The 230686-nt window shown below is 43.2% G+C and carries 185 protein-coding genes and 1 tRNA gene (1 of these 186 only partly in view); 113 read left to right on the forward strand and 73 right to left on the reverse strand.

Annotated features, from left to right (window positions below; all coding sequences use genetic code 11):
• Positions 1-13 precede the first annotated feature (13 nt).
• Positions 14-733: a hypothetical protein gene (locus CKK33_RS10070; protein ID WP_095703984.1), complete on the reverse strand. Its 720-nt coding sequence runs from the start codon at positions 731-733 to the stop codon at positions 14-16.
• Between the two features lie 288 nt (positions 734-1021).
• Between CKK33_RS10070 and CKK33_RS10075 the strand changes: the two genes are divergently transcribed.
• The 17 genes from CKK33_RS10075 to CKK33_RS10155 all read left to right on the forward strand — a co-directional run bounded on the left by CKK33_RS10075 (position 1022) and on the right by CKK33_RS10155 (position 19398).
• Complete coding sequence (locus CKK33_RS10075) at positions 1022-2104, forward strand: fatty acid desaturase (protein ID WP_095705813.1); 1083 nt, start codon at positions 1022-1024, stop codon at positions 2102-2104.
• Positions 2105-2424: 320 nt separating this feature from the next.
• A complete protein-coding gene (locus CKK33_RS10080; protein WP_095703985.1) occupies positions 2425-3339 on the forward strand; it encodes a TIM barrel protein in 915 nt (304 codons plus the stop codon).
• Positions 3340-3415: 76 nt separating this feature from the next.
• Positions 3416-3970, forward strand: coding sequence for a gluconate 2-dehydrogenase subunit 3 family protein (locus tag CKK33_RS10085; protein ID WP_095703986.1), 555 nt, complete (start codon positions 3416-3418; stop codon positions 3968-3970).
• Between the two features lie 2 nt (positions 3971-3972).
• Complete coding sequence (locus tag CKK33_RS10090) at positions 3973-5688, forward strand: GMC oxidoreductase (RefSeq protein WP_095703987.1); 1716 nt, start codon at positions 3973-3975, stop codon at positions 5686-5688.
• Positions 5689-5865: 177 nt separating this feature from the next.
• On the forward strand, positions 5866-7545 hold the full coding sequence (locus CKK33_RS10095) for a GMC oxidoreductase (protein WP_095703988.1): 1680 nt from the start codon (positions 5866-5868) through the stop codon (positions 7543-7545).
• Positions 7546-7571: 26 nt separating this feature from the next.
• Positions 7572-9002, forward strand: a complete 1431-nt coding sequence (locus tag CKK33_RS10100; protein ID WP_095703989.1) for a Gfo/Idh/MocA family protein — start codon at positions 7572-7574, stop codon at positions 9000-9002.
• Positions 9003-9045: 43 nt separating this feature from the next.
• Complete coding sequence (locus CKK33_RS10105; protein ID WP_095703990.1) at positions 9046-9618, forward strand: gluconate 2-dehydrogenase subunit 3 family protein; 573 nt, start codon at positions 9046-9048, stop codon at positions 9616-9618.
• A gap of 111 nt (positions 9619-9729) precedes the next feature.
• Positions 9730-10896: a Gfo/Idh/MocA family protein gene (locus CKK33_RS10110; protein WP_198952454.1), complete on the forward strand. Its 1167-nt coding sequence runs from the start codon at positions 9730-9732 to the stop codon at positions 10894-10896.
• Positions 10897-10900: 4 nt separating this feature from the next.
• On the forward strand, positions 10901-11953 hold the full coding sequence (locus CKK33_RS10115; protein ID WP_095703991.1) for a sugar phosphate isomerase/epimerase: 1053 nt from the start codon (positions 10901-10903) through the stop codon (positions 11951-11953).
• A 44-nt stretch (positions 11954-11997) separates the two neighbouring features.
• The gene (locus CKK33_RS10120) at positions 11998-12450 is read left to right on the forward strand and encodes a c-type cytochrome (RefSeq protein WP_095703992.1); all 453 of its coding nucleotides are present in this window, start codon (positions 11998-12000) and stop codon (positions 12448-12450) included.
• Positions 12451-12492: 42 nt separating this feature from the next.
• A complete protein-coding gene (locus tag CKK33_RS10125; RefSeq protein WP_095703993.1) occupies positions 12493-13746 on the forward strand; it encodes a nucleoside permease in 1254 nt (417 codons plus the stop codon).
• Between the two features lie 4 nt (positions 13747-13750).
• Positions 13751-14635, forward strand: coding sequence for a hydroxypyruvate isomerase family protein (locus tag CKK33_RS10130; RefSeq protein ID WP_095703994.1), 885 nt, complete (start codon positions 13751-13753; stop codon positions 14633-14635).
• 51 nt (positions 14636-14686) lie between these two features.
• A complete protein-coding gene (locus CKK33_RS10135; protein WP_095703995.1) occupies positions 14687-15565 on the forward strand; it encodes a sugar phosphate isomerase/epimerase in 879 nt (292 codons plus the stop codon).
• Positions 15566-15590: 25 nt separating this feature from the next.
• Complete coding sequence (locus CKK33_RS10140) at positions 15591-16364, forward strand: DUF1080 domain-containing protein (protein WP_095703996.1); 774 nt, start codon at positions 15591-15593, stop codon at positions 16362-16364.
• A 116-nt stretch (positions 16365-16480) separates the two neighbouring features.
• Complete coding sequence (locus CKK33_RS10145; protein ID WP_095703997.1) at positions 16481-17278, forward strand: NIPSNAP family protein; 798 nt, start codon at positions 16481-16483, stop codon at positions 17276-17278.
• A 16-nt stretch (positions 17279-17294) separates the two neighbouring features.
• Entirely contained in the window at positions 17295-18746 is a 1452-nt protein-coding gene (locus CKK33_RS10150) for an NAD(P)/FAD-dependent oxidoreductase (protein ID WP_095703998.1), read from the forward strand.
• A 58-nt stretch (positions 18747-18804) separates the two neighbouring features.
• Complete coding sequence (locus CKK33_RS10155; RefSeq protein ID WP_095703999.1) at positions 18805-19398, forward strand: TMEM175 family protein; 594 nt, start codon at positions 18805-18807, stop codon at positions 19396-19398.
• Here CKK33_RS10155 and CKK33_RS10160 read toward each other — a convergent pair.
• A complete protein-coding gene (locus CKK33_RS10160; protein ID WP_095704000.1) occupies positions 19395-20042 on the reverse strand; it encodes a YceH family protein in 648 nt (215 codons plus the stop codon). The genes CKK33_RS10155 and CKK33_RS10160 overlap by 4 nt on opposite strands.
• A 42-nt stretch (positions 20043-20084) precedes the next feature.
• Here CKK33_RS10160 and CKK33_RS10165 point away from each other — a divergent pair, with 42 nt between their 5' ends.
• Both CKK33_RS10165 and CKK33_RS10170 read left to right on the forward strand, forming a co-directional pair.
• Positions 20085-20903, forward strand: a complete 819-nt coding sequence (locus tag CKK33_RS10165; protein ID WP_095704001.1) for an SDR family oxidoreductase — start codon at positions 20085-20087, stop codon at positions 20901-20903.
• 27 nt (positions 20904-20930) lie between these two features.
• Entirely contained in the window at positions 20931-21320 is a 390-nt protein-coding gene (locus CKK33_RS10170) for a hypothetical protein (RefSeq protein ID WP_198952455.1), read from the forward strand.
• 77 nt (positions 21321-21397) lie between these two features.
• Here the strand turns inward: CKK33_RS10170 and CKK33_RS10175 are convergent, their stop codons facing one another.
• From CKK33_RS10175 to CKK33_RS10205, 7 genes are all read right to left on the reverse strand, one after another.
• Positions 21398-21790: a group III truncated hemoglobin gene (locus CKK33_RS10175; protein WP_095704002.1), complete on the reverse strand. Its 393-nt coding sequence runs from the start codon at positions 21788-21790 to the stop codon at positions 21398-21400.
• An 88-nt stretch (positions 21791-21878) separates the two neighbouring features.
• Positions 21879-24536, reverse strand: a complete 2658-nt coding sequence (locus CKK33_RS10180) for an alpha-L-rhamnosidase (RefSeq protein WP_095704003.1) — start codon at positions 24534-24536, stop codon at positions 21879-21881.
• Positions 24537-24552: 16 nt separating this feature from the next.
• On the reverse strand, positions 24553-26274 hold the full coding sequence (locus CKK33_RS10185) for a GMC oxidoreductase (protein ID WP_095704004.1): 1722 nt from the start codon (positions 26272-26274) through the stop codon (positions 24553-24555).
• Between the two features lie 8 nt (positions 26275-26282).
• Positions 26283-26627 (reverse strand): hypothetical protein, encoded by a 345-nt coding sequence (locus tag CKK33_RS10190; RefSeq protein WP_095704005.1) that lies wholly within the window; start codon positions 26625-26627, stop codon positions 26283-26285.
• Positions 26628-26633: 6 nt separating this feature from the next.
• On the reverse strand, positions 26634-27365 hold the full coding sequence (locus CKK33_RS10195) for a 6-phosphogluconolactonase (protein WP_095704006.1): 732 nt from the start codon (positions 27363-27365) through the stop codon (positions 26634-26636).
• 3 nt (positions 27366-27368) lie between these two features.
• A complete protein-coding gene (locus tag CKK33_RS10200) occupies positions 27369-28460 on the reverse strand; it encodes a Gfo/Idh/MocA family protein (RefSeq protein ID WP_095704007.1) in 1092 nt (363 codons plus the stop codon).
• A 12-nt stretch (positions 28461-28472) separates the two neighbouring features.
• Positions 28473-29159 (reverse strand): GDSL-type esterase/lipase family protein, encoded by a 687-nt coding sequence (locus tag CKK33_RS10205; protein WP_095704008.1) that lies wholly within the window; start codon positions 29157-29159, stop codon positions 28473-28475.
• Between the two features lie 54 nt (positions 29160-29213).
• On the opposite strand from CKK33_RS10205, the gene CKK33_RS10210 reads away from it, so the two are divergent.
• From CKK33_RS10210 to CKK33_RS10255, 10 genes are all read left to right on the forward strand, one after another.
• Positions 29214-29522, forward strand: a complete 309-nt coding sequence (locus CKK33_RS10210) for a hypothetical protein (protein ID WP_233138185.1) — start codon at positions 29214-29216, stop codon at positions 29520-29522.
• Between the two features lies 1 nt (position 29523).
• A complete protein-coding gene (locus CKK33_RS10215) occupies positions 29524-29997 on the forward strand; it encodes an inorganic diphosphatase (protein ID WP_095704009.1) in 474 nt (157 codons plus the stop codon).
• Positions 29998-30063: 66 nt separating this feature from the next.
• On the forward strand, positions 30064-30501 hold the full coding sequence (locus CKK33_RS10220; protein ID WP_095704010.1) for a MerC domain-containing protein: 438 nt from the start codon (positions 30064-30066) through the stop codon (positions 30499-30501).
• Positions 30502-30526: 25 nt separating this feature from the next.
• The gene (locus CKK33_RS10225; protein WP_095704011.1) at positions 30527-30976 is read left to right on the forward strand and encodes a Fur family transcriptional regulator; all 450 of its coding nucleotides are present in this window, start codon (positions 30527-30529) and stop codon (positions 30974-30976) included.
• A gap of 128 nt (positions 30977-31104) precedes the next feature.
• Positions 31105-31923, forward strand: coding sequence for an N-acetylmuramoyl-L-alanine amidase (locus tag CKK33_RS10230; RefSeq protein WP_095704012.1), 819 nt, complete (start codon positions 31105-31107; stop codon positions 31921-31923).
• Between the two features lie 107 nt (positions 31924-32030).
• A complete protein-coding gene (locus tag CKK33_RS10235; RefSeq protein WP_095704013.1) occupies positions 32031-32870 on the forward strand; it encodes a DUF475 domain-containing protein in 840 nt (279 codons plus the stop codon).
• Complete coding sequence (locus CKK33_RS10240) at positions 32867-33328, forward strand: phosphatidylglycerophosphatase A (protein ID WP_095704014.1); 462 nt, start codon at positions 32867-32869, stop codon at positions 33326-33328. The genes CKK33_RS10235 and CKK33_RS10240 overlap by 4 nt, the downstream gene beginning before the upstream one ends.
• 74 nt (positions 33329-33402) lie before the next feature.
• Positions 33403-34734 (forward strand): sensor histidine kinase, encoded by a 1332-nt coding sequence (locus CKK33_RS10245; RefSeq protein WP_095704015.1) that lies wholly within the window; start codon positions 33403-33405, stop codon positions 34732-34734.
• 57 nt (positions 34735-34791) lie between these two features.
• Positions 34792-35172 (forward strand): response regulator, encoded by a 381-nt coding sequence (locus CKK33_RS10250; RefSeq protein WP_095704016.1) that lies wholly within the window; start codon positions 34792-34794, stop codon positions 35170-35172.
• On the forward strand, positions 35172-36218 hold the full coding sequence (locus tag CKK33_RS10255) for an adenylate/guanylate cyclase domain-containing protein (RefSeq protein WP_095704017.1): 1047 nt from the start codon (positions 35172-35174) through the stop codon (positions 36216-36218). The genes CKK33_RS10250 and CKK33_RS10255 overlap by 1 nt, the downstream gene beginning before the upstream one ends.
• A 159-nt stretch (positions 36219-36377) precedes the next feature.
• Here CKK33_RS10255 and CKK33_RS10260 read toward each other — a convergent pair whose 3' ends face one another.
• Positions 36378-37253: a YitT family protein gene (locus tag CKK33_RS10260; RefSeq protein ID WP_095704018.1), complete on the reverse strand. Its 876-nt coding sequence runs from the start codon at positions 37251-37253 to the stop codon at positions 36378-36380.
• Positions 37250-37837: an HD domain-containing protein gene (locus CKK33_RS10265; RefSeq protein ID WP_095704019.1), complete on the reverse strand. Its 588-nt coding sequence runs from the start codon at positions 37835-37837 to the stop codon at positions 37250-37252. The genes CKK33_RS10260 and CKK33_RS10265 overlap by 4 nt, the downstream gene beginning before the upstream one ends.
• Before the next feature lie 232 nt (positions 37838-38069).
• On the opposite strand from CKK33_RS10265, the gene CKK33_RS10270 reads away from it, so the two are divergent.
• From CKK33_RS10270 to CKK33_RS10305, 8 genes are all read left to right on the forward strand, one after another.
• A complete protein-coding gene (locus CKK33_RS10270) occupies positions 38070-39098 on the forward strand; it encodes an LLM class flavin-dependent oxidoreductase (RefSeq protein ID WP_095704020.1) in 1029 nt (342 codons plus the stop codon).
• Between the two features lie 156 nt (positions 39099-39254).
• Entirely contained in the window at positions 39255-40631 is a 1377-nt protein-coding gene (locus CKK33_RS10275; RefSeq protein WP_095704021.1) for a serine/threonine-protein kinase, read from the forward strand.
• 103 nt (positions 40632-40734) lie between these two features.
• Positions 40735-41697, forward strand: a complete 963-nt coding sequence (locus CKK33_RS10280; RefSeq protein WP_095704022.1) for a hypothetical protein — start codon at positions 40735-40737, stop codon at positions 41695-41697.
• A gap of 94 nt (positions 41698-41791) precedes the next feature.
• Entirely contained in the window at positions 41792-43249 is a 1458-nt protein-coding gene (locus CKK33_RS10285) for a PP2C family serine/threonine-protein phosphatase (RefSeq protein WP_095704023.1), read from the forward strand.
• Positions 43236-47306, forward strand: coding sequence for an FtsW/RodA/SpoVE family cell cycle protein (locus CKK33_RS10290; protein ID WP_095704024.1), 4071 nt, complete (start codon positions 43236-43238; stop codon positions 47304-47306). The genes CKK33_RS10285 and CKK33_RS10290 overlap by 14 nt, the downstream gene beginning before the upstream one ends.
• Before the next feature lie 151 nt (positions 47307-47457).
• Positions 47458-48249: an FHA domain-containing protein gene (locus CKK33_RS10295; protein WP_095704025.1), complete on the forward strand. Its 792-nt coding sequence runs from the start codon at positions 47458-47460 to the stop codon at positions 48247-48249.
• Entirely contained in the window at positions 48242-49645 is a 1404-nt protein-coding gene (locus tag CKK33_RS10300; protein ID WP_095704026.1) for a serine/threonine-protein kinase, read from the forward strand. Before CKK33_RS10295 ends, CKK33_RS10300 begins: the two co-directional genes overlap by 8 nt.
• A 15-nt stretch (positions 49646-49660) precedes the next feature.
• Entirely contained in the window at positions 49661-50416 is a 756-nt protein-coding gene (locus CKK33_RS10305; protein WP_095704027.1) for a ThuA domain-containing protein, read from the forward strand.
• Positions 50417-50495: 79 nt separating this feature from the next.
• On the opposite strand, the gene CKK33_RS10310 is transcribed toward CKK33_RS10305, so the two are convergent.
• Positions 50496-51650, reverse strand: a complete 1155-nt coding sequence (locus CKK33_RS10310) for a hypothetical protein (RefSeq protein ID WP_095704028.1) — start codon at positions 51648-51650, stop codon at positions 50496-50498.
• A gap of 349 nt (positions 51651-51999) precedes the next feature.
• On the opposite strand from CKK33_RS10310, the gene CKK33_RS19420 reads away from it, so the two are divergent.
• Complete coding sequence (locus CKK33_RS19420) at positions 52000-52443, forward strand: hypothetical protein (RefSeq protein WP_143822941.1); 444 nt, start codon at positions 52000-52002, stop codon at positions 52441-52443.
• 84 nt (positions 52444-52527) lie between these two features.
• Here the strand turns inward: CKK33_RS19420 and CKK33_RS10315 are convergent, their stop codons facing one another.
• From CKK33_RS10315 to CKK33_RS10330, 4 genes are read right to left on the reverse strand one after another with little or no spacing between them, the layout of a single operon-like run.
• A complete protein-coding gene (locus CKK33_RS10315; RefSeq protein WP_095704029.1) occupies positions 52528-53823 on the reverse strand; it encodes an MFS transporter in 1296 nt (431 codons plus the stop codon).
• Positions 53824-53838: 15 nt separating this feature from the next.
• Positions 53839-54501, reverse strand: coding sequence for a bifunctional 4-hydroxy-2-oxoglutarate aldolase/2-dehydro-3-deoxy-phosphogluconate aldolase (locus CKK33_RS10320; protein ID WP_095704030.1), 663 nt, complete (start codon positions 54499-54501; stop codon positions 53839-53841).
• A complete protein-coding gene (locus CKK33_RS10325; RefSeq protein ID WP_095704031.1) occupies positions 54491-55510 on the reverse strand; it encodes a sugar kinase in 1020 nt (339 codons plus the stop codon). The genes CKK33_RS10320 and CKK33_RS10325 overlap by 11 nt, the downstream gene beginning before the upstream one ends.
• A gap of 14 nt (positions 55511-55524) precedes the next feature.
• Positions 55525-56340 (reverse strand): SDR family oxidoreductase, encoded by an 816-nt coding sequence (locus CKK33_RS10330; RefSeq protein WP_095704032.1) that lies wholly within the window; start codon positions 56338-56340, stop codon positions 55525-55527.
• A 213-nt stretch (positions 56341-56553) separates the two neighbouring features.
• Here CKK33_RS10330 and uxuA point away from each other — a divergent pair, with 213 nt between their 5' ends.
• Positions 56554-57741: a mannonate dehydratase gene (gene uxuA, locus CKK33_RS10335; RefSeq protein WP_095704033.1), complete on the forward strand. Its 1188-nt coding sequence runs from the start codon at positions 56554-56556 to the stop codon at positions 57739-57741.
• Positions 57742-57754: 13 nt separating this feature from the next.
• Here the strand turns inward: uxuA and CKK33_RS10340 are convergent, their stop codons facing one another.
• On the reverse strand, positions 57755-57943 hold the full coding sequence (locus tag CKK33_RS10340) for a hypothetical protein (protein WP_143822942.1): 189 nt from the start codon (positions 57941-57943) through the stop codon (positions 57755-57757).
• Positions 57944-58046: 103 nt separating this feature from the next.
• Between CKK33_RS10340 and CKK33_RS10345 the strand changes: the two genes are divergently transcribed.
• Positions 58047-58928, forward strand: coding sequence for a glycoside hydrolase family 25 protein (locus tag CKK33_RS10345; protein ID WP_095704035.1), 882 nt, complete (start codon positions 58047-58049; stop codon positions 58926-58928).
• 6 nt (positions 58929-58934) lie between these two features.
• Here CKK33_RS10345 and CKK33_RS10350 read toward each other — a convergent pair whose 3' ends face one another.
• Positions 58935-59192, reverse strand: coding sequence for a CHC2 zinc finger domain-containing protein (locus CKK33_RS10350; protein WP_095704036.1), 258 nt, complete (start codon positions 59190-59192; stop codon positions 58935-58937).
• 488 nt (positions 59193-59680) lie between these two features.
• Here CKK33_RS10350 and CKK33_RS10355 point away from each other — a divergent pair, with 488 nt between their 5' ends.
• From CKK33_RS10355 to CKK33_RS10370, 4 genes are read left to right on the forward strand one after another with little or no spacing between them, the layout of a single operon-like run.
• A complete protein-coding gene (locus CKK33_RS10355; protein WP_095704037.1) occupies positions 59681-60655 on the forward strand; it encodes a glycosyltransferase family 4 protein in 975 nt (324 codons plus the stop codon).
• Positions 60652-61926 carry a glycosyltransferase family 1 protein gene (locus tag CKK33_RS10360; protein ID WP_095704038.1) on the forward strand — a complete coding sequence of 425 codons (1275 nt, stop codon included), beginning with the start codon at positions 60652-60654 and terminating at the stop codon, positions 61924-61926. The genes CKK33_RS10355 and CKK33_RS10360 overlap by 4 nt, the downstream gene beginning before the upstream one ends.
• A complete protein-coding gene (locus tag CKK33_RS10365; RefSeq protein ID WP_095704039.1) occupies positions 61926-62507 on the forward strand; it encodes an HAD-IIIA family hydrolase in 582 nt (193 codons plus the stop codon). Before CKK33_RS10360 ends, CKK33_RS10365 begins: the two co-directional genes overlap by 1 nt.
• Positions 62488-63618, forward strand: coding sequence for a glycosyltransferase family 9 protein (locus tag CKK33_RS10370; RefSeq protein ID WP_095704040.1), 1131 nt, complete (start codon positions 62488-62490; stop codon positions 63616-63618). The genes CKK33_RS10365 and CKK33_RS10370 overlap by 20 nt, the downstream gene beginning before the upstream one ends.
• Here CKK33_RS10370 and CKK33_RS10375 read toward each other — a convergent pair.
• From CKK33_RS10375 to CKK33_RS10385, 3 genes are read right to left on the reverse strand one after another with little or no spacing between them, the layout of a single operon-like run.
• A complete protein-coding gene (locus tag CKK33_RS10375; RefSeq protein ID WP_095704041.1) occupies positions 63545-64537 on the reverse strand; it encodes a glycosyltransferase family 9 protein in 993 nt (330 codons plus the stop codon). The genes CKK33_RS10370 and CKK33_RS10375 overlap by 74 nt on opposite strands.
• A 5-nt stretch (positions 64538-64542) precedes the next feature.
• A complete protein-coding gene (locus tag CKK33_RS10380) occupies positions 64543-65511 on the reverse strand; it encodes a glycosyltransferase family 2 protein (protein WP_095704042.1) in 969 nt (322 codons plus the stop codon).
• The gene (locus CKK33_RS10385; protein ID WP_095704043.1) at positions 65456-67231 is read right to left on the reverse strand and encodes a carbamoyltransferase C-terminal domain-containing protein; all 1776 of its coding nucleotides are present in this window, start codon (positions 67229-67231) and stop codon (positions 65456-65458) included. Before CKK33_RS10385 ends, CKK33_RS10380 begins: the two co-directional genes overlap by 56 nt.
• Positions 67232-67421: 190 nt before the next feature.
• Between CKK33_RS10385 and CKK33_RS10390 the strand changes: the two genes are divergently transcribed.
• Together CKK33_RS10390 and CKK33_RS10395 are read left to right on the forward strand one after the other, a co-directional pair.
• Positions 67422-68588, forward strand: coding sequence for a zinc-dependent alcohol dehydrogenase (locus CKK33_RS10390; protein ID WP_095704044.1), 1167 nt, complete (start codon positions 67422-67424; stop codon positions 68586-68588).
• A gap of 279 nt (positions 68589-68867) precedes the next feature.
• Positions 68868-69758 (forward strand): SDR family oxidoreductase, encoded by an 891-nt coding sequence (locus CKK33_RS10395; protein WP_233138186.1) that lies wholly within the window; start codon positions 68868-68870, stop codon positions 69756-69758.
• 29 nt (positions 69759-69787) lie between these two features.
• Here the strand turns inward: CKK33_RS10395 and CKK33_RS10400 are convergent, their stop codons facing one another.
• Positions 69788-70279 carry a DUF421 domain-containing protein gene (locus CKK33_RS10400; RefSeq protein WP_095704046.1) on the reverse strand — a complete coding sequence of 164 codons (492 nt, stop codon included), beginning with the start codon at positions 70277-70279 and terminating at the stop codon, positions 69788-69790.
• A 4-nt stretch (positions 70280-70283) separates the two neighbouring features.
• Positions 70284-70763 (reverse strand): CinA family protein, encoded by a 480-nt coding sequence (locus CKK33_RS10405; protein WP_095704047.1) that lies wholly within the window; start codon positions 70761-70763, stop codon positions 70284-70286.
• A 165-nt stretch (positions 70764-70928) separates the two neighbouring features.
• Between CKK33_RS10405 and CKK33_RS10410 the strand changes: the two genes are divergently transcribed.
• Positions 70929-72059, forward strand: a complete 1131-nt coding sequence (locus CKK33_RS10410) for a PepSY domain-containing protein (RefSeq protein ID WP_095704048.1) — start codon at positions 70929-70931, stop codon at positions 72057-72059.
• A 102-nt stretch (positions 72060-72161) separates the two neighbouring features.
• On the opposite strand, the gene CKK33_RS10415 is transcribed toward CKK33_RS10410, so the two are convergent.
• Positions 72162-74600: an SLBB domain-containing protein gene (locus CKK33_RS10415; protein WP_233138187.1), complete on the reverse strand. Its 2439-nt coding sequence runs from the start codon at positions 74598-74600 to the stop codon at positions 72162-72164.
• Between the two features lie 643 nt (positions 74601-75243).
• Here CKK33_RS10415 and CKK33_RS10420 point away from each other — a divergent pair.
• From CKK33_RS10420 to CKK33_RS10430, 3 genes are read left to right on the forward strand one after another with little or no spacing between them, the layout of a single operon-like run.
• On the forward strand, positions 75244-81942 hold the full coding sequence (locus tag CKK33_RS10420) for a polyketide synthase (RefSeq protein ID WP_233138188.1): 6699 nt from the start codon (positions 75244-75246) through the stop codon (positions 81940-81942).
• The gene (locus tag CKK33_RS10425) at positions 81942-85982 is read left to right on the forward strand and encodes an amino acid adenylation domain-containing protein (RefSeq protein ID WP_095704050.1); all 4041 of its coding nucleotides are present in this window, start codon (positions 81942-81944) and stop codon (positions 85980-85982) included. Before CKK33_RS10420 ends, CKK33_RS10425 begins: the two co-directional genes overlap by 1 nt.
• Before the next feature lie 6 nt (positions 85983-85988).
• Positions 85989-86729, forward strand: a complete 741-nt coding sequence (locus CKK33_RS10430) for a 4'-phosphopantetheinyl transferase superfamily protein (RefSeq protein ID WP_095704051.1) — start codon at positions 85989-85991, stop codon at positions 86727-86729.
• Here CKK33_RS10430 and CKK33_RS10435 read toward each other — a convergent pair.
• Complete coding sequence (locus tag CKK33_RS10435) at positions 86721-88010, reverse strand: zinc dependent phospholipase C family protein (protein ID WP_095704052.1); 1290 nt, start codon at positions 88008-88010, stop codon at positions 86721-86723. The two genes, CKK33_RS10430 and CKK33_RS10435, sit on opposite strands and share 9 nt — an antisense overlap.
• A 54-nt stretch (positions 88011-88064) precedes the next feature.
• Between CKK33_RS10435 and CKK33_RS10440 the strand changes: the two genes are divergently transcribed.
• The 16 genes from CKK33_RS10440 (at position 88065) to CKK33_RS10515 (ending at position 111605) form a co-directional block, all read left to right on the forward strand.
• Positions 88065-89078 carry a hypothetical protein gene (locus tag CKK33_RS10440; protein ID WP_095704053.1) on the forward strand — a complete coding sequence of 338 codons (1014 nt, stop codon included), beginning with the start codon at positions 88065-88067 and terminating at the stop codon, positions 89076-89078.
• Between the two features lie 7 nt (positions 89079-89085).
• On the forward strand, positions 89086-90657 hold the full coding sequence (locus CKK33_RS10445; RefSeq protein WP_095704054.1) for a SusD/RagB family nutrient-binding outer membrane lipoprotein: 1572 nt from the start codon (positions 89086-89088) through the stop codon (positions 90655-90657).
• Between the two features lie 117 nt (positions 90658-90774).
• On the forward strand, positions 90775-94005 hold the full coding sequence (locus CKK33_RS10450; RefSeq protein WP_198952456.1) for a VCBS repeat-containing protein: 3231 nt from the start codon (positions 90775-90777) through the stop codon (positions 94003-94005).
• Entirely contained in the window at positions 94002-95342 is a 1341-nt protein-coding gene (locus tag CKK33_RS10455) for a vanadium-dependent haloperoxidase (protein ID WP_198952457.1), read from the forward strand. The genes CKK33_RS10450 and CKK33_RS10455 overlap by 4 nt, the downstream gene beginning before the upstream one ends.
• A gap of 61 nt (positions 95343-95403) precedes the next feature.
• On the forward strand, positions 95404-96843 hold the full coding sequence (locus tag CKK33_RS10460) for an alpha-L-fucosidase (RefSeq protein WP_095704055.1): 1440 nt from the start codon (positions 95404-95406) through the stop codon (positions 96841-96843).
• A 28-nt stretch (positions 96844-96871) separates the two neighbouring features.
• Positions 96872-99544 carry a glycoside hydrolase family 2 TIM barrel-domain containing protein gene (locus CKK33_RS10465; protein WP_095704056.1) on the forward strand — a complete coding sequence of 891 codons (2673 nt, stop codon included), beginning with the start codon at positions 96872-96874 and terminating at the stop codon, positions 99542-99544.
• The gene (locus tag CKK33_RS10470; RefSeq protein WP_095704057.1) at positions 99544-101832 is read left to right on the forward strand and encodes a family 20 glycosylhydrolase; all 2289 of its coding nucleotides are present in this window, start codon (positions 99544-99546) and stop codon (positions 101830-101832) included. Before CKK33_RS10465 ends, CKK33_RS10470 begins: the two co-directional genes overlap by 1 nt.
• Positions 101833-101857: 25 nt before the next feature.
• Positions 101858-104113 (forward strand): GH92 family glycosyl hydrolase, encoded by a 2256-nt coding sequence (locus CKK33_RS10475; RefSeq protein WP_095704058.1) that lies wholly within the window; start codon positions 101858-101860, stop codon positions 104111-104113.
• A 126-nt stretch (positions 104114-104239) separates the two neighbouring features.
• A complete protein-coding gene (locus CKK33_RS10480) occupies positions 104240-105106 on the forward strand; it encodes an AraC family transcriptional regulator (protein ID WP_095704059.1) in 867 nt (288 codons plus the stop codon).
• A 92-nt stretch (positions 105107-105198) separates the two neighbouring features.
• Positions 105199-106071, forward strand: coding sequence for a glycerophosphodiester phosphodiesterase family protein (locus tag CKK33_RS10485; RefSeq protein ID WP_095704060.1), 873 nt, complete (start codon positions 105199-105201; stop codon positions 106069-106071).
• Between the two features lie 195 nt (positions 106072-106266).
• Positions 106267-107922 (forward strand): UxaA family hydrolase, encoded by a 1656-nt coding sequence (locus CKK33_RS10490; RefSeq protein ID WP_095704061.1) that lies wholly within the window; start codon positions 106267-106269, stop codon positions 107920-107922.
• 12 nt (positions 107923-107934) lie between these two features.
• Positions 107935-108699 carry an SDR family NAD(P)-dependent oxidoreductase gene (locus CKK33_RS10495; protein ID WP_095704062.1) on the forward strand — a complete coding sequence of 255 codons (765 nt, stop codon included), beginning with the start codon at positions 107935-107937 and terminating at the stop codon, positions 108697-108699.
• A gap of 6 nt (positions 108700-108705) precedes the next feature.
• Positions 108706-109560 carry a fumarylacetoacetate hydrolase family protein gene (locus CKK33_RS10500; protein WP_095704063.1) on the forward strand — a complete coding sequence of 285 codons (855 nt, stop codon included), beginning with the start codon at positions 108706-108708 and terminating at the stop codon, positions 109558-109560.
• A 22-nt stretch (positions 109561-109582) separates the two neighbouring features.
• Positions 109583-110371, forward strand: a complete 789-nt coding sequence (locus tag CKK33_RS10505; RefSeq protein WP_095704064.1) for an SDR family oxidoreductase — start codon at positions 109583-109585, stop codon at positions 110369-110371.
• A 70-nt stretch (positions 110372-110441) separates the two neighbouring features.
• Positions 110442-111101, forward strand: a complete 660-nt coding sequence (locus CKK33_RS10510; protein WP_095704065.1) for a peptidylprolyl isomerase — start codon at positions 110442-110444, stop codon at positions 111099-111101.
• Positions 111102-111134: 33 nt separating this feature from the next.
• Positions 111135-111605: a nucleoside triphosphate pyrophosphohydrolase family protein gene (locus tag CKK33_RS10515; protein ID WP_095704066.1), complete on the forward strand. Its 471-nt coding sequence runs from the start codon at positions 111135-111137 to the stop codon at positions 111603-111605.
• 9 nt (positions 111606-111614) lie between these two features.
• Here CKK33_RS10515 and CKK33_RS10520 read toward each other — a convergent pair whose 3' ends face one another.
• Positions 111615-112208, reverse strand: a complete 594-nt coding sequence (locus CKK33_RS10520) for a DUF1543 domain-containing protein (protein ID WP_198952458.1) — start codon at positions 112206-112208, stop codon at positions 111615-111617.
• Entirely contained in the window at positions 112186-113913 is a 1728-nt protein-coding gene (locus CKK33_RS10525) for an FAD/NAD(P)-binding protein (RefSeq protein ID WP_198952459.1), read from the reverse strand. Before CKK33_RS10525 ends, CKK33_RS10520 begins: the two co-directional genes overlap by 23 nt.
• 435 nt (positions 113914-114348) lie before the next feature.
• On the opposite strand from CKK33_RS10525, the gene CKK33_RS10530 reads away from it, so the two are divergent.
• Together CKK33_RS10530 and CKK33_RS10535 are read left to right on the forward strand one after the other, a co-directional pair.
• Positions 114349-114422 (forward strand) — tRNA-Pro (locus tag CKK33_RS10530).
• 308 nt (positions 114423-114730) lie between these two features.
• Positions 114731-115957, forward strand: a complete 1227-nt coding sequence (locus CKK33_RS10535) for a site-specific integrase (protein ID WP_095704068.1) — start codon at positions 114731-114733, stop codon at positions 115955-115957.
• A 94-nt stretch (positions 115958-116051) separates the two neighbouring features.
• On the opposite strand, the gene CKK33_RS10540 is transcribed toward CKK33_RS10535, so the two are convergent.
• Genes CKK33_RS10540 through CKK33_RS10555 form a run of 4 tightly spaced genes read right to left on the reverse strand, consistent with a single transcriptional unit; the run spans position 116052 to position 119309 of the window.
• A complete protein-coding gene (locus CKK33_RS10540; protein WP_095704069.1) occupies positions 116052-116888 on the reverse strand; it encodes a DUF6602 domain-containing protein in 837 nt (278 codons plus the stop codon).
• Between the two features lie 2 nt (positions 116889-116890).
• Positions 116891-117826, reverse strand: a complete 936-nt coding sequence (locus tag CKK33_RS10545) for an AAA family ATPase (RefSeq protein WP_095704070.1) — start codon at positions 117824-117826, stop codon at positions 116891-116893.
• Positions 117827-117828: 2 nt separating this feature from the next.
• On the reverse strand, positions 117829-118338 hold the full coding sequence (locus CKK33_RS10550) for a hypothetical protein (protein ID WP_095704071.1): 510 nt from the start codon (positions 118336-118338) through the stop codon (positions 117829-117831).
• A 5-nt stretch (positions 118339-118343) separates the two neighbouring features.
• Complete coding sequence (locus CKK33_RS10555) at positions 118344-119309, reverse strand: CBASS oligonucleotide cyclase (RefSeq protein ID WP_095704072.1); 966 nt, start codon at positions 119307-119309, stop codon at positions 118344-118346.
• 167 nt (positions 119310-119476) lie between these two features.
• On the opposite strand from CKK33_RS10555, the gene CKK33_RS10560 reads away from it, so the two are divergent.
• The 8 genes from CKK33_RS10560 to CKK33_RS10595 all read left to right on the forward strand — a co-directional run bounded on the left by CKK33_RS10560 (position 119477) and on the right by CKK33_RS10595 (position 125194).
• On the forward strand, positions 119477-120811 hold the full coding sequence (locus CKK33_RS10560; RefSeq protein WP_158223424.1) for an ATP/GTP-binding protein: 1335 nt from the start codon (positions 119477-119479) through the stop codon (positions 120809-120811).
• Positions 120798-121400 (forward strand): RloB family protein, encoded by a 603-nt coding sequence (locus CKK33_RS10565; RefSeq protein ID WP_095704074.1) that lies wholly within the window; start codon positions 120798-120800, stop codon positions 121398-121400. The genes CKK33_RS10560 and CKK33_RS10565 overlap by 14 nt, the downstream gene beginning before the upstream one ends.
• A gap of 125 nt (positions 121401-121525) precedes the next feature.
• Positions 121526-122287, forward strand: coding sequence for a hypothetical protein (locus CKK33_RS10570; protein WP_095704075.1), 762 nt, complete (start codon positions 121526-121528; stop codon positions 122285-122287).
• 164 nt (positions 122288-122451) lie between these two features.
• Positions 122452-122718 carry an AlpA family transcriptional regulator gene (locus tag CKK33_RS10575; protein WP_095704076.1) on the forward strand — a complete coding sequence of 89 codons (267 nt, stop codon included), beginning with the start codon at positions 122452-122454 and terminating at the stop codon, positions 122716-122718.
• Positions 122719-122730: 12 nt separating this feature from the next.
• Entirely contained in the window at positions 122731-122991 is a 261-nt protein-coding gene (locus CKK33_RS10580; protein WP_095704077.1) for a helix-turn-helix domain-containing protein, read from the forward strand.
• Positions 122992-123237: 246 nt separating this feature from the next.
• Positions 123238-123621 (forward strand): plasmid mobilization relaxosome protein MobC, encoded by a 384-nt coding sequence (gene mobC / locus CKK33_RS10585; protein WP_095704078.1) that lies wholly within the window; start codon positions 123238-123240, stop codon positions 123619-123621.
• Entirely contained in the window at positions 123611-124567 is a 957-nt protein-coding gene (locus CKK33_RS10590; RefSeq protein ID WP_095704079.1) for a relaxase/mobilization nuclease domain-containing protein, read from the forward strand. The genes mobC and CKK33_RS10590 overlap by 11 nt, the downstream gene beginning before the upstream one ends.
• A 12-nt stretch (positions 124568-124579) precedes the next feature.
• Entirely contained in the window at positions 124580-125194 is a 615-nt protein-coding gene (locus CKK33_RS10595) for a hypothetical protein (RefSeq protein WP_095704080.1), read from the forward strand.
• A gap of 143 nt (positions 125195-125337) precedes the next feature.
• Here CKK33_RS10595 and CKK33_RS10600 read toward each other — a convergent pair whose 3' ends face one another.
• Positions 125338-125736: a helix-turn-helix domain-containing protein gene (locus CKK33_RS10600; protein WP_095704081.1), complete on the reverse strand. Its 399-nt coding sequence runs from the start codon at positions 125734-125736 to the stop codon at positions 125338-125340.
• Between the two features lie 130 nt (positions 125737-125866).
• Between CKK33_RS10600 and CKK33_RS10605 the strand changes: the two genes are divergently transcribed.
• Both CKK33_RS10605 and CKK33_RS10610 read left to right on the forward strand, forming a co-directional pair.
• Positions 125867-126952 (forward strand): HEPN domain-containing protein, encoded by a 1086-nt coding sequence (locus CKK33_RS10605; RefSeq protein ID WP_095704082.1) that lies wholly within the window; start codon positions 125867-125869, stop codon positions 126950-126952.
• Positions 126953-126957: 5 nt separating this feature from the next.
• Positions 126958-128280, forward strand: a complete 1323-nt coding sequence (locus CKK33_RS10610; RefSeq protein ID WP_143822943.1) for a hypothetical protein — start codon at positions 126958-126960, stop codon at positions 128278-128280.
• Positions 128281-128567: 287 nt separating this feature from the next.
• Here CKK33_RS10610 and CKK33_RS10615 read toward each other — a convergent pair whose 3' ends face one another.
• A complete protein-coding gene (locus CKK33_RS10615) occupies positions 128568-129494 on the reverse strand; it encodes a site-specific integrase (RefSeq protein ID WP_095704084.1) in 927 nt (308 codons plus the stop codon).
• 93 nt (positions 129495-129587) lie between these two features.
• On the opposite strand from CKK33_RS10615, the gene CKK33_RS10620 reads away from it, so the two are divergent.
• The 3 genes from CKK33_RS10620 to CKK33_RS10630 all read left to right on the forward strand — a co-directional run bounded on the left by CKK33_RS10620 (position 129588) and on the right by CKK33_RS10630 (position 131355).
• Positions 129588-130208 carry a restriction endonuclease subunit S gene (locus CKK33_RS10620; RefSeq protein ID WP_095704085.1) on the forward strand — a complete coding sequence of 207 codons (621 nt, stop codon included), beginning with the start codon at positions 129588-129590 and terminating at the stop codon, positions 130206-130208.
• 2 nt (positions 130209-130210) lie between these two features.
• Entirely contained in the window at positions 130211-130699 is a 489-nt protein-coding gene (locus tag CKK33_RS10625; protein WP_198952460.1) for a hypothetical protein, read from the forward strand.
• A gap of 200 nt (positions 130700-130899) precedes the next feature.
• Positions 130900-131355, forward strand: coding sequence for a restriction endonuclease subunit S (locus tag CKK33_RS10630; protein WP_095704086.1), 456 nt, complete (start codon positions 130900-130902; stop codon positions 131353-131355).
• Here the strand turns inward: CKK33_RS10630 and CKK33_RS19615 are convergent.
• From CKK33_RS19615 to istA, 6 genes are all read right to left on the reverse strand, one after another.
• On the reverse strand, positions 131348-132544 hold the full coding sequence (locus CKK33_RS19615) for a restriction endonuclease subunit S (RefSeq protein ID WP_198952461.1): 1197 nt from the start codon (positions 132542-132544) through the stop codon (positions 131348-131350). The two genes, CKK33_RS10630 and CKK33_RS19615, sit on opposite strands and share 8 nt — an antisense overlap.
• A gap of 31 nt (positions 132545-132575) precedes the next feature.
• The gene (locus CKK33_RS10640) at positions 132576-134120 is read right to left on the reverse strand and encodes a type I restriction-modification system subunit M (RefSeq protein WP_095704087.1); all 1545 of its coding nucleotides are present in this window, start codon (positions 134118-134120) and stop codon (positions 132576-132578) included.
• 2 nt (positions 134121-134122) lie between these two features.
• Positions 134123-136951, reverse strand: coding sequence for a type I restriction endonuclease subunit R (locus tag CKK33_RS10645; RefSeq protein WP_095704088.1), 2829 nt, complete (start codon positions 136949-136951; stop codon positions 134123-134125).
• 318 nt (positions 136952-137269) lie between these two features.
• Entirely contained in the window at positions 137270-138382 is a 1113-nt protein-coding gene (locus tag CKK33_RS10650) for a Fic family protein (RefSeq protein WP_095704089.1), read from the reverse strand.
• Positions 138383-138703: 321 nt separating this feature from the next.
• The gene (istB, locus tag CKK33_RS10655; protein WP_095704090.1) at positions 138704-139450 is read right to left on the reverse strand and encodes an IS21-like element helper ATPase IstB; all 747 of its coding nucleotides are present in this window, start codon (positions 139448-139450) and stop codon (positions 138704-138706) included.
• A 19-nt stretch (positions 139451-139469) separates the two neighbouring features.
• On the reverse strand, positions 139470-140999 hold the full coding sequence (gene istA / locus CKK33_RS10660; protein ID WP_233138189.1) for an IS21 family transposase: 1530 nt from the start codon (positions 140997-140999) through the stop codon (positions 139470-139472).
• A gap of 792 nt (positions 141000-141791) precedes the next feature.
• Between istA and CKK33_RS10665 the strand changes: the two genes are divergently transcribed.
• The 4 genes from CKK33_RS10665 to CKK33_RS10680 all read left to right on the forward strand — a co-directional run bounded on the left by CKK33_RS10665 (position 141792) and on the right by CKK33_RS10680 (position 147961).
• Complete coding sequence (locus CKK33_RS10665) at positions 141792-142163, forward strand: hypothetical protein (RefSeq protein ID WP_095704092.1); 372 nt, start codon at positions 141792-141794, stop codon at positions 142161-142163.
• Between the two features lie 80 nt (positions 142164-142243).
• Entirely contained in the window at positions 142244-143629 is a 1386-nt protein-coding gene (locus CKK33_RS10670) for a TolC family protein (protein WP_095704093.1), read from the forward strand.
• Positions 143630-143637: 8 nt separating this feature from the next.
• Positions 143638-146871, forward strand: coding sequence for an efflux RND transporter permease subunit (locus tag CKK33_RS10675; protein WP_095704094.1), 3234 nt, complete (start codon positions 143638-143640; stop codon positions 146869-146871).
• A 4-nt stretch (positions 146872-146875) separates the two neighbouring features.
• Positions 146876-147961, forward strand: a complete 1086-nt coding sequence (locus CKK33_RS10680; RefSeq protein ID WP_095704095.1) for an efflux RND transporter periplasmic adaptor subunit — start codon at positions 146876-146878, stop codon at positions 147959-147961.
• Positions 147962-148051: 90 nt separating this feature from the next.
• Here the strand turns inward: CKK33_RS10680 and CKK33_RS10685 are convergent, their stop codons facing one another.
• The 3 genes from CKK33_RS10685 to CKK33_RS10695 all read right to left on the reverse strand — a co-directional run bounded on the left by CKK33_RS10685 (position 148052) and on the right by CKK33_RS10695 (position 153132).
• Positions 148052-151078, reverse strand: a complete 3027-nt coding sequence (locus tag CKK33_RS10685; RefSeq protein ID WP_095704096.1) for a GH92 family glycosyl hydrolase — start codon at positions 151076-151078, stop codon at positions 148052-148054.
• Positions 151079-151154: 76 nt separating this feature from the next.
• Complete coding sequence (locus tag CKK33_RS10690) at positions 151155-151934, reverse strand: amidohydrolase (protein WP_095704097.1); 780 nt, start codon at positions 151932-151934, stop codon at positions 151155-151157.
• 52 nt (positions 151935-151986) lie between these two features.
• Complete coding sequence (locus tag CKK33_RS10695; RefSeq protein WP_095704098.1) at positions 151987-153132, reverse strand: methionine aminotransferase; 1146 nt, start codon at positions 153130-153132, stop codon at positions 151987-151989.
• Positions 153133-153362: 230 nt separating this feature from the next.
• Here CKK33_RS10695 and CKK33_RS10700 point away from each other — a divergent pair, with 230 nt between their 5' ends.
• The 4 genes from CKK33_RS10700 to CKK33_RS10715 all read left to right on the forward strand — a co-directional run bounded on the left by CKK33_RS10700 (position 153363) and on the right by CKK33_RS10715 (position 156223).
• Complete coding sequence (locus tag CKK33_RS10700) at positions 153363-154334, forward strand: ABC transporter substrate-binding protein (RefSeq protein WP_095704099.1); 972 nt, start codon at positions 153363-153365, stop codon at positions 154332-154334.
• Positions 154335-154405: 71 nt separating this feature from the next.
• Positions 154406-155200 (forward strand): ABC transporter permease, encoded by a 795-nt coding sequence (locus CKK33_RS10705; protein ID WP_233138190.1) that lies wholly within the window; start codon positions 154406-154408, stop codon positions 155198-155200.
• Positions 155197-155946 (forward strand): ABC transporter ATP-binding protein, encoded by a 750-nt coding sequence (locus CKK33_RS10710; protein WP_095704101.1) that lies wholly within the window; start codon positions 155197-155199, stop codon positions 155944-155946. Before CKK33_RS10705 ends, CKK33_RS10710 begins: the two co-directional genes overlap by 4 nt.
• A gap of 34 nt (positions 155947-155980) precedes the next feature.
• On the forward strand, positions 155981-156223 hold the full coding sequence (locus CKK33_RS10715; protein WP_143822944.1) for a hypothetical protein: 243 nt from the start codon (positions 155981-155983) through the stop codon (positions 156221-156223).
• Positions 156224-156369: 146 nt separating this feature from the next.
• Here the strand turns inward: CKK33_RS10715 and CKK33_RS10720 are convergent, their stop codons facing one another.
• Positions 156370-157674, reverse strand: a complete 1305-nt coding sequence (locus CKK33_RS10720; protein WP_095704103.1) for a sorbosone dehydrogenase family protein — start codon at positions 157672-157674, stop codon at positions 156370-156372.
• Positions 157675-157932: 258 nt separating this feature from the next.
• Here CKK33_RS10720 and CKK33_RS10725 point away from each other — a divergent pair, with 258 nt between their 5' ends.
• A complete protein-coding gene (locus CKK33_RS10725; protein WP_095704104.1) occupies positions 157933-158673 on the forward strand; it encodes a hypothetical protein in 741 nt (246 codons plus the stop codon).
• A 52-nt stretch (positions 158674-158725) separates the two neighbouring features.
• Here the strand turns inward: CKK33_RS10725 and CKK33_RS10730 are convergent, their stop codons facing one another.
• From CKK33_RS10730 to CKK33_RS10745, 4 genes are all read right to left on the reverse strand, one after another.
• Positions 158726-159676, reverse strand: coding sequence for an aldo/keto reductase (locus tag CKK33_RS10730; RefSeq protein WP_095704105.1), 951 nt, complete (start codon positions 159674-159676; stop codon positions 158726-158728).
• Positions 159676-159909 carry a hypothetical protein gene (locus CKK33_RS10735; protein WP_095704106.1) on the reverse strand — a complete coding sequence of 78 codons (234 nt, stop codon included), beginning with the start codon at positions 159907-159909 and terminating at the stop codon, positions 159676-159678. Before CKK33_RS10735 ends, CKK33_RS10730 begins: the two co-directional genes overlap by 1 nt.
• Positions 159910-160019: 110 nt before the next feature.
• Positions 160020-163241, reverse strand: coding sequence for a DPP IV N-terminal domain-containing protein (locus CKK33_RS10740; protein WP_095704107.1), 3222 nt, complete (start codon positions 163239-163241; stop codon positions 160020-160022).
• A gap of 61 nt (positions 163242-163302) precedes the next feature.
• Positions 163303-165627 (reverse strand): penicillin-binding protein 1A, encoded by a 2325-nt coding sequence (locus CKK33_RS10745; RefSeq protein ID WP_095704108.1) that lies wholly within the window; start codon positions 165625-165627, stop codon positions 163303-163305.
• A gap of 367 nt (positions 165628-165994) precedes the next feature.
• On the opposite strand from CKK33_RS10745, the gene CKK33_RS10750 reads away from it, so the two are divergent.
• Together CKK33_RS10750 and CKK33_RS10755 are read left to right on the forward strand one after the other, a co-directional pair.
• On the forward strand, positions 165995-167704 hold the full coding sequence (locus CKK33_RS10750) for a GMC oxidoreductase (RefSeq protein ID WP_095704109.1): 1710 nt from the start codon (positions 165995-165997) through the stop codon (positions 167702-167704).
• A 49-nt stretch (positions 167705-167753) separates the two neighbouring features.
• Complete coding sequence (locus CKK33_RS10755; RefSeq protein ID WP_095704110.1) at positions 167754-168476, forward strand: ThuA domain-containing protein; 723 nt, start codon at positions 167754-167756, stop codon at positions 168474-168476.
• Between the two features lie 70 nt (positions 168477-168546).
• On the opposite strand, the gene CKK33_RS10760 is transcribed toward CKK33_RS10755, so the two are convergent.
• Positions 168547-170097, reverse strand: a complete 1551-nt coding sequence (locus tag CKK33_RS10760) for a M20/M25/M40 family metallo-hydrolase (protein WP_095704111.1) — start codon at positions 170095-170097, stop codon at positions 168547-168549.
• Between the two features lie 115 nt (positions 170098-170212).
• Positions 170213-171154 carry an ion channel gene (locus tag CKK33_RS10765; RefSeq protein WP_095704112.1) on the reverse strand — a complete coding sequence of 314 codons (942 nt, stop codon included), beginning with the start codon at positions 171152-171154 and terminating at the stop codon, positions 170213-170215.
• Positions 171155-171415: 261 nt separating this feature from the next.
• On the opposite strand from CKK33_RS10765, the gene trpD reads away from it, so the two are divergent.
• The 10 genes from trpD (at position 171416) to CKK33_RS10815 (ending at position 187448) form a co-directional block, all read left to right on the forward strand.
• Complete coding sequence (gene trpD / locus CKK33_RS10770) at positions 171416-172405, forward strand: anthranilate phosphoribosyltransferase (RefSeq protein ID WP_095704113.1); 990 nt, start codon at positions 171416-171418, stop codon at positions 172403-172405.
• Position 172406: 1 nt separating this feature from the next.
• Positions 172407-173024: a phosphoribosylanthranilate isomerase gene (locus CKK33_RS10775; protein ID WP_095704114.1), complete on the forward strand. Its 618-nt coding sequence runs from the start codon at positions 172407-172409 to the stop codon at positions 173022-173024.
• A 35-nt stretch (positions 173025-173059) separates the two neighbouring features.
• The gene (gene trpB, locus CKK33_RS10780; RefSeq protein ID WP_095704115.1) at positions 173060-174241 is read left to right on the forward strand and encodes a tryptophan synthase subunit beta; all 1182 of its coding nucleotides are present in this window, start codon (positions 173060-173062) and stop codon (positions 174239-174241) included.
• Between the two features lie 270 nt (positions 174242-174511).
• On the forward strand, positions 174512-176938 hold the full coding sequence (locus tag CKK33_RS10785; protein WP_095704116.1) for an ABC transporter permease: 2427 nt from the start codon (positions 174512-174514) through the stop codon (positions 176936-176938).
• 74 nt (positions 176939-177012) lie between these two features.
• Positions 177013-179397, forward strand: coding sequence for an ABC transporter permease (locus tag CKK33_RS10790; protein ID WP_095704117.1), 2385 nt, complete (start codon positions 177013-177015; stop codon positions 179395-179397).
• Between the two features lie 18 nt (positions 179398-179415).
• Positions 179416-181827 carry an ABC transporter permease gene (locus tag CKK33_RS10795; protein ID WP_095704118.1) on the forward strand — a complete coding sequence of 804 codons (2412 nt, stop codon included), beginning with the start codon at positions 179416-179418 and terminating at the stop codon, positions 181825-181827.
• Positions 181828-181848: 21 nt separating this feature from the next.
• Positions 181849-184305: an ABC transporter permease gene (locus CKK33_RS10800; protein ID WP_095704119.1), complete on the forward strand. Its 2457-nt coding sequence runs from the start codon at positions 181849-181851 to the stop codon at positions 184303-184305.
• A gap of 273 nt (positions 184306-184578) precedes the next feature.
• Positions 184579-185256 carry an ABC transporter ATP-binding protein gene (locus CKK33_RS10805; protein ID WP_095704120.1) on the forward strand — a complete coding sequence of 226 codons (678 nt, stop codon included), beginning with the start codon at positions 184579-184581 and terminating at the stop codon, positions 185254-185256.
• A gap of 14 nt (positions 185257-185270) precedes the next feature.
• Complete coding sequence (locus tag CKK33_RS10810) at positions 185271-186704, forward strand: TolC family protein (protein WP_095704121.1); 1434 nt, start codon at positions 185271-185273, stop codon at positions 186702-186704.
• Positions 186705-186845: 141 nt separating this feature from the next.
• On the forward strand, positions 186846-187448 hold the full coding sequence (locus tag CKK33_RS10815; protein ID WP_095704122.1) for a porin family protein: 603 nt from the start codon (positions 186846-186848) through the stop codon (positions 187446-187448).
• Positions 187449-187512: 64 nt separating this feature from the next.
• On the opposite strand, the gene CKK33_RS10820 is transcribed toward CKK33_RS10815, so the two are convergent.
• The 4 genes from CKK33_RS10820 to CKK33_RS10835 form a co-directional block, all read right to left on the reverse strand.
• Positions 187513-188772 (reverse strand): nucleoside permease, encoded by a 1260-nt coding sequence (locus tag CKK33_RS10820; protein WP_095704123.1) that lies wholly within the window; start codon positions 188770-188772, stop codon positions 187513-187515.
• A 134-nt stretch (positions 188773-188906) separates the two neighbouring features.
• Positions 188907-189509 (reverse strand): bifunctional nuclease family protein, encoded by a 603-nt coding sequence (locus tag CKK33_RS10825; protein ID WP_095705822.1) that lies wholly within the window; start codon positions 189507-189509, stop codon positions 188907-188909.
• A gap of 29 nt (positions 189510-189538) precedes the next feature.
• Positions 189539-190516 carry an electron transfer flavoprotein subunit alpha/FixB family protein gene (locus tag CKK33_RS10830; RefSeq protein WP_095704124.1) on the reverse strand — a complete coding sequence of 326 codons (978 nt, stop codon included), beginning with the start codon at positions 190514-190516 and terminating at the stop codon, positions 189539-189541.
• Between the two features lie 33 nt (positions 190517-190549).
• A complete protein-coding gene (locus CKK33_RS10835; RefSeq protein ID WP_095704125.1) occupies positions 190550-191287 on the reverse strand; it encodes an electron transfer flavoprotein subunit beta/FixA family protein in 738 nt (245 codons plus the stop codon).
• A gap of 70 nt (positions 191288-191357) precedes the next feature.
• Between CKK33_RS10835 and CKK33_RS10840 the strand changes: the two genes are divergently transcribed.
• Complete coding sequence (locus CKK33_RS10840) at positions 191358-191699, forward strand: tetratricopeptide repeat protein (protein ID WP_095704126.1); 342 nt, start codon at positions 191358-191360, stop codon at positions 191697-191699.
• A gap of 92 nt (positions 191700-191791) precedes the next feature.
• Here the strand turns inward: CKK33_RS10840 and CKK33_RS10845 are convergent, their stop codons facing one another.
• Positions 191792-192826 (reverse strand): MAC/perforin domain-containing protein, encoded by a 1035-nt coding sequence (locus CKK33_RS10845; RefSeq protein ID WP_233138191.1) that lies wholly within the window; start codon positions 192824-192826, stop codon positions 191792-191794.
• Positions 192827-192953: 127 nt separating this feature from the next.
• A complete protein-coding gene (dnaB, locus tag CKK33_RS10850) occupies positions 192954-194510 on the reverse strand; it encodes a replicative DNA helicase (RefSeq protein ID WP_095704128.1) in 1557 nt (518 codons plus the stop codon).
• A 279-nt stretch (positions 194511-194789) separates the two neighbouring features.
• Between dnaB and rlmB the strand changes: the two genes are divergently transcribed.
• Positions 194790-195557 (forward strand): 23S rRNA (guanosine(2251)-2'-O)-methyltransferase RlmB, encoded by a 768-nt coding sequence (gene rlmB, locus CKK33_RS10855; RefSeq protein WP_095704129.1) that lies wholly within the window; start codon positions 194790-194792, stop codon positions 195555-195557.
• Positions 195558-195889: 332 nt separating this feature from the next.
• On the opposite strand, the gene CKK33_RS10860 is transcribed toward rlmB, so the two are convergent.
• Positions 195890-196975: a mannose-1-phosphate guanylyltransferase gene (locus tag CKK33_RS10860; protein WP_095704130.1), complete on the reverse strand. Its 1086-nt coding sequence runs from the start codon at positions 196973-196975 to the stop codon at positions 195890-195892.
• Between the two features lie 239 nt (positions 196976-197214).
• Here CKK33_RS10860 and recQ point away from each other — a divergent pair, with 239 nt between their 5' ends.
• Positions 197215-199407, forward strand: coding sequence for a DNA helicase RecQ (recQ, locus tag CKK33_RS10865; protein ID WP_095705823.1), 2193 nt, complete (start codon positions 197215-197217; stop codon positions 199405-199407).
• A gap of 104 nt (positions 199408-199511) precedes the next feature.
• On the opposite strand, the gene CKK33_RS10870 is transcribed toward recQ, so the two are convergent.
• Positions 199512-201413, reverse strand: a complete 1902-nt coding sequence (locus tag CKK33_RS10870) for an OmpA family protein (protein WP_095704131.1) — start codon at positions 201411-201413, stop codon at positions 199512-199514.
• 43 nt (positions 201414-201456) lie between these two features.
• The gene (locus CKK33_RS10875) at positions 201457-202080 is read right to left on the reverse strand and encodes a 7-carboxy-7-deazaguanine synthase QueE (protein ID WP_095704132.1); all 624 of its coding nucleotides are present in this window, start codon (positions 202078-202080) and stop codon (positions 201457-201459) included.
• A 150-nt stretch (positions 202081-202230) separates the two neighbouring features.
• Between CKK33_RS10875 and CKK33_RS10880 the strand changes: the two genes are divergently transcribed.
• Together CKK33_RS10880 and CKK33_RS10885 are read left to right on the forward strand one after the other, a co-directional pair.
• Entirely contained in the window at positions 202231-203013 is a 783-nt protein-coding gene (locus CKK33_RS10880; RefSeq protein ID WP_095704133.1) for a hypothetical protein, read from the forward strand.
• A gap of 6 nt (positions 203014-203019) precedes the next feature.
• On the forward strand, positions 203020-203352 hold the full coding sequence (locus CKK33_RS10885; RefSeq protein ID WP_095704134.1) for a Rieske 2Fe-2S domain-containing protein: 333 nt from the start codon (positions 203020-203022) through the stop codon (positions 203350-203352).
• A 54-nt stretch (positions 203353-203406) separates the two neighbouring features.
• Here the strand turns inward: CKK33_RS10885 and CKK33_RS10890 are convergent, their stop codons facing one another.
• Positions 203407-204288, reverse strand: a complete 882-nt coding sequence (locus CKK33_RS10890; protein ID WP_095704135.1) for a bifunctional 5,10-methylenetetrahydrofolate dehydrogenase/5,10-methenyltetrahydrofolate cyclohydrolase — start codon at positions 204286-204288, stop codon at positions 203407-203409.
• 86 nt (positions 204289-204374) lie between these two features.
• Positions 204375-206162, reverse strand: a complete 1788-nt coding sequence (lepA, locus tag CKK33_RS10895; RefSeq protein WP_095704136.1) for a translation elongation factor 4 — start codon at positions 206160-206162, stop codon at positions 204375-204377.
• Between the two features lie 60 nt (positions 206163-206222).
• On the opposite strand from lepA, the gene CKK33_RS10900 reads away from it, so the two are divergent.
• A complete protein-coding gene (locus CKK33_RS10900) occupies positions 206223-207398 on the forward strand; it encodes a toxin-antitoxin system YwqK family antitoxin (protein WP_143822945.1) in 1176 nt (391 codons plus the stop codon).
• Between the two features lie 7 nt (positions 207399-207405).
• Here the strand turns inward: CKK33_RS10900 and CKK33_RS10905 are convergent, their stop codons facing one another.
• The 8 genes from CKK33_RS10905 to CKK33_RS10940 all read right to left on the reverse strand — a co-directional run bounded on the left by CKK33_RS10905 (position 207406) and on the right by CKK33_RS10940 (position 218166).
• Entirely contained in the window at positions 207406-209040 is a 1635-nt protein-coding gene (locus CKK33_RS10905; RefSeq protein ID WP_095704138.1) for a hypothetical protein, read from the reverse strand.
• A 72-nt stretch (positions 209041-209112) separates the two neighbouring features.
• Positions 209113-210387, reverse strand: coding sequence for a DNA polymerase IV (locus tag CKK33_RS10910; RefSeq protein WP_233138192.1), 1275 nt, complete (start codon positions 210385-210387; stop codon positions 209113-209115).
• 81 nt (positions 210388-210468) lie between these two features.
• Positions 210469-210993 carry a DinB family protein gene (locus tag CKK33_RS10915; protein WP_095704139.1) on the reverse strand — a complete coding sequence of 175 codons (525 nt, stop codon included), beginning with the start codon at positions 210991-210993 and terminating at the stop codon, positions 210469-210471.
• A gap of 59 nt (positions 210994-211052) precedes the next feature.
• On the reverse strand, positions 211053-212489 hold the full coding sequence (locus tag CKK33_RS10920; RefSeq protein ID WP_095704140.1) for a nicotinate-nucleotide adenylyltransferase: 1437 nt from the start codon (positions 212487-212489) through the stop codon (positions 211053-211055).
• A gap of 83 nt (positions 212490-212572) precedes the next feature.
• Positions 212573-213958 carry a sigma-54 dependent transcriptional regulator gene (locus CKK33_RS10925; RefSeq protein ID WP_095704141.1) on the reverse strand — a complete coding sequence of 462 codons (1386 nt, stop codon included), beginning with the start codon at positions 213956-213958 and terminating at the stop codon, positions 212573-212575.
• 119 nt (positions 213959-214077) lie between these two features.
• Positions 214078-215472 carry an arginine decarboxylase gene (locus tag CKK33_RS10930; RefSeq protein ID WP_095704142.1) on the reverse strand — a complete coding sequence of 465 codons (1395 nt, stop codon included), beginning with the start codon at positions 215470-215472 and terminating at the stop codon, positions 214078-214080.
• 244 nt (positions 215473-215716) lie between these two features.
• Positions 215717-216655: a citrulline utilization hydrolase CtlX gene (ctlX, locus tag CKK33_RS10935; RefSeq protein ID WP_233138193.1), complete on the reverse strand. Its 939-nt coding sequence runs from the start codon at positions 216653-216655 to the stop codon at positions 215717-215719.
• A gap of 68 nt (positions 216656-216723) precedes the next feature.
• A complete protein-coding gene (locus tag CKK33_RS10940) occupies positions 216724-218166 on the reverse strand; it encodes an arginine deiminase family protein (RefSeq protein ID WP_095704143.1) in 1443 nt (480 codons plus the stop codon).
• A gap of 168 nt (positions 218167-218334) precedes the next feature.
• Between CKK33_RS10940 and argS the strand changes: the two genes are divergently transcribed.
• Positions 218335-220101 (forward strand): arginine--tRNA ligase, encoded by a 1767-nt coding sequence (gene argS, locus CKK33_RS10945; RefSeq protein WP_095704144.1) that lies wholly within the window; start codon positions 218335-218337, stop codon positions 220099-220101.
• Positions 220102-220217: 116 nt separating this feature from the next.
• Here argS and CKK33_RS10950 read toward each other — a convergent pair whose 3' ends face one another.
• Positions 220218-220511 carry a hypothetical protein gene (locus CKK33_RS10950; RefSeq protein ID WP_233138194.1) on the reverse strand — a complete coding sequence of 98 codons (294 nt, stop codon included), beginning with the start codon at positions 220509-220511 and terminating at the stop codon, positions 220218-220220.
• 221 nt (positions 220512-220732) lie between these two features.
• Here CKK33_RS10950 and CKK33_RS10955 point away from each other — a divergent pair, with 221 nt between their 5' ends.
• A complete protein-coding gene (locus tag CKK33_RS10955; RefSeq protein ID WP_233138195.1) occupies positions 220733-221293 on the forward strand; it encodes a C40 family peptidase in 561 nt (186 codons plus the stop codon).
• 132 nt (positions 221294-221425) lie between these two features.
• Positions 221426-221722 (forward strand): hypothetical protein, encoded by a 297-nt coding sequence (locus tag CKK33_RS10960; RefSeq protein ID WP_095704147.1) that lies wholly within the window; start codon positions 221426-221428, stop codon positions 221720-221722.
• Between the two features lie 2 nt (positions 221723-221724).
• On the opposite strand, the gene CKK33_RS10965 is transcribed toward CKK33_RS10960, so the two are convergent.
• Genes CKK33_RS10965 through CKK33_RS10980 form a run of 4 tightly spaced genes read right to left on the reverse strand, consistent with a single transcriptional unit; the run spans position 221725 to position 224401 of the window.
• A complete protein-coding gene (locus CKK33_RS10965; protein WP_095704148.1) occupies positions 221725-222378 on the reverse strand; it encodes a response regulator transcription factor in 654 nt (217 codons plus the stop codon).
• A 4-nt stretch (positions 222379-222382) separates the two neighbouring features.
• Positions 222383-223171, reverse strand: a complete 789-nt coding sequence (locus CKK33_RS10970) for a sensor histidine kinase (RefSeq protein WP_095704149.1) — start codon at positions 223169-223171, stop codon at positions 222383-222385.
• The gene (locus tag CKK33_RS10975) at positions 223147-223794 is read right to left on the reverse strand and encodes a hypothetical protein (RefSeq protein ID WP_143822946.1); all 648 of its coding nucleotides are present in this window, start codon (positions 223792-223794) and stop codon (positions 223147-223149) included. Before CKK33_RS10975 ends, CKK33_RS10970 begins: the two co-directional genes overlap by 25 nt.
• A gap of 13 nt (positions 223795-223807) precedes the next feature.
• Positions 223808-224401 (reverse strand): hypothetical protein, encoded by a 594-nt coding sequence (locus CKK33_RS10980; protein ID WP_095704151.1) that lies wholly within the window; start codon positions 224399-224401, stop codon positions 223808-223810.
• A gap of 277 nt (positions 224402-224678) precedes the next feature.
• On the opposite strand from CKK33_RS10980, the gene CKK33_RS10985 reads away from it, so the two are divergent.
• Positions 224679-225218 (forward strand): phage tail protein, encoded by a 540-nt coding sequence (locus tag CKK33_RS10985; protein WP_095704152.1) that lies wholly within the window; start codon positions 224679-224681, stop codon positions 225216-225218.
• Between the two features lie 209 nt (positions 225219-225427).
• Positions 225428-230686: the 5' portion of an S-layer family protein gene (locus CKK33_RS10990; RefSeq protein WP_095704153.1), read on the forward strand. The gene runs 630 nt beyond the window's last position; the window shows 5259 of its 5889 coding nt (coding positions 1-5259); the start codon lies at positions 225428-225430; its stop codon lies off the right edge, out of view.

Genomic DNA, 230686 nt, shown 5'->3' on the forward strand with positions numbered 1-230686 from the left:
CTTTTTTATTTGTTTACCGTGCAAAGTCGAGTGTTCCGTTTTTATTTATAATACATTCTATCATTACCCTGCATGCAATGGGTTCGCCATTGAAGGTGGCCGGTACAAAAACCAGGTCGTCGGGGTTTGGGAGTTTCAGATTCATGGTTATATCATCAACAGCGTAGGCGGTTGGTACATATATTAAATGTACAGTATAATCGGCCAGCCGGCCACCGGGGCTTACCAAAAGCTCAACTACAGCTTTCATATTACTGTAATCAAAGTCAGATTCTGAAATCCTTTTAGGCATCCTGAATAGCGCTACATAAGGTACATAGCCATAATACCTGCCGCCTATGCGTACAGGTTTAGTGATTTTTTGCACAGCAGTTTTGGCGGTATCGAGTGTGCGGTCAATAAAATAATGCAGGTTGGAGGTAGTGTCTTCCGGAGCTTCATATAATAACAGTTGCTTGTCAAAATTAAAGCTTTGCACCACCGTTCCATTACTGTCGTAAAAATGCCATATGCCAACCCGTTTACCGCCCAGGTAAGAGCCGCTGGCAATAGCTGTTTTCTTTTTATATAAAGCCTGGTAAATCCCCTGCCGGGTAATGCCATCGTTTGCTAATACATGGTAGGTTTCGCTGATGTTATTGGTGAGTTTCCTCGATACGGTACTTAGCTCCTGAGCAAAACCTGTAACAGATATGTATAAGCAAAATAATAAGATGATGTAACGATAACGCATGTAGAGTGATGGAGTTTAAAGGTTATAAAATATTGGAGTTACATAGCACATTTGAATCCTTTGAAGGTATAATTTATATTGAGAACACCTATTATCTCAATGGTGTTTTAGCAAATCTAATACGAACTAACATGAAATTTTAAGTGTTTGATTTTTATATATCTATGATGATATTATAGCTATATAGCTTATTTGTTTACTAAAAATGATGTTAATCTGACAAATAAGGCTTACCTTACAACTATTATTCTATATAACCCTCCTCAAATACAAATAATCCCTTATTTAATGGCATTTATACACGATGTGCTCGAAGCACCATCTTATGGCTGGAAAAACGCTGAAGGCGAATTATCAAAACCCATGCCCAAACAAATTCTAAAAGAGTTTTTATCAAGGCTTAATGTATTCAGTAACAAAAAGAACTGGCTTTCTTTTACCAGTTGGTTAATGATACTTTGTCTTGCGCCTTTTTTAGCATTGTTCCTTTTTAAGTATTTTACAGTTTATGGCCTTATTACTGCCTTTGTGTATAGCATGGTAGTAATGGGAACGCATGGTACTATATGGTATCACCGTTATTGCACTCACCGGGCATACAAGTTTAAAAATAACTTCTGGCGTTTTATCACCCAAAATCTTACCCTTAAAATAATTCCCGAGGAAATATACGCGATATCCCACCACGTGCACCATGCTTTATCAGATACACCCGGTGATCCTTACAACGCGCAAGGTGGTTTTCTCTATTGTTTCCTGGCCGATGCCAACCATCAGCCGGTTAACCGCAATTTAAGCGAAAAGCATTTTAACCGCTGTGTTACCTTAATGAAACATACCGGCGTTACCACTAATACTTATGCGCAGTATCAAAAATGGGGCTCTATTGCTAATCCTTTTTACATGATAGCAGGGGTTATTGTTAACTGGGCATTTTGGTTTGCTGTATTTTATTTAATTGGCGGTATGGCCCTTGCCTGTGCAATTTTCGGCGCTGCCGGTATATGGGCGGTTGGCGTGCGTACATTTAATTATGAAGGCCACGGTAAAGGAAAAGATAAACGCCGTAATGGTGTTGATCATAATCGCAACGATATGTCAATAAACCAGATATGGCCGGGCCTAGTAGCAGGTGAGTGGCATAACAACCATCACCTGTATCCTAAAAGTGCCCGTTCGGGTTTCAAGCCTTACCAGATTGATAGTGCCTGGTATTACATAAAATTTATGAGTCTGATAGGCGCGGTAAGTTGTTATAATGATGCTAAAAAACAGTTTTATGCCAATTATATGAGTACAACCAAAAAAACCGAAACAGAGCCTCAGCTTTGCCCGGTTGTTCTTAACAAAGTAGTACCAGCAAAAATATAACAGCTTGTCTCCTGTATAAAACAATAGCCGCATGATCAACATCATGTGGCTATTGTTTTAATAAGCTGAAGCTACTTTATAAATTTTAAGCCTTTTTATTGGCTTTTTACAAACGAATATATAACTTAGTGAGCCAGTTAACTAACCAGTATACCACTACCATTTAACGCATCCCCTAAGTGTGAATATGTAGTTTAATTGTGGGATACATTACATGCCGTTCTGTTATAACCGCTTTTTAGCCCCCTCATTTTAGGTGCCGGTAATAATTGGTTATGTGTTTTTCGTAGCTAAGCAAACTAACTAAACTCAATAATAACATGACATCGTCCAGAAGAACTTTTCTTAAAAGCGGCGCTGTGGCCGTAACGGCTGCCGCCTTAATGCCCAGGCATCTTTTTGCTGCGCCGGCCAAGATCCAAAGGGTTGGCCTTCAACTGTACTCTGTACGTGATGCTATGGCCAAAGATCCGGCAGGTACATTAAAGATGCTTTCAGATATGGGCTACAAGTATGTGGAACATGCTAATTATATCGACAGGAAGTTTTACGGTTGGGATGCTAAAGAATTTAAAAAACGCTTAACCGATCTTGATTTGCAAATGCCCAGCGGCCATACGGTTATGCGCCCCGAGCATTGGGACGCGGCTAAGAACGATTTTACCGACGCCTGGAAGGCTACCGTGGAAGATGCCGCATACATGGGGCAAAAATTTGTGATCAGCCCTTGGATGGACGAGCGTGTAAGGCATGATACAGACCTGTTAAAACGTACTATGGAACAATTTAACAAAAGCGGTGAGTTGTGCCAGAAATATAAGATGAAGTTTGGCTACCATAACCATGATTTTGAGTTTACTACCATGGTAGGCGATATGCGCCTGTTCGATTACATTATGCAGAATACTGACCCCGATAAAGTGGCGCAGCAGTTGGATATTGGTAATATGTACGGTAGAGAAAATAACCCTATTTCGCTTATTGAGAAATACCCGGGGCGTTTTGTATCCATGCACGTAAAAGATGAGATAAAAAGCGCTACCAATACCGAAGGTACAGGGTACGAAAGTACTATCCTGGGCAGGGGAGTGCTCAACGTGAGCAATGTGCTTAAGGCTGCTAAAAAAACCGGTGGTACTGTGTACTTGATCATCGAGCAGGAATCATACCAGGGAATAGACCCGCTTGAGTGTGTAAAAATTGATTTACAAACCATGAAAAAGTGGGGATATTAATAAGTAAAGGTTACCTTAATGCCCTTAAACCTATATTAATTATAAACTTTTAACTGTTGATCAATTGAATTTGAACATGAACAGGCGCGCCGCGCTTCGCAACATGGCGCTCATTATGGGAGGTGCAATCATATTGCCCTCATGCCTGCATGATGATAAAGGTAAGGCGGTAGTAAAGCTCAATAACCTTACTGTTGACGCTGAGCAGGAGAAGATAGTGAACAGCCTTACCGAAACCATTCTGCCAAAAACGGATACCCCCGGCGCCGCTGAATTGGGTATAAATCTCTTTGTTTTTAAAATGATCGATGACTGCGCTGGCAAAGAACAGCAGGCCGATTTCATAACCGGCCTGAATAAGTTTGCCGATGCGGCTAAGCAAAAAATGGGAAAACCATTTGTTGATAGCACTGATAAAGAGCGGGCAGCCTTTGTTTCATCGGTTGAAAAGCTCGGCAAAGACAAAAATTATAAAGACGACAGCAAACTGATGGCATTTTATCAAATGGTAAAAGGGCAAACGGTTTTTGGCTATACCACCTCAAAATATTTTATGACCAAACAAGTAGTTTACGAACTGGTACCCGGCAGATATAATGCTATGTTCCCCGCAAGTAAGGCAACAGTGTAATTATGGCAAATCTTAATATTGATAGTATAAAGGACCGCACGTTTGATGCCATAGTTATAGGTTCGGGTATCAGCGGCGGCTGGGCGGCTAAAGAGTTTACCGGTAAAGGCCTTAAAACGCTCGTACTTGAGCGGGGTAGGGATGTTAAGCACCTTAAAGATTACCCTACCACTAATTTATATCCCTGGGAATTTCCGCACCATGGCGTAGTACCTGACGGCATACAGAAAGCTAACCCCATAGTTAATCGTTGCTACGCCTTTGGTGAAGATGCCATGCACTTTTTTGTGAAGGATGCCGAGCATCCTTATGTACAGGAAAAACCTTTCGACTGGATACGCGGATATCAAACAGGAGGCAAATCATTACTTTGGGCGCGCCAAACACAGCGCTGGAGTAATTTTGATTTTGAAGGCCCCGCGCGTGATGGCTTTGCTGTTGACTGGCCTATCCGTTATGAGGACATAGCTCCCTGGTACAGTTACGTAGAGAAATTTGCAGGTATATCGGGTAACCGCGACGGGCTGGCCGAATTGCCTGATGGTGAGTTTCTGCCGCCCTTTCCACTCAACGCGGTTGAAACCTATTTCAGCAACCACGTTAAAAAGAATTACAAGAACAGGCACGTGATCAGCGCGCGTTGCGCCCATTTGTCAAAACCCAATCAAATACATCTTGACCAGGGCAGGGGGCAGTGCCAGGAGCGTACCCTGTGCCAGCGTGGGTGCCCATTTGGAGGCTACTTCAGTTCTAATTCATCTACCATACCTTGGGCCTTAAAAACAGGCTTGTGTAGTTTAAGGCCACATTCTGTTGTTGAGTCCATTATTTACGATGATAAAAAAGGTAAAGCAACAGGTGTGCGGGTAATAGATGCCAATACCAAAGAGGCTATAGAATACTATGCGCCGGTGATATTTGTTAACGCGGCGGCCTTAAACAGTAACCTCATATTGCTTAACTCCAAATCGCAGCGCTTCCCAAATGGTTTAGGTAACGATAGCGGCACCCTGGGTAAATACATTGCTTTCCATAATTATTCGGCACATATGAACGCCGAATATGATGGCGCTAAAGAATGGACCACAGATGGCCGTAACCCGGCGGGTGGCGGTTATATACCACGGTTCAGGAACGTGTATAAACAGGAAACAAATTTCCTGCGAGGTTACGCGGCGGGGCTTTACGCTTACAGGGGGCATATACAAAGCAGCGATGGTATAGGCCAGGAGCTGAAAGATAACCTGGCCAGGAAAGAACTGGGCGGCTGGAGTGTAGGTTCGCATATGATGGGCGAAACCATCCCGAAGGAAAGCAACTTTGTTACACTTGATAACAGCCTGAAAGACCCGTGGGGAATACCGCAACTGAGAATTTCTGTTGATTATGATGATAACGATGAGAAGATGAAGAAGGATTATATTGAGCAGATGACCGAGATGTTTACGTCAGCCGGCTTTACCAATATACAAACCTTTACCGATCATCGCGCTCCGGGGCTTGATATTCATGAGATGGGTGGCGTGCGTATGGGTAAAGACCCTAAAACATCCATGCTTGATAAATGGCATCGTTTGCATGCCTGCCCCAATGTATATGTTACAGATGGCGCCAGCATGACATCAACATCATGCCAGAACCCTTCACTTACTTACATGGCTTTTACCGCCCGCGCTGTTGACCATGCCGTAAGTGAATTAAAGAAAGGAAACGTATAGTTTTTGTTATCGGCAGTAGGCTAATTATTAGGCTATTGTGCTGGTAATCATTAACTGTTTAATAAAAAGGATAGTGTGTGAAAAAAACACAATGAAAAGTATTTGCAAGATAAATTTTATTCATACATTAGGCCATATAACCAATTGCTAAGTAAACTATTTTAACGCTACACTTTTATGTCTACAAACACTTATGACGCCATCGTCATTGGTTCAGGTATCTCCGGCGGCTGGGCTGCAAAAGAGCTAACCGAAAAAGGTTTAAAAACCATTATGTTGGAGCGCGGTAAAAACATCGAGCACATTAAAGATTATGTTAATGCCAACAAAGCACCGTGGGAGTTTGAACACCGTGGTGGCCGCACGCAAAAAATGATAGAGGATTATCCCGTGCTTAAACGTGATTATCCGCTTAACGAAACCAACCTTGATTACTGGACCAATGAAAAGGAAAGCCCTTATGTTGAAATTAAACGTTTCGACTGGTTTAGGGGTTACCATGTTGGTGGTCGTTCTTTAATGTGGGGAAGGCAATCATACCGCTGGCATGATACCGACTTTGAAGCCAACCTTAAAGATGGTATAGGTACCGACTGGCCTATCCGTTACAAGGACCTGCACGACTGGTATGGTTATGCAGAGCGTTTTGCCGGTATCTCCGGTAACCGCGACGGCGTACCAATTTTACCTGATGGCGATTTTATGCCGCCAATGGAAATGAACGTTATTGAGAAAGATGTTCAAAAACGTTTTAAAGAATTTTATAAAGATGCAAGGCACTTTATTATTGGCCGTACCGCTAATATTACTGTACCGCATAATAACCGTACAAACTGCCAGTACCGTAACAAATGCTGGTTAGGTTGTCCGTTCGGTGCTTATTTTAGCACACAGTCTGCCACGTTACCTGCTGCAATGGCAACCGGTAACTTAACCGTTCGTCCATGGTCAATCGTAACCAAAATATTATACGATAAAGACACCAAGAAGGCAAAAGGCGTTGAGATACTGGACGCGGAAACCAACAAAACTTACCAATATTTCGCCAAGATCGTTTTCGTTAACGCTTCAGCTCTTAACAGTGCTTGGGTGTTAATGAACTCAGCTACCGATGTTTGGGAAGGTGGCTTAGGAAGCAGCAGCGGCCAGTTGGGCCATAACCTGATGGACCACCACTTAGGTGTTGGTGCTGGTGGCCGTATCGAGGGCCATGAAGATAAATACTACTTCGGCCGTCGTGCTAATGGTATCTATATTCCACGTTACCGGAACCTTAACGGCGAGAAACGCGATTATATCCGCGGTTTTGGTTATCAGGGAGGCGGTAGCCGCGAAAACTGGAGCCGTGATATTGCTGAGCTTAACATTGGTGGTGCATTTAAAGATGCATTATCTGAACCGGGCACATGGACATTTGGTATGGGTGGTTTCGGTGAAACACTACCATATCATGAAAACCGCGTTTACCTGGATAAAGAGAAAAAAGATAAGTGGGGCTTACCGGTGTTAGCTATTGACGCGGAATGTAAAGATAACGAGCGTAAAATGCGTATCGATATGATGAACGACGCGAAAGAAATGCTTGAGAACGCCGGTGTTAAAGATGTACAGGGTTACACCACAGAGCCGGTATTGGGCCGTGGTATACATGAGATGGGTACTGCCCGTATGGGTCGCGATCCTAAATCATCTGTACTAAACGAGTGGAACCAGGTTTGGGATGCGAAAAACGTATTTGTTACCGATGGCGCGGCCATGGCATCGGCTGCCTGCCAAAACCCTTCACTTACCTACATGGCATTAACTGCCCGCGCAGCTAACCATGCGGTTGAAGAGCTTAAAAAAGGTAATTTATAACATACAGTATTGAAATTCGACTACCAATGACTGAGAAAAAAGAAACCACAAACAACGGCACATCAAGGCGTGATTTTATTAAATCGGCCTCAATGGTAGCCGCCGGATTCATGATCGTACCACGCCACGTTTTGGGTGGCAGGGGCTTTACAGCTCCCAGCGATATGCTTAACGTAGCCGGTATTGGCGCGGGCGGTAAAGGAGAGAGCGATATCGCTAATTTTGCAAAAAGCGGAAAGGCAAACATTGCTTTCCTGTGTGACGTCGACGACCGTCAGGCTGCAAGATCACGGGCATCGTTCCCTAAAGCCAAATATGTTAAGGACTGGCGCGAGTTGTTAGAAAAGGATCATAAAAATTTCGACGCGGTATCCGTATCTACTCCGGATCATAACCATGCAATCATCGCTTACCATGCTATGCAGTTAGGCAAGCACGTTTATGTGCAAAAACCCCTTACGCATGATATTTGGGAGGCACGCTTACTAACCGATGCGGCCAAAAAATTCAAAGTAGTTACCCAAATGGGTAACCAGGGTGCATCAAACGATGGTACCCGCTTAATGGCAGAGTGGTATGATGCAGGCCTTATAGGCGATGTAGATACTATTTACTGCTGGACAAACCGCCCGGTATGGCCGCAGGGTATCAAATGGCCAGATCCAAGCACCAATATCCCTAAAGAGCTTGACTGGGATCTTTGGTTGGGTACCGCTCCCCGTAAAGATTACGTGGAAAAACTGGTGCCATTTAACTGGCGCGGCTGGTGGGATTACGGTACAGGCGCCTTAGGCGATATGGGTTGCCACTTGGTTGAGGCACCATTCCGCGTGTTGGGCTTGCAATATGTTAAAGATGTACAGGCCAGTGTAGGCAGTGTTTATGTTGATTCTTTCAGAAAAGGTAACTTCCCTGAAAGCTGCCCGCCATCAAGCCATATCACTTTAACTTTCCCTAAAACTGCTAAAACTAAAGGTGATATTACCCTTCACTGGATGGATGGTGGCATACAGCCTGAACGCCCTGAAGAGCTTGGCCCTAACGAGAAGTGGGGTGGAGAAGAAGGTAACGGTACCTTATTCATTGGTAGCAAAGGTAAAATGTACGCCAGCACCTATTCTGATGCGGCTACTTTATTACCAAAAGAGCGTACTAGAGATGCCAAAGCGCCGCAGAAATACAAACGTGTTCCGGGTGGTGCTAATGGCCACTACGCGCAATGGGTTGAAGCATGTATTGCCGGTTATGGTAAAATGGAAGTAAGTTCTCCGTTTGAAGTTGCCGGTCCGCTTACCGAGGCGTTATTGATGGCTAACCTGGCTGTTCGTGGTCATGACCTTAAAGGCGGTGCATTCAAATACACATGGGATAACAAAGCCATGAAAGTGACCAACTTTGATGATGTTAACCAATATGTTAAGCGCCAATACCCTGCAGGGTTTGAGCTAAAAGCATAACAACAATAAAAACTAAAAAATTAACTCATAATTCTATAAAAAGATGAATAGAAGAGATGCTATAAGCAGAGTGGGTTTGATACTGGGCGGTGCTGTAATTGGTGCCGAGTTCTTCGTGTCAGGCTGTAAGTCGGGCGGCTCGGTAAATACCGATGACCTTTTTAGTAAGGAAACTACCGCCTACATGAATGAGATTGGCGAAACCATTTTGCCCGCGACCTCAACACCCGGCGCTAAGGCGGCAAACGTTGGTGGTTTTATGGCCATAATGGTACGCGACTGCTATACCGATGCCGATCAAAAGGTGTTTAAAAAAGGTTTGGCCCAGTTAGATGAAGCTTCTGACAAGAAGTTCAACAAAAAATTTATGGATGCCGATGCCAAGCAACGTACCGAACTGCTTACGCAGTTGGATAAGGAAGCTAAGGATTACGCTAAAACCAAGAAGCCGGAAGATCCGAACCATTACTTTACTATGATAAAGCAACTTACCTTGTTAGGTTACTTTACCTCGGAGGTTGGCGCAACAAAGGCATTAAGGTATGTGCCGGTACCGGGAAAATACATAGGCGATTATCCTTACAAAAAAGGAGATAAAGCCTGGGCATTATCATAAGAAACCCTTAAAATTGCACCGCTCCGTAACCCGGAGCGGTTTTTATACATTTATCTAAATTAAAACAAAGGCATTTCCGGGTTTGTTCCTGGTAATGCTTGCTTATCTATTATGAGTAACAGAAAATTACGCATGGGCATGATAGGCGGTGGCAAGGATGCCTTCATCGGCGCTATTCACCGCATTGCTGCCAATATGGACGGACAGATAGAACTGGTTTGCGGTGCCTTAAGTATGCACCCTGAAGTTGCCCAGGAAAGCGGCCGCATGCTTTTTTTATCGCCCGATCGTATTTACAATAACTATGAAGACATGTTTAAGGCTGAGGCGCAACGCCCTGCCGATGAACGCATGGATTTTGTAACCATTGTTACCCCCAATTTCGCTCACTTTGCCCCGGCAATGATGGCATTGGAAAACGGTTTTAACGTAGTGATCGAAAAACCGATCACTTTTACGCTTGAAGAAGCGCAACAACTTAAAGCTAAAGTAGAAGAAACCGGGCTGATGTTACTGCTAACGCATACCTACTCTGGTTACCCAATGGTAAAAGAGGCACGCGAAATTGTAAAAAGCGGAGCTTTAGGCAAAGTGCGTAAAATCTATGTTGAATACTTACAAGGCTGGTTAAGCCGCCTTTCTGAGCGTGAGGGTAATGCCCAGGCTTCATGGCGTACCGATCCTTCCAAATCAGGCAAGGCTGGCTGCATGGGTGATATTGGTACCCACGCGGCACACCTGGCCGAATACATTTCCGGTTTAAAGATCACGGAGCTTAACGCCTCATTAAACGTTGTGGTTGATGGCCGCATGTTAGATGATGACGGCGTAGTACTGTTACGTTTTGAAGAAGGCGTGACCGGTACACTTACCGCATCGCAAATAGCGGCGGGTGAAGAGAATGCGCTTAAAATACGTGTTTACGGCGAAAATGGTGGCCTCGAGTGGAACCAAATGGAGCCTAACACACTTACCATTAAATGGCTGGATAAACCTGCTGAAACGCTGCGGGCTGGTAGCGGCTATACCGATCGTTTATCGGCTTATGCTACCTCAAACTGCCGTACACCTGGCGGGCATCCTGAAGGTTATCTGGAAGCATTTGGTAACCTTTACCGCAACTTTGCCATTGCATTAAGCGCCAAAATAGAGGGAAGCGAGATCCCTGACTGGGTTGATTTCCCGTCTGTTGATGATGGTATACGCGGTATGGCATTTATCAACAATGTGGTGGCATCCAGCCAGAGTAACGAGAAGTGGACAAAATATACCATTTAAAGGCATGAATACCATAAAAGGACCTGCTATATTTTTAGCACAGTTTGTTGGCGATACAGCGCCTTTTAATGATCTTAAATCCATTTCGCAATGGGCGGCAGGGTTAGGTTATAAAGGTATACAACTGCCTACTAATGACCTGCGTTTTATTGACCTGCAAAAAGCAGCCGACAGTAAAACCTATGCCGATGAGATAAAAGGTATTGTGAACGAAGCCGGCCTTGAGATAACAGAATTATCAACTCACCTGCAAGGGCAGTTGGTGGCAGTTAATCCTGCTTATGATAGTCTTTTTGACGCTTTTGCACCCGAGGCTTACAAAAATAACCCGGCTGAACGCCAAAAATGGGCTGTATCACAGCTGAAGGCTGCTGCAAAGGCCTCTCAAAACCTTGGGCTCAACGCGCACGTAACTTTTAGCGGCGCGTTAATTTGGCACATGGTATACCCATGGCCGCAGCGCCCTGCCGGCTTAGTAGATACCGCTTTTGATGAGCTGGCAAAGCGCTGGGAACCTATCTTAAATGTTTTTGATGAGCATGGGGTAGACCTTTGCTACGAGATACATCCTGGTGAAGACTTGCACGATGGCGTAAGCTATGAACGTTTCCTCGAAAAAGTGAACAACCACAAACGCGCGTGCCTGTTATATGACCCATCGCACTTTGTATTGCAGGCGATGGACTACCTGGAATATATTGATATCTATCATGAACGCATCAAAATGTTCCATGTAAAGGATGCCGAGTTTAACCCTACCGGCAGGCAGGGTGTTTATGGAGGTTATTCGGGCTGGGTTGAACGCGCCGGCAGGTTCCGCTCGCTGGGCGATGGACAGGTAGACTTTAAATCCGTGTTCAGCAAATTAACCCAATATGATTACAAGGGTTGGGCGGTGCTGGAATGGGAATGCGCGTTAAAGAATTCTGAAGATGGCGCGCGCGAAGGTGCACAGTTTATCAAAGACCATATCATCAGGGTAACAGATAAGGCTTTCGATGATTTTGCCGCATCGGGCAGTAACGAAGCCTTTAACAGATCATTGATAGGACTATAATAGATTAGAATTAAATAAAATACAATACAACAGAATAACACATCATGAAAAAACTATTCGTAATATTAGGGATAAGCCTTGCGTTAGCAGCTTGTGGGGGAAATAAAGATAAATCAGCTACATCAGCAGGAAACAGTGAAGCAGATAGCGCCAAAGCAACAGACCAGGCAGCAGTTGCCCACAATTCTGACGCGGCAAATGATACTGCCGTAAATAACATTGGCACCACTAAAGCAGCCGGTACACCTGATAATAAAGGAGAGGCGCTGATGGCTAATAACGACTGTAATACCTGCCACAACGCGCAAAGCAAAGTAATCGGCCCTGCGCTGGTTGATATCGCAAAAAAATACAAAGAAAGCGATGTAGACATGCTGGCCAAGAAGGTAATAGCTGGTGGTAGCGGTAACTGGGGCACTGTACCTATGACTGCTCACCCCGACCTATCGATGGATGATGCCAAAGCAATGGTAAAATACATCCTTACTATAAAATAAGTACTAACTAACCAACCTGACTAATTTAAACCAATACCAATTATGACCTTAACTACACGCGTTAAGTTATCAACCATGATGTTCCTGGAGTTTTTTATCTGGGGTGCATGGTTTGTAACTATGGGAACGTACTTAGGCAAAACGTTGAACGCTACCGGCGTACAAAACGGTAATGCCTACGCAACACAATCATGGGGTGCTATTATAGCGCCATTTGTTATCGGGCTTATTGCCGACAGATTTTTTTCGGCACAAAAAGTACTGGGTATACTGCATTTAACCGGTGCGGCTTTGCTCTACTACATCACCACCCAAACAAATTTTGAAGGTTTCTTCCCGATCATCTTCGCATACATGATTGTTTATATGCCTACCCTTGCGTTGGTTAACTCAGTGTCATTCAGGCAAATGCAGAATCCAAGCAAGGAGTTTCCGCCTATACGCGTATTCGGTACCTTAGGCTGGATCATTGCCGGCCTGGTAATTGGCTGGTTAGGCTGGGAGCAAAGCAACTCGCTTGTCCTAACCTTTAAAATGGCTGCAGGTGCATCCCTTATTTTAGGTTTGTTAAGTTTTACCTTGCCTGCTACGCCTCCTGCCAAAAAAGGCCAGAAAGCAAGCTTAGGAGATATATTAGGTCTGGATTCTATAGGTTTGTTAAAAAACAGGTCGTACCTGGTGTTTTTCCTGGCTTCTGTAGCTATTTGCGTGCCTTTGGCATTCTATTACAATTTTACCAATCCGTTCCTGAACGAGGTAGGTATGAAAGCCGCGGCAGGTGTACAATCATTGGGCCAAGTGTCTGAGTTCTTGTTTATGGCACTAATGCCGCTGTTCTTTGTGCGCTTAGGCGTTAAAAAGATGCTTGCGGTGGGTATGCTGGCTTGGGTGATCCGCTACATTTTCTTTGCTTATGGTAATGTTGGCGGTAATTACTGGATGCTGATTGCCGGTATAGTGATGCACGGTATCTGTTATGACTTCTTCTTCGTAACCGGGCAGATCTATACAGACAACCTTGCAGGTGAGAAATTCAAAAGTGCGGCTCAGGGCTTTATTACGTTGGCTACTTACGGTGTAGGTATGCTGATGGGGTCATACATTTCAGGCCCTGTAGTAGATAAGTTCAAGCTATCAGAAACAGCCCATAACTGGACAAATATCTGGCTGATACCGGCAGGTATCGCAGGCTTTGTATTCCTGGTTTTCGTTATCTTCTTTAAAGATACCAACCAGATACAAACCAAGCCAGGATTAGACATAGAAGAGCCCGGAACCGGCAGAGCAGACATATAATACAATGGCAACAACAAACAGAAGAACGGCTATAAAAGGCATACTTGCCGGTACAGCCGCTATAGGTGCAGGGAGTGTGCTGTCTGCATACAAGTGTAATGACCATGAACAAATGAGCGGAAAACTCAAAGGCAATATTAACCACGCGGTTTGCCGCTGGTGCTATGGTGACCTATCGGTTGAGGAACTTTGTAAAGCCGCAAAAGAAATAGGCATAAAAGGGATCGATCTGGTTGGCCCTAATGACTGGCCTACCCTTAAAAAGTATGGTCTTACCTCATCTATGTGCAATGGCGCTGAAATTAACCTTACCGATGGTTTCGGCGATACCCGTTTCCATGCGCAACTGCACAAACAGTACAGCGAGATGATACCCAAAGTAGCTGCTGCCGGTTACAAAAACCTGATTTGTTTTAGCGGCAGCCGTCGTGGTAAAACCGATGAAGAGGGGTGGAAGAACTGCGTGGAAGGCCTTAAACCGATGGTGGAGCTGGCCGAAAAGCATAACGTGGTATTGGTAATGGAATTGCTAAACAGTAAAATTGACCATAAGGATTACCAATGCGACCACACCGCCTGGGGAGCCGAACTGTGTAAAAGATTAGGTTCTGAAAACTTTAAGCTACTGTATGATATTTATCATATGCAGATAGATGAAGGCGACGTGATCCGTAACATACGTGATCATCATCAATACATAGCGCATTACCATACCGGCGGTGTTCCGGGCCGTCATGAGATTGACGATACCCAGGAACTGTTTTACCCGGCCATTATGCGTGCCATTGTTGAAGTAGGGCATAAAGGCTTTGTAGCGCAGGAATTTATACCTACAGCTAAAGACAAACTTGCATCGCTGCGTAAGGCGATACAGATTTGTGATGTTTAAACCATTACTGTTATGGCGGGTCTGTAACAGTAATACCAATTTAACTAATACATGACTACTACCAGAAGAACTTTCTTAGCGCAGGCCGGTATGGCTGCGGCAGGCATTATGCTTGCACCCCAATTAGCATCGGCTAAAAGCCTTAATGGCATCGGTCTGCAACTATATTCATTGCGCGATGAACTACCCAAAGATGTAAAGGGTGTTATTGCTAAAGTGTCTAAAGCCGGTTACAAAGAGGTAGAAACCTTTGGCTACTCTAAACAGAACGGTTTTTGGGGCTTAAGTGCTAAAGAATTTGCCGCCCTGTTAAAGGCTAATGGCTTAAAAAGCCCAAGCGGGCATTACGGCCTGGATGAATATTTTGGTACCGGTAATATGGACGAGTTTAACAGCTATATCGAAGCTGCTAAGATACTCGGCCAAACATACATTGTTGTGCCAAGCCTCAACCACGACCTTATAAAAACTGCTGCGGATTTTAGATCCATCGCCGAAAAAATGAATAAAGCCGCTAAGATCTGTAAAGCACACGGTTTAAAGTTAGGTTACCATAACCACAATTTTGAGTGGAAAGAAACGGAGGGTACTACTTTTTACGATACCATACTTAACCATACCGATCCTAAACTGGTAGCTATGGAAATGGATATTTACTGGGTGGTACGCGCCGGTAAAGACCCTATAGAGATATTTAAAAAGCACCCGGGCCGTTTTGCCATGGTGCATATAAAAGATATGGATAAGGCTAACCACGAGTTAAATACCGAGATTGGTAGCGGCGCTATTGATTACAAAGATATATTGGCTAAAGCTAAACTGGCAGGCATAAAGCATTACATTGTTGAGCAGGAGAATTTTACTAATATTGATCCTTTTGTGAGTATTGCCAAAAGCGCTAAATATCTTAAAACCAAGCTCTATTTATAATCGGCACCAATTAACTAACTGAAATATGAAACATAAATTAATTTTAACAGCTTTACTTTGCGGAAGCTTTCATATGGCGAATGCACAGCAGGCTGCAAAACCCGAAGATACCGAGAAATGGGAACCCGTACCACCGGTTGTTACTCCGGGCAAGGCTATTGGCGATGCTCCGTCTGATGCCATTATACTCTTTAACGGTAAAACAGGCCTTTCTGAATGGGTAGATGTTGCCAGTGGCGATGCCGCCAAATGGGATGTGAAAGGCGATGTGTTAACCGTTAATAAGCAATACGGTAACATCGAAACCAAAAAGAAATTTGGTAACTACCAATTACACATTGAATGGAAAGTGCCTGCAAATATAACAGGTACAGGTCAGGCTCGCGGCAATAGTGGTGTTTTCCTGGCATCAATAGGTAAAGGCGATGATGGTTATGAGCTGCAGGTATTAGATTCATACAACAACAAAACTTACGTGAACGGTATGGCCGGCAGTATTTACAAACAGTTTATACCCTTGGCCAACCCAACCCGCCCTCCGGGCAGCTGGAATGTTTACGATGTTATCTGGACCGCTCCAACCTTTGATGGCGACCAGTTAAAAACCCCGGCCCGCGTAACCGTTATATTTAATGGTGTATTGGTTGAGAATAATGTGGAACTGCTTGGCCCAACCCAGTACATTGGCAAACCCGGCTACAGAAAAGCTCACGGTGACAGCCCTATTAAATTACAGGCCCACGGAGATAAAAGCGAACCGCTTAGCTTCCGTAATATTTGGGTGAGAGAACTTAAATAATGATTTTAAGCATACAAAAAAGCTTGCCTTAGTGCAGGCTTTTTTTGTTTAAGATCAAGCTCTTTTTATAGCTTTTTAAGGATCAATTCAATCAATCAATATAAATCAAAATAACAATGTCTACCATTTCAATAATAACAAGGCGTTTGTGTGGAGCTTTTCTACTGGCAGCTTTTATCCTTTTTAATCATGTATCAATCGCGCAAACTATCAAAGGCGATTATTATCAGATAAAGATATATCACTACAAAACACCGCGGCAAGGAGCGGTGCTGGATGCCTATCTGCAAAAAAGTTTTATACCGGTATTGCACAAGAAAGGCATTAAAAGCATTGGTGTTTTTAAGCCTGTGGAAACGGATACCGCAGACAGGAAGATCTATGTACTGGTGCCTTATGCTTCATGGAAAGATGTTGAACCTGATAATGTTTCAGCAATTAAACCTGCAACTTCAACGGCTGATAACAAAACATATAATGATGCTGCTTACAATGATGCGCCTTACACACGCATCGAAACTATTTTACTAAGCCCGTTTGTTACCCGCCCGCATTTGATGCTGCCTAAGCTAAGCGGAGATCGCTCAAAACGTGTTTATGAATTACGTAGCTACGAAAGCCCTACAGAGGCTTACCACCACAACAAAGTGAAGATGTTTAATAGCGGCGAAACCGATATTTTTGAGCGCTTAGGTTTTAACCCGGTTTTTTATGGCAGCGTTATTGCAGGCAATAGAATGCCTAACCTGATGTATTTGACTACTTTTAATGACAAACAAAGCAGGGATGACCATTGGAAAGCTTTTGACGCGGACGCGCAATGGAAGGGATTGATAGGCGATGCGCAATATAAAAACAACGTATCAAAAGCGGATATTATATTTCTTTATCCAACTGATTACTCTGACTATTGATAACAATATATAGCCTATGGCGCTCGAAAAACGCGATTACGATGCCATTGTAGTGGGCAGTGGCCCAAACGGCCTGGCAGCTGCCATCCTGATGCAGCAGCATGGCTTGTCTGTACTCTTGCTTGAGGCTAAAGATACCATCGGCGGTGGCCTGCGCACAAAAGAACTTACATTACCGGGCTTTAAGCACGATGTGTGCTCGGCAATTCATCCGCTTGGAGTGGCATCACCGTTTTTTAAAACGCTGCCCCTGGCTGATCATGGCCTGGAATATATTTATCCCGAAATAGATGCCGCGCATCCATTAGAACATCATAACTCTGCCGTACTGTGCCGTAATATGGAATTGACGGCTAAACATTTGGGCGATGATGAAAACGCGTATCTAAAGCTGGTGCGAACCGTTACCCAAAACTGGCCTTTGATAGATGCTGATGTACTTGGTCCGTTGCATATCCCTAAGCATCCTTTGGCATTAGCGTCTTTTGGTTTGGATGCGCTGAAGCCGGTTACCATGCTGGCAAAGCAGTTTAAAACCAAACAGGCTAAGGCCTTACTGGCAGGTATGGCTGCACATAGTATGCAACCGCTTACCAACGCGGCTACATCGGCCATAGCATTGGTTTTAATGGCTGCCGGGCACTTGAAAGGCTGGCCACTCCCTAAAGGCGGCTCACAAAGTATTACGGATGCCTTGGCAGGATACTTTACCTCAATTGGTGGTAAGATCGAGACCAATACCTACGTCAGATCTTTGAAAAAACTGCCATCAGCACACGCCATACTGTTTGATGTAACACCGAAGCAGTTAATGGATATAGCGGGGCAAAAGTTTTCTGCCTTGTACAAATGGCAGCTTAATAGGTACCGCTATGGGATGGGTGCATTTAAGGTTGATTTTGCCTTGAGCGAACAAATTCCGTTTATACCGGAAGCTTGCCGTAAAGCAGGTACCGTACATCTCGGTAACACCCTCAACGAGATACGCGATGCTGAGCAGCAAACCTGGAATGGCAAGCACCCTGATAAACCCTTTGTGCTACTGGCACAACAAAGCTTGTTTGATAGTACCCGCGCACCGGAGAAAAAGCACACCGCATGGGCCTACTGCCATGTACCCAACGGTTCAACCAAAAACATGACCGATGCCATTGAAAGGCAAATAGAACGCTATGCACCCGGCTTCAGGGATACCATTCTTGCTAAACACACCTTTAATACCGCAGAATTGGAAGAGTACAACCCAAATTACATCGGTGGTGATATTAACGGAGGTGTTATTGATCTTGGGCAATTATTCACACGCCCGGCCTTGCGCTTGTCGCCATACAAAACGTCAGAGAAAGGTTTATACATCTGTTCTGCGTCCACGCCGCCAGGCGGTGGTGTGCATGGTATGTGTGGTTACAATGCCGCCAAAAGAGCGCTTAAAGATGTGTTTGGCATCGGCGTAAAACTAAAACTATAACTATTGCCATTGCAAAGCACTGGGCCGTATTGTATCTTTAACTCAAATTGATCACAATATGGGTAAAGGTCGTTTAGAGGCTTTTAGCGATGGCGTTATTGCCATTATTATTACGATTATGGTACTTGAACTTAAGGTACCGCACCATGCCGGCTGGAACGAGTTAAAGCAGCTCTCACCCGTATTTTTAAGCTATGTGCTGAGTTTTATTTACGTAGGTATTTATTGGAACAACCACCACCATATGCTGCATGCCGTAAAATCTATTAATGGTGGTGTACTATGGGCCAACCTGTTTCTTTTATTCTGGCTATCTTTAGTACCCTTTGTTACCGGTTGGATGGGGGAGAACCACTTTGCACAGGTGCCGGTGATATGTTACGGTATTGTGCTGATTATGTGCGCGCTGGCTTATAGCATACTCGCCCATTTGTTGATTAAACACCATGGCGAAAATTCATTACTTGCAAGTGCATTAGGGAATGATACTAAGGGAAAGCTATCGCTGATGATATATGCTTCGGCTATTGCTATTTCTTTCATACACTCCTGGCTTGCAGTAGGTTTGTATGTGCTGGTAGCCTGTATTTGGTTTCTCCCGGACAGGCGTATAGAACGTAAAATGGTACAGCACGGAGACGAAGCCGTTTAAGACAGCTCCTTCATCAATTTATCAAACGCTTCCTTCAATTGAGCAAAATCAGTTTCCAGTTTGCTTAAACGTTCTTCAAGATCGTTGTTTGACGGGCGGTGTTGAGGCTCATCATAGGCATCATCTTCCGGGACTGTTCCGCCCAGCAGGTGGCGGTAACGCACTTCTTTCTGACCGGGTCTTTTAGGCATTTGCTCAATAAAAGGGAGGTCGCCACCGGACAGTTTCTCGAGCATCTCCGTTACCTCGTCCAGGTTTTCAAATTCATACAAACGGCCCGAGTTGGTATTGATCTCGCCGGGTGTTTGCGGGCCGCGCAGAATAAGTAAACAGATAACCGCCACCTCTGATGGCACTACCGGGAATACGATGCCAAAGTTGTGTTTGTATTTTGTCGCGCGACTGGAGCCTCCCGTAGCTGTTGATACCAAGCCTTTGCGTTTTAAAGTGTCCAACGCCAGCGCGACAGTCTGCTCATCGTACTCCACTACGGGCTTGCGGGCAGTTTTTTGGTTGCAGGCCGCGGTTAGGCCGTTGATGGTCATGGGGTAATAATCAGGCGTTATTTTGCTTTTCTCCATCAGCGAGCCTAACACTCTTAATTCGGTATCGGTTAAAACAGGTAAAGTTTGCGGCGTATCCATAGGGCAAATATATTACTTGCTTTTATATTATCTTTAAGCCGGATGACAACGATAAGTATTTTGGGATGCGGCTGGTACGGGCTGCCATTGGCAAAGGCATTAGTAAGTGATGGGTATAAAGTAAAGGGCAGCACCACATCGGGGAGTAAGGTTGAGCAACTGGCTGGTGCAGGGATTGAGCCATTTATTTTAGACCTTTCTGCTGATCGATCTACTTTTCCTGATGATTTTTTTGATACTGATGTTTTGGTAATTGCTATCCCGCCTAAAACCCGTTCGGGCGAGGGGGAGGAGTACCTCTCTAAAATGGAGAAGGTAGTAGCAAGCGTAAATAAGCATCAAGTCAGCAAAGTTATCCTGATTAGTTCTACAGGAGTTTACGCTGATATGAACAAGGTGGTAGATGAAGATACGCCGCCTGTACCCGATACCGCATCCGGAAAAATATTATTACAAGCTGAAACGCTGTTTCAACAACAAATCGAATTTAAAACAGCTATCATTCGTTTTGGAGGACTGGTAGGGCCGGGCAGGCACCCGGGTAGGTTTTTTACCGGCAAACAAGGTATCACCAACGGACTGGCACCTGTAAATTTGATCCATCTGAATGATTGTATAGGCATTACTAAAGCGATAATTCATAAAAACGCTTATGGGCATATTTTTAATGCCGTAGCGCAACATCATCCAACACGTGCGGATTTTTACACCCAAGCTGCAGAAAAAGGAGAATTGGCTTTACCGGGCTTTATTTTAAAGCTGGATAACTGGAAGATAGTAGAAAGCAAAAACGTGCCGCGAATATTAGCGTACGAGTACCAAACAGATGACTGGTACAGAGCCCTTGATCACAAATTTTGAAACCTCAAAACTGTTAATTACATAAGCATGTCACAATATGTTATCCCGCTCAAGTATCGCAAGATGGAGAACCTCCACATTGTATTCTGGCTTTTTAAGGATATTGGCTGGTGTATGATATGGAAACCGCTGGGTATTGTGATGATCATCCCTACTTTGGTGATATCGGTAGTGATCGCTTACCGAACAAGACAATTAATGTCTGAACTTTGCCATAACCTGGCGATTACCTTCTGGATCAGTGCAAATTCGTATTGGATGATCAGCGAGTTTATGGGGTTTGACCATATCACTATTAGCGGATGGTTCACGTATAAACATTTGGCATTGATACCCTTCTTACTGGGTGTATTTTGCCTGGCGTTTTACTATGCCATCTGGCAGCCACGCCGTCCGGATGAGATTGAAACGATGTAATAAGCTACAGGCCTATCATCCGTTAAGTAATTTTAAAAACCATTGTAATTTCGAATTAGGCTAATGAAGTTTTCGCCTCATACAATATTAAAAAGATTGTTTCTCATATAAGCCAGCTTACTCTGAAACATGGTAGCCATTTTATTGGCGCGCCATTTAGCTTCCGTTGCTTTATCGCCGGTAAACAGCTCATCAACCGTTTTGGTGAATAAAGCCAGCCATTGGTCAAAGTGCTGCTCATCAATAGGCATTTGAGCATGGGGCGGGAAGGGACGGCCGCCATAAGTATATTCTTCCAGCAAAACGGTTTGCCAAAAGCGGTACATTTTATCCAGATGCTCGGGCCAGTTATCTTTTATACGTTCGTTAAAGATCGGGCCTAATAGCTCATTTTTTTGAATACGCTCATAAAAGGTATCTACCAAAAGTTTAATATCTGTAAGCGATAAAATATCGTTTTGTGCCTGCATAGAGCAAAATTAATGATACTGCAAGCCATTAAAACTATCCATACGTCAAAAAAATACGTGACTTAGATCATCTATAGAGTTTAGCCTTTCATTGGATCATAAATACATAGCTTCCAGCAGTTATGTGGTACCTGTTTGCTACGGGTTTACCGTTCAAACTGGCTGTTTTACCATTGGGGATAATTACCTCTGCGGTAGAATTGGCTGGTATGGTTACCTGGTATGTTATTACCTTACCATTGCGTTTCCATGCCGCGCTGATCTTTCCATAGGGGCCAATGTGGCTCGATGCATAGCTATACAGCCCGGTTACAAAATTTGGCTGTAAAATAACATTACTAAAACCAGGATGCTGCCCATCCGGCCTGATGCCGCCAATACCTTTATACAACCATGCGCCAATTTCTCCAAACATGATATGGTTGAGTGATATGTCGCTTTTAGCGTTAATATCCCAATTTTCGTAAAGTGTAGTAGCGCCATTCACTATCCACCATCCCCATGAAGGGTAGGTTTCCTGTGAGGCAATGCGGTAAGCTACATCGGCATAACCGTTATCGCTCAAAGCGGTAAGGATAGCTTTAGCGCCAAGGATACCCACATCCAAATGATAATTATCCGCTTTTACTCTTTGAGCCAATAAAGTGGCTGTGCGCGCTTTATAATTTTCAGGCACCATACCCCAGTACAGCGGTACGGCCAGTTCCGTTTGCAACCCGGTGTTGTAGCTACCTGTGTTTGGGTTAAGATACTTATGGTTAAATGCGTTCTTGATTTTATCCGCCAGCGCGGCGTATAGTACCTGTTCATCTTTTTTGCCTAATATAGCCGCTATCTTGGCAGCAATGGTTACGTCGGCAAAATAATAGGCCGTTGAGGTCATCTCTACCGGAGATTTGGATTTTACCGGTACCCAGTCACCCAAGCCCCAGGTGGTTAACCCGGTTGGATACAAATCATTTATATGGTTCACATAGCGCTTAATACGCTCATAATTGTCGCTTAATATTTTAGTGTCACCATAAAAGAGATAAGTGTTCCATGGGATAAGGGCGATGGTGCTGGTCCAATCCGGTCCGTTAGCCCAATCGTAACCCCATCCCGGCGTAGGAATAATAGCAGGCAGCGTTCCATTAGGCTGCTGCTCATCGCGATGGTCAGCCATCCATTTTTCATAAACGGTAATGCCATCAAAACTATACAGTCCGGTTTCAATGGCTATGTGCGCGTCACCCGTCCACCCGTTTTTCTCCCGCTGAGGGCAGTCGGTAGGATAGCCAAACAAGTTGCTCAGGTAAGAATTGTTGGTGGCGGCCCATATTTTATTGATAACAGGATTTGATGTGTGGAGATAACCTACCTGTTTAACATCGCTATGCATAAAATAGCCGGTAAGGCTATTCTGGCTCAGTTCAATGGGTTCGCTGCTGGTTACTTCCACATACTGGAAACCCTTATAGTTAAAACGAGGCATAAAGGTTTCGCTACCGCTGCCTTTAAGTATAAATATATCTACCTGGAATGGGTCTTTATCATCAGTAGGGCGGTAATGCATGTCAATGTTTGATTGGTCCACATGCCCATCCTTCTGCAGCCGTTCGCCGTGTTTGAGGCGTATAATGGTACCCTCTTTGCCGATCACCGTAAGTTTGCTTACGCCCGCGATGTTCCTTCCCAGGTTAAACACATAATCCTTGTGGTTAAATTTGTTTAAGGCGACCGTTTGTATCTCTTGTACATTTTTAATTGGCACCATTGCCTGGGCAACGACATTTTGTGAGGGCGCCTGGCGGTTAACGGCCGGTTTCCATTTGGTGTCATTAAAATTTATAGTGTTCCAACCGGGTTGTTCTTCGCGTGCATCGTAGTGTTCGCCGGTGTAGATGTTGTTTTTGACAACAGGGCTCAAGTCTGTTTTCCAGTGATCGTTAGAACTGATGGTTTCAACCGTACCATCACTGTACGTAATGCGAAGATCGAGGCAGAAAGCGGGTCGCTGGCGCCATGGGGCGAGGTGATAATCCCAAACGGCTGTACTTTGATGGTTGTACCAGCCGTTTCCTAAAAGCACACCTATGGCGTTTTTGCCGGGCTGTATTTGCGAGGTAATATCATAGGTAACGTACAGGTTGCGCCTGTCAAAACGGGTATACATGGGATCAAGCCGGTGGTCGCCAATGCGCGAACCGTTGATGTATACCTCATATAGCCCCGCTACGGCAATGTACGCCCGGGCCATTTTTACTTTTTTACCGGTGCCAAATGTGGTGCGGAAATACGGTGCAGGCCCTGTATTGCGGCTTTCACCATCGCTTATCCACATGCCTTTCCAATTGGTCATGTTCATCATGCCCATTTCAAAGCTATTTACCGCCGATGGCAGAGTAGGCTGCCCTTTAGTATTCCAAAGCTGTATACGCCAGTAATATCTGCCGAAGGGTTGTAATGCCTTGCCGTTGTATACTGCCTGAATGTTCCGCGAATTGATTTTGCCGGTAGACCAAACATCAGCTTTCCCTTGGCTCACGCCTATAGAGTCTGTGCCTACAATGATCTGGTAGGCTGCTTGTGCGGCTCCGGCGCCGTTATCATCCATCATCCAGGTAAAGCGAGGATGGGTATTATCCAGGCCAATTGGATTAGTAAGGTATTCGGTTTTTAAATTAACCGGCCTTGCCGCGAATAAAATCGAAGGTAAAATTGCTCCTGCGGTTAATAAGATACTGTAAAGTAAACGTGACTTCATGATAGGTTTAGCAATACTATAACCGGCCCGCTTTCACCTGTTCCGCAGCGTAATTGGCTGCCCTGGCGGTTAAGGCCATGTATAAAATTGATGGACTTTGATTACCCGTGCTGGTCATGCAGGCCCCATCCGTAACAAAAACGTTTTGGCAAAGGTGCAGCTGGTTCCACTGGTTAAGCAGTGAGTTCTTGGGGTCTTTACCCATACGAACGCCACCCATTTCGTGGATATCCAATCCGGGTGCCTGCATACTGTTGTGTTTGCTGATGTTTTTTACACCGGCTTTTTCAAACATAGCGGCCGTTTCGTTCAGGAAGTCCTCGGTCATTTTATCATCGTTAGGATGATAGGCAACGGAGGTTACCAGCAAAGGTATTCCCCACTGATCTTTTTCTGTATCACTCAAACGAACCTGGTTTTCTTTTACCGGAACGGTTTCGCCCTGCAGGTAGGCAAACACATTCCAGCCGCCGGGTTCAGACAAGTTGTCTTTATAAACAGCGCCGACCTGCCCATCAGCGGTATCTTCCGGGTGTTGCGGACGGTAGGCATTTAGGAAAGTAGTATAACCGCCAAAATAATCGGTTTCGCGTTTATGCAGGTTTTTGTAGTTCACCAATATCAGGTCGGTAGGGTTGCGGCCAAAGTAGTATTTATCTTCATAGCCATCGAGTGTGCCGCTTACCGAAGCGCGATAATTATGAAAGGCGATGTATTTGCCTAATAAGCCATTATCATTACCTAAGCCGTTAGGAAAACGTTTGGATTTGGAATTGAGCAGGATTAGATTGGTATTCAACGCCGAGGCGTTCATGAAGATCACCTTCGCCTTAAAATCAATGGTTTCTTTGGTTTGCGCATCTATTACCCTTACGCCTGATGCTTTGCCCGTTTGCTCATCGTAAATGATGGAATGTACCACAGAATGGGGGCGAATGGTTAAATTGCCTGTTTTTTCCGCCCAGGGCAGGGTAGAACTTACTGAACTAAAATAACCGCCAAAGGGGCAACCACGCATACACATGTTGCGCGCCTGGCACTTACCACGGCCCTGATCAAGGTGGATCTGTTGAGGTTCAGTAAGATGCGCCCATCGCGCGTGCACCAAATGCCTTCCGAAATTTTGCTTTATGTTATCGCGCATAAACTTGAGTGGCGCGCTCATTTCAAAAGGTGGCAGAAATTCGCCATCGGGCATGGCTTCCAAACCATCTTTATTTCCGCAGATACCGATGAATTTTTCTACATGCGAATACCAGGGCGCAACATCGTTATACCCGATGGGCCACTCAATGCCATAGCCAAAACGATGAGGGGCGGTAAATTCAAAATCGCTCCAGCGTTGTGTGGCGCGCCCCCACGTGAGTGATTTACCTCCAACCTGGTAACCGCGTATCCAGTCGAACGGCTTTTCCTGTACATAAGGATGGTCGGCATCCTTGATAAAAAAGTGGTCGCAATCGTCGCCATAGCCGGCTGCTTTAGTGATAAGCGGGTTTTCCTGCATCTGTTTCAGGCTCACACGGCCACGATAGGGAAATTCCCAGGGCGCTTTTGTAGCGGTAGGATAATCCTTGATGTGCTTAACATCACGGCCGCGCTCTAAAACCAGTGTTTTAAGGCCTTTTTCGCAAAGCTCTTTTGCGGCCCATCCTCCACTAATTCCGGATCCTATCACTATGGCATCGTATGTTTGCGCGGCATAAGCCGCAATATTCTCAGGCGTATCAGTAAGCATGTTTTAGTTTATAATTGGTTACTAAATATGCGATTAAAGTGTGGTAAATCCACATTCCTATGTGTTTTTATAAAAAAAAGCATCGTAACGATGAATACTGCAAAACCTATCCAAACTGTGTAACGGCTTAACAGCATATATAAATAAAATTTTTTTGCTGTATCATGTAATGCAGTTCCTTTAGTTTGGTCACGTATTGCTTTTGCCATAATCCATTTTTGCTGATTTGATATAGGCCAAACAAAGGATGCGGTTTGCTCAAGTTTAGCAAATAGCTGACTTGATCTTAAAGCAAACCAGGCGTACAATATAAACATCACTATTGTGATCACAGCAAAAGGATTAAACAGCATTGGTTATTAGTTTTTCTTCAATTTTACCGCCACGTCCTCATCCAGCAAAACCACTGCATTATCCAGCGTTTGCAGGATGGATGCTGGTACGTTAGTACTAACTTCTCCTTGCAGGCTTTTCGCAATAATATCAGTCTTTTTCGTGCCAGAGGCTATGAGTACTGCTTTCCCGGCCTCTGCCAGGTGTTGTAACCCAAGGGTGATGCCCTCTGTAAGTGGCGTAGCTTTATCAAAATATTTCTGCCCAACTTCAACGGTCACCGGGTCAAGTGCTGATCGGTGGGCGTAAAGATCAAACGGTGTACCCGGCTCGTTCAAGCCAAGGTGGCCGTTCATGCCAATCCCTACCATCATCACATCAATGCCGCCCTTTGAAGCGATGAATGCGTTCATGCGCTCACACTCCGCTTCCAGGTTATCCGCTTTAGCGTTAAACAGTGTTACGTTGGTAAGCTTGGTATTAAGCTTATCAAAAAAGGTGTTTTTAAGATAGTATTTGCAACTGCCTTTGTCGTTCTCATCCATGCCTACCCATTCGTCAAGGCCAATGATGAAAGCTTTTGTCAAATCTATACGGCCATCGTTAGCCCAGTTAACCAGGTAATTAATGGTACCCGTTGGAGAATCGCCGGATGGGAAAACCAGTACCGAATCAGGCTTTTCAGCTAATTGACGGGCCACAAGCTCTGCTGCCGCTTTTGACATTTCGTCGTAGTCGTGATATATTTTTACTTCCATGTTTTAGTCTTTTTGGGGATTCAACCAAAGGTCAACAGGTTTCTCTATTTTAGCATAATAGGGCAGGGCTATCTTTTTGCCCAGGCCTGCAGAAGCATAAGCGGCATAGATCATCTCTAACACTACACGGCCGTCTTCGCCGGTAACAATAGGGGTTTTATCTTCCCGTACACATTCAATAAAATGCTTTAGTTCCTGCGGGTAACCCTGGTTAAAGGCCTCCTCAAAAATAGTGAAGGTCCAGCCGGCAGAGCTATCTACCTTTTCCATCGCATAGCCATAACCATTTTTACTATAAGTAAGCGCGGAGTTGCCCATAAACAGATCAGCGTAAACCACACCACCAGTACCGTAAATTTCGCAACGGTCATCCATGCCGCCGTGCTTAGCCCAGCTGCTTTCTGCAACGCAGGTAACACCATTCTCAAACTCCACCACAACCACGGCATTATCTTCGCCTTTGGTGCGGCCTTTATGCAATACGGTACTCATGGTAGCGTATACGTCCTTTACTTTAGCGTGTTTAAGCACCCAGCGGAACCAGCCCAGGGCATGGCAGCCCATATCCATCAACACGCCACCACCGGCCAGGTTAATATCATAAAACCAATCGGTATGCGGGCCAGAGTGTTTTTCCGCTTGTTTAAGCATATACACCTCACCAACGGCGCCTTCGTCAACCAAGCTGCGCGCACGCTCGTATTTGGGCGCGAAACAAAGCTCCTCGGCGTACATTAGTTTCACATTGTTCTCTTTGCAAACCGCGATCATTTCATCAGCCTCTTCAATGGTAACGGCTAATGGTTTTTCTATAATGATGTGCTTTTTGGCTTTGGCGGCTTTTATACAAACTTCGGCGTGCAGGTAATTGGGCACGCAAATATCTATTACCTCGGCATCGGTTTTGGCAAGCAGTTGGTCTACATCGTTAAACCAGGTTGCTATGTGATATTTTTCGGCAAAGGCTTTGGCTTTATCCGGGTTACGGGCGTAAACGGCTACCACTTCGGCCTCAGGTACAAACCGGTGATACGATTCCAGGTGAATGTCTGATATAAAGCCCGCGCCTATAATAGCTACTTTAGTTCTGTTCATGTTTTTAAGGTATTATAAATAGTTCATTTTTTTTAGATAAGCCACCCATATTTTGTAGGCATCTTTATTAAGGTGCAGGCCTTCAAGGGTATATCGGTTATCCAGCAGGCAGCGTTTATCAGTAAAGAGCGGGGCCAGGTTCACCCAGGTGAAATTCAGCTCATTTGCTTTAGCTTTTAGTAGCTTGTTTACGACCGGGACATGCGCCCCTTTATCATAATGTTGCGGAAATTTCAGGTGCGTAGGGTCTACAGGCAATATGCTTTGTACGTAGACACGGGTCTGCGGACTTTGAGCGTGTACACGTTTAATGATCTTGAAATAATTGTCGGCAATTACCGCGTCGGGGATATCTTTCCCAATGTCGTTTATGCCAAATAGCATGAATAGCTTGTTAGGTTGGCGAGCAATGATATCATCCAGGCGTTTTAAGGCACCAAAGGTGATGTCGCCGCCTATGCCACGGTTAATAACCGTAGTATCACCGGTAAGGCTTCCCCAGTCGCCCATTTCAGTAATACTATCGCCAAAAAAGATAACGTTGGCTTTCTTAACCGGCTGTGCAGCAAATACCTTTAATTTTTCGACGGTATGGTCGGGAATAAAAGGGATGGTATCAAATAAATTTTGATTAGTTGGCCGTTGTTGCGCCTGTGCTAAAGCCGGTAAGGCTAAAAGCAGCAATAAAAACTTCTTCATAAATAAATAATTGGCAGCTAAATGTACAAAATACACTGGTGATTTTCTGTCTTCATGACAGAGATTATACTCATGCTAAAACCAGCGGCTCTAAACGGGGTTAGTATTAATATGACACTTGGAGACGAGATATTAAAGATCGTAAACAAAATTTACACGCCGGATAGTTTCATAGAAACCAGTTTTAAACGATACGATCTGGCGTTTAAGACTGACGAAGCAGGCAGGCCAATACTGCTATTCTTAGGCAAGGCCGACGGGGAAGGGCGCATCAAGGGCGAACGTTTTGCACGCCGGCTGGTGTTTGATGATAGCGGTAATGTATTGAAAGACCATTGGGATAACAAAGGAAAAGTGAGTTAATATGGAACTGATTTCTGTAATTATTGAGAGCCCGAAGGGTAGTGGTGCAAAGTTTGATTACGAGCCAGCTACAAAAGATTTCAAATTAAAAAAGATCCTTCCGGCCGGAATGGTGTTTCCGTTCGATTTTGGTTTTATACCCGATACTAAAGGCGGCGATGGCGACCCGCTGGATGTGATCGTTTTATCTGAAATAGGTACATTTACCGGCTGCCGTATGGATTGCCGGGTAATAGGCGCCATTAAAGCCAAACAAACAGAACGCAATGGCGATGAGATGCGTAATGACCGATTTGTGGTGGTACCAGAGGTTTCACATCTGTATTCAGACGTTACAACTTTGCTGCAATTACCGGATAGTATTTTGAAGGAACTGGAAGCTTTCTTTAAAAATTATAATACGCTGGCAGGTAAAATTTTCGATGTAATTGAGCTGATAAATGCCCGGGAAGCGCTTGAAATGATAAATGGCTAAGCAAACCTGACAAAAACTAAACAAATGTAAATGTAATTATGTTGCATTTATAACTATCTTTGTAACATGTTACCTCAACGAAAAGCCATAAAGCTTGATAATATCGGTATGACCGCCTCGGCGCTATGTGCCATACATTGTGCCGCGGTGCCTGTATTTTTTACAAGCTTACCCTTATTAGGCCTTGGTTTTTTAGCTAACCCCTGGGTGGAGTGGACAATGATCCTGTTTGCATTGGTAATAGGGGTATGGTCTATCGGTAGCGCTTACCATCAATACCGTAAAACTTTGCCTTTAATTGTGCTCGGTGCGGGATTTGCCCTAATTATTGGCGGCCATGTTTTTATTCATAACTGGGTGGAAGCGGTGATCGTACCCATTGGTGGATTAACGATAGCAATAGCACATTATCTTAATTATAAACTGGCCGGTGCCTGCGATGCAGGCGATAACTTTTTGCACATTAAGCACTCCCACAAACACGATAATAAACAGGCTGCTTAACTGAATTTTGCTTAAATTTGGGCGAATGGCACAAACAAAGAATTTCCGTTTTGAAGAACTGCTGGATAAGCACCATTTAAAGAAAACCGGTGCCCGGCTGCGCGTTCTTTCCATGATGTATTCAAAAAATACGGCTACCTCACAGCCCGATCTGGAGAGTGTGATGAGTGATATTGACAGGGTTACCTTATACCGTATCCTTAACGTGTTTGAGGAAAAAGGTATTATCCATAAGGTGTTTGATCTGAACGGCACGGCCAACTACGCGGTTTGCCATGCTGATTGCGGCGAAAATCATCACCACGATGAGCACCTGCATTTTAATTGTACCAACTGCAAAAACGTTTACTGCCTTGATGACCTGCATATGCCGCGTTTAAATTTACCCGAAGGTTTTAAAGCGGATAGCTTTACGCTTTACGCATCGGGTTTATGCCCTAAGTGCAGCAAGAAGAATGCATCTTCTATTAACTAAACACTACTTGGCCATTAGTACGTTAATCCATTGCAAAATATCATCGTCAAATTCAACAATAGCAAACCTTTATTTACGTTTGCAGTTTGATAGTGTGGCTGATAAATTTGTGTCCTCTGATTAATTCAATGCAACAAAAATACGCAAGGCTGATCTGTAGCATCAGCATTTTATCTTTATATATTCTCTTCTGTTCTTTCACCCCGGCTGATACCATTGTTACTACCGGGTATAAAATAAAGAATGTAATTATTGATGCCGGCCATGGTGGTAAGGATGCCGGCGCACGCGGTCAGTATTCTTTTGAGAAGAATGTTACGCTTGCCATTGCTAAGAAACTGGATGCCGCTATCCACGCCCAAATCCCTGATCTGAATACGGTATTAACGCGTAATGATGATACCTTTATTGAGTTACGCAGGCGGTCGGCCATTGCTAATCAATCAAAAGGCAATTTGTTTATTTCTATTCACTGTAACTCGTCTGCCGAGGGAACGGCCTACAGGGCGCATAAGCAAAGCGGTGTAATGGTGCTGGTTTATGGTTTGCATCGTGTACGTGAGCAGGAGGAAGCCATGCGTGAGAATGCTTCTATTTTTGAGGAAAAAAACTATCAGCAAAACTACCAGGCGCTTGATGAATCAGACCCTGCTAATGCCATCATACTCGATGCTTTTACCAAAAAATACCGTAAGCAAAGCATCAAATTTGGCGATCTGTTAATGAACGAGTTTACAGATACCGATGGCCGGGTATCATTGGGTGTGCGTGAGCAGGGAGTATATGTACTGGCTAACAGCGCCATGCCATCAGTACTTATTGAAACCGGGTTCATCAATAACCCCGATGAAGAAGAATATCTCAATTCAGAAGAAGGGCAAAATGCAATTGTACAATCCATTATAAGGGCTGTTGTAGCTTATCGTAATGTACTTAATGCACAATAGTACTTTTGGCAGTCCTGCAGATATGCATAGTTTTTTTATTTTAGCATCCGCATAAAACCGTTGCTTTTATTAATAGTTAGCTAAAAGTAGGTACCAAACCATTATTAATGGATATTTTACACACGCTGCTTGGCGAAGACATAAAAGCCGGATTACTTATCATTCTCAATCTAATTGTTATCGAGAGCCTCTTATCAGTAGATAATGCCGCGGTGCTGGCTACCATGGTGCTCGATCTGCCGAAGGAACAGCGTGCGAGAGCATTACGCTACGGTATTATTGGCGCTTATGTTTTACGTGGCTTATGTTTGCTTTTAGCCACATGGCTGGTAAAGATCTGGTGGTTAAAACCTTTGGGTGGCTTGTATCTGCTATATCTGGCCTTTGATTATTTTAAAGGTAAAGCCTCAAAAAAGAAAAAAGAAGCGGAAGAGGATGCAGAAGAGTCTGTTGATAAGAAAAAGAACTGGTTTTACCGCTCAACCGTTGGTTTAATCGGCACCTTTTGGGCAACCGTTGCTTTGGTAGAGCTGATGGATTTAGCCTTTTCGATAGATAACGTGTTTGCAGCCGTAGCCTTTACTGATCATGTATTTCTTATATACACAGGCGTGTTCATTGGCATACTGGCTATGCGTTTTGTGGCGCAGGCTTTTGTCAAGTTGATGGAAAAATTCAGTTTCCTGGAAACGATCGCTTTTATTGTCATCGGTGTTTTGGGGGTTAAATTAACGGCATCATTGTTTGTGCATTTCTACCCCGACTCAGAGGTTGGTAAGTTTCTTGAAAGTGAAGTGGCCGACGCGGCGGTGTCCATTTTTACGGTAGCCATTTTTATTATTCCGGTGCTTACATCTGTATTTTTTAATTTCCCCAAAAAGACTACGAAAGAGCCGGAGTTTGCTGAAGAAGCTGATAAAATTACAGGCAAAAATAATACACCGTGAACAAATTAATCGCGTCTATTTTCGGTATTGGTTATGTAAAGGGTGGCGGCACATTGGCTGCTTTGGTAACCTGTCCGTTCATTTACTTGCTTTGGCTGCAGCCATGGGCGGCTAATCCTTTGTACCTGGTTTTGGCTACTGTTATTGTTACGTTGTTGGGTATTTACGTTGGTAATAAAGTTGAACCTTTCTGGGGAAAGGATAGCTACCGGGTGGTGATAGATGAAGTAGCCGGTATGATGGTGACCATGTTATTTATCCCGGCAAACATTTACTACCTTTTAATGGGCTTTGTGCTGTTCCGCTTCTTTGATATCTTGAAACCGCTTGGTGTCCGTAAAATGGAGTCGCTGCCCGGCGGGACCGGCGTAATGATGGACGATGTGCTGGCGGGAGTATATGGAAATGTTGTTCTCCAGGTAATCGTCTATTTCTTGCATCTGCACGTAATTGCTTAGTTAGATTTAAACATTAAGTAAAGGTTCAGTTTAAATAACTAACTTAGGTGTTAATTTAAACCCTAAGCATAAGTATGCATTTTTTCCCTTTTTTAGCAGCTTTTCTGCTTGCTTTAAGGCTTAACAAAGCAATTAAATTTACTGCTCTTCGCGCTAAGTGGCGTTGGCCATTATGGGGCATTGCAGCTCTGGCAATTGGCGGCTTTATATTGTGTGATGACAATTTCGAGGATCGTGTTTCTTGCATTATTGCCGCGGCTTATCTTTTAGGAACAATAGAATATCTAAAGCGTCAGGATGACTTTAAGTCTTTTTCAATTTTACTTACTGCGCACTTGCCTTTGGTTGCTGCTGCCTTAATAAATGGTTTAGCCGAATTGTTCGTCAAGAATTTTTATAATAACTACGGAAGCTTTTTTGTTTCGGCTGAGGTTGCCGCTTTTGTCTGGATATTTATACGTGTAGCCACCTCTAAAAAGCAGCAACAGGTTATCAAACGCATCAGCGAGCGTAAGGACGAATTGGAAGCGATGGTTGCCGCCCGCACGGCCGAACTAACCAACCAGCGTAACGCGCTTGAAGAAACGGTTAAAGAGCTTAAGGCAACACAAGCACAATTGATACAGCAGGAAAAATTGGCCTCATTAGGAGAACTTACCGCCGGTATTGCCCATGAGATACAGAATCCGTTAAATTTTGTAAACAATTTCTCTGAGGTGAGTATGGAACTGATCGACGAGATGGAGGCCGAAATTGCAAAAGGTGATATGGAAGAAGCTAATGCGATAGCGGCAGATATTAAACAAAACCTGGAGAAAATACGCCACCACGGTAAGCGTGCGGATGGTATTGTAAAGGGGATGCTGCAGCATAGCCGCGCTAGCAGCAATGTTAAGGAGCCTACTAACCTTAACACCATTGCCGATGAGTATTTCCGCCTGGCTTACCACGGTTTGCGGGCAAAGGACAAGTCCTTTAACGCTGAATTGGTGAGCAACTTTGATGAGCATTTGCCTTTGGTAAATATGGTATCGCAGGATGTGGGCCGTGTGTTACTCAACATGTTTACCAACGCGTTTTACGCGGTGCATCAAAAGCAAAAAACAATCGGTGGCGACTTTAAACCAAAGGTTGAGGTATCCACCAGGAAAATTCCTGCTCCCCCTTCAGGGGGGCGGGGGGCGTCGGTTGAAGTAATCGTTCGCGATAATGGTACCGGTATACCTGATGCTATAAAAGACAAGATCATGCAGCCATTCTTTACTACCAAACCGGCAGGCGAGGGTACAGGACTTGGCCTTTCGCTAAGTTATGATATCATTGTAAAAGCGCATAAAGGTACCATCAACATTAACAGTAAGGAAGGTGAGGGCTCAGAGTTTATCATCACGCTTCCGGTTAGTTAGTTTGTGTGGTATTTATAATTCATTAATCAACATTTTTAAATCAATAATTATTTTCGCATGAAAATATTGGTAGTAGACGACGAGGAGGATGTGCAGCCCTTATTTTTACAACGTTTTAGAAAAGAGATACGCAATAACGAGGTAGAACTCGACTTCGCACATTCTGGTGAGGAAGCTTTGGAATATTTGAAAGAAAAACATTCTGAAGTGGTTCTTATCCTTTCGGATATCAATATGCCGGGTATGAGCGGTATTGAGCTGTTAGGGCATATCCGCGAAGATTTTCCTACGCCGCCACCGCCGGTTGTAATGATGGTTACGGCCTACGGCGACGAAGAAAACTATAAGCAGGCGATGGAAAAAGGAGCGAATGATTTCCTGACAAAACCGCTTGACTTTAACCTATTAAAAGAAAAACTTAAAACAATTAGCGAGTAATGGCTAAGATACTGGTAGTAGACGACGAGGCGGACCTGGAAGTACTGGTGAAACAGAAATTCAGGCGCAAGATAAGGGAGAACGAGTACGAGTTTATCTTTGCGCAAAACGGGGCAGAGGCGCTCGAGCGTATAAAAGAACACCCTGATCTGGACATCATTTTGTCTGATATTAATATGCCCGTGATGGATGGCCTCACGTTGCTATCGCGACTGCCGGAAGCCAACCCTACATTGAAAGCGGTTGTAGTATCAGCCTACGGCGATATGCAGAACATCCGCACGGCCATGAACCGTGGCGCGTTTGATTTTATCATGAAGCCGGTGGATTTTGATGATCTGGACCTTACTATGCAAAAGACCATCACCCATGTAAGGCAGTTGCAGGAAACCCTTAAAGCCATCAAGGAAAATAACATCCTTAAAATGTATGTGGACGAGAATGTGCTTAACTTCATGACCCATAAAGAGGCTGAGCACAGCCTCATGAAAAATGAGCTGCTTGAGGCTACTGTAATGTTTGTGGATGTTTGTGGCTTCACTGCCATTACCGAACATGTGGCAGCTAATACCGTGGTTAATTTGTTGAATGGACTGTTTGATAAAATTGTTAAAGAAATTATAGCCCAGGGTGGCCACGTAGATAAGTTTATGGGTGATGCTATTATGGCTGTGTTCCGCGGGGAGTATCACCTGGATAGGGCCATTGATGCCGCGTTGGCTGTTAAACAACAATTAGCCAATGAGCCTGAAATAGATGCCGGCAACGGTAAAATATTTAAGCCGGAGATCTCGGTAGGCATCAATTCCGGCGAAATGGTATCGGGCAACATTGGCTCGGCATCTTTAAAACGATTAGATTACACTGTAATAGGCGACTCTGTGAATTTGGCTCAGAGGTTACAAGGTATAGCCAAAGCCGGCCAGATCATTATCACCGAAGCTGTTTACGAAAAAGCTAAAGAGTCTTTCCATTGCAAAGAGAATGGGCAGTTTACACTGAAGAACAAGGCCCTGCCGGTAAATACTTACGAGGTGGTGGAGTAAGTCAAAATTCAAAAGTTAAAAGTTATATCATTGCGAGCGTAGCGCGGCAACCTCATGGGAGGATATTCAGCTTATGAGATTGCCGCGTCGTTCCTCCTCGCAATGACACTTTTATTCATAAGCTTACTTTTAGAGTTTAGCTTTTAGAATTTCTCCACCCTAATGTCTCGCTCTTCTCTTTAAAACGCCACCGGCAGCTTCCTTGATAATACTGGTGAAGATAAACGCCTTAGGGTCTATCTCATGTACCATATCCTTCAGGCGGCGTAACTCCAGGCGGGTTACAACAGTAAACACAATATCAACCGGGTGATGGACATCAAAGGTTTCCTTTAAAAAGCCACGCTCGCCTTTGTAAATGGTAATTCCGCGGCCTAACTGCATCACCAGCATTTCTTTAATAGCCTGGTTTTGGCCCGATATAATGGTAACCCCTGTGTATTCCTCCAAACCTTCTATTACAAAGTTGATCATGCGCGATGCGGTGAAATAGGTGATTATGGAATATAAAGAAGTGGTAAAACCAACCTCAAACGCAGCGATCAGGAAGATAACGATATTGATACCTAAAATGATCTCGCTGATGGTGAAACTGATACGCTTACCGGTATAAAGTGCCAAAACTTCAATGCCATCCAGGGCACAACCACCGCGTATAGCCAAGCCGATACCCGTACCCATAAAAACCCCGCCAAATATGGAAACCAGCAGCTTGTCGGAGGTTATTTTATCCGGATAAGGAATATAAAGCAGGCAAAGCGCTAAGCCGATAATAGCCAAAAGTGTGCGTAAAGCAAAGGTCTTATTCACCTGGAACATTCCCATAACAATGAACGGAATATTAGCCAGGATGATAACATAGGCAATATTAACGTGGTACAGCTCATGTATCAATAGCGAGATACCGGTTACACCGCCATCAAAAAACGCGTTGGGTATCAAAAAACTTTTTAAAGCAAAGCCACAGAACAAGATACCTGCAATGGTGTAAATGGTATCGGTAATGATTGATTTTGCAGTTGGCGCTGTACTCATTTCGGCAGTAGGTGTTTGTTTTGTAAAGCTCTTAAATTTTCTTGTTTTTTTGGCTCCTTGTTTTCAACAGCCGTTTTTGTGCAATAGCGATGCTGTGTAAGAAAAGAAATTTGCAGCGCATCCCATGCTTTTTTATCGGTTATATTACCCAGGGCTTTCATCTCCTGGTAAAGCTTGTCACCCGTGCTGATAAAATCTGCGCGACCTAAATAATCCAGATCGGCATCACAGATAATCTCCTCTAATTGATTTTTGGGCTGTTGAGGAAGTTGGGTTGCCATAATAATGGCGCAAATATGATCGATCTGTTCTCCCGTGTAGCCAAAGTCCGGTAGGGCTTCCCGCGCGATATCACAGGATGCTTTTTCGTGATCTTTAATTTGGTTGAGATAACCGCTGTCGTGGTAAAGTGCAGCAACTAATAACAAGCGCTTATCAAATTCATTAATATTTTCTTTTTCGGCAATGCTTGCGGCGGCGTGGTATACATCCAGCGTATGGTCAACATTATGATAATAAAAATGCTCCGGTAGCTCAGTTTTGAGCCGATTTAAAATATACTGTCCTTCCGGGGTATTGATCATGTTGCTAAGATATTAAATACCCGATAAAGTTGGTATCAGGCAGATCGAACCCTTCACAATTAAAACCTCTCCTTTGGAGAGGGGGTAGGTGAGGCGCCTCACACGCTACTTTGTCACCCCTATGTCCCAGTGTATGTGCAGCGTCATATAACATCAAAGTCGTTCGCAGGGCACCGTATTCGCCGTAAATTTGTGTTACACCTGTTTGAAAATATCCCTTTGGGCATTAATTATGAGCACAAAAAAATTATCTGATATAAAATATTCCATTCTCGACCTGGCACCTGTTGTGCAGGGCGGCACACCCGGCACCAGTTTCAAATTGAGCCTGGAGATTGCCCAGTTAGCCGAAAGGGTTGGCTATACCCGCTACTGGTTTGCCGAGCACCATAACATGATCAGTGTGGCCAGTTCTGCTACAGCAGTACTCATTGGCTATGTTGCCGGCGGTACATCTAAGATCCGTGTAGGCTCTGGTGGCATCATGCTGCCTAACCACGCGCCATTGATCATAGCAGAACAGTTTGGCACTTTGGAATCGCTTTACCCCGGCAGGATAGACCTCGGCCTTGGTCGTGCGCCGGGCACGGACCAGCTTACCGCTTTGGCTATCCGTGGTGAAAACTTCAACGCCGTTCAAAACTTTCCGAAGGATATACTAAGGCTGCAAACTTTCTTCTCTGCCGAAAATGCGGATAGTAAGGTAAGAGCCATCCCCGGCGAAGGTTTGGATATACCTATCTGGGTGCTGGGTTCAAGTACCGATAGTGCAAAGGTTGCCGCGGCTATGGGCTTACCCTATGCTTTTGCCAGCCATTTTGCGCCGACGTACTTCAGGGAAGCGATAAAGATCTACCGGGATAATTTTCGGCCGTCAGATCAGTTAAAGGAGCCTTATGTAATGGCATGTGTTAACGTTGTTGCAGCGGATACTGATGCCGAGGCGGAGCGCCTGGCCACATCAATGAAACAGATGTTTTTAGGCGTAGTGACCGGCCGTCGCCGCTTATTGCCACCACCAGTAAAAGATATGAGCGGAATATGGACGCCGTATGAAGAGGAGGCAGTTATGCAAATGCTGGCTTATTCTTTTGTTGGCGGTGCCGAAACCATAAAAAATAAGCTGAACAGCTTTATAGAAGAAACAGGCGTTGATGAAATAATGGCTACTTCGCCCATATTTGACCAGCAGTCGCGCATGTATTCAGTAAAGCTGCTTGCCGATGTTATTCGTAAATCGGCATATGCGCCTTTGAGTTAAGAGGTTTTAAGAAAGTATAACGGCCCGTTGCTTGTTTAGTAACGGGCTTTTTGATGCAATTTGTTTCCATACTTTAAAAATTATCACAACAAAATGGTGTGGTAAATGTAGATTAGTCTGTAAATTGCCGTCACCTGTAACGGAAAATATCTACTAATGAGCAAAGTTTTTACTATAACCGAAGGACTTGAAAATTTAGGTGCCATGAGCACGGGCGGGCAGGGTTCCGTTTATAAAGGCCGCCGCATGGGGCCGGTGCTTACAGCCATTAAGTTGATGCCCACACCCATACTCAACGAGAGCGATGACGACCGTAACTACCGTAATTTTAAAAACGAGGTTACCAAACTGCAAAAGGTAAATGAGGAGCCCAACCCTAATGTGGTGAAGATATTGAGCTGGGGGCTTACCGATAGTGGCTCTTTCCCATTTATCGAGATGGAATACATTGAAGGCCCCGACCTTTGTGAGCTGTTAAAAGAGCCTCATGAAAAAATATTTATGCTTAAGGAGGCCATCCGCGTGGCCGACCAGCTTTCCAGCGCGCTTGCGCACTGCCACAAGGTAGGTGTAAAGCATGGCGATGTTAAAAGTAATAACGTAAAATATAACGTACATACCGGCAACTACGTACTTCTGGATTTTGGCCTTGCCGTGATGACGGAGGAGCAGCGCCGCACCAGCATCAGGCATGCGGGTGCAGTAGAGTTTATGGCTCCGGAACAGCATGAAGGTAAAATGCTGCTGGAAACCGATATTTACAGCTATGGCATTATCCTTTATGAGTTACTGACCGGTGAAGTGCCTTTTCCATTAAAAGGACAGGGCGACAGCGCACGTAACCAGGTAATGCTGGCGCATATAGAGGCGCCGGTGCCCGATCTGCTTAACGCCCGTCGCGCTGCCTTGCCTGCATCGTGGAGTGATGAAAAGAAAGCGCAGGAAATGCAGGTACCGCAATGGTTGCTGAAAATTATTGATAAGTGCCTGCAAAAAGATCCAGATAAAAGGTTCAGAAATGGTACCGAACTGCACGATGCCATCGTCCGCGGTAGTATGGCTGCTGTCGACAGTCATGATTTTAACGGGGGGTTAAGCAATGCGGCCCTGCGCAGCGAGAACGAGCGTTTACATAACCTGCTGCTACAGTACCAGCAAAGCGGCCCGCCGCCGGCGCCTGCTCAAACTGACGCTGTTGAGGATGAATCGCGTGTGTCGCTTTCCAAGCCTTACTACTATACCATAATGGTGCTGCTGGTGCTTTTTATGGGCTTCTCGGTTTACGCCACTTTCCTTAAAAAGCACGGGCAGGATAAACAGGTAAATCAGGACAGTTTACAAAATAAACCTGATACTACCGGAGTTAACTACGGTTCAAAGTACCCGCAAGATCAGAATAGTCAGCCGGATAGTATCCCTGTTAAGCGTGATACGCCGGTTGTAAAGAAGCCTGTGGCAGAGCCGCAAAGGCCGGTACAAGATAGCGTTAACAATCAGCAACCGGATACCACTGGTGGGCAGCAGGAACAATAAAACATCTGTTCGCTAAATGTGTTCAATGAGACTACCACAAACATTTAAGGTTGGCAAGATTTTCAAAAACTTGCTTTTGAATTTTAACTTTTGAATTTACCCGATGGCATCTACACCTAATTTTTGGCAACGCATTGGTTTGCAGGATTGGTTTCTCACTAACGAAACTACCGAAAAGGCTAAAGCAAACGCCCTAACACCCGATACTGTTTACAGCTACATCGTCGGAAAATTCAGGGAATCTATTAAGCAATTATCGTTTGCCGATAGGGTGGTTTTCTATCATGAATTCATCATCAGCTTTAACCCGGATGATTACAAGGAATTCATCGCCGATAAACAAGGCATCTTCGGATTGATCGTCCAGGAAACGGTAGAGAAGTTTTACGAGATACTGAAGGAGTACCGCGATGCTGGTAAAACGGTAAAACCATCGGGTTCTAAATGGGTTTTCAGGCTGGTATCCCACCCGGATTATGCTCGTGGCGACAAAGGTTTTATCGGGAAGTTATTGCCTGATAATAACGAACCGCTAAAAGAGCAAAACCTGCGGGTAACTTTTATACCGCGCCAAACCGGTATCGCGCAAACCTTTGATGTGAGCCAGGATGTGTTAAAAGGATTTAATTACTACAGCGAAGGGTATTTTGAAATACCTTACGAAGATAATCTGCAGGCTGCGGAAGAAGAGAAAAAAGCATCTGCAAAGCCGCCAAAAGATAGCCTTGCCAAACTGGAAACCATCATTCCCGACCAGCAGTTTGCCGGTAAAAAGGTGGAGTACCTGATGAAAGACGATGAGATCATCGTATCAGGCAGTGAGGAAACGCGCGAAGATTCCAACATATTTACCATACCTTCAGATTGGGTTAACGCGCCGCATTTGCAGATCAAGTATAACCGTTCTGATGGTAAATTCTATCTGGCATCTTTCGGTGAGATGACCACATTGAACGAAGTTAAATTAGAGCGCAGCGATATCAACTCGCCTAAATGGGTGGAATTGCCTGTAAACTCGCGCATGCTGCTTAACGGTATTATAGGTTTAAACCTGTTTAAAGCATAATTAATGTCACAAATATTATCTATAGGCTTATTGGTAATTGGCGGGCTAATGTTGCTCACCCACTTTGCTGATATAAAAAGATCAGGTAAACGCAATGGCTGAAAACTATTTTGGACAAACCGATACCGGCAGGGTACGCAGCAACAATGAAGATACTTTTGTTGCCCGCAGAATAATGCATGACAAGTTGGTGCTTGCCGCCGTAATTGATGGTGTCGGCGGATATAATGGCGGAGAGGTAGCTGCCGAAATTGCGCAGACTGTTTTTACGGAGCAGCTCAGTAGGCCCCAAACCAATATCATTGAGGGGATGATTGAAGCTTTTAAGCAAGCCAGCCGGGATATAGCCGCGAAAAAAGCGGAAGATAAAGAGCTGGAAAGCATGGCCTGCGTAGCCACCATGGCCATTGCCGATATTGAGAATAACCGCTTTTATTACGCTCACGTAGGTGATACGCGTTTATACCTGCTGCGCGATCAGTCTTTAGTCAAAATATCCAAAGACCACTCTTTTGTTGGCTTTTTGGAGGATAGCGGACGCTTGACAGAAGATGCCGCCATGAACCACCCTAAGCGTAACGAAATAAACAAAGCCTTAGGCTTCAGCAACCAGATAGAAACAGACGATAGCTTTGTTGAAACCGGTGAATCACCTTTCCTGCCCGGAGATATGCTGTTGCTTTGCAGTGATGGCCTTACCGATCTGGTTGATAAAGAAGGCATCTTATCCATACTTACCTTAAACGCTTCGTTACAGGAAAAAGCACGCGAGCTGATAGCCGCTGCTAACAATAACGGTGGTCGGGATAACGTGACCGTTGTGCTGGTATATAACGATAAACCCCGGCATCAGCCTCAGGTGGTTGCGCCCATAACTAACCAGGTAAAGAAAGAAGAACCCGAGGAAAGCAAAGAAATAACCAACCAGGAAGATATAAAACCATCTACAACAAAACCCGAACCCGAGATGCGTAAAAGCGGAAACAGCGGTTTAACCGTGATATTAGGGCTGCTATGCCTGTTGTTTTTAGGAAGTACCGTTTGGCTGTTCATGAAAGGGCAGCCTGCTGTAAAAGTGACAAAACCGGTTGCTGATACGGCAAAGCTGCGCAATAGCAACGAAGTTAAACTACAGGACGCTATAGATGCTTTTAAAGGAGACACCCTCGTTTTAACAGATACGGCTTTTAAGCAGCCGGTATTGTTAACCGATACTTTGCACATCGATCAGGATACGCTGTACCTTAAAACCAAAGGAAACTTTGTTTTACAGCGCGATACCGCCTATCATGGCCCTGCGCTGGCTTTGGGTGGCAAGGCAAAGGTTATTGTAATTGAAAACCTCAAGTTTAAAGATTTTGACGTGGCGGTTGAATTCGCCAATAATGGACTCTCGTTAGTCAACGTACAGTTCAGCAATTGCCGTTTGCCGGTGCGTAATAACTATGTGTTTGCTCAGGATAAAAACATAACGGCCAGCTTCCCTATGATCATTACTAACACCAATACTGCTAAACCTAAAACCACTGTAAAAGTAAATGGAAGCAGATAAAGTGCAACAACCCGGCCGGTGGACCGAGCGCATTTTCATTGTACTGTTAACGGCATTGTTTATATGCCTTTTCCTGCGTTTACATACCGTATTGCAAACCCGTTTTACTGATGTGGATAAGCGTTTGCAGGATGGCACCATGATCAATCTTAACGCAGGTGACCCGGCAGGCCAGCTTAAGCGATTGCTTACAAAAGGCTATTATTTTGAGGATAAAAAAGACATCGACCTCATCACCTCAACAGTTGCCAACGCTACTGATAATCACTTGCAGATTGATAACATCGGCGAGTTGAATAAACGCAAGTATTTTATTATTGCGGATGATGCTTTTGCTCAGGGCGGCAAATCTTTCAAAAGCAGGGTAGAAGCTTCCCGGGCTTTACTGGGCTACACAGGTGCGGATTCATCGTTGTTTGTGAGCGAGAAAAGTAACCCCAAACAGGTGCCTCAAAGTACTGATCTCAACATGGGCAACGGAGTTGTCGCTGTAAATATCTTAAATAAACAGCAACCAGTTGGAGGCGTGTTGGTACGCCTGCAAATGGTACTGCCCCAGGATAGCATTTACAATGATGAGGAGATAGAAGAGGTTAAACGGACGCGTGAGAACGGCAACGGCTTTACCAAGGCATTTACGCCTGATAGTGCCGGCCGGCCGCATCTGCAGGAACTAATTGCCTATGCCCGCACTAATGAGCAGGGTTTGGCGCAGTTTACGCATTTGCCAAACGGCAAGGCGTTTAAAGTGTTACCCCTGCAGCCCGGTTACCAGTTTGGTACATCGCAAGGGATACAGGAACTGGATGACGATGCCACTTTTACTTTTAACCAGCAGCCACATACAATACGCTTATTCTCCACCCGCGACTTCAACATCCTTAAAAAGGAAAAATCGCTCAACATACGCACCGTTGATGATTTTAACCACTGGTTTTATATTATAGTCGGCAGCTTTTTGGGAGCTTTTCTGTTAGTACACATTGTATTGTCGATAGGTTTCAGAAACGCCGATCAACTGATCCTGCCGGTGATCATGACGTTAACCGGGTTATCATTTATTACCTTACTCAGCTTACAAGATCCGCTCCGCGACCGCTTCCTGGCTAAGGATATGCTCTTTTATTTAGGCATTGGTTTGGTTGCCATGCTGGTGATGCTGTTTTTTAATCTTCGCCGTTTTACACCGGATTCATGGGTGTACCGGATGCTGGTGTTTAAACAGAACCGCGCGGCAGCAAACGGTTGGCCCTGGGTTGCTTTAGCAGCAACCTTACTGGCGCTTACCATCAAGTTTGGTACAGGGCCAGAGGGTAGCGGTGTAAAGGTTAACTTATTCGGGTTCCAACCCAGCGAGATCGTGAAATATCTTATCATTTTGTTCTTGGCTGGTTTCTTTGCGGCTAACGAGAAACTCATTAGCGAATACACCAGTTGGAACAAACGCTGGCAGTTCTTCTCCTTCGCGCTGATAGCCATACTGATTACCTTGTTTCTATTTCTTATCCTGGGCGATCTTGGGCCGGCAATGGTGGTACTTTTTACCTTCATCGTTTTGTTTTCCTTTTCGCGCGGCGATTTCATGTTCATGGCGATAGCCGTTGTGCTGTATGTGCTGGTAAGCTGGTTTGTAAAAAATGTTTGGCTTGCCGCGCTTATTACAGCTGCTGCGGTTTCGTTAATGATGCTTTTCAACCGCCGCTCGTTAAGCGAATCGGCCATTATGGTGCTGGTTATCATGGCGGCGTTTGTAACTATAGACCAGGTGCCTTTGTTAGGTAAGTTATTCCCTGGTCCGGTACAACGTCTGGTAGACCGTAAAGCCATTTGGCAGGATGCCTGGAATAACGAGGTTTATGGCGGCGACCAGGTAGCGAACGGGCTCTGGGCCATGTCCAGCGGTGGCGTTGCGGGGCAAGGCGTAGGTGAAGGCTTTGCCAAAACTATCCCGGAAGCGCATACCGACATGATACTGCCTTCCATGAGTGAAGAGTTCGGATGGGCGGGTATGACCTGTATTTTCATCCTCTTTCTGCTTTATTTGCACCGTTCCATCATCATAGGGCGGCGAACGGGCACGCCGTTCCTGTTTTATTTATGTGCAGGTATCGGTGTATCAACCTTTGTGCAGTTTTTGCTTATTGCGGGTGGCTCAACAGGGGCATTACCGTTATCCGGGGTGTCACTGCCGTTTGAAAGTTATGGCGGCTCATCTTTAGTGGCCAATTTACTGGCTTCAGGATTTTTGTTATCCGCGTCAAAAGTGAGGGGTACGCCTGTGCAAATGAATTACATTTCGCAGCAGCAGGACAAAAATCTGGTTCCGGCACTCATGGCCGCCTTAAGTGGTGTGGTGCTGCTTTCGGTGAGCGTTTCAAGATATTCATTCAATAATAAAAAATGGGTGGTGAAGCCATCACTGGTGGCCGATAAAAGCGGCGCCCGGATGTTTAGTTACAACCCGCGTATCGCCATATTAATGAACCGCCTGGAGGCCGGTAACCTTTACGATCGCGATGGTGTGTTATTAGCAACAAGCGATCCTAATTTGGTGAAGCAACAACACCGTAAACTGGTGCTTGCCGGCGCGGCTGATTACAATATCGATTCGGCTATGCATAAGCGTTTGGACCGATATTATCCTTTTGATGATAAAATGTTCTTTTGGATAGGCGATGCAAATACCGGCGTTTTCAACGGCAGCCCAAATGGTTATTTTGCGGAATATGAACATGCTGCTGAACTGCGCGGTTTCCAGATGCCTACCGAGAAATTCAACGTAACCGCGAACCGATACCGGGAAGACAGGTTCCTGGCAAGAGGCGTTAAGGAAATGACGGTTGTAAAGCGCGATTACAGCGCTATTGCGCCTTTATTGCTTGCAGGTATAAACAGCAAGGAAGTGGAAGATTTCAAAAAACGAAACCGCGATGTTAGGCTTACCATGGATGCACAACTGCAAACCGAGATACAAAACTCGATAGCGCAGGATACATCTTTGTTGGATAACCGTGTATCGGTAGTGGTAATGGAATCCAATACAGGGGATGTGCTTACATCGGCTACTTATCCGCTGCCGCCGGTGCATGATTGGGAAAAGCTGACCATGAGTTACGCCGACCAAAATCAACTTAGTGGATGGATGACCACACAGGATCTTGGTTTTACCCTGGCTACGCAACCCGGCTCAACGGCTAAACTCGCAACTTCTATTGCATCGTTCAATAAATTGGGTATAGCTGCCGCTAACCGCAAGTTTAACGTGGCCAGCTATGAGCGTATCCGTACCAAAGGTTTGGAGCCTGACGAAACCGGTTTAATAACACTGGAGCGTGCCGTCGCAAAATCAAATAACGTATACTTCATCAAACTGGCTAACGAGGAACATCTGCAGGAGGATATGGCAACGGTTTATTTAAAAACCGGTATGTTCTTACATGGCGTTGGTGGTTATTACTACGGTCGCGACAAAGAGAATGCGCAGCAGGAAGAAAAATGGCGCGAGCTTTGGCGCAAAACGGAGTTCAATACCAAGCCGCGTTATAATCCTAACAATATTCGGAAAACAAGGGCCAAAGGTATCTCCGGTATGGCATGGGGCCAGGGCGAGTTAATTGCTACGCCTGCCGCTGTTGCACGCATGGCGGCCGGTGTTGCCAATAATGGCACTATGCCGCAAAACCGTTATGTGCTTAAGGTAAGCGATTCTGCAACGCAGGTAAAACCGGGCATTAAGCTGATGAATGATCCCCGTTACGCAGGGCTAATGCGACATTATATGATAGAGCAAAGTGCGCCGAAACAATATACACTGGGACTTGCAGTTGCCGGTAAAACCGGTACGCCGGAGCGTATCTGGAAAGGCGAACAAATAAACGATGGTTGGTATGTGTTTTTCGCGCCCAAAGGAAACGGAGCTGGTAACATGGTAGTTTGCGTAAGGATAGAATCTACCAAAGGATCGTCTGACGCGGTAAGGCTGGCAGGGCGTCATGTTATACCTTTTCTAAAGGAAAAAGGCTACATTAAAAGCATTACAGACCAAACAACTGAATAATGCGTTGGTTTATGGTATAGTGCTATACCGTATGCCAGTGCGGGGCTTAAGAACGTTATAAACAACATTAAGTCATAATTATTTGAGAGATACTTTTTAGATTAGGGTCAGTTAAGCACTAAAATTTAGGTAGAATACTTTACTGGATAGGATGTTCAATTTTTTTAAAAACGATAAGGCGGATAGACCGTCTGATGTTAAGGGTATACGATATGAACTGCTGCAATTCATTAAACAGGAATTGCAAAAAGCGGAAGGTGGTGAAGGTGGCAACATCCGCGGCCTTAACCTGTATATTAATGCCCCAGCGGCAGATAAATCGCTTTACGAAGCCGCGGTGCATACCGAAGAACCGGAAGTTTTTAAAGACGAGGTACAGCGTATTGCTGATGATTATGCAGTAAACCTGCCTCAAAACTGGCAGTTGGACGTAATATTTGACGAGGAATTACCGGCAGAAGCGGTGCCCGCGAGGAACATTGATGCCGCATTTTTTATAAAAACCGGCAGTAATTTTATTAAGCAATCTGCCTCGGCATATATCCGGGTTTTGGGTGGGGAAACTGAACAGAAAGAATATCATATACAATCCGGTAAAGACAAGATCAATATCGGCAGGGATAAAAAAGCGCAGGCCGATGACGGCTTTTTTCGTACCAACCACATCGCTTTCCCGAGTGATGGTGCCGATGAGGCAAACAAATATGTAAGTCGCCAGCATGCTCACATAGAATGGAGCGATGAGGCAGGCAAATTCTATATCTACGCGGATGAAGGTGGTATCCCGCCGAGAAATAAGATAAAGATCCGTTCAGAAAAAAGTGAGGATGTGATCAAACTAAGCTCTACCCACATTGGGCATCAATTGCAGGAAGGCGACCAGATCATTTTAGGGCAGTCGGCGGTTTTGGAGTTCAGCTATCAACCAACAGGCCATGAGTAAAGTATTTACCATAACCGAAGGATTAGAGAACCTGGGTGCATTGCGCACAGGCGGACAGGGATCGGTATACAAAGGCCGGCGCATGGGGCCTATGATCACCGCCGTAAAGATATTGCCTACACCCGTTTACGCCGAAAACACTGAGGATCGCAACTATCGCAACTTTATTAACGAAGTGGGCAAACTGCAGAAGGTAAACGAGGTGCCTAATCCCAATGTGGTAAAGATATTAAGTTCGGGTATTACCGAGAGTGGATCGCTGCCATACATTGAGATGGAGTACATTGATGGCCCTGATCTGTGCGACCTGCTCCAACCACCTAATGATCGTGTTTTTACCATTAAAGAAACGATAAGGCTGGCATACCAGTTGGCAGGCGCTTTGGCCCATTGCCATAAAATAGGTATCAAACACGGCGATGTTAAAAGCAATAACGTTAAGTACAATGCCCAAACAGGTAATTATGTACTGATAGATTTTGGCTTAGCCATCCTTACCGATGAGGAGCGCCGTACCAGCATAAGGCATGCCGGGGCTATAGAATTTATGGCACCGGAGCAAACTGATGGCCAGATGCTGCCGCAATCTGATGTGTATGCTTACGGTATCATCTTGTACGAAATGCTTACCGGCAGCGTTCCATTTCCGCTTACAGGCAATAGTGAAACCGCCCGTAATAATGTGCGGATGGCGCACCTGGAATCACCGGTACCCGACCTGCGCATTATGCGCCAGAACAACCTGCCCCGCACCTGGACCGAAGAAAAGCGCGACCAGGAAATGCAGTTGCCTCACTGGTTGTTAACCATCATAAACAAATGCTTGCAAAAAGACCCTGCACAACGCTACACAAGTGGAGTTGAATTGCTGGACGCTGTTATTGAGGCTAATTTTTCCGGTGACAATAAAAGTAGTAACGCTGCTGTACTTGCCGAAAATGAACGCCTAAGAAAACTGGTTGAGCAGTTTGAAAAAGAAGATGCCGAAAAGAACCGGCAACTGGCCGCTCTACAAACACTTGCGAAAGAAACAGGCGCGCATTTCAATGGCAATAAAGGCGTATATGAGCGTAATAGGGCTACTATCATTATGCCTAAGAATACACTTGGTGCCATCATAACTGTGGGGCTAATATTTGTTGCTATATCCCTGTACGCTTTCTTTAGAAGCCCTGCAAGTACTGGTAATGTAGTTTATGTACCCGCCACTAACTACTTGCGGCCGCCTTATATACCCAGGCAATATAATTACGATAGCGTGGCCCGTGCCAAACATGCCGCGCTGCTTGCTGCCAAAAAAAGGGTTTGGAAACCTAAAAAGGTATTGGCCGATTCGGTTAGTGTAGCGCCACCGGTTAAGAAGAAAAAGCGCAAAAAATTCCTGGGGATATTCTAACATATTCACTTGAAGATGAGAACGCTGTTTTTGTCATGTTTGCTTTTGGTTGGTTTCAGTTGCTTTGCGCAGCGTAACCCTTTCAAGGTGCTGGCTATTTATGAGAACGGCGGTCACCATGTCGAGTATTCCAAAAGAGCAAAGACCTGGTTGAATGGGCTTGCTGCAAAGAGAGGCTTTACCGTTGATTATATCCAAAACACCGATATCATTGATTCCGCATATCTCAGCAATTACCAATTATTTATCCAGTTAGACTATCCGCCTTATGGCTGGAAGGATAAAGCGGTAAAGGCCTTTGAAGAGTATATCAGCAACGGCAGGGGAGGATGGATAGGCTTTCACCACGCGACGCTGCTGGGTGAGTTTGACGGCTTCCCGATGTGGGATTGGTTTTACCACTTTATGGGCGATATTCGGTTTAAAGATTACATCGCTACTTTTGCCTCCGGCGAAGTAAAGGTGGAGGACAGGCAACACCCGGTAATGCGCGGCATCCCCGGCAAATTTCTGATCAAACAGGAGGAATGGTATACGTACGATAAAAGCCCGCGTCCAAATGTAAGGGTGTTGGCCAGTGTTGATGAAAACACCTACCAGCCCAACGGTAATATCAAAATGGGCGACCACCCGGTGGTATGGACAAACCCAAAGTATAAAGCCCGAAACGTTTACATTTTTATGGGGCACTCACCGAAGCTGTTTGATAATCCGGCTTACACCAAATTGTTCACCAATGCGATATTTTGGGCAGCCGGTGTTAAGCAGTAATTATTAAGTGCAAAGCCTTTCCTTAACGATGGTTTAAGTATATCTTCAGACTTTCCGTCTATAGACTTTGGACCTATATTTATTTTTCTGTAACCGATGTATTTAAACTTTTAAACAGAGTGGCAACGGGTTGTTTATCGGTTGTGCCGTAGCCACCTTGCAGAATACTTTGGCCGGTTACGCCGGGGTTGTTGCCATGACCCATAAACCACTTGCCTTCCGTATTACTGATACTGATACCTGCCATGCCTGCCGCCTGTAATGAAAAATCGGTGCAGTTGTTATAGCTGAGGTGGTAGTCCACATCATTATATTCTTTGGTAAGTTTGAGTATCTTATCAAAGCTTTTCTTAGAAATAAACTTGCCAATGATCTCATCCCATTTGTGGCCGGCATCATTTTTAAATTGCGACGAAGTTGACGGGAACCAGGGGGTCGCAGAAAATATATGATCTTTTTTAGGGTAGAAGCCAAATGAGCAGGAAACGTAGGTAGAATCCGTATTATATTTGATCAGGGTGATGTACGTATGCCCGGTATAAGCCAACACATGGACTTTCTTTTTACCGGGTGAAGGTTGTTTCACATGGAAAAGCAATGCGTAGGCCACGGCCTGTTTTCCATCATTAAAAGTACCCGAAATATTTTCATAAGTGGTTCTAACGGATTTTTCGCTTCGTACCTGTAAACTCTGGACGTAAGCTAACGAATCATCTTTGGTATTGATGGGCAGGTCGGGGCTTAGGCTGTCATCAACGTCCATGTTGTCTGATACTGCCGCTTCCCGGTTATCATGTTTCTGTTTATCTTTTTGCAAGGTTTTAAAGAAACACTTCATGGCCAACGGATAAAGCTTTAGACGGGCAAAAAGATTGGCAAATTTGAAAAGCGTTTTATTCCTGGCTTCATTACCTGCAGATCCGTTGTCGCTTACCTCAAGCTGTTTGAGATAATTCATCAACTGCTTGCGGTCACCTGAGTTATTAAGACTTATCGATACCTTTTTCTGGAGGTCAGTCTCACTCACATTATCAAAAATGCTGACAGCGGGTTTTGTCTTGACTGAGGTAAAATCCTTTTCCTCAATATACTCACTATTAATGGCTGATGTATCGGCAGCATCCTGTTTGTAGGGCAGCGAAGCAGACATTTGCGCAGAGGCGGTGAGCGTGCCAAATGTTAAAACAACTGCGGAGAAGATTTTAAAAAACGGTAAATGTATACGGTTAATCATACTTAATTGCAATTGATCAGGTAACGCGTTTTTTTGGGCGATGGGGGATCCCTATCAGTAACAATAACAAAACGCGCTACATCGTACTTCGCGGTTCGTTGAGATAAATATAGCAACTAACCATTGTTAAATACACCAATGTGGAATATTTCACATCTTTTAACATTTCTACGACGATAACGAGTATTGAGATTTTCAAACGTGATCCCTGATTTAGTATCTATAGGTTTCTCTAAGATTAAATAATTGAATAGAAATGTTTTTTAAATTAAATTTATTCTATAACTTTATTTAATTACCGTCAAGTAAGTTCTACTACTCTCATTTTTAATCAATTAAACCAAATTTTATGAAAAGGAATTTTATGTTATCAACGCTGGTAGCTGTTTTGCTATTCGCGTTACCATCTTTTATACCGGTTGATACAAAACCTCCGGTAAAGAAAACTACCAAGAAAAATGCAGTTATGGCACCGCAAAATTTCCCTTCGTGTGGCGCGGTCATCAACATACATGTTACTTCTTTTTCAGCTTATTCAATAACCATAGAGTGGAACCCGAGTTCGGCCAGTTCATATGGCATAGGTGGGTATTGGAATACTACGGGTGCATCGCTTCCGCCGCCAAGTGGCAGCACATCAGCAAATAGCCTTACGCTCGCCATTCCTTCTTCGGCCACCGGGGGGCGTGTGGCCATCCTGGCGAAATGCGCGGACGGCAGTACTTCTACTGCTCCCGATTTTTCGCATGGTGTACTATTTGATAAAAACTCACTTACCTGGAGTACTTTCTAATGAGTTTTGATTATGACGGTAACCAACAATGCCCGCGAAAGCGGGCATTGTTGGTTAATACCAAGCGTAGATGTATTAGTTGAATCACAAATTTACAGCCTTACGCTTGGGCATTAGCAAATGCATTAACAACCAGGCTGCCACATATGCGCAGGCGCAAATGGTGAACAGTATATTATAACCAGCCGTTACATTACCCGCTGCCCTGGCCGAATCAAGCACCCAGCCGATAAAGAACGGGAATAAAATGGCGCCTACCGAGCCTGCCATACCAGCAATGCCTATTATGGAGCTTACAGCTTTTTTAGGAAAAATATCTGATGCTGTGGTATAAATATTGGCGCTCCAGGCCTGGTGCGCAGCTGCGGCTAAACCAATGAGTGCCACTGATTGCCAGATATTGGTTGCGTACCTTGCCGTAAAAATCGGCACCACACAAAGCGCGAAAATAAACATGGCTGTTTTCCGGGCCTTAAACACCGGCATCCCGCGCTTAATAAACCACGATGACAAATAGCCGCCGCCAATACTACCGATAGTGGTAGCCGTGTAAATAAGTATCAACGGCAGCGTAGGCTTTTTAAGATCAAGGTTAAAGGTGCTGGAGAAATAGGAAGGTAGCCAAAACAGGAAAAAGTACCACATAGGGTCTGTTAAAAACTTACCTACCACTAATGCCCATGTTTGCCTTACCGTAAATAAGCGGCTCCAGGCAATTTTTTCTGTAGCCAGTTTACTTTCGGCTGCTTCTTCTTCGGCATCGCTATTGATGTATTCTAACTCATCACTGTTGATTTTTTTGTGGCGGGAAGGGATTTCGTAATAGATCCACCAGAATATCAGCCATATAAAACCTATGGCGCCGGTGATGATGAACGCCATTTGCCAATCGTAAACACCTAATATCCACGGCACCAGTATAGGCGCCACAACCGCGCCAATGTTGGCTCCCGAATTAAAGATACCGGTTGCAAAAGCACGCTCTTTTTTAGGGAACCATTCCGCTATCGCCTTTATAGCTGCTGGAAAATTTCCGCCCTCGCCAACACCTAAAATCATTCTTACTACCAAAAATCCGAAGGTGTTATTTACAACACCGTTCAATACCCCAGCTAAACTCCAGACAATAATTGAGATAGTGTAGCCTTGCTTAGTATTCAAACGGTCTATAAAAGCTCCAAATAATAATAAACCAAAAGCGTAAGCTGCCTGAAAGGCTATAACTATAAACCCGTAATCGCTTTCAGACCAGTGGAATTCTTTCTGTAAGTCAGGTTTTAAAAAACCTATTACTTGTCTGTCGAGGTAATTAATGGTGGTGGCAAAAAATAGCAGCACAACCACCGTCCAGCGGTAGTTGGTTCTTTGTGTTTGGCTCATGATGTAAGGTTGCCGCTACCGCGCCCCTTTGACCAGTTCTAAAGCGAGCAGGGTATTGGTATATAATTGGTTATAATTTTTATCTTTCAGTACATCAGAGGTGATCAGCTTGCTGCCCATACCAACAGCTACTACACCCGCTTTAAACCAGGCGTTAATGTTTTCCGCGCTCATATCTACACCGCCTGTAGGCATCATCTTAACACCCGGGAACAACTCTTTTATTGCCGAAACAAAACCCGGCACCAAAACATTTGCAGGAAATAACTTCACAAAAGAAACATCAAAATACCTGGCAGCCTTGTCAATCTCTGTAGGGGTCATACATCCCGGTATCCATAAATAGTTATTGGTTACAGCTAAATGGCCTACTTCTTCTGCCAGTATGGGCGATATGAAAAAATCAGCGCCGGCTAAGGCATAGTTATCAAAGTCCTGCGGCGTTTTGATGGTGCCTATTCCTAATATCAGGTCGGGAAATTCGTTTTGTTGAAGCTCTTTTAACGCTTTAAAATTTTCAAGTGCCGCCTCGCCGCGGTTGGTGTATTCTATTACACGGATGCCTGCTTTGTAAAGCGTTCGGGTTACGTCTAAACTAACCTGTTTATCGGCATGGTAAAAAAGTGGCAGCATGCCTTGGGAAATAATAGCATCCGTGATTTGCTGTTTAGTTTTCATACCGAATGGTTTTTAAAACATCATCCACTTTACTTGTGGTTGCATCGCCTTCAATAAAAAGTTTCGCGAATGCCGCCGCGGTAGCAAAGTCTAAAGTTTCCTTGTAGGATAATTGATTGTACAAGCCATATATCAGGCCGGCCATAAAGCAATCGCCGCTGCCTACTTTATCCACTACATTATCGGCGTGGTACTCGGCAGAATGGTGAAATTCATTGTCAGCGTATATCGTCGTATAATAATCAATACCATCGCGCGAGTCAAACCGGAAGGTATTAGCCACTACCTTACATTTTGTAAACGCTTTTTGAATATCTTCTGATGAACGTTGAGCCTGTTTAAGATAAATACTTTTTTGTCCCGATTCATGAATATCGCCCAAAACTGGAATACCCAATAGTTTCTCAGCAGCCCAGATGTTACCCATAATAAGGTCGCAATAATGTGCGAGGCGCGGCATCACTTCAAAGGGTTGCTTGCCATATTGCCAAAGTTTAGCGCGGTAATTCAGATCAACAGAAATAAAAATGCCTCTGTCAGATGCAGCTTTAAGTACTTCTTCGCAAAGTTCGGCAGCCTCCGGGCTTAGTGCCGGGCAAATAGCGCTGAAATGAAACCAGCTTACATCCTGCAAAACCTCGTCCCAATTAACGGTACCGGTTTTTAATTTGGCAAATGACGATTCTGCACGGTCGTAAATCACCGCATCGTGCTTCATATCTTTACCCTTAGTTAAATAAAAGGTGCCCAAACGGCCGTCGCTTTTCACAATAGCCGATGTGTCGATCTTCCTTTTTTGCAGATAATTGATCAACTGTTCGGTGAGGCCGTTATCGGGTAAGGCGGTAAAGTATTTTACAGGTACATTCCAATGAGCAAGCGCGGTAGCTACATTGAGCTCGGCGCCGCCAACGTGGAAAGGCATGGCATTATTATTTAGCCAATGGCTATCCGCGTCAGGGCAAAACCTGAGCAGTAATTCGCCGAATGTTAAAACTTTGCCTGCCATAGCTGCTAATGTAGTTAAACCCCGCTGAATACGGAAAAACCACCATCAACGCATATCATGGAACCGGTTACAAATGCCGAAGCATCGCTAAGCAGCCATACTAGTGCGCCGATCAATTCGTCAGGGTGCCCAAATCGTTTAAATGGCGTTTTACGAATCACAGACTCTCCGCGACTGGTGTAGCCACCATCAGGTGTGGTCAATAAATTGCGGTTCTGCTCAGTTAGGAAAAAGCCGGGAGCAAGTGCATTCATGCGGATGGCATCGCCATAACGGTTAGCCAACTCAACCGCGAACCATTCGGTATAGCAATCAACGGCGGCCTTGCCCATATTGTACCCTAACACCTTGGTAACGGCCTGTTTAGAGTTCATGGATGATATGTTAACGATACTTCCTTTGCCGGTTTGCGCTATGGCCTCTCCAAACACCTGTGTAGGCAGTATAGTACCCCAAAGGTTTACATCCAGTACCTTTTTCATGCCCTCTATATTGATCTTAAAAATATCCTCATCGGGCTGTATAACGCCTGCAGGCATATTGCCGCCGGCACCGTTCACCAGGCCATCAATACGACCAAATTTATCTAAAATCTGGGTTTTAGCTTCTATAAGGGCCGCTTCGTCAAGCGCGTCGGCGATGAGGGCAATGGCTTTACCGCCTTTTGCGTTAATGACCTGGGCGCGTTCATCTGCAACCTGTTTGTTGCGGCCAAGTATGCCCACGGTACCGCCTGCTTCAACAATACCGTTAATAAACGCGTTGCCTAATATACCGGTGCCACCGGTAACTATGATAACTTTCCCTTCGAGCGAAAATGAGTTGTTCATGAGTAGTGTTTATGTATTTTGCAGTTTAATTTTAGATAGATAATGCTTTAAATGCTTGGCAATGTAATACAATGCAAGTTGAAAAAGTAATAAATTATGCATGTTTTGCAAGATTTATGTGAAATACTGCTAAATACATGTCAAAATAACGGTTTTGTAATTTTGTCACCGGTAGCATAAGGTTATGCTAAATTATTTTTGTTATTTACGGCTATGAGTTTAGAACAAACCTGGCGCTGGTTTGGGCCATCTGACCAGGTATCACTGAGTGATATTAAGCAGGCAGGGGCTACCGGCATAGTTACTGCGCTGCACCATATTGCCAATGGCGCTGTATGGCCTGTTGAAGAGATCATGAAACGTAAGCAGCTTGTTGAAGCTGCCGGTTTAAAATGGTCTGTGGTAGAAAGCGTGCCTGTGCATGAAGATATCAAGAAGCGCAGCGGCAATTTTGAGCATTATATTGATAACTATCGCCAAACGTTAAGTAACCTTGGCCAGTGCGGTATACATACCGTTTGTTACAATTTTATGCCGGTGCTTGATTGGACCCGCACCGATCTGGATTACCCCATGCCTGATGGTTCAACAGCCCTGCATTTTAATATGGTACATTTTGCCGCTTTTGATATGCATATCCTCAGGCGCCCAAAAGCGGAGCAGGATTATCCGGAGCATATCCGGCAGCTCGCGGCAGAATATGCCCATGCCCTTGATGCGGAAGGCAAAAAAAAGCTCACCGCAAACATTATAGTCGGCTTACCCGGAGCCGAAGAAGGTTATACGCTTGATGAGTTTTTAGCGGTACTGGCTTCCTATAAAAATATTAATGCGACTATCTTAAAGGCTAATCTCGCGCATTTTTTGCGGCAGGTGATACCGGCGGCAGAACAGGCCGGGGTGATGATGTGCATACATCCGGACGACCCTCCTTATGATATACTGGGTTTGCCGCGAGTGGTAAGCAATGAGCAGGATATATGTGATATTTATAATGCTGTTGATAGCCACAATAATGGTTTAACTTTTTGTACAGGTTCCTTTGGCGTTATTCCGGGTAATAACCTCCCGGAGATGGTAAAAAACCTTGGTCACCGCATACATTTTGTGCATTTACGCAGTACTAAAAGAGATAATCTGGGCAGTTTTTACGAAGCCGACCACCTGGCCGGTGATGTAGATATGTATGAAGTAATGAAGGCGTTGCTTGAGGAGCAGCAAAGGCGGATTGCTTCGGGCAGAAAAGATACCCAAATACCTTTCAGGCCCGATCATGGGCATAAAATGCTCGACGATCTCAAGAAGAAAACCAATCCAGGCTATTCCGCCATAGGCCGTTTGCGTGGACTTGCGGAATTAAGAGGGCTTGAACTGGGCATTAAAAAAGCCTTTAATTATTAACAGAATATCTTAGCTAACCCGGGTGTACAACGCCCTCATCGGGCTTAGGCGTATCAGGTGTAATTTCAGGTGGCTGGTTGTCCGGCGCTTCAGTAGGTATCTCCCTGATATTAGGGTCTGTGGGTTGTTTAATTTCCGGCCCTTCTATGTGCACAGGCATTTCTTCCGGCTCAGTAGGTATGGTTTTGTGTTGCTTGCTCATGTATATATTAATCATATATCCTGATAATTGTTTGAAAGCAGGAAGGTAACCCTCGTTTATTAATAGCCAATGATTTGCAGTTGTAGCTAATTATATTTGCATTGTGCCTGTTCCTAAAAAGAAAACGACCATTACGGCAAGGAGAAAGCCTACAGGTCGTAAAAAGAAACTCCAAAGCCAGTATCCTTACTTAAGATGGTATCTCATTACGCTTGGCTTTGCCGTGCTTTTTTCTCCTTTCTATTACGGATATGTATTTAAGACCTTTTCCTCGGCCTGGCGCTGGATAGAGGACATTGGCACACCTGCTTCGGGCCGCATTTACAAGAGCTTCGGCATCAGCATACCTGAGGGTTATAGCGTACATGGCATAGACGTTTCTTATGCCCAGGGTAAGATCTACTGGCAAAAGGTGCGCCGCATGCATGAAGATAGCGTCCGTATCTCATTCGCCTATATTAAAGCAACGGAGGGCCTGCTCAAGGTTGATCCCTATTTCAAGAGAAACTGGCGCGAAGCCGCTAAAGTGGGAATAAAATGCGGGGCTTACCATTTTTTTAGGCCTAAGAAGAATGGTTTGTGGCAGGCCCGGTTTTTCTTGCAGAATGTGGAGATAGAAAATGGCGACCTGCCTCCGGTGGTAGATATTGAACGGCTTGATGGAAAATCACCAGCAGCCATGCGCAAAGAATTAAAGGAATTTATACGGCATGTGGAGTCGAAAACAGGAGTAAAGCCGGTTATTTACACCGGCATCAGTTTTTATAACGACTACCTGCGGGGCTTTTTTGATGGTTATCCCTTATGGATAGCCCATTACGACCAGCCAAAGCTTAATTTACAAAAGGGCACCGACTGGAGGTTCTGGCAACACTCAGAAAGGGGCCATATCAACGGTATTGGCCACACTGTAGACTTTGATGTTTTCAAAGGTGACAGCACCGACCTGGAACGGATAACGATCAGCAGATACAGTAACCGTTAGAGCTTATCACACGGAAGCCTTCTCTTTAGGGAAATTTTTATTAGCCAGTTTGGCAATGATCTCATTACGGCTTTTACCTTCAAGAGCCATCAAAAACTCGATGGGGCCGCCTTCAATTCCGCAGCCAAAGCATTTAAATACATTGCTTGACGGGTTCACCATCAGCGAAGTGGTTTCATCTTTGTGAAACGGGCAACGCCCTTTTAATGCTTTGCGGCTTTGTTGTAAAAGTACATGCTTTGAAACGATGTCAACCAGATTCATACTCACAATATATTATCAAAAAAATCGGGCCTCAAATATACTAAAGCCCGTTTTTACCGGCAATGAGCTTGGTTAAAAAGCGTCACTCAGAAAGGCTAACAGGGTGCTTATCAGTACCATATTTTTTATCGGTCGTATGAAAATATTTACAGATGCTCTTTTTATTAAGTGTGGCGATTATATGTGCGGGTTAATTAGAAATTAAGTTAGGGTAATTGTAACTGGCATTGGTAACAGGTTTATTGGTGGTAGATTTTATCATTGAGAATTGTAGTGTTTTGATGATGGAATGTTAAGAGAAGTATACAACATGTAGTTTTATCATACAGTTTTAGATGGTGCCAGTAAGTATTTACAATATTAAATTAATTATAATTAATATTGATTTATAGGTAAATAATTGACTATTATTGATATATAATTTTATTTAGTAGTTAAATTTTTGTTTGGCGTTTCGTTTGGTTACTTCTTGGCACAAACAACCGCACATGCAAAACCAACTAAAGATATTTACGTGGCATATCCACGGTAGCTATCTGTTCTATCTATCTCAGGGAAACTACGACATTTATATTCCAACTAAGCCGGAAAAAACCGAAGGATACTATGGCAGGGGAGAAACCTTTCCTTTCGGAGCCAATGTTATCGAGATTCCTGCTGAAGAAGTTAAAGATCATTCGTTTGATTGTATCGTATATCAAACCAATAACAATTATTTAACCGACCAGTACGAGATACTTTCAGAAGAGCAGCGTAAACTGCCGCGTATCTACATTGAGCATGACCCGCCACGCCAGCATCCAACTGATACAAAACACGTAGTTGATGATCCGGAGGTTACGCTGGTGCATGTTACCCATTTTAACCGCCTGATGTGGGACAGCAACAACACGCCAACCCGTGTTATTGAACATGGCGTAACTGATAGCGGTGTTGTTTACAAAGGTGATTTAGACAAAGGCATTGTAGTAATTAATAACCTGCCGGCGCGTGGCCGCCTGCTGGGTTACGATATATTTATGAACGTTCGTAAACATGTACCGCTTGATTTGGTGGGCATGGGTACAGGAGACCTTGGACTTGGTGAGGTGTTGCATCCGCAGCTACCAGAATTTCAAAGCCGTTACCGTTTCTTTTTTAATCCAATCAGATATACCAGCCTCGGACTTGCCATTTGTGAAGCCATGATGATGGGGATTCCTGTTGTTGGTTTAGCCACAACAGAGCTATCAGCAGTGATCGAAAATGGCGTATCAGGTTTTATCCATACTGATGTGGATTACCTGGTAGAAAAAATGAAGCTTTTAATTAACGAGCCGCAACTGGCTCTTGAAATAGGTAATAACGGCAGAAAGGTAGCTATGCAGCGCTTTAACATCCAGCGCTTTGCCAATGATTGGGAACAACTTTTTAGCGAAGTGACCAACAGGCAGGTACCCGAATCCCTAATAACAGCATCATGAAATATCAAACGAAAAGGATCGCAATGATCAGCGACCATGCATCGCCGCTTGCAAACCTTGGCGGCGTTGATACCGGCGGGCAAAACGTATATGTTGCCCAATTAGCCAAGCAACTGGCAACACAAGGTTACCTGGTTGATGTGTTTACCCGGAAAGATGATTCTTCTTTGCCCAGTGTGGTCAACTGGGTAAGCGGTGTGCGCGTCATTAATATAGAAGCTGGTCCGGTGGCTAATGTTCCTAAAGAGGAACTATTACCTCATATGAAAGCGTTTAAAGCAAACATGCTTAAATTTATAAGACATGAAGAGATCGAATACACCTTGGTGCATGCCAATTTCTTCATGTCGGCGTTGGTGGCTATGGGCATAAAAGAGCAGTTAGGCATACCTTTCGTGGTTACCTTCCACGCACTCGGTCATGTAAGGCGCAATCATCAGAACGATGCGGATAAATTTCCTGTTGAGCGCCTGGATATTGAAGAAAATGCTGTTAAGATGGCTGACCATATTATAGCAGAGTGCCCTCAGGATAAGGAAGACCTGATCAAATATTACAACGCTAACGAAGACAAAATTTCTGTAGTACCTTGCGGCTTTAGTCACCACGAATTTTCGCCGATGGATAAGCAGTGTGCGCGAAGGATATTAGGCTTACCGCAAGATGAGCACATTATTTTGCAGTTGGGCCGTATGGTGCCACGCAAGGGCGTTGATAATGTGATTGAAGCATTGGCCGGAGTTAAAACCAAAACCAAACAGGTGAGGCTGCTGATTGTTGGCGGCGAGTGCGAAGAACAGGAAGAAGAAACCTGCCCCGAATATGCAAGGCTACTTAATATTGCACGCAAAAATGAAGTTATTGAGCAGGTGATATTTGCGGGGCGCAAAAACCGCGATAAGCTCAAATATTATTACGCCGCAGCCGATATTTTTATCACCACTCCCTGGTATGAGCCTTTTGGGATTACACCATTAGAAGCCATGGCCTGCGGAACACCGGTAATAGGTTCAAATGTAGGCGGAATTAAATACAGTGTAAAAGACGGAGAAACGGGTATATTGATTGAACCTCACAACCCGAAGCAATTAGCGCAAGCTATTAACGATTTACTTAGCGATGAAATGCTGCTAAGCGATATGGGTGAGAATGCTATTGAACGCGTTAACCGTTATTTTACCTGGGCAAATGTAGCCAATATGATTAAGGCAGTTTACCGGAATATTGCACCGGTTACGAGATTAGTTCAAAAGCAATCGCAGGCTGCTTAATGAAGAACAGGGCAGTTTTCCTGGATAAAGATGGCACACTGATACCCGACATTCCTTACAATGTCGATCCGCAGTTAATAACCCTTCAGGCTGATGCCATTGAGGGGCTAAAGCGCTTACAAGTTGCTGGTTATCTTTTTGTCATCGTGTCTAATCAATCGGGCGTGGCGCGTGGCTTTTTTGAGGAGAAGATGTTAGTAGGAGTAGAGCAACGTATTAGTCAGCTATTGCAGGAGCGTGGGATCGAACTCTCCGGGTTTTATTATTGTCCGCATCATCCTGATGGTATTGTAACGGGTTTCAATAAAGATTGTAATTGCCGCAAGCCTGCACCGGGTATGCTGTTAACAGCAGCAGTGGCGCATAATATCGATTTGGGATTATCCTGGATGATTGGCGATATCCTTAACGATGTGGAAGCAGGTAACCGTGCCGGTTGCAGTACAGTTTTAATAGATAACGGCAACGAAACCGAATGGGTACCCGGTCATCACAGAGTACCAACAATTACCGCTAAATCAATCGACGAAGCTGCGACGCTGATGTTAAAATCAAACCAACATGAATTGGCAGGGCTGTAAAAATATCCTCTGCATACGCCCGGATAACATGGGCGACCTGATCATGTCGGGGCCGGCCATTAGTGCGCTTAAGGAAAGTTTTGGTGCCCGTATAACGTTGCTTACCTCAACAATGGCTAAAGGCATTACACCGATGATGCCGGAGATTGACGAAGTAATGATCTATGATGTGCCCTGGGTGAAGACCGCGGAAGCCGGAGTAACGGAGGCGTTATATGAGATAATTGCCAATATTAAAAGCAAAGCCTTTGATGCCGCGGTAATATTTACGGTTTACAGTCAAAACCCACAATCAACGGCCATGCTGGCTTACCTGGCAGGAATACCCAATATACTGGCTTACTGCCGCGAGAATCCGTATCATTTAATTAACAACTGGGTGCCCGATAAGGAGCCATATGATCTTATAAAGCACCAGGTTCAGCGCGATCTCGATTTGGTTGCTGCCGTAGGTGCTTATACCAATAATGATAATTTAAGTCTGGAAGTTGATGATCATTTATGGCCGGGAATATCCACCAAGCTTAACGTGATTGGTGTGGATTTAACAAAGCCCTGGTTGCTGATCCACCCCGGTGTAAGCGAACCAAAGAGAGAATATCCATTTAAGCTTTGGGTTGAGGCAGGTAAAAGATTAGTAAATGATGGTTATCAACTCGTGGTTACGGGAGCTTCAAGCGAAAAAGAACGCGCAGATTGTTTGGCAACTGAAATAGGAGCAGGCTGCTTTTCAAGTGCAGGACTTTTTCCACTTCAGGAATTTGTTTGCCTGGTTAAGCATTCACCGCTGCTGGTATCTGTTAACACCGGTACCATACATATCGCAGCCGCGGTTAACACTCCTGTGGTTGTGCTGTATGCGCAAACCAATCCACAACATACGCCGTGGAAGGTACCCCATGTAGTTTTGCCATTTGCAGTGCCTGCGAACCTGCGCAGCCGTAATGAGGTGATACAATATGTAAACCGAACGTTATACAGCGAGCCGGTAGCAATGCCGGATGCAGAAGCCATTTCAACAGCAGTTAAGAGCCTGCTTAACCCGCCAGGCTCACCAATTCAACTGTCTCCCGGAATACCAGATGAAAATCCGGCGATTGCAGCCAGTTAATGGTACGATGAACGCGCGTATCTAAAGGCCCCCATCTTTGTGGTTCTCCATCCATACTGATCACGATGCTTGGCGTTTTAAACGCGGACGCTATATGCGAAACGCCCGTGCAATTTGAAATTAGTATAGCTGCATTCTGTATCAGCACACCAACAGCACCCATAGATGTTTTGCCAGCGGTATTAATGGGCTCATGCCTCATGTGGCTTATTACAGCTTCAATAATGTCACTTTCTTCCTTGGTGCCGGTAAGCACGGCTTTGTACCCTTCGTCAAAACAGTAATCTGCCAGAGCAGCGAAATATTTTACCGGCCATTGGCGGTAGCTGCCTCTCGATCCGGGGTGAATGCAAACATATTTTTTCGGTTCTATATCTAACTGTAAAGCATCTAACGCATCATAATCCGCGGTTGTTAATGGATACTCCAACTCATTACCCTGAGACTCGACGCCCAAAAAATCCATCAGGCGGATATGCCGTTCAATTTCGTGACCTTCATCGGGGTAAGTCATGAATAAGCCATTATCCGGTGCGTAATGTCCATCAATTTTATACCCGGCTGTATTCTTAGCGCCCAATAGTTCAACCATGGGGTTTACTACAGAACCATTACCCTGCATTTGTATGGCAAGATCAAAATGTTCATCCTGTACCTGTTTCAAAAAGCTGGTAAATGCGGCTTTATCCAATTGCTGTTCGGGCAGGCCCGGGTAGCCCGGGAAATGGATAAAATTATCGAAGTATTGTCCAAATCTTTCAGTGAACGATTTACCCCATGGCAAGCCAAGTAAGGTGATCTGCGCGTTGGGGTAAGCATGCCGCAACGCCCTTATGGCCGGTATTATACAAAGCATATCACCTAGTTGCAGTGCGCGGAATATGGCGATCTTCTTTATTTCGGAGGGAGGGATCTTCATAATTATCAGATAAATAAAACGCGGTATTTAATGGCTCCATACCATTGCCAAAACACCGAGGCAAATGGGATAATAATTGACGTATAGATCATTTCTAAAACATGGCTTGGGGCAAGGCTGGTATGTTGCAATCTTTTATAAATAAACCATGTGGTTAGCCCGGCCCATCCGGCAAAGCCGACTGTTGCGAGCGCCGGATAATGGCTTATCCACCCAGCCAGCATCATGATAAAAGCCGCGATAATGCAATAGTAAAACACTGGTGTTTTCTGGCAAATGAGCCTGTTATACAAGTCGGGGTGCTTTTTATAGAGCAATGCATTATACATGGTCTTCTTCTGGTCCTTAATGCTCACACCCCATGAAGATGGCCGTACCGGATGTACAACAACCGCACTTTCTACTCTGGTAATAGGCACGTTATTGTGAATGAATTTAAAATGCAGGTCACTGTCTTCGCGCCAGGCCATCTCAAATTCCTCATCAAATCCGCCTGCCTTTATCAGTGCTTTCTTTGTACAGGCGCAGTTCGCTGTAATAAAATCTGCCGTTTGCAAATGCGCCGTGTTCTGCTCATGATCAGTAGGGCGGCCGCTGATGGGCACTATAACCTTGCCGGTTATAGCGATTTCTTTTTCGGGGTCACAATGGGCAACTATCTGCTGCAGCCAATGTGCATCAGGCAGGCAATCATCGTCGGTAAAAGCAATAATGCTGCCCTTTGCATTTAGCCAGCCATAGTTACGTGCGCCTGCAGGTCCCTTTTTTTGGGAGAGCGGCAGATACTTTATCTGCGGATGATCGTAAAGCGACCACTTGCTAATGGCAGCTTTAGTTTGTTCATCAGGCCCATCGCTCACCACAATAATTTCGTACTGATGTTTGTCAAACTTTTGCTGAAGCAGCGCCTTTAAACAATTAGCTAATAGCTTCGGCCGCTGATACGTCGGTATCACTATAGATACGGTTATCATTTTCTTTTTCTATTACAAATGAACCAATGATCAATGCATCAAAAGGCGACGACCAAAAACATTCTACCGCATCGCGTGGTGTACAAACTATTGGTTTGCCCAGGGTATTAAAGGATGTGTTGACTAATACCGGCACGCCTGTTTTGCGTTCAAATGCTTTCAATAAGTCATAGTAATCTTTATGTTGTTGTTCGTTTATAGTTTGGATTCGGGCAGTACCGTCAGTATGCCTTACAGCAGGTATCTGATCGGCCTTGTCTTCCTTTACATCATAAATGAACAGCATAAACGGAGAGTATTCCGCATTGTTAAACCACTCACCTGCTTTTTCCTGTAATACAACAGGTGCTACCGGGCGAAAGTCTTCCCGGTCTTTTACCTCGTTTAACCTTGCCTGCATGGCCGGGTTAATAGGGGATGCCAGTATGGAGCGGCTGCCCAAAGCCCTTGGGCCAAATTCCATGCGTCCTTGGTACCAGCCAATAATTTTATCTTGCGCAAGAATGTCCGCTGTTTCTTCGGCAATATTTTCAAGCTTCCTATAGGGTACTTTCCAAAGCTTTAGTTGCTTTTCAATTTCAGCGTCACTGTATTGCGGTCCCCAGTAGCAATGGTCCATTACAAAAGTCTTCTCATCGCTTTTCCGTTGCTGCGCGTCTAACCAAAGGGCGGCACCAAGCGCGGTACCATCATCGCCGGATGCAGGTTGTATCCAAATGTTTTTAAAGAAGCCTTTGTCGCGAATACGTGCATTGGCCACACAGTTAAGCGCTACACCACCCGCAAGGCATAGGTTATCTTCTTTAGTTTCTTCGTGTAACCAGCCGGTAAGTTCCAGCATGGCTTCTTCTAAAACTAATTGCAGGGAGTGTGCTACGTTAAAATGGTGTTTAGTAAATTCTTCGTGGCGTAAGCGTTTAGGGCCAAAACGCTCCGTTAGGTTTTGGTTGTTGATGGTATATTGCCCATTAGCGCCAATTTGTACTATCTCGCGAAAATCGTTCACAAACTCCGGCTTGCCGTACGATGCTAAGGCCATTACCTTGTATTCGTCGCTTGAATGGAGGAACCCTAAATGTGTAGTAACATCCTCATACAATAACCCTAAGGAATGCGGCATGTTTACCTGGCCTATACGGTCTAATTGCTGGCCGTGCCCAATATTGTAGGTGGTAGTCGCTTGCTCACCACGGCCATCAACCGTCATTACCGCTGCATTGCGGAACGGAGAGCAATTGAAAGCGCTTGCGGAATGCGAAATATGGTGCTCAACAAAATGCCACTTTTCGCGGCCAATGTGGCAGCCTATAAACCGCTGCTGCAGATGATGCGGCCAACCATCTCTCAACTGGCCGGGTGCGTTTAAAATAGATGACAGGAATAGGGGCTCCCAGGGATTACCAAATTCTTCATTCAAATGCGAACGTCCTTCCTCAAAAGGAATTTCTATCGTTTCCTTGCCTCGATACTTTTCACCAATAAGTAAATAGGGGTCAAACGAATAAGCCACATGGTCTATATCGTTGATATGGATGCCGGCCACTTTAAGGCAATAATCAATTGCATGGAAAGGAAGCTCCCAAGTGGAGAATGGCACCGGCCGCTTGCCGTGTTTGTAATGGGTAAAACGCTCTTCCTCTGTAGCGGCAAGCAAAATACCGTCTTTTACGATACAGGCCGCGGAGTCATGGAAAGCGGCATTTATTCCAAGTGTATACATTCTGGTGGTTTTTAAGGTAGATGTAAGTGCTTTTGAAGCTCCCAAAGTAATAGTGTATTTGGTACGCAGCCCTTTAACAACAGAGTGAAATGTGTTAAGTTTTAAATAAATTAATTTTCTTAAAATGATAATAATTAAAACTATGGAGAATTGTAAAGTGTTGTAGTTGAATAAAAAACAATAGATAATTATGAAAGCAGCCGTATTTCACAAACCTGGCGATATTAGATACGATACCGTTGAAGATCCGAGAATTGAAGACTCACGCGATGTGATTCTCCGCGTTACATCTACAGCCATATGCGGCTCAGACCTGCATATTCTGAGTGGCGGCGTGCCACAGAAAGAGCCAATGGTAATGGGGCATGAGTTTATGGGCATTGTTGAGGAAGTTGGTAGTTCTATTACCAATCTTAAACGCGGAGATAGGGTAGTAGTGCCGTTCCCGATAGCCTGCGGCCATTGCTTTTTTTGCCAGCATGGTGCATCTCCCGCTTGCGAAAATTCAAACTACAAACACTACGGTCCTGATGGCGATATGCTCGATCAAAAAGGTGCTGCCTTATTCGGTTATACCGACCTTTACGGCGGCTATTCAGGCGGTCAGGCAGAGTATGTACGTGTACCTTATGCAGACATCAGCCCAAGGGTAGTGCCCGATAATCTGACCGACGAACAAGTGCTTTTCTTGACCGATATTTTTCCTACCGGATGGTCAGCAATCGACTGGGCCGGGCTAAAAGGCGGTGAGGTTGTAGCCATATTTGGTTCGGGACCGGTTGGCCTGATGGCTCAAAAGGCAGCATGGATTAATGGTGCAAGCAGGGTGATCGCTATTGATCCGCTTGATTACCGTTTAGAGCGTGCGCGTGTCGTTAACAAGGTTGAAACCCTAAATCCGCACAATGTTGATGTAGTTGAAGCTATTCGCGAAATGACAGGCGGTCGAGGTGCTGATGTATGTGTGGATGCCGTAGGGTTTGAACCCGAACGAAGCATTATAGACAAAGCAAAAGCCCTTATCAACTTTGAAGTTGGCAGCATGAAGGTTTTAGATATGGCCTTTAAAGCCGTACGCCGTATGGGCACTGTTTCTATAATGGGTGTGTATGGCTCTACATACGATAACTTCCCTTTCCATCGCTTATTTGATAAAGGTATCACCCTTAAAATGGGGCAGGCACCGGTTATCAACTATGTTGATCATCTGATCGATCTGGTTAAACAGGAGAAAGTTGTGCTGGATGATATCATCTCACACACAATGCCTTTGAGCGAGGTTACAAAAGGTTATGATATGTTCCAGAACAAAGAGGACGACTGTGTTAAAGTAGTTTTAAAACCATGGGAACAATAAAATAGAACTATCAAATAAATGAAAACAGTTGTGAATTATGAGAGCAAAGGCGTGATAACAACCAGCGCAATAAACGGTAGAAGGTATGAGTCGAGTAAACTTTTTGCCGGGGATATGGCGAGATGCAAAAGCCTTTAGAGGAAAAGTAATTAAAGCTATATACAAAAAAACATGTCTGAAGATAAAAAAATGACCCGGCGACAAGCGGTTGCCGGCTTAGGAACTACGTTAGCCGCGGTTGTTGCAGCCCCGGCATTAGCTAATATAACAAATAATACAATGGAAGCAAAACCACTTGAAGACCCGACAACCAAGTATCCTAAACCGCCCTTTATGGAGCAAAGCCAGCCTTGGCCTGGCTTAGCCAGCAAAATGAACCCAAGACCCGATCATGGCGAAACGAGCTACAAAGGATCGGGCAGATTAAAAGGCCGTAAGGCTTTAATAACCGGCGGTGACTCTGGTATGGGTCGTGCCGCGGCCATTGCTTATGCCCGTGAAGGTGCAGATGTAGCCATCAATTACCTGCCTGCCGAAGAACAGGATGCGCAGGAAGTAATTACCCTGATGAAAAAAGAGGGGGTAAAAGCAGTCGCCATTCCCGGCGATCTTCGGGACGAAAGTTTTTGCAAGAGAATGGTTGATGAGGCGGTAAAACAATTAGGCGGACTGGATATACTGGTAAACAACGCCGCCCGCCAGCAAACCCGCAAAACCATTATGGATGTAAGCAGCGATGATTTTGATGCCACAATGAAGACGAACATTTACGCGCCATTCTGGACTATCAAAGCTGCAATGCCGCATCTAAAGCCGGGTTCAGCTATAATTGGTACCACATCAGAGCAGGCGTATGATCCGTCGCCAGATCTTTATGATTATGCGCAGACCAAAGCCGCTACCATGAACTATGTAAAATCTCTGGCAAAACAATTAGCGCCGAAGGGCATCCGTGTGAATGGCGTAGCGCCGGGCCCTATATGGACTCCGCTGCAGGTAAGCGGTGGGGCCACCATGGAAAAGTTAAAACAGTTTGGCGGCCAAACACCAATGGGCAGGCCGGGCCAACCGGCAGAGCTGGCCTCCATATATGTGCAATTGGCTGCGGCCGATGCCAGTTATGCAACCGGGCAGGTATACGGCTCAGCAGGTGGTAGTGGACAACCATGAGAAACAATAAAGGCGGCCATTGGCCGCCTTTATTGTTTCTTAACTATAGTGATCTCTCCATTGTTTTCCATATAAACTTTTTCTATCAGCTCCAGGTTTTCTGTGAGAGCCGACTTGCGAATACTTTGTAAAACATCATCGCGACAAACCTGCATAGCATTCATGTTAGGTTCATCGAACTTGCCGTTCTCGAATAGTACCAATGTGTTGCCTATAAAGGTTTTACGTATAAACTTACTTTTTACGGTAAGCCAGCCTATAAAGCGGTGTAAAAACACAATCACTAAACAGGTTATTACAACAGGGGCAAAGGCAGAGGCTCCTACAACGCTTCGGCTGAGGATAGCTCCCAATAATACAGCCACAATATTATCAACGGGTGCGCGTAAACCGAATGAGCGCCTGCCCGAAATTCTTATCATCATCAGCGCCAGGAAAAAAACCACAATACCCCGCAAACTCATTTGCAATGCATCGAGGTTTTTGCCTTCACCAAAAATATCGATCAATATATCTTTCATAGCATCAATCAGTATCTAAAATATGGGTAAGCATATCTGCGGTAGCCTGTATGGTTTGCGCGATAATTGATTCGCAATCTCCGGAAAAGTTAAATCTTTGATGATGTAATTCATGCCTTATTGTTATAGAAATGAACATGGTACCAACCGGCTTTTCCTGTGTTTCGCTGCCACCGGGTGTGGTAAGCCCGGTTACGCCGACACAAATGTCAGCAGGTATCAATGCTGGCAAACGCTTGGCCAACTCGTCCGTTACTTCCATTGATTCGGGAATGTATCGTTCTATGATTTCATGTGGTACTTTTAACAGACTTTCTTTCAAAGCCGCATCGTAGCACACAATACCCCCTTTGAGTACGCTACCAGAAAACTCGGATAAGGCAAATTCAGAACATAACCACCCTGCTGTGGCACTTTCAGCGAATGCTATGGTTAATCCTTTGTCGGCAATTAACTTGCTACATTCATTTATCTTTTGCTCCATAATTAAAATAATTACTTATTTAACAACTATTGGTTGTGTTTTGTTGCAAATGAATAAGTGTTGTACTTCTTTTAAGTATTTATTTGTAATTAATCTAAATAAAGATATTTTTGCAGTGATCGATATGGGGCTATGTGAGTAGCTATTAATTAATGATGATCAACAATGCGTTTTAAAAAATTAGTTGGCAAACTACACCTCATTCTTGGACTTGTTAGCGGGCTTGTTGTTTTTATTGTAGCGGTTGCTGCTGCAATTTTGGTTTTTGAAGAAGAAGGGCGGGAGCTTTTTCAGCGCGAATTTTACCATGTAGAAAGAATAGGTGAGCACAAGGCTACTTTTAAGCAGATGGCAGATACCATTAAGCTGCACCATCCCGATTTTAAGTTCAGTAGTATACGTTTTAAAGAAAAAGCCGATGCCGCGGTTATTTTTTACAGTAAAAAGGATCGCGCTATTAGCGTTGACCCTTATACCAGCAAAATTATTTCCGTGCGAAACCTTAAAACCGATTTTTTCACGGTAGTATTAAAACTACATACGCATTTGTTAATGGGAGAGGTAGGGGGCGCTATAGTGAAAGCCAACGTACTCATATTTTTTATAATGTGCCTGAGCGGCCTTGTATTATGGTTGCCAAAGCAGTTAAGGCACTTGAAACAGGCATTGCGCATTAAAATTAAGGCTGGTAAATGGAAACGCCTCAATTATGACCTTCATAGTGTACTTGGCTTTTATGCGGCCATTCCCCTAATTATTATTGCTTTTACCGGGATGTTCTTTGTTTATGACTCGGTTAAAAGCAGCGTAGCCGTTGTAACCAATAGCCCTAAGCCTAAAAAAGATAAGATAAAAGTTAAAGCAGGTAACAAAAAGGTTTATGGTATGGATGAGGCTTACCAATATATGCTGCATAATTACCCGGGTGCTATAGAAACATTTATGGCCCCGCCAGCGGGCAAAGACGGAGCCATCCGGGTGCAGATGCGGTACTCTTATACTATTGTAAGGCAACAAAATACTTTATATTTTGACCCATATACCGGGCGGATTATCAAAGCTGATCTGTTCAAAAATTATAATGCTTATGATAAGGTAGCTGCCAGCAACTATAACCTGCATACCGGCCGTTTTACGTTAATTGGTATCTGGGGTAAGATCATTTATTTTCTTGTTTCGCTCATAGCGGCATCATTACCCGTAACCGGGCTGATCATATGGCTTAACAAACAGAAAAAATCATCTAAAAAGGTCAAGCCAGCAGTATCTTTAAAAAGGGAATTGGTCGTAACTTAGTATAATTTAGTCAAAGGTCTAAACGAATAAAGGCTCCCCAAAGGGAGCCTTTATTCGTTTAGAGAACTATCTTTGCCACAAGTATTTAATTATTTAAGCTAATTATTTCCTGAGTAGTACGGTTACTATTGCCGCTAAAGAGGCCAACGCTGTGGCAATACTTATGAGGCCTTGTATCCCAACCTTTTCTCTTGGAGCGTGTTGTGGTACAAATATTTCCGCGCCGGGTTTAACAGACGGATGACTGCGGAAGAAGAGGAATTTTTTAGTGCCTTTAACTGAGCCGTTTGCATATTCAACGTATACCGCCCTTTTATCGGCGCTTGATGCATATCCACCTGCGCGATTGATGTACTCGCTAAGGCTCATACCTTTTTCATAAACTACGTTTATTGGTTTTAACACCTCACCGGATACTTTTACCGTTTGCAGTTCTGTAGGAATGTTAAGAATATCACCATCCTGTAGTATAAGGTCTGATTTTCCACCAGGATGTTTCATGATATCATTAAGGTCAATGCCTACCATATCGCTCCTGATTATTTCATTACCTAAAGCTGTTTTAGACGTGTCAGTTACACCATTCTGTACCTGTAACCTCTTTAAATTCAGGAGTTTTAAACGCTCATTTTTTTGGCTAAGCGTATCATTTTTGTCATTAGGGTTGTTGCCCAAGACAGTGCCGGGACGCTTTAATGAAGCACCTTCAGGGAAAGCCTGGATTGTTAAACCGCCAGCCCGTAAAAGCACATCAGAAATACGCTCGTTTTTCTTTTTAAGCGAGTAGTTGCCCGGATATTTAACTTCGCCTTTTATCAGCACGTTAAGTTGAGGGCGGTTTCTGTCAGCAAGTCGTACCGATATCACATCAAAGGGCTGTAAAATAAAAGGCTGTCCATGATAAGTAAGGTCAGAGTCTACCGCGATAGTGAAAAGATCTGCCGTACGCAGCGACCTGCCGGAAGTATCTGCATTATTTATCCTCCGCGAAACTTCCACACGGGTAAAAGCTGCATCGGGTTTAAGCCCACCCGCCATTTGTATGGCCGTTTCAACACTCATGTTATCGGCATATTTGTAAGTGCCCGGAAGCCTTACTTCACCTTTAACCTCAAAAGTATATTCATCGCGCAGGTCAAGTAATGAATTGATGCTTACTTTATCCTCACGCTGTAAAAGGGGATCAGTGGTTCTGCCGGCTAATACATCGTTCAGATCAACAGACAAAACCGTGGATGAGTTGTCCTTGTTTAACCGCAGCACATAAACCCTGTTAGTAAAGGCATCCTCTTTTAAGCCACCTGCACGGGTAATTAACTTACTTAAAGTTAAACCGTTGCTTAGTTCATAATCGCCGGGCCTGAAAACCGCGCCGCGTATTTGTACACGGTTTGCAAAGCGGTTGAGTATGGTTTCAACCGTAAATTTATCGCCATTATTAGGTCGGTAGGTGCCAAATTCAGCAGCCGGTATATCGGCTATTTGCCTTTCACGGGAAGTATTTTGTACTACTTTTACAGATGCTGTATAGGCGGTTGAAGAAAAGCCGCCGCTGAAGTTAATAAGATCAGTTAACGATTCGCCATCCTTCATTTCATAAATGCCGGGGCGTTTAACATCGCCAGTCATCTCTACCCGTTTTTTGTAAACAGGCACACTAATTACATCCTGATCCTGCAGGCGTATATTGCTGTTTTGCAAGCCTTTTAGTAAAAAGTCATAAATATCAACGGTTTGTATAACCCTATTGTTCCTGACTACGTGAATATCCCTGAATGAGCCGTTCTCATTTGGCCCTCCTGAAAGGTAAAGAGCATTAAATACCGATGACAAGGAAGATACAGTATAGGACCCGGGTTTTCTTACCTCTCCAACCAGGGTTACCCTAATACTTCTAATGTTACCTATATTAACATTAACCGTGGTGCGGCCTGTTCTAAGCGCAGGATAGGTTTTAGATAGCGCCGCTTTTATTTTCGTTTCGGCACGCTCAATGGTTAAGCCTCCAACGGCTATCACACCGGCATATTGCACTCTTATAGTACCTTCCGGGCTTACTTTGAGCCGGTAACTGGCTTCGTTATCACCTGTAAGGTCCAGCAATATCTCATCATCAGGCCCTATTACGTAATTTTTGGGAGTAGCTATCCTAAGGTTGGGCTCAAAAGTTTGAGTACCATCTCTGAATAAATTTTCACCGAATATTTTAGGCGACAGATTGGCAAACGCGTCAGCCATGCTCTTTTGTTTGCTTCGTGAGCTACTGTCAGCAGCCATACCGTTTATCTTTCTTCCCGAGGGTATGGTGTCCGTATCGGTTGATTGGTTGTTATTGTTGTTATTGCCTTTATTACGAAGATTACTTATCCTCACACGTAGTTTAGCAATTTCTTCGGGAGGCATACCTCTTGAAGCGGCAAGCTGGGCGGCCTGGTCGTCACTGTAGCCAAGTGAGTTCGCTTTTTTTACCAGTTCCAGTACTTGCTGGTCATTCAGGTCATCAACTTTAATATTTTGTAAATTTTGGCCATAGCTATTCATGCATAAAAAAACAAGAAACATGACCAAAATGGTATAAAGTGATTTTTTAAAGATCATATGTGATGTGTAGAGACAGAAAAATGATGTTTAGATATTTGCACTATAACCTACGGTTGACACCGTTTATTGCGGCACCTTAATAATTAACTTTTAAGCTGATGCTCAATTTACAATCAAGTAAAATTTTTGTTTGTTAAAAGTTTAGAAAATATAATGCAGACATAATTTTTAATAGAGAATTTTTCATAGTGTTGACGGGTACAAATATGAAAATAATAATCGGATTTAGCTTTGTAAATGTATGCATGCAACTTTGTCAGTATGTGTAATACCTACTCTACGGGCTAAATGCACTTGTTGTAACACTATAGCTAAAATTTAAATAATAGTTATTATTCTTCTGGTTACAAATTGAAAGGTTTTTCAATAATGGTTTAACGGTTACCAGATTTAGGATAATAAAGAATTTTCTGAGATAAGTAAAAATGTTCATAAGACGTTTTAAACCAATAAAAACAGTATAAAGGCTTAAATATTTTTAATATTTGAATGTCATAAACGCCTAATTTCCTATATTAATGCCGATTTCAATCTAAACAATAAACTAAAACGCAAGGTTGTAAAATCTTGTGCGTATTACTTAATGAGTATCCTTGCCGATCAGAAATATTATGGAAGTGCTGAAGGTGAAATGCTGCTACACCATTTGTTTGAGCAACAAGCAAAGCAGCATCCTGATGTAGTAGCCGTGCAATTTGGAGATGAGCGCATCACCTATGCTGAAATGAATAGGAGGGCCACTCAAGTGTCCGAAGTAATTTCCGCAACCAGTCCCGAAGCGCTTGTAATAGGAGTAAGCGCTACACGCTCTATAGCTACCATGGTAAGCCTGTTTGCCATATTAAAAGCAGGTAAAGCGTATTTACCCTTAGACCCCACTTTTCCCGCCGAACGCCTTCAGGATATTATTCTCGATAGCGGAATGGATACCTGCCTTGCCCCGGCGGCAGATGTGGATGTTTTTGGAAAACTCGTTAAAAACGTTATCATTTCAGACGGAGATATACAGGCTCCAGAGGAATTGCCGATAAGGGTTGCCAAAACCGGTATAGCTTATATCATTTACACATCAGGCTCTACAGGTAAACCAAAAGGCGTTTGCGTGGCCCATGCCGGGCCCATCAATTTGATTAAATGGAACCAACGCATAGCGCCATACCTGGGCATTGGGCATCGTACGCTTCAGTTTTCGCCACTGATATTTGATGCCTCTGTGATGGAGATACTCTGTACCTTATGTACAGGCGGTACCATGGTGCTGGTGCAGGAGGAGGTGCGTATTGACCCAATAAGGCTACTTAAGTATATTAACGACCAACAGGTAAACCGCATCATTGTCACTTTTGTGGCACTACAGTATTTAACTGAGGCTGCCGATGCCGAACAATTCTTTCCCGCGTCATTGCAGGATGTGATCAGCGCGGGAGAGCAGTTAAAGGTTACGCCGCAGATACTCCGCTTTTTTAAGGCTTTGCCCGGCTGTATTTTTTATAACATGTATGGCCCTACAGAGGCCAGCGTTTGCAGCACCGCCTTAAAACTGGAAGGTTCGCCTGATGCCTGGCCACTGCTGCCCAATATTGGCAAGCCTATTGATGGTGTTAATATTGTTGTGTTGGATGAACAACTACAGCAGGTACCTGATGGCGAACAGGGAGAATTATGCATTAGCGGCATTAGTTTGGCCGAGGGTTACCTTAACCGTGCCGACCTTACCGCGGAAAAATTTGTAGACTGGCAAGACGGCGATGGCAATGCCCGTAAAGTATACCGCAGCGGCGACCTTTGCCTTTACCTGCCTGATGGGAACATCGAGTATTTGGGCCGCAAGGATACCCAGGTAAAAATACGTGGTAACCGGGTTGAGATAGGGGAAATTGAGGTATTACTTAACCAGATGGATGGCATTCAGCAATCTGTTGTGGCGGCACGGGAAGATGTGCCGGGCCAGAAACGGTTGGTAGCTTATTTAAAGGCCGGGGGCGACAAAAAAGATATTTCTTACCTGCGCGATAGCCTGGAGAAGCACCTCCCCGAATACATGATCCCGTCCGCTTTTGTATGGGTTGATGGCTTTGTGGAAACTACCAGTGGTAAGATCGACCGCAATAAACTCCCCGCGCCTCATATGCAGCGCCCTGAATTATCGGTGCTGTATAAAGCGCCCGCTAACCCAACAGAAAAACGAATAGCAGATTACTGGGCCGGGTTGCTGCAAATAGACAGGGTAGGCGTTTACGACAATTTTTTTGAGCTGGGTGGTAATTCCATACTGGCACTTAAAACAGTTGCCGCTTTAAAAAAGCAGTACAATTATACTTTACCTATTACTAAAGTATACCAATACCCAACGGTAAATGGCATAGCATCCTACATCGATGGCAACAAAACAGTAGCCAGGGTAAATGCTGCAAAGCCGAGAAATAACGGTAACCAGGATATAGCTGTGGTAGGCATGGCGGTGCGTTTTCCCGGTGCTAATAATGTAGATGAGTTATGGAAGCTGCTTACCGAAGGACGGGAAAGTACCTCTTTCTTCAGCGACGAAGAATTGGATAAAAGCATTCCTATCGAAATACGCAATGCGCCTAATTATGTAAAAGCGCGCGGTATTGTTGAAGGTGCTCAAGGCTTTGATGCCGCTTTTTTTGGCATTAACCCTAAAGTGGCGGAGTTGATGGATCCTCAACAGCGTATTTTCTTGGAGCTGGCCTGGGAGGCGCTTGAAACCAGCGGGCATTTACCCGAACATTACAATGGGGTAATTGGGGTTTACGGCGGTGTAGGTAACAATACCTATTATATTAATAATGTATTAGCGCATCCTGATAAAATAGAGAATATAGGGCGGTTCTTAACCGCTACCATAAACGAGAAAGATTATATAGCTACCCGCACAGCTTATGAGCTAAACCTTACCGGCCCCGCTGTAAGCGTACACGCGGCCTGTTCTACCTCTTTGCTGGCTATTGCGCAGGCGGCCGATGCCATTCGGAACGGCCAATGTACGGTAGCGCTTGCCGGAGGGGCATCCATCAGTACACCTATCAACAGTGGGCATCTTTATCAACAAGGAACCATGCTCAGCGCCGATGGGCATTGCCGCCCGTTTGATGCCGAGAGTGATGGTACCGTATTTAGCGATGGAGCCGGTATAGTAGTGCTCAAAAATATGGATGATGCCATAAAAGATGGCGATACCATTTATGCCGTTTTAAAAGGAGTAGGGTTGAATAACGACGGTGGCGGAAAAGGTAGCTTCACTGCGCCAAGCGCTGACGGGCAGGCAGGGGCTATTGCTATGGCTATCGCCGACGCAGGTGTAGAGGCTGCTAACATTTCCTACATTGAGGCTCATGGCACAGCCACTGCTTTAGGCGACCCTATAGAGATAGAAGGCTTAAACCTGGCTTTTGGCAAGCAGGAACATAACCAGTATTGCGCCATAGGCTCTATCAAGAGTAACATGGGGCATTTAGTAGCAGCGGCGGGTGTGGCAGGGTTCATTAAAACTACGCTGGCACTGTATCACCGGCAAATACCGCCTTCATTGCATTACACAAGGCCGAACCCTAATATCGACTTCACTGAAAGTCCATTCTTTGTCAACACATCCTTACGTAACTGGGGGGCTGTAGGCAAACGAATAGCAGGTGTAAGCTCATTTGGAGTAGGCGGGACCAATGTACACACGATACTGGAAGAATATCAGCAAAATGAAGATAATGAAACCATTGAGCAACGCCCGTTTGAGCTGATCAGTTGGTCGTCTAAAACCGCTACCAGCGCTTCAAAGTACGCGGATAGATTGTACTATTATATACAGGATCATCCCGAAGCCAGCTTAAGCGATATAGCTTATACGTTGCATACCACACGTGCGGATATGCGCGAGTGTAATTTCATCATAGCCGCCGACAGGCAGGACCTGATGGAAAAGCTCATGAATTACAAAAGGGATGTAACCAATTCAAAGGTGCTTAACCAGCAGGCAACAGAAGTAGTATTTATGTTCCCTGGCCAGGGTGCGCAATACCTCAATATGGGCTATGATTTGTACAAACATGAGCCCGTATTTGCCGCTGCGGTAAGTGAGTGCGTGGCCATTCTGCAAGGTACGGCTCATGCCGGCATCCTTGATGTAATATATGCTGAGGAAACCGCTGAAGCCGCGGAAAAACTGAAAAATACTTTTTATACCCAGCCGGCTATCTTCATCACTTCTTACGCCATGGCCAGGCTATGGATCAGCTGGGGCATTGAGCCGGCCATACTGATGGGGCATAGCATTGGCGAATTTGTTGCAGCGCACCTGGCGGGGATATTCAGTTTGGAAGATGCCCTTAAACTGATCACTGAACGTGCCCGCCTGGTAAGCGAAGTGGCCGAAGGTGATATGCTATCCGTACGGGTAGCGCCGGATGAACTGGAAAAAATACTACCTGCTGATTTGTCGATAGCGGCGGTCAACAGCAACAAACTATCTGTAGTAGCAGGCACAAAAGCAGCCGTCGCCGCATTTGCCGTGCAACTGGAGGCGAAAGGTATACCCGGCCGTATGTTGCAAACCAGCCATGCCTTTCACTCGGCCATGATGGATGGTATCGTAGCACCGTTTGAAAGCGTTGTGCGCACGGTACAGCTTAACCGCCCGGTGAAACCGGTATTATCTACCGTTACCGGCGATTGGCTTACCGAGGCCGAAGCGACCGATCCGGCTTATTGGGCTAACCATTTACGTAAAACGGTACATTTTGCCCGTGCTGTAGACCGTGTGTGTGAAGAAAAAGGCCGCGTATTATTAGAGGTAGGTCCGGGCCGCACCCTGGCCACCCTTGCCGCCCAGCAGGCACCTGTAGATGTGGTAACTACCATTGCCGGGATAGATAACAATAAGCAGCCCGAGTATGTGTCTGCCCTAAAAGCCATGGGGCAGCTTTGGTTAAACGGTATTACACCCAACTGGAATAAGTTTTACGGGGATGGGCATAAACGTTTAACTCTACCTGCCTACGCTTTTGATCATAAGATATATTGGGTAGAACCAGCGCTGGCAACCCCTGCATTAACAGTAAATTACCAGCCGGGAGAAATAGTGCCCGATTCGCTATCTTTAACTATACAAGAGAATATCATACAAAATACCATGACGAGAAAAGATTTTCTGGCCGGTAAACTCCAGGGCATATTCGCTGATGCAGCGGGTATAGACATTGATAATGCCTCTGCTGATGTCAGCTTCCCTGAGATCGGGTTCGATTCGCTTTTGCTTACCCAGATAGCCACCAATCTTAAAAAAACGTTCAATGTAAATATCACCTTCAGGAAACTGTTTGAAGATTACAACTCTATCAACCTGCTGGCAGATTTCCTGGACAAAACCATACCGGCAGGGCAGTTTGAACCGGCTCCAGCCACGAACACCGCAACGCCGGCAGCCAACAAACAGGCAGTTTATACCCAGGCGGCTCCGATGCCGCGAGCCATGCCACTAACGGGTAATGGAAGCGAGGTTGCTCTTAACATGATTAGCCAGCAACTGCAATTATTGGCCGGCCAGATAGCGCAGTTACAGGGTTATGAAGCCAAAACGGCCAACCATACCCCCACCAACCACCAACCAATCCCCAACGGGCTGCAAAGCGAACCTGTGGCGCCCTTACTGCTCGACCAGGAGCCGGAGGTAACCGAGGAGGAGATGGTAGAGATAAAAAAACCGTTTGGGGCCACTGCACGCATTGAACGAAAAGTGCAGGAGCTTGACGATAAGCAAATGGCCTGGCTTGCTGACCTTACCAAAAGGTACAACGATAAAACACGTAAGAGCAAAGAACAAACACAACAGCACAGGGCCTACATGGCCGATCCACGGGTAGTGAGCGGGTTTCGCCCGTTAACCAAAGAGGTGGTATATCCTATAGTTATCAATAAGTCAAAAGGTAACCGCTTGTGGGATGTTGACGGCAACGAATACATTGACGCACTAAATGGCTTTGGTTCAAATATGTTAGGTTATCAGCCTGATGTATTAAAAAAGGCCATACATGAGCAGATAGACCTTGGCTATGAAATAGGCCCGCAGCATGAACTCGCTGGTGAGGTATGTAAGCTGATGTGTGAATTTACAGGCCATGATCGCGCGGCATTATGCAATACAGGTTCTGAAGCTGTACTTGGGGCAATGCGTATAGCGCGCACGGTAAGCGGAAGGTCACTCATTGTGGCCTTTAGCGGTTCGTATCATGGTATTATGGATGAGGTGATTGTACGTGGTACCAAAAAGTTAAAAACGTTCCCTGCCGCATCAGGTATTTTGCCGGAAAACGTTCAAAATATGCTCATCCTCGATTATGGTACGGACGAAGCCTTACGTATAATCAGCGAGCGTGCCGATGACATAGCGGCGGTATTGGTAGAGCCAGTACAAAGCAGGCGCCCTGAATTTCAACCGGTTGAGTTTCTTAAGAATCTGAGGACACTTACTGCCGAAAAGCAGATATGCCTTGTGTTTGACGAGGTGATCAGCGGTTTCCGTTTTCATCCCGGTGGTACGCAGGCTTTGTTTGGTATCAAAGCGGATTTGGGTACTTACGGCAAGGTAATAGGCGGAGGCATGCCGGTTGGCGCAATATGCGGTAAAGCAGCATATATGGACGCGCTTGATGGTGGCTACTGGCAATATGGCGATGATTCGGTACCGGAAGTGGGTGTGACGTATTTCGCCGGAACTTTTGTACGCCATCCCTTAGCTCTCGCTGCAGCTAAAGCGTCATTATTATACATGAAAGAACGTGGGCCTGCTTTGCAGGAAAAACTTACAGGCCTGGCCACACGTTTAAGAGAGGGAATGGAAGTTACCTGCCGTAAGCTGGATATTCCTGTTTCTACCGTAGGTTTTGGTTCGCTATGGCGTATTAAATTTTTCGAAGAGATACCGTACAGCGAATTGCTGTTTACACTTATGCGGCTGAAGGGCATACACATACTCGACGGTTTTCCGTGCTTTATGACTGATGCCCACTCAGAGCAGGACGTAGACTTTATGATAGCGCAATTTAGCGCGAGCATACAGGAGATGGTTGATGTTGGCTTTTTTAAACAAAGTCAGCCTGGAAATACCTCGGCTGATCATGAGGTTAAAACGGTTAATCTCGCAGCAATGAATACCCCACCAGTTGCCGGAGCAAGGCTGGGACGCGATAAAGAAGGAAACCCCGCCTGGTTTATAGAGGATAAGGCCAACCCGGGAAAGTATTTGCAATACAACATCAGTAATAATTAATGCCCGAACAGACAGCTACATATAATCCCCAGGTTAGCACTGAAGCGTTTAACCCGTTTACCGGGCCCGAAATTTTACTAATTGCCCCTGCTACCGAACCCCAGATGGAGATCTGGACATCGTGCCTTATCGGCGGAAACGATGCCAATTGCGCATATAATGATTTTGCTACCATCACGCTTACCGGACACGCGTTTGATAAGGAAGCCATGTTTGCCGCCATACAAGCACTTAGCGACAGGCACGAAGCTTTACGCACCGTATTTAGCGCCAGTGGCGAGCATATCATTATTTATAATAATCCATCGGTAAAGGTTGACTATTATGACCTTTCAGGACAGGATGACGCGCAAAACAAATTGTTTATTGAAAATTATAATAAGCAACTGGCAATAACACCATTAGATCTGGTTAACGGGCCGCTTTTTAAGACGGCCTTAATAAAACTCAGCGCAGATGAGCACATGGTCATATTGCTTACCCATCATATTGTTTGCGATGGCTGGTCAATGGGGATCATTATGCAGGAACTTGGAAAGCTTTATTCTGCCTTTGCACAAGGCTTCGAAGTTGATTTGCCGCCTACACCAAGATTTAGCCAATATGCTGAAGAGGAGGCCAACACATGTAACAATGCCGAGCACCTGGAAACCGAGCAATACTGGATAGAGCAATTTAAGGGTAGCGATCACCTGTTAGACATACCTACAGACAACCCACGGCCCGTACCACGTACCTTTAAAAGCACACGGGCCGATTACGGGCTGGATACTTTACTGGTAAACGATTTAAAAGCTTTCGCACGTAAAACAGGGGTAAGTTTGGTAACTACTATACTGGCATCTTTTGAAGTGCTTTTGCATCAGATTACCGGGCAGGATGAAGTTATTGTAGGTTTACCCGCCGCAGGGCAGTCGGCCACGGGCAACTTTAGCCTTGTAGGGCATTGCGTTAACCTGTTACCGCTGCGAAGTTTTCCGCATGGAAACCAAACTTTTGCCAACTATCTCAAAGAACGAAAAGATACGGTTCTGGACGCGTACGATCATCAGCAGTATACCTTTGGCAGCTTACTTAAGCGATTGGCTATTCCTCGCGATCCATCACGGTTACCGCTGGTGCCGGTCATATTCAATATTGACATTGGTATGGATGATGGTATCGCTTTTCACGAGCTTAAACATCGCTACATCAATAACCCGCGTGAGTACGAAACCTTTGAGATATTCTTAAATATTACCGATAATAAAGGCACGCTTACCTTTGAATGGTCGTATAATACTCAGTTATTCCAGCCGGCAACCATTTCGCGTTTCATGCAGGAGTTTGAACACCTGCTGCGGTATGTGATCAAAAATCCGGATGCATTGATAGGTAAAATACCGCTCATGAACGCGGAGCAGGTAAAAGAACTGTTAACCAAGTGGAATAACACACAAGTGGCATACCCTAAGGATAAGCCGCTGCATCATATCATCAGCGAAACCGCGTCGCAATATCCTGATAGAATATCGTTAAAATTTAACGGGCAGGAATTGACTTATAATCAGCTTAACAAAAAAGCCAACCAGTTAGCTGCTGTTTTGATTGAAAAAGGTGTTAAGCCGGGTGATAAGGTAGCTATCTCCATGGATAGGAACGCTGACCTGGTTGTGGCACTACTGGCCATCATGAAAGCTGGGGCTACTTACTTACCGCTCGACCCGATATTTCCCATCAACCGCATTAATTACATGCTGGAGGATTCGGGTGCGGTTGTTTTGATCACCACTAAGATTTACAGTCAGCGTTACGTATCTAACGCCAAAGAACTATTGCTTGAAGAGGTAATACCAAGCCTTGGAAATTATCCGGAAACAGATCCTTTGGTAGAAGTAAATGGCGATGACCTCTTGTATATCCTGTACACATCCGGGTCAACAGGGCAGCCTAAAGGAGTACAGATCAAACATCACAACGTGGTGAATTTTTTGTACAGCATGCAAAAGCAGCCCGGGCTTACCAATACCGATAAACTGCTGGCGGTTACCACCATCAGCTTTGATATTGCGGGGCTGGAGTTATGGCTGCCGCTCATTACAGGCGCTCAAATTGTACTGGCTGACGCAGGTACTGCCAAAGATGGGAATGTATTGCTGGATATCATCCGCAAGGAGTATATTACGGTTATGCAGGCAACGCCATATACATGGCGTATCATGCTCGAATCCGGCTGGAAAAACGAGCGGATAAAAGTAATACGCGGAGGAGAGGCCTTACCTATGGACCTTGCCACCCGTATTTTGGAGAGGGCAACATCTTTATGGAATGTTTACGGGCCTACCGAAACAACAATATGGTCTACCTTAAAAGAAATAAAAGCTACAGACGAATCCATTAATATTGGAAGACCCATTGATAATACTTATATATATGTTTTAGATAAGTTTTATAACATGCTGGCACCCGGGGCCGCGGGCGAAATATTTATTGGTGGGGAAGGTGTTGCTAAAGGATACCTTAACCGGCCCGAGCTTACAGCCGAAAAGTTTGTTGCCGACCCGTTTGACAACACGCCTGGCGCCATGATGTATGGCACGGGTGATTTGGGAACCTTTACGCCTGATGGCGAACTTGTTTATCTTTCGCGTATAGATGCCCAGGTAAAAATAAGGGGTTACCGCATTGAAACGGGAGAAATAGAATACAATCTTTCCAAAGAAGAGGCGATAAAGCAGGCTGTTGTAATTGCACGTAACGATAAAAACGGGGTGGCTAAACTGGTAGCCTACATAGTGCTCAACGAGCAGTATAAGAAAATAGAGGATTATACCGATCTGATACATCAATGGCGTGTGGCATTGCGAAATGCCGTACCCGATTATATGGTACCGGATAATTTTGTGGTGACGGACGAAATGCCGCTTACACCCAATGGGAAAGTAGATAAGAAAGCACTCGCCGCGCAGGATGTGGAAGCCGTTGAAACGGTTCGTTATGTTGCACCCACAACCGAAAATGAGCAACTGCTGGCAAAAATATGGGCCGAAATGCTGGGCATTGAACAGGTGGGTATACACGATAACTTTTTTGAGTTAGGCGGGCACTCCTTAATAGCAGTTAAAGTAATGGCCCGCATAGAAAAGGAAACAGGGGAGCGGTTACCTTTAGCCATACTGTTTGAAAACTCGACCATTGAGAAGCTGGCATCGGTACTGGATAACGACAGTAATGCTATCTCATGGGACTCATTAGTGCCTATTAAACCAACAGGTACCAAAGTACCTATTTACATTGTACATGGTGCAGGGCTTAACGTGTTGTTATTTAATACGCTTGCCAAACACCTTGATGCCGACCAGCCTGTATATGGCTTGCAGGCCAAGGGCCTCAATGGGGTAGACGAACCGCTTAACCGTATTGAAGATATGGCTGCTCATTACATAGCCTCCATACTGGCGAAAAATCCTGACGGGCCGTATGCGCTGGCGGGCTTTTCTTTTGGTGGGCTCATTGCTTTTGAAATGGCCAGGCAAATGAAAGCCTTGAACAAGGATGTACGGATGCTGGGTATGTTTGATACTTATGCTTATCGCACACCGCATTATGACCCGCTTACCACTCAGTTGTTAAAACGTGGTTTATACTTTGGACGAAAGATCTGGCATTCCGTCACCTTTAAGGATGGTTTCATCAAAACCATTAATAAACGATCAACGGCTGTAAAGCGTGGTTTGACCCGCCTGTTTTGGAAACTGCGCTATGGTAAAGAACAAAATCAGGCCGGCTTTTTCGGGTATTCTCACCGGATAGATGAAATGAATGATATAGCGCAAAAGTATTATCGTATACAACCATCAGACCTGGAAATAGAGCTCTTTAGGGCTGAAACCCGTTCTTATTACCTGGACGATTATGTTTATATGGGTTGGAAACCTTACGCGTTAAAGGGCATTAATATCCATAACGTACCGGGTGAGCATAACACCATGTTTAAAGAGCCTAATGATAAAGTTTTTGCACGGGTACTGCAGGACTGTTTGGATAAAATTAACTATTAATACAAATTGGCTACGCTTACAAACCTGCCGCTGGCTCATATTGATTTTATGCCGGGCAATATGGCCAGCTATCAATTATCTGCTGACGAAGTACATGTTTGGTGTACGAGTATAAGTGAGGGCTTTGAAATGTTACCGGTTTACGGGGCGCCTCTTAACGCTGATGAATTGGCCCGGGCCGGAAAGTATTTTCAGCTAAAAGACCAGCACCGCTTTGTGATAAGCCGGGGTATGCAGCGTATGGTTTTGGGCAGGTATATGAATACGGCATCAGATAAGCTTGAATTTGTTACGGGAGAAAACAAGAAGCCGAAAATTGCAAATAATAATAATGAAGAACTGTGTTATAATCTCTCGCATGCAGGTGATCGGATATTATTAGCTATAGCCAATTCGCCCGTAGGGGTTGATGTGGAATATCTTGACCCCGATTTTGACTTTAAAGATATTCTGCCGGACAATTTCAGTGGGCAAGAGATAGACTGGATTAACGAAACAAACAGCTTGGAACGTTTTTACCAGTTATGGACACGGAAAGAGAGTTTCCTAAAAGCCACAGGCAAAGGGCTGGGGGATCATTTATCTGTTACACCAGCACTTGATGGCTCACATAACTTATCCCAAACTTTGTTAAAAGATGATATGGCATGGGTTCAACAAAGTTTCAAAATAAATACTGCACATATTGCCGCTGTGGCTTACGCAGGTAACCGGCAGCTAAAGGCTTATCAATTCAACTTAATTTAAAGCTCTTAAAGTATCGGCTTGTATGGCCGGTTTAATGGCCATAATTTCCTTTATCCTAAATTCAGTTTCTTTCCATTTCTTTTTATTTTTTGTAGCTAAGGCTGCGGTGTCTGCTTTTGCATAGTAATCAGAAATGTTTCTTTGCAGATCAGCATCTACTGTTTGATAATGCTGTTTTTGTAATTCTTTCAGTAATTTGGCGTATGTATCGTCGGCAAGTACATATTGGCCGGGCAAGGTGGGTGTGCCTGTATCAAAATTAATATCAGGCAATGTAAGCGACTCGCTTTTTACTTGTTCAACAGCTTCCTTGTAATTTTTTAAAATAGACTCAAAGCTTACGGCAAATAGTTTCTGTCCTTCTTCTCCGGGCGATTGATATTTCAAGGTCTTAAGCGGGCCGATCTTTGGTAATATCCTTATCAGGAATACGGTAAGTTTAGCAAAAAATTTACTCTCTTTTTGCTCTTTGCCAAACTCGAGATTAAAAGCACGCCGGCTCATTTTGTACTGAAATTTTTTAGCAGTAATGCCGGGATGCATACGCTCGATTTCGGCTTGGTTGGCTTTGTAGGCAGATCTTGTTAAGTTAGGAAACAAATTACGTACACCCCAGCGCATGGTATTAATATCCGCGTTAATGTTGCCAAATATGGTATTCAAATGCTTTCCATAAGTTTTAAAAAAAGCCCGTTCAAGTACCGGAACGGATATGTTAAATCCAATAAAATCATGGTAACCTTCCGAAGTGTAGCCGTTTTGGCCTATCTGTAGCACATCATAAGCAAATTCCATACGGCTATGCGAAAGGTGGTTATCTTCATAAGTAACCACATCGCCATATTTTTTCCGGAGCTTAGGATATACGATAGGCACGTTTAAATTGGTTGACATGGAATGACCATACTTATCGGCCATGTAATGCGACATTGCACCCAACGCGAAAGCGTACTCATTTAAATTCTGCGCATCATTGATGAGGTTAATGATAAAATCTCCGCTGCGTACGTAATGCAAAAGATCTGTAAAGAAACCGTTTCCGAAGGGCATATAGCCCATATCGGCCACTATACTGCCACCATAAGCGTAAGAATGTGCTACCAGGAGTTCTTCGCGGGTAGCCGTAGGAAACTTTTCTTTCAACAAGGGTAACAGCGACGGCTTCCATGAAGCATCAATTATTGCTTCATGCGCAAGTACCGAATAGGCTTTTACACTTTGCCCGAGTAAGGCAACAAGTACAAGCGCTAAGAACGATTTTAAAGCAGATCTGAAAAGCATCTTCAATTACACGCAATTTGGATAGAGAACCACAAATAAGCGTAACAGTTTTTATTGAATGCGGTTAAAGATGCAATTGTTACCGGTTTAGAAATGAAGTTCTGGGGCGATAGGTTGGGTTTCGACCTTACCTTATTTTCTCGTAAAACAAGCAACGAGATTGTTAATGGAAACTTAGACTGGTCTACAGGTTACACAAACAGGTATATTGGTACAGGTTCTACCCAAAATAAGGGTATTGAGTTAGAGATTCATGGTACACCCGTAAGAACATCATCAGGCTTTAGCTGGACCCCGTCATTTAACTTTACCTATGTTAAAAACAAGATCTTGCAAACAGATGGTGTAACTAACGATAACTTCAACTTCGGTAGGTTCCGTCCTTCTGCAGCTAACGGTTTAGCTATTACAGCACTTGTTGCTGGTTTACCTGGTCCGCAGATACTTGCTGCAGATTATAAACGAGATGCATCTGGTAACATCGTGTTTGACAGTAATGGTTTGCCACAAACCGGAAATTTAATTCCTATGGGTTCTACGATCCCTAAAATCTATGGTGGTTTAAATAACACATTCAATTACAAACAGTTTAACTTAAGCTTCCTGGTTGATTACCGCTTTGGTAACAAAGTATTGTCTGCTACTGAGCAAGCCAGTATCCTTAGAGGATTAAATAAACTTACATTAAATGGTCGTGAAACCGGTGTTGTTGGTGTAGGTGTTACAGAAAGCGGTACACCAAACACAGTTAATGTACCTGCACAAACATATTACCAGGCGTTAGCACGTAACGTTTACACGATTGATGTATTAGACGGTAGCTTTATCAAACTACGTCAAATTACTCTTGGCTATACCTTCAATGCTGCATTCTTGAGAGGAACACCGTTCAGCAGCATTGGCGTATCAGCAGTTGGACGTAACCTTTGGACTATCATGAAACACACTAAAAATATTGACCCAGAGTCAGGTTTTTCAAACGATGTTAGATATGCAGGTATCGAAGGTGGTAGTTTACCTTTCGCCAGGACTTATGGTTTAAATGTGAACTTTAAATTCAAAAACTAAACAGAATATGAAAAAACGATATATTTTCAGTTGCCTCGTAGCGGGTGCTACATTGATGGCCAGCTGTACTAAGAATTTTGAGGCTATAAACACTGATCCTAACAGAACCACCGGTAATTTAATTAACCCAAATTATTTTTTATCGCAGTCGCAGATCACGTTTTCACAAACCGGTTATGACCAGCTGCTTTTCCAAAGCGAGTGGATGCAATCTTTGGCCTCAACCTTTAGCTACTATTACAACGGTGACAAGTACGTTTTTGGCGGTGCCGGTTCTGGTTACTTTAGCTACCCTTGGAACAGGACTTATAGCGCATTAACGCTACTTGTTGAAATGCAAGCTCTTATTAAGGACAAGCCTGAGTACACCAATCTTAATGCTTGTGCTACAATTTTGCGTGTAATGGAAGTACAGCGTCTTACAGATTTGTACGGCGATGTGCCTTACTCAGAAGCAGGGTTAGCCAAATCAGGTAATTTTACGCCTAAATACGATGCACAGCAAGCCATTTATACAGACATGCTTAAGCAATTAGAAACAGCAACTGCTGCTCTTGATGCTTCAAAAGTAGGCCCTACTGCTGATCTATTTTACAAAGGAGATGTTAGCAAATGGAAGCGTCTTGGTTATTCAATGATGCTGAAATTGGGTATGCGTTTAGTAAAAGTTGACCCTGCAACAGCAAAAAGCTATGCTGAAAAAGCATTTGCCGGTGGCACAATGAGCAGCATTGCTGATGACGCGAAAGTTATGGCTGATCCGTCTAACGCAACAAGCAGTAACTCAGATGTTATGCGTACACCAGATGACTTCAGAGAGGTTAGATGGGGCAAAACGCTTATCGATTATATGAAATCAAAAAATGATCCTCGTATATCAGCAATCGCAGCGATTGGTAATGGCCTTGCCGCTAACCAAAATCAAACAGCTGGCGACAATACTGCAAGTTTGCAGCAAGGTATGCCAAATGGATATACCATCAGCAGCATTGTTAATGCTCCAGGTTATCCTGGCGCAACACCTGCCGCAAGTGCCACTGATGCACCTGCACCGCTTGGTAAATATTCTCGCCCTCGTTTCCAGGTTTATGCTGATAGAGGAAGTGCAAATTATATTTACACTTACGGTGAGTCTGAGCTATTATTGGCCGAAGCTGCGTCAAGAGGTTGGAATACGGGTGTTGCAGCTACGCACTTTGCAAACGCGTTAACCGCTGATATGAAAACTTTGGCCGGTTATAACGCAACACCAATTGCTGTTGTTAGCGATGCAGATATTGCAACGTACGTGGCGGCAAACCCACTTAACCCAGCTACTGCTTTACAACAGATCAACATGGAATATTGGGTAACAACTTCTGCTACGTTCAACTACAACGAAACGTTTGCAAACTGGAGAAGATCAGGTTTTCCTGTCTTAACACCTGTTGTTTTCCCAGGTCAATATATCACTGGTCAGGTACCGCGCAGAATGCCTTATCCAACCAGTCAATTACAACAAAACGGAGCTAATTATAACGCAGCTGTTCAAAGACAGGGTGCGGATAATTTTGCTACCCGTGTTTGGTGGGATAAATAATAATTTGATTTAGTTAAAAGTAAGGGGGCGCAAGCCTCCTTACTTTTTCAACTTAACTGTGCCGGTGTGAAGGATTTTAAGAATACCCCCTGTTTATTTATACTGCTAATTATTTGTTTGCCCAGAGTTTCTTTCGCGCAAACGCTTTTTAAACTATTACCTCCAACTCAAACAGGCGTTAAATTCAGTAATGATATTTCAGAAACTGAATCCCTGAACGTGTTATCATACGAGTACTTCTATAATGGTGCCGGCGTAGCCGTTGGCGACATTAACAATGATGGCTTGCCTGACCTGTTCTTTACAGGTAACATGAAACCCAACAAGCTTTACCTTAATCTTGGTGGCTTAAAATTTAAAGACATTACCAGCGAAGCCGGAAAAGACCTGGCAGGCCGCAGCAACGGCTGGAAAACTGGTGTTACCATGGCTGATGTTAACGGCGATGGGCTGCTGGATATTTACGTTTGCTACTCGGGCAAAAAAGATGATGCCACCCGCGCAAACCAACTATTCATTAATAAGGGAAATAACAAATTCGAGGAACAGGCTGCAGCTTACGGCCTTGCCGATATAGGCTATAGTACCCAGGCCGTATTTTTTGATTACGATAACGACGGCGACCTGGACATGTTCCTGCTGAACCATAATATAAAAAAGATAGATAACATGGAGCTTGCCCGCTTTAAGGAACAAACAGACCTTTTGGCGAGTAACAAACTCTACCGTAACGATAACGGCAAATTTGTAGAAGTATCAAAAAGTGCTGGTATTATTCAAAATCCGTTAACCTTTGGCTTAGGAGTAGCGGTATCAGATATTAACAAAGATGGCTGGCTGGACATCTATGTAACCAACGACTACAACGAACCGGACTACATTTACATCAACACACACGATGGCAAATTTGCCGAGCGCTCAAAAGATATGGTAAGGCACATGTCGCACTTCTCAATGGGGGTTGATATCGCCGACTACAACAACGATGGCTTATCTGATATTTTAACGCTTGATATGTTGCCTGCAGACAATCACAGGCAAAAATCGTTGCAATTAGAAGAGAATTACGAAGCTTTCGCATTAATGCAGAGCCAGGGTTTATACAACCAGTACATGCGCAACATGTTACAGCTAAATAATGGCGATGGCACATTTAGTGAAATTGCTCAGCTGGCTGGCGTTTCCAATACAGATTGGAGCTGGAGCCCTTTATTTGCCGACTTTGATAATGATGGTTATAAAGACCTGTTTGTATCTAACGGTTATTTAAGAGATTACACCAATAAAGATTTTTTACGTTATTGGGGCGACTACAAAATAAAAAAAGCCATGGCCCAGGAACCATTCCTGTTAATGGATCTGGTTAAGGCGATGCCATCAACTGCTGTTCCTGATTATATTTTTCGCAATAATCATGACTTAACTTTTAGCAATAAGCAAGTAGAGTGGGGGCTAAACCAACAGAACATTTCAGGTGGCGCGGTTTATGCTGATCTGGACAATGATGGCGACCTTGACCTGGTGGTAAATGCCATTAATCAGCCGGCGGCAATTTATCAGAACACTGCTGCGGATGACCACAAAACGCATTATATCGCATTTAAATTAAGAGGGTCGGGAAAAAACACTGCTGCCATAGGCGCTAAAGTTTACGTTTATAGTCCGCTGGGTCAACAATATCAGGAGTTGATACCTGGCAGGGGATACCTATCATCAGTATCAACAACCTTGAATTTTGGTCTGGGAAATCAAACTAAAATAGATTCGGTAAAGATCATATGGCCCGATCAAACAGTACAATATTTGAGGAATTTAAAAGCTGATCAGCAAGTAAGCGTTAGCCCCAAACCAACGGCTATGGCTGCTTTGGAGGTACCTACACCTAAGCTGATGAATGAGGTTAAACCACTGATTAATTACAATGCGGATGAAGTAACTGATAATGATTTTAAGCGACAGTTATTGATGACCTTCATGTATTCCAAAGTCACACCGGTGATGGTTAAGGCTGATGTAAATGGGGACAAGCTGGAAGATATTTTTGTAAGCGGTGAAAAGAATAGTCCGGGAAAATTGTTTATTCAGCAGCAAAGTGGCAATTACCAACCCGTTGAATTGATTCGTGGTTACACAGAGAATATCGGTACCATATCTGCAGCAGCATTCTTTGACGCTAATGGCGATGGTAAGCCCGATCTTTACCTGGCTAAAGGTGGTTATAGTAACTACGAACCCACTGCAGTTGATCTGCAGGATGAACTCTATTTAAATGAAGGTAATGGCCGTTTCGTACTTACTAAAACCTCCTTGCCGGTTTTAACTGCCAACAGCAAAAGCTGCGTGGCGCCTTGTGATTTTGATGGCGATGGTGATATGGATGTTTTTGTTGGCGGCAGGGTGATACCGGGTAAATATCCGCTTGCACCGCAAAGCTATATGCTGGTTAATGATGGTAAAGGCCATTTTACCGTGGCGGATGTTCCGTTTGCCAAACTTGGTATGGTGACTGACGCGCAATGGGTTGACCTCAATAACGATAAGCGTAAAGACCTTATCATTTCTGGCGAGATGATGCCGATAAAAGTATTCATCAACACCGCTAAAGGTTTTGAAGATCGTACCGCTGATTATTTCAGTACTCCGCAGAGTGGTTTTTGGTTTAAAATGGCTGTTGCAGATATAAACGGCGATGGCTTACCGGATCTTATTGCGGGTAACTTAGGTGAGAATTCACAGATACACGCCACGGATAAAAAACCGGCTGAACTTTACTATGCCGATTTTGATGATAATGGTTCGATAGACCCTTTCCTCAATTTTTATAATGATGGTACCAGTTATCCCTTTGTTAGCCGTGACGAGTTAAACGAGCAGATATACCCGATGCGCCGTAAATTCGGTTCGTACAAAGCTTACGCTGATGCTACCATGAAAGACATTCTGTCGCCTGAGCAGATGGATAAAGCACAAAAGCTAACCGCAAATACGGTAATTACAACTTTGTTCATCAACAAAGGCGGTAAATTTAATCATGTAGCCTTACCTATTGAGGCGCAATTTGCCCCGGTTACGCAGATATTAGTGAACGACTTTAATAAAGATGGCAAGCAGGATATTTTGCTCTTAGGTAACAAATCTGATAATCGGCTAAAGATAGGCAGCATAGATGCCAATTACGGTGTGTTGTTAAAAGGCGATGGCACAGGTAAGTTTACTTATATTCCTCAGCCATCTTCCGGCTTGTCTGTAACGGGCGACGTAAAATCAGCTTTGGAAACAAAGGCAGGTAATGCCGATTATTTGATCATCGGGACATCAGGTAACCCCCTTCAATTTTTTAAACGATGAAAAGTATTAAGCAATACTTATTTATAATAACTGCTTTTGTTTCGGGTGCCGTTTCTGCACAAAGCAATAAGGCATATCCCGACTATTTGCAACCCGATCATGCCGTAAATGCCTTAACCATGGTGATGATACATGATGTGGTTAGCCCACCTGTGGCGGCGCGATATTATGCTTATAGCATGATGGGGGCTTACAATCTGGTAGAAACGAACACTAAAAGTGTCCCGACCTTAAAAAGCATCATTAAAGCATACAAGCCTACCGGTGTTTTAGATACGCTTAAAGGTAAGTACGATTATAAAATCGCTTCTTATTATTCCATACTGGAGTTAGGAAAGCAGTTGTTGCCGTCAGGCGTGCTTTTAGAAGATGATCAAAACCAGTTTGTAACCTTACTTAAGAAAACAGGAGTTAAGCAGGATGTAATTGACAACTCCATCAAAGCGGCTTTGGCAGCTTCAAAGGAAGTTTTAGCTTTTTCTAAAACAGATAACTACAATAAGTTAAGCGCGTTAAAAAGATACACGCCATCAAAAGCTGACGGTAAATGGTATCCAACGCCGCCGGGATATTTTGAGGCAGTTGAGCCCAACTGGCGCACTATAAGAGTAATGCTGCTTGATTCTGCAAAGCAATGTAAAGCAGCCAACCTTACACCGTTTAGTAAAGACACCACTTCAGCTTTTTATAAACAGGTTAAAGAAGTTTATGATCAATCCAAACACCTTAATGCAGAGCAAATTAACCAGGCATTATTTTGGGATTGTAACCCTTTTGCCATTACTACATCCGGCCATATGGCTATAGGGTTCAAGAAAATCAGTCCAGGGGGGCATTGGATGCACGTTACAGGTTTAGTTGCCAAAAAAGCCGGATTAAGTTTTGACCAGACTGTAGCTGCGCTTACACTTGAAGGCGCTACGTTAATGGACGCTTTTATAAGCTGTTGGGACGAAAAATACAATAGCGACCGTATCCGTCCTGAAACTTATATCAATAGGTATATGGATGTAAAATGGCAGCCTTTGCTACAAACGCCTCCTTTTCCGGAGTACACCAGCGGGCATGCCGTTATATCAAATGCCTCTGCTGAACTACTTACTTATTTGTTGGGAGATAACTTTAACTTTACCGATAATACTGATGTGCCATTTGGGAGTAGCGAACGCTCTTTTAAATCATTCAGGCAAGCGGCTGCTGAAGCGTCCATGTCGCGTTTCTACGGTGGTATACACTATATGGAAAGTATTACCCAGGGTAACACTCAGGGAAAAGAAGTAGGAGGCATCATCATTAGCAAATTGAAAGCGGCTGGCTTAAAGCCTTTTTCTAAATAGCATTAATGGGGGCCTTGTTTAGGCTCTGCATTTACCATATTGTCGATAGATAATTAAAAATATGAGAACAATTCGTGTTTTACTTTTCCTTTTAATTTGTCCGTTTTTATTGGTTGCGCAGGAACATAACATGTCTGCCAATTATATTGCACCATCAGACCCGGCGGTACAGGCAAACCTCAAAAAATGGCAGAAATTAAAATTCGGTTTATTCATGCACTGGGGAACTTACAGCCAGTGGGGAGTAGTAGAAAGCTGGAGCATTTGCCCCGAAGATGAAGGCTGGACACAACGTAAAGGCCCTTACGGCGCTACATATAACGGTTACAAAGCGGCGTATGAAAACCTGCAAACCACATTTAACCCAACAAAGTTTGCCCCCGAAAAATGGGTAAAGGCTGCCAAAGCAGCGGGGATGAAATACGTGGTTTTTACCACCAAACATCATGATGGTTTCAGTATGTTTGATACTAAACAAAGCGATTACAAGATCACATCGAGCAAAACACCTTTTTCGTCAAATCCGCGGGCAAACGTTACCAAAGAGATATTCAATGCCTTTTCTAAAGAGAATTTTATGATAGGCGCTTATTTCTCAAAGCCCGATTGGCATTCTGAAGATTACTGGTGGCCATACTTCCCGCCGAAAGACAGGAACGTGAACTATGACCCCGCCAAGCATCCGGACCACTGGCAGAAGTTTAAGGACTTTACCTATAACCAGATCAGTGAGCTGATGAGTGATTATGGTAAAGTAGATATATTGTGGTTAGACGGCGGATGGGTTAGGCCAAAAAACACCATTGACACTACTGTCGACTGGCAAAAGGCTATTACCTTTAATCAGGATATTGATATGCCGCGCATCGCTAAAATGGCGAGATTTAAACAACCGGGCCTTATCGTTGTAGACCGTACAGTAGCGGGCGAGTATGAGAACTATACCACTCCTGAGCAAACAGTGCCGAACCAGCCGCTTAACCATCCATGGGAAAGCTGCATTACCATGGGTAACTCATGGAGTTATGTACCCGGCGATAAATACAAATCGGCGAATGAGATCGTTAATCTATTGGTAAAGATCGTATCAAGAGGCGGAAACCTGTTGATGAACATTGGCCCCGGACCGGATGGTGATTGGGACCCTACAGCTTATAATCGCCTGGCGGACATTGGTAAATGGATGGCTATAAATCAGGAGGGTATCTATAATTCAGTGCCGGTTGCGCCGTATTCGGAGAACAATGTTTACTACACGCAATCTGAAAACGGGAAGTCGGTATACGCTTTCGTTACCTCTGCTACCGAAAATGTTACTATACCGGCTACTTTAAACCTTCATTTACAAAATGCTAAACAGATCAAATCCGTTAAGCTTTTGGGCGTTACCAGTAAAATTAATTTCAGCAAACAGACAGATAGTATTATACTAAATATCCCTGCGAAATTGCAAACTGCCAATGGCTTAAAACAAGCGGCGGTATTTAAAATACAATATTAATTATCTACATATTATACATTTATCTATCATGCTATTGAGAAACGTTAGGTTCAACTCAATTTTCCGTTCTGTCGTTACTTGCTGTGCTTTAATACTTTATATTTATTCTGCTAAAGCTCAGAATATTAACGAATTAAATACTGGCTGGCGCTGCGCACCTGTAAATAGTGTAAAAGTTAATGGAGAGCAGTTATCATCAATAACATATCATACTGATGACTGGCTTCCGGCTACAGTACCGGGTACGGTGTTAACTACTTTACTGGATAATAAAAAAGTAGCAGACCCTTTCTACGGAATGAATAATGAGCGTATCCCGGATATATATAAAGTAGGGCGCGATTACTATACCTATTGGTTTGTTAAAGATTTCCAGGAAAGTAAGCTGGCTGGTGATGAACAGGTTTATTTAAATTTCAGAGGGGTAAATTATAGTTTTGACGCTTACCTCAATGGCAAAAAAATAAACAAAGAGCAGGCAAAGGGCATGTTTATGCGTTTTAGCTACAACATTACCGCTCTCTTGTCAAAAACGGGGAAAAACCGCCTGGCAGTTATTGTACATCCGCCGGATGTGGTCGGAAACCCTAATGGGGGCCAGGGTGGTGATGGTACCATAGCAAAAAATGTAGGTTTGCAGTATACCGCCGGATGGGACTGGATACAACCCATGAGAGACCGTAATACCGGTATTTGGGATAAAGTGACCATCGAGCGCACAGGAGCTGTACGTATAACCGACCCACACATTGTTACATTGGTTCCCGGAGTTCGTAACAGCGAAGGGCCGCAAGCCAATGCCATCGTTAAAACAGACGCGCAATTAACCAATGCCAATACTTTACCTGTAAGCGGCAAGCTGTCATTTACCATGGGTGGTAAAACGGTTAGTAGGTTGCTTACTATTGGAGGGGGGCAAACCATCCTGGTATCCTTAACAGACATGGTTTTGCAAAATCCTAAACTATGGTGGCCCAACGGTTATGGTAAGCAGGATTTGTATGATGCATCCATGAGTTTTGAGATCAATGGCCAACTCTCAAACGTACAACACTTTAAAGTGGGTGTTAGAGAGATACAAACCACCTGGAATGAACATACAGGCAGCAGGCAAATAGCGGTTAATGGCCAAAAGATATTTATAAAAGGAGGTAACTGGGTTATTTCTGATGCCATGCTGCGCCTGTCGGATATGCGTTATGACGCAGAAGTACGGTTTCACAGAGATATGAACCTTAACCTGATAAGGGTTTGGGGCGGTGCGATGATGGAACGGCCTGAGTTTTATGAAGCCTGCGATAAATACGGTTTATTGGTATTTCAGGATTTCTGGGGATCTGGCGATTGTAATGGCCGCTGGCTCGACCCAATGAAAGCAGATGACCAATGGACAAGACGCAAATATCCGGATGATCATACGCTCTACCTGAAATCGGCTGCTGACCAGATAAAAATGATCAGAAATTATGCTTCACTGGCCATATGGTGCGGCGGTAATGAAATTACGCCCCCTGAGGATATATTGACGGGTTTACGCGATAAGTTGTTGCCACAATTAGATAATACCCGTTGGTTTGTAGATTATTCCAATTCAGAGAGCATGTCGCGCAATACACTTGGAGGCAATGGCGACGGGCCATATGGCATACAGCCGCTTTCGGTTTTCTGGCAGCAACGCACTTTTCCGTTCAACTCAGAGGTAGGCTCTGTGGGCGTCGGCGATTATGAGTCGCTGAAAAGGTTTATACCTGAAAAAAACATGGTACCGCCGGTTTACAACGAAAGCACCCGTAGCAACAAGGTGGACAGCGTGTGGGATTACCACAAATACATAGGCTATGATACCAGCATTAACAAATACGGTAAAGCTAAGGACGCGCAAGACTTCGCCCGTAAGGCGCAGCTGGTAAATTACGACCAGTACAGGGGGCTGGCCGAAGGCTTTAGTTCGCATATGTGGGATTGGTATACCGGTTTTATTATCTGGAAAACTCAAAACCCATGGACGGCTATGCGTGGCCAGATGTATGACTACTACCTTGATCCTAACGCATGCCTTTATGGATTGCATAACGGTAGCGAGCCGCTGCATGTAATGTGTAACCCGGTTAACGGCATGGTATCGTTAGTAAACAATACGTTTACAGCACGCAGGAGTATCATGTTGGTAGTAAGGGCTGCTGATATGGCAGGAAAAGACAGCCTGATAACCCAGGTTTTTGTGGATGTTGTACCATCGTCAACAAAAAATATACTGTCTGTAAAAGAGATGATGGATAAACTGGCTGCTAAAGAAGGCGCATTCCTTACGCTGCAGTTATTAGATACAGACAAGCGCATACTTTCTGAAAATATCTATTGGCTGCCTGATAGTAAAGGCGAATATTCGGGTTTGCAGCACATGCAAAAAGATAAATTGGATGTAGCCGCCCGTAAGTTGGATAACGATCGCATAGAAGTAACGTTAACCAATAAGCCTGGCTCGGTACCATCATTTTTTAATCGGATATCGCTGAATGACAAACAAACAGGTAACCGCGTTTTGCCAACTTTTTACAGCGATAACTATATTACAGTGATGCCCGGCCAAACCAGGAAGATCATTGTCGAAAGTAAATCGGCCGCTACCAAGAGTATGGCAGTAGAAATTGATGGATGGAACAGTGCCGACGGCGCAAAACAAATTAATATACTCAACTAATGAAAATATTAAAAAATATAGGAGTAGCGCTGGTAATAGGGCTTGGGTGTGTTCTTACAAACAGATCAGCTGCGCAAGGCAATAGCTATAATATCATTCCGTATCCATCGGCATTAATAGCCAGGCAGGGTGTGTTTACGATAACAAATAGTACCCGGATAGATGTATCAGCGGGTAAGTTTGCTAATGAAGTTGTACAATTAAATGAGCTTATACAACGCGGTTTAGGTACAAAGCTCAAGTTAGGTAAAGGCGCTAAAACCATAAAACTGAACCTGGATGCCAGTTTACCGGCGGAAGGTTATAAACTAACTATTACGCCTCTTAACGTTGCAATAAGCGCCGCTACATCTGCCGGTATGTTTAGGGCGGTAGAAACCATAAGGCAATTACTACCCGTGGGCCTGCAGAGCAAAACGGGACATTTAAAAGCGCTTACCCTGCCTGCGTTAAATATCACCGACAAGCCGGAATATGCCTGGCGCGGGATGCATTTAGATGTATCGAGGCACTTTTTCTCTATCAGCTATCTGCACAAATTCATCGATTTGATGGCATTGTACAAAATGAACAAATTTCATTTGCACTTAACAGATGACCAGGGCTGGCGTGTCGAGATCAAGAAATATCCGCTGTTAACCCAACAGGGCGCCTGGCGGACCTTCAATAATCAGGATTCTGCCTGTATGAAGAAAGCCAAAGACAATCCTGATTTTGAGATTGACAAATCGCATATCATAAAAAGGGACGGTAAAACCTTGTATGGCGGCTATTACACACAGGAACAACTAAAAGAACTGGTAGCTTACGCGGCTACAAAACATATTGAGATAATCCCTGAAATTGATATGCCGGGCCACATGATGGCCGCCATTACAGCCTACCCATACCTCACCTGTAATGGTGAAAATAAGTTTGGTGAACTTTTTTCCAAACCCATATGCCCATGTAATGAGACTACTTACGAGTTTGCGCAAAATATTTTCGACGAGATCATGCAGATATTTCCGTCACAGTATATCCACATTGGTGGTGATGAGGTAGACCGTACGGATTGGGCAAAATCTGCCGAGTGCAAGGCGATGATGGAGCGCGAAGGTATTAAAGACCTGGCAGGCTTGCATAGCTATTTCATTAACCGTATGGAAAAGTATTTCAACTCTAAAGGCAAAAAGCTTATTGGCTGGGATGAGGTGATTGAAGGTGGTATTAGCCCTACAGCAACTATTATGTATTGGCGTACCTGGGTACCAGATGCGCCTGTAAAGGCAGCTAAAAATGGTAACAAGGTGATCATGGCCCCTGGGGAGCCATTATACTTTGATAATCCTGCCGACCAATATTCGCTATACAAGGTGTATCACTTTAATCCAATCCCTGCTAAACTGAACAAGGAGGAAGCCAAGGCTATTATTGGCGCTCAGGCAAATATCTGGACGGAGATGATACCCTCTGAGCGCAGAGCCGACTACATGATGATGCCCCGTATGACTGCCTTAGCCGAAAGGTTATGGAACGGTAACGCTGATAATTACGATAGCTATCTTAAACGCCTTACAGGGCAATACAAAAGACTTGATGCTTTAAACGTGCATTATAGGCTACCCGATATTCCCAACATCGTAAATGAGAATGTATTTACTGATAAGGCTGTTTTAACGATAACCAAACCATTGGCCGACATGACCATCAGGTACACTACTGATGGCAGCCTGCCGCAAAATACCTCAAATGTTTTACCGACATCGCTTACTATCAATAAACCCGTAAATATTAAGCTGGCAGCATTTACGCCAAATGGCTCAAGAGGTGATATCTACACCATTAATTATCGCCAACAATCGTTAGCAGCAGCCGTTAGCGCTCAGACTACTGCAGGTTTAAAATGCGATTACTATAAAGCGTTCTTTAAACAAACGTCAATGATAGAGGCAAAGAAGCCGGATAGTTCTTTCATTGCAAACAACATTATCGTCCCTGCTTCTGTTAACGCCCCTTCATTCGCCCTGATTTATAAAGGATATATCGATGTTCCCCAAACAGGTATTTATACTTTTTATCTTACCTGCGATGATGGCGGCATACTTAAAATCGCAGACCGAATGGTGGTAGATAATGACGGCTTACATTCAGCACAGGAACGGAATGGGCAGGTAGCTTTAGAAAAAGGTCTTCAACCTTTTGTACTTAAATTTATAGAAGGTGGCGGCGGCTTTGCTCTGAAACTAAAATACAGTTTTAACGGCAGTGCTCGGGCAGAAGTTCCTTCATCGTGGTTCAAAAATTAGTGCGTACTTATTACTTCGAGATTTAATGAAACAAAAATTCATCTTATTTATATCGTTTATAGCCAGTGGCTTTGGCGCTCTCGCTCAAAAACAGGCATCGCCCAGGTTAACCCAATATGTCGACCAGTATATCGGTACAGGTTTTCACGGGCACGTTTTTGTGGGGGCGAACGTACCTTTTGGCGCTGTACAATTAGGGCCTACAAATATTTCAAAAGGTTGGGACTGGTGTTCTGGCTATCATATATCAGATTCTATCATTATCGGCTTTCAACATACACACCTAAGCGGTACGGGCATTGGCGATTTGGGTGATATTTCTTTTATGCCTACCACCGGGCGTGTAATTATAAATAAGGGCACGCTTGCAGATCCGTCAAGTGGTTATTTCTCACTGTTCAGCCATAAAGATGAAATTGTTAAGCCCGGTTACTATGCGGTTAAGTTAAAGAAATACAATATTAAAGCCGAATTAACGGTTTCAACAAGAGTAGGTTATCACCGGTATACTTATCCTGCAGGCGAACAAGCGAACGTCATTATAGATCTTACCGAAGGTGTTGCTGACAGAACTACCGATGCCTATATTAAACAAAAAGATAAATACACTATTGAAGGCTACCGCTTTTCAAGAGGTTGGGCTGCTGATCAACGTATTTACTTTACAGCGGTATTTTCAAAACCCATAGAAAAGTTCGCGGTGTATGACAGTACAGCACTTAAGCAAGGCGTAGAAATGAACAGTAAAAACGCACGTTGTGCCATAACATTTGCTAAAAGCAATCTTCCTGAAAGGGTAGAGATAAAGGTGGGTATATCGCCTGTTGGTTGTGCTAACGCACTGCAAAACATTAAGGCCGAAATACCTGGTTGGAATTTCAACCAAACGGCCACTAATGCTGATCTGGCCTGGAACAAAGAACTGGGGCGGATTACTATCAAAGCCGATTCATTATCACAATTAAAGAAGTTTTATACCGCACTTTATCATACCATGATAGCGCCATCAACCTTTAATGATGTTAACGGCGAATATTGGGGTACGGATAAAAAGGTACACAAAGATGGGGCATTTAAAAATTTAACCACATTTTCGCTTTGGGATACTTACCGGTCTGCTAACCCATTATACACCATAATGCAGCCTGATAGAGTGCCTGATATGATTAATACCATGCTGAATATTTATAAACAGCAAGGGCGATTGCCTGTATGGCACCTGATGGCTAACGAAACCAATACTATGGTAGGTAACAGCGCTGTGCCGGTTATAGTAGATGCATATCTGAAAGGTTTTAAGGGTTTTGACGCTAAGTTTGCGTATGAAGCAGTAAAAGCAACCCAAATGCAGGACCTTCGCGGGCTAAAATATGTAAAGGAGCTCGGTTTTATACCTGCGGATAGTTCGCGCGAATCCGTTGCTATGGGTCTTGAATATTCCATCAACGATTGGTGCATAGCCCAAATGGCAAAAAAGCTCGGCAAGATGGACGATTATCAATATTTTAGCGGCAGGGCCAAAAACTACCAGAAATATTTTGACCCGCAAACCCGTTTTATGCGTGGCAAGGTAAGTGCTGATACCTGGCGCACGCCTTTTAGTCCATTTGAATCCAGGCACGAGAAAGATGATTACACCGAAGGGAATGCCTGGCAGTATACCTGGTTGGTGCCACAGGATGTAGAAGGTTTGATAACTCTCTTGGGCGGTGAAAAGCCTTTCATTAAAAAGCTTGATTCGTTGTTTATGGTGAGTGGCGACCTTGGTGCGGAGCATTCGCCCGATATATCCGGACTGATAGGCCAATACGCGCACGGCAACGAGCCGAGCCACCACATCACATATCTATATGCCTATGTAGGCCAGCCCTGGAAAACGGCTGATAAGGTACGTTATATACTTAATAACTTTTATACCACTAAAGCCGATGGTATTATCGGCAACGAGGATGTGGGGCAAATGTCGGCATGGTACGTTCTTTCCTCACTTGGATTTTATCCCGTTAATCCGGCAAATGGTAATTACGTTTTTGGCAGCCCTACTATTAACAGTGCGGTTATTCAATTGCCCTCCGGTAAGTCTTTTACCATTACTGTAAAAAATAACAGTGCAAAAAACAAGTACATCAGCAGCATGGTGCTGGATGGTAAGCCTTATTCAAAAAATTATCTGAAACATACAGATTTAGTTGCAGGCGGCACGCTGGTAATTACCATGACAGATAAGCCTGGTAAATTTGGCACCGCGCCCGCAGATCGCCCACGGTCTGTAACTTTTTAATGATAAGCAGTTCTCCGGCATCTTGAAAAAGATGCCGGACAGTCGCTTCTTGAAATTGTTGCTGAATATTCTCTTTCGGTTTTTGATAATTTATGATATATTAACGTAAATTTAAAGCCGAGCGCCATGAAACCTAATTTCATCAAATCCGGCAGTGAGAACGAAGCATCATTTAGCTTTCGGGTAGATCATTTACCATGCATCAATAATCGCTGGCATTATCACCAGGAGTTTGAACTAATCTATTTTCAAAAGGGAAGCGGTACACAGTTCATAGGAGATAGTATTACCGGTTTTAATGAAGGTAATGTTATGCTGATAGGCCCTCAATTGGAGCATTACTGGCAATTTGAAGATCGGTACTTTTCGGAGGGTCATGACGCTAACGTAGAGGCCTACGTAGTACACTTCGACAAGAATTTTTGCGGAAACGCTTTTTTTAATTTGCCGGAATGCGCGGATGTTTTAAAGTTACTCGAACGCGCCAAACGTGGCATAAAAGTGGTTGACTCTGCCCTAAAGGTAGCCGAATGTTTAGTGCAAATGAATGCTGCACGTGGTTACGAACGGCTAACACTCCTTATCCGGGCCTTGGGTGTTATTTCAGAAGATAATAGCGCTTACCCTGTAGTTACCAACGGTTTTGGTAATTTAAGTATTCATAACGATAAGCGTATTGATCTGATAGTGGAATACCTTTCAAAAAATCTCCAAAATCATATATCCCTGAAAGACCTGTCGGAAGTTGCTGCCATGAACCCTACTTCGCTATGCCGGTATTTCAAAGCTAAAGCGAACGAAAGTTTATCATCTTACATCGAAAAAATGCGCATAGGAAATGCCTGTAAGCTTATTGCCAGAGAAGAGATGAGCATGAAGCAAATCGCGCACGAATCAGGTTTCCGTAACCTCACCAGTTTTCACAAATCTTTCCGTAAACTTAAAGGAACCACTCCACTTATGTTTCAGCAAAGGGTAACAGGCAAACAATAGTTATCTTGTTGTTAATATAAAAATAACATGGCCATGCGCCATTGCTAATGCCTCTCGGTTAATTTTGTAAGCATTTTCCGTGTATACATCTTATGAAACAACTGGTTATCATTATCCTATTTATCTTATCTGCTTCAACAGTATCATCATTACACGCGCAGAGAGCCTTTGATAAAGAAGGCCATAGAGGAGGGCGGGGGCTTATGCCTGAAAATACCATTTCGTCTATGAAAAAAGCTGTGGAACTTGGTGTAACGCTTGAAATGGATATTTCATTCACTAAAGAAAAGTTGCCTATTATATCACATGATCAATACATTAACCCGGCATTTACATTAAAAGCTAATGGCGATAGCCTTACCAGGCAGGAGGCTTCGGCATTACGGTTATACAACCTTAGTTATACAGAAATAAAAAGCTTTGACGTAGGAAGTAAATTTTATAAGCAATTTCCGCATCAGCAGAAAATAAAAGAACATATACCGCTTTTGTCGGTGCTTATAGATACGGTAGAGGCTTACGCCAAGGCAAAACACCTACCTGCGCCGCATTATAATATTGAAACCAAAACAAGCCCCGATGGTGATGATATTAAACACCCCGCCCCTCAAGAGTTTGTTGACCGGCTTATGGCTGTATTGGTTGCAAAAGGAATACTAAAAAGAGTGATCATCCAGTCATTTGATCCGCGTACGCTTGAAATTGTACACAGGCAATACCCGGCGGTTGCTACAGCCTGGCTGGTATCTAATCAGAAAGATCTTAAAACCAATCTGTCTGCCTTAACTTTTAAGCCAACTATATACAGCCCTGATTATAAAATGCTGAATAAACAGGTGGTTGACGACTGCCATTCGATCGGCATAAAAGTGATTCCCTGGACGGTAAATGATCCTAAAGACATTCAAGCTGTTAAGGCGTTGGGCGTTGACGGTATGATCTCTGATTATCCGGACCGGTTTTAAAAGGTTAATTGTTTTTAGGGAGGAACCAGCAAGTCAGGAACGTAAAATTGATGATATGCCAATATCATATAATTTTATGGTAATAAAGTTGAATATCAGTTAATGCAAATGGCTTTATTTGTATTAACAAAATAAAACCTAAAAGGGCTTCAGTAATCTTGTTGTAAGCCTTATAAATATATGATAAGTTCTACTATGTCTACTGACTATCTACAGATACATCCGCATGATAATGTTCTGGTTGCGTTAAAAGATCTACAAGCTGGTAAATTAATACAGCACAATGGCGAAACATTTAATCTTACCACAGGTGTGTCGGCGAAGCACAAGTTCACTATTGATGTATTGAACAAAGGCGATGAGGTTTACATGTATGGTGTTTTGGTAGGCATAGCTAATGAAAGCATTGATAAAGGCGCTGGCATAACCACCGAAAACATACATCACGCTTCAACCGGTTTTGAATTGGGCGAGCGTAAACTGCAATGGGATAAGCCGGACATAGGCGATTTTGCATCACAGACCTTTATGGGATATCATCGCAGTGATGGTAGTGTAGGCACCGGCAACTATTGGCTGGTAATACCACTGGTTTTTTGCGAAAACAGAAATGTTAATGTGCTAAAAGATGCCATGTATGCTAAATTGGGCTTTGACCAGCCTAAAGGTTACGAACAGGAAGTAGACAGCCTGATTGAAATGTACAGGGCGGGTAAATCTGTTGAGGAAATATTATCTGCTGATATAGCTCATCAATCTGTGAATGAACAACAAACCCGTAAGGTATTTGCTAATATTGATGGTATCAAGTTTTTGAATCACGAACTCGGATGCGGAGGAACCAAGTCTGATTCTGACGCTCTTTGCGGGCTGCTGGCGGGCTATATTACGCATCCAAACGTTGCTGGTGCTACCGTGCTGAGTTTAGGATGCCAGCACGCGCAGGCCGATATATTAAGAACTGAGATCAACAAAAGAGACCCGCGTTTTGATAAGCCGCTCATTATACTTGAGCAGCAGCAAATGGGTACAGAAAGCAGGTTGATGCAGGAGGCGCTTAAACAAACCTTTACCGGTCTTATAAAAGCTAATAAGCAACAAAGGATGCCGGCGCCGTTATCAAAATTATGCGTAGGACTTGAGTGTGGTGGTTCCGATGGGTTTTCGGGAATTTCAGCTAACCCGGCACTGGGGTATTTTTCAGATATGCTGGTAGCTTTAGGTGGCAGTGTGATCCTGGCAGAATTTCCGGAACTGTGCGGCGTAGAGCAGGAACTGAGCGACAGGTGCGTAGACGAACGTTCGGCTTTGCGTTTTATGGAGCTGATGCGTAATTACAATGCTCAGGCCGAGGCAGCGGGGTCAGGCTTTTACGCTAATCCCTCACCCGGAAACATAAGGGACGGATTAATTACAGACGCCATTAAATCTGCCGGTGCAGCAAAAAAAGGCGGCACTTCGCCGGTGGTGGATGTGCTGGACTATCCGGGCAAGGTTTCAAAACCGGGCTTAAACTTGTTATGCACCCCCGGCAGTGACGTGGAAAGCACTACCGCCGAGGTAGCTGCAGGCGCTAATGTAGTATTGTTTACAACAGGCCTGGGTACACCAACTGGTAACCCTGTAGCACCGGTTATTAAGCTATCTACCAATACGGCACTTTATAAGCGTATGCCCGATATTATTGATATTGACTGCGGCACTATTATAGAAGGTACAGAAAGTATTGCTGAAGCAGCAAAACGTATACTCAAGTACGTAATTGACGTAGCCAGCGGCAACATAAAACCTAAGGCGGTGCAGTTAGGCCAGGACGATTTTATACCGTGGAAAAGGGGCGTATCACTCTAATTTTTATTAAACATGTTCAGCTTAGAAGGAAAACAAGCGGTAATAACCGGAGGAGGTAGTGGCATAGGCAAGGCTATAAGCCAGCTATTTGCCAGGCAAGGCGCCATAGTGCATATTATAGAATTAAATGGAACCGCAGCTTCTGACACTGTAAAAGAAATACAGGAGGCGGGCGGTAAGGCATTTGCCTACGGTGGCGACGTGACCAACCAGGATCAGATGGTAGATATATTTCACAGCATAACCGAAGTAGATATATTGGTTAATAATGCCGGTATAGCGCATGTAGGTAATCTGGAGAATACCAGCGCATCAGATTTTGACCGTATTTACAGCGTTAATGTTAAGGGAGCTTATAATTGCTTTTATGCGGCTATTCCTTTGATGAAGGCACGCAAGGGCGGCGTTATTTTAAGCATGGCATCTATTGCGGCATTGGTGGGTATAACCGACCGGTTTGCCTATTCTACGAGCAAGGGGGCTATTTACGCCATGAGTTTGTCAGTAGCGCGTGATTATATGCAATACAATATTCGTAGCAATACCATTTCACCTGCCCGGGTACATACTCCGTTTGTTGATGGCTTTATCAGCAAAAATTATCCTGGCAGGGAAGAGGAAATGTTTCAGAAACTTTCTCAAAGCCAGCCGATCGGCCGTATGGCCCAGCCTGCTGAAATTGCCGCGTTGGCTTTGTACTTATGTTCAGACGAAGCCTCATTTATTACAGGTTGCGATTATCCTATTGATGGCGGATTTATTAAATTAAACAATTAAGAACTAATGAAATTGATCAGATACGGAAAGGCTGGTGCCGAAAAAACCGGTGTTATATATAATGGAAAGCGACTGGACGTATCTGGTTTTGCTTCAAACTTTGATGAAGCCTTCTTTGAAAGCGACGGCTTGGCTCAGCTAAAAGAGTATGTTGCTACCGGTCATGGTCAGCTACCAGTTGTAAGTGAAGATGAGCGCCTGGGTTGCCCGGTAGGTCGTCCTTCTAAAATTGTCTGCATAGGTTTAAACTATGCAGACCATGCCCGCGAAACTAACGCACCTACACCTTCGGAGCCTATCATATTCTTTAAAAGTACAACAGCTATTACCGGCCCAAATGATGATGTGATTATTCCTAAAGGTTCACAAAAAACAGACTGGGAGGTTGAACTTGCCGTACTCATTGGTAAAAAAGCCTCTTATGTTACTGAAGCTGAAGCGCAAACTTACATTGGCGGGTATTTACTGCACAACGATGTATCTGAAAGAGAATTTCAGTTGGAGCGTAACGGTACCTGGGATAAAGGCAAAGGCTGTGATACATTTGCCCCACTGGGGCCCTACCTGGTAACACCCGATGAAATTGAAGATGTGAACAATTTACGTTTGTGGTTGAGTGTGAACGGGAAAATGATGCAGGATGGCACAACAGCTAACCTCATATTCAATATACCATATTTAATAGCTTACATCAGCCGGTTCATGACCTTATTGCCGGGTGATATTATCTCAACAGGCACGCCAGCAGGAGTTGGCCTGGGCTTTAAGCCGCCTGTTTACCTTAACCCCGGGGATGTGGTTGAATTAGGTATTGATGGATTAGGGACACAAAAGCAAACATTAAGGGCTTACAACCAATAATTGCGGCACTAAATCAGATAACATGGATTTATTTTTAAAGGATAAAGTTATCATCGTTAGTGGTGGTGCTAAAGGTATAGGCAAAGGCATTAGCATGGTGCTTGCTAACGAGGGTGCTATACCTGTAATTATTGGCAGGAATGAAGAGGATAACCTTTTCGCTGTAAAAGAAATTGAAGCAAAAGGTGGTCGTGCTTTTCAAGTTGCCGCAGAACTCTCTGTTCCCGAAAATTGCGAAAAAGTTATTCAAAATGTGGTAAATCAATTTGGCCAAATTGATGGTTTAGTAAACAATGCCGGGCTAAATGACGGTGTAGGTTTAGAGAAGGGGAGTTACCAGGGCTTTATGGATTCTCTGCATCGTAACCTGGTACACTATTACCTGTTGGCACATTTCGCTTTACCTGAACTTAAAAAAACGCAGGGCGCTATAGTAAATATCAGTTCTAAGACTGCCGAAACAGGTCAGGGCGAAACATCAGCCTATGCTGCCGCTAATGGCGGCCGTAACGCACTTACCCGTGAGTGGGCTGTTGAATTACTTAAATATAACATACGTGTTAACGCCGTAGTAGTTGCCGAGTGCTGGACTCCGCAATACGAGAACTGGATAACTACCTTGCCTAACTCTGAAGAAACGCTGAGAGAGATAAACGCGCGTATTCCTTTACAACACCGCATGACCACGGCCGAGGAAATTGCCAATACAACAGCCTTTTTGCTTTCGGAGCGTTCCAGCCATACTACAGGGCAACTGCTTCATGTGGATGGGGGCTACGTACATCTGGATAGAGCGCTGCTAAGAGATTAGCATCGCAACATCCTCGCAATTTGCAGGCGCGGATAATTTTTGCTTATTTAAATGCCACATAGAAATAAGAATGGCAAAGCGTATCATTTTCTTCTTCTGTATCGTACTAAGTTCGTTTGCTTTTGCGCAACCCAATAACCGGTATGTAAAAATTGAAACGCCACAGGGTTGGTGTGTGGTAAAGTTGTATAACGAAACCCCAGTGCATCGCGATAACTTTATCAAATTAACCAAAGCAGGTTATTTTAATAAAACCACTTTTAACCGTATATTAAAGAATTTTGTGATACAGGGTGGCGACCCAGATTCGTTATACGAAAAAGGTAAACAACTCAATTCAGAGCAAAAATGGTTACCCGCCGAATTAGTTCCGGCCTTTTTTCATCATCGTGGTGCAGTTGCAATGGGGCGCGATAATAATCCGTCCCAATCATCATTCAGTACCCAATTCTACATAGTTGACGGCAAAACCTGGACAGATGAACAGTTGGATATGGTAGAACAGAAATACCATTACCACTTTGCGCCCGAACAAAGAAACGTTTACCGTACTGTTGGCGGCACTCCATTTTTAGATGGGCATTACACGGTGTTTGGTGAAATTGTAAAAGGTATGGACCTTATTGATAAAATTACCACCGTTAATGTAGATAAAAACGGCAACCCGGATAATCCGGTCTGGATGAAGGTAACGGTATTAAGTCCACGTCAGGTAAAAGAGATATTTTAAAATTAAAAACTTAATCAACTAATTGTACTAAATATGCAGGAAGCAGAATCACTCAATAAAGTAGCGGAATTTCATCGTACATTTAAACACCCTATTTTAAATAACCCAACCATTCCCGATAAAAAGAGATGCGATCTGCGGGTTGCCTTACTTGCAGAAGAAGTAAAAGAATTACAGGAAGCAGTAGCTGATAACAATATCGTTGAAATAGCCGATGCGCTGTGCGATATACAATATGTGTTGGCCGGCGCAATATTGGAGTTTGGCCTGGCTGATAAATTTAAGGAACTGTTTGACGAGGTGCATCGTTCAAACATGAGCAAGGCATGTAACTCAGCCGATGAAGCAAGCCAAACCATAGCGCATTACAAAGCTAAGGAAGGCTGTGAGGCATACATGCACCAGGAGGATGAACGCTTTTTGGTTTACAGGAGTCACGACAATAAGACATTGAAATCAGTAAACTATTCTCCCGCTGATCTGAAAAGTATTGTTGAAAGATAAGCTGTACTATTACAGCTTATCTAATTTAAAGTAACCAAGGTAAATTTCATCATCCGGCAAGGACGAATTCGGTATGATACTGATACTGAAATTAGCTTTTTGATGAGGCAATAAAATATCTTCAATACGATATATATCATCTACATCTATGCCATATTTATCATCAACATGCGCGTTAGCGCCTTTTGTTGTAGTTGATGGTGTGATGCTATTGGTTTTAAAGAACACGGTTTTTTTAGATTCCTGTACCGCTAATGCCTGCTCTGTTTGAACGGATAACATGGTGTAATGCTGCTCGGCCAGGTCACCGGCTTTGTAACCACCAAGGTTAATAAAGAATAATTTTTTTTCGTCGGCAACCTTTTGTTCTCCTTTAGGGCTAACCACAATGCTGTACCCATCAACTGTATTTACCTCTCGCCAGCCATCAATATGTAGGCTTGCGCCGGCTTCAGGCCAAAAAGCTTTCATTTCCGGAACGAGTTCTTTAATGGATGTGCCTATACCAAAGAAAAAGTCATGTTGTTCAATATGCCTTCCGGGCGCTTTTGAGCCTAAAAGCACCATAAATAATTTATAATTAGTACCGGGTTGCTGGTTCATGGTTTAAAATACTTTTTACAATAATATCCGAAGCCGCCTCACCAAAGTCGAGGCCGGAGTAATCCGGATTGTAGCCGCCAATATACGGAACAGCCATGATATATATCCGCTCATTCAGCGCACCATAACTATCTACAGCTTCAAAATTATCATTAATGGCAATCCCAGGTACCTGCAGGTAATAATTTCCCTCAGAGTCTGTATAAACATTCTTATTCCCTTTGTCCTTTTCTATTAAACCCATTGCCTGGTCTTTAAATCTTAATCGGGCCGGCGCAAGCGTCCTGTATTTGATAAGGCCTTTAAAAGGGAAATCATCATAAGCGAAATGTTGTTGCCCCGTGCTGTCGACAAAGGTTTTGTAAGAACTTTTAATTGGCTTCCCTTTAGTATCGGTGTAATGATAAACAGTTGCTTCATCAGCAGGCTCCACGTAACTATCATCACCTACGGCTATTATTTCCAGTACACCTGCATTGTGAAGTGCCATCATTTCTTCGGCTGAGCTTTGCGGTACAAAGGCAATTACTACAGAAATTAGCGGCATAAGTGTTTTTTGGATGCGCAACATATCTTCGGCCGAAAAATATTTTGCCGGGTAATTCATTGCAAAGCTTAATATAGCGAGCATTTCTTTCCAATAAACAGACTTTCGTTGAGCTATAGATGCCTCGGCTTCGTCATATTCTATTTTTAACAATTCAAAAGGATCTATACTTTCACGCAGAGTCATCATCGCATCAACAAACTCCTCCATGTTCATGTCCTTAATTTCCTCATAGAACGTAGGCCGCTTGGCTTTGAGGGGAAGTTTAAAATCCTGGTCAAAAACATAATCAAGAGATAAGAAGCCGTTATTTTGTGCTCTGTGATCCTTTATTTGTTGTGGTGTAAGGGTTTGATTCTTGGAAAGATGAGGGTCTTCGAGATGGAACCTTACAGCGGGTAACAAACCATTACGAGAATGCATGACCATTTTAAAATCCGGGCTATCATTATGCAGATGGTAAACAACTTGGCCATTTTCGTTTCTGTGATAATGGCCATTGTGCCTGGAAAGTGTACGGATAGCGTCAATGGCAGTTAATGATGAACCTTTAATTGCCACCGGGTGATTGATCTTATGCGCCAGTTTTGCAGGGGGGTAAGGTGAATCGTAATATCCTTTTATTTTATCTTCATTTTTCTTAGGCCAATTATGTCCGGTAGAAATAATTACAATATCAAATTCTAAAACCTGATTATCGTTAATGATAACTGTTACCTTTTCTTCATCAGGGCGATCTATAATGTCTGTGACGCAGTTGTTATAAAATATTTCATATTCAACTCCTTTCTCACTGGCCTTTCGTTGTAATAGCTTAAACTGTTCGGTAAGATATTGGCCAAACAGTAGTCGGGGCAATACTTTGTAATCGTTAAATTTTTCAGGATCAATGTGATATTTATCAACTGTATCACGTGGTACCGATTTAATCCATTTATTTAGCGAAGTAACTAAATCTGGTATTTCATTGCCCGAAACATTGGTAACGTGTTCATCATTTGCGCCATCACGTGAGTAGGGCATGCCTGCTCCCAGGCGATCGCTCTTTTCAAATATGGAAATGGTGAAATTGTGTTCACCTGATTCGACAAAACGTTTAAATATAAATAAGCTGCTCGGCCCTCCGCCAAGTATAGCTATATGCTTTTTTATCTTCAAGTATAAGTTGGTGTCTTTTAATTTAAGATACCTGTTTTTACACCTAATTGTTTTATTATGATTGTTATCACAGCAATTGTGCACAAAAAAGCCGTATATCAATGCTATACGGCTCTGCAGGAAGATCATATCCCCCCTAAATTAATAGTATGATCGTCCTGGTTTTCAAATAAAGCCTCACAATTTCCCAGTTTAAAACTGTAAAGCATACTCAATTATTATTTATAATTGCTTAAACAAAAGTAACCGTGTATGTATAGCTTATCAATAACTCATATGCTGTATATTATGTAGTACAATATTAATGTATCTAACATTGAATAAAATTTAAGTTTTTGCAAATGAATTGATTAGATTGTTTATCCAATATTATTTAAAAAAAAGTTTGCACAGGTACGCAAAAAAGCTACCTTTGCAGTCCCAAAGAAAACCAAACGGGATGTAGCGTAGCCCGGTATCGCGCCACATTTGGGATGTGGAGGCCGCAGGTTCGAATCCTGCCATCCCGACGCTTACGGTGTCAAGCGATACCAAAAAGCCCTTAAATCTATGATTTAGGGGCTTTTTTATTTTATTCCACCCCAATATATTCAAGTTATATCAAAGAAAATGTACCCTATTCGGTGCCCCAAATCTATACTTTATATTTGGGCACAAATAGCGAATTAAGTAACTGATAGTCAATTTGTTATTTGATTTATTTTGATTGGTTTTGGTGTCTTTTAGTGTATTGAAAATTTATGGGCAAATCGCCCGCCTGCTAAATGGTATCAAAGCCCGTCAATATGAAGCTATTGCGAAATAAAAATTGACGAATATGAAAACACAGAACAGCACCTTTGGCGTAATCTTCTACTTAAGAAAGTACAAGGCGACCAATGACGGAAAAACACCTATCTATGCGCGAATCACTGTAAACGGTCAACGTACCGATGTTTCAGTAAAGCGTTCAATTGATCCCGCCAACTGGAATGCAAACAAGGGAATGGCAAAGGGCAGCAAAGAAGAAATTGTAAAGTTGAACAAATATTTAGAGCAATACCGGTCCGGCATTGTAGAAAGCTATCAGCAGCTATCATTACAAAAGAAGCTCGTTACAGCGGAATTAGTAAAGGATAAATTCACTGGTGAAGATCAGGCCGAATTTACCCTATGCAAATTGATGACTTATCACAACTCCGAACAAGCGCAGATATTGAAGCCTGGTACGATGAAGAACTACTTTACCACCCAAAAGTACCTTAAAGAGTTTATCAAAGAACGCTTTAGCACTAATGACAAGTACCTTTCAGAACTCAGCTATAAGTTCATTACTGATTTTGAGTACTTCTTAAGAAATAGGAAACCGGAAAAAGGCCAAAAGCGATTAGAAAACAATGGGTTGATGAAACACCTTGAAAGGTTCTGCAAGATGGTAAACCTTGCTGTCAGGTTAGAGTGGTTAGACCGCAATCCATTTCAGGCCTATCAATTGAAGTTTGATAAAGTCGAGCGGGAATATTTGACTAAAGATGAATTGGCAAGGATTGAAAACAAGCATTTCAATATCGTACGGTTACAGGTTGTTAAAGACCTATTTGTCTTCAGTTGCTATACCGGGCTTGCCTACATTGATGTTTATAATTTAACACCAGCCAACCTGATCGAAAAGGCTAAAGGCAGCCTATGGATTATGACCAACAGGCAAAAGACAAATGAGCCTGTTAGAGTTCCATTATTGCCTAAAGCTTTAGTAATTATCGAAAAATACAAAGGCCATCCACAAGCATTAGCAGAGGGAAAGGTACTGCCTACGTTGAGCAATCAAAAATTAAACAGCTATTTGAAAGAGATAGCTGATATGTGCCACATAAACAAACCGCTGACGTTCCATATAGCACGCCATACATTCGCAACAACTGTAACCTTAACTAATGGTGTCCCGATTGAAACAGTAAGCAAGCTGTTAGGTCATACCAAATTGACTACGACACAAATTTATGCAAAGGTTATAGAAAGTAAGATAAATGATGATATGGCCGCCTTAAGTGCTCGTCTGCAATAATTAACTGAGAAATCTACGGTCGCTATCTGTGACCGTAGATTTACTTACGTTTACTCTATAATATAGTAAAACAGAAAGTCAGATTAAAATCAAACTAAAGCGCTTCATCAATCTCTATTTTAATTGCTTTTGCGTATTCACTCATATCGATAGCAGCAACAGAGCCAATACTTTGTTGTAGGTACCGTGTTAATTGAAAAAAGAACGACACTAATGATACATCAGCTTTACTAAATTCAATCCCTGAAATTGTTCTTGAATTATAATAGTCTTTAATTCGGGATAAAATGTCTGTGTTTTTAATATCCTCCTGACCATCATGTTCAATTATAAATGCACCAAAATCAACTGCGCATCCCATATCAATACCTTTAAGACCAGATAACGACTTTAAATGATTTTCTAAAGTCTCATTTTTTTTAATGGTATTTGTACTTGCTAATATTCCTCCGATAATTTTTGTTAGTGGCCTTGGAGGTCTTTGTTCGCCACGATCGATTATATATGTTGAGGTACGTTTAAGTTTTCGAACACTTTCTATTTTCCGACCTGCATACTCTATATAGCTAATACTCTCTGAAGATACATTTACTGTGCCGTTAAGATCGGGTTTTACTTCAAATACCGCATAAACGCCCTCAGCAGGAATATAATGAATTCCATTTTGTGTGAGTACAAACGGTGTATATTGCTGATCATATATTACGAGATCAATTTGATCGCTTAACTGACCCGTACTATCGATTACGATAGCTTTATCGACACAATAACGATTAGGCAGGTATTTCCTAAGCCATTCTATCCAAGTATCTTCGAGCGAGTCCCCTTTTGAACCTGGATGCAATATAAATTCACGGTTTGTGCTCAATTGAGCTGACATTTGAAGCTGAAGCGCAGAAAATAAATCTTTTAAAATAACCTTACTTGCCATAATTAACTTTCTTTAAATGGTGCTGTAGGAATAATATTCGCAGCAATCTCAAATGCTCTTTTGGGCTGAATTGATTGATCCGGGTAAGCATCTAATACTAAAGATGGCAGCAAACGTTGAACAATATCAGAAAAAGTATAGCCATATTTTCTGTCGTCTGAAGGCCCCGTTAAGGTGACCATGCGTTGAATGTCGTGATCTTTAAAACCCAACTCTCGCAATGGCCCGGATAATACACCATATCTGCTTTCGTCGGACGGTCTTTTGAAATAAACAATTTCCGCTGCACGACGGCGAATTGCAGGATCAAGTGAATTTGGACGATTAGTGCACATTATTACCGCAGCCGGAAATTTCCCATTGCCCAAACTATCAATACCCCTAATAAATGCATTAACCCCCGCTTTGTCTTCGTGGTGCATTTGGTCATTTTCGCGAGATTGTGCAAGTGCGTCGGCCTCATCTACAAGCAAGATTACTGCACCTCTAGATTTACCCGAATGGTTTTTTAGCTTTTTGGCCCGTTCAAGTGTATATTCAAATGCAGAGGATACAAGCTGAGTCATCTGTCCAACCCGCCCCTGGCCTCTTGTGGCCAAGCTCAGCGGAAATAATTCAACATCAATGTCTTCCTGCCTTGCAACTGCATCCCCTATTGTATATGCCAATTCTGATTTCCCTGAACCAACATCACCAGCCAAAACGATTAATGGTGGACGCCTGGTAACAAAATTTAAGATTTGGCTGGCATCCGGGTGGTGTTTTTTAGCCCATTTTGCGACACCATCCGGATTGATTAGCAATCCTAAAATCTTTTTTAAAGTTTCTTTTGTATCATCTAATCCGACAAGTAAACCATATCGGTCATGCATATCTGGATCAGGAAATACTATAGTTTGCTCAAATAATTCCGCAAATGTTGGTTTGTTATTTTCCATTATTAACTTTTTAAAGATGAGCGGTTTAGCGATTTGCCTCCTGATGAATAGCTCTTATCTGAACTTAAATACCCATTAAATCCCGGCTGGGGCGCTCCTGTTCTAACAAATGGTAATGAGTTATGAAAGGAATTTTTATCAGCCTCAGATAAAAAGTGATAAGCCCATGTATAGGTCATATAAGAACTGAAATATGCGCCATTAACATTGGCATTAGGGCTTATTCTTCCAGGATCATCGTCATTAGCATAAGCATCGGCAAGATCTTGTGCGGTATATTTTAATGTAGGTTCCGTCCAAGTTCCATTTATCTTAAATCCGTAGGTGACTTCTTGAAGATATCCCTTCTTTAAAAATTCTATTAATTCTGATTCATAATCAGCAATTTCAGTATCTGACGGTGAATTATAAAAGCGCTGTATGCGTTTTAAATCTGCGGCAACCTTTGATGCCAGGTATTTGGCATGTGTTACAGTAAATGTAGAGGTGCCTGTATTAGTATATGAACTCATAATAATTAAACTTGAAATGATGGGCCAAATATTTTTTGCCAGTAGTAAACAGTTTTTTCTTTTGTAGTTGCAGATAACGCTGCATCGATGGCATCCCCCGCATCGAGTGCCGCATCTATAATGGCATTTGCCTGGTTAGTTGTGTACAACTTAGAAGCGTTATTTTTAGGATTTACAGGATCTATAATTCGTACACGCTCACCGAATGAAGGTATTTCTGACGCTCTATAGTAATCACTGAATGAAATAATTTCTTTCAGGTCACTTTTAGCAAGATAGGTAAAGAAACTTTGCATAGCTTCGGGATAATCAGAGAAATTAAGACCATCGTCCAAAAGCTTTGACATAATTAATTCAACCATAAAGGATTTAAATTTAAAGTCGCTGTTTTCGGCTTTTATATTTCTTACCCAATATTTTGCTAAACGAATCACTTGCGAAAAGTGATCTTTTTGCTTCGCCTTTCGTGTTCTTATAAATTCAAGGTGTCGGGGTATGCAGGTCTCCAGCAGAGAACCATCATCCTGACTCACTACACAACCATACCAGTTTACGTCTCCATAATAAAGTATTGGAACGACATCTACATCTAAGCCTGAGCCTCTGAAAGAAATCGTTACAGAATAGGTTTTCGGTTGCACTTGTTCAGGAGCCATATTAGGAAATGCCTTGCGTAATTTATCAGCAAGATATTCCAATAGCGCCTTTATATCATGGGGTGCATCTGATCCACTTATATAACATGCCATATCAATATCATTAAGCGTTCGCAAAGCTGTTCCTTTAGCCAGGCTACCTGAAAGGAGAATTTTTCTAAGTTTAAAATCAGGATGGTCATCTACATACTCAGTAACTTTTTCGCGAACCCGTGCGGCTTGTGCCCTATATGTATCTGCTTTATCTTTCGGCAGGTTTACGCGATCTTTTGCAAACTGTGCGATATCATCGTGAGATACGTGTATTCTTCCCATAATTCTCTGTTTTTAACTTTTGTCAAAAAATAATTTAGACAAATATAATAAAAAAACAACAGGTTACGACGAAAGTTTCGTCATATATTGCACTTTTTCAACATTTTTATTATTTTATTATAATGTTTATTCGGGTTTTTCGTTATAATTACATCAAATTCGACCCCATGCTCATAAGATTCACTGTTGAAAACTTTCTATCATTTAACCAGGAAACAGAATTTAATATGCTAACAGGAGAGGTTAGGCGTCTTCCTAATCATGTTTTTTCGTTTTCAAAAGTTGACCTTTTAAAAAGTGCTGTCATTTATGGCGCTAACGGTGCAGGAAAATCCAATCTGGTAACTGCAATAAACGTCTTGAGGCATATCATTTTAGATAAAACGGTAAATTATATTCCTGAAGATTCTTACTTCCGACTTGATCAGAACGAAGACAAACCAACAACTTTTGAAATAGAATTTCTATCTGGTAAAAATGGATATGCCTACGGAATATCCGTATATAAAAGCGCAATTGTAGAAGAATGGATGTTTAAACTGAACTTTGGAAAGAAACCGGATGACATCATTTTTGAGAGAAAGTTAAAAAAGGGCGGTCAAGAAAGCCTAAAAATGGGTGATAAATACTCTAAAACCCCGGAAGATAAAATTCTTATTAAAGTTTACGAAGATATTTTAGAGGCTGATAAACCATTTCTTACTACTGTAAAAGAGAAAAAGTTCAAAGAAATTCAGGATGCACGGCATTGGCTGGAAACGGGAATGTTCATTATTTTTCCGCGAATGCACTTTTCGGGGCTTGTAAACAACTTCCTAAACGATGACAGATTCAAATCTTTCACTAACGAATTGATTTGCAATTTGGAAACAGGAATTAAGGAAATTGATGTACAAACAATAGATTTTGATTTGTATTTCGGCGAGGATAATTCTGCCGAAAAAGATCGGGTACTTAAGAAAATCAGAGGTGGCGAATCGGAAAGTGTTGGAGATTTCAAAAATGCCCTGGCCATGATTGAAGGAGGAAAGCCGGTAGTAAAAAAACCTGTCTCCTACCATGCCGATCCTAATGGCAAAAAGGTAAAATTTGAACTTTACGAAGAATCTGATGGTACGTTAAGGTTGATTGATTTTATTCCATTATTATTTTTGATAAAGAATTATCAGGTAACCGTTATCATTGACGAGATTGATCAGAGTATCCACCCATCGTTATTGAAAGAATTTGTAACTAAAATTCAGAATGACTCAGAAAGATTTGGCCAATTGATATTCACAACCCATGAATCAAATTTATTGGATTTGGATTTGTTTAGACAGGATGAAATTTGGTTTGCCGAAAAAAGCAAAGGATGCTCATCACAATTTTATGTGCTCAGTGATTATGATGTGAGAACAGATTTTGACATCAGAAAGGGATATTTATCTGGAAGATTTGGCGCAATCCCATTTTTAGGAAACTTAAAGGATCTAAAGTGGGGGCAATATGTCGAGGAATAAAAACCGCGAATACAAAAAGGGAAAACCTCATAGGGATTTCCGAAAATTTATTATTGTTGCTGAAGGTGAAAGAGAAGATGATTACTTTCATTTCTTTAAAAAACTATCATTAAGAATCGATATTAGGATAGTTAGCCGAGAGGGCGGTAGATCGGCAGCTAAGTATTTTTTGGAAAGGCTTGCCCTATATGATAACCAACATGGTATAGAGAAAGAGGATTTTGTTTGGTTCGTACTAGATGTTGATCGATGGCCTAAAGCCGAAATTCATAATTTGTATGACGCCTGTGAAAATTCCAAAAACTATCATATTGGAATGAGTAATCCAAGTTTTGAAGTTTGGTTATGTTATCATTTTATTAAAACCATACCGGCAGATTTAAATAGTGCCAAAAAATTAAAAGCCCATTTACCGGAAATCGTTAAAGGTGGATATAATCGCGACCTCTTTGCTTCTCAAATCCAGACAGCGACGAAGCATTCAGAAGAAGCAGACTCTAATAAAGAAAATTATTTCCCTGAGTCAGGTGTAACGAAGCTTTACAAGTTAGCATCTCAATTACTATACTTTTTGGGAAACAATTGGTAACAACAATGAAATTAATTGCGATACGATTATATCGTAAATCACATATAACGATTCTGTTATCAGTTTATTCACTATACGTGAACAAAAAATAAAGTTTTTTCTTACTATATACTATGATTTAAACGATGCCTAACAAGTACTTTAAACCCCATAAGCCTTATGATCGTAACCCTCACAAATATGATATTGGTGTATTTGTTGGATTGAAGAAAGGTTACGAGGACAATCTATTTATAAAGAAACTATTTACACTACCAGAACTCGAATACGCCCCATATTATCTCTACCACCTGACTTACTTTTTAAGCAAAGAGCCGAATGGTGAGCAGGAGTTTTTTTCTTTTGTATGGCAGATCGTTTTACGCCGCATTAAGTTCATAGAAACCAAAGACCCTTTTAATTCAAGCCATGCGCTGGACATGGACATATTGGATAAGCTAATTAGCTTTCAAAAGTATCTACGTTCCATCGACCAGTGGAACACGCAAAAAACCTTACCGGAGATTATTGCCGAGCAGCAGGACGAGATCAGGAAGCAGCAGAACGAGATAGTAGCACTTAAAGATGACCTGAAAGCGACGAGAAAGTTAGACACGCAGGAGTATATCAATATTGCGGATGGTTACTTGTTAAGCTTTTTGGATATATGCCTGCAAATGCAGGAAGCTATGTTACCTGATGACGGTAAAGAATTGGTGTTTTCCCAAACGCAGATCGTATGGTGCAAGATGATCGCCAAGTATTTTAAAGAGGGTAATAACGAGATCAGTTTAGAAACCATACGCCGATATTTCCCTGCCGATAAGAATAATCCCGGCTCAAAATACGCCAAAATCCCATCAGAGTTAAAACTGTTTCAGCTTAAACCTGCCCGTAAGCGGAGTTGAAAACCGTTCAAACTTAGCCGTACTTCTTTTCTCTTTTTAAAGGCAGCAATAGCCTGAATTTCAGAATCTTATAAGCTTGTCTTAGCTTAATATAAACGCCGTCAATTTAACCACGCAGTTCCGCGTGGTCACGCCCGCGACACCTTTTTGTTTTCATTTGCTTCATGGAGATCATCAACCAGGAAGCCCTAAGCCGGTGTGTCAGGGATGCAGTCAGGGCAGAATTACAAGAACATTTTAAGGCAAGCGAAGCCTTGCCACAGGACGAACGGCTATTGTCCAAAAAGGAACTGTCCGAGGAATTGGGCGTGTCATTGGTCACGCTTACGGACTGGATGAAAAAAGGCTTACCGTTTTTGCGGCTGCATAAACGGGTGTATTTCAAAAAGAGCGAAGTGCTCAAAATCATGCAACAAAAAATTAAAGAGTAACAGGAGGGCAAAATGAACATCGAGTTTATCACAAAAGAGGATTTAAAAAAGTTAGAGAACTTATTATACGAGATCAAGGGACTTTTAAAACCCGGTCAAGGTCAGAGTAAGCAGTGGCTTAAAAGTTACGAAGTCAGGAAGCTGCTTAATATCTCACCCGGCACCTTGCAGAATTTAAGAGTTAACGGAACGCTCCGATATACCAAGATCGGCGGCTTGCTTTACTACAAGCGTGAAGATATTGAAACCCTTTTAGAGGGTAACGGGAAGTAAGGCTTCGTGTACGAAGCCCAAAGCGAAGCTTTGGTAAAAGGGCGGCGCAGCATACCGCTTGCGGTATAGCTGTGTATCTGGATAGACCGGCCGGAGGCCGTTAACTAAATCCATTTGCCGATAAGAAGCAAGTTTGTGTTTTCGGTACCCGAAAACTCCGCCCATGCCTTCGGCAGGACGGCAAACTTGCTTTTTGCTCCCGATGGTCGCAAAAAGGGGAAAAGGATTTAAGGATAATATAAGTGTATGGAAACCACAGTAAAGACCGTAACAAAAACGACAAAGCCGAAGCATAAAGGCGGCAGGCCGAAAACCAGCATTAAGCGTGAATCACACGCTAAAATCCGCCTGACCGCTACCGAACGATTGGTTTACGACAAGCGGGCAAAAGAAGCAGGTATGAGCCTAAGCGACTTTGTAAGGGCGGCGGCTAAATCCGCGCGGGTCACCGCCCGTCTATCGGTCGATGATATGAAATTGATGCGGATGCTGGCAGGACTTGCCAACAATTTAAACCAGTTGACAAGGCTTGCCCACCGTGACGGATTGCTATCGGTCGCCCGAAAATGTAGTGAGGTTTTAAATGAGATTGACCAGGCATTAAAATACTTCAATAACGATGATCGCTAAAATACCCAAGCCCGGCAGAAGCTTCGGCGGTGTTGTGGAATACAATGTATTGAGAAAGGATGCGGAGTTGCTTTTTGCCGATGGCATTAGGACAGATCATGTAAAGCACATGATAGCAGATTTTAATATGCAACGGAAGCTTAATCCCGGATTGGGTCAGGCGGTCGGTCACATTGCTTTAGGCTTTAGTGCGAATGATAAAGGTAGATTAACCAACGACCTGATGACCGCTATTGCTAAAGACTATCTGCAAAGAATGAAGATTGAGAACACGCAGGTTTTGATTGTCCGGCATCAGGATAAGGCACACCCACATCTGCACATCGTTTATAACCGGGTTAATAATGACGGTAAGACTATTGCCGATAATTTCCAACAGTATAAAAGCATTAAGATCACTAAGGCGCTCACTTTGCAACATGGGTTATATATCGCATTGGATAAGAAACAAGTGAAAAGGGAACAGCTCAAAGGTGCCGATAAAGTCAAATATGAATTGTACGACAAGATCAAAGCTGCGAGCAAGCAGGTGAACACTATCGGAGAACTAAAGCAGATATTAGCTAAACAAGGTATTACAACGCAATACAAGTTAAAAAGCGGTTCGCTGGAGATACAGGGAGTTAGTTTCAGCAAAGGCAAATACACCTTTAAAGGATCTGAAATAGACCGAAGTTTAAGCTATGGTAACCTCGCCAAACAGTTGCAGGAGCAGGCTAAAGAAAAACAAATAGTTGTTCAGCAGCCATCGTTAGCTCAGCAGTTACGGGAGGTGTTAAATAGCGAACGAGGAAAAGAGCAAGGAAGCGATAGGCAAGCATTGAGCGCAGCACTCGATTTATTTGGACACATGCCGGTAATCTCCACTGACCCCGAACCGCCCCGTAAACGCAGAAAGAAAGGCCAGGGTGAAGATGAAGAACAAAGCAGGGGGATGAAAATTTAAACAATTAGAATTATGAAAAACCACGAAGATAATTTACAGCAGGAGATTATAGATAGCTTATCGCGTAAGTTCAGTGAGCTTGAAAAGCGACAAAGTAAATTGGAGGCATCAAACCTTGAAGCAATGCCGGAGCAAATCAAGGAGTTAGAAAGATCTATTGCCGAGAACAAAGGAACGAAAACAACAGAACTCAACGATCAGTTAAAGCAATACGGAAATCAATTAGACATATATGGCCAGCAATTAAAATCCTTTCCAAAGGAAATACCTATCCGCAACAAAATTGAGTTTAATACTAAATCCAAATTTATGGTCAGGGTAATATTGTCTTTGATTGGGATTTCTGCCGCGTCAGTTGGAATAATTGGCGTTTTGGCGTTCGAGTTAGGTAGTCGGTCTGATTATAAAAACAAGTATAAGATTGTGCAGGGATTTTATCCGAGTGTGGCCGGTCAGGTCGATAGTGCATACTCTGTAAACAAGGACACGCTACTTAATCAGGCAGAAATAAATATCGAACATCGAAAAGAAATACTAAATGCGGAATTTGATGCAAAGCAGGCGAAAGAAAAAAATGAGGATGCAAAGCAAAGATTAGAAAAGCTTAAAAAGCGTAAATCAAGGTAATCTACCTGATTACTAATTAATCATGGTGCTTGAGAAAAATAAAAGCCGGGCATTGCGCCTGGCTTTTACCTAATCTTATCACAATCGTCAAGTAATTACATAACGACAGTATTTTTTAAATAAATATTTCATAGTTGAAATATTTATTTACCTGTTAAAAGATCGTTTTTTTCTTTTTCTGCTTGAACCAGGCGTTCATATAGCTTCTTGTTTTCCTCTACTAATTCCAGCAGTTTATCTAACGGATTAAACGTACAATGGTAAAATGGGCCATGATTACTACCGTGGAATGTATTATTAAAATAGTTAACCACGGCTTCTTCAGTAAAGTTCTTTATTGCTTCAGTTGTTACGCCCAATATTTTGGCAATCTTTTCTAATACCTCATCCTCAATAGTTTCGCTCTGTTCAATCCGCGATATTGCTTGCTGGCTAATGCCTAATTCGGTAGCAAGTGTATCTTGCTTAATACCACGCATTTCGCGAATGCGGCCAATTTTCCTACCTATATGATTGTTTGAGGGTTTAGCAGAGGTTTCCATAATTCAAATATACAAAGAAATTATAACGGTAAAGATAACGTCGTACCGGGTAAAAAACACACCCTTTGAGTTCGATACGCAAGCTACCTCGCAGAAATTTGATTGAAACGGTCACAAAATTTCAATCAGCATGGAAAAAATTAACATTAACGGAACGACAATAGGAAATCTTACCATATACAGCGATACAGGTAGTATTTCCGTGGATGGTGTCAAACTTGACCCTAATAATTTGAATGATTCCGAATATAAACGGCTCTACGAACAGGAGCGGCAGCGAGCACTCGTATTAGAAGCAGCACTCAATCGGGAGTTTCCTATAGAGGACTTGGTCGATGATAGTTTTGCCACAGAAGAACAGGCTAACGAACTGGAACAATTAATTGAGGCAGTATCGAAAAAATATGAACTATCCCACATCTTTTGTTTTGCCCGGAAAAGTGAATTGGCTAATCATTTCAGCGTTTTCGTAGATCTCAGTTCCGGTGTAAATATCGATCTGCATTATTTCCTGTTATTTATTACAAAAGGTTCAGAACGGGTAGAACATGAGATACAGGATTACGTCAATAACCATTATAAAACTTTCAAAGTAACTGCCATATCTCACAGCTATGAAAATGCCCGAAGCGCCATAGCGCAGGGAAATAGGTTTTTCATTTATGCTTTTAAGGGCATATCTCTACACCACGACAGGGAAACATTTCTTGACATCGCGTTGCCGAAGTTAAATCCTGTTAATACGCTTGAAAAAGCGGAAAAGCGTTTTCATAACCATATCAGGATGGCATCAGGCTTTTTGTACAGCGCATCCGATTGCATACGCAACCAAAAGTTTTTTGAAAATGGTGTTTTCTCTTTACATCAGGCAGTAGAGCAGGCTTGCATTACACTTATTAAAGTTCACATGGGCTACCGAATTGATTTGCACAATATTGCAAGGTTAATCGCCCTTTGCAGTTGCTTTTCAAATAAACCATTACAAGTTTTTCCGGCAAATGATGCTGATTCGGTAAGATTGTTTCAAATCCTACGCGATAGCTATGGCAACGCCCGGTACAAAGAAGACTTTAAAATTGATGAAGACGATGCAATAATGCTTTTAGAGCGTGTTGCTGCATTTGTAGAACTTGCGGAAAACTTATGCCTTGAATGGATTAACAATCTCCGTACAGAGGTTGGAAATAGCAACAACGAAATACAAACCGAAGATTAATGATTATGGCTATCAAAAAAAGAAAAGATGCGGTAATCATTCCGTCGGATATGTTTTTCTATATCATACCGCTTATCCCATCTCGCCAAAGGTTAACAAGGGAAGACCTCGCAACACATTACGAGCCGCCGAAAGGGCGTAAAGCGTACATGGGTAACCATTATAAACTCATTAGCTTTGAAAACAGCATCTTAACAGTTCAGGTGCATCCCAGTGACGGCTCTGAAAATCATTTATACCTGCATGTAGAACTTGATGAATTGCATGTGGCGTGTACATGCGGTATGCCGGATGATAAACTTTGTTATCATGCCTTTATAGGGCTACATAGCATGTGTTGGCTTACGGAGGGGTTTAATTTTCAGGAAATTTATTGGCCGGGTTATTATGATAGCGCAAAGGCTAAAAAGTTCCTTGAAATAGAGTTGGGTAAGGAACGAATCAATATTTCAGCTAATCCTGATTTTGGCACCTTATACCGCAGCGGATTAAAATTCCCTGATGACCAGCCACCTGCATTGTCAAATCCTACAGATCGAGTGCTTACGCTGAAACCGGGCGAAACTGCTGTTTATTCCTATGCACTTTGCTTTGCAACGGGACGTTTTCGCAATCGCCATTTCCCGTTGTTATTGCCGTTTTTCGGAATAACGAGTAAGGATGGCTCAAAAGTCGTAAGCTTTACGAAATTTATTTTACCTGACAAACTACCTGTTAAATCTAACGGTCATCAATTACAGCAACAATTAGACAGCTATAGTAAAACTTTGTATGGTATTGTTAGGCCGTTGAGTCTTGCGGAAAACAGAGATTGGACAGCTTGGGATAGTACGAAGCACATTGTTTTTAAGATGTGGCAGGAGATATTGCCCTTATTAATTGACTACCCATATAATCAAAGCTATCATTTGTATTGGTTGAAATATTTGAGGGAACGACCTATGAAAACGCTTATGCAGGGTTGTCGGTACAGCTTAGAACGTCCGTCTTTAACTTTCAACCTAACGTATCATAAGCACTATTTTACCCTGATGGTGGATATAATTATAGGTAGCAAGGCAATCAAAGTGGAGCATAAACCTCATTTGTTCGTTTTCGACGAAGAAACAAACACATGCTTTTTAATGAACACTTTGCAGGATGATGAGCTGTTAATTTGGATGACTGACAACAATAATAAGATTACGATACTAGCCGAGCATTTCCATGAATTTGATAAAGACTTTTTGCGTCAGCTAAGCGATAAGTACAGTGTTTTCTTTTCTGAAAGATCGGGTAAGCGGATAGCTTATGATTGCAATTTAGTAAAATCGATTACAGGCGTTTAGAAATGCACGGCGGGGAGCGGTTGCGGCAAACGGCTCCATACTTACGCCGTCAGCCTCACCGCAAGAATAAAGCGCAGTTGCCCTTTAATATAGCCCCTCAGTCACCATGCGCCGCAAAGGTAGCCCACGCCGGAATAAAACGTCAAGGCTATACAAGCGGGCAATAATGTTTTTGTTTTTCAGCGGCTTGCCCGGCCTTGACATTTTATCCGGCTAAGCGCTTTTGGTTGCTTACATGGTGATTAAGGGGCAGTGTGTTTTTTAGTACAAAACAATTTGCAATAACATTATCTAATCCCTTTAAACATTTGATCAATGCACTTTTTCTTTTGATCCATGTTAGGGTGAACATATAAATTCAATGTTGTACTTATATTCGAATGCCCTAATAATACACTAACAGTTTTATAATCGCATTTACTTTCTATGCACCGAGTGGCAAAACTGTGTCGCAACCCGTGAAACTTAAGTTTAGGCATATTTAATTCCCGCATAAATCTTTGGTAGTAACTACGATATGTTCTTGGTTCAGTTGGTTTGAGATCGTTTGTCAACATGAAAAATTTTGAATTAACGATTTTTTTCATCGGTTTTAGCATTTTGATCAGGTCTCGATTCATCGGAATTTCTCGGATAGAATTCTTGGTTTTAGGGGTGTCGATTAAAATTTCTGTTTTACGTTCACCACCTTCGAGCGTGTAAATACGCTGGATAGTGCGTCGTACATGTATTATACCATTGTCCGTATCAACGTCGTCCCAAGTCAATGCACAAATTTCCCCGATGCGTACACCTGCACTTAAGCAGATATATATGCCAAGGTTGCGAAAAGTAAAATGTTGTTGTACATAGCACATTACCTTTTTTTGATCCGCCCTACTAAGGACCTCTATGCTGTTCTTTTCACGTTGTGTAGGGTATTGAATATCAAATGGTCGATATTCAATCCACTGATGCTTAGCACCAAATTTTAATGCCATTTTCAATACAATCAAAATGTCTTTAACCGATTTCTGGCTTAACCCTTCATTTAGTTTTTTGAGCACGAATGCTTGAATTTCTGCCTCAGTCAACTTTAGGTTATCACCAAATGCTGGATTAAGATGATTTTCAATCAATAACATGTATGCCGAAAATGTTGATTTCTTGACGTAACGCTTTTTGTCTGCTTTCCATAATTCGATAATTTCTGCGATTTTTTTTGTTTCATTCATGATGTTCTTTAGGGTTGTTTTTAAGATTTAATTTTTAGGCAAATAAAATCAACGTAAAGCATTGGAGATAAAAATATCACCAATGTTCCGAATTTGAGATTCCCGGGATTTGAGGACGATTGGAAAGCAGATATATTAGGTGAAGTATGTAAAATGCAAGCAGGTAAATTTGTCAGTGCCTCCGAAATACTAGAGAAGGAGCAAGATGAATTATTCCCTTGCTATGGAGGTAATGGGTTGCGTGGATATACTAAGTATTATAACCAAAATGGATTATATTCTTTGATTGGACGTCAGGGAGCACTATGTGGTAACGTAACTATAGTTGATGGGAAATTTTATGCTACCGAGCATGCTGTTGTAGTTACGCCAGATGAAAGTATCGACACCTTATGGATGTATTATCTTTTGACTCATCTCAATTTAAATCAATATGCAACTGGAGCGGCCCAACCAGGATTGTCAGTTCAAAATTTGGAAAGAGTCGAGGTGGCGATTCCAAAATCAAAGACTGAGCAACAAAAAATCTCAGCGATTTTAAGTCTTATTGATCGCCGGATTCAAACCCAAAACAAAATAATTGAGGAATTAGAGACCTTTAATAAATCGGTAGTAGATAAATTATTTAACTATAAATTCAATGAAAATCCTGATGCATATTGGAGTCATCTAACCTACGGGGACATATTTGAAGTCCGCACAAAAAAAATGTAGACATGGCGGTAGAAAATGTATTGTCAGCGAGCCAAGTGCATGGCATGATCGAGCGAAAAGAAATCGATATAGATATCAAATACGATTTGGATTCGATTAAGAATTACAAGCTAATTGAGCCAGGAGATTACATTGTACACTTACGATCATTTCAAGGAGGTTTGGCTTTTTCTAGAAAATATGGTATTTGTAGTCCGGCATATACAATACTCAGGTCCAAATCAACTATCCTATATGGCTTTTGGGAGAATTTTTTCGTATCGGATTCCTTTATTAAATCTTTGAGGTTAGTTACCTACGGAATTCGTGACGGAAGATCAATTAATATAGAGGAGTTTTTGAAGCTCCCTGTCAACGTTCCTTCTATTGAGAAACAAGCGGAGATTCTTAAAATAACATCAGGACTAAAGCAAAAACTTGTACATAACACTCGATTGTTGCGTTTATACATCGATCAAAAAGAATGGTTTTTAAAAGCTCTTTTGGTTTAACTCGGGAAGAGAATAAAACCTTAATTACGGGACTAAGGGATTTGTTATTCAGTAAGCGACTGAGATTTTTGAACAAGAATGGTGATAGTTTTCCTGATTGGGAAAGGAAAAAATTAGGCGAGGTAACTTTTAAAACTGATTAAAAAAATAAGCTTAACCATAGTTTTCCCGTCTATTCCGTTAGTAATGTTAACGGGTTTGTGCCACAATCAGAGCAATTTGAAAACATTGACAGCAATGACCGGGGTTACGACACGAGTCTTTACAAAATTGTTGAACACAGTACTTTTGTCTATAATCCGGCGAGAATAAATGTTGGATCGATAGCTTTTAATGATTCTATTGAAAAAGCTATCGTCAGTTCATTGTATGTGTGTTTCAAAACAAATGGGGACATTGATGATTATTTCTTGCAAGACTTTCTTCAAACATCGGAGTTTAAGTCATCTGTACTAGCAAGCGGGGAAGGTGGCGTGCGGATCTACTTGTTCTATGAGAATTTTGCTGAGATTAAAATTAACTACCCTTCCTACGATGAACAACAAAGCATAACTAATTGCTTATCTAGCTTAAAAAATAAGTTAAAGAACGAAACGCAGATTGTCAATGCGTATCAGAGCCAAAAATCTTATTTCTTAAAAGAATTAATCATATAAACATCTTTTGTATCAAAAATTGTTTCTGGACTTTGAAAGCTTTAAGTATTTTCTTTTCGTCAGCTATTTGGTGACTGATATTTGTTAATATTTTAATAATTTTTTGTTGCTCTTCTTTTTCAGGAATAGAAATGAAACAATCATGAAAGTTTTTAATACTTATAGAATAAACTTTTGTTCCTTGCGCAAGACTTCTCATTTGATTTCTAAAAGACTTAGCCGCAAAAGCATAGCCTTTAAAACCTACGATCGATCGATTTAATTTATCACGACCATGTATTGTATGTAATCCAGATACCACCAATTTCTCATTGCAATCAATGAACTCAATTACCTTTCCAACATCATTAGTATCTTCGGATGCATCAGCAAAGACAACATCACCTTCTTTGCATAATTCATAATTAACGGGTAAACATTCATTCTTAATGCTGGGTAATTTATTTTCGGTTAGATTTATCTGTTGCGGAAGCCCCTGGTGGATAAGTCCATAGTGTAAATTCAAAATTGTTCCAGAGGCATATTCTAAATTTTCCCAAGAGAGGGAATTAGTTGGAAAAAAAATTAACAAATCACTGCCGCGAAATTTTTCCCAAGGCTGATTAAATCCCCTAAACCGGATCTTATGATTAAAAATACTATCCCTTAGTCCCGTAATTAAGGTTTCTAAACGTTCAATTATTTTGTTTTGGGTTGTTATACGATCGTCAATTAGAGAAAGAAGAGTAGCAATTTTGCTTTGTTCATCCAGACTTGGTATTGATATAACAATCTGTTCTATCGTGCTTTTCGATAGGCTTGGCACTCCCGAGGCTTCGTTATGTTGAAGCCAATTTATCCTTTGAAATATATATAGTAAAAATTTTGGATAAATATTGTTAAAAGAATGAGTATAAAAGAGAGTGTCGACGGTCCAAAGTTTTCCATTATAATAAAATGGCTTGTTGATAGTGCCCTTTCTTCCAATGCAAACGGTTTCTCCATCATGGAGATAATCATTTACCGATGTCATTTGTCCGCCGGTTCCAAAAACGGGCACGGGACCGGTTTTTAAATGTTTATAATCTTTACCGCTTCCTATTTTTAGAATGTCTTCAACGGCTGTTTCTGTCCATTTGCTTTCAAATCCCGGGAATCTCAAATTCGGAACATTGGCCTTTAGTTGTTTATTAGTCTTTTTCTCGGTCATTTACTTTCTTCTGTATAAACATTAAGGATAGTTAAAAAACAAGGCCGAGTTCTTTCAGATAGCCCTCGATCTCTTTATCGAGGTCGGCCCGCTGGGCTTCAAGTTCTTTTATCTCGCGCATAACGGCTTGTATATCGATTTCTTCTTCTTCCTCGAAGGTATCTACATAGCGGGGGATGTTCAGGTTGTAATCGTTTTCGGCAATTTCTTGCAATGACGCGCAATGACTGTACTTCTCGATCTCGGCGCGGTCGCGGTAGGTGTTTACAATTTTGTCAATGTGCTCTTTACGTAGTTTGTTCTGAGTCTTAACTTTTTCAAATTCTTTACTAGCATCGATAAATAAAATGTTATCGTCTTGTTTGCGGCACTTTTTTGCGACAATTATACAGGTCGGGATGCTGGTGCCATAAAAGATATTTGCGGGAAGGCCGATGATGGCGTCGATGTAGTTTTTCTTTTCGATCAAAAAGCGACGGATTTTCCCTTCGCTGCTACCACGGAATAAGACACCGTGGGGCGCAACACAAGCCATGGTACCTTGCTCATTCAAGTGGTACAACATGTGTAAAATGAACGCGTAGTCGGCTTTTGATTGCGGGGCCAAAACACCAGCACTGCTGAAGCGGTCATCATTGTTGAATTTTGCGGCGGCGGTCCAGGTGGCCGAAAAGGGAGGGTTGGCAACCACCGCGTCGAACTGACGTTCGCCAAATTCATTGGCCTCTAAGGTGTCGCCATTGCGGATGTCAAAATTATTATACTTGATGCCGTGCAGGAGCATGTTCATCCGACATAAGTTAAAAGTGGTTGGATTCTTTTCCTGACCATAGATAATATCTGCGTGGCCGTTACGTGCTGTCTGCAATAATAGAGAGCCGCTACCACAAGTAGGATCATATACATCTTTTAAGCGTGGACGCCCGGTGGTAACAATGTCAGCGAGAATTGTACTAACTTCCTGAGGTGTGTAAAACTCGCCTGCTTTTTTACCAGCACCGGCTGCAAACTGTGAAATCATGTATTCGTAGGCGTCTCCTAGGATATCAATTTCATTCGCCTCGTGCAGACCAAAGTCGATACCGTTCAATGCGACCAGCACCTCGCTAACCAGTTTATTCTTATCATCAGCTGTTTTGCCCAATTTTGGCGAAGCCAAATCAATATCGGAAAACAAACCGCCAAAATCATCTTCACTTTCTTGACCTATGGTACTGTCTTCGATACGCTTCATCGAACGTTCCAAAGCAGGCAGAATGTTCTCCTTTTTATTGATCAAATCGATCATAGTCGAGTACAAAAATTCTGGTGCTACAAAATAACCGAGATCTTGCATACACGTCTCTCTGATCGCGCTTTTGATAACTTCATCATTGCTTTCCCAGGCTTGTTTGAAGGTCAGGCCGTCAGCTTCCAATTCCTTATTGACATGCAACTCAATTTTTTCCGACAAATATTTATAAAATATAAAGCCAAGCGAAAAATACATGAAGTCGCTGGCGGACATATTGCCTCTTAAAGTATTCGCCACCATCCAGAGCTGGTTGCGTAATCGTTGTTGTAGTTCTTCACTCATCGTTAATCCCAATTATATATATCCATAATAGTCCTCAATTTCCGAACTACGCGGTCTAAAATGCTGCGCCGCTCGACAATCCCAGCTTTTTTCTTTCTCACTGCTTCCTGTACAATCTCCAGTTTTTCCCGTTTTAAATAATCATATTCGGTCAAAAACTGCTGCAAAGCACCTTCATCTAAGGCTTCTTCTTCTGCCAACCCCTGCACCGCTTCGCCACGTTTACGGGTTACGAAGGCGGATAAGCGACTCTCAAGGTCTATCGTACCGTCAGCTTTTGCCCGGGCAAAAGCTTCTTTGTCATTATCAATATTTTCACGCATGAACTCATCTACCAGCTTTGTCTTATTGCGCATACCTGCATCCTTAATCATGGTATCCAGAATACTTTGGCGTTGCTGTGCGTAATCCTCGCTATTAATGTCAAGATCCGAGATCAGTTCTAAGATATATGCCACGTTAATTACGTCGCTCCGCAATAATTCTAAACAGAAATCGATATCTTCTAAGGTAGGGCTTTCCTCATTTTCGCCATAAGACACGGGCGGCTCGGCGACCAAGCTCGGCTCCGGTGGCGGTTTGATGGGCCCGACTGCAATATCCAGATACTTGCTGCGAAAATCCATAAACTCCTGATCTGACATCAGCAGGGTCTGATCTTCTGCATCGAAGTCCTCATAAACCTGGATCTCCGAACGCTTTTTGATAATATCTCGGAAGGCAAGTACAAAGTCGCGCCGCTCGTATTCGCTTTGCAAACCATCTACAGATTGCACATCGGGATACTTTTCCTTGAATTTGACCACCAGCTCATTCAACTCACTTTTAACCTTATCAAAAGGCTCTCGGATAATAAACTCGTTCGGCTGATTGTTACTAAACAGCTTGATTGCCGCATCGACGTTGTTTTTTAGATCACGGAAACAAACGACCTTACCGAACCGTTTCTTTTCATTCAGCACCCGGTTTGTCCGGCTAAAGGCCTGTACTAAGCCGTGGTATTCCAAATTCTTATCGACATACAAAGTGTTGAGTTTTTTTGCATCAAAACCGGTCAGGAACATATTTACCACCAGCAACAGGTCAAGAGAAGCCATTTCCGGATTCTTTTTTTTCATCCGCTTATTTACGTCATCATAATATAAACCGAAATTCTCCGTCGTAAACGACGTACCGAACATGTCGTTATAATCATTCATGATGGACTGCAACTCATCTGCTGCAACTGCGTCATTGGCAAAGCCTTGATTCGTACCCGTTAATTCATCGTCTTGGTTGCTATTAGCCGCATACGTAAAGACCGCCCCGATCCTGATGGAAGGGTTCAGGCTCTTAAATATTTGATAATATTTTAATAGGGCTGCCACTGACTGCGTTGCGAACACTGCATTGTACTCACCATCATAGGTTGATTTATTAAAGTTAGCTAGGATGAACTTAGCGATTTCCTGCATCCGAACATCGTTCATCAGATCGTCACCTGATTCGTTTTTTCCTTTATAATATTCGACCAAGAAACCGAGCACGTTTTCATCTGCAATCGCATCTTTGATCAGGTAACGGTGCAGGCAATCCCCAAAGATTTCCGCCGTAGTGTGTTCGTGGGCATTTTCGGCAAAAATTGGTGTGCCGGTAAATCCAAAAAATTGCAGATTGTTAAAGAAACGTTTGATGTTTCTGTGCGAATCACCAAATTGGCTGCGATGGCATTCATCAAAGATCATCACAACCTTTTGATCTCGAACCTTTTGCAAATGCTTGTTGTAACGGTCTCTCGTGACGGCATTATTTAGTTTCTGAATAGTTGTTATAATAATCTTAGAATCTCCTCCTAGTCGCCGGATCAGTTCAAATGTATTATCCGTGCCATCTACAGCCCCTTTTTCAAAGGCCTCATACTCTGCTTGTGTCTGTGTATCCAGATCGCGTCGGTCTACCACAAAAACCACCTTGTCCACGCCATCCAACTCCGAAGCCAGTTGCGCCGCTTTAAAAGATGTTAGCGTTTTTCCTGCACCCGTCGTATGCCATACATAACCGTTCTTAGTCGAATTTTCAACCCGGTCTAAGATACGCTCCACTGCATAATACTGGTATGGACGCAAAGCCATCAGCACTTTATCGCTCTCATTCAGGACAATATACTTGCTGATCATTTTTCCCAGTCCACATTTTTCCAGAAAATTGTTTGCAAACTGATTTAAATCATTGTAAGGCGTATTGTCCGCATCTGTCCAATTGAAAGTAAATTTATAGCCCAGATTTGGGTTGTTGGCAAAATACCGCGTGTTCACGCCGTTAGAGATGACGAATAACTGGATATAGTCAAATAACCCATTATATGAAATCTTATGGTACTTCTGTATCTGATCATAAGCTACCCGCAGTTCCAATCCACGCTTTTTCAGTTCTAACTGCACTAAAGGCAGACCGTTGATCAGAATTGTTACATCATATCGGCAGGCGCGGCGTCCCTCCACGGTAATCTGATTAGCTACTTGGAATTCATTCTGACACCATTTATGCTTGTTGAGAAACTCCACCCATACTCGCTGCCCGTCCTCTGTATCCAAAGGAAAAAGATCCCGTATTTTTTTTGCTTTTTCAAACCGCGTACCACCTTCCAGGTGAATACGGATACGCTCGAACTCTTTATCAGTAAACTCCGTTCGTCCGATCTGCGCTAAACGTTTCTGGTTATGTTTTTCTAACTGGCGTTTAAAGTTTGTGTAAAGGTTTTCTTCCTCTTTCAATACCACTCGCTCATAACCCATACCTACTAAGGTATTAATCAGTCCATTTTCTAATACTAATTCGCTTTGAGTTGTCATATTTATCTCGTGATAATATTCACCCGATCTGCGAACCACAGAAACAGTAGCCAACCATTCGGATAAGGTTAAATCACTCGTAAACTTACAAAAAATCCCTAATTAGTTTCATTTGGGTATTTGCGTTTATGGTTTTATAGGTCTTAGAGTCGATATATTGACAGAAGTATTTGCCTTACTTTACAGGATAACTAAAAATCAATTATTAATCATTTTTGGGGCGAACCCAGAGAGCAGAGTATAACACGGTGAGTAGTTACCAAAAAAAATTGATGCAGAAACTTTAGTTTCTTTAGCTATTAAAATCCTTTAGTGCACTTATCCCTCAAGAATACGTATTAAATCGTCGTTTACGTAGAATAATTCTTTACCATCTTTTATAGGACTTAACATTTTGGCATTAACTAATTCATTGAAGTATTTTGTTAGGGTTGTTCTAGATGTTATATTTAATTGATCACCAATGAATTTAGGTTTGATATACGGCTGACTGAAAATCAATTCGTTTACTTCTTTATTATACCATTTTATTGAATTTTTGGCGTGTATCAACGTTGAATCCATCTGAGCAAGTATGCTGTTAATTAATTGGCTTGTTAATAGTGCTGTCTTTTCTACGGCATCCAGCATGTATAGTATCCAGGGTTTCCACGAACTGCGTTGAGTAACAATCCCCAGATTATAATAGTAGTCGTCTTTATTAACAATAATATATTTAGACAGATATAGCACCGGTTGATTTAATAAGCCTGCATGTACGAGATAAAGTAAGTTTAATATGCGACCAGTTCTTCCATTCCCATCAGGAAAAGGATGTATCGCTTCAAATTGATAATGAGCGAAACACATTTTTAATAAAGGATCTGTAGGATATTTTTGATCGTCATTTAAATAGTTCAACAAATTATCCATTAGTTTTTCCAATATTCCGGTTCCTCGTGGGGGAGTATAAATTACTTCTCCAGAGCGAAATTCGCTTTGCCCACGCTGTATTATAGTTAACGATGCCGGTGACCTGAGCCCTGATGATGTATTTTTAATTTGCCTGAAAATTCCTAATACGCTTTCTAAATCAATATGATTATTTTCTTTTATGAGTTGATAACCAGTCCACAGAGCTTCACGATAGCGTAATACCTCTTTTGTTGCAATATTAGCCTTGTCTTCTTGAACGGTATCTGAAACCGCTTTATATAAAGCGTCTTCAGTTGTAAAAATATTTTCAATGGCAGTAGAAGCTTTGGCCTCTTGTAGAGCTATTGTATTTACCAGCATCAATGGATTTGGCAGTCTCATAATGCTGCTGTTTACAGCCGCTAATGCTCTTGATGCCGTTACCAATTTCTTCAAAATCTCAACATCATTTTCGATTTCAGATTTGGGGGGCAGTAATGGTAAATCATTAAATGGTTTTGTTCTGTCGTAAGCCATATAATATGTTCATTTTATTCTGATTTGTGAACACAATGCAAATTAACGTAAGTATTTTGATAAATTAAAACCACGTGTCCAATTTTGTTAAAAAAATGAACGTAATTAATTTTGAATATTAAATTATGGACAAAATTCAATGTTGTGTTCATTTATTTATAAAATATGAACATGTTTTAGATTGAAATGTAGGTGTTGTATGTTATGGAGATGTTGACCACCCTGTTCCGGGCCAAATTGACCACTGGGTTAGCTGACTTTTGGGTTGCAGCAAATGCTATAAAAGCGTGTACAAAAATAGTTATTTAAAAGGTATTTCCATTAGTAGCTTTTTGTTGGTTCAACACTACGTTTTTTCCTCATAGATTCCCCCTTCAGTTCGATGCGATGCGCATCATGAACGATCCGGTCCAGGATCGCATCAGCAACCGTTTTTTCACCGATCACTTCAAACCATTTGCTTACCGGTAACTGTGAGGTAATGATCAGCGAGGTCTTGCCATGCCTGTCCTCGATAAGTTCCATGAGTGCAGCCCTGCTTTGTGCATCAAAAGGCTGGATACCGAAGTCATCCAGTATGAGCAGCTGTGTCCTTTCGAGTTTAGCCAGCTCTTTGATATAGGAGCCGTCTGCTTTTGCCATCTTCAGTTTAGCGAATAGCTTGGGGGTACTGGCGTAGAATACCCTGTAGCCCAGCATACAGGCCTGATAGCCGATGGCAGAAGCCACATAACTTTTACCAATGCCGGTACTACCAGTAACCAGTACGTTTTCATTGCGGTCAATGAAGGTACAGTCTGCCAGGCGCATGATCTGGTTGCGGTCGATACTTCGTTCGGCATGGTAATGCACGTCCTCTACAGAAGCTTTATAGCGGAACTTGGCATATTGTATTGTCCTTTCTATACGCCTGTTTTGCCGGTCGTCCCATTCTGCATCTACCAACAGGGCGAGTAGCTCATCCGCTGTATGATCGTTAGTTTTACCTGTTTCCATGCTGCTTTTGAAAGCATGGAACATACCGAAGAACTTCATCTTCCTCATCTTTTCTAATGTACTTGTGTTCATGTTATTGTTGTTTTAATGGTTATTTGTAATAGTCTTTTCCCCTGATATTATCGTGGTTAGGCATCGGCAGCTCATCGGCAAACAAGCTTTCCTCATAGCCGTCCATCTTATTCTCCAGGATGGTTTGTATGGTTTTATAGTTGTAAATACCATAGCTGAGTGCACGCTGGCAAGCCATTATTAACCGCTCGTTACCTGCTTTCTTCGCAAAGCCAAGTACGCCCAGACAGGACTTGTAAGCCTGTTCCGGGTGCTGTTTGCGGTCAAGTATCTTAAGGATATACAGTCTGACATCCTCATGGATGGAAGCAGCCCATTCTAAGAACTTATCAGGCGTCCAGTCGGTTACAAAGCGGTGCGTAGTAGCCATGTGGTCTTTGTCGGTCGTATAACCGTAAGGGTTCTTTGCCCGTTTGTGCAAAGCAATGCGCTCGTAGTTGGAGTAGATCTCTACGATAGTACTGGAATACAAAAGCTTAACCCGCTTGCCGATGAAGCGATATGGCACACTGTAATAGTGTTTATCCGGGCCGAGGTTGACATGGCCGTTCTTGATCACTTTAGCGTAGAAGTGCTTTTTGAACTGGTAAGGCAGGACAGGCAACGGCATCAGCGTATGCCGCTCGATCTCTTCAAACTGTAGCCTTCGGCTGTAGTTGCGACCTTTAAGCAATTGGCTGTTATGGGTTTCCAATGCTTCCCAGATACCTTTATTCAACTCTTTTAAAGAATGATAGGTAACCCGGTTGATAGGCGCGTAGATCTTGGTATAAATGATCTTAACGGCACCTTCTACCAGTGCTTTATCACGCGGGCGGTACGCCCGCGCCGGGAGTATGGTGGTGCCGTAATGGTCTGCAAAGTCCTCGAACGTTTCGTTCAGGGTGGGTTCATAGCGGCTGCTTTTGGTTACGGCTGCCTTCAGGTTATCGGGTACAATAGCGGCAGGAACGCCACCAATAAAGTGCAGGGTGTTCTCACAGGCAGCAATAAAGTCTTCCTTCTGCTGGCTCATAACTGCTTCAACATAGGTTAACTGGCTGGCTCCGAGGATAGCCACAAAGACCTCTACTGCAATAACTTCACCGGTATCCTTATCGGTATAGCTTAGCTTTTCGCCTGCAAAGTCCACATAAAGCTTATCACCGGCTTTGTGATCCATATGCATGGTCGGATTGACCCTGGCTTTCCATTGGTTATAATAAAAGCAGAATTGACTGTACTGATATCCATCAGGAAACTCTTTATAATAGGCCTCCCATAGGATCTGCCGGTTCATACCGGTCTTTTTAAGCTCTTTATCGACGTGGGGGAAACAGCGCAGCATGGACTGCATACGTGCGTTAGGCGGGTGTTCTTTAGACTTTCCGAACAGGTCTTCCAGTTCTTTGTCGTTCAGTGCATTAACCTCATCAAAGGTGAGGCCGCTGGCTTTGAATGTTGCTACATACTTTTTTACTGTGTTTCTCGATGCATCAGCTTGGGCAGCTATGGTCATTAAAGGCCGCTGTTGGCTGTACATCTTTAATATCTTTCTGATCTTACTCATGCTGATTGTTAAGTTTGCCATTCTTAGGAAGGTGTATTTGCCCTCAAAAGATGGTCTCTTCTACAGCATTTGCTACGAGTTTGCGGTGGTCAGTTTGCCCCGGAATCAGGTGGTCAGTTTCGCCCGGAATAGATGGTCAGTTTGTTCCGGAACATAGTGGTCAAGTTCATCAGAATCTCCACAACCCAATTAAGAAGAGAAATGAGACAGATATTGAAAAAATGCCTCGATATTATTAGTAAGAAAAACAATAAAGAAAATGATACTATCTAGTGAACATCTTTTTCTGTAAGACCCTAAACAACTAAATTTAATTCGTCAATCTTGCGGGTAACAAATGGCTACAAAGATAATAAACAAGGATTAATTCGTTTACGATTAATAATAGCAGAAATTAATTAACGAATTACACAAAATCGATGGATTGAATAATTTAACTTCAAAACATTGTTATATTTGTAAAAATAGTTCATTGACTATCACTTATACATTTAAACAGGCTTCAAAAGCCACCAAACAAAAGCACATTATATGTGCCCTATTCGGTGTCCATTCCTGTTTTAAATCGATATAATACATTGATTATCATAGATATAGTTCGGTTTGACATCATCCTGCCATCCCGACAAAAGCGATACCAAGTATCAAAACCCATAAATCATATGATTTATGGGTTTTTTGTTTTAATTTCTATCCAAGCATACATTTAGATATTAAATACCATAATAATATTTATTGCAATATTTTCGTTACGTATGCAAACAAATCTGAACTCTTAGCATTTTTGCAAACATGGAAATTCATAAACAAATAAGGATTGTGCTGTTCTTTGCAGCCTGTTTGTTTGTAGCCAAGCCGTTTATTGGTTTTGGTATCCATACCAATGTTTTTACACATACAGATCATCCAACTATTTTATTAAAAAGTTTTAATAAACTTCGTTTGGATAGCCTTGGAGATACAGAGTTTTGTAAAGACCAGTCAAAGGACATCTATCCCGACCCATTTTTGCCCTTAGCAATTACCATAGCTGCTTTATTGTCAGTATTATATTCGGCGTTTAGAGGCATAACTATTGCAAAGCAGTCTCAATTGTCGGTATTCAACATGGCGGCTGTAGGTGTACGGCCGACTTATATTAAACTCCACCAACTTAATATCTGATTTTACTGAAACAGCACGCTCTGTGCAAAGCCTTGTTTAACAAGTTAATTTACAGGTTTCATTAATTTCAATATTGTAAAATGTTCAGTATATATAAATGCTGGCCGCTGGTTTTATTACTGCTGCCAAACATTGCCCGTTCTCAAAATACGCCAAGTATCAGCTTAAATACCGTGCTGGAGAAGGTTACGGCCTATGCGCCATCTTTAACTGCCGATGCCGCCGCTATAAGAATACGCCAGTCCCAAACTACCGAGGTTAGAAATAACTGGTTACCATCGCTAAAGCTCAACTATCAGGCTGACGTAGGAACTAATAATAACACTGCCGGCCCTTACTTTGGCTTTGGTATTATACCGTCTAATTCACGTGGCGTACGTGACGAAAGTAACACATCAGCCACATTAACCAACTTGGGTATCGCGGCACTCGATTGGGAGGTTTATAACTTTGGCGCATATGGCGCCGCTAACAAAGCGGCAGAAGCCAATGTAGATGTAGAGCGTAAAAGTTTCGAGCAATCTAAATACACGCTTACTGCGGCTACTATTGATAACTATTTGCAGCTTGGCCTGCTGCAAGATCTTATCACCATACAAAACCGCAACATAGAAAGGAATAAAGAGATACGGCGTTCTATACAGGCCCTCGCCAGAAGTGGTATACGTGCCGGAGTGGATACGAGTATTGCCGAAGCCGAAATCTCCAAAGCCCGGTTGGTATATATAGACCTCGTTAACCAGGCCAGGCAAATACAGATCAATTTATCAGCACTGAGCGGCGTACCTGCCGCTCAAATCATTGCTGATACTACTACACAGCAAAGCCTGGCTGCAAACACCGCCGAGTTTAGCCTGTTTAATGCCGATACTTTAAACCACCCGGTGATTAACTACTACAAATCACTTTATAACAGCAGCCTTCAACAGGAAAACCTGGTTAAAAAAAGCTATTCGCCTAAAATATTATTAGAGGCGGCAGCATGGGGCAGGGGCTCAAGCATAAATGCCGAAGACCATTTTGGCCCGTTAAATACAGGATGGGGTTTTGACAGGGGTAACTACCTGGTTGGCGTAGGTATTATTTATAACCTGTTTGATATCAGGCGGCGGCATTTAAAGCTTAGTACGCAAAGAGCGGAAACCGAATACGCGCAAAAAAAGCTTAATGAACAAAAAGCTCTCATAGCGGCAGGCAGCAATCAGGCTGATGCCAATGTGGCTTCGGCAATTGACAGGCTTGGCGAAATACCCAAACAGCTTAAAGCCGCTAACGCCGCTTACAGGCAAAAATTCGCGCTGTACAAGAACGGCCTTACCGATATTATTGAGCTCAATGCCGCATTAAACCTGTTGTATCGTGCCGAGACCGATTTTACCACTGCCAAGTACAGCTATTGCCGTGCCTTATTCCAAAAGGCGGTTGTTGAAAATCAAGTTAACGCGATCCTAAAACTTTTAAAATAATCTCCCATATGTCAATGGTAACATCAGCACTAAAGCGGCCGGTAACTACGGTAATCATCGTAGTGAGCCTGCTTATATTCTCGGTGCTAAGTGCAATAAAAATCCCCATAGATATCTTTCCTCAGCTTAACATGCCTACCATATACGTAATTGAATCTTACGGAGGTATGTCGCCCCAGCAAATGGAAGGTTTCTTTTCTACCAGTATGCAGGATCAGTTCCTGTATGTAAACGGTATAAAAAGCATTACCAGTAAAAATATCCAGGGCCTAACTTTACTTAAATTGAGCTTTTATGAAGGTACGGATATGGCCGAAGCATCGGCCCAGGTGGCACTACAGGTAAACCGGGTAATGAAAGCTTTCCCGCCCGGAGCATTACCTCCGCAGGTAGTAAGGTTCGATGCATCTTCATTACCGGTTGGCCAATTAGTGCTGGCCTCAAAAACTCGTAGTTTAAAAGAGATATATGATCTGGCCTCAACACGTGTAAGGCCTACGTTCTCGTCTATTTCCGGCCTTTCTGCTCCACCTCCGTTTGGCGCTAATTCCCGCTCGGTGATCATTAATGTTGATCCCAATAAACTCAGAAGTTACAGCTTAACTCCCGATGAGGTGGTAGAGGCAATGGCTAAATACAATGTTATGTCGCCGTCTGGTAACCTTCGCATGAACAATACCATGTTTGTTACCACTATGAATACGCTCATTAAGAGTGTAGACAATTTTGGCAACATCCCGGTGGTTACTAAAGGTGGCACTCCTGTATTTATAAGAGATGTAGCACGTGTATCTGACGGGGCAGACGTAACGGTGAGCTACGCGCTTATCAACGGCAAGCGTTCTGTTTACATACCGGTTGTAAAAACGGCCGACGCCTCCACCTGGTCTGTTGTGCAGGCATTAAAAGCAAAACTACTAGATATACAAAGCTTGCTACCTAATGATGTTAAAATATCTTACGAGTTTGACCAATCTATATTCGTTATTAATGCGGTAAAAAGTTTAATGACTGAAGGTGGGCTTGGTGCCCTATTAACAGGTTTAATGGTACTCTTATTCCTCCGTGACTGGCGCAGTAGTTTGATCGTAGTGATCACTATCCCGGTGTCTATTCTTATAGGTCTAACGCTGTTAGGGATCTTTCATCAAACCATCAATATCATGACCCTGAGCGGGCTTGCTTTGGCTATTGGTATCCTGGTTGACCAGGCAACGGTAACCATAGAGAACATACATCAGCATCTGGAAATGGGCAAACCAAAGCGTTTAGCCATCTATGACGCGTGTGAGGAGATCTCTTTTCCGCTTTTGCTTATCCTGTTGTGTATACTCGCTGTTTTCGCGCCATCATTCATGATGAGCGGCGTACCTAAAGCTATGTTTTTGCCGCTTTCACTATCCATAGGTTTAACCATGATCGTTTCTTACATCATCGCGCAAACCCTGGTACCTATATTAAGCAACTGGATGATAAAAGCAGAGCAATATCAGCATTATCACCATGACCATGTGCATGCACATGCAGGAGAGGGGCTCGATGCTGCCGAACGCGACCAGGTTGACGCGCACTTAAAAGAAGAGAAGAAACATCCCGAGCAAAATGACCTGTTTGAACGTATTAAGATACGTTTCATGAACATCATTAGTAAGTGGATGCCAGGTAAAAAGGTAATAGTGCCGGTTTACTTGGTGGGGGTATTTATACTGGCTGGTATATGCTTCGTTGTGATTGGGAAGGACATGATGCCCAAGTTGAACAACGGCCAATTCCAGATCCGTATTAAAGAACCCGATGGCACCAGGCTGGAACGTACGGAGGCTAAGCTTAAGGAGGTGTTAAAAATTATTGATAGTACCTCTAACCATCATTTAGCCATTACATCTGGCTTTGTTGGGCTTATACCCAGCAGTTATGGAGTAAGTAACCTGTATGTATTTAATACTGGTACATATGAAGCAGTTTTGCAGGTGAACCTTGATGAAGGCTACCATGTGAACATGGATGATTTTAAAGAGGCGCTGCGTAAGAACATTTCCTACGCCCTGCCAGAAATGCGTGTGACCTTTGAACCTATTGACATGACCGAGAAGATCATGAGCCAGGGGGCGTCCACGCCAATTGAGGTGACCGTAGCAGGCCGGGATATGACCCAGCTACAAGAGTATAGTAACAGGTTGATAAGCAAGTTGCAAAAGGTAAATTACTTGCGTGATGTGCAGATCAACCAGCCTATGCACTTCCCAATCATTGCTATTAAGCTTGACCGCTTGAAGATAGCGCAAATGGGGTTAAGTGTATCAGAAATAGCCCGTTCGGTAACGGCAAGTACATCATCAAGCCGCTTTACAGAAAAAAACCTTTGGCTTGATGAAAAATCAGCTTATACCTATCAGGTACAAGTACAAGTGCCCGAATTTGTTATGAACACGATGGATGAACTACGCGAAATACCGCTGGTAAAAGGCCAGAGCAGCCCCGTACTGGGCGATGTTGCCGAATTTACCACACATTATGTGCCGGGTGAATACGATCGCCGCGGCCCACGCCGCTACCTTACGGTGAGTGCCAACATCAACCATAAAGACCTTGGAACCGCTACAACAGCTGTACAAAAAGCAATTGATGAAATGGGTACACCGCCAAGGGGTGTAGTAGTTCGAATGGAGGGCATGTCAAACCTGTTGACGGAAACCATGAGCAGTTTACAAAACGGTTTACTATTTGCCGTGTTGGTTATCTTCCTGCTGCTGGCAGCCAATTACCAATCAATGAAACTATCACTCACTGTACTTTCTACGGTGCCGGCTGTAATTTTGGGTTCGCTGCTCATGTTGCTTTTAACGGGTTCTACGCTTAACCTGCAATCTTATATGGGCATGATCATGTCTACAGGCGTATCGGTAGCTAACGCTATTTTGATTGTAACCAATGCAGAGAAGCTAAGGTTAGATTATAAGGATGCTACACGTGCTTCAGTAACCAGTGCATCCATCCGTTTGAGGCCGATTTTGATGACGAGTTTAGCCATGATAGCAGGTATGATCCCTATGGCATCTGGTTTGGGTGAAGCAGGCGAACAATCTGCCCCGCTCGGCCGTGCGGTTATCGGCGGGCTTATAGCATCTACCATTGCCGCTTTGTTTATCCTCCCGCTGGTATTTGCCTGGGTACAAAATAAAACCACTTACCAATCACCTTCACTATTACCTGAAAATCATCTTCAGACACAAGAATTGTAATACCATGAAATACAAAATAATAACTATAATGGCTGTTGCTATATTGGCGGCAGGCTGTGGCGGCGCTCAAAAGCCGGTTGATATCACCAAAAAAGAAAATAAAGCTGCTGAAAGCAAGTTTGAAACCGGTACTGTTGTCGAAAAAGCATTGTCAAGCTATGTACGCTTGCCTGGTCAGTTGAAGCCTTTTAACGATGTGAATCTATTTGCTAAAATCAACAGCTTTGTAAAGCGTATCAATGTCGACCGTGGGTCAATTGTACACAAAGGGGAGTTGCTGGCTGTTTTGGAAGCACCCGAAATGATGTCGCAGTTACAGGCAGCTAATGCCCGCTATCTGCAAGCACAGGAAACGGCCAGTGCCAGCCGCGAAAAGTATCGCCGACTAAAAGAAGCGGCCAAAGAAGCAGGTGCGGTTTCGCCACTCGACCTGGATAACGCAATGGCCAAAATGAAGGCCGATGAAGCCGTAGCCTTGTCTGAAAGATCAAATGTTAATTCTGTAAAAGACGTGCAGGACTATTTAAACATACGTGCTCCGTTTGATGGCATCATCGTTCAGCGTAATGTTTCGGCCGGAGCGTTGGTAGGTCCTGGCAAATCAACCGACCAGCCCATGCTGGTACTACAGGATAACAAGAAGCTTCGTTTAGAAGTGATGATACCTGAAAACTATGTAGATAAGGTTGATCTTAAACAGAAGGTAAGTTTTGTGTTTAATGCCATGCCGGGGCAGAAATACCAGGCTTACATTAGCCGTTCTGCTGACGCTTTAAGTACGATGCGTTCAGAAGCGATAGAAATAGATGTACATAACACCAGTGGGGTTTTAAAGCCGGGTATGTACGGCGAGGTGAAAATACCATTGCTTTCAGGCGCTAAATCACTATTAGTGCCTAACAGTGCCATTATACAGTCTACCGAACGCCAATATGTGGTTACGGTAGTTGATGGAAAGGCTGTTTTTGCAGACATAAAAGAAGGCATTAATACCAACGATTCCACTGAGGTTTTCGGAAATTTGAAAGCAGGGGAGAAGGTGGTACTACACGCCGGAGATGAGTTAAAAGAAGGCACAAATATTAAGTAATCTAAAAGGGATGGTAAATTACATTTGCCATCCCTTTTACTAACTACAGTTAGTGTACCTCAAAATTTTGTTTAAGTCTCTTTGTAGTAATTATTCTACAGTTATTTCATCTGCAAAAATATAGGATAGATTACCTTTGCTTTCATGCCAATCGGGCAGGGCACCATATTGTTTCGCTATAATCTTAATGTAGCGGGCGGTGCTATTTACCTTGCCGGTAAATTCCTGCGTTTGTGGCTGCAGGCTTGTTATATTTACTTTAGAATTGGTTGTCGCGGCCAGTTTATAATTTATGCCGTCGGCAGATATCCAATATTCAACTACCTTGGGAAACACAATCCAGGAACGGGTATCCTGCAGTGTGCCGATACTCACCTGTTTTATGGGCTTTATCTTGCCCATATCAATTATCGCCACGAGGTCTTTCCCCTGGTAACCCTGCCAGTTACCTAAACGCCAGTTGGCAGTACCGTGTATGCCGTTTATTAATGTTTCATCGCCCTGGGCAGAATAGTTTGGCAGGTATTTGTTCAGGAGGGTTAATTTAATATCTCCGCGTATCTTAGTGAATACACCTTCATCAACAAAACTGGTATCACCCGAGTTAATAGCTATCGCTTTTATAGTTGTGGTTGCTGTAACGGATATAGGCTTGGTATACAAAGTTGATTGCGCAGTAGGCAAGCTACCATCAAGCGTATAATATATTTTAGCGGCGCTATCCGCGCAACCAATGGTTACTGTAAGGTCTTGCTTAAAGGTACGGCTCACGGCATTTATATACGGGTTTGGCACGATCAAATGATCGCTGATCTTTGAAGATGGCCGCTCCAGTTCCTGCATAAACAATTTATTTTCCAGACTGCCGCTAAACACTTCCAGTTCACCCCCATTTGCGAGGTCGTCGTAGTTTAAATATAACTTGTTGTAAGGCTTTTTATCAAGGCTTAAACCCTGAATGTAATTGTTTGCACGACTAATAGTGGCGCCAGGATTAGTGATAACGAATTGTTTACCATTCTCAAGGTTAAGAACAATGCGTTCAAACTGTGGGGTGGTTAACTGATACTGGTTTTGCCCGGGCATTGCATTGTAAAGTCCCAACGAGCTCATTACATACCATGCAGACATTTGGCCGCAATCCTCGTTACCTGATAAACCATCCGGTTTGGCGCTGTACTGCTCGCGTAAAAGCTTGCTTACATAGTATTGTGTTTTGTAAGGAGCATTAGTGAAATTGTACAAATAGGCAATATGGTGGCTGGGCTCGTTGCCATGCGCGTACTGGCCAACCAGGCCTGTAACATCATCCTGCTGCCTGCCGCTTAGTTTGGACGTTGTGGTAAAAATCTCATCCAGCTTTACTTCCAGTTTATTGATGCCGCCCAGGCTATTGGCCAGCCCTTCTACATCCTGCGGTACCAGGAAGCTATATTGCCAGGCATTACCTTCGGTATAATTATTATTGATCTCTGTAGGCTCGAAAGGAGTGTACCAGCCGCCATTTTCTCTCGCCTGCATAAAGCCGTTTTGGTTATTGTGTACGTTTTTCCAGTATTGGGCGCGCTTGATATATTCTGCATAATCCTGCGGCTTATTTAGCATTTTAGCCATTTGGGCTATGCACCAGTCGTCAATGGCATAATCCAGCGTTTTGGCTACCGATTCGTGCTCTACATCTGCCTGCACAGCGCCGGTAGCCCTGTAATTATCTAAACCAAACTGGTTACGGTTAACAGCTGCTTGCATAGCGGTAAAGGCTTCCTCGGCATTAAAATCGCGTATACCTTTGGCATAAGCATCCACTATTACCGGTATGGAGTGGTTGCCTACCATACAATACGTTTCAGTTGTAGCTAATGGCCATATAGGTAATAAACCGCCCTGCTCGTAAATGGCTAAAAATGTCTTGATGAAATCAAGCGTGCGCTTTTTGTCGATAATGTTGAGCAATGGGTTCTCTGCACGGTAAGTGTCCCACAGGGAGAAGGCCGTGTAATAGGTAAATCCGTTAGCGGTATGTACTTTTTGATCGGCCCCCCGGTATTGCCCATCCACATCGCTATAAATACTTGGCGCGGAGAAACAATGGTAAAGTGCTGTATAAAAAACGGTTTGTTTTACTTTTCCGTAATCGGGTTCCTCAACTTTCTTTTGTTTAGGTTGCGGACGGTTATATAAGTAAGGGTTGTACGGTTGTGATTGAGATGATTTGGACGGTGCGCCTCCTTCAACCTGTATTTTGTTCAACTCATCATTCCAGGCCAATCGTGCAGATTTTACTATTTTCTTGAAATCAAAATCGGGCATTTCCGCGTCAAGGTTTTTCAATGCTCCTTCTGCACTTACGGCGGAAATACCAACCCTTGCGCTGATAATTCCCGGATTATTGAACCGGATATACATTTTCACGTTTTTACCTTCAACGCGTTTTTTACTATCCTGTATGGCTTCGTTTAAAGCTATACCATAAGAGGCAAAGGGTTTTGAAAACTTAGCGTAAAAATAAACAGGCTGTTCGGTAGCCCATGACCGCGACTTGCGATATCCTCGTATCTCATAATCGTTCACCACTTCTATCCATGAATCAAGCACTTCATCACGGTGTAAAAGATCGATGACAATGTTGCCTTCTTTAGCATCCTTGTAATCATACTTGTGCATACCGGCACGCAGGGTAGCCGTAAGCTCTACATTAATGTTGTATTTATCCAGTAAAGTGTGGTAATAGCCCGGGCTGGCATTTTCATTGTTTTTCTTAAAGCCCGAACGGTATTCGGTATTCTTTAATTTCGGTTCGCCGGTTGTGGGCATGAACAATACATCACAAAGATCGGGTATACCTGTGCCGCTAAGATGCGTGTGCGAAAATCCGTAAACTACGGTGTCGGTGTAATGGTAGCCGGAACAACCGTCCCAACCTTCCAGGCGTGTATCGGGGCTTAGTTGTACCATACCAAACGGTAATACCGCGCCAGGATAGGTGTGGCCGTGACCGCCGGTTCCTATAAAGGGATCTACATACTGTGCGAAATCTTTTTTCTTCTTTTGAGCGAAAGATAATGCTGAAGCGAAAAGGAAATATGATAATAAAGCGATGCGAAAAGCAAGTTTCATTTAATGGATTTTAAATACGCAAATTACAAGTTTGGTACTCAAATTTCTCATTAAAAAAACGCGCTAATAAAACCAGCTAACGTATATCAAAATCGTCCGCGTCTTTTAAGAAAGGTAAGGCGCGCCTGGCTTTTTTCACTTCATCGCCGATGATAGAAAAAGTATAGACATCCTCCTCATCGCGTTTGTAATATACCACGTTACCATTAGGATCAATACAGGTAGAATCGCCGGAATGGTATATCTCGTTGCCATCGTGCCCAACACGGTTAACACCAATTACATAGGCCTGGTTCTCTACTGCACGTGCGGGTATAAGGGTACGCCAGTGCAGGGCTCTTTTCTCCGGCCAGTTAGCAACAATGATCAAAAGGTCATATTCCTGCTCGGGTATATTCCTTAACCATACCGGGAAACGCAGGTCATAGCATATTACAGGGCATATGCGCCAGCCATTCAACTCAACTATTAGTTTTTTTGTACCCGCTAAGTAAGTATTGTGCTCTTTGCCTAATGCAAAAAGGTGGCGCTTGTCGTAGTACTCATAAGTGCCGTCAGGTCGCATCCATATCAGGCGATTGAAGTATTTGCCGTCTTCGGTTATTATCAGGCTGCCGGTTACTACAGCGTCAAATTTTTCGGCTGTTTTTTGCATCCATTGCATGGTTTTACCATTCATGGGTTCGCCCAGTTCCGCGGCATTCATGGTAAAACCGGTATTGAACATCTCCGGCAATATAATGAGGTTGGTTTTCTCCCGAATATTGGACAACCGCAGGGATATATTCTGCAGGTTTTTATCAGTGTTTTCCCAAAACAGGTATCCCTGATAAACGGTGATCTTTAAGTTATCCATAAGCTTGTTCCTGAGGCGACGAATAATTTTTTACGTAAATATTTCCGTAAGGTTAAACCCTTTGTAATCTTTCAACGGCTTTATCCAAAGTTTCTTGTTTTTTGGCAAAACAAAATCGTAAGATATGCCTGTCTGTGCCCTTGCGGTAAAAAGCCGAAACCGGTATGGCTGCTACCCCAATTTCGGTGGTAAGGCGCAAGGCAAAATCAGTGTCCTTTTCGTCTGTAATGCCTTCATAACTCACTGATTGAAAGTATGTACCAGCACAAGGTAATAATTTGAACCTGCTATGCGCTAATCCATTCCGGAAGTTATCCCGTTTTTCGCTAAAAAAGTCAGGTAAGCTTTCATAATGGTTCACATTCTTTAAATATTCGGCTATGGCGTGCTGCATAGGTGTATTTACGCTGAATACCAGGAACTGGTGTATCTTCCTGAACTCTTGCATAAGGTAGGCCGGCGCAATGCAGTAACCTACTTTCCATCCTGTTGCGTGGAATGTTTTACCGAATGATGCCACTATCAAACTACGCTCTTTTAATAGTGGGTAGCGGGCCATGCTGCGGTGCACATCTCCGTCAAACACCAGATGCTCGTAAACCTCATCGCTCAATATCAGTATATCCTGGTTTTTTACCAAAGCGCTTAACTGTTCTATGTCATCCTCGCTTAATACGGTAGCCGTTGGGTTGTGCGGAGAGTTAAGGATGATCATCCTGGTTTTATTGGTAATGAGCCTTTTTACCATATCCCAGGGAATACGGTAATCAGGCGGTTCCAATTCCAAAGACTTTACTACGCCACCCATCAACTTAACCGCTGGTGCATAACAGTCATAGGCAGGTTCAAACATAATTACCTCATCATTAGGATGTATCACCGCGCTTATGGCGGTAAATATGCCCTGCGTGGCGCCTGCTGTTACGGTGATCTCTGTTTCAGGGTCATATACCGCGCCGTAAAGCCGTTCTGTTTTTATGGCTATCTGCTCGCGCAAGGCAGGCAAACCGGCCATAGGAGCGTACTGGTTATATCCCGCCTGCATGACTTTGGTTACCATTTCAATTAACTCTGGAGAGCAATCATAATCAGGAAAACCCTGTGATAAATTAATAGCACTATGCTTTGCTGCCAGGGCAGACATGGTAGTAAAGATGGTTGTACCGGTTTGTGGTAGCTTTGAAATAACTGGTATCATCGGCGGCTAAAATAACCATTACACCATAAAATCCGCCGAACAAGTAAATAATTTACTTTCGGAGTTTCAGTGTGAGTTGGTATGATTGTTCTATTAATTATTAGTACTTGTTTTCTTATGTTAATTTAATGCGGATAAAATGACTTTTAAACTATCTAATATTAACAACGCTGCAAAACAATTAAATGTTACCTGTATTTTGTATTGTGTTGATTATTTACCTTAGTAGAATGAAACTGATACGTTATTATTTCTTGGCCTTCTCACTAATTTTAATCATCGCTGCCTGTTCATCAAAAAAGAGCGATGTGCCAGTAGTTGGCTTTGTTGACGCGTTTGAAGATGCTACTATATCACAAGCTAAAAATGGTTTTGTAGATGCTTTAAAGGCCAATGGCTACAGCGAAGAAAAGGGAAACATCAAAATAAAATATAACAACGCACAAGGGAGCATTCCAACACTTTCTCAAATTGTTAATCAACTGGTGGCAGAACGGGTTGATCTTTTGGGTACTTCTACAACGCTTGCAACAGTGGCTGCGATACAAAAAACCAAGATTATTCCTATTTTCCAGATGGTGTCGCCTACACCGGAGCGCATGAAGGTAGCCGATGCCAACGGTAAGGGACCCGCCAATCTTTTCGGTACGATGGAAGATCTCAATTACATCGATACATCTTTCGCAATTATTCCAAAACTGGTTAAGCCTAAGGGATTGCAACTGGTTGTGGGCATGATCTACAACCAGTCCGAACCACAATCGGCCGATGCATTGCAACGTATACAGGGGCTTGCAGCTAAGCTTGGCGTTAAGATCATAGCGTTACCGCTTAACTCATCTGCCGATGCGCAATTGGTTACGCAAGGTTTGTTGGGTAAAGGTATCGACGCATTTTTTGCCAACCCTGACAATACTGTTTTTGCCGCGTTTGAAACCATATTAAAAAGTTGTAATGATAAAGATGTACCCATTTTTACCAGCGAAGCAGGCCTGGTACAAAGAGGAGCAGTGGCCGCGTTTGGCGCCGATATTTATCAATGGGGCTATCAATCGGGCTTACAGGCTGCACAATACCTGAAATCCCACAAAACCGACGGGCTTAAACTTGAAATGGTAAAAGTGCGTAAACGTGTTTATAATCCTGCCGTAACTAAACACTTCAATATTAATATACCTGCAGGTTTTGAAGCCGTAAAATAATGGAGTTTTACCTGACCGCCATATTACAGGGCTTTTGTTTTGCCGGCATTGCATTCGGGATATATATATCTATGAAAATATTTAATATTCCGGATATCACCACAGATGGTAGTTATACTTTAGGTGGCGCGGTTACCGGCGTAATGCTCACGCATCATCAGCCTGGTTATTTGATATTTCTAAGCGTTCTTTTAGCCGGTGCAGTAGCAGGTGCGCTTACAGGTCTAATTCATACTAAACTTAAAATAAATGCCTTGTTAGCGGGTATATTAGTGATGACTGCACTATACTCTGTAAACCTTACCATCCTTGGACGTTCTAACGTGCCTTTGTTGAACGTTTCCAATTTGTTTTCTATACTAAGTAGTACACAAGACAGCGTTTCGAAATCATTACTCATCGTAATTGTCTTTATCGTTATGATTATGCTGATTATTGGTTACATACTCAAAACAGATTTTGGCATTGCTATGCGGGCAACCGGTAATAGTGAACCCATGATAAGGGCACTTGGAGTAAATACTGATAGAATGAAGATCATAGGCCTCGCGATGGCCAATGCCCTTACAGCTTTAAGCGGTTACCTGATGGCACAGCAGCAAGGTTATGCTGATATTAATATGGGAATAGGCAGCGTCATTATCGGGTTGGGGTCAGTTATCATTGCAGAAACCATTATAAACTGGCTGCAAATAACTTCAGTATGGCTTAATTTACTCCTCGTTTTGGCCGGAGCAATTGTATTTCAACTCGTATTGGCCTTTACACTGAGTATTGGTGTTGATGCCAATTTGTTAAAATTGGTAATTGCCTTGTTTGTACTTATTATTGTGGGGATACCACGCTTAATTCGAAGGGAAATATGATAGCGCTTAACGATGTCAGCAAAACCTTTAACCCGGGAAAAGCGAACGCGATAAACGCACTTGGCTCTGTAAACCTGCAAATAGCCGAAGGCGAATATGTAATTATAGTTGGTGCTAATGGTTCGGGCAAGTCAACATTGCTCAATGTCATATCAGGCAGTATACTTCCCAACGAGGGGAGCGTTATAATTGATAGTAATGACGTAACCAAATTACCTGAGCACCAACGCAGCAAATGGATTGCCCGTATATTCCAAAACCCTTTGTTGGGTACTGCGGCTGACCTAAGCATTATTGATAATTTTCGTCTTGCAGCATTGCGTACCCAAACTAAATCACTCACTATCGGTAAAACTACCGAATTTAAAAACAAAGTGCGTGACCGTATAGCTAACTTGAACATGGGCCTTGAAAACAAACTGGAGCAGCCCATTGGTACTTTATCCGGCGGACAAAGGCAGGCGCTTACTTTATTGATGAGCGTGATGGACAATTGTAAAATACTTTTGTTAGATGAGCCCACAGCCGCCTTGGACCCACGTTCTGCTACAAATATTTTGCGCATAGCCGATGATATTATCAAGCAGTTTAAACTCACCGCGGTGATGGTAACGCATAATTTAAAAGATGCTGTTAATTATGGCTCGCGTATTATTCAAATGGACGAAGGGAATATTTTAAAAGACATTACAGGTATAGAAAAAAGCACATTAAAACAAACTGATGTGTTTGAATGGTTTGGATAAAAACTGGCAAAGAAATTGTATTAAAGCCAGTACTATGAAAAACACAACATTTGAAAATATATTTGACGCTTACCAGTTAGTAAGTGGCGCTAAAATAAAAGCAAAGAACTACGATGAAATATTCGAGCTGGGCGCTTACGATGGTAATAAACGGGGTTATACACTCTATGCTTTTGAGAACGGCGTAAGGTTTGACGATTTTAGTGTGATTATTTCCGAAAAAGAACTGATGAACAACTATCAGATTGAAAAAATTAAAGTAAATCAGGCGGCGTAAGCTTCCTGAAGAGCGCCGTTACCATAAACCTGAGTGCATTTGTACGTGCAGGTAATACCTTATCCCTCAGGTATGCAAAATGTAATGGCGCTTATTTATTAAACGAAAAAAAGGTAAGCGCTTGCTTACCTTTTTTTCGTTATGTCTTATTTCTTGTAGGATATTTTGTAAATGTATCCTTTGGAATCATCAGTTACATACAGTGACCCATCTGGCCCCTGTGCTAAGCCACATGGGCGGTGCTGTGCAGCACCTTTTGCGGTATTTTGAGGCGAGCCTGAAAAATTATCCGCAAAAACTACTCCGTCGCCACTTGGCTTGCCATCTTTAAACACTTGGAATACCACATAATAACCTGCCTGTGGTTCCGGTGCGCGGTTCCATGATCCGTGGAAAGCTATAAAAGCGCCGTTTTTGTATTGTTCGGGGAACTGGCTGGCTGTATAAAATAGTAAGCCGTTAGGAGCAAGGTGGCCAGGGTAAGCCGCTACCGGATCAATAAACTTGCTATCACCTTCTTTTTTGCCATCGCCACCATATTCAGGGGCCAGCATTTTCTTTTTCTGCAACTGATCGTAATAAATATATGGCCATCCGGCGTTATCGCCTTTTTTTAGCGCGTACATACATTCTGCAGGCAACTCGGCTTGCTGTTGAACGGTGTACAGGTCAGGAAATAAATCGTGCAAACCGTCGCGGCCATGTTGCATCACAAACAATTGGTTATCCTGCTTATTCCAGTCGAGCCCTACCACGTTGCGTAAGCCGGTGGCATAGTGCACACCATCTTTATAAGTTTGGTTAGGCTTGTCGGCTTTAAACTGCCATATACCGCCTGCCGAATCTAATATAGGGCAGTCTTTTTGTCCCAATGACCCTTTTTCCCTGTCTTTTATCTGGCATGAATTAGAGTAAGCACCAATATTAGTATATAAGTTACCTGCATCATCCAGTACTATTGATTTTGATTCGTGCTGATGACGGTCGATCAACCCGGTCACAATCTTTTCAGGTTTTGATGGGTCTATTACTTCATCTTTATCGTTGAGCTTATAGCGGTAAATATCCTGGTTAGATGAAGCGTACAAATAGCCATTTTTAATGGTGATACCGGTACCGCCGTAGTCGCCGAAACTGGCTTTCACTTCAGCTGCACCATTGTTTTCAACAAGCATTAAAATGCCTTTGCCATCCTTAGGCTGGCCAAGTTTAACGTAAATAACTCCCTTTGGCGATACCACGATATGGCGTGTACCACCCAGATCTTTTGCAATAACCGTTGCCGTGAAACCATCCGGAACAGCTATGCCGGCTGCAGTTTTTGTAGTATCTGCTGAGCTTTTTAGGGTATCGTCAACAGCTGTTTTACTGTTATTGCTTTTACAGGCGTTAAACAGTACCGATGCTGATAGGGCAAGGGCCGGCAAAACAATTTTGAGTGTTTTATTCATGATATAAGATGTTAGTTAAAGTTGCACACAAGAATTGATTAGAAATAGTTCACCAAGTTAATAAATACAGTTGGCCTTAAATTGTGTTTGCTAATCATCTGCGTAACATTTTTAAGACGTTTGTTTTCGTAATTATATTTTAATTTATTACTGCCGTGAAAAATTAAATATTGATATATGGATTTGTAGTGATATTTTTTTATGAGTAATTAAACTCTATATATTCTCTGCCGTCATAAGTTTATAAAATTTAAAGTTATGAAAAGGTCAGTAATACTCTCAGCAATATTCTTCGGCAGCTTATTTTATTTACCGGCAAAAGCCCAGGTGTCTATACATTTTGGGTTTAACATACCTGCCAGGCCGGTTTATGCACCCGCCCCGCCACCACAACCCGTGATAGTTGATGATGACGACGATTATTATGATAACGGCGATGATTATTATTATCTGCCTGAGGTGGAGGCATATTACAGCGTACATCGCCACTGCTACTATTATCAAAATGACGGAAGATGGGTATCCGCCGCATATTTACCCGGTGCTTACCGCAACTATGACTGGCGAAGCGCCCGACGTTTTGAAGTAAGGGCCAGCAGACCATTCTTCAACCACGATTATTACCGGAATAAATGGGGTGGTAATTATTACAGAGGATGGGACTGGAGCCGCAGAAACGATGGCTACGCGAGACGTAACAATGATAACCGCTGGAACAACCAGGGTTACGACAGATGGAATGATAACCGTAACGGATGGAACAGACCGGATAATGATAACCGTAGTAACTGGAACAGACAGAACGACGGTTACCCCGGGGGTAACAATAACTGGAACGCTCAACCACGTAACAATAACTGGCAACAACCACAACCCGACAGAAGAAACGGCAATGATGACAGAGGCGGACGAGGCTGGGGCAGAAGAGATAACCCCGGTTTTGCTAACCAGCTTGCCGGGAACGGAAATGTCCCTACAGCCCGCGGCGCAAGATTCTAATGTAGATTTCAAAGCAAAGAGCCCTTCACTTCAATGTGCAGGGCTCTTTTGTTTAATAGATGCTTGCTGTAGTCAGTTTCTCAACATCTTCCGGGTTGAGGTTTAACTCCGTTGATCTGATCAGCTCATTTAATTGGCTGATGCTGGTAGCGCTGGCAATGGGAGCAGTAATACCGGGCCTTGCCATTAACCAGGCCAAAGCTACACTTGCCGGGCTGGAGTTATAAGTAGCGGCTACTTCATCAAGCGCACGTAGGATTAAAAAGCCCCTTTTATCAAGATACTTTTTAATGCCCGCACCTCTCTTGCTTTTATTCAGATCATTCTCGGAACGATACTTACCGGTTAAAAAGCCGCTTGCTAATGAAAAGTAACTAATAACACCCAGATTGTTTTCATGGCATAAGGCTTCATACTGGCGTTCATAATCCTGTCGGTCGTACAAATTGTACTCAGGTTGCAAGGTTTCATAACGGGCAAAACCATTTTCCGAACTTACCTTTAAAGCCTCACGTAACCTCTCTGCTCCATAATTTGATGCGCCTATTGCCCTCACTTTTCCTTCCTTTATCAAGTCTGTAAAGGTTTCCAAAGTTTCCTCAAGCGGGGTTTGCGTATCATCTTCATGTGCCTGGTAAAGATCTATATAATCAATATTCAATCTTTTGAGAGAGGCATCTATAGCCTCACGGATGTAAGTTTTTGATAATCCTTTTTTGTTATCAGCCATAGGCTTGCCCAATTTGGTAGCTATAACTACCTTATCACGCTTACCGCCTTGTTTAAGCCAGTTACCAATAATTGTTTCAGACTGGCCACCAACGCCGTTGTTAGCCCACCTGGAGTATACATCGGCAGTATCTATAAAGTCAAACCCGTTATCAACAAAAGCATCTAAAATATCGAATGATGTTTTTTCGTCGATAGTCCAGCCAAAAACATTACCACCAAAACAGAGTGGTGCAACCTTTATACCCGATCTTCCTAATTCACGTTTTTCCATTATACAGTTGTCTTGTTTATGCTAATTTGTTCGGCCAGTTCTTCAACCCAGGCAGAAAAGTAAGGTTCTGAACCGCCTATGCGTTCCCAATAGCCATGTTCGTTTTTAGCTATAGTTAGCTCCAAACTGTCATCTATCGCTTTAAAAGTATAAATCCCGTTGCCGGTTTCTGTAACCCAGCCGTCAACAGTGGTGTCAGAGCCGGTTAATGTTGCTTCAAATTGTTGTGCCATATGCTATGTTTATTAAAATAACAACATGTCATAGTTTGTGTTTGCTGTATTAGTTGTTAAACTAAAAAAGCGGCATGTGCCGCTTTTTGTATGATCAGGAATATTGTGTGTTACCAACCGGGTGTAAAGTTAAGGCCGAAAACACCGGTTTTAACATCTGTGCGGTTAAATGGTATGGCATAATAAGGTTCAAGAATTATAGCGCCAAAAAGGTTAATCCTTATTGATATCCCGGCACTTAAAGCAGGCACACGGCTATAAACGGTGGTGGGCTGCTGGTTACCATTAGCATCAAGTATGGGGTCGCCATTGCGGTTACGTAGCACATCATTACGCACAAACTCCGGGTTGGTTGTACCAAGGGTAATTTTGTCGCCGGCATTCCATGCCAAACCGGCGTCAAAAAACAGATTAAGGTCTGTAAACAGGAATTTAGATTTAATAGCCGCCAGCTTTTCGGGGCCTGTAAATGGCAGGCGTACTTCAAAATTGGCTACGGCTATACGGTTTCCGGATAATTGGTCAATAGTGAAATTATTGGTGCTGGTTTTATTGGCGTTATAAAAAGTTTGCGACTCATAACCGCGAATAAGGAACGGATACCCAAGGTATAAGGGGTACAGATTATTATTAGTGTTACCAAAACGCCCGTAACCATACAGCCTCGCCGCTAAAGTTACCGGGGCCATCCGCACGTATTTACGCAGGTCGATAGTAGGAGAGAAGAACTGATAACTACCTACATTATACTCTGCTTCGAGCCTGAAACGGTGGCCGCCCAGTGGGGCAGCTATACCAAAATAAGAATCGTCGCCAACAATGGCCGCGCTGGTACCATACACCTGGAAAGCACGCAGGTCAACACCAGTTTCTGAAAGAAACTCTTCCCTCGAAATCTTATGTTTTTGGAAATCTACCTGGTAACCAATATTAGTAACCTGGTTTCCCTTACCATCATCAACTGTTTGGTAATTGTAGTAGCTACTATACCTGTCTACCCGGTATGAGTAGCGTGACGCGGTTGCGCCAAATTCCGCTCTTAATGTACGTGAGAAGGGATAGGAAGCTACACCTTGTAAGGCGTCCTCAAAAGTGCGAATAATGTCCGTACGTTCTTCATAAACAGGTGTATTGGTGCCGTTTATGCTACGTGTTGTGAAAGCAGCGCTGTACATACCCGATTGGTAGGGGATATGTGAAGCGCCTGCCCCTAAAGTCCAGCGGCCTTGTTGATTAAGATAAAGTACAGAGGCGCCAAAATCATAAATAGCGCCATTTACGGATGCTCCGGCGTATATTTGGTTACGACCCAGTATATCGCTGAAAACGCCCATGATACCACTTGATAACCCTGCGCCGTATACGCTGTTTACGCCCACACCCACACCGCTGCTGGCCAACGCGTCCAGCTTAAATTTAGGGCGATAAGGTATACTGCGAATAGAATCGGTCGGGATTTTACGATATGCAAGGTAATTGTTCAGATTGCTGTTGATCAGGTCAACCCCGACAGCCTTTGTAGGAGGAAGCATAGCCGCAGTAAAATCGGTTTTACCGGGTTCAACCGTTATCGCATTAAAGTCGGATGCTTTGGCATTATACACCGAATATTTTTGCGAACGGTAATAAGAGTAAACCACATCATCATGATCAGAAACACTTAAGGCAGGCGAAAACTCCGTTATACCGCATATCCCGGTGAATAACTCAGTAAGCTGTTCTACCTTACCCGTGGTAAAGGTGTACCGGTAAAGATTGCGGAAACCATCCCTGTTTGAAAGGAAATATACCTGCGTATTATCTGCCGAGTATTGCGGGTTAAGGTTATTGGCTCCGTTAAATACATCAATATTAGTTATTTTACCTGTTGCAAGATCCAGCTCAGCCAGGTTAAAAGTAATGTCTTGCGAAAGTGATTTATCATAAGTAGCGCGGTCGCTGCTGAATATGATGTGTTTGCCATCCCGCGAAAAATCGGGCTGATAATCTGAATATTTATCGTTAGTGAGCTGCTTAACCTGCTTGGTGTCGAAGTTATACAGGTATAAGTCGCTTTGTCCTTCAGACATCCCCTGGAAAACTACGCTCTTACCATCCGGCGACCAGGAAAGGTTGCTGAATTGCTCGGCCTTACCCATTGATACATCATCCAGTATTTTACCATCCGGTACGCTTACTATAAGCATCCTGTTTCGGCCTTTGGCAAATACGCTGAACGCGAACTTACGCCCGTCAGGCGACCATGTACCAGCCGACTCGATGAAATTAAATTCATCGATGTGTGTGTTTGATATTTTGCTGGTGAGCTGTTTAATAATACGGCCTGTTTTAGCATCGGCCAGGTAAAGATCAATACTGAATAAATTTTTTGAAGATAAAAAAGCCAGATAACGTCCATCAGGGCTCACAGAAGGAGCTACGGTTAAGTCGCCACCTGCTTTAGCGTCAATTACCCGTAAGCCGATCGGTTTTTGTACGGTGTCTTTAAGAAATGGCTTGTAGGTATTGATAATAGAGTTTTGCCATAACCGCGATAAGGTTTTATCATCGTATCCAAAAGTTCGGCGTATGCCATATTGCAGGCCATACCGGGCAACATTTTTAAAGAAAGGCACAATGATGGTATCGCCATAGGTTGACCCTAAGAACGACCAGAAGGCTTCGCCATAACGGTATGGGAAATATTTATTGCTCTCGGTAAGATCCTTAACGGTAGGTATATCCTTGTTCAGATACGCATCGCGCATCCACATAGCGGTGTAAGCATCTTTTTTTCCTATAGAAAGGTATTCGGCCATCCCTTCTATCATCCACAATGGCAGATTGTTGATATTCTCAAAATTTGCTGAATCGCGTCCCAACAAAGTGTGGTATTGAAAAGCATGCACCAGCTCATGCCCCAGAACATGGCGCGTGGTTTGGTTGGTTTCCATTATTGGCATTACTACCCGGTTTTTTAATCCTTCGGTAACACCGCCGGTACCTACGCCAATTTCGCCATCAATAGCGGTAGTTTGCTGAAAATCGGGGTGGTTAGCATATAGGATAATGGGATTAGGTTTATTAAATGTATCTCTGAAAACCTGCTGATGCAAAGTATACCACAGTTCGCTTTCCTGTGCGAACCGCTTGATCAGGCTGTCATTCCTGAGATAATAGTAAATTTCAAAATGCGGAGTTTTGTATACCTTAAAATCGAGCTTTTTATATCTAACCTTGTTTTGCCCGAAATATTGGGCGCTTGCATGTTGCGAAAACGATACCGCAACAAAAATGCATAAAGCCGCTATAACCGTTTTAAGATTTAAATTAAAAGGGAAACGTTTATTCATATAATTGTGATGTAGTAGCTTTATTTAATGAAAAATTGCTCCTTTTTCAAATTATTCCCGGCTAATTCCCGGCTGGCGTACCTTCAGGCTTTTCTTCGGGTTGTGGCACAGGCACTGGTGCAGCGGTAGTATCCATCGGCATCTCAGAAGTGTCTGACGATGTAGTATCCTCCCTGATCACCGGTGACGGACACATGTATTCCTTAGTGATTTTCACCCAGGGTTTCGGGAAAGGCCCGTAAGTGTAACCCGATTTAGGATCTGTATATACCTTTTCCATAAAGGCGCCAAATATCGGCAGCGCGGTATGTGAACCTTCACCTGTTTCTGATGAGGTAAAGTGTACGCTGCGGTCATCAGCACCAACCCAAATGCCTGTTACAAGGTCTTTGGTGATGCCCATGTACCATCCGTCAACATAATCAGATGATGTACCTGTTTTACCGCCTATCTGATTGTTCTTTTTCCAAAGTTCAGGATATTCCCAAAGCGCTTGAGATGTGCCTCCGGGTTCTTCCATTCCTCCGCGGAACATATAAAGCATTAGCCATGCGGTTTCTTCGCTCAAAACACGTTCTGTTTTCAGCTTAAATTCTTTTATAAGATCGCCATCCTGGTCGGTGATACGTTCAACCAGTATCGGATCAACTTTTTCGCCTTTATTTAAGAAAGTACTGTAGGCGCGTACCATCTCATAAACCGATACATCATTTGAGCCCAGTGATACCGAAGGAACAGATTTTAAATAGCTTTCTATACCGATCTTGTGGGCATATTCCACAATTTTGTCCCATCCAACACGCTCTGTAACTTGTGCGGTTATAGAGTTAACCGATTTACCCATTGCCCAACGTAACGACATTTCCCTGTAGGAGAAATGGAAATCGGCATTCTTAGGCTCCCATACATCATCCTTTCCTTCATCTTTAAATTTGATAGTAACCGGCTTATCAGTAAACTTATCGCAAGGGGTAAAACCATTATCTATTGCTGTTACATATGCAAACGGTTTAAAGGTTGAGCCTGCCTGGCGTTTTGCCTGGTTCACGTGATCATAATTAAAGTACTTATGGTTAATACCACCCACCCAGACTTTAATTTTTCCGGTTGATGGCTCCATGGTCATCATGCCGGTATTAAGTATTTTGGCGTAATATTTTATCGAGTCGACAGTAGAGAAGGTCGTATCCTGATCGCCTTTCCAGGTAAAAACGCTCATGCGTTTCTTTTGATTAAAATACTCGTTTATTTTACTGGTATCGCCGTTATACTTTTTACTAAGTAGCTTGTAAATAGGCAGGCGCTGTTCGTTCTTAAGGATAAAGTCTTTTATCTCCACGCCTTTGCTATCGCGCCAGGGGTTTTTATTTCCCCAAAGGTTGTTAAAGCGTTTTTGCAGCATCTTCATTTTTTGAGCTACAGCTTCCTCAGCATATTGCTGTAAACGGGAATCAATAGTCGTGTAAATTTTCAAGCCATCCTCGTAAAGGTCATAGTTGTTTTCCTTGCACCACTTGTCCAGCCATTTCTCAACGGCATGGCGCAAGTACGAATCGCCCGATCCGGTGTTATCAATATAACTCAAATCCAGGGCTAAAGGCTTTTGTGTTTCAGCTTTAAATTCGGCAGGTTTCAGGTAACCATATTTTTCCATCTGCCCCAAAACCACATTACGGCGCTCAAGCGAACGCTGGGGATTGGTGCGCGGATTGTAAGTTGAGGTAGCTTTAAGCATACCTATTAATGTAGCTGCTTCTGCCGGGCTTACAACGTTAGGCATTTTATTGAAATACCTTAAAGTAGCCGTTTTTATACCGAAAGTATTATTACCGAAAGGTACTGTATTTAAATACAGGGTTAAAATTTCTTCCTTACTATATTGGCGTTCAATTTTAAAAGCAGTGAGCCACTCTTTGCACTTAAAAACAATGGTGCGTAACACTGGTATATGGCGTATAAAGCCCTGTGATTTGCGCTTACGTGTACTAAATAGGTTTTTAGCCAACTGTTGCGTAATGGTACTGCCGCCACGTCTGTCGCCTTTTGCGGTAGAAAGCAAGCTACCGGTAAAGCCAATAAAATCAACACCGTTATGCTTGTAAAAGCGTGCGTCTTCTGTAGCTACCAGCGCGTGTATAATGTAGGGCGATATGGCTTTATATTCAACCGGTGAGCGGTTTTCTTTGTAAAAACGACCTATCAATTTTCCATCGGCGGTGTAAACCTCTGATGCCAGTGACATGGAAGGTTGCTTAATATCCTTCATATCAGGCGAATAGCCAAATAGCCACAGGAAATTGAGCTCTATAGAGCAAAAGAAAATGATAATAGAATATATGAAGATGATAAAGTATCTTAAGTACCGGTTCTTTATTTCTCTGAACATTGGGTAAAGATGAAAAATTATACGCCCAAATCATAGCTGAGCGCAGCTAAAAGTTAACAACGCAATTTTAACAAGTAAATTTTAAGTTAAAGATATCCGGCCAAAATATTTGCAACAGATACATATTTGTACAATTGCATAGAAGTAAACCATGCTGATATTGATGTGAGATATGTGGAGTAGACGGTTTAACTACCTTGTTTCGGGACCTAATAAAAGCGGATTTTATATTTCATTACATCTACTAAAAATCTTTTACTCAGTAATTAATTGCTGATGATACAATTGATTTATTGGCTTTTAATCAATAATATTGTTTATACCAATTAACCCACCCGGGCGCCCCATACCGGTTTAAATTTTAAAAATGGAAAACCTATCTGCTAACTTAAACTTAAAGGCCGTTGCCGGTAACACCTACGACGCTATCGTAGTAGGCTCCGGTATAAGTGGTGGCTGGGCCGCCAAGGAACTTACCGAGCTTGGGCTTAAAACATTAATGCTTGAACGGGGGCATAATTATGAACATATTAAGGATTATAAAACCGCGCAAAAAGCGCCCTGGGAGTTTGAGCACCGCGGTAATGTAACCCTGGCCCAACGCAAGGAAAGACCGGTTATATCACGTGGCTGGGGTGCTACTGAAGCTATTATGGATGCCTGGGTTGATGAAAAGGAAGCGCCCTACACCGAAGTAAAACCTTTTAACTGGTGGCGATCATACCGGATGGGTGGCAGATCCATTTTGTGGGGCAGACAAAGCTACCGCTGGAGCGACCTGGATTTTGAAGCGAACGCGAAAGACGGTTGGGCTATTGACTGGCCAATACGGTACAAGGATATATCTCCCTGGTATGATCACGTCGAAAAATTTATTGGTGTAAGCGGTTCTCTGGAAGGTATTCCTAATTTGCCGGATGGGCATTTCCTGCCACCAATGGAACTTAATGTGGTAGAAAAGGACGTAGCAGCAAGCATTAAGAAAAAATTTGGACGGCACATGATTATTGGCCGTTCTGCCAACATTACTATTCCTTATAACAACCGTACCAATTGCCAGTATCGTAACCGTTGCTGGGAAGGGTGTCCGTTCGGAGGGTATTTCAGTACGCAGGCATCAACGTTGCCCGCCGCGGTTAAAACAGGTAATCTAACGGTTAGGCCGCAATCTATTGTTACTAAGGTATTGTATGATAAAAATACCCAAAAAGCCAAAGGAGTAGAGGTGCTGGATACTGAAACTCATAAAACATATGAGTTTTATGCTAAAGTGGTTTTCCTTAATGCATCGGCGTTAAACAGTGCGTGGGTGCTGATGAACTCTGCTACTGACATATGGCCACAGGGCCTTGGCAGCAGCAGCGGTGAACTTGGGCATAACATTATGGATCACCATTATAACTTAGGCGCAAGTGGTTTGGTAGAGGGGTATGAGGATAAATATTATTTCGGTCGCAGGGCTAATGGGGTGTATGTAGCCCGTTTTGCTAATATTGGTAAAGATAAACGCGATTATCTTAGGGGTTTTGGTTACCAGGGTGCAGCAGGAAGAGAGGGCTGGAGCCGCGAAATAGCTGAATATGGTTTAGGTACCAAATATAAGGATTCTTTAAGCGAACCCGGCCCATGGACTATGGGTATAGGTGGCTTTGGTGAGCTATTGCCTTATCATGAAAATAAAATTACCCTCGACTCAAAAGTTAAAGATAAGTGGGGCTTGCCCGTACTCTCTATGGATGCGGAGATAAAAGACAACGAGCGTAAAATGCGTATTGATATTGTAAACGAAGCTAAAGCAATGCTTGAAGAGGCAGGCGTAAAACAAGTGGAAACGCACGACTGGGGCCATAATGTTGGCGATGGTATCCACGAAATGGGTACGGCGCGTATGGGGTTTGATCCCAAAACATCCGTCCTTAATAAACACAATCAGGTTTGGGATGCCAAAAATGTATTTGTTACTGATGGTGCCTGCATGACTTCATCAGCTTGCCAAAACCCATCGTTAACTTACATGGCGCTTACTGCCCGCGCGGCAAATTTCGCCGTTGATGAATTAAAAAAGGGTAACATATAATTAAACACAAAAAAGTCCGGTGATAGTACCGTTCACAATAAATGATATTATGAGAAAAAATATTTTAGTAGCGTTCATGATGATGTTAAGTGCTACGGTATTTGGTTTTGCCAAACCACGCGTGTTGGTATTTAGCAAAACAGCCGGCTTTCACCATGAATCTATAGCGGTTGGTGTACCTGCAGTTATTAAAATGGGTCAGGAGAATAACTTTGATGTAGACACTACCACGAACTCAGCATTATTTACCCTGCAAAATTTAAAAAAGTATAAGGCTGTCATTTTCTTAAGCACAACAGGTGATGTTTTAAACAATGAACAACAGGCAGCCTTTGAGCAATATATAAAGCAGGGCGGTGGTTTTGTTGGCGTGCACTCTGCAACAGATACCGAATACGTCTGGCCCTGGTATGGCAACCTGGTTGGTGCATATTTTAAAAGTCACCCCAGCAAACAGCAGGAGGCTGACCTGCATGTAGTTGACCGTAAATTTATTGCCACCAAACACCTGCCGGTAGTTTGGCGCAGGTTAGATGAGTGGTATAATTACAAATGGATAGCTAAGGGCCTGCATGTATTGATCACTATAGATGAAAAAAGTTATACCGGAGGCGAAAACGGAAGTAATCACCCTATGAGCTGGTATCATAATTATGACGGCGGACGCGCATTTTATACCGCATTGGGCCACACCGACGCCTCGTATAGTGAACCTTTATTCCTGAAACATCTTTTAGGCGGTATCAAATACGCTATGGGGCGGTCAAAGTAATTGATTAACACAAACAAAACAGAGAAGCCCGCCTATAAAAAGCGGGTTTCTCTGTTTTGTTTGTGTATCGTTATTCAAAACCACCATGGCGGTTAGCCTTAACCGGCTGCGGCCATTTTCCAGGCTGTCCGGTATTGCTATTAACCGGTAATTCAGCCTTATCTCTAGGAAACTTATTGGGGTCTTCTGATGCCATATAAACTAATATCGCGGTTAGGATAGCATTGCTGCGCAGGTCATCAAAAACAATTTTGTCATAGGTATCGCGGTTGGTGTGCCAGGTATAATTACCGTACGACCAACTGTTTGAGCCTAACGAAAAACCAGGAGCATCTGCGGCTACAAATGATGCAAAATCAGAGCCACCTCCGCCCGGCGAGCCCGGAAAGTTGGTTTTTATTTGATGGCGTATCGTATCAGGAACCGCTTCAAGCCATTTGCTGATAAAATCGCCGGCTTTAGCAAAGCCCTGCCCGCTGATGTTTACTACTCGGCCTGTGCCATTGTCCTGGTTGAATAAAGCCTGCAGGTTAGCCACAATTTCAGGGTGATCTTCCACAAAAGCACGCGAACCGTTCAAACCCTGTTCTTCACTTGACCAATGGCCAACCAATATGGTGCGTTTAGGCTTAGGATATACTTTCTTTAATATCCTCATAGCTTCCATCATGGTTAATGTGCCTGTGCCGTTATCTGTAGCGCCGGTAGCACCGTCCCATGAGTCAAAATGGGCCGAGAGCATTACATATTCATCAGGCTTTTCGGTCCCTTTAATTTCACCGATAACATTAAACGTAGGTACCGCTCCAAGCTCTTTAGATTCTGTTTGAATTGTAATACGTGGTTTTTCGTTATTTTCGGTAAGTCGATACAACAAACCGTAATCTTCCAGGGCAATGTCTACCGTAGGGATGGTTTTTGTATAAGCGGCGAATATCTTATCAACCCCAAAGCCCTGCGACCAATAATTGGTAATAATACCTGCCGCGCCCGCTTTTTCCAGTGCTATCGCAAGTGTTTTTGTAGTGTAACCAGTCTTTTTAATACGGTTTCTCCATGCTTCGGTACGTGCGGTACGTTCTTCCTTCATTTTGTCGAATGATCCTTGTAAAGCAAATTCTTTCCAGTTATCATCCGGGCGGCCGCTAACAGGATTCATAGATATCATCACAAATTTTCCTTTTACAGCCGGTAACCACTTTGCAAAAGCGGTTGAATCGGCAACATCGGCCAGTATAATAGTTTCGGCGGTTACCGGTTTTTTCATACCCGGGCTCCAGGCAAGCTGCGTACCTTCAATACTATGTATACGTGGGTACACCATATCGATGTGCGATATACCGCGTTCCCAACCGCGCCAGTCGCCCCATTTTTCCTGTCGTGCGGTAATACCCCAGCTTTTATACTTGTCTATAGCCCATTTACCGGCTTTGTCAAATTGAGGTGTACCTACCAGGCGGGGGCCTATGCCATCCAGCAATTCATGGGCAAGTGTTGGTAGTTGTGAGTTTTCGGTAGCTTCTTTTACAATATCGCTAACCATGGTATTGCTGGTTTGCGCGTAGCTTACGCTGCTCATGCAGATACCGGCTACAAAAAATAGTTTGTTAAAGTTCTTCATGTTTATTGTTGATATAGGGCTAAGTATGCTAATGTACATTTAATCTGTTAGCGCGAGGATTGACCTTCTGTAACATTTACATGGAAACAAGATGTATCAATACGCTTATGTACTGCTAAACAGATACATGCGAATTTATTTTTGTAATGTCCAGTACAATTCTTCCTGTATCATCGCGCTCAAACATAGGCACAAATTTGGCATACCAAACCATATCAGAAGTTTGGTAAGCCGTACGCGAATGCACGGTTTGTGAGAAAGTATCATCAAAAGCGCTAAGCAAAACAGCAAAGCTGGCATCTGTTTCCTCCAATTCTTTACGACTCATCTTCGCCAGCGGGCTACTATCATTTAAAGGGTGTACCACGGTCCAGTTTAGGGTTAACATACTTACATTGCGCCGTTCCAACTCTAAGGGAAAGAATTGCCTTATAGGTTTACCGTCAATAACTTTGTTATAAGAAAATATCACTTCTATACCAATATCAATAAGTACGTTACGGCGTATATTGCAAAGCCTGAACATAATACCTTGCTGGCCGTCTTTATAGGGTGCAACCAGCAGATTTTCGCTGTAAATGATCTTGGCAGAAGGTTTCGAAAACCGCCCATAAAGTAAACCGGTTGCCAGCGCGAAGGCCAACAGACCCAGCATGGATTCAAAAGCCGCAACCGTATTGGCAACAACACCTTTAGGGCTAATGTGACCGTACCCAACTGTGGATATGGTTTGCGCGGAAAAGAAAAAAGCGTCTAAAAAATGGCTCATACCATTTTGGGCAGCAGTTCCATCTAAACTTTCTTTTCCTATGAGTACATAAATAACAGCGAAAATCAGGTTAGTAACCAGGTACCCACTCATTACCACTATCCAAAACTTTGTCCAGCTCATGGTAATAAGCATATGGTAAGTATCGGCAGTGTTAAGGCGTGAAAGACCCTTTCGTTTAACATTAACGGAGCCATCCTTATTTAATAACGGCTGACTTTTGATGACGGGTTGCGGGCCAAACCCCAGATCATTTTCAGGATTTACTTTTTGCTCAGTTATGGACATTATAAAACAATAGCTTTAAGGCATAAATATAATCATGTACCCATTTATCATTTGCAAATGGTTAAAACAATTTACATATTTGCCAACAAGTAATGAAAATACAATTGAACAATAACTGGTGGTGGCTTAACGATATATCGTAAGGCAACCTCATTTTTGTTTTTATAATAAATAGATACACAGAAGGGTTGCCATATGGCAGCCCTTTTTTATTTAAGTAAAATTTGTCCGGCTGATACGCATGCGGCTGGTTTGTAGATTATGAAAGAGATACTTAATCATTTATTTGAACACAAAACGTTTACCCGTGAGCAATCAAGGGGAATTCTAAAAGATATCGCTCTCGGGAAATTTAACAATTCTCAAATGGCAGCTTTCATGACGGCTTACTGCATGCGCAGTATTACCGTTCAGGAACTTGAAGGGTTTAGAGATGCCATGCTGGAGCTTTGCCTGCCGGTTGATCTGGGCGGCGGTGAATTTATTGACCTATGCGGAACAGGAGGCGATGGTAAGGATACGTTCAATATTTCAACACTTGCCTCATTTGTTGTAGCCGGAGCAGGTTACAAGGTGGCCAAACATGGTAATTATGGTGTGTCTTCCGGCTGTGGATCATCAAACGTGATGGAGCATTTAGGCTATACTTTTACTAATGATGCAGATGCCTTAAAACGCAGTGCAGAAAAAGCCAATATTTGTTTTTTGCATGCTCCTTTATTTCACCCGGCTATGAAAACCGTTGCGCCAATACGCCGCGAATTAGGTGTGAAAACATTCTTTAATATGCTTGGTCCGCTGGCAAATCCGGCAAAGCCGAAAAACCAAATGGTAGGTGTGTTTAACCTGGAGCTGGCCCGTATATATGCTTACCTGTATCAAAAATCTGGTGTAAAATACACCATATTAAATGCGCTTGATGGTTACGACGAAATATCCTTAACCTGCGATTTTAAAACTTTTTCATCAGAAGGGGAGCGGGTTACCAGTGTGGAATCATTGGGTTTCGAGAAACTGAAAGAAGATCAGATCGCCGGCGGACATACCGTTGCCGAATCGGCAGACATATTCATGAAGGTACTTAACGATGAAGCTACAAGCGCGCAAACCAGCGTGGTGCTCAGCAATGCGGCAATGGCCATAAAAACCATTAAGCCGGAAAGTAGTTTTGCTGACTGTTTTTATGAAGCCGAAGAATCATTAATGAGTAAGAAAGCGCTTACCAGTTTTAAAACCCTTTTAGCCAATTAACATGAATATTAAGGTTTGCGGTTTAAAATACGTGGATAATATTGGGGAGGTAGCAGCTCTTGGCCCCGATTATGTAGGTTTTATTTGCTACGATCAATCGCCCCGCTATATGGCTGATCTGCCGCCAAATGTTACTGCTGTACCTAATGGCGTGGTAACCACTGGCGTTTTTGTAAACGAAGATGCCGATAAGGTATTTGAAATGATAGAGCGTTATGGTTTTAAGGCTATACAGTTGCACGGTACCGAAACACCAGAATATTGCTTGCAGTTTAAGGGCAAGGTTACAGTTATTAAAGCTTTTGGAGTAGATGCCGATTTTAACTTTGAGCAGCTGGAGGCTTACAAAGATGTTGTGGATTTCTTTTTGTTCGACACCAAGACACCGGCGCATGGCGGCTCAGGTGAAACATTTGACTGGGAGATGCTTGATCGTTACAAAATGAATGTTCCCTTCTTTCTTTCAGGAGGGTTAAGCCCTGATAATATCAGCGAAGTAGCAAAAATTAAACATCCCGCCTTTTACGGTGTTGACCTCAACAGCAAATTTGAGATAGAACCCGGGCTTAAAGACATTAGCAAGTTAAAGGAAGCTTTCGTGTTGTTACTTAACGAGTAGTGAACAATAATTAAGAAAAATAATATATCATTCGGATGAAATACGGAGTAAATGAACAAGGATATTACGGTGATTTTGGCGGAGCATACATTCCTGAAATGCTTTACCCTAATGTAGAGGAATTACGCCGCGAATACGTAAAAATTTTAGACGACCCGGATTTTAAACAGGAGTTTGACCAGTTAATGAAAGATTACGTTGGCCGGCCTTCACCTTTGTACCACGCTAAGCGTTATTCTGAAAAATACGGCGCCAACATTTTCTTTAAGCGGGAAGACCTTAACCATACCGGTTCACATAAGATAAACAATGCCATTGGGCAGATATTATTGGCTAAACGCCTTGGTAAAAAACGCATTATTGCTGAAACAGGTGCCGGTCAGCATGGCGTTGCCACAGCAACAGTTTGCGCCTTAATGGGTATTGAGTGCATTGTTTACATGGGCGAAATAGATATGGAGCGCCAGGCGCCTAACGTAGCCCGCATGAAAATGTTAGGTGCAACCGTGATCCCTGCAACATCGGGCAGTAAAACGCTGAAGGACGCTACCAACGAGGCCCTGCGCGATTGGATAGCCAACCCGGTTGATACACATTATATCATCGGCTCCGTAGTGGGGCCATACCCGTACCCGGAGATGGTGGCAAAGTTCCAGTCCATCATATCTGCAGAAACAAAGGTGCAGCTCAAAGAACACACCGGCAGCGAATTACCGCAATATGTATTGGCATGTGTTGGCGGCGGCAGTAATGCTATGGGCATGTTTTACAATTTCCTTGATGATGAAGAAGTTAAATTAGTTGCCGTTGAAGCTGCAGGCAAAGGGGTAAACAGTGGCCATTCTGCCGCAACCACTGCATTGGGGAAAGAGGGCGTATTACACGGCAGCCGCACTATTTTAATGCAAAGTGACGATGGCCAGGTTGTTGAACCTTATTCCATATCGGCCGGATTAGATTATCCGGGGATAGGTCCGCAGCACGCACACTTGTATAAAGTTAACCGCGCGCAATATGTGAGTATTACCGATGAAGAATCGTTAAATGCTGGTTTGCTTTGTTGCCAGTTAGAAGGCATCATACCGGCAATAGAAACTGCTCATGCCCTGGCCTATCTCGAAAAGATGACTTTTAAAAAGGATGATAATGTTGTGATCTGCATCTCGGGCCGTGGCGATAAGGATCTGAGTACCTACATTAAGCATTTTGGATATTAGGTGGTGAGGGTACCGTGGTGAATGGTGAGAGAAAAATGGTGAGTGATTGTGAACTTTACGTATTTATCAAAAGTCCATCATTCACCAAACTTATACCCCTCTCACCATTTCCTACTGACTATTCACCGCTCACTAATATGTATCATAAACGTACACATGCTGTCACACTTACGAACAGCGTACACTTTGCATAATTACTGTAAATATCTATAAATCAGCAATTTGTTATTTTGGTATAGCTTTTAACCTTGTTAGGCAAATACCGTCACAATGCTGAAAAATTACATCAAGATCGCGTGGAGAAATATTCTTCGCCATAAAGCTTATTCTTTAATTAATATTTCTGGTTTAACGGTGGGCATTGCTGCCTGTCTGCTCATATTTGTAATTTTACAATTTGAGACCAGCTACAATAAGTTCAACGCCAATTATAAAAACATTTACCATATCATATCCGAGCAAAAGAGGGACGGTAATATTGATTACAACCCAGGTGTATCGGTACCAGCATTAGAAGGGTTCCGCCTGGATATGCCGCAGGTAAAATTTGCCGCGGTAAACTCAAGCTATGGCAGCCAGTTCACTATTTTAAATAACGGAGAAAGCGTTTCTGCCAGCGACAAAAAATTTATTGAGCCGCTGGGCGTGATGTTTACCGAACCACAGTTCTTCGATATTTTTACCACCAAATGGCTTAGCGGCGATAAGAATGTTTTGGCGCAACCCAACATGGTGGTATTATCAAAAGCTACCGCCGATAAATACTTTGGCGACTGGAAGCAGGCAAACGGAAAATCTATCAAAATTGATAACGCAATAACTTTGCGTGTAGCAGGTGTTATCGAAGATATGCCAAGCAACACAGATATTCCGCTTAAAGTACTGGTATCATACATCACCTGGAAAAATGCCGGTGAGCTTTATGGTTACACAAACGAATGGGGTTCGTTAAGCAGCAACCACCAGATATTTGCATTGCTGCCTGCTAATATGTCAAAAGATGCTTTTCAAAAGCAGATAGACATTTTTACCAAAAAAGCCACTGAAAATAAAACCAACAGCACCCGCATACATATAGTACAACCATTAGGTGAACTGCATTTTGATACCAGGATCGGCAATACCCTGGGCGATCACCTAACCAGCAAAGCCACACTTAAAACCTTAGGGTTTATTGCTATTCTTATCATTTTAATGGCTTCGATCAATTTTATCAATTTATCCACCGCCCAATCAGTTGGCCGTTCAAAAGAGGTTGGCATACGTAAGGTATTAGGGAGCACGCGTTCACAATTAATTGCTCAGGTTTTAGGCGAAACGATGTTAGTGATCTTGTTCTCTATATTACTTGCATTAGCCCTGGCTAAAATAGCATTGCCGCACTTGAAGAATATTGCCAGTGTGCCGGATGATATTGCACTGTTAAGCGTGGGTACAGTTTTATTCCTGGTAACCACTTTTGTTGTTGTGGTTTTGCTTTCAGGTATTTATCCCGCATTGGTTGTTTCGGGCTTTAAACCGGTGCTGGCTCTAAAAAATAAAATAACGGCAGCATCTATTGGTGGTATTCCGCTACGCAGGGCATTGGTGGTAGCGCAGTTTGCTATTGCTCAATTGCTCATTATAGGTACCATTGTAGCCGTAAACCAAATGAACTTTGTTAACGAGGCCGATCTCGGTTTTAATAAAGAAGCGGTGATGATACTACCCGGCTATACAGATAGTATCAGCCTGAGTAAAATGGAATCATTCAAAGCTAATCTGCTTCAAAACCCGAATATTAAATCGGTAAGTTTTGCTTCAGATGCGCCATCATCAGATAATAACTCGGGCTCAAACTTCTACTTCAATAACTCCATGAAAGACCCCGACTTCAATACTTTCCTGAAGTTTGGGGATAATGATTATTTCAAAACATTTGGGTTAAAGTTAGTGGCAGGCAAAGGTTTCGCTAAAAGCGACACCGTTAATCAGTTTGTGGTTAACGAAACTTTTATACATAAACTTGGCATTAAAAGGGCAGAGGATGCTATAGGCAAAACCATGAAACTGGGTAGCGCCAAAACGTTCTCTCCAATTGTTGGCGTAGTTAAAGACTTTAAGACTAACTCGTTACGTGATGAAGTGAAGCCCATTGCTATCTCATCAAGAAAAGCATTATTATCGCAAACAGCTGTCAAAATAGAGACCAAAGGCCTGAGCAACACCGCTAAAGCTGTACAAAGCCTATGGGAAAAAACCTATCCTGAATATGCCTACAACGGCTATTTCCTTGATGAAACCATTGCCCAATTTTACAAACAAGAAAATCAACTGGCACTGGTTTATAAGCTATTTGCTTTTATAGCCGTGTTTATTTCATGCCTCGGTTTATATGGTTTAGTATCGTACATGGCGGTACAGCGTACAAAAGAGGTGGGCGTACGTAAGGTTCTTGGCGCATCGGTATTGAATATCGTGTTGCTGTTCTCCAAAGAATTCATGATCTTGATAGGTATATCATTCTTACTGGCCATACCTATAGCCTGGTATATGATGAACCAATGGCTCCAGAACTTCGTCTACCGCATACCACTAACCGCGGGTGTATTTATTTTGGCAATGGCAACCTCTATCATTATCGCTTGGTTGACAGTTGGCTATAAAGCAACTAAAGCGGCATTAGTAAACCCTGTTAAAAGTTTAAGAAGCGAATAATTACATCATGGAATAGATTGGGTTGTCTGCCAAGCTCCAGATAATTCAATAATATCTTATTACCAATTAAACCTATGCTAAAAAACCATTTTAAAATAGCCCTGCGTAACCTGTGGAAACATAAGGCATTTTCATTCATCAATGTTACCGGCCTGTCAATTGGCATTACCGCCTGCTTCTTTATATTCATGTACGTAGCTTTTGAACTAAGCTACGACAGGTTTAATACCAAGGCAGATCGTATTTACCGTTTGGTAACAGACATTAAAACACCATCCGAAACAATTAATACGGATGCCACCTCATGGGCTTTTGGGCCAAACATCAAACCGGAGTTTCCGGAAGTTGAGGCATTTGTACGGGTACAAAGGAGTGGCTTTCTAATCAGAAAAGATAATATAAAGTTTCAGGAAGATAACGCTATGCTGGCCGATTCTAATTTCTTTAAGGTATTTGATTTCAAACTCGTAAAAGGAGATATAAATACCGCGCTAATTAAACCGGCAAGCATCGTTTTTAGTGAAACTACAGCCAAAAAATATTTTGGCGATGCGGATCCTATGGGTAAAACAGTCCTCATGTCGGGCGATGGCGTGCCGGCTGTAGTAACCGGCGTAATGAAAGATATGCCGGGCAACTCGCAGATACATGCCGATCTGCTGATCTCGATGACCTCACTCACCCAAAAGTTTCGTCCGGATATTGATAATCAGTGGGGCAATTACGGCGCCAACACCTATTTGCTGTTGAAGCCGGGTACCAACTCTAAGCAACTGCAGGCCAAATTTGTGCCTTTTATAGAAAAACGGTATGGTAAGCAAGCACGCGAAAGTAAAATGTTTGCCACCCTTTTGCTGGAGCCGTTAAAAGATGTTTACCTGCACTCAACAAGGGGTGGACAGGAAGTTGGCAGTATCAGCAACGTATACATATTTAGTATTGTAGCAGTATTCATATTGCTCATTGCCTGCATCAATTTTATTAATCTTACTACAGCCCGTTCGGTAGAGCGTGCTAAAGAAGTGGGTATACGTAAAGTAGTTGGCGCTGCGAAAGGCGAGCTTGCGGCCCAGTTCATTGGCGAATCGGTAGTGTTGTGTATCATCGCTTTTTTTATAACGCTTGCGCTATCATCTATACTACTGCCTGTATTTAACCAGTTGGCAGGTAAAGTAGTAAGCCCTGGTGTATTCAGTAACCCATTAAATGTATTGGGGTTATTTTTGCTATCAGTAATTATTGGCTTATTAGCTGGCATTTATCCGGCGCTGGTATTATCATCTTTCAGGCCGGTTATGGTGTTAAAAGGCAGGTTCTCAAGCGGTACTAAAGGCAATTTGTTAAGAAAAAGCCTGGTGGTAGCACAATTCAGCATATCAATAGCGCTTATCATAGGCACCATTGTGGTTTATGATCAGATGAACTTTATGCAAAACCAGGACCTTGGCTTTTCAAAAGAGCAAACGCTTGTTTTAGATACAGATAATGATCCTGGGCAGGAGGCATTTAAACAGTCAATAAAAGACTTGCCGGGGGTAAAGGCCGTAACTTTATCTTCAAGCGTGCCGGGAAGCGGTCACAACGGCGCCTATTCTGAAATAGAAAATAATAAAGGCGATCTCCAGGTGGCTAACCTTGCCCTATACTTTGTTGATTTTGATTATATCAAAAATTATGGCCTTAAAATAATTGCCGGGCGCCCGTTCTCACGCGATTTTATGAACACAGATACTGCCCAAGCCATGATCATTAACGAGCAGGCTGCAAAATTATTTGGCTATGCAAAGCCTGAGCAGGCCATTGGCCGACGCTTTAAGCAGTGGGGCCGCGAGGGTAAGATAATTGGGGTAATGAAAGATTTTCACTACCACTCACTTCAAGAGAAGATAGACCCACTTACCATGCGTGTGGAAATGAAAGCATTTAACAAGGTTTCAGTTAAGATGAGCACTGCTAATTTACAGACAAGCCTGGCTCAGATTGAAAGCAAGTGGAAACAATATATTCCAACTAAACCTTACACCTATTTCTTTTTAGATGAGTTTTTTGACCGCCAATATCGCAGCGAACAACGCTTTGGCAAACTCTTCTTCAACTTTGCCCTCTTAGCCATAGCCATCTCTTGTTTGGGGTTATTGGGTTTGGCTTCGTACAGTACATACCAGCGCACCCGTGAAATAGGTATACGCAAAGTACTGGGCGCATCAACAAGTGGTATTGTTAATATGCTATCAATTGATTTTTTAAAGCTGGTGCTCATATCATTTGTAATAGCAACTCCTGTAGCCTGGTACTTTATGCACAAGTGGCTGCTTGATTTTGCTTACCGCATTCAAATACAATGGTGGGTATTTGCCGCTGCCGGCGTACTGGCAATAGTAGTGGCATTAACCACTATCAGCTTTCAGGCTATAAGGGCGGCTTTAACTAACCCGGTAAAAAGTTTAAGGAGCGAATAAAATTTAAACTATTAAAGAATGATACGTAACTATTTAAAAACAGCCTGGAGAAACCTGCTGAGTAATAAAACAACATCGTTTATTAGCATGGCAGGGCTTGCTGTGGGTATAAGCTGCTTTATGCTTTTAGCTACCTATCTGGTAAATGAGCTACGGTATGATACATTTAATAATAATGCCGGCAGGATTGTACGTGTTGCTTATAAATATCAGTCTCCAGATGATAAGGAACCAAGGGAATTAGCTGTTACACCTACGGCAACGGTTCCGGTTTACAAGCAGCAATTCTCCGAGATAGAAGATGGCGTACGCATTTTTAATTACTCAGGCAACGGACAGGTTACTGTTAGTTATGGAGATAAACTCTTTGCCGAAAAGCAAATGCTAACTGCTGATGACTCATTCTTTAAAATTTTCTCATTTAATTTTTTAGAAGGCAACGCGCAAAATGCCTTGTCAGATCCATCATCTATCGTGATCAGTTTATCTGCCGCGAAAAAGTACTTCGGTAATGAAGATCCGATGGGCAAGGTGCTTAAATTAAACAGCGATAAAAACCTTACCGTTACAGGTGTGATAGAGGATGTACCCTCATATTCTCAGATCAAATTTGATATGATAGCCAATTCGGTTATTGATCCGGGTACGAAAGATCTGCGCTGGAGTTCGGCAAGCAATTATTCGTACTTGTTGCTTAAACCGGGAACAAACAGGCAAGCCCTTTCAAAAAAAATGGATGCCTTCATCGCTAATATCATGAAAGGAGAGGGCCGCAAGGGTACAACACAGTACCAGTTAGAACCCCTAACAAAAGTACACCTTTACTCAAAGGCGTTATACAGTTTAGATACGCCCGGTAATCTGAATAATATTTACACACTTGGCGTAGTGGCGGTTATTTTATTGCTGCTGGCCTGTGTTAACTTTCTTAATCTGGTTACCGCACGATCTGCAGAGCGTGGCAAAGAAATTGGCGTGCGTAAGGTAATGGGCGCCGGTCGCGGGCAATTGTTTGTTCAGTTCATTATAGAAGCCGCGATCATAACATTAGTTTCGCTGCTCATTGGTATTATTATACTTTACCTTGCGCTACCAGGCTTCAGTACATTTACCGGCCAGCAACTCAGCTTGCATACATGGAATATGAGCTGGCTTGTAGGCGCGTTAGTGATTCTATTTGTTTTGGTGTCTTTTCTGGCGGGCACCTATCCTTCGCTTTACCTTTCAGCATTTAAACCTATAGCCACGTTAAAAGGTAAATCAACAGCTCAACCCGGCGGTAACTTACTACGCAAATCGTTGGTAGTATTTCAGTTTGTAGTATCGGTATTTTTTATCATCAGTACGCTGATAGCAGGTAATCAGTTAAAATATATGCAAACGGTAGATACCGGTATTAAACGCGACCAGGTAATTGTTATAAATATTGGCGGCTTGCCATATAATAAAATAGAAACCTTTAAAAACGATCTTAAACAACAAAGCGGTGTTGTAGCTACAACAGCGAGCTATGATTCGCCTGTTAATGTGCGTGGAGGTTACAGCATTAACGCTGCGGATGGAAAGCCTACCGATTACAGCCTGTCTGTAACCGCCATACCTATCGAAAAAGACTTTGTAAAGACCTTAGGAATTAAGCTGCTAACAGGCGAGGATTTTAACCTAAGTGATGAGAAGGCCGTGCAGGATACCGCATATAACAAACGTAAATACAGCTTTATACTCAATGAAACCGCTGTAAAAGCAATGGGCTGGAAACCTGAAGAAGCTGTAGGTAAACGTATAGGGCTTAACGGGCGTGTTGGTTTAATTAAAGCTGTGGCAAAGGATTTTAACTTCGCGTCGCTACACCAGGAAATTACGCCCATTGTGATGTTTGCCGAGTACGACTGGTTTGGTAAGTTACTGATCAAAGCATCAGCTAAAAACATGCAGCAAACCGTTACCGCGTTGCAAGGTAAATGGAAAGCTTTTTACCCTAATAAACCTTTTGAATATCATTTCCTTGACGAGGAGTATGAAGAGCTGTACAAAGCTGACCTGCGTACAGGTGCCATTTTAAAAGCTTTCACTGCTATAACTATTTTTATTTCATGTCTTGGTTTGTTTGGTCTGGCTGTATTCTCAACACGCCTGCGTACCAAGGAAATTGGTATACGCAAAGTATTAGGGGCAGGGGTAACCAATATTGCTGCATTAGTATCTTTTGATTTTATTAAGCTGGTGATTATCGCGGTTATCATAGCCTCGCCGCTGGCTTATTATGCTATGCATAAATGGTTGCAGGATTTTGCTTTTAGGGTGGAGATACAATGGTGGATATTTGCACTATCCGCAGCTTTTGCGGTATTTATAGCATTAGCTACAGTAGGTTACCAATCAGTAAAGGCGGCTTTAACCAACCCCATAAAAACACTTAGAAGCGAATAGCTAACCTCTAAAAATATTATTATGCTTAAAAATTATTTTAAAATAGCCTGGCGAAATATGATGAAGAGCAAATTCTTCTCCTTCATTAACATTTTCGGCTTATCTGTAGGTTTAGCCTGCTGTATGCTTATTGCGCTTTATCTAAACTATGAAACAAGTTACGATACACAACACAAACATTCGACTGATATTTATCAGATAGTAACTGATTTCATTAAAAAGGGGTCAGAACCTATAAAAATGCCCAACACACCGGCGCCTATGGCCGAAGCGGTAAAACGCGACTTCCCGGAAGTTTTGGAAAGCGCAAGGCTTATGAAGCTATTTACTGATGATAAAACCATTTTGCAATACAACCCGCCATCAGGAGAACGCAAATCATTTTTAGAAGAGAGAGGCTATCTGACAGACGCCTCGTTCTTCAAGATATTTAATTACAACTTTATTGAGGGTAATGCAGTTAATGCCTTGGCTCAACCTCGTACAGTGGTCATATCACAACAGCTGGCGAATAAGCTATTTGGCAATCAGCCCGCTATAAATAAGGTTTTACATGTAAACAGTAATACCAATGGCGAGCAGGATTACACGGTAACTGGTGTTTTTGCCGACAGCCAAACCCCGTCACATATTGATGCCAACTTTTTCCTGTCTATGAGTGGTGGTAATATTGAACAGTTTACCAAGCAGCAGGCAAATGACTATGCCAGTAACAATATGTTTCATACTTATCTGCTGCTTAAACCGGGTACTGATCCTAAAACGCTTGAGGCCAAGTTCCCGGCATTCCTGGAAAAATATGCCGGCCAAACCATGCGGGAAATGGGTTTTAAAAAGTTACAGACATTACTGCCACTACGGGAGATACATTTAAGTGACCGTGTAACTACTAACGTAACACCGCCGGCAAGCAAAACGTACTTGTATGTGCTCTTCTCAATAGCTGTATTTACCCTGCTTATCGCCTGTATCAATTTCATGAACCTTTCTACCGCCCGCTCATCTAAGCGTTCATCAGAAGTTGGAGTACGTAAAGTTTTGGGGGCTGAAAAGTCAACCCTTATCAGGCAGTTTCTCGGGGAGTCGATACTCATGACCCTGATAGCATTTGTTATATCTATTGTCATTACGGTAGCACTTGTCCCGCTATTTAATAAAGTAGCCGACAGGAACATCGTCCTATCTTGGGCAAACGATGGGATGTTATTAGCCGGGTTCCTGGTAATGGCTTTGTTTACCGGCCTATTAGCGGGTAGTTATCCTGCTTTCTATTTATCATCATTTAACCCGGTAAAAGTTTTAAAGGGAAAGTTAACCAATTCGCTCGCGGTGGTGGCTGTAAGGAAAGGTTTGGTTGTTTTTCAGTTTATTATTTCTGTGGTGCTTATAGTCGCATCGGTTGTAATAGCCAGGCAAATGAACTTTATGCGCACTACAGATCTGGGCTTTACCCGTGAACAGGAGATCGTGATTCCTTTACGTACAGCTACTGCTAAAAAAGCCTACCAGGCTTTCAGAGATGATCTTAAAGGCAATAGTCGTATTGCATCAGTAGGTGCATCCTATTACTATCCCGGTATATTTAACCCGAGCGACAATAGCTTTTACAGAGAGGGGCAAAATGTTGAAGAAGGTAAACGTACCCGCATGAACTATGTGGATGAGAACTTTTTGAATACACTTAATATTAAACCCATTGCAGGGCGCTTGTTTTCTGCTGATTTCCGCTCTGATACCACCAATAGCGTTATTATTAATGAAACAGCCGCTAAAGAGTACGGATTTGCTTCGGCAAAGGAAGCTGTTGGAAAAACTATTTATAATAGTTTCCGAAACAACATTAGTCCGTTTAAAATAGTCGGCGTGGTTAAAGATTTTCATTACGAGGATCTGCATTTACCTGTTACCCCGTATGCGTTCCGGTTAACAACAGATAACTCATGCAGTTACATGATCGTACACGCCCGTGCAGGTAATGTAAGCGATGTTCTAAAATCAATTGAAAGCACCTGGAAGAAATTTAATGCCAATGAGCCTTTCGACTATAGCTTTCTGGATGAGGATTTTCAGAAGAACTATAAAGCTGATACTCGCCTGGCCGCTATTGTACGCTACTTCACCATCATAGCTATCTTAATATCGTGCCTTGGGTTGTTTGGTTTGGCCGCATTTAGTGCCGAACAGCGTACCAAGGAAATAGGTGTGCGCAAAGTGCTGGGTGCAAGCGTACAAACAATTGTTTCGTTGTTATCCATCGATTTTCTTAAATTGATTATTATATCGGTTATCATAGCCTCACCAATTGCCTGGTGGTTAATGAATAAATGGCTCCAGGGCTTTGCCTACCGCCAGGCTATTGATTGGACAATATTTGCTTATACTACGATCATTGCCATCACTATCGGCCTCATCACCATCGGTTCGCAGGCAATTAAAGCCGCCCTGGTGAACCCGGTAAAAAGTCTACGATCTGAATAATACCTGGTTTATTTAATATTAAAAAGGTTAGGACCATGGGTCTAACCTTTTGCGTTTAAGCTATTAGTTATAATATAATTAGCCGTTTCATTGTATCATAACCGTACGCTCGCTGTACATAAGCGTACGGTTATTCTTTAAAATAATGTTTATAAATACCTGACTTATTGATACTTGTAATTTTGGTACATTATTCATACCTGCATACCAAAACAGTTTAAGAAATTGCAGCACAAATTATAGCAAGTATTAACAAGTCACAATTATATCCAAATGTTATCACTACAACATATTTCAAAATACTACCAGGTAGGCGGCAATAAAAACTACGTCATCAATGATATCAGCCTCAATGTTGATGAAGGCGAATTTGTATCTATCATGGGTCCTTCAGGTTCGGGTAAATCAACATTGCTAAACATCATTGGCATGTTAGATGAGCCTACCAACGGCTATCACTACTTTGTAGATCAGCCCGTTCACCAGCTTAAAGAAAAGCAACGTTCGGCATTATATAAACAATATATAGGCTTCGTTTTCCAGGCATATCATCTTATCGACGAGCTTACCGTAGCAGAAAATATCGAAACCCCGTTGATATACCAGGATGTAAAAGGCAGCGAACGCAAAGCAATGGTTGCCGATATGCTCGACAGGTTCCAGATAGTAGGCAAGAAAGATCTTTTTCCTGCCCAGTTATCAGGCGGCCAGCAACAATTGGTTGGTATCGCCCGCGCTTTGATAGCAAAACCTAAATTGATACTGGCTGATGAGCCTACCGGAAATCTTAACTCTAAACAGGGAGAAGAGATAATGGAACTATTCAGGAAGCTGAATAAAGAAGATGGCGTTACCATTATACAGGTTACACACTCCGAAAAGAACGCTGAATACGGCTCACGTATCATTAACCTTTTAGATGGTAAAATAGAATCCATCAAGAACCTTTGAATTCAATTATAGAAATGCGATACTTTAAATATTTACTAATAACTTTTACATCGTTTTCTCCGGTATTGGTGCATGCCCAACAGGCAGACAGCTTGTTGACTTTACAGCAGTGTGTGGATATCGCGGTAAAAAATAACCTTGATGTTAAAAAGAGCGGCTTACTGGCGCAATCCGGAAAAATTGATTACAACCAGGCTAAAGAATATCTTTTACCAACCGTAAATGCACAGGTAGATCACGGTATTAACAACGGGCGTAACATTAACCCGTTTACAAATACCTATGTAAACCAGTCGTTAACCTATGGCAACTACAGCCTTAACGGAAACCTTACACTGTTTAGTGGTTTACAAAACCTTAACCGCATTAAGCAAACGGCATTAGCTTATGAAGCGGGTAAAATGGATTTCCAACAAGCTAAAGACCTGGTGACTATTAATGTAATTACCGCTTATTTACTGGTATTAGACAATACAGAACTATTAGCCCAGGCCCGTAAGCAATTAACTGTATCAAAACAACAGGTTGACCGTTTAGAAATATTGGAGAAAAAGGGCGCTAATAAACAACCTTCCGATCTTTATGATCTCAAAGGTACTTACGGCGACAATCAATTGGCATTAGTCAACGCGGTTTCTACGCTTGAAGCATCAAAACTAAACTTGCTGCAGATATTGAATATTCCTTACCGTAAAGGAATTACACTTGCCCCGGTTGATGCTCAAAATTTAACTAAGCAAACAGATGCCTCTTCAGAAAGCATATATTCTACGGCTTTGCAACAACTGGCTTTAGTAAAAGCGTCTACCTTAAGGCGCCAAAGTGCCGAGAAAGCGGTAAAAGTGGCTAAAGGGGCTTTGTTCCCGACAGTATCATTATTTGGAGGATTATACACTAATTATTCAAGCGCGGCTCAACGGTCGGTATTTACAGATTCAAGTACTGTAAACACAGGGCAATTTGTAAATACGGCAACCGGGCAGCAACCCGTACTGGCACGCCAGGCAAATTACGATAACCGCAGCATTGGTTACTACGATCAGTTTAAAAATAACTATAGTACGCAGGCGGGTATCAGCGTAAGGATACCTATACTTAACTATTTCCAAAACCGTAATAAAGTAGCCCAAGCTAAAGTAGACCTGGAGAACTACAAGAACATTGAAGAAAACACACGCATTAAATTAAGGCAGGATGTAGAGCAGGCTTACCTAAATATGGAATCTGCCTATAACAGGTATAATGCCCTTATAGAGCAGGTTAAAGCCTACGCCGAATCATTCCGTATAGCAGAGATACGTTTTAACGCAGGCGTACTTACCTCGGTAGACTATGTGCTGGCCAAAAACTATCTTGACCGCGCCAATATCAATCTTATCAATGCCCGGTACGATTGCTACATCTATAATAAGATATTGGATTATTACCAGGGCCGCCTGTCATTTTAATACTTTACAACCTTATAACAATGCAGTCCGGTGTGCTATTTAGCCGCCGGACTTTTTTATGTGAATAAAATATACATTTGTGCGTTGTACTCGTTAACACAAAATACCAATACCACTGTTTTACCTTAAAATCATTAAACCATGAAAAAATTATTACTTACCATTGGCTTCTTTGCAGCTTTTGCTACAGCTACCCAGGCTCAAATTATACCTAAAGTACAATTTGGTGCTAAAGCAGGTGTAAACTTATCCAGTTTATCTAACTCAACCAGCACATTCAGTTCTGATAACCGGGCAGGCTACCTGGCAGGTTTTTGGGCACGCTTTGGCGCTATTGGCTTTAACTTTCAGCCGGAGTTATATATTACCAGTAAAAACGTAGATATCAATAACAGCAACGTTAAAATTGGCTCAGCTAAATTTACCAGTATTGATGTGCCATTATTATTTGGCGGCAAAGTAGGCGCTTTTGGCCTTGGTGGCAGGTTCTATACCGGCCCGCTATTGTCATTCGCTATTAATAAAGACAGAAACTTTGGTACTGCTGTAAGCAGCGCAACCAGTTTTGATTACAAGGATTCTAACTTTGCCTGGACTTTGGGCGCAGGTATAGACATCCGTAAATTCTCTGTTGACCTGCGCTATGAAGCCGGTTTAACCAAACAGAATTATTACGATGGCTCTACCAATTACAAAACACGTGTAAGCTTATTTAACCTGAGCTTAGGTTACGCGTTCTTGTAAGAAGTTCAAAAGCATAAAAAAGCCGGTGTATATAAACATACACCGGCTTTTTTTATTGGCGACCTTAGGCATGCTCTATGGCGTGTTTCAAGGCTGCGTTATGCTTGTATTTGAATACAAATGGGAATACCACGGATATGGCTAAGGCGTAAAGTGCAAATGTAATCCATATGCCATGCCAGTCTTTAGTGTTGTTAGCAAGCGTAAAATACTTATCTATGATGATACCGCTGGCAAAGCTGCCGAATAACGCGCCAAAGCCATTTACCATCATCATAAACAGTCCCTGTGCGCTCCCGCGTATTTCTGGCGATGCCTGGGTTTCTACAAATAAAGAGCCTGAGATGTTAAAGAAATCGAAAGCCATACCGTAAACGATGCATGACAGGATAATCATCCATAAGCCGTTAGCAGGGTCGCCAAAGGCAAATAACCCGAAGCGTAGTACCCATGCCAGCATACTGAACAGCATGACGTATTTAATACCAAACTTGCGCAGGAAGAATGGAATGGCTAAGATAAACAAGGTTTCAGATATCTGGCTGATAGACATAATGATAGCCGGATATTTAACTGCTATCGTATTTTGATATGCCGGTACGTTTTTAAAATCATGTATATAGGTATCGCCATAGGCATTGGTTAATTGCAATGCCGCGCCTAATAATAGTGAGAAAGCAAAGAAAATAGCGAAACGGGGAGATTTAAAGAGCGCAAAAGCATTTAAGCCCCATGCATCTACAAAAGATTTTTTACCGGCGCGTTTGTTGAGCGGTGGGCATTTTGGTAATGTAAAAGCATATATACCCAAAGCGAAAGCTACCGCAGCAGAAATATAAAATTGGTTGGCAGAAGTTTCGTTATGAGTTAGACTTACCGCCCATAAAGCAGCTATAAAGCCTACTGTTCCCCAGGTGCGTATAGGGGGGAAGGTCTTAACAATATCTATTCCCTGGCTTTTTAAAGCAGAATAACCAACGGTTATAGATAATGAAAGCGTAGGCATGTAAAAAGCCATGTTAATAAGCATCACCCAGAAAAATGTTATAGGGTTACTGATCATCGGCAATACACATAGCGTTAAACCACCAAGAATATGCATTATGCCGTACAGTTTTTCTGCATTAATAAATTTATCAGAAAGTATACCTGTTAGGGTAGGCATCAAGATGGATGAGATGCCCATTGTAGAAAAGATAGCGCCAAATTGCGCACCAGACCATTGTTTGTTTTGAAACCAATATGCACCAATGGTTAGCAGCCAGGCTCCCCAAATAAAAAACTGCATAAAGTTCATCAGTATTAAGCGAAACTTAATATTCATAGAGCGCAGGCAATAAAATTCTTAAAAATCAATGTTTAAATAAAAGCTGAAATTAGGGAAATATTAGCAAACTATAAAGTAATTACTTTGCTTGAGTAAACAAAAAAGGATATCAGTTGATATCCTTTTAATATTTAAGACGATTTACGTTTATTCAATTCATCCCGTATTTTGGCAGCCTTTTCATAGGCTTCTTCGGCTAAAGCCTGCTGCAAACGCGATTTAAGCTCATCTTCACTTAAAGTATTATAACTACCTGATGCATTGGGAATAGCGGTTTTTTCCTCAGGCGTTTCATTAATGTTCTCCAGGTATACAAAATCATTCCCCTCGATCACAATGCCTGCAGTTGAAAGGATAAATTCATAAGTATAAATAGGGCAATCGAACCTTACGGATACCGCAATAGCATCAGAGGTGCGTGCGTCTATCTCTACCGTTCTTTTACCATCAAAACACACCAGCTTGGCATAAAAAATACCATCAACCAGGTTATAAATAATAATTTCCTGTACGCTGATGTTGAACGCCTGACCAAGGCTTTTGAACAAATCATGTGTAAGGGGACGGCTTGGGGTCATTTTTTCAATTTCAATGGCAATGGCTTGTGCCTCAAAACTGCCAATAATAATTGGCAGACGCCTGCGGCCATTAATTTCGCCCAAAACTAAAGCATAAGCACCGGATTGTGTTTGGCTGTAGGATAGCCCAACGATATCCAGCTCGATCTTTTTCATGTCGTTACCCATCACTGCAAATATACGCTTTAAGCTGAAGCTTTGTATGCCTTAAATGCGTCGATTAGTTTTGGTACTATCTCAAAAGCATCACCTACAATGCCATAATCAGCTACCTTAAAGAACGGAGCTTCGGCATCTTTGTTTATCACAACAATTACTTTTGATGAGCTGATACCCGCCAGATGCTGTATGGCGCCAGATATACCAATAGCAATGTATAAGTTAGGGCTAACGGCTATACCGGTTTGGCCCACGTGCTCACTGTGAGGGCGCCAGCCGGCATCTGATACGGGTTTTGAGCAGGCAGTAGCCGCTCCAAGCAAATCAGCCAGTTCTTCAACCATACCCCAGTTTTCGGGACCCTTTAAGCCGCGGCCACTAGAAACAACTATTTCCGCGTCGGGCAAGGAAACCTTGTCTGTTGAACGTACAATATCTTTCAGCATTTGCTTAAAGTCGCCTTCTTTAGCCTGTACAGTAAATTCTTCAACTGATGCTGTACCGCCGGTTTCTACTACTTTATATGAATTTGGTGTTAGGGCAATAACCTTATTGGCTGAAGTTAGCTCAACAACGGCAAAGGCTTTACCAGAAAAGGCTGTTTTCTTAACCGTGAATTTCCCACCATTTTGCTCCGGTAAGGCTACAGCGCCATCAGCAACGCCAGCGTCCAGCTTTACGCCGAGACGTGGGGCAAGGCCACGGCCACTAAAAGAGTTTGATAGCACTACAATATCGGCACCACCGGCTTTAGCCGCTTCCGCAATTACCGAAGCATACGCCTGGTTCACAAAGTTTTTTAGCTTATCGTTGCTTACATTGAGCACTTTTTCCGCGCCATATTTGCCTAATGCAACCAGTTCATCAGCGGCAACGTCACCAATGGATATGGCAATAAGGTTGGTTTGTTGTTGATCGGCTATAGCTTTGGCGTATGAAACCGCCTCGAATATTGATTTTTTGAATTTGCCTTCGGCATTTTCAGCATATATTAAAACTGACATAAAAAGATCTTAATGGTAGTGTTTAAGAAAATATTAGATAACCCTGGCTTCGTTGTGCAGCAGATCGACCAGTTTGCCGGCATCATCGGCCGGTACCAAAGTAACTTTGCCACGAGGTGCTGGAGTTTCATAGCTGATTACCTCTGAGTTTATTTTTACCTCCACTGGCTCAACAACAGTAAGGGGTTTGGTGCGCGCGCTCATTATACCACGCATATTAGGTATTTTAGGCTCGGCTACGCCCTCGGCTGTACCGGCAACTATGGGTAAAGGTATGGTAAGTACTTCCTTGCCGCCTTCAATCTCACGCTCTACGGTAGCTTCGCTGCCGGTAACATCCAGTTTTTTGATGATAGATACGGAAGGGATATCCAAAAGCTCGCCCAGCATAGCCGCTACTTTTGAGCCGTTGTAATCTATAGATTCGCGGCCGGTGAGGATCAGGTCAAACGGATTTTGTTTTACATATGCGGCAATTTGGTTGGCCACAAACCAGGCATCATGCGGTTTGGCGTTGATACGTACAGCATCGGTAGCGCCTATGGCTAATGCTTTACGAATGGTAGGTTCTGTAGCAGCTTCACCTACGTTGATAACGGTAACACTGCCATTGCCGCCATCGGTTAATTCGATAGCGCGGGCAAGGGCTATCTCATCATAGGGGTTGAGTATAAATTGCACCCCATTGGTATTAAATTGCGTGTTATTATCGGTAAAGGTTATTTTTGTAGTGGTATCCGGAACATTGCTGATACATACCAGTATTTTCATCATATAATTGGTTTTATAGGTATTTGATTAGGGTTACTGGCAAATTTAGTTAAAAAACAACGAGTTTAAAATGGACACAAGCAGATTGGAAAAGCTCCTGGCATTTATTGAGAACGAACCCAACGATGAGTTTTTAAAATACGCGCTCGCCACCGAATACCTCCGGTTAAATGATACTGATAAAGCGCTGGCTTATTATGAAGACCTGGTGAAAAATCATCCAAATTATACCGGAACTTATTACCACCTGGGTAAACTCTATGAGGCGCTTAACCGTCGTGACGACGCCATCGCTACTTACGAAAAAGGCATAGAAATAACCCGTGCCAAGCGGGATATGCACGCGCTGTCAGAACTCCAGGGTGTTTACAATAATCTGGTTGGCTTTGATGATGATGACGACGATTATTGATCTATAGTAGGTACTTTACAAAAATGCCCGGAGCTCATTGGCTACCGGGCATTTTTGTGATATGTGAATCCGAAAGATTAATTACGCAATATTCAATTGGATAATGTAACCGTTTTAGAAGCAAGATATTGCTTAATATATAAATTAACCTCAGCCTTTTTAGTGCTATCGTCAATGAATTTATCTAAACTAACCAAACCGTTCTCCAAAGGGCCGATAAAGCTGGCATTAGCGACATTGGCTGAATGAAGCCAGTCAGTAATATTTAGCATTGTTCGTTTATTCACAGTTTGCGTTTTTAATTTACTAATATCCCCGCCATAAGATTTATAGTATACTTTGGCGGAACCATTGGCATTAAGACTTTCTAAGTCTGAACTCTTGTTAATTAAATTCTCAACAGTACTTAAGCCAAATACACTCTTCAACGCATATTGTAAACCTTCTTTAATAATAGATCGCTTATCTTTAGTAAGGGCTTCTGCCTGGTAAAATATATCAAACCTGCGTCCCAAATTTATGCGCGTTAACACGTGCGTGCCATATTTACTGACAAGCTCCTGTGCGGTTAACGACAAGATATCTCTTTTGAAGTTGTCCGTCAGGAAATTATTTACATTTTGATCATAGAAAATCTTGTATGATTTATATATCCAGTAATCCGAATAGTAACCATAAACATATTTTTTATCAGTTACATTAGTTCCGGGGAAAAGACCGTAGAGCGTGTTCCCAAAAAGCACCGACCCATTGGTTTCGTTAAATGCACTGGAAAATCTTGCCGACAGTTCTGCGGCATCATTAGCCTCTATGGTACGTGCGGCCCCCTCAGTGCTTGTACCTATATTGATTCTTTGTGAACCGCTTGCAGCATAAGCCGACGTATTTATAACGTTAGCCCTAACTGAAGCCTCGTCGTTAAATTTATCAGTAACATCATAACCAAATCCTAAGTAATTGTATGAGTCTGATGGTGTAATTAAAGGCGGCTTATTTTCATTTTGGCCCGCAACCGATAAGCTTATGTCCTTAGACAAAACAGGTTTCTGACTGGTTAAATCATTTGACTTTTTAGCGCAAGATGTTAATATGGCCAAAACCGATAGGATGGTAAAAATTTTTTTCAATTGTGATGTGTTTATTGTTTGTGATAATACTTTAGGCAATAGACGAAATAATTGCATATTGGTTTAAAGATACAGGAAATAAATTTACAGGGAATATTTTAAAAAGCTTTTATATCTACGCTAACTCTTAAAACGGCGGTTCATCCTCTATGTCATCCATACGCGATGGGCGGATAATGAAGTTGCTTGGTTTGTCGAAATCCTGGTTGGGGGTAAGGCCCGAGAAAGCAGCGTTCATGGGAGGGAAGCCGTCCATGCTGGTTTCCAGATCCTGGAATTTCACATACTTGCCAACAAACTTAAGCCTTACACGGCCGGTTTCGCCGTTACGATGCTTGGCGATAATAACTTCACCTACACCCTGTGTAGGGTTGTTATCTTCATCTACATCCAAACCGTAATATTCGGGGCGGTAAAGGAATAATACCATATCCGCGTCCTGCTCAATTGAACCCGATTCACGTAAGTCTGAAAGCATAGGCCTTTTAGACCCACCCGGGCGGCTTTCTACTGCACGGCTCAACTGCGATAGCGCAATTACAGGTACATTCAGCTCCTTAGCCACGGTCTTTAACGCGCGGGATATACTACCGATCTCCTGCTCACGGTTACCGCCCTTGCCGTCATTTTTACCATGCATCAGCTGCAGGTAGTCAATGATGATTAGCTGTATATCATGCTGCGATTTTAAACGGCGGCATTTAGCCCTGAACTCGAAAATATTCAGCGATGGGGTGTCGTCAATAATCAACGGTGCTTGCTCCAGTCTGCCAATTTTAGAGTGGATCTGTGCCCATTCCCATTCTTCGATGTTACCCTTACGTATTTTTTCCTGCTCAATTTCGGTTTCGCCGGATATTAAACGATTCACCAACTGAACGGACGACATCTCCAGCGAGAACACCACAACAGGTTTGTTAAAGTCAACCGCTGCATTACGTGCGCAACTGAGTACGAAGGCCGTTTTACCCATCGCAGGGCGGGCCGCAATGATAACCAGGTCAGACTTTTGCCAGCCCGAGGTCATGCGGTCAAGTTCGGTAAAGCCCGATGCGACACCTGTCAAACCGTCTTTTTTATCTTTAAGCGCTTCAATATCCTTCAGGGCCTCGTGCATCAGGTCGTCCATCTTGCGGGAGTCGCGGCGAAGGTTATTTTGAGCGATTTCAAACAGGTTTTTTTCGGCCTTGTCCAGCAGGTCAAACACGTCGCTGGTATCTTCATAAGCACTGCTTACAATATCAGTAGATATACGGATCAGTTCGCGCTGAATATATTTTTGAATAATGATACGCGAGTGATACTCAATGTTAGCAGCAGAGGCGACCCGATTGGTTAACTCGGTAATATAGTAGGCACCACCTACCATTTCCAACTCACCTGTTTGGCGAAGCTGGGCAGTAACAGTAAGGATATCTACCGGAGAGGTTTTTTCGAACAAGTAGGCTATTACGGCAAATATCTTCTGGTGCCTTATATCGTAAAATACCTCCGGTTTAAGAACGTCAATTACTGATGAAAGCGCGTCTTTTTCCAGCATCAGAGCACCTAACACCGCCTCTTCCAGATCAAGGGCCTGTGGCGGTAATTTGCCCAGGCCAACCTGCGGTGAAGGGTTCGAAAAACGCGTTCTGCGTTCGCCAACGCCGGGCTTGTAATTAGGGGATTCGTTCTCAAAAATCATAGCAAACAAAAATATGCAAAAATCAAATCAGGTGGCCTACAAATCGTCCACATAGTGTATCAATCTTTTAATCGAAACATTATCAGCGCTATAAATTTCACACTTGTTAATTAACACTGTATGTTTATAACGTGTTAATTACTTTGTAAGTGCCTGATATTGATAAGTGTTTATAAATGTAGCCCAATGTTAATTAAACTAAGCGCTAAACTGCCCGCAAACGTTACTGTAATGGTTTAATCAGTTAATATAACTACTTTTGAAGAAATTTTTTTGTGAATGATACATCATGCAAAGCCCGCCCGTGAAGGCAACCAGATGGTTTTTGGGATACGTGCCATTATTGAGGCTATTAACGCAGGTAAGGAGATCGAATCCCTTTATATACAGCGCGGCCTGGGCGGTCCTTTGTTAAACGAGCTTAAAGGTGTACTGCAAGAACACAACGTTATTGCGCAGCAGGTACCGGTTGAAAAACTCAACCGAATTACCATGAAAAACCATCAGGGTGCTATTGCGTTTATCTCACCTATTATTTACCAGAAAATTGAAGACATTATACCGGCTGTATTTGAGAAAGGCGAAGTGCCGCTTGTTTTGGTACTGGACAGTATTACCGATGTACGTAATATGGGCGCTATTGCCCGTACAGCAGAATGTGCCGGCGTGCATGCTATTGTTATACCCGCCCGAGGCTCCGCGCAAATTAACCCCGACGCCATAAAGACCTCGGCAGGGGCATTGTATAAGATACCGGTATGCAGGCATGATAACTTTATGCAAACCGTTAAGTTCATACAGGAATCGGGATTGCAGTTGGTGTGCTGTACCGAAAAAACTACCGACTACCTATACACCCCCGACTATACCATGCCTACCGCCATCATCATGGGTTCGGAAGAGGATGGTATACGTAACGAGATCATCCGGATAAGCGACCACCTGGCAAAAATACCTATGTACGGCGAGATAGAATCACTGAACGTTTCGGTATCAACCGGTATTATTTTGTACGAAGCCATCAGGCAGCGGTTCGCCCTGCAATAGGGTTGGTTGGGGCTTGTAAAAGCCTGGTGTTCCGTTAAAAGTATATACAATTTCGGAACGACAATAAGAATCTGATAATCAGCTATTTAATAAAATTAAATACTTGCATTAATTATTCAGATAAAATAATTTAAATATTTGATAATTAGTATTATAAATATTTTTAGTTAGCGTTCCGTGCGGAACGCTTTTGGAAGCTATAACGGAACGCTTTTGGAACGCTGCTTTTCAGGCGATAAAGGGTGATCTTGCGGTACTAAAAACAAGAAAGCCCGACTACTTAGTCGGGCTTCTTTGTATCTTGATTCTTGACTCTAACAGTCCTGATTCTCTTATATGTATTTAGTACCGAACTTGCTTTTCACATCGGCTACTACCTGCTTTACGTTCTGCTCCTGGTCGCGCGGGCATATCAGCAGCGAGTTGTTTGATTCCACTACAATATAGTCATGCAGGCCCTGTAAAATCACCAACTTATCGCTGGGTACATTCACCATGCAGTTGCTACTATCGTACATGATCACCTTATCAGCCGGGATCACCGCGTTGCCCACGTAATCTTTCTCGGCTAGCTGGTAAATAGATGCCCATGTACCCAGGTCGCTCCAGCCAAATTCCGATGGCAATACGTAAACGTTAGGCGCCTTCTCCATAATACCATAATCAATAGAGATATTAATACAACGCTGGTAAACTTTGTGTACAAACTCGCGTTCCTCATGGGTATTGTATACCGACCGCGCTTCGGCGAAAATCTCATGCATTTCGGGCAGGTGCTGGTTAAAGGCATCCACAATGGCTGATGCCGACCATACAAATATACCCGCGTTCCATAAAAAGTCGCCGCTTTGTATAAAGGTTTTGGCCAGTTCAAGCGTTGGTTTTTCGGTAAAGGTTTTTACCTTATGGAATTCCTCGTTAAGCGTTTCTTCTGTGTACTGGATATAGCCGTAGCCGGTATCGGGGCGCGAAGGTTTTATACCCAGGGTAATAAGGCAGTTGTTTTCCGACGCTGTTTTTAACGATTTTTCAATGGCGCTGATAAATGCGTTCTCATCCAGTATCAAATGGTCAGATGGGGCAACAACAATTGCCGCGTTAGGGTTAAGCGTTTCAATTTTAAAACAACCATAGGCCACGCAAGGGGCGGTGTTGCGCATAACAGGTTCGGTCAGTATCTGGTTATCGGCCATGTCTGGCAGTTGTTCTTTTACCAGTTGGGTATAATTATCGTTGGTAACAACGTAAATATTCTCTTTTGGGCAAACCTTCAGGAAACGCTCATAGGTGTTTTGGATAAGAGTTTTACCGGTGCCAAGTATATCAATAAACTGTTTGGGGTGTGAAGTACGGCTGATAGGCCAAAAACGGCTGCCTATACCGCCTGCCATAATAATGGCGTAATAGTTTTGATTCATGTATACTGTAGATTTTAATTTGGCAAATCGTCGCTAAAGATGTACAATAATTCGCGATTTCAAAGCAATGAAAAACATAAATAATTTCATGTTTTTTTCACATTTCAATAAAGGCCCAAAACCTTAAATTGTTTTAAAAAGAATAATCATTTTTATATAAAATTTTTAACAAAAGCCGCCGTTTATTCTTAGATTTTTGTTATTTTGAACCATATTTCCAAACGCACAATTAAATAATGATCGAGACAAAAAAGTCGCTTTTTGACAACCTTCAAAACTTTTTCGGTTTTGATAACTTCAAGGGGGAGCAAGAGGCGATTATCACTAATATTTTGGCCGGGAACGATACATTTGTCATTATGCCTACAGGCGGTGGCAAATCCATGTGTTACCAGTTACCCGCCCTTATGAGCGAAGGCACAGCGATTGTGATCTCTCCGCTTATCGCGCTGATGAAAAACCAGGTTGACCAGCTACGGGCTTTCGGAGGGTCAGACAGCATCGCGCACTTCCTCAATTCTTCATTAAGCAAAGCAGATATACTACGGGTAAAGGATGATGTACTGAGCGGCAAAACCAAATTGCTGTATGTAGCGCCCGAATCATTGACCAAGCAGGAGAATGTTGATTTCCTTCGTCTTAACCACGTTTCATTCGTGGCGGTTGATGAGGCGCACTGTATCTCTGAGTGGGGGCACGATTTTCGCCCCGAATACCGTAAAATACGACAGGTGATCAGCAATATCGGCGATGATATTCCTATTATAGCCCTTACGGCTACCGCTACGCCAAAAGTACAGCAGGACATACAGAAGAACCTGCAAATGAACAATGCTACGGTGTTTAAATCATCATTTAACCGCTCTAACCTGTTCTACGAGGTGCGTGCCAAGCGTAACGTGCTTAAAGAGATCGTAAAGTTTGTTAAGCAAAACCAGGGCAAATCAGGCATTGTGTATTGCCTGAGCCGTAAAAAGGTTGAAGAAGTTGCCGAAGCGCTTAAACTCAATGGGGTACGCGCTTTACCTTACCATGCCGGTTTAGACCCTAAAATGCGTGCCGATACGCAGGATAAGTTCCTGATGGAGGATGTGGACGTTATTGTGGCTACCATTGCCTTTGGTATGGGCATTGATAAACCCGATGTGCGTTATGTGATACACCATGATATGCCTAAGAGCATGGAGGGATATTACCAGGAAACCGGCCGTGCCGGGCGTGATGGCGGCGAAGGGGTTTGCGTGGCTTTTTATTCTGAAAAGGATATTGATAAGCTGCAGAAGTTTATGAAGGATAAACCTGTGGCCGAACGTGAAATAGGCACGCAGATACTTAAAGAAGTAATTGACTATGCCGAATCATCTGTATGCCGCCGTAAACAGCTGCTGCACTATTTTGGTGAGAACTTTAATGAGGCCGGCTGTAATAACATGTGCGACAACTGCTGCGCGCCGAAAACGCACTTTGATGGCGAAGAACACCTGCACCGGGTGCTAAGCCTCATCAAGCACATTGGTGAAAAGTTTGACGACGCCCACCTCATCAGCATTTTAATGGGTAGGGACGATGCTCATATCAAAAGCTATGAGCATGATAAACTGGAATACTTTGGCTCAGGTAAAGAACACGGCGAAAACCTATGGAACTCGTTACTGCGCCAGGCATTGCTAAATAATTTTGTTTCAAAAGATATTGATCATTACGGCTTGTTGCACTTAACCAAAGCCGGTAATTCATTTATAGAGAACCCATACAGCATCCGTTTCTTGCTTAACCGCGAAATGGGCCCTACGGATGATGAAGAGGGCGACGAAGGCCCTAAACAGGGTGGCGCCGCGCTGGATACCCAGTTGCTGCAAATGCTGAAAGATTTGCGTAAAAAGATAGCCAAGCAAAAAGGACTGCCGCCTTTCGTTATTTTCCAGGATCCGTCATTAGAGGAAATGTGTACGCATTACCCCATTACTAATGATGAAATGAAACAAATATCAGGCGTGGGTGCGGGCAAGGCCATGAAGTTTGGTGCTCCTTTCATTGACCTGATCAAGAAATACGTGGAGGACAATGATATTGACCGCCCGCTTGACATGGTGATCAAGAGCGCGGCCAATAAATCGGCACTCAAAGTATTTATTATCCAGAATATTGACAGGCACCTGGCACTGGAAGATATAGCGGCCTCAAAAGGGCTTACTTACGAAGAGATACTGAAAGAGGTGGAAACTATTGTAAACTCGGGCACCAAACTTAACCTCAATTATTACATTGATGAAGTGATTGATGAGGACAAGCAGTATGAGGTTTTCGACTATTTTAAAACCGCCGAGTGCGATTCAATAGATGAGGCCCTTGCCGAATTAGGCTCAGACGATTATACCCGTGAAGAAGTGCAATTGATGCGGATCAAGTTCATGTCTGAAGTAGGGAATTAAGCTTTTCAAGTTAAAAGTACAAAGTCCAAAGCTTAAAGCCATTATTGGCTTGCTTTGGACTTTTTTAGTTTCATAGTTTTTGCTTTTAGCCTTAACTTTTCGCTCTATTTCGCAATGATCATAAACTCAGTCCTTCTGTTCAAAGCTCTGTTTTCATCGGTAGTGTTCGGTGCTATGGGCTGCGCTTCGCCGTAGCCTTTATAAATCAGCCGGGTAGGGTTAACTTTGGCGGACACGAGGTATTGGTAAACCGCGCCGGCACGCTTTTCTGACAGCGTTTGGTTGGCCTCATGGGTGCCAACGTTATCGGTAAAGCCCGAAACTTCTATTTTAACGGTAGGGTTAAGCTGCATAAACTCCACCAGCTTTTGTAGCTCGGCTTTTGATTCGGGTTTCAAGTCGAACTTATTGGTATCAAAAAAGATGTTTTTCAGGATCACCTTATTACCCACTTCAATGGGCGAGAGCAAAACCGACAGATCGAAGGCCTTTTTATTTGTTAAACCGATCAGCGAAAAATTATCGGAGTAGAATAAATAGCCCTCTCGTGAAATGTTGAGGCCATAATTTTTGCCTGTAGGCAATGTGGCCAGAAACGTTCCCGCGTCTTCAGAACTGTAATCCTGGTAAACAGGCGTGTTCTTTTGCAGATCAATGATCTCTACTGCCGCCTCAAGCGGGGCTTTGGTCTTTTTATCCTGTACGGTACCCTTTACGTAGGTAACCACCTTTGGGCGCACGCTTTCGGGCATTTCAAAGGTGTAAATATCATAGCCGCCAAAGCCTTTAAGGTTGTTTGAGGCGAAAAAGGCATAGCTGCCATTTGCTGTAAGAGTGAGGCCGTTCTCGTCGCCACTGGAGTTGATGGGGTAGCCCAGGTTCTCGGGCTTTTGCCATTTGCCGTCCTTACCTAACCTGCTTACAAAAAGATCCTTGCCGCCTAAACCCGGCCAGCCATTGCTGCAAAAGTAAAAAGTGCTGTCATCAGGGTGTATAAATGGCGACTGCTCATCATATTGGGTATTCACGTTCGGCCCCATATTTTCGGGCTCGCTCCAGCCTTTTTCTGTAAGGTGCGATAGCCATATATCGTACCCACCATATCCGCCTTTGCGGTTACTTACAAAATACAGGGTACGGCCATCGGCACTTATGGAAGGTTGCGCCTCCCATCCGGAGGTGTTTAATGGTGCACCGATGCTAAAAGGTTTGGCCCAATCGTTACCTTTCTTTTGCGCTATATAGATATCGCAGCGCCCCAGTCCGTCGGGCCGGTTACAACCCGTAAAAAAGAGGTATTTACCATCCTGCGAAATGGACTGCGCCCCCTCGTTGTACATAGGCGTATTGATCACATCGCTCAGATAGGTGGCCTTTTGCCATTTGTTCCCCACTTTATCGCTTTTATAAAAATCCTCGTTGTTGTTGATCTTGCGGGTGAAGATCAGCTCCGCCTCATCTGCGGTGGCAACCGGCAGGTACTCATCATCAGCGGTATTGATGTCGGCACCCATGTTTACAGGTGTAAACGCTACAGGGTGTGCAATGGCCTGTATGCTAAATTTACAATCGGCAATTAGCTTTTGCGCGTAAGCAATATTTTGCGGCGTATTGTTGGTATAGGTAAGATATTTCTCCAGGTGACGCAAGGCCTGCTCATACATGGCATTGGGTATCTCGCAGTCGGCAACTTTAAGGTAAAGGCCCTTGTTGTATTCAGGATTGAGCGCAATGGCTTGGTTAAACTGCTCCGCGGCCGGTTTAAACATACGGCGCATCCTCAGTACATCGCCCAGTAGGGCATGGGCTTCTATAAATTTACTATCGGCATCAACCGCTTTTTGCAGCAGTGCAATGGCCTCATCATATAGGTGCTCATCAATACTTTGATTAGCCAGCGAAAAGTTTTTTATGGCTTCCTGGTTAGTGGTACTGTAACGCTTTTCCTGAGCTTCTGCTAAGGAGGCTATCAGTAACAGGAATAAAACGGCATAGAGTTTTTGCATCAGTAACCTATACGTTAAACCGTACAGGATGTTTCAGCACAGCTTACGGAATATTAAGATATTTATGCGTTTGCAGCGATATTTCCCATTTAGGGTTGGCCATTACATAGTCAACAATAAGCGGGGTAATTTCTTTATGTTTCGACCATTCGGGTTGCAAATACAATTTGCAATCGGGCCCGACCAGGCCGGCGTGGTGCTCAGCAAAAGCGAAGTCTGATTTATTGAAGATGATCACCTTCAGTTCATTGGCTTTATCAGCCACCTGCTGCATAGGGCTTTTAAATTTTTTAGGCGACAGGCATATCCAGTCCCACTGGCCCGAAAGGGGGTAAGCGCCGGAAGTTTCAATAAAAGTGCGGATGCCGTTTTGCTGCAACTGCCCGGTAAGGTAATCGAGATTGTAAATCAACGGCTCGCCACCGGTGATCACTACCGCTTTTGAGGGATGCTGCATGGCATTCTTAACAATGGTATCGGCCGGGGTAAGCGGGTGCAGTTCGGCATCCCAGCTTTCTTTTACATCGCACCAATGGCAGCCTACATCACAGCCACCCAGACGGATAAAATAGGCGGCTTTGCCGGTATTATATCCTTCGCCTTGTATCGTGTAGAACTCTTCCATTAAAGGAAGCAATGTGCCATCTTCCGGAACCTGGTGTGCCATAATTAAGGCTGCAAAGGTAAGCTTTTTACCGCTAAAAGCTTAAGGGGTAATGGCAAAAGGCTTAATATGATATTATGCAGATAATCTGAAACGTATGGCCGGTCTTTTACCTTTCATGTAAATTAGTTATCATTACAGAAAATATTACGCATGAAAAAGCTTTTTAATCTGGTTGTGCTTATTGCCCTGCTCAGTTTAAGCTCATGCGTTGATATAGAGGAACATTACGACTTCAAAGAGGATGGCTCCTGTAAGGTGGTATACGGCTTTGATATGAGTAAAGCCGTATCTATCCTGATGAATTTAATGACCGATTCTGTTCGGGCTACTCCGCAATTCAGTGTAGCGAGAGATACGACACTCAACTTTTACGATGCGCTGCCAGATACTACCGCAGCACGCCTCACCTCGGAAGAAACAGCCATGGCCAAAAGCAGCGACCTGTCTGTAGATATGGACCTGAGCAAAGGGCACATGTGCGTAAAAATGACGCACCTGGCCAAAACCCCGGCCGATCTGCAATACTACCTGCAGCATATCTCCACCGTATCCGTAAAAACACCGGCGGTAGATCTGCTGGAAAATAAAAAAGACAAGGCGAATATCAAAAGCACCGATGCCCTTACCCTGCAAAACTTTGTGGCAGGGCAGGATTACTATATTTACGAGGTTACGCCTCATAGTTTTTCGCGGATTATTGATAAGATAAAGTTTGGCAAGTTTTTGCAAAAAACCCGCTCAACCTTCGCGGCTGCTAAAGCCATGCTGATTGATATGCCTTACAAGGTGGTGATGAATTTCGCGCGACCGGTGAAAAAAGTAAGCAACCCCAAAGCCGTACTCTCTGCCGACAGAAAGCAGGTTACCCTCATTACCAACATGGACGATGTGATGAAAGACCCCGGCCTGATGAACCTGAAAGTAGACTTCTAAGCACCTATGAAGTGGTATGCCGTTCCAGATCTAAAGCCTTCGGCTGAGCCTTTTATAAAAAAGGTTAAGGTGGGCGGCAAAAATATTTGCATAGTTAATTACAGTAATACCCTGTATGCGGTAGGAGCTACCTGCCCGCATGCCGGCGCCGAACTAAGCGGAGGCTGGTGCAAGGAGGGGAAGATTATTTGTCCGTTTCACCGCTATTCGTATGACCTTAAAACCGGCAAGGGCAGCCCCGGCCAAAATGATTTTATTGACAGTTATCCCGTAGAACTACGTAATGGTGAAATTTTCGTGGGAATAACATCTTTCTGGGATAAGGTGTTTGGGCAATAAAAAAGGGTTAAAACGCTTTACGCTCTAACCCTTTACAATAAGTTAGGATGGTGCTTATTGATAAACTTCCTTATTAGCTGACGCTAAAGTATTTTTCAACAAACCAATTATCGTCATTAAACCTACGCCGCCGGGAACGGGTGTTATCCAGGAAGCCTTTGGAGCTACGTTTTCAAAATCGACATCACCATATAGTTTAAAACCCGATTTGGTAGTAGCAGACGTTTCACGGTTCATGCCTACGTCAACTACTATGGCGCCTTCCTTCACCATATCGGCAGTGATGAAGTTCTTTTTGCCAATGGCCACGATCAGTATATCAGCATCAAGCGTGAATTTCTTAATATCGGGCGTGCGACTATGGCAAATGGTTACCGTGCAATTGCCGGGTGTGGTGTTACGTGCCATCAGGATGCTCATTGGCGAGCCTACTATATTGCTGCGACCAACCACCACACAATGTTTACCCGCGGTTTCTATACCGTATTCTTTCAGCATCAGTGTGATGCCATAGGGTGTGGCTGGGATAAATGATGGCAGGTTGCGCTGCATGCGCCCCAAATTCACCGGGTGAAAGCCGTCCACATCTTTTTTAGGATCGATGCGTTCTGTTACCTTCTCCGGGTCGATATGCTTTGGCAGCGGGAGCTGAACTATAATGCCGTCAATATCGGCATCAGCATTGAGTTCTGCTACTTTAGCCAGCAATTCTTCTTCGGATACCGTGTCTTCGTAGCGTACCAGGGTAGATTTAAAGCCTACCTTTTCGCAGTTTTTCATTTTGCTGGCCACGTAGGTTTCGCTGCCACCGTCGTGGCCTACTAAAACAGCCACCAGGTGAGGCTTGCGACCGGTACGCCCTAAAATTTTAGCTGCCTCTTCGGCAATTTCACCTTTAAGTTTTTCCGATACGTATTTTCCGTCGAGTAATTGCATAAGAGCGTCGAGATAAAAGAATCAAGAGTCAAGAGCTATTTGACAAAGTGTTGTCTCTTGATTCCTGACTCTTGGTTCTAATATTATCAATCAAGTTTCAAAACCGCCATAAACGCGCTTTGTGGTATCTCTACGTTACCTACCTGGCGCATGCGTTTTTTACCGGCTTTTTGTTTCTCTAATAGTTTACGCTTACGTGAGATATCACCACCATAACATTTGGCGGTTACATCCTTACGCATAGCTTTTACCGTTTCACGGGCGATGATCTTGGCACCGATAGATGCCTGTATAATGATCTCAAATTGCTGGCGGGGCAGCAGCTCCTTCAGTTTTTCACAAATCTTTTTACCAAAATCATAAGAGTTACTGCGGTGTATCAATGATGACAGTGCATCCACCGGTTCAGCGTTCAGGCGGATATCCAGTTTTACCAGGTCCGACTGACGGTAGCCTATCTGATGATAATCAAACGAGGCGTAACCTTTTGAAATGGTCTTCAGCTTATCGTAAAAGTCAAATACGATCTCACCCATCGGCATCTCAAAGATCAGCTCTACACGGTCTGATGTAAGGTAGGATTGATTCACGATCATACCGCGTTTCTGGATACACAACGACATCACCGGCCCTACAAATTCAGATTTGGTAATAATGGTAGCTTTAATGTACGGCTCCTCCACATAATCCATCTTGCTCGGATCAGGCAGGTCGCTTGGGTTATTTACCAACAACTCTTCGCCTTTGGTGGTGTATGCGATGTAGGATACGTTGGGAACGGTAGTGATCACCGTCATGTTGAACTCGCGTTCCAGACGTTCCTGTATAATTTCCATGTGCAGCATGCCCAGGAAACCACAACGGAAACCAAAGCCCAGCGCGGCAGATGATTCAGGCTCAAACACCAATGAAGCATCGTTCAGCTGTAGCTTGGCCATTGACTCGCGCAGCTCTTCATAATCTTCGGTATCAACCGGGTAAATACCCGCGAAAACCATCGGCTTTACTTCCTCAAAACCCTGTATACCCTCAGAGCAAGGGCGGTCTATCGTGGTAATGGTGTCACCCACCTTTACTTCTTTCGCTTCTTTAATACCGGAGATGATGTAACCCACATCGCCGGTCTTGATCACATCTTTGGCAACCTGGTTCAGTTTTAATGTACCCACCTCATCGGCAATGTACTGTTTTCCGGTAGCCACAAATTTCACGCGGTCGTTTTTCCGTATTTCGCCGTTCACTACTTTAAAGTAAGCAATGATACCACGGAAAGAGTTAAATACCGAGTCGAAGATCAATGCCTGAAGCGGCGCCTCAGGATCACCGACAGGGGCGGGGACACGCTCCACTACGGCACGCAGAATATCATGCACCCCCATACCGGTTTTACCCGATGCGGCAAGGATGTCCTCGCGTTTGCAGCCTATCAGGTCTACAATCTGGTCTTTCACCTCTTCGGGCATGGCACCCGGAAGATCCATTTTATTCAATACCGGGATGATCTCCAGATCGTTCTCCAAAGCCAGGTAAAGGTTGGATATGGTTTGCGCCTGTATACCCTGCGATGCGTCTACAATAAGCAAAGCACCCTCGCAGGCGGCGATAGAGCGCGACACCTCGTACGAAAAATCAACGTGGCCGGGCGTATCAATTAAGTTTAAAACATATGTCTCGCCATCAAGCACGTAATCCATTTGTATGGCGTGGCTTTTAATGGTGATACCGCGCTCGCGCTCGAGATCCATATCGTCAAGTAACTGGGCCTGAGCTTCGCGCTGGGTAATAGTGTTGGTGTATTCTAATAACCTGTCGGCAAGTGTACTTTTACCGTGGTCAATATGTGCTATAATACAAAAGTTACGGATGTGCTTCATTCAACCGCAAAAATAAGTTTTTAAGCGGATAAATTGTTATGAAATAACCGATTTGCTAACTTGGAGAACCTCGTAAAGCCCATTCACTTAATGAAAGCCATTATTACCGCCATTTTCCTCTTCCTGAGCATACCTGTGTTTGCCTGTTCGTGTTTAATAAAACCCGCTTTTAAATCAACAAACGATTTAAAGGACTATAGCTTTATAGCCCTCGTTAAGATAACGCAAACAGCACCTTTTGACGAAAAATACAAGTTTATGGGTATAAGGAAAGATAGCGTTGCTCACATTACCGTCCTCGAACTGTTTAAAGGAAAAGCAACGGATGTGGTAATTGATGGAGATTATCTTACGGATTGCAATATGCTGTATAGCAACAATGAAGAATGGTTGCTTTATGCTTACGAACGTAATGGTAAAACCTATGTATCCAGGTGTAGTTATAGTACTGTGTACAGGGATGCGACGGGTTTTAGGGATTGGAATGGATTCCGCGGTATCAGGGATCTGGATCTGCTACGAAGGCTTTATCAACATTCACCAAACCTGAACGTGGCTAATAACCTGTTTTTTCCTAATGGTAAGCCGGAAATCAGGCAGAAGATAGTGAATGGAAAGCTTGAAGGTAAACGCTATGTATATTACCCAAGCGGCAAGCTGTACCTGACAGAAGATTTTAAGCACAGCATAAGGACCGGCTTACGTAGAATTTATGATACTTCGGGGCACCTGATATCACTTACCAGGTATAAAAATGGTTTAAAGAAAGAGGTTATCAGGTACCAGGATACCGCAGAAACCGCATGGTATTTAAAATATCAAATAAAAAACAACAAAGACCCTTTGTTCGGTGATCACGAACATGACTCTACTTACTTCGCTAATTTACTTGATTCGCTAAGGAGCCTGAAGCACTGGGATAGAGAGATAAGCTTTCACGAGGTTTTCAGTGATGATGGGCATAGTTACAGCTACAGTATGTTTTATTATGACGGAAAACCGGAGGCAAAATATAATTTAGACTGGCAAAAAAAATTATATGAAGGTTGGGTTTATTACAAAGGCGGAAAGCTACATAGTTACATGCGATACGACCAAGCCCAAAATATTCAATTGGAGATAGATTACGAAAAGGATGGTACTAAACGTGAGTTTAAAAAAGCTTGTGAATTATGTAAATTTTATTTTGATAAAGATAAGCCGGAAGCAACAGCAGAACCAGTATATATTCAATAGATTTGGGTTACTTCACAACTTCTACAAATTGCGGCGTTTCGGTCACCTTAATTTTTAGCTTACCATCAGCAATTTTAACCGCTTTGCTATCCATATGGTCGGCACCGGGTTTTAGGGTGTGTACATTAACTTTTGAATGGTTCCCAACCGATAAGGTGTAATCCGCGCTTCTGCCTTTTTGGTCGGGAACGGTAAGTACATAAATAATGCTTTTGCCTGATCGGTATTTATCTACCAGCGGATCTGCATTAATAGTACCTACGTACTGGTAACTACCCATGAGCTTATTGGTTTGCATGATATAATCAGCCGCAGGCCGCATTTTAGGGCTCTCGGCAAGCCCGGAAGTCATGTACTGGCCGGGGCTGCCCGCCTCTGCATCAAATAACTGGTAGAAGAACAACCTTTGTACTCCGTGGCGCATGTATAGGAGCGAGGTACGCAGTATCCAGTCGGCTTGGGTGAGCAAGGCACTTTTACTGCCGATTTCAGGCGCATGCTGATAGCTTTCGGTGTTAAGATCGTAACCGGTTTCGGTTACCCAAACAGGAGTTTTAATGCTATCGGCCAAGTGTTTAAAACTATCCGCTACATGGCCCAATTCAGTCAATTCGGGCGCTACGCCTGTGCTTGCCCTATGGCGGGCAAATACACTACCGTTATTGGCGTAAAGGTGATAATTGATCACATCAAAACATATATCCACACTTCCATCCGGACGCAGGCCACGATTTTTTCTGCACCACGCTATTATTCGGCGTACATAATTTACATCCGCAGAGGCCAGGCCTCCCATTACCACCATCATTTTGGGGTCGGCAGTTTTTACACCGGCACCAGGGCCCATGGTATGCTTATGCCCATCATAAAAGGCGGATAAGTTGGCAGCATATTCTTCGGGTGTTTGCATGGCCTTACTGCCCTTCCACCAGCGGTCGGGCTCGTTGTTGCATTCCATATAGCCAATGTAACCCAAACCTATTTTTACCGTGTTGGGTACATCATTAGTCCAGCGCGGGCGGGTATCCACCTTAACTAACCCTGCATCAATTTGCTTATTTGAGCCATAACGTGCGGCAAACTGAAAAGCCGTACGGGCCTGTACCAGGTAAGAAGACGGTTTGCCGCGGTCAGCGCCGTATGGCGCAGGTACATTTTCGTCATCACGGTCATCCGCGGGGTAGCTGTTCATCATCCAAACGGGCAGGTTTTTCAGATCGGCCAAAACCAATATGCTGTCGCGTTTGCAGCGTTCATACATCACATCATAATACCAGCTACCGTTATTAGTAGGGTTGTAGGTGTAATCTCCCGGGGTGTTTTCCAGTTTGTTCCAGTTCATGTAATGGCGCACCGCTGTAAAGCTCTTAATAATGGCCATATTGGTTTCGTAAATATGGCTATGATCATTTGGCACGGATGGGTTTTCCAGAAAGTTCCACTCGTAAGCATTGATACCGAACATGTTTTTTAAAGGAGGAGAATCTGCTCTACGAGCTGTAGTATCACCGGGCTTATCGGCTACTATGGTCACTGTATCTTTCATCAGGTGCTTGTATGCCGCTTGTTTATGGCAGCGCGATAGCCCTAAAAAACCAAATACCAGCAAAAAAATATATCGATGGAAAAAAAGGCCGTTCATGGATGAGTTTTAGCAGCGTAAAAAGTACGTATTTATACGTAATGGCCGGCTACTTGTTTTATTATTCCACAGTTACCTGTAATCCAGGTCGGTAAGGTCCTTTACCGAACCAAAACCGATCACATCCTTTATTACTTTTCCGTCCGTCATTTCCACAGCCCGTATCAGTTTATCGGAGCCAAACTTGTCTTTAATATCATGCATGGTTTTTAAAGCCGTTTCCTTGCGGTCCATATCGTCAAACAGGCTGTAAAGCATATTTCCGTTGTTTACAAAGTTGGTAACAGCTACCCGCAGTTGGGTTATCTCAGTATTGAGGATAGGGCCACTTCCTGTAGCGCTTTCAAATTTCTGTATCCGCGAGCGTATCATACGCATGAGGCTAATGGCATCTTGCACCGGCACAGTAATGGTAAAGGCATCGTCCCAACGGGTGCCATCAACATAGCGGGCGGTAAAACCCACCGATTTGCAGTAGAATTTATGATGCACCATCCGTTTCTCCAGCGTTAAACACAAGGTCATGAACAGTTGCTCAATGTAGCTGATGTGCTGGCGCTTCTCGGCCGATATCTGGCGCATGGCCTGCATGCCCTTGTATTCATGCGCCACAATATTGGTTTCCACAAAATTAAGGCGGTAGTGCCAGTAAATACCATCAATGCTTTTGAATATGGCCTTAAGGCGCTGCGGCGAACAATAGCGCATCTCAAGCGGTGTTTTTACGCCGGCACGCTCCAGCCGGTACGACATGTTAGCCCCAATGCCGGGCAGGTCGCCCAGTTTCAGCTCGCTCAATATCTCATCAATATTTTGCGGTGTGATCACTAACAGGCCACCTTTCTTTTTTCCCCTTACTGATGCCAGTTTAGCCAGAAAGGCATTAGGGGCAATGCCTACAGAGCAGGTGAGCCAGTCGCCTACTTTGGTGAGGATATCGCTTTTAATACACTGCGCAATTTTGATAGGGTCAACATGGTCGTAATTGCTGAGGTTGATAATGGCCTCATCAATGCTTTTAGGCACTACATCATTACTGTACTCGCGCATTACATTAATGATCTTGGTGTGGTATTCGCGGTAGCGGGCGGGATTGCTTTCCACAGGCACCAGATCCGGGCATATCTGCATGGCATCATTCAACCGCATACCGGCTTTAAGGCCGCGCTCTTTGGCCTCTGTTGAAAGCGATATCACACAGCCGTATTTACCCGTGTAAACACAAACCCCAACCGGGCGGTTACGCAGCCAATAGTTGGCCTGTTGCTCACAGCGGGCAAAGTAGCTGTTCATGTCCACGAACAGTACACGGGCGTCAGCCTTTGCTTTTATGGAGTTTTGGTTCACATCACAAAATTGCTAATTATTTTAGCAATTGCAAATCTTTTTTAAATAAAAAAGCCACCCGGAAGGTGGCTCATCTACTTACTAAAAAAGCATTTCGTTTGGTGGTGTTACCCCTTTTAAGCGCAGGTAAATGGTGGTTTGGCCCCTGTGGTGGGTTTGGTGCTCAAAGGCTTTTGCCAGCAACTGGCCTTTTTGCATTTTCATATCCTTACCCATGCTTACTTCCTGCTTAAACTGATCTTCGGTCATGCCCTCTACGGCGCTGATAGCGAAATCATAGCTTTCCATAACCGCTTTGGTAACCGCTTCCTTGTTCTGCGGTATAGTTTTCTCAAGCGAGGTACGGCCATAAGGGCTTTCTTTACCGCTTATCATACCCAAGAACATAAAGTTGGCATCGGCAAGGTGCAGCATCTGTTCGGCAAAAGTTTTTACCTGCGGAGTGGCCTTTAAACTGTAGCCATCGGCAGGCATGGCATCCAGGTAGGCTTTGGTGTACTTTTTGGCGCGCTGCCATTCTGATACGATCTGGTCTTTGCTCATTTGGGCAAAGGCGGTGGTGCAGGCAAAGCTGAGCATTACCAGCAACAGTGATAATTTTTTCATGGTTGTTTGGTTAAGTAGGTTAATTTAGTTTTCGGAAACTAAGTTACAAATAACCTTTATTAAACACCGTCCGGCCGGGCAGTGTAACCAAATAAATTGCGTTGCTTGATCATGGCCGATACTTCAACCGGCATATATTCTTCCCAGCCTTTTACATCGTCTTTTACCATCTGTAATACGCTGTCGGTTTCTACCTCTAGGTTGTTTTTGTTGTAATTTTCTATGTCTTCTATCTTGTTATTCGCCAGCAGGTACTCGTACAGGTCAATGAGGTTGGGCGGGAGAGAGAACTTTTTGCTGTTGTAGATCTCGTTATTGCGCAGGGTAGGGTAGATAAAAAGTTTTACTTCCCGGCTAAACAGGGCGGCAAAAGCTTCCAGGATGCCGCCGGGCAGGTTTTTATAATGTGCCTCAGAAAAAATATATTCCAGGTTGGGATAACCCAGTACCACGCCCAGTTTACGCCGCGTGACCTTGGATAGGTAAGACACCAGTTTATAGTACTGGTGATAATTAGAGATCAGTACCGTTTGGCCCAGCGAGCAAAGAATATCTACCCGGTCCAGAAAGTCCTTTTCGTCAATCTCCGCATTGTCATCAGCGTAGCGGTCCTTTAAGCCTTGGAGGGTAAGCTCGGTGATCAGGATTACATTATCTTTATCTACATCGGGCTCGGCCATAAACTTCTCAACGCCTGTATTGATCATATCCAGGTGTACGTTGATCAGCGGCCTGAACCGCCCCCTTACCACCACGGCGTTTTTCTTGTATAAAACTTCTGTTGGCTGCAGGTTTTGGCCATTAGGGCCAAAAAGGGCGGCGTCGGTAAAACCGAGTTTAACCAGTAGGAGGCTCATTAAACGGTTATCTACCTTACTGAAACCTGCTCCTTCAAACCTGATCATGTCTATCTGTATGCGGTCGCGACTAAGGTCGTCCATCAGTGACTCCAGGAAAACAGCAGGATATTCGCTATAATAAAAACAGGCAAAGATGAGGTTAACACCCAATACGCCGGCGGCTTGCTGCTGCAGGTTGTTATCATTATCCAGCAGGTTAACATGCAGTATCACATCGTGAAAATCGCCATTGGGCCGCATCTGGAAACGCAGGCCCATCCAGCCGTGGCCCTCATTGGTTTTGTGATAATTGAGCGCCGCGAAAGTATCGGCAAAAGCGAAGAAGGTAGTAGAATCGCCTCGCATGGCCGACAATCGTTCCAGTACCAGGCTGTACTCGTGGTTGAGCATCGCTATCAGCCTCGATTCGCTTACGTAGCGGCGCGCTTGCTGCACCCCGTAAATGGAGTCGGAAAAGATCATGTCATAAGCCGACATGGTTTTGGCGATGGTGCCGGCTGCCGCACCCGCCTTAAAAAAGTTAGCCGCCACATCCTGCCCCGCGCCGATCTCGGCAAAAGATCCATAGATCCGGTTATCGAGGTTAATGGTGAGCGCCTTTTGTTTCGTACCGATATCTTTCCTGTGTATACTCATTCGCAGCTATCTAAAAACACTTCAAATTTATTAAAAATGCAAAAGCCCGATGTTGCGTTACCGGGCTTTTATTGAGAATTATATTATTCGTTTCGCTTTAAGCCAAACTTTTCAATTTTGCTGTACAGGTGGCTTCGCTGGATATCAATATCATCCGCGGTTTTAGAAACGTTCCAGTTGTTCTTTTCCAGCTTAAATTTGATATACTCGCGTTCGGCATAGTCCTTATATTCCTGGAAATTAGTAAAGCTATCGTAGTCTGTTTGCGGGGCGGCGGTAGCCGCTTCGCCGGCAGTAGCTACTACGGGCGCCGAAGGGTTAGCGAAGGCTTTTACATCGGCGTCGGTAATCGTCTTATCGCTCAGGATGATCAAACGTTCTACCATGTTACGCAGCTCGCGGATGTTACCCGTCCACGGCAGTCTTTTCATTTCCTCAAGAGCGGCTTCTGATATCTTTTTGGTAGGCATACCATACTCGCTGCATATTTCTTCCAAAAAGCTTTGGGTAAGCAACGGTATATCATCCTTACGCTCCACCAAAGGCGGCACGTGGATGAGAATAACGCTCAGGCGATGATACAAGTCCATACGGAAGTTACCGGCCTCAATTTCTTTTAACAGGTCCTTGTTGGTTGCCGCTACAACGCGTACATCTACGTCAATTTCTTTTTCGCCGCCAACACGGGTTATTTTACTTTCCTGTAAGGCGCGCAGCACTTTAGCCTGTGCCGACTGGCTCATGTCGCCGATCTCATCCAGGAAAAGGGTACCGCCACTGGCCGATTCAAACTTACCTATACGCTGCTTAATAGCCGAGGTAAAAGAGCCTTTCTCGTGGCCAAACAACTCACTCTCGATCAGTTCTGATGGGATAGCCGCGCAGTTTACCTCGATGATTGGTCCGTTTGAGCGGTTCGATTTTTCGTGCAGCCAGCGGGCTACCAGTTCTTTACCGCTACCGTTAGCGCCGGTAACCAGCACGCGTGCATCGGTAGGGCCTACACGGTCTATGGTTTCCTTGATACGCAAAATAGCCTGCGACTCGCCAAGAATTGGGCGTACTTTTGAAACCCTGCGTTTAAGGGTTTTAGTTTCAACCACCAAACTACCACGATCCAAGGCGTTACGTACGGTAATTAAGAGGCGGTTAAGATCAGGCGGTTTGGAGATAAAGTCGAACGCGCCTTTTTTGCTGGCCTCCACGGCGGTTTCTACCGTACCGTGGCCGGATATCATGATAAAAGGCAGGTCGGGTTTAATGGTAAGGCCTTCGGTTAGTACCTCCATGCCATCCATCCGGTTCATTTTTATATCGCACAGTACCAGGTCATAGTCGTTCTTACGGATCATTTCTAATCCGTCAATACCGTTGTCTATGTCTTCTACCGTATAATCTTCATATTCAAGTATTTCACGGAGAGTGCTGCGTATTGCTCTCTCGTCATCAATGATCAGAATTTTAGCCATGTGTTGTAAACCGTTTTTCGGGCAGAATGTTTGACGCTAAAGATAAAAATTGTATAGTTTTTTAAACACCTTAAAATAAAAAAGCACCGCTATTGCAGTGCTTTTGATATTCTTGGTTATTAGGTGGTGTAGCCTAATATTTTAAGTACCTGTTTGCTGTTTTGTTCTTCGCCAAATACCTCGAAGTTAAATGTTTCGTCGCGGTTACGGCGGATGATGACATGTTTGGGCGATGGCAGCAGGCAATGGTGGATACCGCCATAACCGCTCAGTACTTCCTGGTAGGCGCCGGTATTAAAGAAACCTAAATACTGCACCTTACGTGTTTTAGGCATGTATACACTGTTCATGTGTGCTTCCTGATTGTAATAATCCTGCCCGTCGCAGGTGATACCGCCAAGGTTAACGCGCTCATATTCGCTGTCCCAGTTGTTTATAGGTAACAGGATGTATTTTTGATTCAACGCCCAAACATCAGGGAGATTGGTAATGAACGAGCCATCAAGCATTAACCATTTTTCACGGTCGTTCTGCTGTTTACGGCCCAGCACTTTATAGAGTATACCCGATGCTTCGGCAACCGTGTATTTACCAAATTCGGTAATGATGTCGGGTTCAATGGTATCATGCTCGGCGCAGATCTCTTTGATACGGCTCACGATCTCGTTGATCATGTACTCGTAATCAAAATCAAATACCAGCGAATCTTTGAAAGGCATACCGCCTCCGATATCCAACGTATCCAGGTGCGGGTTCACCTTTTTAAATTTACAGTAAAGCGTTACATACTTTTCTAACTCGTTCCAGTAATACGGGGTATCAGAGATACCGGAGTTAATAAAGAAATGCAGCAGTTTTACCTGAAAATTAGGGTTCTGCTCAATTTTATTATGATAAAAATCGATCACATCCTCCATACGCACACCAAGGCGTGAGGTATAAAATTGTGAATCGGGCTGTTCCTCAGCTGCAATACGGATACCCAGGTTACACGGCGTATCCAGTTCAACCTCATCATCGTACAGGTTAAACTCTTCTTTATTATCCAAAACAGGTATAATGTTATGGAAGCCATCATGCAGCATATCAATAATGTACTGCTTGTACTGGAAGGTTTTAAAACCGTTACAAATAACGGTCATGTCTTTTGTTAACGCGCCTTTTTTCTCTAACGCATCAATCATCGGCATATCAAAAGCTGATGATGTTTCCAGGTGGATATCATTACGCAGCGCCTCCTCAACAATATGTTTGAAGTGTGAGCTTTTGGTACAATAGCAATACTTGTAGGTGCCGCGATAGTTGTTTTTAATGATAGCCTGCTGAAAAAGCAGTTTGGCCTGCTGTATTTTTTTGCTGATCATGGGCAGGTAAGTGAAGCGCAGGGGGGTGCCATACGTTTCAATCATCTCCATTAAATTGAGGTCGTTAAAGTATAATTCGTCCTCTATTATCTCAAAACCTTCCTGCGGGAAACCAACGCTAAGGTCAAGAAATTCCTGGTAACTCTGCATTCTCTGATATTTTTGGCAAAAATGTAATTTTTAAACGGATTATTTACCAAAATATTTGCGGCAAATTATAGGTGGATTGTAATTTGTTTACGAGGGGATTTGTTGAACGAGAAAGTAGAAATCAAAAGCTATGTAATTGTGAGCAAAGCATGGCAAATTCATAACCAGGTTAAGTTGCTTGTAAGATTGCCATGTCGCTGTCGCTCCTTGCAATAACACCGTGGATAGGGAGATTCCCAATGACTCAATGACTCAAAGAAAGATGCACTTCTGCCATCATGCACCTGGCGCTGCCGCCACCGTTAGTTTCAATGGTACTGATGTTGGCATACACCAGCTTGCCGTATTTTTCCAATGCGTTCTTCTTCTCGTTTGATAATGAATCAAACGCCGCTTTCGACATCACGATCAGCGTATCGCCCGATGTATTTTTCACCTCCAGCATATTGCCGGCAAAGTGGTTCATCTGGTTAAAAGATATATCAATAATTTCCTTTCCGGTAGTTTGGATTGATTTTATAACCAACTCTTTTTCAGTAGCATTGGTAATGCTATCTAAACAGATCACCACAAAGCCGGAACCAACGGCCATCAATACGTTGGTGTGATAAATGGCCTGCCCGTTTTCGTCGAATGCGTCAAAGGTTATCGCTTTATAGCCGGTGTAGTCGCAAAAAGCTTTCAGCACTTCGGCGTTTGTACGTGGGGATAGACAAGCATAGGCTATTTTGTTCGGCCGGTCTAACACCATGCTGCCGGTGCCTTCCAAAAACTCGTCCTTAAGCTCAAAGCGACTAAGATCGATCACATGGTTGGCGGCAAAGCTTTCTTCCACTTGCCTGATGATATCTTCCCGGCGCTCCAACCTCCGGTTCTCGGCCTGCATGGGGTAGAGGATAATATCGCCATTATCATGAAAGGATACCCAGTTGTTGGGGAATATGGAATCGGGGGTATGCGGCTCTGGTGTATCGTTCACCACAATCACGTTCACGCCGTTTTGGCGTAGTACGTTAACAAAACCATCAAATTCTTCAGCCGCTTTTTGCTGCACGGCCTGCTGGTCGTCGTCGCGGTTCTGGAAGGCGTTGCTTTCCGCCGTTTGGGCGTTAAAACCGAACGCCACAGGGCGTATCATTAATATATTGTATGTACTTTGAGAAGTCATTTGCTTCGCTGTCATTGGGTCATTGAGTCATTATTTTACAACGTCAATCAGGCCAATGACTCAATGACCTAATGACTTGATGACTACAGCGCTTCTCGCGTCAGCGGCATGCTCATGCAATGGAAACCACCGCGGGCACGCGAAAGCTCGGCCGAAGGCATCAGTATCAAAGTATCTTTCATGGTTGCAGGGTCAAGCTCGTCGTTCTCCAGCTTTTGCAGCACCGACTTTACGTTGAGTACCTTAAACCCGGTCTTTTTAAAGGCCTCTACTGTTTTGTTGTTACGGTCGTAACCTAATACCACGCCATCTTTAAGCGCCAGCAGGTTACAGCTGTCTGTCCACTGTTCACGCGCATCAAACGGAAACTCGTTATTACCGGAGTAAATAAATTTCACTTCGCCGGTACAACCCAGTTCGTTTTTACTGATATCTGTCAGCAGGTCTTCTAAATGGTCAAATGTACGCGGCTGTTGCCCTTTGGTAAACTGTACTATCTCGGGCTTGTCCTTATCTTTCTTGTCGGCAAACCAATTGATCGGTTCGTTCTCGGGCTGCCCGGCTTCCGTAATCGAAAGCGATTTAAGCATTACCCACGTATCACGCTTAACCTGTGTAAAAACCGTATCAATGTGCATATAATCGCGCTTGTGCGGTATTTTAACTATAGTAACTTTATTAACTACGTTATTGGCAAACAACAGCTTTATAGCTTCGTTGGCACCGCTAATGGAGGTACGCTCGCTGCAACCTATCAGTAAATGCTGCGGGCTTACCATCATTACATCGCCACCTTCAAGGGTGGTTTTTTCTTCCTGGTCTTCGCCCGGGCGCAGGAAATGCTGCACCGTATCAGGTATCTCCAGTATATTTTCGCGGTAAGCCGCAAACAAGGGGTGGTTAAAGAAAATATAACGTACCAATAAAGTTTCGCGCGAACGGGCTTTCTTAGCAGGCTTGTTCAGCAGCATGTAATTATTAATGGCAATGCCTATGTCCCGTGTGAATATCAGGTTGGGGATAGGAGCAAATATCATGGTATCATCACTAAGCGAGCCCGATATAAATATCTTAGCGAGTTCTACCGGGTCGGTATCTATAAGCTGCAATTGCAGGCGATACGTACAATTTTCTATTGCACAAACCGATGCGACCAGTTTTTTACGAATGTCTGCCTGTTGCAGTATATCGCTCAGCAGCGTTTGTATTTCAATAACCTTATCAGAGTTATGGAAACCGGCATTATCGGGCTTAAAAAAGGCGCGGTCACTTGCGGCGCTGTCTATCTCGCTTAGCTTGCCTTTAATTTTATCCGGATCAAGAAAATACATCAACAGTTTAATATAATAATCGTACTCCTTGCGGCGCATGGTATCCAGATGAACAATATCTTCGAACAGCCAGTCCTGCGCTTTTGATGGCACTACTTTACCCAGTCCGCTATCGGGGCTGTGTACCAACAGTGCTTTAAGGTTACCAATTTCAGAAGTTACATTTAGGTTAAAATCGTTATTTACAGGTAGCATATGGGGTTATGTTCAGTAACAAAAATAGGGAATTTTACTTAGATGATTCATAGTCGATAGTCAATAGACAATAGTCCATAGCCAGAACTAAAATGCGTACAGAATTTAAACTATCGACTATGGGCCATTGACTATGGACTATCCACCGATAAATGTTATTTTTGCGCGATGGATTTTATTATTGAGGCTGTTGTTAAAGCCGTTAAGGACTTATACCAAACCGATGTTGCCGCTGATGCCGTAAACCTGCAGGAAACCCGCAAGGAGTTTGAAGGGCAGGTTACCATAGTTACTTTCCCTTTTACTAAAGTATCTCGCAAAGGGCCGGAGCAAACCGGTACCGAGATTGGTGAGTACCTTAAAGCCAATGTTCAGGAGATCGCGTCGTTTAACGTGATCAAAGGCTTCCTTAATATTTCTATTGCCGATGCTTATTGGTTGGCCCAATTAAACAACAACATTCTTGCTGATGATTTTGCCGTAGTAAAACCCAACGGCAAAAAGGTAATGGTAGAATATTCATCGCCCAATACCAACAAGCCACTGCACTTGGGCCATATCCGTAATAACCTGTTGGGCTTCTCGCTATCAGAGATCCTGGCAGCGGCCGGTTATGAAGTGGTAAAAGCTAACCTGGTGAACGACCGTGGTATACACATTTGTAAAAGCATGCTGGCCTGGCAGCAATTTGGCAATGGCGAAACTCCGCAAAGCTCGGGCTTAAAAGGCGACCACCTTGCCGGTAAATATTATGTTTGGTTTGATAAAGCTTATAAGCAGCAGATAACAGAACTGATTGAAGAAGGCCAAACCGAGGAAGAGGCCAAGAAAAATGCCCCGCTGATAAAACAGGCGCAGGAAATGCTGCAAAAATGGGAGGCGGGCGACGAAGAAGTGATCAGCCTTTGGAAAACCATGAACGGCTGGGTGTACGATGGTTTCGCTGAAACCTATAAAGCCCTTGGCGTTAGCTTTGATAAATATTACTACGAGAGCGATACATACTTGTTAGGAAAAGACATCGTTGAAGAAGGGCTTGCCAAAGGTGTTTTCTTTAAGAAAGAAGATGGCTCTGTATGGATAGACCTTACCGAAGATGGCCTCGACCAGAAACTGGTTCTACGTGCCGATGGTACTTCGGTTTATATTACACAGGATCTGGGGACGGCGCAGCTTAAATACAACGACTACCACATGGATGAGTCTATCTATGTAGTAGGCAACGAGCAGGACTATCACTTCAAGGTGCTTTTTCTTATCCTGGAGAAATTAGGCAAAAGCTGGGCAAAGGGACTTTACCATTTATCGTACGGTATGGTTGATCTGCCGTCGGGCAAGATGAAGTCACGTGAGGGAACGGTAGTTGATGCAGATGACCTGATGGCGGATATGTACAGCACTGCTAAAGAACAAACCGATGCTGCGGGCAAAGTGGAAGGTTTGTCAGACAGCGAAAAAGATACTTTGTACCATACCATAGGCATGGGCGCTTTAAAATATTTCCTGTTAAAGGTAGACCCCAAAAAACGCCTGTTGTTTGACCCTAATGAATCGGTAGATTTCCAGGGACACACCGGGCCGTTTATACAATATACCCATGCCCGTATCAAATCTGTACTGGCAAAAGCCGGATATAAAGGGGTAGCCGCTACAAGCACTGATGCATTAGACCCTGTTGAGCGTGACCTGATCGTTAGCCTGACCAAGTTCCCTGAAACAATTGCAGAAGCCGCGAAAGGGCATAGCCCGGCGGTAGTTGCCAACTACATTTACGAAGTAGCCAAAAATTACAATAAATTCTACCACGAAAAGTCGGTAAACCAGGCCGAAACGGAAGACCTGAAACAATTCAGGATGCAGCTTTCGGCAGCCACCGCGAACGTTATTAAGCGTGGCATGAAGCTATTAGGAATACAAGTGCCGGAGAGAATGTGATTTTATAGAATCAAGAATCAAGAAAGTCCTTTGCGTTAAGCAAGGGACTTTCTTTTTAGCCAAAATCTTGATTCTTGACTCTTATATCTTGATTCTTAATCCTAACCTCTCGCATATTATCTCCAGTGGCCACGGCGCCATGCCCAGCCTCTGTTGGCATGTACCCAATTCCCCCGTACGTACACACGGTTAACACGAGGGCGTGTGTAATAGCCATTTACATATACGTACCGGTTGCCCCGGTACATCCATTCGCCGGGTACCCAGTAAGCGCCCGGGTAAGGTGGGGCAGGGCGTACGTAAACCGGCTCAACCGGTTGGTCGGCTACATAATAATCGCTTGCGCATGAAGACAGAAACAACGTACCTGCTATTGCTGTCATAATTCCTAATTTACTTAATGTCTTCATCTGTAATGTGGTTTGTTGGTAAGACGATTAAACTGATAAATGGTTTAGTAAACCATAGAGCATACAGAAGTAACTGGTTAAGAGTACCTAAGCACCTGTAAAAGTAACAGTGTTAACATGTTTAAAACATCAGCAACCGTAATTTCCCGTTTTAGGAATATCTTTATGGCATGATTGGTAAATGTTATTACAGGGTATGTCTTTTAGCAGTTTTGGTAGTATTGATATCATCCTGTTCGCATAAACTTACGCCTCGTAAAACCACGGTAGATGATGTTACCGGCATACCGGTTAAACGCGGACCTTACGTAATGGTAAAGCCTGAAAAGGAAATAGCCGAGAAATATGCCTCGCTGATGGGGGTAAAGCGCGGTGATATACAAAACGGACGCTTATACAGTTTCATAGAAGAATGGTATGGTACGCCGTACCGCTTTGGGGGTATGGATAAGGATGGCATTGATTGCTCCGGCCTGGTATTCTTATTACAACTGCAGGTGTACGACCAACCTGTGCCACGTACGTGTGCCATGCAGGTAGGTATCATTAAACGTAAATATGAGGAAGAATTACAGGAAGGCGACCTCGTTTTTTTTGATTTTGACGGCAAGCAATTCAGCCATGTGGGCGTGTATCTGCAAAACGGTTACTTTGTGCATGCCAGTACGCGCAAGGGGGTAATGATAGCACGGCTGCATGATAATGGCATCTACAAATTTTTCTCCCGAGCAGGCTCTGTGAATGACAACGCTACAACCACACAAACCAGCATGCAACAATAAGTGTTAAAATATGCGGTGCAACTTATAATTAAATATCAGTGTTAAGTTTAGGACCAATGCTTAACATAATCATAATATTGAATTAATATTTAAATGATATAGCTTTACACCCATAAATCAGATACTTATAAAATGAAAGATAAACTTAAGCCACTTATTAAGGAAGCTAAAAAAACTGCTCAGAAAGCCATACATCAGCAACTGGTTGCCAGTTTAAAAGAAGTAGCCGCTAAATTTAGTACAGCTTCAAAAAAACTTGACAAAAAAATTGATAAAGAAGCCAAAAAGCTTGCTAAAAAGATGGCCAAAAACATCAGCATCAATAAAGATGAGTTGCTGAAAGATACTACCGCGCCTGCAAAACCCATCGCGGTTCCGGTAAAGCCTAAAGCCGCAAAAAAGGCCGAAACAGAAACCAATCCCCAGTAATTCTATAGCTTGATCAGCTCGCTTTTTAGAGCCGAAATTACCAGGCCTGTTCTGGATTTAACATCAAATTTCTGGAACAGTGCCTCCCTGTAATTATCTATGGTGTGTGGGCTCAGGTGCATCATATCGGCTATTTGCTTATAGGTATAATCCGAGCAGCATAACTCCAGGAACTTTTGCTCATTCTTGGTCAATTCAATTATCGCCGCTTTAACAGGCTGGTTATTTTGAATATTACGCAACAGCTTACCCGACACAAGTTCGTTGATGTAAAAAGAATGTTTGGCTATTCCTTTAATAGCGCTGATCAGGTCGCCGGTTTTTGACTGTTTAAGCATATAACCACCGGCGCCGCTTTTTAGCATACCTATAATAGGCTTATCTTCTTCAAACATACTTAAGGCCAGCACATTAATATCCGGGTAATGCTCTTTTAGCCACCGGGTGGTTTCATAACCATCCATAACCGGCATAGTAATGTCCATCAGTATTACTTCGGGCAACTGGTTGTCGCAAAGTTTTTTGATCATATCGGCGCCGTTATCGGCATCGAATAAAACATTTACTTCATTTGATTCCGAAAGTAATTTGGCAAGCCCCTGCCTGAACAGGGTATGGTCATCAACAATGGCGATATTAATTTTCTCAGAAGTCATAAAGTTATAGGTTAGGAATTTGTATAGTAATGGTTGATCCTTTTCCGGGAGTTGACCGGATATTAGCTGTGCCGTTTATCATGGCCGATCTTTTTACCATGTTGTGCAGGCCCATGCCGCTTTTACGGCTTAGCGCCTCATCCACATTAAAACCTGTGCCGTTATCTGTTATTTCCAGTATACAAGAGCCATTAGCCTGGTTCAGGTTAATGTGTATGGCAGTGGCGCGGGCGTGTTGTATAATGTTATTGATGATCTCCTGGAACAACCTGAAAAGTATGGTTTCTTTAGCGTTATCCAGTTGTGTGAGATCATGGTCGTAATTAAATACCACTTCAAACTTATCTGACCGCCTGAGCCATTCCAGTTCAAAATCAATGGCTGATGCCAAACCCCTGCTCACAATTTCCTCGCCATGCAGCAGCCTCGAAAGTGCCTTAACTTCTTTGATGGAGCGCAGGGTAAGGTCTTCCACAAGGGCAAGTTTTTCAGCCGTATTTTGGGTATCTGTTACATCAACCGAACTTAGAGTAATAGTGGTAAGGCTAAGCAACTGGCCAATATTGTCATGCAGGTCATAAGCTACGGTTTTAAGCGTTTGTTCCTGCACCTCCATTTGTGTTTTTAAAAGCTCCGTTTCAAAATTCTTTTGCATCAGTATGGTATCATCGCGGTGCTGCTTCTTGCGCCGGTTGTATGACAGCACATACAGTATCAGGAACAGCGGCGCTATTAAAAAGATCACCGATGTTAAGCCTATCAGCGATATTACTTCCTTTGTCGATATCTGCATATGAAAGCGTATGACCAAAATGTATACATAATGATATCCAGCACATTAAAAATAATATACCTGATGGAGTTATTGTAGGTGATAGACTCGTATTTCGCCAGGTAATCCAAAAAGTTATTACATGCCGTGCTGCCAAAATAGAAGAACAGGGCGCCGCTAACCCACCAGAATGATGCTGAGTACAGCAACGGCTCAAAACGCTCGTCTTTAAGTTTGAGGTAATAATAGTACAAACTGGCCAGCACAAACACAACCGACATAACCGACGCCGTAACTGATACGAAACCCGAAAAGTTTGTGTGAATAAGCTCGCCCAGGTAAAGCGCTAAAAAAGCCGCGTACCAGGTAATTAACCATTTAACCGGGTAGTGGTAAGGCCTGTACAAGTAGTAAAAAAATAAACTGGTAAAACCACACTCAAATAACAGATAGATATTATAAATAGGATAGTTATTTACCCTGAGATGGTGGCGCATATAAATGCCTCCTAACTCTGTTGCGCAGGTAAGCAGCAAAAAGGGGATAAACATTTTCCAGGCCAGGCTTTTGTCTTTCCGCAGAAAAACAAAAGCCGCCAGGAAACATACGCATTCTGTAAATGTATTTATGCTTAAATAGGCCACAGTAGGATAATAATTACGGGATGAGGGTAGCGCCTACGCTGTTACAATCTCTTGGCGGAGGGCATAGCTCACCACGATTTTCTGGCTCAGCGCCTACAATAAAACCTTTGGATGGTTGGCCATTGTTACCCAGCAATTTGTCGGTGTAATAATCGCGGTGGTATTTCTGGTTCATTTTATTAGTGCTGTCTTTTGTAGATACTAATACCAGTGTGTTATGGCCCCAATAATCAGGAGCAGGTTTATGGCCGCCAGCAAATCTGGCCGGATAAATAGTATCATAAGTGGCCAAGTAAAAACGTATACCGTCTCCACCTTCGCTCTTAATTTTATTTACCAGTTTCTGCAACCTGTCCACACTAAACCATATGGCGCGTGTGTTAGGTGCTTTTTTCTTTTTTGAATCATTCTGTGAAACACCAAAAGAGTCTACCGTGCCGGCATGTTTTGCGTAATTCTTTACATATTGTTTTGCCAGTTCATAACTAAGAGTATCCGGATCATTAAACGCTGCGGAGGCGTTTAAATCGGCATGTTGATTTTGGCAGGCAGCCAGCGCGAAGGCAAATAAAGCTGATGCGAATAAGGTTTTTTTTAAGGTGATCATGGTTTATTGTATAATTTATCGAAGTTGCTTATTTAAGTAATGATTAACAATACTGCACTGCGCCTTTTTTTAACCTAAGTTTTATATAAAAAAAGCTGTTTTCACCCTTTAATATTTTAATTGATAAGTTGAGATTTGAGGTAAAATATCTTACTTGTTAAAATAAACAACCGTAATTTATTTTGAATGATAGTTATTAAAACGGGTATTACACACCGGTTAATAGTTTGTTCAGCAATTAATTTAGTAATATTATAACTTAAATCTTATCACAATTATGGAACCTTTAGTAGGCGAGATCAAATTGTTCGCAGGTAACTTTGCACCCCAGGGCTGGTTTTTTTGCGATGGCACCACGTTACCCATTAGCCGTTACCAGGCATTATTCTCATTATTAGGCACTATGTATGGTGGCGATGGATATAGTAATTTTCAATTGCCCGATCTTCGTGGAACCGTACCCTTGCATGTTGGCAATGGCGGCAGCCAGTCTGGCGTTACCGTAACTTTGGGCGAGCGCACAGGTAGTGCGAGCGTAAAGCTAAGTGTTACCCAATTACCGCCACATACGCATAGCATATATGCTGTTTCTGTTGGAGACAAGCCACAACCTAATGGTAATTATTTATCGGCACTTCCGGTTGACCCAAACACCGGAGAAGGCTCTAACAACTACGCTGATGGCTCGCCGGACAGCGTACTTAATGCAGGTTCGGTTACTTCTACGGGTGGTGGCCTTCCTTTTGATATTGTGCAGCCTTCATTAGGAGTTAACTACATTATCGCTTACGAAGGTATATATCCTCCACGCCCATAATTAGCAGATAAAATCACCCTTACCCTGCAATAAATTAAACAGTTGTTGCAGGGTATATAAGTAACCGGCGGGTGCCGGCTTGCTGCATTCCGTAATAATTAATAGGTAACTCCTGCGCGCTGGCCGTATGGGGTTTTACAGGTTAATAGCATTACTACAGTTATCAGCATAGTAAGCTCACCAAAACCGATCACACAAATTCTCTCTTTATGATTAAAACTTTACTTTTAAAAAAAAGTACGCTAACCAACTCTATACGCTCCATAAAGATAGTGGGCTTATTGGTTATGTTAATATGCACAGCAAGCAGGGGCTATGCACAGGTTTATTATGTATTAAATAGCGGTACGGGTAATACCACTAACGCGGTAAATGCATTAAAGAGAATTGACTATAACGGCAGTAACGAAACAACGGTTACCAGCAGCATCCCCAACCCGGTACTTGTGGAGGTTGACGCGCCGAACAACCGGATATTTACGTATAACGGTTTTTTAGGCAGCAGAACCATCAATGTGGTCGACATGACGTCGGGATCGGTTATTAACCAGATCAGTTTGCCCTCGGCTATCAATACAACCGGCTATTCTGTTGGCGCCATTAAATACGACCCCATAAACAACTGGGTTTATTACACAACCAACACCGGCAAAGGTACTGCCGACGCCATGAACGCTATTTACCGCTCCAAGCCCGACGGTAGCCAAAACGCGGCCTTAGCAACCAGTGTAGCCCTTTTTCCGGTATACCTGGCGCTGGATATCCCTAATAACCGTGTTTTTATTTACGAGGGTATTTTTAGCGGCCGTAAATTTTTAACGTTCGATTTAAATTCAAATACCGTAACAGGCAACGCGCCCGTAAGCAATATTGTAACAGCGATGGCTTATGATAAGCTGAGTGATAATATCTATTATACCACCAGTGATAATAACCCCGCGGCTACTACAGATAATGATGCTTTAAGGAAAATAAAACCTGGTGGCAGCGGGGGAGAAGTAGTAGTAAAAGCAAGTTTATTTAAAAGCCCGCAATACCTGGCTTTGGACGCCGGCAATAACCGCGCTTTTGTTTACGAGGGTTACATAGGCTCGTCAACCACCATAAGGTTAGATGATACAGGTATATTTTCGGTAGACCTGAGTTCAGGCAGTACCACACAGATACTTAACCACGTTAACCTGCAAAACACGCCAACTTACTATCGTGTAAATGGCATATACGCGGCGGCTGCACCAGTTCTATCTACCACAACAGCAACTAGTATTACTTCGGCGGCGGCCACCATAGCAGGTTCTGTTACACGCAGCGACGGGGCTGTTACAGAAAAGGGTATCCTGTACAGTACCAGCAACAGCACACCGCTGCTCAACGCCAATGGTGTTACAAAAGCTACTAACGGAACCGGTACCGGTAATATCTCTGTTAATTTAACCGGGCTTAACAGCAATACAACCTACTATGCGCGTACCTATGCCATAAGCGCGGCAGGTACCACCTATGGCAATGTTATCAACTTTAACACGCTCGCGTCAAACAATGCCTCATTAACTAATTACACCATCAGTTCAGGAACATTAGATCCTGCGTTTTCATCAAACACTACCAGTTACACCGTTTCTGTACCTAACAGTGTAACCGCTATAACCTTTACACCTGCGCTCCCAACCGGTGCAAGCGCAAAAGTAAATAACACGCCAACAGGCGGGGCAGGGCAGCCCGCGTCGGCAAGTATCAGCTTATCAACCGGCTTAAATGTAGTTACTACAGTGGTAACCGCCCAGGATGGTACAACCACCCAAACCTACGCCATCAACGTAACCCGGGCAAAAGCCGATCAAACACTTAGCTTTTCGGGCTTCCCGGCAAAAAGTTATGGCGACGCCGACTTTGTTAGCGGTTTTACTGCCAGCAGCGGCCTGCCTGTTACCTATACCAGCAGTAACCCTGCTGTAGTAACTATTGTAAATAACCAGTTCCATATAACAGGAGCGGGTTCTACCAATATTACTGCCTATCAGGCTGGCGATGCCAACACTAACGCGGTAACTTCAGCTGCGCAAACGCTTACTGTTTCGCCAAAGGCGATCACACTAACTGCCGACGGTAAAAGTAAAGTTTACGGAGCAACCGACCCTGCACTTACCTATACCACAACTGGGCTTATCACTGGCGATGCCTTAACCGGATCGTTATCCAGGGATGCCGGTGAGAACGCGGGCAATTACACCATTAACCAGGGTACACTTAACAATACCAACAACCCGAATTATAACATCAGCTATACAGGCAACAGCCTTACGATAGTTAAAAAGGATATTGATATTACGATTGATACGGTTACCAAGGTTTATGGTGACGCGGACCCTGCCTTTGTATACCATCTGAATACGCCGCTTTTATTTACCGGCGATAAAATAGTTGGCAGCCCGGCCCGTAACGCTGGAGAAAGCGTTGGCTTTTATAACATCAGTAAGGGAACGCTGGCCATTGCCAATGATTCTTATACCGTTGACCAGAATAATTACAACTTTATCATACATGCAAACGTGCTGCAAATAACCCCGGCAACTTTGAATGTTAATGCTGATAATAAATCAAAAACGTTTAACCATCCTAACCCGCCGCTTACCTACCAGATATCGGGCTTTAAAAATGGCGACACCGAGGCTGTGTTCAGCACGCCTGTATCTATAAGCACCAACGCCACAGACAGCTCACCTGTTGGCACGTATGAAATATTTATAGGTAATGCTGTTGACCCTAACTATACCTTTAATTATACCAATGGGACGTTAACTATTAATCCACCACCCAATAATGCCAACCTTGCATCTATCAGTACCGATGTAGGTACACTAACCCCTGCGTTTAACCAGGATAGTACCAATTACACGGTATCTGTTGCCGATGGTGTAAACCAGATAAATATCACCCCAACGCTGAGCGATACAAGGGCCTCGGTACAGGTAAATTATATACCTGCTACATCAGGAACATCGTCTGCAGTAGCTATTTACCCGGGAGATAACATGATACCTGTACAAGTAACTGCCCAGGATGGCACCACAACCAAGGTTTATAACATTAATGTTAAAGCGCCGCTTGATAAGAACGCCAATCTGTCATCAGTAAATTTCTATGATGGTGAAACACCTGTACCTTCATCTTATAACGCACAAACACATAACTACAGCGTTGCAGTACCTTACCAGACCAATTACATCAAAATTGTTCCGCAAACAGCTTCAGCAAACGCCATTGTAACTATCAATAACATCCCTTACCAGGGTGTATATGGTACTGCTTTACAACCGGGCGCCAACATTTTCAACGTTGTTGTTTATGCGCAGGACAGGGCATACCAGCAAACTTATACCATTACCGTTAACAGGGCGCTTTCTTCAAACAACAACCTCGCCACTTTGGTAATTAACCAAACCAACCTGGTGCCATTATTCAACCCTGCGGTAACCAGCTATACCGCTTCGGTAGCCGGTAGTACAAGCTCTGTAGATATCAGCGCGAGTACAGCGGATACTACGGCCGGTTTAACCATTAACAACCAGCCAATAGCCAATAACGTTATCAAAAATATTACCCTTATTGGTGGTGATAATATCGTTACCATCAGGGCTACCGCCGCCAATGGCGATACGAAGGATTATACAATTACCATCAACCGCGCGCAATCAACCGACGCTACCTTATCTAACCTGACAACTGACGGTGGTTCACTTTCACCAGCATTCAGTCCGTCGGTTACCGCTTACACTCAAACCGTAGCAATTACAAAAACATCCATAAACATTACACCCACCGCTAATGCCGCAACAAGTTTAATTACGGTAAACGGCACCGGTGTTACCAGCGGTAACCCTATTAACTTGCCTTTAAACTATGGCTTAAACACATCAACCATAGTGGTTACTGCTGAAAGTGGCGCCACACAAACTTATACCATAAGTACAACCAGGCCAGAGCCATCAGCCAACAGTAATCTGGCCAGTATAGTGGTAACACCATCATCTATTTTAACGCAAACCATACCGGGCAGCTATGTAACTTCTGTTTCATCATCAACCAGCAGCATTAAACTTACCTTAAATACCGCTGACCCTAACGCAAGTATAAAAGTAAACGGTGTGAGCCTGGCAAATGGCATATTATCAGATCCCATCGCGCTTAGCAGCAACAGTACCTTAATAACGATTGTTACAACGGCACAAAATGGAACCGCCAAACGCACCTACCAGATCACCGTTAACAAAACCGGCTCAAGTAACGCCGAGGTGACAGATATCAAGCTAACTCCATCTTCGGCGCTTAGCCTGATCAGTAAGGACAACTACAATACATCTGTAAGTAGCAGTATCAGCAGCGTAAAGCTTACGCTTACTGCTGCTGATGATAATGCATCGCTAAAAGTTAATGGCATGGCGGTTACCAGCGGTACAATATCAGACCCGATAGCCTTAACTGGTGCAAGTACGGTGCTGAATATTGTTTCAACCGCCGAAGATGGCACCACCACCCGTAATTATAGCGTAACGGTAAATAAAACAGGTTCAAGCGATGCAAATATTGCCAGCCTGAATATTACCCCGGCCGCGGTGCTGTTAAAAACATCGGCCGGTAATTACCAGGCTAACGTCAGTACGTTGGTTAATAGTGTAAAAGTTACTGCCTTACCGGTGTCTCCAAGTGCCACCGTTAAAGTTAATGGTACGGTGGTGGCAAACGGCTCATCATCAAATGATATACCGCTAAACGGCTACGCAACCTTAATTAACATTGTAACTACCGCCGAAGATGGTGTAACAACCAGAACCTTTACCATTACGGTAATTAAGACGGGCTCAAATATCACATCGTTAGCAAACATATCGTTAACCCCGGCGTCTATGCTCACGCTTAGTTCTAACAGTTCTTTTGTTACTAACTACACTTCATCAGTTGCTAATAATGTAGATAGCATTAAAATAGCAGCTACACTTACCGACCCTAACGGGAGCCTGAAAGTCAACGGCACACCAATATCGAGCGGGGCTTTATCGAACGCCCTGGGCTTTGTTAACAACAGCGCCTATATAGCTATTGAAGTAACTGCTGAAGATGGGTCAACCACCCATACTTATACCATTACTGTAAACAAAAGGGGATCCAGCAACGCCAATATAAGCGATTTGGTTATGGTGCCCGGGGTAACGCTAACACAAACATTTCCCGGTAATTATTCGGCTTCGGTAAACTCAAGCCTCAACAGCGTTCAGCTTAAAGCTAAAACAGAGGATGCCAACGCCACTATACAAATTAATGGCAACCCGGTAATTAGCGGTGTAATAACTGATCCGATAGCTTTAACCGGCAGCAGTACAGTATTAAATATCATTTCTACAGCACAGGATGGCATCACTAAGCGCACATACGCCATTACCGTTAACAAAAACGGCTCAAGCAACGCAAAC

Source organism: Mucilaginibacter sp. MD40, assembly GCF_002288635.1.
In the GTDB taxonomy this organism is placed as follows: domain Bacteria; phylum Bacteroidota; class Bacteroidia; order Sphingobacteriales; family Sphingobacteriaceae; genus Mucilaginibacter.

What these genes read in the sequence shown, in the direction of transcription:
- CKK33_RS10070 (WP_095703984.1), bottom strand. Translation starts at nt 733, where the DNA reads ATGCGTTATCGTTACATCATCTTATTATTTTGCTTATACATATCTGTT.
- CKK33_RS10075 (WP_095705813.1), top strand. Translation starts at nt 1,022, where the DNA reads ATGGCATTTATACACGATGTGCTCGAAGCACCATCTTATGGCTGGAAA.
- CKK33_RS10080 (WP_095703985.1), top strand. Translation starts at nt 2,425, where the DNA reads ATGACATCGTCCAGAAGAACTTTTCTTAAAAGCGGCGCTGTGGCCGTA.
- CKK33_RS10085 (WP_095703986.1), top strand. Translation starts at nt 3,416, where the DNA reads ATGAACAGGCGCGCCGCGCTTCGCAACATGGCGCTCATTATGGGAGGT.
- CKK33_RS10090 (WP_095703987.1), top strand. Translation starts at nt 3,973, where the DNA reads ATGGCAAATCTTAATATTGATAGTATAAAGGACCGCACGTTTGATGCC.
- CKK33_RS10095 (WP_095703988.1), top strand. Translation starts at nt 5,866, where the DNA reads ATGTCTACAAACACTTATGACGCCATCGTCATTGGTTCAGGTATCTCC.
- CKK33_RS10100 (WP_095703989.1), top strand. Translation starts at nt 7,572, where the DNA reads ATGACTGAGAAAAAAGAAACCACAAACAACGGCACATCAAGGCGTGAT.
- CKK33_RS10105 (WP_095703990.1), top strand. Translation starts at nt 9,046, where the DNA reads ATGAATAGAAGAGATGCTATAAGCAGAGTGGGTTTGATACTGGGCGGT.
- CKK33_RS10110 (WP_198952454.1), top strand. Translation starts at nt 9,730, where the DNA reads ATGAGTAACAGAAAATTACGCATGGGCATGATAGGCGGTGGCAAGGAT.
- CKK33_RS10115 (WP_095703991.1), top strand. Translation starts at nt 10,901, where the DNA reads ATGAATACCATAAAAGGACCTGCTATATTTTTAGCACAGTTTGTTGGC.
- CKK33_RS10120 (WP_095703992.1), top strand. Translation starts at nt 11,998, where the DNA reads ATGAAAAAACTATTCGTAATATTAGGGATAAGCCTTGCGTTAGCAGCT.
- CKK33_RS10125 (WP_095703993.1), top strand. Translation starts at nt 12,493, where the DNA reads ATGACCTTAACTACACGCGTTAAGTTATCAACCATGATGTTCCTGGAG.
- CKK33_RS10130 (WP_095703994.1), top strand. Translation starts at nt 13,751, where the DNA reads ATGGCAACAACAAACAGAAGAACGGCTATAAAAGGCATACTTGCCGGT.
- CKK33_RS10135 (WP_095703995.1), top strand. Translation starts at nt 14,687, where the DNA reads ATGACTACTACCAGAAGAACTTTCTTAGCGCAGGCCGGTATGGCTGCG.
- CKK33_RS10140 (WP_095703996.1), top strand. Translation starts at nt 15,591, where the DNA reads ATGAAACATAAATTAATTTTAACAGCTTTACTTTGCGGAAGCTTTCAT.
- CKK33_RS10145 (WP_095703997.1), top strand. Translation starts at nt 16,481, where the DNA reads ATGTCTACCATTTCAATAATAACAAGGCGTTTGTGTGGAGCTTTTCTA.
- CKK33_RS10150 (WP_095703998.1), top strand. Translation starts at nt 17,295, where the DNA reads ATGGCGCTCGAAAAACGCGATTACGATGCCATTGTAGTGGGCAGTGGC.
- CKK33_RS10155 (WP_095703999.1), top strand. Translation starts at nt 18,805, where the DNA reads ATGGGTAAAGGTCGTTTAGAGGCTTTTAGCGATGGCGTTATTGCCATT.
- CKK33_RS10160 (WP_095704000.1), bottom strand. Translation starts at nt 20,042, where the DNA reads ATGGATACGCCGCAAACTTTACCTGTTTTAACCGATACCGAATTAAGA.
- CKK33_RS10165 (WP_095704001.1), top strand. Translation starts at nt 20,085, where the DNA reads ATGACAACGATAAGTATTTTGGGATGCGGCTGGTACGGGCTGCCATTG.
- CKK33_RS10170 (WP_198952455.1), top strand. Translation starts at nt 20,931, where the DNA reads ATGTCACAATATGTTATCCCGCTCAAGTATCGCAAGATGGAGAACCTC.
- CKK33_RS10175 (WP_095704002.1), bottom strand. Translation starts at nt 21,790, where the DNA reads ATGCAGGCACAAAACGATATTTTATCGCTTACAGATATTAAACTTTTG.
- CKK33_RS10180 (WP_095704003.1), bottom strand. Translation starts at nt 24,536, where the DNA reads ATGAAGTCACGTTTACTTTACAGTATCTTATTAACCGCAGGAGCAATT.
- CKK33_RS10185 (WP_095704004.1), bottom strand. Translation starts at nt 26,274, where the DNA reads ATGCTTACTGATACGCCTGAGAATATTGCGGCTTATGCCGCGCAAACA.
- CKK33_RS10190 (WP_095704005.1), bottom strand. Translation starts at nt 26,627, where the DNA reads ATGCTGTTTAATCCTTTTGCTGTGATCACAATAGTGATGTTTATATTG.
- CKK33_RS10195 (WP_095704006.1), bottom strand. Translation starts at nt 27,365, where the DNA reads ATGGAAGTAAAAATATATCACGACTACGACGAAATGTCAAAAGCGGCA.
- CKK33_RS10200 (WP_095704007.1), bottom strand. Translation starts at nt 28,460, where the DNA reads ATGAACAGAACTAAAGTAGCTATTATAGGCGCGGGCTTTATATCAGAC.
- CKK33_RS10205 (WP_095704008.1), bottom strand. Translation starts at nt 29,159, where the DNA reads ATGAAGAAGTTTTTATTGCTGCTTTTAGCCTTACCGGCTTTAGCACAG.
- CKK33_RS10210 (WP_233138185.1), top strand. Translation starts at nt 29,214, where the DNA reads ATGACAGAGATTATACTCATGCTAAAACCAGCGGCTCTAAACGGGGTT.
- CKK33_RS10215 (WP_095704009.1), top strand. Translation starts at nt 29,524, where the DNA reads ATGGAACTGATTTCTGTAATTATTGAGAGCCCGAAGGGTAGTGGTGCA.
- CKK33_RS10220 (WP_095704010.1), top strand. Translation starts at nt 30,064, where the DNA reads ATGTTACCTCAACGAAAAGCCATAAAGCTTGATAATATCGGTATGACC.
- CKK33_RS10225 (WP_095704011.1), top strand. Translation starts at nt 30,527, where the DNA reads ATGGCACAAACAAAGAATTTCCGTTTTGAAGAACTGCTGGATAAGCAC.
- CKK33_RS10230 (WP_095704012.1), top strand. Translation starts at nt 31,105, where the DNA reads ATGCAACAAAAATACGCAAGGCTGATCTGTAGCATCAGCATTTTATCT.
- CKK33_RS10235 (WP_095704013.1), top strand. Translation starts at nt 32,031, where the DNA reads ATGGATATTTTACACACGCTGCTTGGCGAAGACATAAAAGCCGGATTA.
- CKK33_RS10245 (WP_095704015.1), top strand. Translation starts at nt 33,403, where the DNA reads ATGCATTTTTTCCCTTTTTTAGCAGCTTTTCTGCTTGCTTTAAGGCTT.
- CKK33_RS10250 (WP_095704016.1), top strand. Translation starts at nt 34,792, where the DNA reads ATGAAAATATTGGTAGTAGACGACGAGGAGGATGTGCAGCCCTTATTT.
- CKK33_RS10255 (WP_095704017.1), top strand. Translation starts at nt 35,172, where the DNA reads ATGGCTAAGATACTGGTAGTAGACGACGAGGCGGACCTGGAAGTACTG.
- CKK33_RS10260 (WP_095704018.1), bottom strand. Translation starts at nt 37,253, where the DNA reads ATGAGTACAGCGCCAACTGCAAAATCAATCATTACCGATACCATTTAC.
- CKK33_RS10265 (WP_095704019.1), bottom strand. Translation starts at nt 37,837, where the DNA reads ATGATCAATACCCCGGAAGGACAGTATATTTTAAATCGGCTCAAAACT.
- CKK33_RS10270 (WP_095704020.1), top strand. Translation starts at nt 38,070, where the DNA reads ATGAGCACAAAAAAATTATCTGATATAAAATATTCCATTCTCGACCTG.
- CKK33_RS10275 (WP_095704021.1), top strand. Translation starts at nt 39,255, where the DNA reads ATGAGCAAAGTTTTTACTATAACCGAAGGACTTGAAAATTTAGGTGCC.
- CKK33_RS10280 (WP_095704022.1), top strand. Translation starts at nt 40,735, where the DNA reads ATGGCATCTACACCTAATTTTTGGCAACGCATTGGTTTGCAGGATTGG.
- CKK33_RS10285 (WP_095704023.1), top strand. Translation starts at nt 41,792, where the DNA reads ATGGCTGAAAACTATTTTGGACAAACCGATACCGGCAGGGTACGCAGC.
- CKK33_RS10290 (WP_095704024.1), top strand. Translation starts at nt 43,236, where the DNA reads ATGGAAGCAGATAAAGTGCAACAACCCGGCCGGTGGACCGAGCGCATT.
- CKK33_RS10295 (WP_095704025.1), top strand. Translation starts at nt 47,458, where the DNA reads ATGTTCAATTTTTTTAAAAACGATAAGGCGGATAGACCGTCTGATGTT.
- CKK33_RS10300 (WP_095704026.1), top strand. Translation starts at nt 48,242, where the DNA reads ATGAGTAAAGTATTTACCATAACCGAAGGATTAGAGAACCTGGGTGCA.
- CKK33_RS10305 (WP_095704027.1), top strand. Translation starts at nt 49,661, where the DNA reads ATGAGAACGCTGTTTTTGTCATGTTTGCTTTTGGTTGGTTTCAGTTGC.
- CKK33_RS10310 (WP_095704028.1), bottom strand. Translation starts at nt 51,650, where the DNA reads ATGATTAACCGTATACATTTACCGTTTTTTAAAATCTTCTCCGCAGTT.
- CKK33_RS19420 (WP_143822941.1), top strand. Translation starts at nt 52,000, where the DNA reads ATGAAAAGGAATTTTATGTTATCAACGCTGGTAGCTGTTTTGCTATTC.
- CKK33_RS10315 (WP_095704029.1), bottom strand. Translation starts at nt 53,823, where the DNA reads ATGAGCCAAACACAAAGAACCAACTACCGCTGGACGGTGGTTGTGCTG.
- CKK33_RS10320 (WP_095704030.1), bottom strand. Translation starts at nt 54,501, where the DNA reads ATGAAAACTAAACAGCAAATCACGGATGCTATTATTTCCCAAGGCATG.
- CKK33_RS10325 (WP_095704031.1), bottom strand. Translation starts at nt 55,510, where the DNA reads ATGGCAGGCAAAGTTTTAACATTCGGCGAATTACTGCTCAGGTTTTGC.
- CKK33_RS10330 (WP_095704032.1), bottom strand. Translation starts at nt 56,340, where the DNA reads ATGAACAACTCATTTTCGCTCGAAGGGAAAGTTATCATAGTTACCGGT.
- uxuA (WP_095704033.1), top strand. Translation starts at nt 56,554, where the DNA reads ATGAGTTTAGAACAAACCTGGCGCTGGTTTGGGCCATCTGACCAGGTA.
- CKK33_RS10340 (WP_143822942.1), bottom strand. Translation starts at nt 57,943, where the DNA reads ATGAGCAAGCAACACAAAACCATACCTACTGAGCCGGAAGAAATGCCT.
- CKK33_RS10350 (WP_095704036.1), bottom strand. Translation starts at nt 59,192, where the DNA reads ATGAATCTGGTTGACATCGTTTCAAAGCATGTACTTTTACAACAAAGC.
- CKK33_RS10355 (WP_095704037.1), top strand. Translation starts at nt 59,681, where the DNA reads ATGCAAAACCAACTAAAGATATTTACGTGGCATATCCACGGTAGCTAT.
- CKK33_RS10360 (WP_095704038.1), top strand. Translation starts at nt 60,652, where the DNA reads ATGAAATATCAAACGAAAAGGATCGCAATGATCAGCGACCATGCATCG.
- CKK33_RS10365 (WP_095704039.1), top strand. Translation starts at nt 61,926, where the DNA reads ATGAAGAACAGGGCAGTTTTCCTGGATAAAGATGGCACACTGATACCC.
- CKK33_RS10370 (WP_095704040.1), top strand. Translation starts at nt 62,488, where the DNA reads ATGAATTGGCAGGGCTGTAAAAATATCCTCTGCATACGCCCGGATAAC.
- CKK33_RS10375 (WP_095704041.1), bottom strand. Translation starts at nt 64,537, where the DNA reads ATGAAGATCCCTCCCTCCGAAATAAAGAAGATCGCCATATTCCGCGCA.
- CKK33_RS10380 (WP_095704042.1), bottom strand. Translation starts at nt 65,511, where the DNA reads ATGATAACCGTATCTATAGTGATACCGACGTATCAGCGGCCGAAGCTA.
- CKK33_RS10385 (WP_095704043.1), bottom strand. Translation starts at nt 67,231, where the DNA reads ATGTATACACTTGGAATAAATGCCGCTTTCCATGACTCCGCGGCCTGT.
- CKK33_RS10390 (WP_095704044.1), top strand. Translation starts at nt 67,422, where the DNA reads ATGAAAGCAGCCGTATTTCACAAACCTGGCGATATTAGATACGATACC.
- CKK33_RS10395 (WP_233138186.1), top strand. Translation starts at nt 68,868, where the DNA reads ATGGAAGCAAAACCACTTGAAGACCCGACAACCAAGTATCCTAAACCG.
- CKK33_RS10400 (WP_095704046.1), bottom strand. Translation starts at nt 70,279, where the DNA reads ATGAAAGATATATTGATCGATATTTTTGGTGAAGGCAAAAACCTCGAT.
- CKK33_RS10405 (WP_095704047.1), bottom strand. Translation starts at nt 70,763, where the DNA reads ATGGAGCAAAAGATAAATGAATGTAGCAAGTTAATTGCCGACAAAGGA.
- CKK33_RS10410 (WP_095704048.1), top strand. Translation starts at nt 70,929, where the DNA reads ATGCGTTTTAAAAAATTAGTTGGCAAACTACACCTCATTCTTGGACTT.
- CKK33_RS10415 (WP_233138187.1), bottom strand. Translation starts at nt 74,600, where the DNA reads ATGAATAGCTATGGCCAAAATTTACAAAATATTAAAGTTGATGACCTG.
- CKK33_RS10420 (WP_233138188.1), top strand. Translation starts at nt 75,244, where the DNA reads ATGAGTATCCTTGCCGATCAGAAATATTATGGAAGTGCTGAAGGTGAA.
- CKK33_RS10425 (WP_095704050.1), top strand. Translation starts at nt 81,942, where the DNA reads ATGCCCGAACAGACAGCTACATATAATCCCCAGGTTAGCACTGAAGCG.
- CKK33_RS10435 (WP_095704052.1), bottom strand. Translation starts at nt 88,010, where the DNA reads ATGCTTTTCAGATCTGCTTTAAAATCGTTCTTAGCGCTTGTACTTGTT.
- CKK33_RS10445 (WP_095704054.1), top strand. Translation starts at nt 89,086, where the DNA reads ATGAAAAAACGATATATTTTCAGTTGCCTCGTAGCGGGTGCTACATTG.
- CKK33_RS10455 (WP_198952457.1), top strand. Translation starts at nt 94,002, where the DNA reads ATGAAAAGTATTAAGCAATACTTATTTATAATAACTGCTTTTGTTTCG.
- CKK33_RS10460 (WP_095704055.1), top strand. Translation starts at nt 95,404, where the DNA reads ATGAGAACAATTCGTGTTTTACTTTTCCTTTTAATTTGTCCGTTTTTA.
- CKK33_RS10465 (WP_095704056.1), top strand. Translation starts at nt 96,872, where the DNA reads ATGCTATTGAGAAACGTTAGGTTCAACTCAATTTTCCGTTCTGTCGTT.
- CKK33_RS10470 (WP_095704057.1), top strand. Translation starts at nt 99,544, where the DNA reads ATGAAAATATTAAAAAATATAGGAGTAGCGCTGGTAATAGGGCTTGGG.
- CKK33_RS10475 (WP_095704058.1), top strand. Translation starts at nt 101,858, where the DNA reads ATGAAACAAAAATTCATCTTATTTATATCGTTTATAGCCAGTGGCTTT.
- CKK33_RS10480 (WP_095704059.1), top strand. Translation starts at nt 104,240, where the DNA reads ATGAAACCTAATTTCATCAAATCCGGCAGTGAGAACGAAGCATCATTT.
- CKK33_RS10485 (WP_095704060.1), top strand. Translation starts at nt 105,199, where the DNA reads ATGAAACAACTGGTTATCATTATCCTATTTATCTTATCTGCTTCAACA.
- CKK33_RS10490 (WP_095704061.1), top strand. Translation starts at nt 106,267, where the DNA reads ATGTCTACTGACTATCTACAGATACATCCGCATGATAATGTTCTGGTT.
- CKK33_RS10495 (WP_095704062.1), top strand. Translation starts at nt 107,935, where the DNA reads ATGTTCAGCTTAGAAGGAAAACAAGCGGTAATAACCGGAGGAGGTAGT.
- CKK33_RS10500 (WP_095704063.1), top strand. Translation starts at nt 108,706, where the DNA reads ATGAAATTGATCAGATACGGAAAGGCTGGTGCCGAAAAAACCGGTGTT.
- CKK33_RS10505 (WP_095704064.1), top strand. Translation starts at nt 109,583, where the DNA reads ATGGATTTATTTTTAAAGGATAAAGTTATCATCGTTAGTGGTGGTGCT.
- CKK33_RS10510 (WP_095704065.1), top strand. Translation starts at nt 110,442, where the DNA reads ATGGCAAAGCGTATCATTTTCTTCTTCTGTATCGTACTAAGTTCGTTT.
- CKK33_RS10515 (WP_095704066.1), top strand. Translation starts at nt 111,135, where the DNA reads ATGCAGGAAGCAGAATCACTCAATAAAGTAGCGGAATTTCATCGTACA.
- CKK33_RS10520 (WP_198952458.1), bottom strand. Translation starts at nt 112,208, where the DNA reads ATGAACCAGCAACCCGGTACTAATTATAAATTATTTATGGTGCTTTTA.
- CKK33_RS10535 (WP_095704068.1), top strand. Translation starts at nt 114,731, where the DNA reads ATGAAAACACAGAACAGCACCTTTGGCGTAATCTTCTACTTAAGAAAG.
- CKK33_RS10540 (WP_095704069.1), bottom strand. Translation starts at nt 116,888, where the DNA reads ATGGCAAGTAAGGTTATTTTAAAAGATTTATTTTCTGCGCTTCAGCTT.
- CKK33_RS10545 (WP_095704070.1), bottom strand. Translation starts at nt 117,826, where the DNA reads ATGGAAAATAACAAACCAACATTTGCGGAATTATTTGAGCAAACTATA.
- CKK33_RS10550 (WP_095704071.1), bottom strand. Translation starts at nt 118,338, where the DNA reads ATGAGTTCATATACTAATACAGGCACCTCTACATTTACTGTAACACAT.
- CKK33_RS10555 (WP_095704072.1), bottom strand. Translation starts at nt 119,309, where the DNA reads ATGGGAAGAATACACGTATCTCACGATGATATCGCACAGTTTGCAAAA.
- CKK33_RS10560 (WP_158223424.1), top strand. Translation starts at nt 119,477, where the DNA reads ATGCTCATAAGATTCACTGTTGAAAACTTTCTATCATTTAACCAGGAA.
- CKK33_RS10565 (WP_095704074.1), top strand. Translation starts at nt 120,798, where the DNA reads ATGTCGAGGAATAAAAACCGCGAATACAAAAAGGGAAAACCTCATAGG.
- CKK33_RS10570 (WP_095704075.1), top strand. Translation starts at nt 121,526, where the DNA reads ATGCCTAACAAGTACTTTAAACCCCATAAGCCTTATGATCGTAACCCT.
- CKK33_RS10575 (WP_095704076.1), top strand. Translation starts at nt 122,452, where the DNA reads ATGGAGATCATCAACCAGGAAGCCCTAAGCCGGTGTGTCAGGGATGCA.
- CKK33_RS10580 (WP_095704077.1), top strand. Translation starts at nt 122,731, where the DNA reads ATGAACATCGAGTTTATCACAAAAGAGGATTTAAAAAAGTTAGAGAAC.
- mobC (WP_095704078.1), top strand. Translation starts at nt 123,238, where the DNA reads ATGGAAACCACAGTAAAGACCGTAACAAAAACGACAAAGCCGAAGCAT.
- CKK33_RS10590 (WP_095704079.1), top strand. Translation starts at nt 123,611, where the DNA reads ATGATCGCTAAAATACCCAAGCCCGGCAGAAGCTTCGGCGGTGTTGTG.
- CKK33_RS10595 (WP_095704080.1), top strand. Translation starts at nt 124,580, where the DNA reads ATGAAAAACCACGAAGATAATTTACAGCAGGAGATTATAGATAGCTTA.
- CKK33_RS10600 (WP_095704081.1), bottom strand. Translation starts at nt 125,736, where the DNA reads ATGGAAACCTCTGCTAAACCCTCAAACAATCATATAGGTAGGAAAATT.
- CKK33_RS10605 (WP_095704082.1), top strand. Translation starts at nt 125,867, where the DNA reads ATGGAAAAAATTAACATTAACGGAACGACAATAGGAAATCTTACCATA.
- CKK33_RS10610 (WP_143822943.1), top strand. Translation starts at nt 126,958, where the DNA reads ATGGCTATCAAAAAAAGAAAAGATGCGGTAATCATTCCGTCGGATATG.
- CKK33_RS10615 (WP_095704084.1), bottom strand. Translation starts at nt 129,494, where the DNA reads ATGAATGAAACAAAAAAAATCGCAGAAATTATCGAATTATGGAAAGCA.
- CKK33_RS10625 (WP_198952460.1), top strand. Translation starts at nt 130,211, where the DNA reads ATGGCGGTAGAAAATGTATTGTCAGCGAGCCAAGTGCATGGCATGATC.
- CKK33_RS19615 (WP_198952461.1), bottom strand. Translation starts at nt 132,544, where the DNA reads ATGACCGAGAAAAAGACTAATAAACAACTAAAGGCCAATGTTCCGAAT.
- CKK33_RS10640 (WP_095704087.1), bottom strand. Translation starts at nt 134,120, where the DNA reads ATGAGTGAAGAACTACAACAACGATTACGCAACCAGCTCTGGATGGTG.
- CKK33_RS10645 (WP_095704088.1), bottom strand. Translation starts at nt 136,951, where the DNA reads ATGACAACTCAAAGCGAATTAGTATTAGAAAATGGACTGATTAATACC.
- CKK33_RS10650 (WP_095704089.1), bottom strand. Translation starts at nt 138,382, where the DNA reads ATGGCTTACGACAGAACAAAACCATTTAATGATTTACCATTACTGCCC.
- istB (WP_095704090.1), bottom strand. Translation starts at nt 139,450, where the DNA reads ATGAACACAAGTACATTAGAAAAGATGAGGAAGATGAAGTTCTTCGGT.
- istA (WP_233138189.1), bottom strand. Translation starts at nt 140,999, where the DNA reads ATGAGTAAGATCAGAAAGATATTAAAGATGTACAGCCAACAGCGGCCT.
- CKK33_RS10665 (WP_095704092.1), top strand. Translation starts at nt 141,792, where the DNA reads ATGGAAATTCATAAACAAATAAGGATTGTGCTGTTCTTTGCAGCCTGT.
- CKK33_RS10670 (WP_095704093.1), top strand. Translation starts at nt 142,244, where the DNA reads ATGTTCAGTATATATAAATGCTGGCCGCTGGTTTTATTACTGCTGCCA.
- CKK33_RS10675 (WP_095704094.1), top strand. Translation starts at nt 143,638, where the DNA reads ATGTCAATGGTAACATCAGCACTAAAGCGGCCGGTAACTACGGTAATC.
- CKK33_RS10680 (WP_095704095.1), top strand. Translation starts at nt 146,876, where the DNA reads ATGAAATACAAAATAATAACTATAATGGCTGTTGCTATATTGGCGGCA.
- CKK33_RS10685 (WP_095704096.1), bottom strand. Translation starts at nt 151,078, where the DNA reads ATGAAACTTGCTTTTCGCATCGCTTTATTATCATATTTCCTTTTCGCT.
- CKK33_RS10690 (WP_095704097.1), bottom strand. Translation starts at nt 151,934, where the DNA reads ATGGATAACTTAAAGATCACCGTTTATCAGGGATACCTGTTTTGGGAA.
- CKK33_RS10695 (WP_095704098.1), bottom strand. Translation starts at nt 153,132, where the DNA reads ATGATACCAGTTATTTCAAAGCTACCACAAACCGGTACAACCATCTTT.
- CKK33_RS10700 (WP_095704099.1), top strand. Translation starts at nt 153,363, where the DNA reads ATGAAACTGATACGTTATTATTTCTTGGCCTTCTCACTAATTTTAATC.
- CKK33_RS10705 (WP_233138190.1), top strand. Translation starts at nt 154,406, where the DNA reads ATGAAAATATTTAATATTCCGGATATCACCACAGATGGTAGTTATACT.
- CKK33_RS10710 (WP_095704101.1), top strand. Translation starts at nt 155,197, where the DNA reads ATGATAGCGCTTAACGATGTCAGCAAAACCTTTAACCCGGGAAAAGCG.
- CKK33_RS10715 (WP_143822944.1), top strand. Translation starts at nt 155,981, where the DNA reads ATGAAAAACACAACATTTGAAAATATATTTGACGCTTACCAGTTAGTA.
- CKK33_RS10720 (WP_095704103.1), bottom strand. Translation starts at nt 157,674, where the DNA reads ATGAATAAAACACTCAAAATTGTTTTGCCGGCCCTTGCCCTATCAGCA.
- CKK33_RS10725 (WP_095704104.1), top strand. Translation starts at nt 157,933, where the DNA reads ATGAAAAGGTCAGTAATACTCTCAGCAATATTCTTCGGCAGCTTATTT.
- CKK33_RS10730 (WP_095704105.1), bottom strand. Translation starts at nt 159,676, where the DNA reads ATGGAAAAACGTGAATTAGGAAGATCGGGTATAAAGGTTGCACCACTC.
- CKK33_RS10735 (WP_095704106.1), bottom strand. Translation starts at nt 159,909, where the DNA reads ATGGCACAACAATTTGAAGCAACATTAACCGGCTCTGACACCACTGTT.
- CKK33_RS10740 (WP_095704107.1), bottom strand. Translation starts at nt 163,241, where the DNA reads ATGAATAAACGTTTCCCTTTTAATTTAAATCTTAAAACGGTTATAGCG.
- CKK33_RS10745 (WP_095704108.1), bottom strand. Translation starts at nt 165,627, where the DNA reads ATGTTCAGAGAAATAAAGAACCGGTACTTAAGATACTTTATCATCTTC.
- CKK33_RS10750 (WP_095704109.1), top strand. Translation starts at nt 165,995, where the DNA reads ATGGAAAACCTATCTGCTAACTTAAACTTAAAGGCCGTTGCCGGTAAC.
- CKK33_RS10755 (WP_095704110.1), top strand. Translation starts at nt 167,754, where the DNA reads ATGAGAAAAAATATTTTAGTAGCGTTCATGATGATGTTAAGTGCTACG.
- CKK33_RS10760 (WP_095704111.1), bottom strand. Translation starts at nt 170,097, where the DNA reads ATGAAGAACTTTAACAAACTATTTTTTGTAGCCGGTATCTGCATGAGC.
- CKK33_RS10765 (WP_095704112.1), bottom strand. Translation starts at nt 171,154, where the DNA reads ATGTCCATAACTGAGCAAAAAGTAAATCCTGAAAATGATCTGGGGTTT.
- trpD (WP_095704113.1), top strand. Translation starts at nt 171,416, where the DNA reads ATGAAAGAGATACTTAATCATTTATTTGAACACAAAACGTTTACCCGT.
- CKK33_RS10775 (WP_095704114.1), top strand. Translation starts at nt 172,407, where the DNA reads ATGAATATTAAGGTTTGCGGTTTAAAATACGTGGATAATATTGGGGAG.
- trpB (WP_095704115.1), top strand. Translation starts at nt 173,060, where the DNA reads ATGAAATACGGAGTAAATGAACAAGGATATTACGGTGATTTTGGCGGA.
- CKK33_RS10785 (WP_095704116.1), top strand. Translation starts at nt 174,512, where the DNA reads ATGCTGAAAAATTACATCAAGATCGCGTGGAGAAATATTCTTCGCCAT.
- CKK33_RS10790 (WP_095704117.1), top strand. Translation starts at nt 177,013, where the DNA reads ATGCTAAAAAACCATTTTAAAATAGCCCTGCGTAACCTGTGGAAACAT.
- CKK33_RS10795 (WP_095704118.1), top strand. Translation starts at nt 179,416, where the DNA reads ATGATACGTAACTATTTAAAAACAGCCTGGAGAAACCTGCTGAGTAAT.
- CKK33_RS10800 (WP_095704119.1), top strand. Translation starts at nt 181,849, where the DNA reads ATGCTTAAAAATTATTTTAAAATAGCCTGGCGAAATATGATGAAGAGC.
- CKK33_RS10805 (WP_095704120.1), top strand. Translation starts at nt 184,579, where the DNA reads ATGTTATCACTACAACATATTTCAAAATACTACCAGGTAGGCGGCAAT.
- CKK33_RS10810 (WP_095704121.1), top strand. Translation starts at nt 185,271, where the DNA reads ATGCGATACTTTAAATATTTACTAATAACTTTTACATCGTTTTCTCCG.
- CKK33_RS10815 (WP_095704122.1), top strand. Translation starts at nt 186,846, where the DNA reads ATGAAAAAATTATTACTTACCATTGGCTTCTTTGCAGCTTTTGCTACA.
- CKK33_RS10820 (WP_095704123.1), bottom strand. Translation starts at nt 188,772, where the DNA reads ATGAATATTAAGTTTCGCTTAATACTGATGAACTTTATGCAGTTTTTT.
- CKK33_RS10825 (WP_095705822.1), bottom strand. Translation starts at nt 189,509, where the DNA reads ATGAAAAAGATCGAGCTGGATATCGTTGGGCTATCCTACAGCCAAACA.
- CKK33_RS10830 (WP_095704124.1), bottom strand. Translation starts at nt 190,516, where the DNA reads ATGTCAGTTTTAATATATGCTGAAAATGCCGAAGGCAAATTCAAAAAA.
- CKK33_RS10835 (WP_095704125.1), bottom strand. Translation starts at nt 191,287, where the DNA reads ATGAAAATACTGGTATGTATCAGCAATGTTCCGGATACCACTACAAAA.
- CKK33_RS10840 (WP_095704126.1), top strand. Translation starts at nt 191,358, where the DNA reads ATGGACACAAGCAGATTGGAAAAGCTCCTGGCATTTATTGAGAACGAA.
- dnaB (WP_095704128.1), bottom strand. Translation starts at nt 194,510, where the DNA reads ATGATTTTTGAGAACGAATCCCCTAATTACAAGCCCGGCGTTGGCGAA.
- rlmB (WP_095704129.1), top strand. Translation starts at nt 194,790, where the DNA reads ATGATACATCATGCAAAGCCCGCCCGTGAAGGCAACCAGATGGTTTTT.
- CKK33_RS10860 (WP_095704130.1), bottom strand. Translation starts at nt 196,975, where the DNA reads ATGAATCAAAACTATTACGCCATTATTATGGCAGGCGGTATAGGCAGC.
- CKK33_RS10870 (WP_095704131.1), bottom strand. Translation starts at nt 201,413, where the DNA reads ATGCAAAAACTCTATGCCGTTTTATTCCTGTTACTGATAGCCTCCTTA.
- CKK33_RS10875 (WP_095704132.1), bottom strand. Translation starts at nt 202,080, where the DNA reads ATGGCACACCAGGTTCCGGAAGATGGCACATTGCTTCCTTTAATGGAA.
- CKK33_RS10880 (WP_095704133.1), top strand. Translation starts at nt 202,231, where the DNA reads ATGAAAAAGCTTTTTAATCTGGTTGTGCTTATTGCCCTGCTCAGTTTA.
- CKK33_RS10885 (WP_095704134.1), top strand. Translation starts at nt 203,020, where the DNA reads ATGAAGTGGTATGCCGTTCCAGATCTAAAGCCTTCGGCTGAGCCTTTT.
- CKK33_RS10890 (WP_095704135.1), bottom strand. Translation starts at nt 204,288, where the DNA reads ATGCAATTACTCGACGGAAAATACGTATCGGAAAAACTTAAAGGTGAA.
- lepA (WP_095704136.1), bottom strand. Translation starts at nt 206,162, where the DNA reads ATGAAGCACATCCGTAACTTTTGTATTATAGCACATATTGACCACGGT.
- CKK33_RS10905 (WP_095704138.1), bottom strand. Translation starts at nt 209,040, where the DNA reads ATGAACGGCCTTTTTTTCCATCGATATATTTTTTTGCTGGTATTTGGT.
- CKK33_RS10915 (WP_095704139.1), bottom strand. Translation starts at nt 210,993, where the DNA reads ATGAAAAAATTATCACTGTTGCTGGTAATGCTCAGCTTTGCCTGCACC.
- CKK33_RS10920 (WP_095704140.1), bottom strand. Translation starts at nt 212,489, where the DNA reads ATGAGTATACACAGGAAAGATATCGGTACGAAACAAAAGGCGCTCACC.
- CKK33_RS10925 (WP_095704141.1), bottom strand. Translation starts at nt 213,958, where the DNA reads ATGGCTAAAATTCTGATCATTGATGACGAGAGAGCAATACGCAGCACT.
- CKK33_RS10930 (WP_095704142.1), bottom strand. Translation starts at nt 215,472, where the DNA reads ATGCAGAGTTACCAGGAATTTCTTGACCTTAGCGTTGGTTTCCCGCAG.
- ctlX (WP_233138193.1), bottom strand. Translation starts at nt 216,655, where the DNA reads ATGACAGCGAAGCAAATGACTTCTCAAAGTACATACAATATATTAATG.
- CKK33_RS10940 (WP_095704143.1), bottom strand. Translation starts at nt 218,166, where the DNA reads ATGCTACCTGTAAATAACGATTTTAACCTAAATGTAACTTCTGAAATT.
- argS (WP_095704144.1), top strand. Translation starts at nt 218,335, where the DNA reads ATGGATTTTATTATTGAGGCTGTTGTTAAAGCCGTTAAGGACTTATAC.
- CKK33_RS10950 (WP_233138194.1), bottom strand. Translation starts at nt 220,511, where the DNA reads ATGAAGACATTAAGTAAATTAGGAATTATGACAGCAATAGCAGGTACG.
- CKK33_RS10960 (WP_095704147.1), top strand. Translation starts at nt 221,426, where the DNA reads ATGAAAGATAAACTTAAGCCACTTATTAAGGAAGCTAAAAAAACTGCT.
- CKK33_RS10965 (WP_095704148.1), bottom strand. Translation starts at nt 222,378, where the DNA reads ATGACTTCTGAGAAAATTAATATCGCCATTGTTGATGACCATACCCTG.
- CKK33_RS10970 (WP_095704149.1), bottom strand. Translation starts at nt 223,171, where the DNA reads ATGCAGATATCGACAAAGGAAGTAATATCGCTGATAGGCTTAACATCG.
- CKK33_RS10980 (WP_095704151.1), bottom strand. Translation starts at nt 224,401, where the DNA reads ATGATCACCTTAAAAAAAACCTTATTCGCATCAGCTTTATTTGCCTTC.
- CKK33_RS10985 (WP_095704152.1), top strand. Translation starts at nt 224,679, where the DNA reads ATGGAACCTTTAGTAGGCGAGATCAAATTGTTCGCAGGTAACTTTGCA.